This is a genomic window from Bowmanella denitrificans, from assembly GCF_002887595.1.
Lineage (GTDB): Bacteria > Pseudomonadota > Gammaproteobacteria > Enterobacterales > Alteromonadaceae > Bowmanella > Bowmanella denitrificans.
In genome coordinates, this window is the sequence record NZ_PEBU01000006.1 from 57672 (window position 1) to 235534 (window position 177863).

Annotated in this window: 160 protein-coding genes, 11 tRNA genes, 1 other RNA gene and 1 other annotated feature (1 of these 173 only partly in view); of the genes, 97 read left to right on the plus strand and 75 right to left on the minus strand. The window is 50.2% G+C overall.

Annotation, left to right across the window (positions count from 1 at the left end; all coding sequences use genetic code 11):
* The 3 genes in view from dapD to map are tightly spaced (at most 12 nt apart) and all read right to left on the minus strand, a layout consistent with a single transcriptional unit that may run on beyond the window.
* Positions 1-368, minus strand: the beginning of a protein-coding gene (gene dapD, locus CSR04_RS12265) for a 2,3,4,5-tetrahydropyridine-2,6-dicarboxylate N-succinyltransferase (RefSeq protein ID WP_102796602.1). It extends 457 nt beyond the left edge of the window; the window shows 368 of its 825 coding nt (coding positions 1-368); the start codon lies at positions 366-368; the stop codon falls past the left edge of the window.
* A complete protein-coding gene (glnD, locus tag CSR04_RS12270; RefSeq protein WP_102796603.1) occupies positions 356-3004 on the minus strand; it encodes a [protein-PII] uridylyltransferase in 2649 nt (882 codons plus the stop codon). The genes dapD and glnD overlap by 13 nt, the downstream gene beginning before the upstream one ends.
* A 12-nt stretch (positions 3005-3016) precedes the next feature.
* Positions 3017-3802: a type I methionyl aminopeptidase gene (map, locus tag CSR04_RS12275; RefSeq protein WP_102796813.1), complete on the minus strand. Its 786-nt coding sequence runs from the start codon at positions 3800-3802 to the stop codon at positions 3017-3019.
* 273 nt (positions 3803-4075) lie between these two features.
* On the opposite strand from map, the gene rpsB reads away from it, so the two are divergent.
* From rpsB to tilS, 18 genes are all read left to right on the plus strand, one after another.
* On the plus strand, positions 4076-4804 hold the full coding sequence (gene rpsB / locus CSR04_RS12280) for a 30S ribosomal protein S2 (protein WP_102796604.1): 729 nt from the start codon (positions 4076-4078) through the stop codon (positions 4802-4804).
* Positions 4805-4918: 114 nt separating this feature from the next.
* Entirely contained in the window at positions 4919-5791 is an 873-nt protein-coding gene (gene tsf / locus CSR04_RS12285; protein WP_102796605.1) for a translation elongation factor Ts, read from the plus strand.
* A gap of 190 nt (positions 5792-5981) precedes the next feature.
* Entirely contained in the window at positions 5982-6722 is a 741-nt protein-coding gene (gene pyrH, locus CSR04_RS12290) for a UMP kinase (protein WP_102796606.1), read from the plus strand.
* 23 nt (positions 6723-6745) lie between these two features.
* Complete coding sequence (frr, locus tag CSR04_RS12295; protein ID WP_102796607.1) at positions 6746-7303, plus strand: ribosome recycling factor; 558 nt, start codon at positions 6746-6748, stop codon at positions 7301-7303.
* A gap of 34 nt (positions 7304-7337) precedes the next feature.
* The gene (gene uppS, locus CSR04_RS12300; RefSeq protein ID WP_102796814.1) at positions 7338-8063 is read left to right on the plus strand and encodes a polyprenyl diphosphate synthase; all 726 of its coding nucleotides are present in this window, start codon (positions 7338-7340) and stop codon (positions 8061-8063) included.
* Between the two features lie 19 nt (positions 8064-8082).
* A complete protein-coding gene (locus CSR04_RS12305; RefSeq protein ID WP_102796608.1) occupies positions 8083-8946 on the plus strand; it encodes a phosphatidate cytidylyltransferase in 864 nt (287 codons plus the stop codon).
* A complete protein-coding gene (gene ispC / locus CSR04_RS12310; protein WP_102796815.1) occupies positions 8946-10130 on the plus strand; it encodes a 1-deoxy-D-xylulose-5-phosphate reductoisomerase in 1185 nt (394 codons plus the stop codon). The genes CSR04_RS12305 and ispC overlap by 1 nt, the downstream gene beginning before the upstream one ends.
* The gene (gene rseP / locus CSR04_RS12315; protein WP_102796816.1) at positions 10130-11482 is read left to right on the plus strand and encodes a sigma E protease regulator RseP; all 1353 of its coding nucleotides are present in this window, start codon (positions 10130-10132) and stop codon (positions 11480-11482) included. The genes ispC and rseP overlap by 1 nt, the downstream gene beginning before the upstream one ends.
* A 53-nt stretch (positions 11483-11535) precedes the next feature.
* The gene (bamA, locus tag CSR04_RS12320; RefSeq protein WP_102796609.1) at positions 11536-14004 is read left to right on the plus strand and encodes an outer membrane protein assembly factor BamA; all 2469 of its coding nucleotides are present in this window, start codon (positions 11536-11538) and stop codon (positions 14002-14004) included.
* A 45-nt stretch (positions 14005-14049) separates the two neighbouring features.
* The gene (locus CSR04_RS12325) at positions 14050-14568 is read left to right on the plus strand and encodes an OmpH family outer membrane protein (RefSeq protein ID WP_102796610.1); all 519 of its coding nucleotides are present in this window, start codon (positions 14050-14052) and stop codon (positions 14566-14568) included.
* Positions 14569-14579: 11 nt separating this feature from the next.
* A complete protein-coding gene (gene lpxD / locus CSR04_RS12330) occupies positions 14580-15605 on the plus strand; it encodes a UDP-3-O-(3-hydroxymyristoyl)glucosamine N-acyltransferase (RefSeq protein WP_102796611.1) in 1026 nt (341 codons plus the stop codon).
* Between the two features lie 23 nt (positions 15606-15628).
* Positions 15629-16075: a 3-hydroxyacyl-ACP dehydratase FabZ gene (gene fabZ, locus CSR04_RS12335; RefSeq protein WP_102796612.1), complete on the plus strand. Its 447-nt coding sequence runs from the start codon at positions 15629-15631 to the stop codon at positions 16073-16075.
* 3 nt (positions 16076-16078) lie between these two features.
* Positions 16079-16849, plus strand: a complete 771-nt coding sequence (gene lpxA, locus CSR04_RS12340; protein WP_102796613.1) for an acyl-ACP--UDP-N-acetylglucosamine O-acyltransferase — start codon at positions 16079-16081, stop codon at positions 16847-16849.
* Between the two features lie 11 nt (positions 16850-16860).
* Positions 16861-18018 (plus strand): lipid-A-disaccharide synthase, encoded by a 1158-nt coding sequence (gene lpxB / locus CSR04_RS12345; protein ID WP_102796614.1) that lies wholly within the window; start codon positions 16861-16863, stop codon positions 18016-18018.
* A complete protein-coding gene (gene rnhB / locus CSR04_RS12350; protein ID WP_102796615.1) occupies positions 18008-18601 on the plus strand; it encodes a ribonuclease HII in 594 nt (197 codons plus the stop codon). Before lpxB ends, rnhB begins: the two co-directional genes overlap by 11 nt.
* On the plus strand, positions 18594-22061 hold the full coding sequence (gene dnaE / locus CSR04_RS12355; protein ID WP_102796616.1) for a DNA polymerase III subunit alpha: 3468 nt from the start codon (positions 18594-18596) through the stop codon (positions 22059-22061). The genes rnhB and dnaE overlap by 8 nt, the downstream gene beginning before the upstream one ends.
* Positions 22062-22181: 120 nt before the next feature.
* Positions 22182-23138, plus strand: a complete 957-nt coding sequence (gene accA / locus CSR04_RS12360; protein ID WP_102796617.1) for an acetyl-CoA carboxylase carboxyl transferase subunit alpha — start codon at positions 22182-22184, stop codon at positions 23136-23138.
* A 43-nt stretch (positions 23139-23181) separates the two neighbouring features.
* Positions 23182-24522 (plus strand): tRNA lysidine(34) synthetase TilS, encoded by a 1341-nt coding sequence (tilS, locus tag CSR04_RS12365; protein ID WP_102796618.1) that lies wholly within the window; start codon positions 23182-23184, stop codon positions 24520-24522.
* Between the two features lie 8 nt (positions 24523-24530).
* On the opposite strand, the gene CSR04_RS12370 is transcribed toward tilS, so the two are convergent.
* Entirely contained in the window at positions 24531-25409 is an 879-nt protein-coding gene (locus CSR04_RS12370) for a GGDEF domain-containing protein (RefSeq protein ID WP_102796619.1), read from the minus strand.
* 346 nt (positions 25410-25755) lie between these two features.
* On the opposite strand from CSR04_RS12370, the gene CSR04_RS12375 reads away from it, so the two are divergent.
* A complete protein-coding gene (locus CSR04_RS12375; RefSeq protein WP_102796620.1) occupies positions 25756-27990 on the plus strand; it encodes a PAS domain S-box protein in 2235 nt (744 codons plus the stop codon).
* Here CSR04_RS12375 and CSR04_RS12380 read toward each other — a convergent pair.
* The 5 genes from CSR04_RS12380 to tsaA all read right to left on the minus strand — a co-directional run bounded on the left by CSR04_RS12380 (position 27987) and on the right by tsaA (position 35396).
* Positions 27987-30398, minus strand: coding sequence for a two-component system response regulator (locus tag CSR04_RS12380; RefSeq protein ID WP_102796621.1), 2412 nt, complete (start codon positions 30396-30398; stop codon positions 27987-27989). The two genes, CSR04_RS12375 and CSR04_RS12380, sit on opposite strands and share 4 nt — an antisense overlap.
* Positions 30399-30519: 121 nt before the next feature.
* Entirely contained in the window at positions 30520-31647 is a 1128-nt protein-coding gene (locus CSR04_RS12385; protein ID WP_102796622.1) for a patatin-like phospholipase family protein, read from the minus strand.
* A gap of 9 nt (positions 31648-31656) precedes the next feature.
* Positions 31657-32505: an MBL fold metallo-hydrolase gene (locus CSR04_RS12390; RefSeq protein ID WP_102796623.1), complete on the minus strand. Its 849-nt coding sequence runs from the start codon at positions 32503-32505 to the stop codon at positions 31657-31659.
* Between the two features lie 307 nt (positions 32506-32812).
* Positions 32813-34522, minus strand: a complete 1710-nt coding sequence (locus CSR04_RS12395; protein WP_102796624.1) for a proline--tRNA ligase — start codon at positions 34520-34522, stop codon at positions 32813-32815.
* 172 nt (positions 34523-34694) lie between these two features.
* Positions 34695-35396: a tRNA (N6-threonylcarbamoyladenosine(37)-N6)-methyltransferase TrmO gene (gene tsaA / locus CSR04_RS12400; RefSeq protein ID WP_102796625.1), complete on the minus strand. Its 702-nt coding sequence runs from the start codon at positions 35394-35396 to the stop codon at positions 34695-34697.
* Positions 35397-35675: 279 nt separating this feature from the next.
* Here tsaA and CSR04_RS12405 point away from each other — a divergent pair, with 279 nt between their 5' ends.
* From CSR04_RS12405 to CSR04_RS12425, 5 genes are all read left to right on the plus strand, one after another.
* On the plus strand, positions 35676-36599 hold the full coding sequence (locus tag CSR04_RS12405; protein ID WP_102796626.1) for an ABC transporter ATP-binding protein: 924 nt from the start codon (positions 35676-35678) through the stop codon (positions 36597-36599).
* Positions 36599-37327 carry an ABC transporter permease subunit gene (locus CSR04_RS12410; protein WP_102796627.1) on the plus strand — a complete coding sequence of 243 codons (729 nt, stop codon included), beginning with the start codon at positions 36599-36601 and terminating at the stop codon, positions 37325-37327. Before CSR04_RS12405 ends, CSR04_RS12410 begins: the two co-directional genes overlap by 1 nt.
* Positions 37328-37330: 3 nt before the next feature.
* Positions 37331-39166: a GldG family protein gene (locus CSR04_RS12415; RefSeq protein WP_102796628.1), complete on the plus strand. Its 1836-nt coding sequence runs from the start codon at positions 37331-37333 to the stop codon at positions 39164-39166.
* Positions 39159-40178: a DUF4340 domain-containing protein gene (locus CSR04_RS12420; RefSeq protein ID WP_102796629.1), complete on the plus strand. Its 1020-nt coding sequence runs from the start codon at positions 39159-39161 to the stop codon at positions 40176-40178. The genes CSR04_RS12415 and CSR04_RS12420 overlap by 8 nt, the downstream gene beginning before the upstream one ends.
* A 120-nt stretch (positions 40179-40298) precedes the next feature.
* The gene (locus tag CSR04_RS12425) at positions 40299-42887 is read left to right on the plus strand and encodes a DUF2339 domain-containing protein (protein ID WP_102796630.1); all 2589 of its coding nucleotides are present in this window, start codon (positions 40299-40301) and stop codon (positions 42885-42887) included.
* Here CSR04_RS12425 and CSR04_RS12430 read toward each other — a convergent pair.
* Positions 42878-43414 carry a DUF1415 domain-containing protein gene (locus CSR04_RS12430; protein ID WP_102796631.1) on the minus strand — a complete coding sequence of 179 codons (537 nt, stop codon included), beginning with the start codon at positions 43412-43414 and terminating at the stop codon, positions 42878-42880. The two genes, CSR04_RS12425 and CSR04_RS12430, sit on opposite strands and share 10 nt — an antisense overlap.
* The gene (gene folD / locus CSR04_RS12435) at positions 43414-44268 is read right to left on the minus strand and encodes a bifunctional methylenetetrahydrofolate dehydrogenase/methenyltetrahydrofolate cyclohydrolase FolD (protein WP_102796632.1); all 855 of its coding nucleotides are present in this window, start codon (positions 44266-44268) and stop codon (positions 43414-43416) included. The genes CSR04_RS12430 and folD overlap by 1 nt, the downstream gene beginning before the upstream one ends.
* 301 nt (positions 44269-44569) lie before the next feature.
* Between folD and CSR04_RS12440 the strand changes: the two genes are divergently transcribed.
* From CSR04_RS12440 to CSR04_RS12480, 9 genes are all read left to right on the plus strand, one after another.
* Positions 44570-44646, plus strand: a tRNA-Pro gene (locus CSR04_RS12440).
* A 22-nt stretch (positions 44647-44668) separates the two neighbouring features.
* Positions 44669-44745, plus strand: a tRNA-Arg gene (locus tag CSR04_RS12445).
* 150 nt (positions 44746-44895) lie between these two features.
* Positions 44896-44971, plus strand: a tRNA-His gene (locus tag CSR04_RS12450).
* A gap of 243 nt (positions 44972-45214) precedes the next feature.
* The gene (tig, locus tag CSR04_RS12455) at positions 45215-46516 is read left to right on the plus strand and encodes a trigger factor (RefSeq protein WP_102796633.1); all 1302 of its coding nucleotides are present in this window, start codon (positions 45215-45217) and stop codon (positions 46514-46516) included.
* A gap of 139 nt (positions 46517-46655) precedes the next feature.
* Positions 46656-47282 carry an ATP-dependent Clp endopeptidase proteolytic subunit ClpP gene (gene clpP / locus CSR04_RS12460; protein ID WP_425427693.1) on the plus strand — a complete coding sequence of 209 codons (627 nt, stop codon included), beginning with the start codon at positions 46656-46658 and terminating at the stop codon, positions 47280-47282.
* A gap of 100 nt (positions 47283-47382) precedes the next feature.
* Complete coding sequence (gene clpX, locus CSR04_RS12465) at positions 47383-48660, plus strand: ATP-dependent protease ATP-binding subunit ClpX (protein ID WP_102796634.1); 1278 nt, start codon at positions 47383-47385, stop codon at positions 48658-48660.
* A gap of 133 nt (positions 48661-48793) precedes the next feature.
* Positions 48794-51154, plus strand: coding sequence for an endopeptidase La (lon, locus tag CSR04_RS12470; RefSeq protein WP_102796635.1), 2361 nt, complete (start codon positions 48794-48796; stop codon positions 51152-51154).
* A 307-nt stretch (positions 51155-51461) separates the two neighbouring features.
* The gene (hupB, locus tag CSR04_RS12475) at positions 51462-51734 is read left to right on the plus strand and encodes a nucleoid-associated protein HU-beta (protein ID WP_102796818.1); all 273 of its coding nucleotides are present in this window, start codon (positions 51462-51464) and stop codon (positions 51732-51734) included.
* Between the two features lie 385 nt (positions 51735-52119).
* The gene (locus CSR04_RS12480; protein ID WP_102796636.1) at positions 52120-54015 is read left to right on the plus strand and encodes a SurA N-terminal domain-containing protein; all 1896 of its coding nucleotides are present in this window, start codon (positions 52120-52122) and stop codon (positions 54013-54015) included.
* 98 nt (positions 54016-54113) lie between these two features.
* Here the strand turns inward: CSR04_RS12480 and CSR04_RS12485 are convergent, their stop codons facing one another.
* From CSR04_RS12485 to pspF, 6 genes are read right to left on the minus strand one after another with little or no spacing between them, the layout of a single operon-like run.
* Complete coding sequence (locus tag CSR04_RS12485) at positions 54114-54890, minus strand: ATP-binding cassette domain-containing protein (protein WP_102796637.1); 777 nt, start codon at positions 54888-54890, stop codon at positions 54114-54116.
* The gene (locus CSR04_RS12490; protein ID WP_102796638.1) at positions 54887-55882 is read right to left on the minus strand and encodes an oligopeptide/dipeptide ABC transporter ATP-binding protein; all 996 of its coding nucleotides are present in this window, start codon (positions 55880-55882) and stop codon (positions 54887-54889) included. The genes CSR04_RS12485 and CSR04_RS12490 overlap by 4 nt, the downstream gene beginning before the upstream one ends.
* Positions 55882-56775, minus strand: coding sequence for an ABC transporter permease subunit (locus tag CSR04_RS12495; protein WP_102796639.1), 894 nt, complete (start codon positions 56773-56775; stop codon positions 55882-55884). The genes CSR04_RS12490 and CSR04_RS12495 overlap by 1 nt, the downstream gene beginning before the upstream one ends.
* Positions 56762-57793, minus strand: coding sequence for an ABC transporter permease (locus CSR04_RS12500; RefSeq protein WP_102796640.1), 1032 nt, complete (start codon positions 57791-57793; stop codon positions 56762-56764). Before CSR04_RS12500 ends, CSR04_RS12495 begins: the two co-directional genes overlap by 14 nt.
* A 2-nt stretch (positions 57794-57795) precedes the next feature.
* A complete protein-coding gene (gene sapA / locus CSR04_RS12505; RefSeq protein ID WP_102796641.1) occupies positions 57796-59412 on the minus strand; it encodes an ABC transporter substrate-binding protein SapA in 1617 nt (538 codons plus the stop codon).
* Positions 59412-60506 carry a phage shock protein operon transcriptional activator gene (gene pspF, locus CSR04_RS12510; protein WP_102796642.1) on the minus strand — a complete coding sequence of 365 codons (1095 nt, stop codon included), beginning with the start codon at positions 60504-60506 and terminating at the stop codon, positions 59412-59414. The genes sapA and pspF overlap by 1 nt, the downstream gene beginning before the upstream one ends.
* A 209-nt stretch (positions 60507-60715) precedes the next feature.
* Between pspF and pspA the strand changes: the two genes are divergently transcribed.
* The 10 genes from pspA to maiA all read left to right on the plus strand — a co-directional run bounded on the left by pspA (position 60716) and on the right by maiA (position 69507).
* Complete coding sequence (gene pspA, locus CSR04_RS12515; RefSeq protein WP_102796819.1) at positions 60716-61399, plus strand: phage shock protein PspA; 684 nt, start codon at positions 60716-60718, stop codon at positions 61397-61399.
* 29 nt (positions 61400-61428) lie between these two features.
* Positions 61429-61668: an envelope stress response membrane protein PspB gene (pspB, locus tag CSR04_RS12520; protein WP_281259791.1), complete on the plus strand. Its 240-nt coding sequence runs from the start codon at positions 61429-61431 to the stop codon at positions 61666-61668.
* Positions 61665-62084 carry an envelope stress response membrane protein PspC gene (gene pspC / locus CSR04_RS12525; protein ID WP_102796644.1) on the plus strand — a complete coding sequence of 140 codons (420 nt, stop codon included), beginning with the start codon at positions 61665-61667 and terminating at the stop codon, positions 62082-62084. Before pspB ends, pspC begins: the two co-directional genes overlap by 4 nt.
* A gap of 125 nt (positions 62085-62209) precedes the next feature.
* Entirely contained in the window at positions 62210-63622 is a 1413-nt protein-coding gene (locus CSR04_RS12530) for a YcjX family GTP-binding protein (protein ID WP_102796645.1), read from the plus strand.
* Positions 63619-64641: a TIGR01620 family protein gene (locus tag CSR04_RS12535; protein ID WP_102796646.1), complete on the plus strand. Its 1023-nt coding sequence runs from the start codon at positions 63619-63621 to the stop codon at positions 64639-64641. Before CSR04_RS12530 ends, CSR04_RS12535 begins: the two co-directional genes overlap by 4 nt.
* Positions 64642-64806: 165 nt before the next feature.
* On the plus strand, positions 64807-65610 hold the full coding sequence (gene phhA / locus CSR04_RS12540; RefSeq protein ID WP_102796647.1) for a phenylalanine 4-monooxygenase: 804 nt from the start codon (positions 64807-64809) through the stop codon (positions 65608-65610).
* 34 nt (positions 65611-65644) lie between these two features.
* The gene (locus CSR04_RS12545) at positions 65645-65983 is read left to right on the plus strand and encodes a 4a-hydroxytetrahydrobiopterin dehydratase (protein ID WP_102796648.1); all 339 of its coding nucleotides are present in this window, start codon (positions 65645-65647) and stop codon (positions 65981-65983) included.
* Between the two features lie 145 nt (positions 65984-66128).
* A complete protein-coding gene (gene tyrR / locus CSR04_RS12550) occupies positions 66129-67685 on the plus strand; it encodes a transcriptional regulator TyrR (RefSeq protein ID WP_102796649.1) in 1557 nt (518 codons plus the stop codon).
* A gap of 155 nt (positions 67686-67840) precedes the next feature.
* Positions 67841-68857 (plus strand): fumarylacetoacetate hydrolase family protein, encoded by a 1017-nt coding sequence (locus CSR04_RS12555; RefSeq protein WP_102796650.1) that lies wholly within the window; start codon positions 67841-67843, stop codon positions 68855-68857.
* Positions 68854-69507: a maleylacetoacetate isomerase gene (gene maiA / locus CSR04_RS12560; protein WP_102796651.1), complete on the plus strand. Its 654-nt coding sequence runs from the start codon at positions 68854-68856 to the stop codon at positions 69505-69507. The genes CSR04_RS12555 and maiA overlap by 4 nt, the downstream gene beginning before the upstream one ends.
* A 28-nt stretch (positions 69508-69535) precedes the next feature.
* Here maiA and CSR04_RS12565 read toward each other — a convergent pair whose 3' ends face one another.
* Positions 69536-70003 (minus strand): Lrp/AsnC family transcriptional regulator, encoded by a 468-nt coding sequence (locus CSR04_RS12565; RefSeq protein ID WP_102796652.1) that lies wholly within the window; start codon positions 70001-70003, stop codon positions 69536-69538.
* A gap of 222 nt (positions 70004-70225) precedes the next feature.
* Between CSR04_RS12565 and CSR04_RS12570 the strand changes: the two genes are divergently transcribed.
* Positions 70226-71272 carry a Leu/Phe/Val dehydrogenase gene (locus CSR04_RS12570; protein WP_102796653.1) on the plus strand — a complete coding sequence of 349 codons (1047 nt, stop codon included), beginning with the start codon at positions 70226-70228 and terminating at the stop codon, positions 71270-71272.
* A gap of 241 nt (positions 71273-71513) precedes the next feature.
* Positions 71514-71610, plus strand: an RNA gene (ffs, locus tag CSR04_RS12575) — signal recognition particle sRNA small type.
* Between the two features lie 46 nt (positions 71611-71656).
* Here ffs and CSR04_RS12580 read toward each other — a convergent pair.
* Positions 71657-71935, minus strand: a complete 279-nt coding sequence (locus CSR04_RS12580; RefSeq protein ID WP_102796654.1) for a late competence development ComFB family protein — start codon at positions 71933-71935, stop codon at positions 71657-71659.
* A gap of 187 nt (positions 71936-72122) precedes the next feature.
* Between CSR04_RS12580 and CSR04_RS12585 the strand changes: the two genes are divergently transcribed.
* The 21 genes from CSR04_RS12585 (at position 72123) to CSR04_RS12685 (ending at position 95700) form a co-directional block, all read left to right on the plus strand.
* Positions 72123-73217, plus strand: coding sequence for a tryptophan 2,3-dioxygenase family protein (locus tag CSR04_RS12585; RefSeq protein ID WP_102796655.1), 1095 nt, complete (start codon positions 72123-72125; stop codon positions 73215-73217).
* A 363-nt stretch (positions 73218-73580) separates the two neighbouring features.
* Positions 73581-76328, plus strand: a complete 2748-nt coding sequence (locus tag CSR04_RS12590; RefSeq protein ID WP_245921585.1) for a TonB-dependent receptor domain-containing protein — start codon at positions 73581-73583, stop codon at positions 76326-76328.
* Positions 76329-76417: 89 nt separating this feature from the next.
* Positions 76418-78214 (plus strand): tetratricopeptide repeat protein, encoded by a 1797-nt coding sequence (locus tag CSR04_RS12595; RefSeq protein ID WP_102796657.1) that lies wholly within the window; start codon positions 76418-76420, stop codon positions 78212-78214.
* A gap of 12 nt (positions 78215-78226) precedes the next feature.
* Complete coding sequence (locus CSR04_RS12600) at positions 78227-78979, plus strand: O-methyltransferase (protein ID WP_102796658.1); 753 nt, start codon at positions 78227-78229, stop codon at positions 78977-78979.
* A gap of 50 nt (positions 78980-79029) precedes the next feature.
* On the plus strand, positions 79030-80295 hold the full coding sequence (locus CSR04_RS12605) for an aspartyl/asparaginyl beta-hydroxylase domain-containing protein (protein ID WP_172449347.1): 1266 nt from the start codon (positions 79030-79032) through the stop codon (positions 80293-80295).
* 293 nt (positions 80296-80588) lie between these two features.
* Positions 80589-81353, plus strand: coding sequence for a DUF3450 domain-containing protein (locus CSR04_RS12610; protein ID WP_102796660.1), 765 nt, complete (start codon positions 80589-80591; stop codon positions 81351-81353).
* Between the two features lie 5 nt (positions 81354-81358).
* Entirely contained in the window at positions 81359-82711 is a 1353-nt protein-coding gene (locus CSR04_RS12615; protein WP_102796661.1) for a MotA/TolQ/ExbB proton channel family protein, read from the plus strand.
* 1 nt (position 82712) lies between these two features.
* Positions 82713-83237: a MotA/TolQ/ExbB proton channel family protein gene (locus CSR04_RS12620; RefSeq protein ID WP_102796662.1), complete on the plus strand. Its 525-nt coding sequence runs from the start codon at positions 82713-82715 to the stop codon at positions 83235-83237.
* A 12-nt stretch (positions 83238-83249) separates the two neighbouring features.
* Positions 83250-83651, plus strand: a complete 402-nt coding sequence (locus tag CSR04_RS12625; RefSeq protein WP_102796663.1) for an ExbD/TolR family protein — start codon at positions 83250-83252, stop codon at positions 83649-83651.
* 1 nt (position 83652) lies between these two features.
* Entirely contained in the window at positions 83653-84267 is a 615-nt protein-coding gene (locus CSR04_RS12630) for an energy transducer TonB (protein WP_102796664.1), read from the plus strand.
* A complete protein-coding gene (locus CSR04_RS12635; RefSeq protein ID WP_245921589.1) occupies positions 84267-85544 on the plus strand; it encodes a tetratricopeptide repeat protein in 1278 nt (425 codons plus the stop codon). Before CSR04_RS12630 ends, CSR04_RS12635 begins: the two co-directional genes overlap by 1 nt.
* A gap of 208 nt (positions 85545-85752) precedes the next feature.
* On the plus strand, positions 85753-86241 hold the full coding sequence (locus CSR04_RS12640; protein WP_102796665.1) for an HvfA family oxazolone/thioamide-modified RiPP metallophore: 489 nt from the start codon (positions 85753-85755) through the stop codon (positions 86239-86241).
* 35 nt (positions 86242-86276) lie between these two features.
* Complete coding sequence (locus CSR04_RS12645; protein ID WP_102796666.1) at positions 86277-87116, plus strand: HvfB family MNIO-type RiPP peptide maturase; 840 nt, start codon at positions 86277-86279, stop codon at positions 87114-87116.
* Complete coding sequence (locus tag CSR04_RS12650) at positions 87116-87841, plus strand: HvfC family RiPP maturation protein (RefSeq protein WP_245921592.1); 726 nt, start codon at positions 87116-87118, stop codon at positions 87839-87841. The genes CSR04_RS12645 and CSR04_RS12650 overlap by 1 nt, the downstream gene beginning before the upstream one ends.
* 225 nt (positions 87842-88066) lie before the next feature.
* Positions 88067-88603: an adenine phosphoribosyltransferase gene (gene apt / locus CSR04_RS12655; protein WP_102796668.1), complete on the plus strand. Its 537-nt coding sequence runs from the start codon at positions 88067-88069 to the stop codon at positions 88601-88603.
* Complete coding sequence (dnaX, locus tag CSR04_RS12660) at positions 88604-90907, plus strand: DNA polymerase III subunit gamma/tau (RefSeq protein ID WP_102796669.1); 2304 nt, start codon at positions 88604-88606, stop codon at positions 90905-90907.
* A 40-nt stretch (positions 90908-90947) separates the two neighbouring features.
* Positions 90948-91274, plus strand: a complete 327-nt coding sequence (locus tag CSR04_RS12665) for a YbaB/EbfC family nucleoid-associated protein (protein WP_102796670.1) — start codon at positions 90948-90950, stop codon at positions 91272-91274.
* A 68-nt stretch (positions 91275-91342) separates the two neighbouring features.
* Positions 91343-91942 (plus strand): recombination mediator RecR, encoded by a 600-nt coding sequence (gene recR, locus CSR04_RS12670; RefSeq protein ID WP_102796671.1) that lies wholly within the window; start codon positions 91343-91345, stop codon positions 91940-91942.
* A gap of 152 nt (positions 91943-92094) precedes the next feature.
* Positions 92095-94017 carry a molecular chaperone HtpG gene (htpG, locus tag CSR04_RS12675; protein WP_102796672.1) on the plus strand — a complete coding sequence of 641 codons (1923 nt, stop codon included), beginning with the start codon at positions 92095-92097 and terminating at the stop codon, positions 94015-94017.
* Positions 94018-94196: 179 nt separating this feature from the next.
* Positions 94197-94841 carry an adenylate kinase gene (adk, locus tag CSR04_RS12680; protein WP_102796673.1) on the plus strand — a complete coding sequence of 215 codons (645 nt, stop codon included), beginning with the start codon at positions 94197-94199 and terminating at the stop codon, positions 94839-94841.
* 82 nt (positions 94842-94923) lie between these two features.
* Positions 94924-95700: an alpha/beta fold hydrolase gene (locus CSR04_RS12685; RefSeq protein WP_102796674.1), complete on the plus strand. Its 777-nt coding sequence runs from the start codon at positions 94924-94926 to the stop codon at positions 95698-95700.
* A 95-nt stretch (positions 95701-95795) separates the two neighbouring features.
* Here the strand turns inward: CSR04_RS12685 and CSR04_RS12690 are convergent, their stop codons facing one another.
* Positions 95796-96236, minus strand: coding sequence for an Hsp20 family protein (locus CSR04_RS12690; RefSeq protein ID WP_102796675.1), 441 nt, complete (start codon positions 96234-96236; stop codon positions 95796-95798).
* Positions 96237-96430: 194 nt separating this feature from the next.
* On the opposite strand from CSR04_RS12690, the gene CSR04_RS12695 reads away from it, so the two are divergent.
* On the plus strand, positions 96431-97039 hold the full coding sequence (locus CSR04_RS12695) for a DUF924 family protein (protein ID WP_102796676.1): 609 nt from the start codon (positions 96431-96433) through the stop codon (positions 97037-97039).
* Positions 97040-97131: 92 nt separating this feature from the next.
* Positions 97132-98286, plus strand: coding sequence for a 1-acyl-sn-glycerol-3-phosphate acyltransferase (locus tag CSR04_RS12700; RefSeq protein WP_245921595.1), 1155 nt, complete (start codon positions 97132-97134; stop codon positions 98284-98286).
* Here CSR04_RS12700 and CSR04_RS12705 read toward each other — a convergent pair whose 3' ends face one another.
* The 11 genes from CSR04_RS12705 to hisG form a co-directional block, all read right to left on the minus strand.
* Positions 98287-98862, minus strand: coding sequence for a 2OG-Fe(II) oxygenase (locus CSR04_RS12705; RefSeq protein ID WP_102796822.1), 576 nt, complete (start codon positions 98860-98862; stop codon positions 98287-98289).
* A 246-nt stretch (positions 98863-99108) separates the two neighbouring features.
* Positions 99109-99684, minus strand: a complete 576-nt coding sequence (locus CSR04_RS12710; RefSeq protein ID WP_102796677.1) for a YceI family protein — start codon at positions 99682-99684, stop codon at positions 99109-99111.
* A gap of 19 nt (positions 99685-99703) precedes the next feature.
* A complete protein-coding gene (locus CSR04_RS12715; protein ID WP_102796678.1) occupies positions 99704-100237 on the minus strand; it encodes a cytochrome b in 534 nt (177 codons plus the stop codon).
* 139 nt (positions 100238-100376) lie between these two features.
* A complete protein-coding gene (hisIE, locus tag CSR04_RS12720; RefSeq protein WP_102796679.1) occupies positions 100377-101003 on the minus strand; it encodes a bifunctional phosphoribosyl-AMP cyclohydrolase/phosphoribosyl-ATP diphosphatase HisIE in 627 nt (208 codons plus the stop codon).
* A gap of 44 nt (positions 101004-101047) precedes the next feature.
* A complete protein-coding gene (hisF, locus tag CSR04_RS12725; protein WP_102796823.1) occupies positions 101048-101821 on the minus strand; it encodes an imidazole glycerol phosphate synthase subunit HisF in 774 nt (257 codons plus the stop codon).
* On the minus strand, positions 101821-102558 hold the full coding sequence (gene hisA / locus CSR04_RS12730) for a 1-(5-phosphoribosyl)-5-[(5-phosphoribosylamino)methylideneamino]imidazole-4-carboxamide isomerase (RefSeq protein ID WP_102796680.1): 738 nt from the start codon (positions 102556-102558) through the stop codon (positions 101821-101823). The genes hisF and hisA overlap by 1 nt, the downstream gene beginning before the upstream one ends.
* 67 nt (positions 102559-102625) lie before the next feature.
* Positions 102626-103216 carry an imidazole glycerol phosphate synthase subunit HisH gene (gene hisH, locus CSR04_RS12735; protein WP_102796681.1) on the minus strand — a complete coding sequence of 197 codons (591 nt, stop codon included), beginning with the start codon at positions 103214-103216 and terminating at the stop codon, positions 102626-102628.
* Complete coding sequence (gene hisB, locus CSR04_RS12740) at positions 103216-104286, minus strand: bifunctional histidinol-phosphatase/imidazoleglycerol-phosphate dehydratase HisB (protein WP_102796682.1); 1071 nt, start codon at positions 104284-104286, stop codon at positions 103216-103218. Before hisB ends, hisH begins: the two co-directional genes overlap by 1 nt.
* Positions 104283-105365 carry a histidinol-phosphate transaminase gene (gene hisC / locus CSR04_RS12745; protein ID WP_102796683.1) on the minus strand — a complete coding sequence of 361 codons (1083 nt, stop codon included), beginning with the start codon at positions 105363-105365 and terminating at the stop codon, positions 104283-104285. Before hisC ends, hisB begins: the two co-directional genes overlap by 4 nt.
* The gene (gene hisD / locus CSR04_RS12750) at positions 105362-106654 is read right to left on the minus strand and encodes a histidinol dehydrogenase (RefSeq protein ID WP_102796684.1); all 1293 of its coding nucleotides are present in this window, start codon (positions 106652-106654) and stop codon (positions 105362-105364) included. Before hisD ends, hisC begins: the two co-directional genes overlap by 4 nt.
* Positions 106655-106656: 2 nt before the next feature.
* Positions 106657-107556 (minus strand): ATP phosphoribosyltransferase, encoded by a 900-nt coding sequence (gene hisG, locus CSR04_RS12755; protein WP_102796685.1) that lies wholly within the window; start codon positions 107554-107556, stop codon positions 106657-106659.
* 31 nt (positions 107557-107587) lie between these two features.
* Positions 107588-107710 (minus strand) — a sequence feature (His leader region).
* Positions 107711-108256: 546 nt separating this feature from the next.
* On the opposite strand from hisG, the gene CSR04_RS12760 reads away from it, so the two are divergent.
* A complete protein-coding gene (locus CSR04_RS12760; protein ID WP_102796686.1) occupies positions 108257-108523 on the plus strand; it encodes a hypothetical protein in 267 nt (88 codons plus the stop codon).
* A 16-nt stretch (positions 108524-108539) separates the two neighbouring features.
* Here the strand turns inward: CSR04_RS12760 and dsbB are convergent, their stop codons facing one another.
* Both dsbB and nhaB read right to left on the minus strand, forming a co-directional pair.
* On the minus strand, positions 108540-109067 hold the full coding sequence (gene dsbB, locus CSR04_RS12765; RefSeq protein WP_102796824.1) for a disulfide bond formation protein DsbB: 528 nt from the start codon (positions 109065-109067) through the stop codon (positions 108540-108542).
* A 47-nt stretch (positions 109068-109114) separates the two neighbouring features.
* Entirely contained in the window at positions 109115-110686 is a 1572-nt protein-coding gene (nhaB, locus tag CSR04_RS12770) for a sodium/proton antiporter NhaB (RefSeq protein ID WP_102796687.1), read from the minus strand.
* Positions 110687-111016: 330 nt separating this feature from the next.
* Between nhaB and fadR the strand changes: the two genes are divergently transcribed.
* Positions 111017-111727, plus strand: coding sequence for a fatty acid metabolism transcriptional regulator FadR (fadR, locus tag CSR04_RS12780; protein WP_102796689.1), 711 nt, complete (start codon positions 111017-111019; stop codon positions 111725-111727).
* Between the two features lie 54 nt (positions 111728-111781).
* Here the strand turns inward: fadR and CSR04_RS12785 are convergent, their stop codons facing one another.
* Entirely contained in the window at positions 111782-112366 is a 585-nt protein-coding gene (locus tag CSR04_RS12785; protein WP_102796690.1) for a Fe-Mn family superoxide dismutase, read from the minus strand.
* Between the two features lie 233 nt (positions 112367-112599).
* Between CSR04_RS12785 and CSR04_RS12790 the strand changes: the two genes are divergently transcribed.
* On the plus strand, positions 112600-112956 hold the full coding sequence (locus CSR04_RS12790; protein WP_102796825.1) for a Grx4 family monothiol glutaredoxin: 357 nt from the start codon (positions 112600-112602) through the stop codon (positions 112954-112956).
* Positions 112957-112994: 38 nt separating this feature from the next.
* Here the strand turns inward: CSR04_RS12790 and bfr are convergent, their stop codons facing one another.
* A complete protein-coding gene (bfr, locus tag CSR04_RS12795; protein WP_102796691.1) occupies positions 112995-113468 on the minus strand; it encodes a bacterioferritin in 474 nt (157 codons plus the stop codon).
* 116 nt (positions 113469-113584) lie between these two features.
* Entirely contained in the window at positions 113585-113779 is a 195-nt protein-coding gene (locus CSR04_RS12800; protein WP_102796692.1) for a bacterioferritin-associated ferredoxin, read from the minus strand.
* A 264-nt stretch (positions 113780-114043) separates the two neighbouring features.
* Here CSR04_RS12800 and CSR04_RS12805 point away from each other — a divergent pair, with 264 nt between their 5' ends.
* A complete protein-coding gene (locus CSR04_RS12805; protein ID WP_102796693.1) occupies positions 114044-114649 on the plus strand; it encodes a peroxiredoxin in 606 nt (201 codons plus the stop codon).
* Positions 114650-114694: 45 nt separating this feature from the next.
* Here the strand turns inward: CSR04_RS12805 and CSR04_RS12810 are convergent, their stop codons facing one another.
* Together CSR04_RS12810 and rnt are read right to left on the minus strand one after the other, a co-directional pair.
* Positions 114695-115573, minus strand: a complete 879-nt coding sequence (locus CSR04_RS12810) for a universal stress protein (protein WP_102796694.1) — start codon at positions 115571-115573, stop codon at positions 114695-114697.
* Positions 115574-115946: 373 nt separating this feature from the next.
* The gene (rnt, locus tag CSR04_RS12820) at positions 115947-116585 is read right to left on the minus strand and encodes a ribonuclease T (RefSeq protein ID WP_102796696.1); all 639 of its coding nucleotides are present in this window, start codon (positions 116583-116585) and stop codon (positions 115947-115949) included.
* Between the two features lie 136 nt (positions 116586-116721).
* Between rnt and CSR04_RS12825 the strand changes: the two genes are divergently transcribed.
* Positions 116722-117588: a flagellar protein MotY gene (locus CSR04_RS12825; protein WP_102796697.1), complete on the plus strand. Its 867-nt coding sequence runs from the start codon at positions 116722-116724 to the stop codon at positions 117586-117588.
* Between the two features lie 38 nt (positions 117589-117626).
* On the opposite strand, the gene glpQ is transcribed toward CSR04_RS12825, so the two are convergent.
* The 10 genes from glpQ to CSR04_RS12875 form a co-directional block, all read right to left on the minus strand.
* Positions 117627-118619 carry a glycerophosphodiester phosphodiesterase gene (gene glpQ / locus CSR04_RS12830; protein WP_102796698.1) on the minus strand — a complete coding sequence of 331 codons (993 nt, stop codon included), beginning with the start codon at positions 118617-118619 and terminating at the stop codon, positions 117627-117629.
* A 9-nt stretch (positions 118620-118628) separates the two neighbouring features.
* On the minus strand, positions 118629-119009 hold the full coding sequence (gene gloA, locus CSR04_RS12835; RefSeq protein ID WP_102796699.1) for a lactoylglutathione lyase: 381 nt from the start codon (positions 119007-119009) through the stop codon (positions 118629-118631).
* Between the two features lie 39 nt (positions 119010-119048).
* Positions 119049-119684, minus strand: coding sequence for an endonuclease III (gene nth / locus CSR04_RS12840; protein WP_102796700.1), 636 nt, complete (start codon positions 119682-119684; stop codon positions 119049-119051).
* A gap of 39 nt (positions 119685-119723) precedes the next feature.
* Positions 119724-120419 (minus strand): electron transport complex subunit E, encoded by a 696-nt coding sequence (locus CSR04_RS12845; protein WP_102796701.1) that lies wholly within the window; start codon positions 120417-120419, stop codon positions 119724-119726.
* A complete protein-coding gene (gene rsxG / locus CSR04_RS12850) occupies positions 120412-121074 on the minus strand; it encodes an electron transport complex subunit RsxG (RefSeq protein ID WP_102796702.1) in 663 nt (220 codons plus the stop codon). The genes CSR04_RS12845 and rsxG overlap by 8 nt, the downstream gene beginning before the upstream one ends.
* Positions 121071-122138, minus strand: coding sequence for an electron transport complex subunit RsxD (rsxD, locus tag CSR04_RS12855; RefSeq protein ID WP_102796703.1), 1068 nt, complete (start codon positions 122136-122138; stop codon positions 121071-121073). The genes rsxG and rsxD overlap by 4 nt, the downstream gene beginning before the upstream one ends.
* The gene (rsxC, locus tag CSR04_RS12860) at positions 122135-124402 is read right to left on the minus strand and encodes an electron transport complex subunit RsxC (protein WP_245921598.1); all 2268 of its coding nucleotides are present in this window, start codon (positions 124400-124402) and stop codon (positions 122135-122137) included. Before rsxC ends, rsxD begins: the two co-directional genes overlap by 4 nt.
* 13 nt (positions 124403-124415) lie before the next feature.
* Positions 124416-124970 carry an electron transport complex subunit RsxB gene (gene rsxB / locus CSR04_RS12865; protein ID WP_102796705.1) on the minus strand — a complete coding sequence of 185 codons (555 nt, stop codon included), beginning with the start codon at positions 124968-124970 and terminating at the stop codon, positions 124416-124418.
* Positions 124970-125551 (minus strand): electron transport complex subunit RsxA, encoded by a 582-nt coding sequence (rsxA, locus tag CSR04_RS12870; protein WP_102796706.1) that lies wholly within the window; start codon positions 125549-125551, stop codon positions 124970-124972. Before rsxA ends, rsxB begins: the two co-directional genes overlap by 1 nt.
* A gap of 139 nt (positions 125552-125690) precedes the next feature.
* Positions 125691-125767: transfer RNA gene (locus tag CSR04_RS12875), tRNA-Asn, on the minus strand.
* Between the two features lie 826 nt (positions 125768-126593).
* Between CSR04_RS12875 and CSR04_RS12880 the strand changes: the two genes are divergently transcribed.
* The 3 genes from CSR04_RS12880 to CSR04_RS12890 all read left to right on the plus strand — a co-directional run bounded on the left by CSR04_RS12880 (position 126594) and on the right by CSR04_RS12890 (position 131024).
* A complete protein-coding gene (locus CSR04_RS12880; RefSeq protein WP_425427690.1) occupies positions 126594-127979 on the plus strand; it encodes an MATE family efflux transporter in 1386 nt (461 codons plus the stop codon).
* The gene (uvrB, locus tag CSR04_RS12885) at positions 127976-129979 is read left to right on the plus strand and encodes an excinuclease ABC subunit UvrB (protein ID WP_102796707.1); all 2004 of its coding nucleotides are present in this window, start codon (positions 127976-127978) and stop codon (positions 129977-129979) included. Before CSR04_RS12880 ends, uvrB begins: the two co-directional genes overlap by 4 nt.
* 130 nt (positions 129980-130109) lie before the next feature.
* Complete coding sequence (locus CSR04_RS12890) at positions 130110-131024, plus strand: LysR family transcriptional regulator (protein WP_102796708.1); 915 nt, start codon at positions 130110-130112, stop codon at positions 131022-131024.
* Between the two features lie 37 nt (positions 131025-131061).
* Here CSR04_RS12890 and queC read toward each other — a convergent pair whose 3' ends face one another.
* Positions 131062-131718 carry a 7-cyano-7-deazaguanine synthase QueC gene (gene queC / locus CSR04_RS12895; RefSeq protein ID WP_102796709.1) on the minus strand — a complete coding sequence of 219 codons (657 nt, stop codon included), beginning with the start codon at positions 131716-131718 and terminating at the stop codon, positions 131062-131064.
* Positions 131719-131857: 139 nt separating this feature from the next.
* Here queC and queE point away from each other — a divergent pair, with 139 nt between their 5' ends.
* Positions 131858-132508 carry a 7-carboxy-7-deazaguanine synthase QueE gene (gene queE, locus CSR04_RS12900; protein WP_102796827.1) on the plus strand — a complete coding sequence of 217 codons (651 nt, stop codon included), beginning with the start codon at positions 131858-131860 and terminating at the stop codon, positions 132506-132508.
* 25 nt (positions 132509-132533) lie between these two features.
* Positions 132534-133394, plus strand: coding sequence for an amino acid ABC transporter substrate-binding protein (locus CSR04_RS12905; protein ID WP_342751377.1), 861 nt, complete (start codon positions 132534-132536; stop codon positions 133392-133394).
* A gap of 190 nt (positions 133395-133584) precedes the next feature.
* On the opposite strand, the gene CSR04_RS12910 is transcribed toward CSR04_RS12905, so the two are convergent.
* The 10 genes from CSR04_RS12910 to leuS form a co-directional block, all read right to left on the minus strand.
* Positions 133585-134757 carry a serine hydrolase gene (locus CSR04_RS12910; protein ID WP_102796710.1) on the minus strand — a complete coding sequence of 391 codons (1173 nt, stop codon included), beginning with the start codon at positions 134755-134757 and terminating at the stop codon, positions 133585-133587.
* A 260-nt stretch (positions 134758-135017) separates the two neighbouring features.
* Positions 135018-135848, minus strand: coding sequence for a septal ring lytic transglycosylase RlpA family protein (locus CSR04_RS25405; RefSeq protein ID WP_102796711.1), 831 nt, complete (start codon positions 135846-135848; stop codon positions 135018-135020).
* A 57-nt stretch (positions 135849-135905) separates the two neighbouring features.
* Positions 135906-137021: a rod shape-determining protein RodA gene (gene rodA / locus CSR04_RS12920; protein WP_102796712.1), complete on the minus strand. Its 1116-nt coding sequence runs from the start codon at positions 137019-137021 to the stop codon at positions 135906-135908.
* On the minus strand, positions 137008-138885 hold the full coding sequence (gene mrdA, locus CSR04_RS12925; RefSeq protein WP_102796713.1) for a penicillin-binding protein 2: 1878 nt from the start codon (positions 138883-138885) through the stop codon (positions 137008-137010). The genes rodA and mrdA overlap by 14 nt, the downstream gene beginning before the upstream one ends.
* 21 nt (positions 138886-138906) lie before the next feature.
* Positions 138907-139377: a 23S rRNA (pseudouridine(1915)-N(3))-methyltransferase RlmH gene (gene rlmH / locus CSR04_RS12930; protein ID WP_102796714.1), complete on the minus strand. Its 471-nt coding sequence runs from the start codon at positions 139375-139377 to the stop codon at positions 138907-138909.
* A 2-nt stretch (positions 139378-139379) separates the two neighbouring features.
* A complete protein-coding gene (gene rsfS / locus CSR04_RS12935) occupies positions 139380-139697 on the minus strand; it encodes a ribosome silencing factor (RefSeq protein ID WP_102796715.1) in 318 nt (105 codons plus the stop codon).
* Positions 139698-139760: 63 nt separating this feature from the next.
* Entirely contained in the window at positions 139761-140429 is a 669-nt protein-coding gene (gene nadD, locus CSR04_RS12940; protein WP_172449348.1) for a nicotinate-nucleotide adenylyltransferase, read from the minus strand.
* Positions 140426-141460 (minus strand): DNA polymerase III subunit delta, encoded by a 1035-nt coding sequence (gene holA, locus CSR04_RS12945; protein ID WP_102796717.1) that lies wholly within the window; start codon positions 141458-141460, stop codon positions 140426-140428. Before holA ends, nadD begins: the two co-directional genes overlap by 4 nt.
* On the minus strand, positions 141460-141951 hold the full coding sequence (locus CSR04_RS12950; RefSeq protein WP_102796718.1) for an LPS-assembly lipoprotein LptE: 492 nt from the start codon (positions 141949-141951) through the stop codon (positions 141460-141462). Before CSR04_RS12950 ends, holA begins: the two co-directional genes overlap by 1 nt.
* Positions 141951-144536, minus strand: a complete 2586-nt coding sequence (leuS, locus tag CSR04_RS12955) for a leucine--tRNA ligase (RefSeq protein ID WP_102796719.1) — start codon at positions 144534-144536, stop codon at positions 141951-141953. The genes CSR04_RS12950 and leuS overlap by 1 nt, the downstream gene beginning before the upstream one ends.
* A 146-nt stretch (positions 144537-144682) precedes the next feature.
* On the opposite strand from leuS, the gene CSR04_RS12960 reads away from it, so the two are divergent.
* Complete coding sequence (locus CSR04_RS12960; protein WP_102796720.1) at positions 144683-145174, plus strand: zinc ribbon-containing protein; 492 nt, start codon at positions 144683-144685, stop codon at positions 145172-145174.
* Here the strand turns inward: CSR04_RS12960 and CSR04_RS12965 are convergent.
* Positions 145168-146592 carry an undecaprenyl-phosphate glucose phosphotransferase gene (locus CSR04_RS12965; RefSeq protein ID WP_102796721.1) on the minus strand — a complete coding sequence of 475 codons (1425 nt, stop codon included), beginning with the start codon at positions 146590-146592 and terminating at the stop codon, positions 145168-145170. The two genes, CSR04_RS12960 and CSR04_RS12965, sit on opposite strands and share 7 nt — an antisense overlap.
* Positions 146593-146973: 381 nt before the next feature.
* Here CSR04_RS12965 and CSR04_RS12970 point away from each other — a divergent pair, with 381 nt between their 5' ends.
* From CSR04_RS12970 to CSR04_RS13010, 9 genes are read left to right on the plus strand one after another with little or no spacing between them, the layout of a single operon-like run.
* Positions 146974-147540 (plus strand): polysaccharide biosynthesis/export family protein, encoded by a 567-nt coding sequence (locus tag CSR04_RS12970; RefSeq protein WP_425427691.1) that lies wholly within the window; start codon positions 146974-146976, stop codon positions 147538-147540.
* Positions 147541-147588: 48 nt separating this feature from the next.
* Positions 147589-149823, plus strand: a complete 2235-nt coding sequence (locus CSR04_RS12975; RefSeq protein ID WP_102796722.1) for a GumC family protein — start codon at positions 147589-147591, stop codon at positions 149821-149823.
* Between the two features lie 54 nt (positions 149824-149877).
* Positions 149878-150669 carry a WecB/TagA/CpsF family glycosyltransferase gene (locus tag CSR04_RS12980; protein ID WP_102796723.1) on the plus strand — a complete coding sequence of 264 codons (792 nt, stop codon included), beginning with the start codon at positions 149878-149880 and terminating at the stop codon, positions 150667-150669.
* Between the two features lie 4 nt (positions 150670-150673).
* A complete protein-coding gene (locus CSR04_RS12985) occupies positions 150674-151774 on the plus strand; it encodes a glycosyltransferase (protein WP_172449349.1) in 1101 nt (366 codons plus the stop codon).
* Positions 151762-152871, plus strand: a complete 1110-nt coding sequence (locus CSR04_RS12990; RefSeq protein WP_102796725.1) for a glycosyltransferase — start codon at positions 151762-151764, stop codon at positions 152869-152871. The genes CSR04_RS12985 and CSR04_RS12990 overlap by 13 nt, the downstream gene beginning before the upstream one ends.
* A gap of 3 nt (positions 152872-152874) precedes the next feature.
* The gene (locus tag CSR04_RS12995) at positions 152875-154131 is read left to right on the plus strand and encodes an O-antigen ligase family protein (RefSeq protein ID WP_102796726.1); all 1257 of its coding nucleotides are present in this window, start codon (positions 152875-152877) and stop codon (positions 154129-154131) included.
* Positions 154128-155042, plus strand: coding sequence for a glycosyltransferase family 2 protein (locus CSR04_RS13000; protein WP_102796727.1), 915 nt, complete (start codon positions 154128-154130; stop codon positions 155040-155042). Before CSR04_RS12995 ends, CSR04_RS13000 begins: the two co-directional genes overlap by 4 nt.
* A 3-nt stretch (positions 155043-155045) precedes the next feature.
* Positions 155046-156458, plus strand: coding sequence for an oligosaccharide flippase family protein (locus CSR04_RS13005; protein ID WP_102796728.1), 1413 nt, complete (start codon positions 155046-155048; stop codon positions 156456-156458).
* Between the two features lie 3 nt (positions 156459-156461).
* Positions 156462-157586, plus strand: a complete 1125-nt coding sequence (locus CSR04_RS13010) for a polysaccharide pyruvyl transferase family protein (RefSeq protein ID WP_102796729.1) — start codon at positions 156462-156464, stop codon at positions 157584-157586.
* Here the strand turns inward: CSR04_RS13010 and CSR04_RS13015 are convergent.
* Genes CSR04_RS13015 through CSR04_RS13030 form a run of 4 tightly spaced genes read right to left on the minus strand, consistent with a single transcriptional unit; the run spans position 157530 to position 161782 of the window.
* Positions 157530-158519, minus strand: a complete 990-nt coding sequence (locus CSR04_RS13015) for a glycosyltransferase family 2 protein (RefSeq protein WP_102796730.1) — start codon at positions 158517-158519, stop codon at positions 157530-157532. The genes CSR04_RS13010 and CSR04_RS13015 overlap by 57 nt on opposite strands.
* A gap of 5 nt (positions 158520-158524) precedes the next feature.
* A complete protein-coding gene (locus tag CSR04_RS13020) occupies positions 158525-159313 on the minus strand; it encodes a Stf0 family sulfotransferase (protein ID WP_102796731.1) in 789 nt (262 codons plus the stop codon).
* 12 nt (positions 159314-159325) lie between these two features.
* Positions 159326-160003, minus strand: a complete 678-nt coding sequence (locus tag CSR04_RS13025; RefSeq protein ID WP_102796732.1) for a sulfotransferase family 2 domain-containing protein — start codon at positions 160001-160003, stop codon at positions 159326-159328.
* A 6-nt stretch (positions 160004-160009) separates the two neighbouring features.
* Positions 160010-161782, minus strand: a complete 1773-nt coding sequence (locus tag CSR04_RS13030; RefSeq protein ID WP_146027169.1) for a hypothetical protein — start codon at positions 161780-161782, stop codon at positions 160010-160012.
* Between the two features lie 364 nt (positions 161783-162146).
* Here CSR04_RS13030 and cspE point away from each other — a divergent pair, with 364 nt between their 5' ends.
* Positions 162147-162356, plus strand: coding sequence for a transcription antiterminator/RNA stability regulator CspE (gene cspE / locus CSR04_RS13035; RefSeq protein ID WP_102796734.1), 210 nt, complete (start codon positions 162147-162149; stop codon positions 162354-162356).
* Positions 162357-162622: 266 nt separating this feature from the next.
* Here cspE and CSR04_RS13040 read toward each other — a convergent pair whose 3' ends face one another.
* Positions 162623-163180, minus strand: a complete 558-nt coding sequence (locus tag CSR04_RS13040; protein ID WP_102796735.1) for a DUF3299 domain-containing protein — start codon at positions 163178-163180, stop codon at positions 162623-162625.
* Positions 163181-163241: 61 nt separating this feature from the next.
* Here CSR04_RS13040 and CSR04_RS13045 point away from each other — a divergent pair, with 61 nt between their 5' ends.
* Positions 163242-163928, plus strand: a complete 687-nt coding sequence (locus CSR04_RS13045) for an ABC transporter ATP-binding protein (protein WP_102796736.1) — start codon at positions 163242-163244, stop codon at positions 163926-163928.
* Positions 163928-165241, plus strand: a complete 1314-nt coding sequence (locus CSR04_RS13050) for an ABC transporter permease (RefSeq protein ID WP_102796737.1) — start codon at positions 163928-163930, stop codon at positions 165239-165241. The genes CSR04_RS13045 and CSR04_RS13050 overlap by 1 nt, the downstream gene beginning before the upstream one ends.
* Positions 165242-165253: 12 nt before the next feature.
* Here the strand turns inward: CSR04_RS13050 and CSR04_RS13055 are convergent, their stop codons facing one another.
* Positions 165254-165946 (minus strand): LytR/AlgR family response regulator transcription factor, encoded by a 693-nt coding sequence (locus tag CSR04_RS13055; protein WP_102796738.1) that lies wholly within the window; start codon positions 165944-165946, stop codon positions 165254-165256.
* Positions 165943-167682 carry a histidine kinase gene (locus tag CSR04_RS13060; RefSeq protein ID WP_102796739.1) on the minus strand — a complete coding sequence of 580 codons (1740 nt, stop codon included), beginning with the start codon at positions 167680-167682 and terminating at the stop codon, positions 165943-165945. The genes CSR04_RS13055 and CSR04_RS13060 overlap by 4 nt, the downstream gene beginning before the upstream one ends.
* A gap of 123 nt (positions 167683-167805) precedes the next feature.
* On the opposite strand from CSR04_RS13060, the gene CSR04_RS13065 reads away from it, so the two are divergent.
* Positions 167806-169233, plus strand: coding sequence for a serine hydrolase domain-containing protein (locus CSR04_RS13065; RefSeq protein ID WP_102796740.1), 1428 nt, complete (start codon positions 167806-167808; stop codon positions 169231-169233).
* A gap of 29 nt (positions 169234-169262) precedes the next feature.
* Here the strand turns inward: CSR04_RS13065 and CSR04_RS13070 are convergent, their stop codons facing one another.
* The 8 genes from CSR04_RS13070 to CSR04_RS13105 all read right to left on the minus strand — a co-directional run bounded on the left by CSR04_RS13070 (position 169263) and on the right by CSR04_RS13105 (position 174925).
* The gene (locus CSR04_RS13070; protein ID WP_245921601.1) at positions 169263-170294 is read right to left on the minus strand and encodes a S66 family peptidase; all 1032 of its coding nucleotides are present in this window, start codon (positions 170292-170294) and stop codon (positions 169263-169265) included.
* Positions 170291-170689, minus strand: a complete 399-nt coding sequence (locus CSR04_RS13075) for a hypothetical protein (protein WP_102796741.1) — start codon at positions 170687-170689, stop codon at positions 170291-170293. Before CSR04_RS13075 ends, CSR04_RS13070 begins: the two co-directional genes overlap by 4 nt.
* A 12-nt stretch (positions 170690-170701) precedes the next feature.
* Positions 170702-170917, minus strand: coding sequence for a DUF3820 family protein (locus CSR04_RS13080; RefSeq protein ID WP_102796742.1), 216 nt, complete (start codon positions 170915-170917; stop codon positions 170702-170704).
* On the minus strand, positions 170914-172713 hold the full coding sequence (locus CSR04_RS13085) for an ABCB family ABC transporter ATP-binding protein/permease (protein WP_102796743.1): 1800 nt from the start codon (positions 172711-172713) through the stop codon (positions 170914-170916). Before CSR04_RS13085 ends, CSR04_RS13080 begins: the two co-directional genes overlap by 4 nt.
* A gap of 43 nt (positions 172714-172756) precedes the next feature.
* Positions 172757-174379, minus strand: coding sequence for a response regulator (locus CSR04_RS13090; protein WP_102796744.1), 1623 nt, complete (start codon positions 174377-174379; stop codon positions 172757-172759).
* A 255-nt stretch (positions 174380-174634) separates the two neighbouring features.
* Positions 174635-174710 (minus strand) — tRNA-Val (locus tag CSR04_RS13095).
* A gap of 33 nt (positions 174711-174743) precedes the next feature.
* Positions 174744-174819, minus strand: a tRNA-Val gene (locus CSR04_RS13100).
* A 30-nt stretch (positions 174820-174849) separates the two neighbouring features.
* A tRNA-Val gene (locus tag CSR04_RS13105) sits at positions 174850-174925 on the minus strand.
* A gap of 313 nt (positions 174926-175238) precedes the next feature.
* Here CSR04_RS13105 and gltX point away from each other — a divergent pair.
* The 5 genes from gltX (at position 175239) to CSR04_RS13130 (ending at position 177862) form a co-directional block, all read left to right on the plus strand.
* On the plus strand, positions 175239-176642 hold the full coding sequence (gene gltX / locus CSR04_RS13110) for a glutamate--tRNA ligase (RefSeq protein ID WP_102796745.1): 1404 nt from the start codon (positions 175239-175241) through the stop codon (positions 176640-176642).
* Between the two features lie 77 nt (positions 176643-176719).
* Positions 176720-176795 (plus strand) — tRNA-Ala (locus CSR04_RS13115).
* Between the two features lie 149 nt (positions 176796-176944).
* Positions 176945-177020, plus strand: a tRNA-Glu gene (locus tag CSR04_RS13120).
* Positions 177021-177360: 340 nt separating this feature from the next.
* Positions 177361-177436 (plus strand) — tRNA-Glu (locus tag CSR04_RS13125).
* 350 nt (positions 177437-177786) lie between these two features.
* Positions 177787-177862: transfer RNA gene (locus CSR04_RS13130), tRNA-Ala, on the plus strand.
* Position 177863: the final 1 nt, after the last annotated feature.

Here is a 177863-nt window from a genome sequence, read left to right on the forward strand (position 1 = left end):
AACACCACATTGCGGCCGATAAAGCTGCCGGTACGTACTGTTGCCGGCGGTACCACCCTTACACCTTCAGCGGCAAACTGTTCGGCACTGTAGTCGGCATATTTCAGTGGCACTTTGTCAAAGAAACGGCTTTCGGCACCGTCCATTACCTGGTTGTCATGCAAACGGAAATACAACAGCACGGCCTTTTTCAGCCACTGGTGCACGACCCATTCACCGGCTACTTTCTCGGCTACCCTGGCCTTACCGCTGTTAAGCAGGGCCATTGCCTGCGCCACGGCGTCATGAATACTGGCGTCAGCCGTCGCTGCACTCAGTTCGTTACGTTGTTCAAATGCGTGTTCAATAATGGATTTCAGTTCTGACATGTTTCACCGTGGTTTTGTTGATCTAATGTCTCGATCAGTTGTTTTTTAAGGGAAAGTTGTTGCTCCTGGCTCAGCGCCTGGCCCTCGGCATTGGTCAGGATAAAAAGATCTTCTGCCCGCTCACCAATGGTGGTGATCTTGGCCATATGCAGTGACAGGTTAAAGACCACAAACTGCTGACTGATTTTGGCCAGCAAACCCGGAGCATCCAGTGCCTCCAGTTCCAATAGCGTCATATTGGCCTGATTAGTAAAAAAGCGCATCTTGGTCGGCACATTCAACTGCTTCATGCGCCTGGGCATTTTACGATTATTGGTATGCTGGTGGCCGGGCTTGGCCAATTGGGTCTGGATGGCATTTTTCAGACTCTGACGACGGGATGGTGAGTCTACACGGCCACCATCCTGTTCCAGAATAATAAAACTGTCCAGCACGTAGCCATCCTGAGTGCTCATAATTTGCGCATCATGAATGGAGCAGTTGCGGCTGTCCAACACCGAAGCTACCTGAGCAAACAGGGTCGCTCTGTCACGTCCATACAAAATCAGCTCGGTACCGGCCTTGGACGTTTCATCAGACAGTTCAATTAACACCTGCTGCTCGTCAAGATCTTCATTGTTAAGGAGCACTTTGGCATGCCAAATGAGCTGACTGGGTTTGAATCGGACAAAATAATCCCAATCCAGTCGCTGCCATAACGCTTCGACCTGCTCTGGCCTGTGCCCCATGCTGGTGAGCATCGCCAGGGCTTCCTGCTTGTGCTCATTGACCAGCGACTGCAGGTCAATCTGGCACTCCAGACCGTTTTCCAGAGCCTTGCGGGTCATCTGGTAAAGTTCGCGTAAAAGTGAGGCTTTCCAGTCATTCCACAGGTTGTCATTGGTGGCACGGATATCCGCCAGGGTCAGGGCATACAGATGATTCAGGTAGGCTTTGTTACGCACTTTACCGGCAAATTCGTGGATAACATCCGGATCATAGATATCGCGGCGCTGCGCAGTGACAGACATTAATAAATGCTGCTCCACTAGCCATACCGCCAATTCGGTGTCTTTGTCAGACAGATTGTGACTCTGGCAAAACTCGGCTAAATCTGCTGCACCTAACTTGGAATGATCGCCTCCCCGTCCTTTGCCAATATCGTGGAACAACGCAGCGATGTAGAGTATCTCCGGCTTATCCAGATTTTGCATGATGCGATGGCAGCGGGGAAAGTCCCGTGCCCCTTCAGGGCGTGAATAGCTATAGATGTGCTTGATCAGTCTGTGGGTATGTTCATCTACGGTGTAGGCATGAAACAGGTCAAACTGCATCATGCCGACAATCTGATTCCACTGCGGTAAATAGGCCTGCATGATGCCGTGCTTATGGGCCAAATCCCAGGCCAAGCCAAAAAAGCCGGGATGGCGTAACAGCCGAATAAAAATCTGTCGGCAACTGGCATGTTCACTGAAGTAGTGTTCGCGGAAACGCCTTCTGGCATTTCGCAGTAAACGTAGTGTGGCGGAATGCAGACCGATAGTTTGTGGCGTATCGGCGACCAGCATCAGGAAGCTCAAAAGCTTCTCGGGGCTGTCAAATACCTGCTCGTGACGGGCCTGTAACAGGCCGTCTGACAAGGCAAAATCCTGATTGATCGGCTGATAATCCCGTACCTTAAGGGCTAGGATATCCTGGCGGAAATGCTGCAGCAGCATTTCGTTCAATTCACTGATACGCCTGACGGTACGGAAGAACGCCTTCATCATGGTTTCCACCGACGCCTTGCCCTGCTCGCCATAACCCAGACGCTTTGCTACCTGCGGCTGATAGTCAAACAGCAGGCGGTTTTCACTGCGCCCGGCCACCAGATGCAAACTGAAACGGATACGCCACAGATGATTGCGACATTCGATCAGTTCCTCAAACTCCCGCGCGGTAAAGTAACCATGCTCAACCAGTTCGCGGCCTTTAAGGACCTTAAAGTGCTTTTTGGCCACCCAGCCGATACTCTGAATATCGCGCAGACAGCCTGGATTTTCTTTTACGTTGGGTTCCAGGTTGTAAGAGGTACCGTTGAATTTGGCATGCCGCTGAATCTGCTCTTCGTACTTGGCCAGAAAAAAGTCTTTGCTGTTCCAGAATCCTTTGCCTTGTACCTTCTGCTGCAGTTGCTCAAACGTAGTATGGCTGCCACTTAGCAATCTGGCTTCAATCAGGTTGGTGGCAATGGTGATATCTTGCTTGGCCAGCTTAATGGTTTCGCTGATGGTGCGCACAGCCTGGCCGATATCCAGGCCAATATCCCATAGCAGGGTAATAAAGCTGCCAAGTTTTGTCTTGACCTCTTCTGCTGGCGGCTTTTGGCTAAGCAACAGTAAATCCACATCGGAATAGGGCTGTAACTGCCCGCGGCCATAACCGCCTACTGCCACCAATGACAAATCCTTGATTTTATCCAGTTCCAGTAATTGCCAGGCCTGACGCAGCAATGCATCCACAAACACAGCGCGACCCGTAACCAGATGGTCTACATCCACCTGAGATGACTCACTGTTCAGCCATTGATAGCTGTTTTCGACACAGGCTTTAAAGGCCGCCACATTGTCGATGTTGTTGATCTGTCTGATTTGCCCTAGCAGGCTTTGCAGCGCCAAGGTTTGCCCCTTTTAGTGACTGATGATGCGAGGAATACTGTCGTCGCTACGCAAGGTCAGGATTTCGCAGCCATCGGCCGTGACCAGCAGCGTGTGCTCCCACTGGGCGCTAAGGCTTCTGTCCTTGGTGACCACAGTCCAGCCGTCTTTTAATAACTTGGAATGACGTTTACCAGCGTTGATCATGGGTTCGATGGTCAGGCACATACCTTCTTTCAACACTTCTCCTGAGCCCGGTTTGCCATAATGCAACACCTGCGGTTCTTCGTGGAATTCCGCGCCAATACCATGGCCGCAATATTCGCGTACCACAGAATACTTATGTTGCTCGGCATGCACTTGGATGGCATGGCCGATATCGCCCAGGTGCACACCAGGGCGCACCAGCTCTATGCCTTTATACATACATTCCTGAGTTATGCGGATTAGGCGTTCAGCCAGAATAGACGGCTGACCGACCACAAACATTTTGGATGTGTCACCGTGGTAGCCATCTTTAATAACAGTCACGTCAATATTAATGATATCGCCGTCCTTCAGTACCTTTTCGGAAGGAATGCCGTGACAGATAACATGATTGACTGAGGTACAGATGGACTTAGGGAAGCCGTGATAATTCAAAGGAGCAGGAATGGCCTGCTGCTGATTGACAATATAGTCATGGCAAATGCGGTTGAGCTCATCGGTACTGACGCCTTTTTTAACATAAGGGCCAATCATTTCCAGCACTTCTGCGGCCAGAGCGCCGGCAACACGCATCTTTTCTATCTCTTGCGGGGTTTTGATTATGGCTGTCAAAGGAAATCCACTGTCTGCTAACAATAAAACACTGGCCGCATTCTAGCGGCTGGGGGGCGGACTGTATAGGCTGGATTAGATAGCAGATAGTTGTAACTTATAGCGGCTTTATGGTATAAAGCGCGCGCATTTTGTCCGGCTGTTGTCCGTGGCAAGTGTAATTAACTTAATAACACACATGCATCGACACGGTTTTCGGGGTGTCTTGTCGTTTTTGCGGCGGGATCGAGGACTGGGATGCATGGAGGCCTAACCCCATTTGAGGAAAATCTAATGGCAAACGTATCTATGCGTGACATGCTGCAAGCCGGCGTGCACTTCGGTCACCAGACCCGTTACTGGAACCCGAAAATGAAACCTTTCATCTTCGGTGCCCGTAACAAGGTTCATATCATCAACCTGGAAAAAACCGTTCCTTTGTTCAACAACGCACTGAACTTCCTGTCTGGCGTTTCCGCCCGTAAAGGTAAGATCCTGTTCGTTGGTACCAAGCGCGCGGCCTCTGAAGCTGTTAAAGAAGCAGCACAGAGCTGTGATCAGTTCTACGTGAACAAGCGCTGGTTGGGCGGTATGTTGACCAACTGGAAAACCGTTCGTCAGTCCATCAAGCGTCTGAAAGATCTGGAACAGCAAGCTCAGGACGGTACGTTCGACAAGCTGACCAAGAAAGAAGCGCTGATGCTGTCTCGCGAAATGGCCAAGTTGGAATCCAGCCTGGGTGGTATCAAGGACATGGGCGGTTTGCCTGATGTTCTGTTTGTGATCGATGCTGACCACGAGCACATTGCCATCACTGAAGCCAGAAACCTGGGTATCCCTGTTGTATCTGTAGTAGATACTAACTCTGATCCAGACGGCGTAGACTACATCATTCCTGGTAACGACGACGCCATCCGTGCCGTTCAGTTGTACCTGAAAGCTGCTGCCGACGCTATCAGCCAGGGTCGTGAACAGAACCTGGAAACTCAGGCTGAAAGCGACGACTTCGTAGAAGCTGAATAATCGTCATCCCTTTGTCATGGCAGGCCGACATACTGGCCTGTCAATGGGATGTCATAACACAAGGGCTTTTAAGCCCTTGTGTTCCATACGAACAAATCTACTGAGGAAAACAAAATGGCAGTGACTGCAGCCCTAGTAAAAGAACTTCGTGAGCGTACCGGCGCAGGTATGCTGGATTGTAAAAAAGCATTGGAAGAAACCGCTGGTGATATCGAGCTGGCGATCGAGAACATGCGTAAATCTGGTCAGGCCAAAGCCGCCAAGAAAGCTGGCCGTATCGCCGCTGAAGGCGTGATCCTGACTGCCGTTGACGGCAACACCGCAGTGATGATGGAACTGAACTGTGAAACTGACTTCGTTGCCCGTGACGAAAGCTTCCTGGCTTTCGGCGCTAAAGTTGTTGCTCTGGCTCTGGCCAATAAAGTCAACGACGTGGAAGTGCTGAATGGTCTGGAAATCGACGGCGCAAAAGTTTCTGACGTACGTGATACGCTGGTGGCTAAAATCGGTGAAAACATCAACGTTCGTCGCGTCGTAACCATTGAAGGTGACAACCTGGGTGCCTACGTGCACGGTGGTCGTATTGGCGTTCTGGCTATCCTGCAAGGTGGCGAGAGCGATTTGGCTAAAGACGTTGCCATGCACGTTGCCGCCAGCAACCCACAATTTGTTAAGCCTGAGCAAGTACCTGCCGACGTGGTAGAGAAAGAGAAGGCAATTCAAATTGATATCGCTATGCAAAGCGGCAAGCCTGCAGACATCGCTGAAAAGATGGTTGCTGGCCGTATGAGCAAATTTACCGGCGAAATCAGCCTGACTGGTCAGCCTTTCGTAAAAGATCCTTCTCAGACCGTTGGTCAGTTGCTTAAAGCTGCCAATGCTGACGCTGTTAACTTCGTGCGTTTCGAAGTAGGTGAAGGTATCGAGAAGAAGACCGAAGACTTCGCTGCCGAAGTTCAGGCGCAGATGGCCGCGGCCAAGAAATAAATAGACGCTGTGACTTTTGCCTCAGGGCATTGTCATATAAACTACGGGCACCTCAATTGGGGTGCCTTTTATTATGTGCTGGTTTCTGAATAGAAATCCGGCCATATACCCCAAAGACTCAGAGGCTTTGCCAGACTCAGTGTCAGGGCAGAGCGCGGGCCAAGCAGAACTTACAGGAAGCATCTTTTCAATGAGTATCAATCCAAAATCCGCCTATCGACGCATATTGTTAAAACTCAGTGGTGAAGCCCTGATGGGCGAAGAAGGTTTTGGTATCGATCCCAAGGTGCTGGATCGTATGGCACAGGAAATTAAAGAGCTGGTTGAACTGGGCGTGCAAGTTGGCCTGGTGATCGGCGGCGGTAACCTGTTCCGCGGTGAAGGTCTGGCGAAAGCCGGAATGAACCGCGTGGTGGGTGACCATATGGGCATGCTGGCGACGGTAATGAATGGTCTGGCCATGCGTGACGCTTTGCACCGAGCCTTTGTCAATGCCCGTTTAATGTCTGCCATTCCCCTAAACGGCGTATGCGACGCCTACAATTGGGCCGAGGCCATCAGCCTGCTTAAATCTGGCCGGGTGGTAATTTTTGCCGCCGGTACCGGTAACCCCTTCTTCACCACTGACTCTGCCGCCTGTTTGCGCGGTATAGAAATTGAAGCCGATGCGGTACTGAAAGGAACCAAAGTAGACGGCGTATATGATTCCGATCCGGCTAAAAACCCCAATGCCGTGATGTATGAGCAACTAAGTTATCAGGAAGTGCTGGAAAAAGAGCTTAAGGTGATGGATCTGGCCGCCTTTACCCTGGCCCGTGACCATAGTTTGCCAATTCGGGTGTTCAATATGAACAAGCCAGGCAGTCTAAAAGCGGTTGTCATGGGTGAAAATGAAGGTACTCTAATCGATCACCTCGATAATCTGAATTAAGCACTGTAGACAGGATTGAAAGCATGATTAACGAAATAAAAAATGACGCCAAAGAGCGTATGAGCAAATCTATCAGCGCACTGAAAAGCCAGTTCAGCAAGATCCGTACGGGGCGCGCTCATCCAAGCCTGTTGGACAGTATTATGGTGTCCTATTACGGCTCTGATACGCCGCTGCGCCAGATCGCCAACGTGGTCGCTGAAGATGCCCGGACCTTGTCGCTGACCGTATTTGATAAGGGGGCTACTCAGGCAGTTGAAAAAGCCATTATGCAATCGGATCTGGGTCTCAACCCCATGAGTACCGGTACCGTGATTCGTATTCCATTGCCGCCATTGACCGAGGAACGTCGTAAAGATCTGATTAAAGTGGTACGTGGTGAAGCCGAACAAGGCCGCGTAGGGATCCGCAATGTGCGTCGTGACGCTAATGCCGGAATTAAAGATCTGGTAAAAGAAAAAGAAATCAGTGAAGACGATGGTCGCCGTGCTGAGGATGATGTTCAGAAACTGACGGACGATTTCATCAAGCAGATCGATCAACTGCTGGTGGAAAAAGAAAAAGAACTCATGGAAATCTGATCGGTTTCATCACGCCATCGGAGTTTTCCTCATGATGTCTTCACAAAGCATTCCAAGGCATGTTGCCATCATTATGGATGGCAACGGGCGTTGGGCCAAGCAGCGGGGTAAGATTCGTACCTTCGGCCATAAGGCTGGAGTCGATTCTGTACGCAGCTCGGTAACCTATGCTCGCAAGAAAGGGATTCAAGTCCTCACCCTGTTTGCTTTTTCCAGTGAAAACTGGAATCGACCTGCTGATGAAGTTGGCGTATTGATGGAGCTTTTCAAGCTGGTTTTGAAAAGTGAAGTCAAACGTTTGCATAAGAATGATGTGCGCCTCAAGGTCGTTGGGGATCTTAGCCGTTTTGATGAGAAACTGGTCACGCGCATTCGCGAAGCAGAAGCCATGACCGCTGGTAATCAATCACTGGTATTGAATATCGCTGCTAATTACGGCGGTCGATGGGATATAGTCCAGGCTGCCAGGCAATTGGCTGACAAAGTTAAGTCCGGTGAAATGGACAGCGCTCAGATCGATGAGACCAGCTTTGATGCCCATACCTCGTTGTCTGGTTTGGCGGATTTGGATTTACTGATCCGTACCGGCGGCGAAAGTCGGGTGAGCAATTTTCTGCTTTGGCAGTTGGCCTATGCAGAGCTTTATTTTACGTCAGCCCTGTGGCCGGATTTCACTGAACAGGAATTCGAGCTGGCCGTAGCCGATTTTTCCGCTCGCCAGAGGCGATTCGGTAAAACCGGCGAGCAGGTCGAGGTATGACGTTCCGAGGATCAACCCTTTGCTAAAACAACGCATAATCACCGCTTTGGTGTTGGCCCCCCTGGCGCTTGGCGCTATTCTGTTCCTGCCTTTAACCGGTTTTGAACTGTGTATTGGCCTGATTGTAGGCCTTGGCGCCTGGGAATGGGCCAATCTGATGAGTCTTTCCAGCCGCAAGGCGAAGGCACTCTTTACGTTACTGGTTATGGGTATCTGCTTGGTCCTGACCTGGCAAATACCCACAGAGCAAATCTGGGTGCAAGGCCAGCTTAACCCTGTGTATCTTGCTATTCTGAGCGCTGCGGCGGCCTGGTGGGCACTGGCTTTGCTGATGATCCTGGCATATCCCAGACATACCAGCATGTGGCGTAACAGTGTGCCGATTCGTGGGCTGTTTGGCCTTTTGACACTGGTCCCCACCTGGGTTGCTATCGTGACCCTGCGTACCAAACTCTATGATATCGACCCTTACTATGGAGCTTCGCTGATATTCTACGTACTTGGTATTGTCTGGGCGGCAGATATTGGTGCTTTCTTTGTCGGCGTGAAATTCGGGCGGCGCAAGTTGCGCCCTAATGTATCGCCCGGTAAAACCTTAGAAGGCTTATTAGGGGGTATTGCTGCTTCGTCTGCCATTATAGGTTTTGCGGCTTTGCATTATCAGGTTAATGCCAGCATGATCTGGACACATATACTGATTGGCGGACTGACGGTTGGCGTGTCTGCGCTGGGCGATCTGAATGAAAGCATGTTTAAACGCTGCGTAGGGTGCAAAGACAGTGGCACTCTGTTGCCTGGCCATGGCGGTATACTGGACAGAATTGACAGTCTGACTGCAGCCTTCCCGGTGTTCGCCCTTTGCTATGTATTATGGATGACCTGATGCCAGGAATTTGCATATTGGGTTCAACCGGCTCTATTGGCCAAAGTACGCTGGATGTGCTGGCTCGTCATCCGCAGCGTTATCAGGTAGTTGCCCTTACCGCGCACAAGAATCTGCCCTTGCTGATTGAGCAAGCCAGACTGCATCAACCCAGATATCTGGTGGCGGCAGATGAGGCTGATTATGCAAGTCTGTCTGAACTGGCCGCTGATGCAGGGGTGACAGCAGAGATTTTAGCAGGAGACGATGGACTGGCGTATGTAGCCAGCCATGGCGAGTCTCAGGTGGTGATGGCGGCTATTGTCGGTGCGGCAGGCTTGCTTCCTACCCTGGCCGCTGTCAAAGCTGGCAAGCGGGTGTTATTGGCCAATAAAGAAGCGCTGGTCATGTCTGGGCACCTGTTTATGCAAGCTGTGCGGGAACATCAGGCGACGCTGCTTCCCATCGACAGTGAGCACAATGCTATTTTTCAATGTCTGCCCGACGATTTTCGTTATGGTGATTTGCAGGCTGCCGGGATCAGTAAAATTTTGCTGACCGGTTCTGGTGGCCCTTTTCTGAACTACCAGCTAGACGAGCTTAGTCTAGTTACCCCCGAGCAAGCCTGTAAACATCCCAACTGGAGCATGGGGCGGAAAATTTCGGTGGACTCGGCCACCATGATGAATAAAGGCTTGGAGTTTATCGAAGCTTGCTGGCTGTTTGGTTTACAAGCCAGTCAGATTGAAGTGGTCATACATCCACAAAGTGTCATTCATTCAATGGTGCAATATCGCGACGGCTCTGTTTTAGCGCAAATGGGTAACCCGGATATGCGTACGCCCATTGCCCATGCATTGGCCTATCCACAGCGTATTGATGCCGGGGTCAGCCCCCTGGACTTTGCCACTCTGACAGATTTCTCCTTTCAGTACCCTGACTATGCGCGGTATCCTAATCTGAAGCTGGCGATTGAGGCGTGCCAGGCCGGTCAATATGCCACAACCAGTCTCAATGCTGCCAATGAGATAGCGGTGGAGGCCTTTTTGCACAAACAAATTAGTTTTACCTGTATTGCCGAGGTCAATGCTGCAGTGCTGGCAAGCATTGAACGTCGGCAACTGCAAAGTATTGACGCAGTAGTGGCTATGGATGCTGAAGCTCGCAGTCTGGCGCACCAGACCATAAAAAGGCTGGCCGTATGATTTTGTCTTTTTTGTGGAGTCTGCTGTTTTTTGTTATCGCGTTGGGATTGCTGGTGGCGGTGCATGAATGGGGGCATTTTATTGTGGCCCGCTGGTGTGGCGTAAAAGTGCAGCGCTTTTCCATCGGTTTTGGTAAAGCATTCTGGCGTCGTACCGATCGTCATGGCACCGAATTTGTGCTGGCGGTGATTCCGCTTGGCGGGTATGTCAAGATGCTGGATGAGCGGGTAGAGCAGGTAAGTGAAGCCGAGCTGCCAAAAGCCTTTAACCGACAAAGCGTGTATAAACGAATCGCCATTATTGCGGCAGGTCCTTTGACCAATTTCATTTTCGCCGTTTTTGCCCTGATGTTGATGTACATGCTCGGGGTAGAAACAGTCAAACCTGTAGTGGGGGATGTGCCGAAGGAATCCATTGCGGGAAGGGCTTTTGTTCAGCCCGGTATGCAGATTACCCGGATAGCGGATCATGATACCCTCGACTGGGAAGCCGTGAATCTGGAGCTGATTTCACATATTGGTAAAGACATGATGCAAGTCGAAGCCATCTGGCCTGAATCTGGTCAAAAAGTGGATCTAACCCTGGATTTGCGTGATTGGCAGTTTGACCCGGAGAAGGATTCGGCATTGCTCAGTTTGGGACTAGTGCCCTATCGCCCAGAAGTAACGACCCGTATTGCACAGGTGGCTGACGATTCACCAGCAAAAGCGGCTGGGCTGAAGGTAAATGATAAAATTGTCCAGTTAGATGGAACTCCGGTGCAGAATTGGGAACAAATAGTGGACCGGATTGCCGCCAGGCCCAATCAGATGATGAATATCTCCCTGCAGCGGGATGGCTATTTAGTTACGCTGGATGTGCGGGTCGGGCAGCGGCAGGGACAAGACAGTCAGCAGGGTTACCTTGGGGTCGTACCTTATGTGGAGCCATGGCCTGATTCTTATCGCTTTAGCCATGAGTACGGGCCTGTTGGCGCGTTTATACAAGGTGCGCAGAAGACCTGGCGTTGGATGGTATTGAGTGTGGAAATGATCGGTAAGCTGATCAGCGGCGATGTGTCGGTGAAAAATCTCAGCGGCCCCATTTCCATAGCGCAGGGCGCAGGGGCCAGCGCTGGATTTGGATTGGTATATTTCCTGAGTTTTCTGGCACTTATTAGTGTAAATCTTGGGATCATTAACCTTTTACCCCTGCCGGTACTTGATGGCGGACACCTACTCTATTATTTTATTGAGCTTTTAACGGGTAGGCCGGTACCGGAGTCGGTTCAGGAGATCGGGTTTCGTATTGGTGGCGCACTGTTGTTGTTGCTGATGACGATAGCCATAGTTAACGATATAACTCGCTTGTAGGCTGCCATGTTGGCGTTCCAGCGAAACCCAGTAGTTTGGAAGAATAATAGTAAATGAAGTTAAAACCTCTAATTGCAGCCTTGATGCTGGCCGGTACTACCAATGTCTCTGCCAATAGTGACAGTGAATTCATCGTTGAAGACATCAAGGTGGAAGGCCTGCAGCGGGTTGCCCTGGGTGCCGCGCTGACCTATCTGCCGGTGAAAGTGGGCGACCGCCTGAATGATTTCCGCGTTTCGCAGTTAATCCGTTCACTGTATGCCTCTACGCACTTTGAAAGTATTAAAGTACTGCGTGATGGCGGCACACTGGTGGTGCAGGTGAAAGAACGCCCCACCATCAGCAAGATCACCTTTGAAGACAATAAAGACATTAAGGACGAGCAGCTCCAGCAAAGTCTGGATGACAGTAAGATCCGGGTCGGGGAGCCGCTGGATAAAACAGTGCTGACGTCTATTGAAAATGGCCTGAAAGATTTTTATTACAGCATTGGTAAATACAATGCTGAAGTGAATGCCATTATTACGCCGTTGCCCCGCAACCGGGTGGATCTGAAACTGTCCTTTGAAGAAGGGGACGCCGCTAAGATAAAGCAAATCAACGTGGTGGGTAACGAAGTCTATTCAGATGTCGAACTGATGGATCAGATTGAGCTCAAGTTCGATACACCCTGGTGGGATTTCTTGTCTGAGACCCGTTATCAGAAGCAAAAACTGACCGGTGATATGGAAACCCTGCGCAGTTACTACATGGACCGGGGCTACTTGCGTTATAACCTGGATTCCACGCAGGTTTCTATGACTCCGGATAAATCCGGCATCTATATCACCCTAAACGTGACTGAGGGCGAACAATACACTGTTTCTGATGTGGAACTGGTGGGGGATTTGCTTGGTCAGGAAGAATTCGTTAAGCAGATACTGCCGCTACGTAGCGGCGAGATGTACAACCTAGCCGAAGTGACCTATACCGAAGAGTTTATCAGTAAGTATCTGGGCCGCTTTGGTTATGCTTTCCCAACGGTCACCACCATTCCTGAAATTAACGATGAAGACAAAACCGTTAAGCTGACTCTGTCGGTAGACCCAGGCAAACGCATTTATGTGCGCCGGATTAACTTCCAGGGCAATGAAGTGACTTCTGATGAGGTACTACGCCGTGAAGTGCGCCAGATGGAAGGTGCCTGGTTATCCAATGTGGCACTAGAATCATCTAAAGGCCATATGTCGCGACTCACCTATGTAGAGGAAGTCGAGTTTGACACGGTGCGTCTGCCGGGTGAGGAAGACAAGGTCGATGTGGACTTTAAAGTCAAAGAGCAGCCATCGGGTTCATTTAACGCCGGTATTGGTTACGGCGACCGCACCAAGTTGAGTCTGCAGGCCGGTATTCAGCAGGATAACTTCCTCGGCACCGGCAAACGCCTGGCGCTGAATCTGAACACAGTTTCCTATCAGCGTAGTGCAACTATTTCATACACTGATCCCTATTTCACCATTGATGGCATCAGCCTGGGTGGCACACTGTTCTATTCAGACTTTGATGCCGGCAATGCCAACCTGGTGCAATATAAAAATAAATCCTGGGGCATTGGAGCGAACTTTGGTTACCCGGTGGACGAATATAACCGGTTGAATTTTGGCGTTACTTACCGCTACAACGAAATTTCACAGTTACGCACCTATGATCAGATCCGTAATTTCTATGAGTTGTTTGCCGATCCTAGTAACCCGGATGCAGGTATTGAATTTAACAGCTATGAGTTTAGTGCCGGCTGGAGCAGAACTACCTTAAACCGCGGGATTTTCCCTACCGCTGGCTCGTCACAACGGGCTGTGGCCAAAGTCACTGCACCGTTTTCTGATGTGGATTATTTTAAGCTGAGCTTTGATACCCGTTTCTATTTCCCCTTGTCCCGTGATCAGCGTTGGTCGGTATTGGCCAGGTTGGAACTTGGTTATGGTAATGGTTATGGTGATATCGACGGCAATGATCAGATCTTGCCATTCTGGGACAACTTCCGGGCCGGTGGTAGTGACTCGTTGCGCGGCTTTGAAAGTAATACCGTGGGGCCGAGACCGGTTTACCGTAGAACATCTGTCATCGATGGCCCGGGTGGCGTGAAAATACCTCTTGGACCCGATCAGGATTTCATTGACGACCCAAATAACCTGAGATCCATTGGCGGCAATGCGCTGGCCCTTGCTGGTCTTGAGTTGATAGTGCCGACTCCGTTTGTGGATGAGGAATTCGACAATTCAGTGCGTACCAGCTTGTTTGTTGATGCTGGTAATGTATGGGACACTGAGTTCAGGCTGGACAGGTATAAGAATCTGCGCGACAGTGAGCGCGCCAAAATTCCGGACTTTGCTGACCCTGGTCGTTTCCGCGCCTCAGCAGGTATTTCAGTACAATGGCTATCGCCTATGGGTCCGATGATTTTCAGTTTCTCACGGATCCTGAAAGAAGAAGAGGGTGATGAAAGTCGCTTCTTCTCCTTCAATATCGGCCAGACATTCTAATAACAGTGCAGTTACAGCACACCCAAAGACTTAAAGGAGAACAAATTGAAAACCCTTAGAAAAAGCATGCTGACCGCCGCCATTTTGGGCACTGCCATGATGAGCTCTGCCGCGATGGCTGAGCAGAAACTGGGTTTTGTCAATGTACAGGGCGTGTTCCAGGCCCTGCCCCAGGCAGCACAAATCCAGGAAACGATTCGCACTGAGTTTAAGGACCAGTTCGACGAAGTGGCTCGCCTGGAAAAAGACATTAAGTATTATCTGGAAAAGCAGCAGCGCGATGCTGCGACAATGAGCGACAAGGAAAAGAAAGAGCTGGAGACTAAACTGATCAGTCTGCGTGATGATTATCAGGCCAAGGCTCAGCCACTTCAGCAGAATGCCCAGCGTCGCCAGATGGAAGAGCGCAACAAAATTCTGGGTTTGATCAAACAAGCCATCGACAGCATTGCAGCCAAAGATAAGTATGATTTAGTCATCAATGCTGAAGCGGTACTCTATACTGCAGATGAAAAGCATGACCTGTCCAAGCAGGTTATTGATCAGGTCAGCAAAATTAAATAACGGACCCTTGCATGAAGCCAATCAGCTTGCGCGAACTCGCGCAGCATTTGGGCGCCAGGCTGGTTGGAGATGGCGACCTGATGATTCAGTCAGTGTCGACCCTCTCCAGAGCTGGCAAAGGTCAGATTTCCTTTTTGTCCAACAGCAAGTATCGTAACCAACTCGCTGACACGTCGGCCGATGCCGTGATTCTGAGCGAAGATGATCTGCCTCACTCTCCTTGTGCCGCGTTGGTATTGGCCAACCCTTATGTAGGATTTGCCAGAGTTGCCCAGTTAATGGATACCACTCCCGCAGCGGCACAGGGTGTTTCATCTAAGGCGGTGATTGCCGATGATGCAGTGCTTGGCCAGGGCGTGGTGATTGGGCCTAATGCGGTGATTGAATCCGGTGTTGTATTGGGTGACCAGGTGCAGATAGGTGCAGGTTGCGTGATTGGGCGTAACAGCAGAATCGGCGCGCGCACCAAGCTTTGGGCCAATGTGACCCTTTACCACGAAGTGGAAATTGGTGAAGACTGCCTGGTGCAATCCGGAGCGGTAATTGGTGCTGACGGCTTTGGTTACGCCAATGATAAGGGTGCCTGGGTAAAAATTCCGCAACTTGGCCGGGTTATTCTGGGCAACAGAGTGGAAATTGGTGCCAGCACCACAGTTGATCGCGGTGCACTGGACGATACCATCCTGCATGATGGTGTGATAATCGATAACCAATGCCAGATTGCTCATAATGTGGTGATCGGTGAGAACACGGCGATGGCTGGTTGTAGTGTTATCGGTGGCAGTACCCGTATTGGCCGAAATTGTACTATTGGCGGGCTGAGTGCCATAACCGGTCATGTGGAAATTGGCGACAATGTCCATTTTACTGGCATGAGTATGGTAACCAAAGGGGTAACCGAGCCTGGCTTGTATTCGTCTGGTCTGCCCTCACAGAGCAGCAAAGACTGGCGCAAGTCGGTGGCCAATGTACGTAGCCTGGACAAGCTTGGTCAACGTGTCAAAGCATTGGAAAAGAAATGTGCTGAGCGGGATTAATCCCGCCTTTTGGAGACAAACAGTTGGCTAACGAACTGAATCTGATTCAAATTGAAGAAATTATGGAGTTGTTACCCCATCGCTATCCGTTTCTACTGATAGACCGGGTGACCGACTATACTTTGGGCGAGTCTATTCGCGCATACAAGAATATTACCTTTAATGAACCTTGCTTCACTGGCCATTTCCCTGGCAAGCCCATCTTCCCGGGTGTGTTAATTCTGGAAGCCATGGCGCAGGCGGCTGGTGTCTTGGGTTTTAAAACCGTAGGTAATTCTGACCAATTGTATTTATATGCCGGTATTGATAACGCTCGCTTTAAACGCCCGGTGGTACCTGGGGACAGACTGGACTTCGACGTGAAGTTAGTTAAGGAAAAGCGCGGTATCTGGAAGTTTGCCGGGGTGGCCAGCGTGGATGGTGCGGAGGCCTGTAGTGCCGAGTTTATGTGTGCCATGAGGAAGATGTAACCGGTGATTCACCAGACTGCCATTGTTCATCCGAGTGCCAAGCTGGGTAAAAATGTCCAGATTGGTCCGTATTCTGTTATTCAGGGAGAGGTGGAGATCGGTGACGATACCCGCATCGAATCCCATGTGCTGATTAAAGGCCCTACTCGTATTGGTACGGGAAACCATTTCTATCAGTTCAGCTCCATTGGCGAAGACTGCCAGGATAAGAAGTATGCCGGTGAGGACACCCGGCTGGAGATCGGTGATAACAATATCTTTCGCGAATGCGTGACCGTGCATCGCGGCACAGTTCAGGATCAGGGGCTGACCCGCATAGGTTCCAATAATCTGTTTATGAACTACGTGCATGTCGCGCATGATTGCATGATTGGTGACAATAACATATTTGCCAATAACGCCAGTACCGCAGGGCATGTACATGTTGGCGACTGGGCCATTCTTGGCGGTATGTCAGGTGTGCATCAGTTTTGCCATATCGGTTCTCACAGCTTCGTGGGCGCCGGTTCCATTATGGTGAAGGATCTGCCTCCTTATGTGATGGTGGGCGGCGTGAATGTGACCCCTCACGGTATCAATTCCGAGGGCTTGCGCCGTCGCGGTTACTCTAAAGAAGCGATATTACAGATTCGCCGAGCTTATAAGGTGTTGTACCGTAACGGTAACACCGTGGAACAGGCTTTGGTGGAGTTAAACGAGATGGCCAAAACTACCCCGGAGCTGCAAATTCTGGCCCAGTTCGTTGCCAATTCTCCACGGGGGATTGTCCGCTGACAATCTCATCTGTGCCTCTGGAAAAAGCACCATTACGAATTGGAATTGTCGCCGGAGAAACCTCCGGCGATATTCTTGGTGCCGGTTTAATTCAAGCCCTCAATAGCCGCTTCCCGCATATTCAATTCGAAGGTATTGGCGGTCCCCGTATGCAGGCGCAAGGCTGTCAGTCGTTGTTTGATATGGAAGAGCTGTCTGTTATGGGGCTGGTTGAGGTATTGTCGCGGATCCGGCGCTTACTACATATCCGCGCATCACTGGTCGAACATTTTATTGCCAACCCACCAGACCTGTTTATCGGCATCGATGCGCCTGATTTCAATCTGGGGTTGGAAAAACGCCTCAAAGCCGCAGGCATATGCACGGTTCAGTATGTTAGTCCGACCATTTGGGCCTGGCGTGAGAAGCGGGTATTCAATATCGCGAAGGCGACCAATCTGGTGCTGAGTTTATTGCCCTTTGAAAAGGCGTTTTACGACAAATACCAGGTGCCGTGCACTTTTGTCGGTCATACCCTGGCCGATGCTATTCCTGTTGAAGTTGATTCAACTGGAGCCAGAGCGCGACTGGGGTTATCCGAACAGTGCAAGGTGCTGGCGCTGTTACCTGGCAGCCGGGGTGGGGAGGTCAGCCTGTTATTACCTGCCTTTGTGCAAACCGCTGCGCTGCTGCAGCAGCAGATCCCAGATTTGCAGGTGGTATTGCCTGCCGCCAATGCCAAACGTCGTCAGCAGATTGAAGAGTATTTGGCCAGCACCCAGAGCCAAGCGCACATTCAGATCCTGGATGGACAGTCCCGAGACGCGATGAGCGCCGCTGATGCGATTTTGCTGGCATCCGGTACCGCTACCCTGGAGGCCATGTTATGTAAAAAGCCGATGCTGGTGGCATATAAGTTCAACTGGCTGACCTATCAGATTGCCAAGCGTATGGTCCGGGCTAAGTATTTTTCCCTGCCCAATTTGCTGGCGGGTGAGGCCTTGGTACCCGAGCTGCTGCAGCACGATGTCGAGCCAGAGCGGATGAGCAAAATTTTAGCTCCCATGCTCACTCAGGGCGCACCTGGCTTGGTAGATAAATTCACTGCTTTGCATCAACAACTCAGGCTCAATGCTGACGAACGCGCAGCAGATGCCATCAGTAAATTAATAGAATCCAATGGAAAATAGATTGATTGCCGGTGTCGACGAGGTTGGCCGCGGCCCACTGGTCGGTGACGTGGTCACTGCTGCCGTGATCTTGCATCCCGACCAACCCATTGTTGGACTGGCAGACTCTAAAGCCATTTCAGAAAAGAAACGTCTTAGACTTGCCGACGAAATCCGTGAAAACGCCCTGTGCTGGTGTATTGGCCGGGCCAGTCCGGCAGAAATTGATAAGCTGAATATCCTGCATGCCACTATGCTGGCTATGACCCGTGCTGTGCAGGGCCTGGCCGTTCAACCTGAGCATGTGATGGTAGACGGCAATCGTTGCCCGCCCTGGCAATATTCCAGTGAGGCTGTGGTAAAGGGCGACGGCCTTATCGCCGCCATTTCGGCAGCTTCGATACTGGCGAAAGTCACCCGTGACGAAGAAATGCAGCAGTTAGATGCCCTGTATCCGGCTTATGGTTTTGCCAAGCACAAAGGCTATCCCACCGCATTGCACTTACAAAAGCTGGCTGAGCTTGGCCCCACCCCTTTGCACCGCATCAGTTTTAAGCCGGTGCAATTGGCATTGCAGTCACGTCAGGGAGAGTTACATGGCTGATGCTAAGTTTGTGCATCTAAGGGTGCACAGCGATTTTTCCATGCGCGATGGTCTGAATAAGGTCAAGCCCATACTTGGCAAGGTCAAGGCGCTGAATATGCCGGCGGTGGCCATTACCGACCAGATGAACTTCTGTGGACTGGTAAGGTTCTACAGTGAGGCACATGCTCAGGGGATTAAACCCATAGTGGGTGCTGACTTCTGGGTGCAGAGCGAAGAGCTGGAAGAACAGATGTTCCGCCTGACCCTGCTGGCCGCCAACAACGAAGGCTATAAAAATATCACTTTGTTGATATCCCGTGCCTATCAGCGCGGCTTTCATCCTGACCGACCGGTCATTGATAAGAACTGGTTGGCAGAACATAAAACCGGTGTGTTGATTTTATCCGGTGCCAGGGAAGGGGATTTGGGTATTGCCCTGAGCAAGGGCAATCAGGATATGGTGAAAGAGATCCTGGCCTTTTACCAGCAGCATTTTCATGATGCATATTACCTGGAGCTGATGCGCACTGGTCGGCCGGGAGAAGATGACTATCTGCACCGGGCGGTGGAGATTGCCCAGCAATATGATTTACCCGTGGTGGCAACCAACGAAGTGTGCTTTATTGAAGCGGATGCCTTCGATGCCCATGAAGTGCGGGTCTGTATTCACGACGGCTATACGCTGGAGGACAGCCGCCGTCCTAAGCGTTACAGTGAGCAGCAATATTTACGCAGCAGCGAGGAAATGGCCGAGCTGTTTGCCGATATTCCCGAAGCCCTGGAAAATACCCTGGAGATTGCCAAGCGCTGCAACGTCACTATGCGTTTGGGTGAATACTTCCTGCCTAATTTCCCCACCGGGGATTTAAGTATTGAGGACTTCCTGGTCAAAGTATCCGAGGAGGGTCTTGAAGAGCGTCTGGCGTTTTTGTTCCCCGACCCTGCTGAACGGGCAGAGAAGCGCCCAGCCTATGATGAGCGCTTGGCCATCGAGCTGCAGGTGATTAACCAGATGGGCTTTCCCGGTTACTTCCTGATCGTGATGGAGTTTATTCAGTGGAGTAAAGACAATGGAATTCCGGTTGGACCAGGGCGTGGCTCGGGTGCCGGTTCACTGGTGGCTTATGCACTGAAGATCACTGATTTGGATCCCCTTGAGTTTGATTTGCTGTTCGAACGTTTCCTCAACCCCGAACGGGTATCCATGCCGGATTTTGATGTGGATTTCTGTATGGACCGGCGTGATGAAGTGATTGATCACGTGGCGGATTTATATGGACGGGATGCGGTATCGCAGATCATTACCTTCGGTACTATGGCGGCGAAAGCCGTGGTGCGGGATGTGGGCAGGGTATTGGGTCACCCCTATGGTTTTGTTGACAGAATTTCTAAGCTGATTCCTGGTGATCCAGGCATGACACTGGCTAAAGCCTTTGAGGTGGAGCCACGCCTGCCCGAACTTTATGATCAGGACGAAGAAGTTCGCGACCTCATTGATATGGCCCGCACCCTGGAAGGGGTAACCCGAAACGCCGGTAAGCATGCCGGAGGGGTGGTAATCGCGCCCACCAAAATTACCGATTTCGCTGCACTGTATTGCGATGATGAAGGAAAAAACCCGGTTACCCAGTTTGATAAAAACGACGTAGAAACGGCCGGGCTGGTCAAGTTTGACTTTCTGGGATTGCGCACCCTGACCATTATCCAGTGGGCACTGGATATGGTCAAACAAACCAAAGGGCTGGATATCGATATCAGCGCGATCCCCCTGGATGATCTGCCCAGTTACAAGATGCTGCAAAATGCTGAGACAACAGCGGTCTTCCAGCTTGAATCGCGGGGCATGAAGGACCTTATCAAGCGTCTGAAGCCGGACACCTTCGAAGACATTATCGCCTTGGTTGCCTTGTTCCGGCCTGGTCCGTTGCAGTCAGGCATGGTGGATAATTTTATCGACCGTAAGCATGGCCGCGAGGACATATCTTACCCGGATGCCGAATACCAGCATGAATGCTTGAAAGAGATCCTTGAGCCCACCTACGGCATCATTCTGTATCAGGAACAAGTGATGCAGATTGCCCAGGAAATGGCTGGCTACAGCTTAGGTGGCGCTGACCTGTTACGCCGCGCCATGGGTAAGAAAAAACCCGAGGAAATGGCCAAGCAGCGCTCTACCTTTGAGGACGGTTCGAAAAACAATGGCATTGACGGCGAGCTGTCAATGAAGATCTTCGACCTGGTGGAAAAATTCGCCGGGTATGGTTTCAACAAGTCTCACTCTGCTGCCTATGCCCTGGTGTCATATCAGACCCTGTGGCTTAAGAAGCATCATCCAGCCGAGTTTATGGCGGCAGTGATGTCGGCGGATATGGATAACACCGATAAAATTGTGACTCTGGTGGACGAGGTTCAGCGCATGGAGCTGACAGTCTTGCCACCGGATGTGAATACCGGCCTGTACAAGTTTACGGTGAACCCGCAAGGGCAAATTGTTTACGGCATTGGTGCTGTAAAAGGCGTGGGCGAGGGCCCGATTGAAGCCATTATCCAGGCCCGTCAGGCCAAAGGTCCGTTCAGCGATTTATTTGATTTTTGTGCCAGAGTTGACCTTAAAAAAGTCAACAAAAGGGTGTTGGAAAAGCTGGTGTTATCTGGTGCCATGGACAATCTTGGGCCGCACCGGGCTTCGCTGATGGCCAGTCTGCCCGAAGCGATTGCTGCTGCCGACCAGCATGCCAAAGCCGAATCTTTTGGTCAGAGCGATATGTTTGGCTTGCTGACAACCGAACCCGAGCAGGTGCAACAAGCCTTTGCTGATGTACCCAAATGGCCGGAAAAGGTCTGGCTGGAAGGCGAGCGGGAAACGCTGGGACTGTATCTTACCGGCCACCCCATTAATCAGTATCAAAAGGAAATTAAAAACTACACCAAAATCCGTCTGGTGGATGTTAAACCTACTCCCAGGGATGGCAGTGTCACCGCCATTGGTCTGGTGATCGATATGCGGGTAATGGTGAACAAGCGAGGCCGGCGCTGGGCCATTGTCACTCTGGATGACAAAAGTGCCAGGCTGGATGTGCGCTTTTTCCCCGACATGTTTGAACAATTCGAAAGCACGCTGGAGAAAGATCGTATTCTGGTGGTGTCCGGACAGGTCAGCTTTGATGAATATTCCGGGGGCAATACAATGTCGGCCCGCGATGTATTGGATATTGTACAGGCCAGGGAAAAGCATGCCAGGGCGATTCTGCTGGGACTTGAACAACCCTGGTGTAATGCCGACAATATCGGCAGGTTACGAGAACTGCTTAGTCAGTATCAGGGCGGCACCTGTCCTATTCAGTTGTCATACCAGCACCCGGATGCCAGTGCGATGTTGACCGTTGGTGCGCAGTGGTACGTGACGCCGCAGGATGAACTGTTGCATGAATTGCAGGTTTTGCTGGGCGAAGAGCGGGTGTCTCTGACATTCCATTAAGCATGTGGCTGTTGAAAACAGACAAAATGTACCCATGAAGCTGGTCAAGGGCCGGTTTCATCCATAGAATTCAAAGGATGTCCGGGAGCCGGACAACCAAACAACCAATAAGGTAGTGGGATGAGTTTAAACTATCTGAGTTTTGAACAACCGATTGCAGAGCTGGAAGCCAAGATTGAAGAGTTGCGCCTGGTCAACCGGGGCGGCGAGTTTGACGTGGGCCTGGAAGAGGAAATCACCAAGCTCAGGGAAAAGAGTGGCGAGCTGACCCGCAAGATCTTCAGTGATCTGGGCGCCTGGCAGATTTCCCAGTTGGCGCGTCATCCCTTGCGCCCTTACACACTGGATTATATTTCCCGGATCTTTACCGATTTTGACGAATTGGCCGGTGATCGGGCCTTTGCCGATGACAAAGCCATTGTGGGCGGACTGGCCAGACTGGATGATCAGCCGGTGATGATTATCGGCCACCAGAAAGGCCGGGATACAGCCGAAAAAATTAAGCGCAATTTTGGTATGCCCAAGCCTGAGGGATACCGCAAAGCCTTGCGTCTGATGGAAATGGCTGAACGATTCAACCTGCCGATTATTACCTTTATTGATACACCTGGCGCCTATCCTGGGGTGGGGGCTGAGGAACGCGGTCAAAGTGAGGCCATTGCCCGCAATCTGAAGGTGATGGCCGGACTGAAAGTACCGGTTATCTGCACTGTGATTGGTGAAGGTGGCTCCGGTGGCGCACTGGCTATCGGGGTGGGTGATAGGGTCAATATGCTGCAATACAGCACCTACTCGGTAATATCTCCAGAGGGCTGTGCCTCTATTTTGTGGAAAAGTGCTGAAAAAGCCCCGCTGGCCGCAGAAGCCATGGGCGTCAGTGCACCGCAGATTAAAAAACTGGGGCTGATCAACAATATCATCGATGAACCCTTGGGCGGTGCACATCGTGATCATGATGGTATGGCGGCAAACCTCAAGGCTTGTATTAAACAGCAACTGGCCCAATTACAGAAATTGTCCAAGGTGGATCTGCTGAATGAGCGTTACGAGCGTTTGATGTCTTTTGGCTATTGCTAAGTAAATCCCCTAGAATAGGCCGCAATTAAGCGGCCTTTTTTATATGTCAGACAGTTTATATTCCAGCTTCGAATCCAGCCTGATGGCTATTTGGCGGCCACCCCAGCCCATTGTCGTTGCCTATAGCGGCGGACTGGATTCAACCGTGCTATTGCACTTACTGGCCAGCTTCAAACAACGGCATCCGAATGCTGTGGTCAGTGCAGCGCATGTTCATCATGGTTTGAGTGCCAATGCCGATAGCTGGCTGATACATTGCCAGAAACAGTGTGAGCGACTGGCTGTGCCTTTTGCTGCCCGTCATCTGGCGCTGCAACGCTCGCCAAGACAGAGTCTGGAAGCTTTGGCCAGAAAGGGGCGTTATCAGGCGCTGGCCGAGCTGACCGAAGAAGATGCACTGATACTGCTGGGCCAGCATCAAGATGACCAACTGGAAACCCTGTTATTGCAATTAAAACGAGGGGCCGGTCCCAAAGGGCTGTCTGGAATGGGGGGGGATACTACCCATTGTCAGCGTCGCTATGCCAGACTTCTGCTTAATCATAGCCGGGCTGCGCTTGCTGACTATGCGGCTTGCCATCAGCTTGACTGGATTGAAGATGAGTCTAATCAGAACCCGGCGTATGAGCGTAATTTTTTGCGCAATGCGGTTATTCCGCTGCTCAGGGAGCGCTGGCCCAGCATTGGTACTACGGTATCGCGCAGTGCCAGATTGTGTGCCCAGCAGCAGGCGTTGTTAGATGAGGTGGCGCAGCAGCGACTTAAGCTGGTGCGAGTGGCGGCCGATTGTCTGGATTTGCAGTCCCTGGCCGACTACAGCTGGGCCTGGCAGCAACAGATAATCCGCCTATGGTTGCAGGAAATGGCAGTACCCGCCCCCTCTGAACTGCTCTTGCATCGCTTACCGACAGAGTTATTTAACGCCAGGGAAGATGCCCAGCCCTGTATACAATGGGACAATTGGCAATTTCGCCGTTTTCGTCAGAGGCTGTATATCGTCAAATCACAGTGTTGGCAGCCTGAGCCTATCAACTGGTTGGGAGAAGGAGCGTTGTTGTTACCCGATCAGCGCGTGATGGAGTTTGATCTGACCGAAGACACCACTGAGTGTCCATTACTCTATTTACATCAAACAGATAGGGTACAGATTCGATTTGGTGAGTTTAGCCACAGTTTTACACCGGCGGATGCGCTCCACAGCAAACCGTTGAAACAATGGTTTAAGTTTTGGTCTGTGCCACCCTGGCTCAGAGATAAGCTACCACTGGTGTTTGTCAATGATAGGTTGGCCGCCGTGCCCGGTTATGCTGTCGACCAGGCATTTTCCCAACCACAGCAGGATAAGTCAGCCTGGCGGCTTAACCTTGCCGGATCTGGCAAATAGTTTCCGGGTCAGGCGGTCTTTCCCAGCAGGCTGGCATTCTGTTTGTCCTGATACAGTGCTGCATCGGCCCGACTGAACAAGGCACCACGCTCTTCACCAGACTGATAGAGTCCTGTGCCTATACTGCAGCGCATATGGTGCTTGGCCAGCAAGGGTTGGTTGTGCATCGCCTGGCGAATGCGGTGACTGACCCGTTGTAACGTTGCGCTGTCAGCGTCTGGAATTAAACAACAAAATTCGTCACCACCGAAGCGAAAAGCAAAATCGGTATCCCTCAGGCTGGTGCTAATAGCTTGTGCCATAGCAATCAGTACATTGTCACCCTCCTGGTGGCCAAAGTTGTCATTAATAGCTTTGAATTTATCCATGTCCAAGACCATCAGGCCGAACACTTCGCCACTGCGTTTGGCGTGGCTAAATAACCTGCTGAGATGTTCTTCAAAGCCGGCCCGGTTGCCCAGGCTGGTTAGATGGTCCTTGCTGGCCAAACGTTTAATCTCACTGTGCCTGATAACGTTGCGCAATTGCGGTGTCACAAGGGTATGGATCTCATCCAGTCGCCTGGTATCCAATGCATTCAGTGGTCGGTTAAAGTGATAGCGGATAGCCGTGGCGGTATCCCGCGGACAATCCATCAGTCGGGTTAGTGTACCGCTGCTACCCAAGGCTAATCGTCCTGCTGGCGACTGAATTTCCAAGCCACATAATCCAAGGCGCACAGTTAACAGGTTTTGCAGGGTCTGGGCGAAATCCGCCAGGTCCAGACAGCCCAGCAAGGTTTCGAGGATATGCAGACGCTCGGCATCGCCCAATTGCTTGTCTATTTGGCTGAAGCGGAAAAAGCTATCAGAACCTGCGTTGTCGTAAAAGGGAAGATGTTGTTCCACCGTCTGCTCCTGGTTGCGTAACGGCCTGTGCCGGCAACCTTTGCTATATTTTCTCTGCTTAGATTCGAGCAAAAACTATGCCGGACTCCTTGTGAGCATATTCGTCGGTAACCATGCTATTGAAGCTTATGAACTTTTTTTGCCTTGAAGTCGAAGACTCTATGGCCATAGTGAGTTGGCGTTCTGGCCAGAGACGTCAAATAACCGCCGGTTATTGTTTAAATTGGTTATGCGCTGTTTGTTTAAGCCGGTATTTGACAATTGCTGCAGATATTTGTGCTTAGCTGCGCCTGTCACACTATATTGGTAAAGCAGATGTTCTTTTCGCTTTGGACAAGGAGCCCTGATGGAGCAGCACCTCAATGACTTTTTCCGCGCCGATTATATGCCGCATGGACATTGTTTTTTATGGCGACCGGACATTCTGTGGCTGAATGTACTGTCCGATGCGCTGATTGCCACTGCTTACTTTACCATCCCTTTAGTGCTCTATCTGTTTGTCCGTCAACGGCCGGACATTCGTTTTGGCTGGATGCTGTATTTATTTGCCGCCTTTATCTTATGTTGTGGCGTGACCCACTTATTTGGCATCTATGTTATCTGGCACGGGGCTTATGGTTACCACGGCCTGGCAAAGCTGGTCACAGCTATCGTTTCCATCAGTACTGCTTATGTGTTGATTCGGCGCCTGCCAGACGCGCTGGCTATGCCCAATTTATCGGAATATTCTCAGCATAAGGAAATGGCCTACCGGGCCGAGCTGGACAGGTTGGAGCTGATCAGAGAGCAGGAACGGCTGGCCATGGTGCGACTGGCAGTAGAAGGCTCCCCTTTTGGTATGCTGGTAACCGATGCTGGCGGACATATTCGTATGGTCAATTCTGCCCTGACCCGCATGTTTGGTTACAGTGAACAGGAATTACTGAATGAACATGTCAATATGCTTCTACCGACAGAACAGCGCAGTCGTCACAGAAAGCTGGTAGAGGAAATCAGTATCGGTGCCCGTAGCTCAGGTTTAATGACCTCCAGGCTGGTGTATGGGGTGGCCAGAAATGGCGATAAAATCCCGGTGGAGGTGACCCTGCATCGCAGCGAAGTGGATGATGAGGTGCGGGTGTTTGCCACCGTGGTGGATATTAGTGAACGCTTGTCCTTTCAGGCCAGATTGGTGGAGGCCAATAACCGTTTTGAACGGGTTATCTCAGGTTCAAGAGACGCCCCCTGGGAATGGCATCCCAAAGATAACAGTAACTGGTTCTCACCGCGTTTCCATGAACTGTTGGGCTGGCCAGCTCAGGTGCCGGGCCACTTTGATACCTGGATTGCTCATGTACACCCTGATTATCATGACAAAGTGATGGAACACTTAAAAAGTCACATCGAGCAGCGCAGCAAGTACGATATTAATTACCTGGGACTGGCGGCAGACGGGACTTACCACTGGTTTAATACCAGGGGCGACAGCCAGCGGGATGAAAACGGCAATATTGTGATTATGTCCGGGGTGATTTCCGATATTCAGGAAGAAAAGGAAATGGAAGCGGCGGTAATGCATAAAACGGCGTTTCTTGAGTCGGTATTTGCCGGCGCATCCTGTGGTTTACTGGTGCTCGACTGGGAAGAAGATGACAAGGTTAGCATCTCTGCCGTTAATCAACGTTTTAGCATTTTGTTGGGTGATCAGGCTGGCGATTTAGAGGGGCAGGAGCTGCATCATCTGGCCCAGTCAGACGAGCGGGGCGTAATGGCTCGCTTGCAAGCACTGCTGTTTGGTTCGGCTATGGAAGCCGAGCAGGGCAGTCCGGTTGGTTTTCTATTTCAGGCTCAGGAGCATTGGGTGCAGATAGATGTACATCCTATTTCCGACGCGAAAGGAGAATGGTTCAGAGTGATAGTGTCTGCCAGTGACGTCAGCGAATTAAAGCAGGCCGAAGAGGAACTGGAAGAGGCCTTACAGGAGAAAGTTTCGCTGCTTAATGAAGTGCATCACCGAGTGAAGAACAACCTGCAAATTGTCAGCAGTCTGATGGATATCCAAAGCCGTCAGGTTAAAAAAGAAGATCTGGCGGTGATGAGCGATCTGAAAAACCGGGTGCGGGCCATGGCCCTGATCCACGAGTTACTCTATCAAAATGACAGCCTGGGCTCGATTAACTTGCAAAGTTATGTGCAGCGTCTGGTCAACCTTATCGGCGATACCCTGAATCACTCCAGTCGTGAACAACTGACCTTGGATATTCAGGCAGGAAGTGGCGAACTAAACATCAGCATAAACCAGATGGTGCCTTTGGGGCTGCTGATTTGTGAGGCGGTCACCAATGCCTTTAAATATGCCTTTAGCGGTCGCCCGGGTAAGTTGACCATCAGTATGAAAAGGGAAGACGCGCGGCTGCAACTGGCGATCTGTGACGATGGCCCGGGTTTTGATGCTGAGCTGTTCGAACAAGCCAGCCTGACCAGCCACCTTGGCTTTACCCTGATGAAAACCTTTGCCAAGCAAGCAGGTTTTACCATTCAGGTGGATGGCAGTCAGGGCACCTGTATTTATCTGACTGAACAGGCCAGCAATTCAGACTAGAACAAATTGCGGTTGCCGTCTTTATTGTCAGACAAGTACCTGAGTAAATCATTTAGCGGCATGGGTTTGGCAAAATAATAGCCCTGCATGCTGTGTACGCCTTTGTCACGCAGGTAGTGCCATTGTTCCTTGGTCTCAATGCCTTCGGCGGTAATCAGCAAGCCCAGGCTTCTGGCCAGGTTGATAATGGCCTCGATTATGATCTGGTGGCGGCTGTCGGTCCCCAGACTATCCACAAAGGTCCGGTCTATTTTTAGCTTGCTGACCGCCATTTCCGCCAGTCTGGATAAGGATGAATACCCGGTGCCGAAGTCATCAATGGCAATATTGACCCCGGTCTGGCGAATCTGCCAAAGCAGCATGGCGGCGTTTTCCGATTGCAGGGTGCTTTCGGTGACCTCCATTTCCAGATGGGCGGGGTTTATCTGACAATCCTGGATAATTTCATTCAGGGCATCGAGGATTTCGCTGTCTTTTAACTGGGCACCGGATACATTAACCGCAACCCGAATATCGCTGAAGCCGCGCTCGTCCAACAGTTTCAATAACATGCAGGATTCTCGCAGCATATGCAGGCCGATACTTTGGATCAGGCCGGTTTCTTCCGCTACCGGAATAAAAGCATCAGGTGACACCATGCCCACGTCTTTGTCTATCCAGCGACACAGGGCTTCCACTCCCACCACCTGACCACTGTGGCCATCGACAATAGGTTGCCAGTGCGCGGTAATGCTCTGCTCGGTCAGAGCCTTACGCAGCCCCTGTTCGATAAACAGGCGATAGCGGACTACATCCACCAGATCATTGGAATAAAAGGTATAAGTGTACTTGCCCCGGCGCTTGGACTCATACATGGCGGCGTCTGCATGTTTAAGCAGTGACGCCGCGCAATCTACGCTTTCATCGGCAATGGCGACACCTATGCTGCAGGTGACCATAATATCTCTGCCGCTGATATTAAATGGCTCGTTGCAGATGGCGATGATTTTTTCTGCCAGCCGCTCAAAGTCCTGACGCCGTTCTACGTCCTCGACTATCACGACAAATTCATCGCCGCCCAGTCGAATCAGCACATCCTCGGCACGCATGATCTGCTGTAATCGCTGAGCAAACTCTATTAACAATTGATCGCCGGGCTCATGGCCCATGGAATCGTTAATCAATTTAAAAGAGTCAATATCAATAAAAAACAAGCCAATTCCGCTACCTTTCTGACAATCCAGCTCCCCTAATACCTGGTTCATCAAATTTCGGTTGCCAAGGCCAGTCAGCCCATCACGATAGGCCATACGATTCAGTTCCCGTTCGGCCTTTTTCAGCGACGAGATATCGGTCAGGATCATGATAAATAATTCAGGGTTGTGTTCGGTGGCAGCGATGCGACTGATATTTTGCAAGGCATGAAAATGACTGTGATCGCGTCGATGTACCACCACTTCATGACGAATACTTTTGTTGCAGTCGGCCAGCACTTCATCGTGGCGCCTGTTGCCGGATAATACCATGGAGACCGGAGCGCCAATCACGTCATTGGCATTGAAGTGAGTGTGTTTATAGAAGGCCTTGTTCACCGAGCGAATGGTGAAATCTGAGTAGAGTACAATCACCGACTCATCAATATTGGCCAGAATGTTGTAGGCGGTGCGAAGCTCATTGACAAAATTTTCCCGTTCCGATACGTCTTTAACCGCGCCAATGCGAATCAGGCCCTGTTCCAGGGTCATGTCACTTAAGTACAGCTCTATCCAACGTTCGTCCTGAACGTCCTCACTTCGGGCTTTGAGTTTAAAGGTGCGACTGACATTTTGTCCGTTACGCAGCATGGCTTCCAGTTCGTCCACATCCTCCAGCGCCAGACGGGCGAAAAAATCGTGAGCCTTGAGTTCCACCTTATCGCCAACGATATTAACTTGTTCACCGAACAAGCCCTCAAACAGCACCGTGCCGCGCTGCACGTTGTATTCCCAAAGCCCCAGCTTAGCTGCATGCACGGCTGCTTTGAGACGCTTTTCGGAGCGCTCAGTGATTTTTTCATATCTGTGCCTGGCCAGGGCGGTTTCTATACTGGCTTTTAACTCCCGCACATTATATGGCTTGACGATATAACCGTAAGGTGCAGTCAGACCGGTGCGGCGGATAAGGTCGTCACTGGTGTAGGCGGTAAGGTAAACTACCGGAATATGTAATTCTGCGCCAATCCGTTGGGCAGCGTTGATGCCATCCCCCCCAGCACCCAGGTTAATGTCCATCATCACCAAATCAGGCTGATGCTGCTTGGCCATGTCAAAGGCTTCTTTTTCAGAACTGGCAATACAGCAGACATGGTAGCCGTTATCCTGCAAATCCAGAGAAAGATTCAGGGCGATGAGCTGTTCATCCTCGACAATCAACAAAGTGCTACGTTCCATTTACCTTCCTTGTCGCACAAGAGGTTTACCGGACGTTGTCCGGCCTGGGAGCGGCTATTAACACTGAAAGTGTGATAAGTATCCTAAATCTCCCACCTCTTCAGATTTAGTCTAAGAGAGATTAGATTTCCAGAAAGGCGCGAATTTCATCCAGTCTTTGCAGACCATCTTCCAGACCTTTGTCCATCATGGCCTGGCAAAAGCCGCCTTCAAACAGCAGATAGCTGAGCAAACTGGACTGTGAATCGGGTTTAATGCCCATAAAACGCATCAGGGTGCGAATGCCCAGCGGCAGATTGGCATAGTAGTCGGCCGCCTGCTCATTAATATTAAAACTGGGGTTGATGGCCAGGCATTGCACGGGTTTTAGCTGGGTCGCCTGACGTTGCTTGTCATTTAACAGCGACAGGGTGTGGTTGATTCGATACAAACGCTCTAAATCTGAATGCAGGGTATCGGCGAAGATGGTGTCCAGTAAATGACCGGCAATGGTGGCACTGTTTGGATAATGTTGTAACTGATGGCGGCGGTCCGGCCGGGGCTGCTCAACACCCACAATCAGGATTTTTTCTGCGCCCAGATGAATGGGCGGACTTAAAGGAGAAAGTTGGTGAATGGAGCCATCGCCAAAATACTGGTCGTTGATTTTGACCGGTGGAAAAACCAGTGGAATGGCAGCGGACGCCATCAGGTGTTCCACATTTAGTTGGGTTTTGATACCCAAACGCTTGGAGCGTTGCCAGGAGTTGAGCTCGGGCGCGCCCTGGAAGAAGCTGATGGAATCATTGGTGCTGAAACTGGATGCCGTGACACTGATCGCTTTCAAATGTCCGGTCAGCAGGTTGCGGTCAATGCGGCTAAAGTCCAGAGTATGTTTCAGCAAACGACGCAGCGGCTGGTTGTTAAGCAGGCTTGAAGGTCGTCGGCTTTTGTCTTTGGCACTCAAGTGTTGTAACTGGTTGCCAAGTAAATAGCTAAACAGCGGTAATGTGTCGCTGGCATATACCTGTTGGGTATGAAAGTTTTTCCATACCCACTCCAGCTTTCTCACGCCTAAATGATAGCAGGAGGCAAAACAGGCCAGCGCGGTCGCATTAATGGCACCGGCAGACGTGCCGCAGATGATGGGAAAGGGCAGACTGTGATTGCGTGGCAGCAAGCGGGTAATGGCTTTCAGTACGCCCACCTGATAGGCAGCGCGGGCACCGCCTCCTGTTAGCAGTAAGGCAAATCGGTGTCTTTGGGACATGCTGAGTCACTAAACCTTATCAAAATCAATTTGCATACCTTCATAGGCAGCAAATAAGTCAATATTCATCTGGCCAATCTGAATGATGTCGCGGCAATGTTGTTGTATGGCATCTATTTCATCATCGGTACGTATATCATCGTGGCTATAAAGCGCCACACGTTTTGCTTTACAGGCCATGGCCAGCTTTACCGCTTCTTCTGCCACGGAGTGACCCCAACCCGCTTTTTTGGGCATATCGGCTTGCTGGTATTGTGCATCATGTATGATCAAGTCTGTGTCGGCAGCAAACTTCACCCAATCCAGAAAGGCGGTGGCTTTTTGATAAGGAGGGTAGAGTTCATTATCGGTAATGTAGGCGATACGGGCACCATCGGCTTCAATAAGATAAGAACTGCCGCCACCGGGATGATTAATCGCTATACGTGAAATGCAGGCGCTGCCCAGATGCCAACTGCTTAGCTGGGCAGCCTTTGGGCAAAGCTGAATATTGGCCGGTAAATCCTGATAATGCACAGGGAAATAACTGCCAGTCATTTGTCTTAACACCGCATCCTGCTCTGGCAATTGTGTTTTTCCTGGTGTGATGTAAATAGTACGCCCGGCTTGATATATGGGGGCAAAGAAGGGAAAGCCCTGAATATGATCCCAGTGGTTGTGGGTGAGTAGTAAATGTATAGGGTTGGATTTATCTGCGAGTTTGGCACCTAAGGCTTTAATGCCGGTGCCTGCATCCAGAATGATATCTGTACCATCATTTAACTCAATGTGCACACAGGCTGTGTTGCCGCCGTAACGGATAAAGGCCTGCCCCGGAGCCGGGATAGAGCCTCTTACACCATAAAATGTCAGTTTCATGCCTCAACCTGCTGCAGCGTATCGGTGATGTTATACCGATACTGTTTTCCTTTGTTTTATAAGGAATTCCCTAAGCCAAGCTTAACTCTAATTAAAGCAAAAATATAAACCAAGTGTTATCTGCTTGGACTTGTGGTGCCATCCTCTGACGAACTCAGGTTGCCCCTTCAGCATACCGGCACCGCAGCTGAGCGTTCCTGCATAGTGTCCGTCCCTGGCCATGGCAGGTGAAAGTTCCCGACAACACCTGCATACCGTCCATCCCTGGACATTAAAAAGAGCGCCTGGGCGCTCTTTGTTGTTTACCTTACAGGGCCTGGATAAAACTCAGTACCTTGTCCAGTTCCAGTAATTGTTTTTCACCGCTGCGGCGACATTTATATTCCACCTGGTTATCATCAAGATTACGTTCGCCAACCACGATATGGTGGGGAATGCCCATCAGTTCCATATCGGCAAACATGACGCCAGGACGCTCTTTACGATCATCAAACAATACTTCAATCCCGGCCTGTTTAAGCTGCTGATAAATAGCTTCGGCCGCTTCCTGAATTCGGTGAGACTTGTGCATATTCATCGGGATCAGGGCGACTTTAAACGGCGCAATGGCATCCGGCCAGATGATACCGAATTTATCGTGATTCTGTTCAATGGCGGCGGCCACGATACGCGACACGCCAATACCATAACAGCCCATGGTCAGCACCTGATGCTTGCCTGACTCGGTCAGTACACCGCAGTTCATGGCCTGGGAATATTTGTCGCCTAACTGGAAGATATGCCCTACCTCAATGCCGCGCTTGATTTCCAACTGACCGTTGCCGTCAGGTGATGGGTCGCCGGCCTGGACATTACGGATATCTGCCACCTTGGGCAGCGGCAAATCACGTTGCCAGTTGATGTTAAAATAATGCTTGCCGTCAATATTGGCACCGGCACCAAAATCGCTACATTGTGCCACGGCCCGATCGGCAACTACCGGAATCGGTAAGTTCACCGGCCCCAGTGAACCCGGCCCTGCACCAATAATGGCCCGAATTTCCTCATCACTGGCGAAGGTCAAGGGGGAAGCCACTTCCTCCAGTTTGTCCGCCTTGATTTCATTCAATTCATGGTCACCCCTGACCAGCAGGGCCACCAACGGTGCGCCCGTTTCTTCACTGGCTTTGACGATTAGCGTCTTGATGGTTTTTTCAATCGGCAGATTAAATTGTTCCACTAATTCGCTGATAGTCCGGGCGTTGGGGGTGTCCACCAGTTGCATATCGGCGGCAGGTGCGGCGCGCTCACCGGCAGGGGCCAAAGCCTCAGCCATTTCCACGTTAGCGGCAAAATCCGACGCATTACTAAAGGCAATATCGTCCTCACCGGAAGCAGCCAGTACATGGAACTCATGGGACATACTGCCACCGATAGAGCCGGTGTCGGCGATAACCGGACGATACTCAAGGCCAATGCGTTCAAAAATACTGCAATAAGCCTGATACATATCCTGGTAGGTTTTTTCCAGGCAGTCCTGACTCAGGTGAAAGGAGTAAGCATCTTTCATGGTGAATTCACGGCCACGCATTACGCCGAATCTGGGACGAACTTCATCGCGGAATTTGGTTTGCACCTGATACAAATTAATCGGCAGTTGTTTGTAGCTGCTGATTTCGCGCTTAACCAGATCTGTGATTACTTCCTCATGGGTTGGGCCAAGCACAAAATCGCGCTGATGACGGTCTTTAATGCGCAGCAGTTCCGGGCCATATTCTTCCCAACGACCGGATTCTTCCCATAAATCGGCCGGCTGCACCACAGGCATTAACACTTCAATGGCACCGGCCCGGTCCATTTCTTCGCGCACGATGTTCGCCACTTTATTCAGTACGCGCAGTCCGGTTGGCAGCCAGGTATAAAGTCCGGAGGCCAGTTTGCGGATAAGCCCGGCACGCAACATTAATTGATGGCTGATGACTTCGGCATCCGCTGGGGTTTCTTTTTGTGTAGCTAGTAAGTACTGACTGCTTCGCATAGTTCACGTTACCTGGTGTATTTCGCTGTACCTGATGGGCTGTGGTGCCCTTCGGCGTGCTGAGCTTATATAAGCTGCCGTTATTGCGGCAGTGAAAATTGCGCCATTCTAGCAGCGCTTTTACGGGGGCTAAAGGCAAAACTGTCGGCTTTTCACCATTGGCAAAGGAGCGCTAGTTTAGCGGCACAATGGCGGTCACCAGGCTTTGGCCATTTTCCACCTGCCAGCGGATATTAAATGCCCCAAGCTTAACCCCAAATTCCTGGATTTGCGGTTGATGTTTTTTGTAGGCCGGGCGGGGGTCTTGGGCTAATACCTGGCTTATCAGTTCTGTAATGCCAGGATGCAGTTGTTCTGCCTTTGCCAGGGCGGGGGCCAGATTCGGGTGGAAAGACACTGGCATTTGATTATCCGGCATCTCGCTGGCAAACCCACCTTGCGCCAGCGGCAGGGCATCGGCGTAGGGAAGATAGGGTTTAATATCCAGTATCGGTGTGCCGTCCATTAAATCCATGCCTCGTACTTTCAGTACGGTTTTTCCTTTCGTTGTGGTGAGCCCCGCAAATTCTACTACCGACAAGCCGATGCCGTTGGGTCTATGTGTACTGCGAGTGGCGAATACGCCCAATTTGGCATTGCCTCCCAGCCTGGGGGGGCGCACCAGTGGCGACCAGCCGCGGTCTGCGGTTTGATGAAACTGAAACAACAACCATAAATGCGAGAATTGCTCGATACCACGAAAGCCGTTGGGATCGGCATAATCGTCAAACAGATGGATTTCGCCAACCGCACTGCTAACCAGGCCGGGCTGGCGGGGAATGGCAAATTTTTCCTTGTAAGGAGTGAGGATAGTGCCTATGGGGGATAAATGCATGTCGCCGGTCTGGATTCATAATTTGCAACATTTTCACGGCTAACGGTAATAATTTCAAAAGCTTTTACCCTTACACTGGCTACAGGATTTGAGAACATTCTCAAACTCCCCTTCCCGGACAAGTTCTTCGCCCACCGCCCTGGTGGGTTTTTTTTGCCCTTTGTTTGTACCTCCACGCTTCGACTTCACTTGTATGTGAGTTATTCTGGGCTTGAATTTTGGCTAACCATGCCCATATGAAAGGCGATTTTCTAACTCTTTGATCATTTAAGGAATCTTATGATCTCAGTAAAGAACCTGTGTAAACAATTTGGCGACTTTATGGCCGTCGACAATCTCTCCTTCGAGGTCAGACCTGGCGATATCGTCGGTTTTCTTGGACCCAATGGGGCGGGTAAATCCACCACAATGAAGATGCTCACTGGCTTTCTGGCCCCGACCCGGGGCGAAATCCGTATCTTTGACCAGGATATGAGTCAGTCGGCCAAGCATATCCAGCGTCAGCTCGGCTACCTGCCAGAAGGTGCGCCAGCCTATGGCGATATGACGCCGCTGCAGTTTCTGGATTTTATTGCCAATGTGCGTGGCTTACGTGGTCAGCAAAAACGCCAGCGTCTGAACGATGTGGTCGATATGGTAGAAATCCGCTCCATGCTGGACAGGCCAATAGAAAACCTATCCAAAGGGTTTAAGCGCAGAGTAGGGCTGGCTCAGGCCATATTGCATGATCCACAGATCCTGATTCTGGATGAGCCCACCGATGGATTGGACCCTAATCAGAAACACCAGGTCAGGGAGCTGATTCAGAATCTGTCCAAAGATAAGCTGGTGATCATTTCCACCCATATTCTCGAAGAAGTAACGGCGGTGTGTAATCGCGCCATGATTATCGCTGGTGGCCGCATGTTGTTCGATGCCACCCCTGATGACTTGCAGCGTCGCTCCCGTTACTACCGGGCAGTAAGTTTGCATTTTACGCAGATGACCGACATCTCCGGTCTGGCGGAATTGCCAGGGGTGGATGATATGGAAGTGGAAAAAAACAGTGGCCGGGTGGTGCTGTTTCCAGAACATCAGCAGGATTTAATGCCTGTGGTGTCTGCCTATATTAAAGATCGTGGTCTGCAGGTGGATAGCCTGTATCAGGAGCAGGGCCGTCTGGACGATGTGTTCAGACAAATGACAGCTGAGGTACGTGAATAATGGTCGGTACGTTATTCCGGCGCGAGTTCGCCAGTTATTTTGCCACGCCAGTGGCTTATGTCTTTATTCTTATATTTCTGATGTTAAGCGGTGTCTTCAGCTTCTTCATTGGTAATTTTTACGAACGTGGCCAGGCTGACCTGCTGCCATTTTTTAATTTCCATCCCTGGCTGTATTTGTTTTTGGTACCGGCCATGGCCATGCGCAGTTGGTCAGAGGAACGCAAGAGCGGCACCATTGAACTGTTGATGACCTTGCCGGTGACTATCTGGCAGGTGATGCTGGGCAAGTTTCTGGCAGCCTGGGCGGTACTGGGATTGGCATTGGTGCTGACCTTTCCGTTGTGGGTGACGGTTAACTATCTGGGCAATCCTGACAACGGCATTATTCTGGCGGCCTATATAGGTAGTTGGTTGATGGCCGGGGCCTTTCTGGCCATAGGTATTTGCATGTCCGCCCTCACGAAGAGCCAGGTGGTGGCTTTTATTCTGGCCGTGGTGGTGTGCTTTTTGTTTGTGCTGTCGGGCAGCAGTATTGTACTGGATTCCTTTAAAGGCTGGATGTCGCCGATGTTACTGGACACGCTGGCGTCTTTTAGCTTTCTCACCCATTTTGAATCCATGGCCAAAGGCGTGTTGGCACTGAATGATGTGGGCTACTTCCTGATTGCCATTGGCATTTGGCTATATGCTGGCTTTTTGGCCGTAGAACAGAAAAAGGCGGAGTAATTCATGTTGAAGCGATTATCCACGTCAATAGCCGGAATTTTGTTATTACTGGTGTTTTTTGTGCTGGTCATGCTTAACAATCAGTTGTTAGGCTCTGTGCGCCTGGATCTGACCGAAAATCAGGTTTATTCCTTATCTGAGGGCAGCAAACAGGTGCTCAAAGAGCTGGATGAGCCGGTACATCTTTATTTCTTCTTTTCTGATAAAGCCTCCAAAGGCATGACCAGTTTGCGCAATTATGCCAACCGGGTAGAAAGCTTGCTGGAAGAGTACCGTTCTGCATCAGGTGGCAAAATTGTGTTGCATAAAGTTGACCCTGAACCGTTCTCTGAAGCAGAGGATGAGGCCAATCGTTTCGGCTTGACCGCCGCGACGCTCGGTTCTGCCGGTGATGCTATTTACCTTGGCCTGGCGGCAAGAAATGCCTTTGATGATGAAAAAGTCATCGGCTTTTTTGACCCACAGCAGGAAAGCTTTCTGGAATATGAAATCAGTAAACTGATTTACCAGTTAAGTGATCCCAAGGACGTCAAAGTCACGGTGATTACCGACTTGCAGGTACAAGGTGGGCAAAATCCAATGACGGGGCGCTTCGATCCTGCCTGGACCAGCATCACCCAGTTGCAACAGCTTTACGACGTACAAGTGCTGGGCTCAGATATCAGCCAGGTGCCGGAAGATACTGATGTACTGCTGCTGGTGCATCCTAAAGCGTTTAGCGACGCCTTGCTGTTGAGTATTGATCAGTATGCCCTGGGCGGCGGCAAGCTGATGGCGTTTGTGGATCCTCACCATGAATCTGATCCTATGGGGGCCATGGGCGGAGCCAATAGTTCCAGCCTGGATAAACTGTTTACGGCCTGGGGAGTACAGTTCGATGCTGGCAATGTGGTGCTTGATGCGGCGACAGGCCTGGATATCCGTACCCAAAGTGGCGTAACGCGACATATGGGCTTTTTGGGCTTGGGCAGAGAGCAACTGGATAGCAAGGATGTGGTGACCAGTGGTTTGGAGTTGTTAAACGGCGCATCATTTGGGCATTTCACGCCGCCAACCGGCCCATCACTGAAATGGCATCCGCTGCTAACCTCATCGCGTTCCACCAGCCTGATGGACAATATGACCTATGCGATGACCCGTGATGCGAAACAACTGAGCAGTGGCTTTGTTGACGCCAATCAATCCTATGTACTGGCAGCCCGGTTATCAGGACGGGCAAATTCCGCCTTTGATGCCTTACCAGAGGGCAGCGAACCGCAGGAACTGCTTGCTTCCGGCGAACTGAATGTGATTCTGGTTGGTGATACCGATTTGTTAACGGACCGATTCTGGGTGAGTCAGAGCAATTTCTTTGGTCAGACTATCTTTACGCCTTTTGCCAATAACGGCGATTTCCTGACGAACGCGGTGGAGAATCTGGGGGGCAGTAATGCCCTGATCAGTATCCGCAGTCGCGGTACGTTTTCCCGTCCTTTTGAGGTAGTGCAGGCTCTGACGGTTAAAGCCGAACAGGCTTTCAGGGATCAGGAACAGTTGCTGCAGCAGCAATTGGATGAGACCGAACAGGCCCTGGCCCAATTGCAGGGGCAGCGCAGCGACAGCGGTGCGCTGGTACTGGATGCTCAGCAGCAGGAAGCGCTGGAAGATTTCATGCAAAAGAAGATTGAAATTCGCAAGGCTCTGCGAGAGGTGCGTCACCAGTTGGATAAAGATATCGAACGTCTGGGCAGTTGGTTGAAGTTGATTAACATTGCCGTGATGCCCATCCTGTTGGTGCTGTTGTTAGGGCTGTTGGCCAGACTGATGCGTAAAAAGGCCGGGGAGGTTAAACATGGCTAAACACTTGTTGAGTTTGTTGTTGGTATTGCTACTTGCTGTGGGGGCAGGCTTTTTGTTGCTGACACAGGAAGATGGGCAAGCCAAATTGCAACAAGGGCCTTTATTGCCAGCCCTGGCCGAGCAGGGCAGCCATGTGACCCACCTTGCGATTCAGGATGCCCAGGGCCTGTTGATTGAGGCTGAACTGGTGGATGGCAAATGGCTTGTCAGCAGTGAAGGTGGTTATCCCGCTGATGAACAAAAACTGGCGGAGTTACTGCAATCTTTGGTGGATGCCAATCGCCTGCAGGCTAAAACCCGTCAGCCGGAGCATTTTCATCGCCTGGGTTTGCAGGCGCTGGATGCTCCGGGCAGCACTGCGAGCTTACTTACCCTGGAAGCCACACAGCACAGTTGGCAGCTCTTGATTGGTAATACTCCAAATAGTGGTCATGGCCGTTACGTGCGTTTTGCTGACGACCAGCAGAGCTGGTTGATTGACCAGGACCTGAGTTTGCCTATGGCTGCGCGGGACTGGATGCGCCAACCCATATTGGATTTCGACAAGCAACAGATTGCCAGTATCAGCCGCTTGGACGGCAGCGCCTGGCAGATACTAAGAGACAGTGCCGAACAGCCGGATTACCAATTAGCGGCAATGCCTAAGGGCAGAGAGCTGAAGTACGCAACTGTATTAAATTCCGTGGTAACCAATCTGCTGGGTCTGAATTTTGAAGAGCGCCTGGTGGTAGATGAGAAATTCTGGCAAGCGCCGCTGCAGGCTGTTTTTCAAATGGTTACTTTTGATGGCCAGCAAGTGGACATTGCGCTTTTGCAAAAGGACGACAAACACTATGTGCGTTTTACCACTTCTACGGGGCAGCCATACTGGCAGGGGCTGACCTATCAGATATCAGGGTTTTCCGCTAATCAGTTAGCGAAAACGCGGGAAGACTTCCTGGCCGAGCCTGCCGCACCACAGAATAAGTTACCGGTTGGTCACCTGGATGAAGGCGAAGCGCCAAACCGATAACATTTTCCACTCTGTTGTAACGCGATCAAACCCGCTGCCTGGCGGGTTTGTTTTTTCTGTGTAATTGCGTATTGTCAGCAAAGTATTGTGCAGTTGATCTGACTCTGACAGGAGAGAGGCATGGAGGCGATATTTGGCCTGATAATCTTGCTGGCCGCGTTGGCTGGCGTCATCGCTTTTTTTAAAGTGCAAAGTCTGAGCCGGGAGCTAAGTGAGCTGCGTCGGCTTGTTACTGATTTAAACAGCAGGATTGTGCCTGAGTCTTCTGGTCAGATGGAATCAACAGAACGGCATAAGACGGTGGATGGCATAAATAGGCCGGTCAATGTGCAGCCCAAGCCGGCTATCCCGTCGGTGTCACCAGCGGCAGTGTTACAAGTAAAGGCGTCCGCCAATCAGTGGCAAACCAGCTTCAAAGCCTGGCAGAACGCTTTTGAGCAAAACGGTATGGTGTGGATTGGTGCTGTGGCGCTGGCGCTTGGCGGCATCTTTCTGGCCAGTTATAGCCTGGAAAGGGGCTTGCTGTCTCCCCTGGCCAGAATCTTACTAGGTAGCGTTTTTGGTGTGGGTCTGATCCTGACATCCTTGTGGTTACACCGCCGTGCAGTGGTGTTTGAAGGTTACGCCAATTACATTCCCGCAGCCCTGGCCAGTGGCGGCTTTATTAGCTGCTTTGCCATGGTGCTTCTGGCCTTATATGGCTATCAGATGCTGGGTAATCTCAGTGCCTTTGTGTTATTAGCCATTGTCGCCCTGAGCGCCAGTTATCTGTCGTTATTGCTTGGCCCCTTGCTGGCGGCCATTGGCATAGTTGGCGCTTATACGGTCCCACTTTGGGTAGGGGCTGACAGTGGCAATCTGTTTGCATTGCTCAGCTATGTGCTGTTTGTTGGCTTGGCGGTGCTGTTACTTGCCAGACGTGTGCAGCAATCCTGGCTATGGTATGCCCTGTATGGTGGCCACTTTGGCTGGTACATGCTGGCCCTGATACAGGGGCAAGCATCAGACAGTTCGCTATTTAGTGGTTTTGTGTTGCTGACCTTGTACGGACTGGTGGTGTGGCCGGTCTGCGGCTGGCGCTTGCAAAACCGACAGCTGCAGTCGCTGCCATTTCGGTCCTTGTGGCAAGCAGACAAGGAAAACGCAGCTTTGTTGCTGAGCTTGCTTCCGGCCCTGGTATTTTTGTTATCAATCAGTTATCAAACGGCCAGTCTCACGCTGCTATTGGCGCTGGCTTTTGCCATGCTGGTGCTACCAAGGCTGCATTGCCGGTTTTCACATTGTGCGTTATTAACTTTGCCGATTTTTCTGGTCGGCATAATCATAGTGCCGACACCGGTGCGTTTGGATGAGTTGAGCGGCGCGTTAAGTGGCAATTATTTGTTGGTGGTGGGGAGCGCATTGTTGCTGTTTGTTTATGGCCTGGCGCTGGGCAGACAGCAGACAAAGCGTCTGGAATGCCATCTTTTGGCTGCCTTTGCCCCTTTTATTCTGATTGGGGTCGGCTATAGTCTGGCGCCGACAGGTGATAGCGGATTGCTCTACCCCTTTTGGGCGACCATGTTGTTGTTGATGAGCATGGGACTGGCAGGATTGGCCTGGCGGACTGCCGGTTGGCAGGCATTTTGTTACGTAGCAGGCAGTAACGCCAATCTGGCATTAAGTCTGACCATGCTGCTGAATGATAGCGCCCTGACCCTGGCGTTGCTGACGCAGGTGCTGGTTATTAGCTATTTGGCACAAAAAAGGCAACTGGCGCTGCCGCATTGGATTGTAAAGCTGCTGGTATCACTGATTCTATTGCGACTGAGTCTGGCGCCCTGGACGCCAGGTTACGACAATGTGCAATTGCTCGGACTGCATTGGTCTGTTGTGGTTTATCCTCTGGCCATTGGTCTTTTCTATCTCAGTGCCAGACTCTGGCAGGCTTCAGCTTTGTATCCCTGGCTGCTGGCAGCGGTACTGCATTTGTTTGCGCTGCTGGTCACCACAGAAACCAGTTATCTGTTAGTGGGGCACTATCCGCAGCCTGGTGCGCTTAGCTTTCAGGAAACAGTGTTATTGGCCATGAACTGGCTGTTATTGGGTGCTATGTATTTATATCGTGCCAGCTTTGCCGGCAATGCGCTGCCCATCTATCGATTCGCAGGTATTCTGCTTTGCATCGCCGCAGGGCTTTTGCAACTGCAATTGCTGGTGGACGACAACCCATTCTTCATTCAACAAGGGGTGGGGCAGTGGCCGCTCCTGAATTGGTTGTTGCCGCTATGGGCAGTGCCTGCGGCATTACTATTTTATCTCTCCCAAAGTCATCTGGCGGGGGCCGCAGCCAAGGTGGTAAAAGGCATCAGTGCCTTACTGGCGTTTTTGTTCGTCAATGCTGTGATTCGCCAGGTCTGGCAAGGTGAAGAAATCCATCTCTGGCTGGCCACCTCGGATGCTGAACAATACAGCTATTCGTTGGTTTGGCTGCTGATTGCCAGTAGTCTGGTCGGAATAGCTTATAAATTCGTCTTGCCTGGCTGGCAACGGCTGGGGTTCGGTTTGTTACTGATGGTTATTCTCAAGGTTTTCATTGTGGATATGGCAAACTTACAAGGCTTATTCAGGGCGGTGTCTTTTATTGGGCTGGGTCTTTGCCTGGTGGCGCTGGGTTGGCTATTTCAGCGGCTCAGGCAAAGTATTGCCAGTGAGCCTGATTATAACTGACGGCAGGTTGCCAGGAGCGCCTGCATCGCCTCCGCGCCCAGTTTTTTTGCGGTGGCTATATTGCGCTCGGGAATTGCCTCCGGTTCGCGAAAACGCGCCAGCACCTGTTCAATGCTGGCTTCACGCAGTAAGTGCAGCACCGGGTGGGGGGCTCTATTGGTATAATGCGCCGCGGAGTCTGCCGGTTCATCGGCAAAACAATACTGAGGATGAAAACTGGCAAGCTGATAAGTACCACGAAGTTGGTTGTTATCCAGACTGCGGTTGGCTTCTTCCAGTAATACAAGGTATTGCTCGTAGTCGTCAAACTGTGGATAAATCAGCAAGCTGGTGGCAATCTCAGGGTGGGCATCCAGATAGTCACACTCATCCAGCAGTGCTTCTATTGCTCTGACCATCCGTTCATGGCCGCACACCAGATAGCGGGTATTGGCCAGTTCTTTTTTAGCAAAAGGGCAAAAGTTCAGACCCACCACCACTGTCTCTACCCAGTGGCGGGTCTGGCTGATTAGCTTTTGCTCGTTCATCAACTGTGATATTTCACGTAGGCTTCCAGGGTGTTTTCGATCAGGCTGGCTACTGTCATTGGACCAACCCCGCCCGGTACCGGGGTGATCCAGCCAGCCCGTTCCACAGCACTGGAAAACTGCACATCACCTACTAATTTACCGTCGTCGACCCTGTTAATGCCTACGTCAATAACAATGGCACCGGGTTTGATCCAATCGCCAGGAATAAATTCTGGCTTACCAACGGCGACTACCAGCAAATCTGCCCGTTCCACATGGGCACGCAGATCTTTAGTAAACTTGTGGCAAACGCTGATTGTGCAACCTGCCAGTAGCAGTTCCAGTGACATGGGGCGACCAACGATATTGGATGCGCCCACTACAACGGCGTCCAACCCCTTGATATGACGCTTGGTGGATTCAATCAGGGTCATAATACCTTTAGGTGTGCAGGGCCGCAGCGCCGGCAGACGCTGGGCGAGACGACCCAGATTGTAAGGATGGAAGCCGTCCACATCTTTATGCGGGTGAATGCGCTCCAATATCTGTTCGGCATTAAGGCCGGCTGGCAGGGGCAACTGCAATAATATGCCATCGACCTGATTGTCCGCATTGAGCTCATCTACCAGATCCAGTAACTGTTGTTGTGTAGTACTGGCGGGTAAATCATAGGAGCGGGAGACAAACCCCACTTCTTCACAGGCGTTGCGTTTGCTGCCGACATAAACCTGAGAGGCCGGATCGCTGCCGACCAGGATCACCGCCAGCCCTGGGGCGCGTTTTCCTGAGGCACGTATAGAGGCTACCTGGCTGGCCACATTCTGGCGTAATTGCTTGGCAATAAGTTTTCCGTCAATAAGTTGTGCTGGCATGGATTTATTTATCTATATAGAAGCGTGGCCAATATTGTCCCACAGATTAATGATTCCATTAAGCACTTGATCTATAGATAGCGTTCGACAATTTGTGAATCAGGGTGGATTGATAGAAAAGCAGGGTTGTATAGAAGGAATTGCTCAAAATGTTGGCAAATAAGTCGAAAACTAGCCAGTCTGTTTTAAAATTGCGCATACGAACTTTTTTTAATGAAAAAGTGTTTGACGGTCAAAGGTCATGTGGGTAATATTCGCGCCCCGTAGCAGCCAGTAAATGTTCTACTGCTACAGCAAGAGTCGGTGAGTAGCGCAGCTTGGTAGCGCACTTGTTTTGGGTACAAGGGGTCGCAGGTTCAAATCCTGTCTCACCGACCATCTCTTGCTTCAGGTTCGAAGAGCGCCCGTAGCTCAGCTGGATAGAGCAACGGCCTTCTAAGCCGTGGGTCGCAGGTTCGAATCCTGCCGGGCGCGCCAGCGACAGGCAGGTGAGAACAGTTCGACAAAATCGCCTGGAGCGATTTTAAACATCCATAGGATGGCCCGAAAGGGCGGAGTACAGGAAGTACGAAGTCATCCTGCAGGGCGCGCCATTCTAATCTGGTGTGACCAAAAAGAGAATCAGTGGTGGGCGTAGCTCAGTCGGTAGAGCCCCGGATTGTGATTCCGGTTGTCGTGGGTTCAAGTCCCATCGTCCACCCCACTCTTCTCTCTCTTCTTTCGAATTCTATCTTGTAATCCCTTTTTTCTTCGCTTTTATCCAATATTTTTTCGTTTTTTCAACTGGAATTGCCATGGGGCTGCCGCTATAATGCTGCGTCTTTTTATCAGGTCCAAGTTCACCCTCCAATCGCCTGATTCCCGCCAGATAGATTAGCGCGTGATTAAAAGGAAGTGGGTGGGCATATAGAAAAGCAGCCTAAGTGCGCATAGTTGAGGTAGAAGAATGCAAGTTTCCGTTGAGACGACTAAAGGTTTAGAGCGCCGTCTTACCATCACTGTTCCGGCTGAAAAAGTCGATGTCGCAGTAAAATCCCGTTTGCAACAATTGGCTAAAACCCAAAGGGTTAATGGCTTCCGTCCAGGCAAGGTACCCGTTACTGTTATTCAGAAACGCTTCGGTCAAGCCGTTCGTCAGGAAATCGCTGGCGAAGTAATGCAACGTAATTTCTATGAAGCCATTGTTCAGGAAAAATTGAACCCTGCCGGTATGCCTGCCTTTGAACTGAAAAAGGATAGCCAGGGTGAAGACCTAGAATTTGTGGCTTCGTTTGAAGTTTATCCAGAGGTGGAAATTAAGGACCTGAGTAAAATTCAGGTAGAAAAGCCGGTTGTTGAGATCGCCGATAAAGATCTGGACAACATGATGGACACCCTGCGTAAGCAGCACGCTACCTGGAAAGAAGGCAAGCGTAAAGCCAAGAAAGACGACCGTGTCACTATCGATTTCGTTGGCACTATCGACGGTGAAGAATTCGAAGGTGGCAAGGCCGAAGGCTTCCAGTTGGAGCTGGGCAAAGGCCGCATGATCCCAGGTTTTGAAGACCCTATCGTGGGCAAGAAAGCCGGTGAAGAAGTGGTTGCCGACGTGACCTTCCCTGAAGATTACCATGCTGAAAAACTGAAAGGCAAAGCCGCTCAGTTCACCATTAAAGTGACCAAAGTAGAAGGCTTGGATCTGCCGGAAGTGAACGAAGAGTTCGCCAAGCTGTTCGGTGTGGAAGACGGTGGTGTTGAAGCCCTTCGTGCCGAAGTACGCAAGAATATGCAACGTGAGCTGGAGCAAACGCTGAAAAACCAGGTTAAAGAGCAGGTTCTTAAAGGTTTGCTGGAGAACAACCAGGTAGATCTGCCTAAGGCGCTGGTTGACCAGGAAATCAACGTATTGCGTCAGCAAGCACTGCAGCGCTTTGGCAACCAACAGCAAGGCAATATGCCTGAGTTACCTGCCGAACTGTTTGAAGAAAATGCCCGTCGTCGCGTCAGCATCGGTTTGTTGCTGGGCGAAGTGATCAAACAGAAAGAACTGAAAGTAGATGCAGCTAAGGTTGAAGCGTTGATTGAAACCACTGCTTCTGCTTACGAAGATCCTGCTGAAGTGGTTAGTTACTATAAAACTAACAAAGAACTGATGCAGCAGATGAATAATATTGCGCTGGAAGATCAAGCTGTTGAAAGCGTGTTGGCAGAAGCCAAAGTCAAAGAAGTGAAAAAGGCCTTTGACGAAATCATGAACAGACAAGCCTAATTTGGCTGTTGTTCGTTGACTTGACCAGTCAGCAACTGCTTAAATGCTCGGTACCTACCGAGCATTTTTATTTTCAGCGGACGAAACCCAAACGCTACAAGGAGGGGTCCAAGTGTTGAATAACGAGAAGCCTAATATGATGCAGAATGCCTTCGAGCCCATGAATTCTCTGGTACCCATGGTGGTTGAGCAAACCTCCAAAGGGGAGCGGGCCTATGATATTTACTCCCGACTGCTGAAAGAGCGAATTATCTTTATGGTAGGTCAGGTGGAAGATCATATGGCCAACCTGATCGTTGCACAGATGCTGTTTCTGGAGTCAGAAAACCCAGAAAAAGATATCTTTTTGTATATCAACTCTCCTGGCGGTTCGGTGACGGCGGGCATGGCTATTTATGACACCATGAACCTGATAAAGCCCGACGTCAGCACGATGTGCGTAGGACAGGCGGCCAGTATGGGCGCATTCCTGCTATCCGGCGGTGCCAAGGGCAAGCGTTATTGTCTGCCAAACTCCAGAGTGATGATTCACCAACCCCTGGGCGGTTTTCAGGGCCAGGCATCGGATTTTGAAATTCATGCCCGTGAAATACTGTCTATCAAGGAAAAGCTTAATCGTCTGATGGCTGAGCATACCGGGCAGGACTATGAGATTGTGGCCAGGGATACCGACAGGGACAACTTTATGAGTGCGGCGGAAGCCAAAGAATATGGACTGGTGGATCAGGTGCTGGCCAATCGTCTGGATGCCCATCAAGATAAATAGTCACTTCGGCTTATTTGTCGCCAAGAAATTGAGAAATTGGTCGATAAGGGTTAATACTTGTAAGACAGGTAGCCCCAGGTCTGACAGAGGTAACGAGTAAATGAGTAATAGTCACAGCGGGGACGGCGATAATAAGCTGCTGTATTGTTCTTTCTGCGGCAAAAGCCAGCATGAAGTTCGCAAGCTGATTGCCGGGCCGTCAGTCTTTATCTGTGATGAATGCGTTGAGCTCTGCAACGACATCATCCGTGAAGAAATTAAAGAGATTGCCCCGAAAAAGAAACAAAGTGCCCTGCCTAAACCGCAGGACATCCATAAGCACCTGGACGACTATGTCATCGGTCAGGAGCATGCCAAGAAGGTGCTGGCAGTCGCTGTATATAATCACTATAAGCGTTTACGCAATGGTGATGTACATGAAGGCGTCGAGCTGGGTAAAAGTAATATTTTGCTGATCGGCCCGACCGGCAGTGGTAAAACCCTGCTGGCTGAGACCTTAGCGCGTTTTCTGGATGTGCCTTTCACTATGGCTGATGCCACCACCCTGACTGAAGCCGGGTACGTGGGGGAAGACGTTGAGAATATCATCCAGAAGCTGTTGCAAAAATGCGATTACGATGTAGAGAAAGCCCAACGGGGTATTGTTTACATTGATGAAATCGATAAGATTTCCCGCAAGTCCGACAATCCGTCCATTACCCGTGATGTCTCCGGGGAAGGCGTGCAGCAGGCGTTGCTTAAGCTGATTGAAGGGACCATTGCCTCTGTTCCACCCCAGGGGGGCCGCAAGCATCCGCAGCAGGAATTCCTGCAGGTTGATACTTCCAAGATCCTGTTTATTTGCGGCGGCGCTTTTGCTGGTCTGGACAAGGTGATTGAGCAGCGCATGCAAACTGGCACCAGCATTGGCTTTGTCGCCCAGGTTCGTAGTAAGGACCAGAAAGCCGGGTTGGGTAAGCTGTTCCAGCAGGTTGAGCCGGAAGATTTGATTAAGTACGGTTTAATCCCTGAATTCATCGGGCGTTTGCCGGTAGTCGCGACACTGGAAGAGTTGAATGAAGCGGCGCTTATCCAAATTTTGTGTGAGCCCAAAAACGCCTTAACCAAACAGTATGGCGCACTGTTTTCCATGGAAAACACCGAATTGGAATTCCGGGACGATGCTTTGCACGCTATTGCCACCAAGGCTATGGAGCGTAAAACCGGTGCCCGTGGATTGCGTTCCATCGTGGAAGGTGTGTTACTGGAAACCATGTACGAGCTGCCTGCCATGAGCAATGTCAGTAAGGTGGTGATTGACGAGTCGGTGATCCGCGGTGAATCCAAACCCATATTGATATACGATAACGCCAAGGAAAAGAAGGCGGCATCCGAATAATCAAAGGCCCCATTGGGGCCTTTTTGCTGCCTTGATAAAGGGAACTGCAGAAGATGACAGGGCATGTCGTTGAACTTCCCCTGACCATCCCCATATTATTTCCAGTTTAGATTAAAACGATAAGAGATTGAGTATGACGACTGAGCGACCTGAACGTGTCGAAATGCCCGTCCTGGCCTTAAGGGATGTGGTGGTATACCCGCATATGGTTATCCCGCTGTTTGTCGGCCGGGAAAAGTCCATTCAATGCCTGGAAGCGGCCATGAACAATGACAAGCAAATCTTTCTGGTTGCCCAGAAAGACGCTGGCATTGATGAACCGCAAACGGATGATATATACAAGGTTGGAACTATCGCCACTATTCTGCAATTGCTGAAGTTACCCGACGGCACCGTCAAGGTGCTGGTAGAAGGCAATGTACGCGGAGAAATTCAGACTTATCTGCAAACCGACGAGTTTTTCATCGCTGAGGTCATCCGTAAGCAGGACGATGCCATGGCTGATGCGGAACAGGAAGTCTTGATTCGTTCTGCTATCTCGCAGTTTGAAGGTTACGTCAAGCTGAATAAGAAAATTCCGCCAGAGGTACTGACGTCTCTAAATGGTATCGAGGATGCCGCGCGTCTGGCTGATACTATGGCCGCGCATATGCCGCTGAAGCTGGCAGAAAAACAGAAAGTGCTGGAAATGGCTCAGGTCAATGAGCGCCTGGAATATCTGATGGCGCTGATGGAAGGGGAAATAGACCTGCTGCAGGTGGAGAAGAAAATTCGCACCAGAGTCAAAAAGCAGATGGAGAAAAGTCAGCGTGAGTATTATCTCAATGAGCAGATGAAAGCCATTCAGAAAGAGTTGGGGGAGCTGGATGAAGCCCCTGACGAATTCGAAAGTCTGAGTAAAAAAATTGAAGACGCCAAGATGCCGGCCGATGCCAAACAGAAGGCCGCCGCAGAATTACAAAAGCTGAAGATGATGTCACCCATGTCAGCTGAGGCCACTGTGGTGCGCAGCTATATTGACTGGCTGGTGTCGGTGCCATGGCATAAGCGCAGTAAGGTGAAGAAAAACCTCGCCGCCGCCGAGCAAATACTGGACGCAGACCATTACGGTCTGGAGCGGGTCAAAGAACGTATTATCGAATACCTGGCGGTGCAGCAGCGCGTACGCAAGTTAAAAGGCCCCATATTGTGTCTGGTTGGCCCGCCTGGAGTGGGGAAAACCTCGTTAGGACAGTCCATCGCCAAAGCGACGGGCCGCGAATATGTGCGTATGGCCCTTGGCGGGGTCAGGGATGAAGCAGAAATCCGTGGTCATCGTCGCACATACATCGGTTCATTGCCCGGTAAACTGATCCAGAAGATGGCCAAGGTTGGCGTAAAAAACCCGCTGTTCCTGTTGGATGAAATTGACAAAATGTCATCCGATATGCGGGGCGATCCGGCTTCTGCCTTGTTGGAGGTACTGGACCCGGAACAAAACAGCAGTTTCAGTGATCACTACCTTGAGGTCGACTATGACTTGTCTGATGTGATGTTTGTTGCCACCTCCAACAGTATGAATATTCCAGGTCCGTTACTGGATAGAATGGAAGTGATTCGACTGTCCGGTTATACCGAGGATGAAAAACTCAATATCGCCACCCGCCATCTGATAGAGAAGCAGATGAGCCGTAACGGCCTGAAGAAAGGCGAGTTGGTCATTGAGGAATCTGCCATTTTGGGCATCATTCGTTATTACACTCGCGAAGCGGGGGTGCGCAGTCTTGAGCGGGAGATCTCCAAGATCTGTCGCAAGGCAGTAAAGAATGTATTACTGGATAAATCCATTAAGAAAGTCGTGGTGACTCAGGACAACCTGGCCGATTATCTGGGTGTGCAACGTTTCGATTACGGCAAGGCAGACAAAAACAATCAGATTGGTCAGGTGACGGGTTTGGCCTGGACTCAGGTTGGAGGCGATCTGCTTACTATCGAGACCGCTGCGGTCGCGGGCAAAGGTAAAACCACCTTTACCGGCTCGCTGGGTGATGTTATGCAGGAGTCAATTCAGACCGCCATGACAGTGGTTCGCAGCCGGGCCAGCAAGTTGGGCATTAACGATGATTTCTACGAGAAACGTGATATTCATGTACACGTACCTGAAGGTGCAACTCCCAAAGACGGTCCCAGTGCAGGTATCGCGATGTGTACAGCCCTGGTGTCTACCCTGACAGGTAATCCAGTGCGCTGTGATGTGGCGATGACCGGGGAAATCACCCTGCGTGGTGAGGTACTGGCCATCGGCGGTTTGAAAGAGAAGCTACTGGCCGCGCACCGCGGTGGGATAAAGACCGTGGTGATTCCCAAAGAAAACGAGCGTGACCTGAAAGAAATTCCAGACAATGTTAAGCAGGATCTGGCGATTCATCCGGTGCAATGGATTGATGAAGTGTTGGTCCTAGCCTTGGAAAACAATCCGGAAGGTTTCGAGGTGGTAAACGCCGCAAAGGCCTAGTTGGATTGCACCGACTTGGTGCTGAAAGGTCACGAAATCCGCTGTTGTGGATGACAAAGCGCAAAAAGTTGTCGTAAACAGGCACTTTTTGCGTTTTTTTTGATTTACAGGGCTTCCCTACCCAGCAAGATATGGTAGCCTTAATTCAAGATCGCTTCAGGCCTTGTCACAAAAGGGATAGCGGCGAATCTGAATTAATTTAAATATTAAAATCTTGGCTTGAAGTTGCGATTCAAGCTTGTTATAACATTTTCGCAACAATTGTTTGCGGATCAGCAATATAATAAAAACTGAAGGGGATGATATTGTGAATAAGTCTCAACTAATCGATAAAATCGCTGCTGGCGCGGATATTTCCAAAGCTGCCGCAGGTCGTGCACTTGATGCCCTGACCGATGCAGTAACCGACGCGCTGAAAGGTGGCGATCAAGTTGCTCTGGTTGGCTTTGGTACTTTCTCCGTGCGTGAGCGTTCTGCTCGTAGCGGTCGCAATCCACAAACTGGTGCGACTATCCAAATCGCAGCTGCCAAAGTGCCTTCTTTCAAAGCTGGTAAAGCCCTGAAAGACGCTTGTAATTAAGCCGCAATGTTCGGTTGAAAAAGCGATGATTTCTCATCGCTTTTTTTATGTCCAGGGATGGACGGTATGCCGTGGTCGCATGGATGCGAGAGAACGGCGATGTCCAGGGATGGACGGAACGAAAGCCAGCTCCTGCGTTTTCGTCACTTCCACCATCCTTGGTGGTCGGCAGAAAAGCTGCTCCTGCGCTTTCTGCACTTCCACCATCCTTGGTGGTCGTATGCCGTGGTCGCATGGATGCGAGAGAACGGCGATATGCATGGTGCGGCAATACGCCGTTGCCATTCTGTTTCAGTTTACACTGAGTTATAATCCGGCGAATTTGATTAAGCGCTGACCAGGTCTCCCCCAAGGTATTGGCGCAAATTGGAGTTTAAAGACCAAGATGTTAGAGAGAATAAGAGAAGGATCGCAGGGATTTTGGGCAAAAGCCATTCTGGGGTTGGTCATTCTGACCTTTGCCCTGGCTGGGGTTGGAAGCTACTTAAATGCTAAGTCAGATATCCCTGTCGCAACTGTTAATGGTGATGACATCAGTCAGTCCAGTCTGGAAAATGCTTATCAGAATGAACGTGCCAGAATGGAAAGCCAGTATGGTGATGCTTTTGCCAATCTGATGGCAGACAGCGAATATATGCGGACGTTCCGTCGTGGTTTACTGGATCGGCTAATCGCCGACAAGTTGGTAGAACAAACCGCTGCAGAGCTGGATTTGCGTGTCAGTGACAATCAGGTTAAAGAAGCTATTGTGAATATGCCTGAGTTTCAACTCGGCGGTACATTCAACAATGACAGATATCAGGCCGTATTGCGCCAGGCCGGGATGCAACCACAGGATTTTCGTGATCGTCTTCGCCAGGACATGACGCGTCAGCAGTTGATGCGAGCCTTGGTTGGCAGTGAATTCAGTCTGGATGCGGAAGTCGCACAAACATATGCGCTGCAGCAGCAAAAGCGCGATATCAGCTATGTGAATATTCCTGCCGTTGCTTTTGAGGCTGATGTACAGGTTTCAGAGCAGGAAATCAGCGATTATTATCAAACTCACATCAGCAGTTTTGACACCGAAGAGCAGGTTGCTTTGCGTTATCTGGAATTGAAGGTTGCCGATCTATTAGATGCGGTGCAGGTTTCAGAACAGGAGCTTAATGATTACTACCTGTCTAATCAAGACCAGTACAGAACCGAAGAGGAACGTCGCGTCTCGCATATTCTGTTGGAGTTTGGTGAGGATAAACAGGCAACGCAGGAACAGGCAAACGCTATTCTTGAGCGCCTCAACAATGGTGAAGACTTTGCTGCGCTAGCAAAAGAGTTATCTACCGATGCATTCAGTGCTGAGAATGGTGGTGATCTGGATTGGTTTGGCCGTGGCGTGATGGATCCCGCATTTGAAGAGGCCGCCTTTGCTTTGGCTCAGGAAGGCGATGTCAGTGACGTGGTGGAGAGTGCATTTGGTTTGCATATTATCAAGCTCACGGGTGTAAAACCTGAACAAGTGCAGACCCTGGAGCAGGTGCGGGATGAAATTGTTGCCGCAGTCAAGCAGGACAAAGCGCAGGCAGAGTTTTATCAGTTACATCAGCAGGTGGCTGAGCTGGCTTTTGAGCAGCCAGATAGTCTGGATGATGTGGCCGGTTTGTTGGGCAAGGAAATTCAAAGCACTGAACTGTTCAGTCGCACTTCTGCACCAGAAACCTTTGCTGGAAACCAGGTGTTGAATGTCGCCTTTTCAGAGGAATTGATTGAAGACCGGGTAAACAGCGAGGTGATTGATATTTCACCTGATCATTTGCTGGTACTCAGAGTGGCGGAACATCAACCACAGCGCACCCGTCAGTTAGCTGAAGTCAGCGAAGATATTAGCGCTCAGCTTAAAGCCGATAAAGCGCAAGCTGCAGCCAGACAATGGGCTGACGAGTTGGTTGCTTCAGCTAAGTCTGGAGAGAGTATTCAGTCCAAACTGGATGAGAAAGGGCTGAGCTGGGCAACGGAGTCAGGTCAAATGCGGTATGGCTCGGTACTACCGGCCGCGGTAGTGGAACAGGCCTTTAAATTGGCTGCCAACTCAGATGCGAATCTTGCTGCGGTCAATACAGCGGCTGGCAATGCCGCATTAGTAAGGCTAGACGCGATACACGAAGCGGAGGCTGCACAAGATACTATGCTGGCCAGCATTGAGCAGCGTCTCTCCAGTGGCCGCGGTCAGCAGCTTTATGTGGATTTTATCGATGCCTTAAAGGCGAAAGCAGATATAGAGATCCACGCTGTTCAGCAGTAAGCCTGAAAGCACAGAAAAAACGCTGCAGATTGCAGCGTTTTTTGTTTTAGAAGCCAGTTGACAGCGCTCTCGAGGTCAGAATGTGATACGTCAACTGCCTAAGCGTCCCGGCTAATGAGGGCCTGATAGGCATGGATCAGCCGTTGCGTATAATCTGATTTTGGCCAGTTAAAAATCACATCGGTTTTACCGGACTCCACCAGTTTTCCTTCCTCTAGCACGAGTATTCTGTCGCTGATATGCCGGACAATACCCAGATTGTGCGAGATAAAGATAAAGCCCAGGCCCAGGTCTCGCTGTAACTTCATCAACAGGTTGACCGTTTGTGAACGTACCGATGGATCCAGTGCGGCGAAGGGCTCGTCAGCTACCAACACTTGTGGGTTGAGAATTAAGGCTCTGGCAACAGCGACCCGTTGCCGTTGCCCTTCAGAAAGCATATGCCGATAAAAGAACTGATGTTCAGGCAGCATGCCTACCAGTTTCAGCGTTTCTTCAATTTTCCGCTTACGCGCCCGACTATCCAGCTCCGTGTTGAGGATCAGCGGCTCCTCCAGCAGGCTGCCCAATGTCAGTGCCGGATTGAGTGATTCCTTGGTATGCTGAAAGATCATACGAATGGCTTGAAAACGCTGCCTTTTGTGATGAAGAGGCTCACCATTTAGCAGTATTTCACCTGCATTTGGCCGTTCCACCCCTACCAGTAATTTAGCCAGCAGCGATTTACCTGAGCCGTTTTCACCCATGATGGCCATGGTTTCTCCGGCTTTCAGTTCAAAACTCAGAGGGTCCAGGCGAAAGCCTGCATTTTTGCCAAACCAGGATTTGTCCTTTTTGCAATAACTGAGGTTAGAAACGGTCAATAGTGGCGTCATGTCTTATCCCGGTGCAGAGGGAAATGGCAGGCGTAATAATGTTCATGAATACGTCGGACATCCGGCATCTTAACGCATTCTTTCTGCGCTCTTGGACAGCGGGGACCCAACCTGCAGCCAATAGGTAAATGCTGAAGCGTGGGAATGGTGCCATCCAGACTCGACAGAGCCGCCTTAGGTGGTAAATCACGTCTGAAACTGGGCGCACTGTCCAGAAGCGCCTTGGTGTAGGGATGCAGTGGTCGTCTTTTTAACTGGCTCATTTTGCCGCTTTCCACTGTCTGGCCGCAATAAAGTACGGTCATCGTGTCTGCCATGGCCGAGATAGCTAGTAAGTCATGACTGACAAATAAGATACTCAGTTCCCTGGTTTTATTGAGCTTAGCCAGTAGGCGTAACACTTGGATCTTGGTGGTGGTTTCCATTCCCATAGTGGGATTGTCAGCAATCAACAGTTTAGGGTTGGATACCAACGCCATGGCTAACGCAAACTTCTGGCTAATATCTTCTGCAACCTGATGCGGGTAGCTGGCCAGACAAACGTCGTGGTCCCGAATACCGACCTTATGCAATTGTTGGGTGGCAATTAAACGTCGCTGCTGCCGACGTTGCCAGAACCAACCCCTGTCAAGCTGACTGTCAGAAATACTTTCCTCAATCTGTTCCTGAAGTGTGGCTGAGGGGTCCAATGAGGTTGCTGGATTTTGCAATACCACGGACATTTCGCTGCGGGTAATGGCGCGGCGCTGACTGTCAGACATGGACAGTAAATCCCGGCCTTTCCAGTTCATACGATCAGCCGTGACTTTCCATCTGTCCGGCAGCGCGCCTACGATAGACTTGACCACCAGACTCTTACCCGAACCTGATTCGCCCACCAATGCGCGGACCTCGCTACTGTCAATGCTGAGGTTTATCTTATCCAGTGCTTTGATCCAGCCCAGCGGTGTGTCGATTTCCAGGGTTAGATTCTTGATATCCAGAAGTGGCATTATTGACTCAACCTGTTTTTCAGCGCGGTACGAAGTCCGTCTCCCACCAGATTAATGGATAGAACCATTAGGAAGATGGCCGCCCCGGGCAATGATATGCTCCAGGGGGCAACATAAGCGGTTTCCAGTGCATCGGACAGCATCGCGCCAAGCTCAGGGGAAGGAGACTGAGCACCCAGACTCAGAAAACCAAGGGCGGATATGTCCAATATTGCCACAGACAGCGCCATAGTCGCCTGTACGACCAGCATTTCAATCATGTTCGGTAAGATGCTATGAAAGAATATGCGCAGCTCGCTGGCTCCGTCCAGGCGGGCAGCGGTCACATATTCTTTTTTATATTCACGTCTGACCATATCACGGGTGTGGTGTATAAACTGCGGTATAAGCGCCAGGGTTATGGCCCACATACTGTTCATCAGGCCAGTACCGAGGATGGCCACGATGATAATAGCGATCAGCAGGGTAGGGATAGCCATGATGGCATCAAGCAGGTGATTAATAATACTGGCGCGAAGTCCCCGGCTCATGCCAGCATAAGCGCCGATACTGCAGCCTATTAACATCGCCAGTAATACTAAAAACAGGCTGGCACCAAAGGTGATCTGGCAACCATGTACAACCCGGGTCAATAAGTCCCTGCCTATGCCATCGGTGCCAAACAGGTGCGAGACATCACCATTCGCATCCCAGGCCGGAGGCAATAGAATGGCCTCAGTATTCTGATCAAGTGGGCCAAAAGGTAACAACCAGGGGCCCAATAACACCAGCAGTACAAAGAATCCAAGGCACCATAGACCGGCCAGGGCAATATGGTTACGCTGGAACTCGTTCCAGGTATGGCGCATTGGCGAGGGATATAACTCCTCGTTGTAAAAACTAGACTTGGGCATGGATTTGTTTCTTGCTCAAGGGGTAGATCATACGGATCAGCAGATCCACGGAGATAGTAACAATCACCACCAGGGCCGATACCGCCAACATACCGCCGCGAATAGCTGGAAAGTCACGTTGGTAAATAGCCTGAATCAACCATTCCCCGATACCGGGCCAGGAAAAGATCACTTCGACAATCATGGCATTGGTGAGCAATACAGTAAACTGCATCGCCAATTGCGGCATGATGGGAAGCAGAGCATTCTTCATACCATGGCGCCAAAAAACCTGGGGGCGACTTAACCCTTTTGCAAAGGCGGCTTTTATATAGTCACTGGCCATGACATTAATAACCGAGCGGCGTGTCAGACGAATGACCAGGGAACTGGTCACTATGGATAAAGATAGGGTGGGTAAAATCAAATGATTCAGCGCATCCAGCAATACCTGCTGCTTATTTGCAACATTGGACATGATTATGTCTAACAGAATAAAACCTGTTTGGTGAGGAATGTCGTAAAGCAGGCTAACCCGCCCGGACATCGGCAGCCCTCCCCATTGCAGGGCAAAAATCAGTATTAATAGTAAGGCCAGCCAAAAAACCGGCAAAGAGAACCCCACCAGGCTAACGGACAGGATCCCCATATCAGAAATACGTCGGTGGTTTAAACCGGCGATAATACCCAATGGAATACCAACCAGTAGCGATACAAACATGGCATACAGGCTGAGTTCAATACTGGCAGGCAGAAACTGACAAATGTCGTCGAAGATTGGATTTTGCGAGCTGAGGCTAAGACCCCATTCCCCCACAAGAGTCAGCTTCAAGTATTGCCAGAAGCCAGCAAGCGCTCCTTCATCTAACGCATACATCAAGCGCAATTGTTGCGCCTGATCATCCGATGGTGAGGGGGTGCCTGACAGATTTGTCAGAGGATCACCCGGAAACAGGAATGCCAGAATGTATGAGGCAATACATAGAATCAGCAAGGTGATCAGTAGCAGATTTAGTCGGCGTCCGAGGTAAATAAGCATTTTCACTTACTCTCCTTACGTGCCTGACCAAAACGAATGCCACCAAATGGATTGATCTGCATGCCGCTAATACCTTCCCTGTATGCCTGAAAGCGATACGCATGTGCGATAGGCAGCAATGGCATTTCTTCTACCAGCAGTTCATTGGCCTGACGGTAGTAGTGCAGTCGCTTCTCCTCTTCAGTAAAGCGCAAGGCCTCGTCGATTAAGGCGTCATATTCCTGCATGCACCAGTTCGCCCTGTTAGTACCAGAAGCAATGGCCGAACAACTAAGCAGAGGGCGATAGAAATTATCCGGGTCACCATTGTCAGCAGACCAGCCAATCAGCACTGTGTCGTGCATGCCTTGCTTTAACAGTCGTCTGAAGGTGGCCCATTCATAGCTGACTATGTCGGCTCTGATTCCCACCTTATCCAGATAGCTTTGGATAAGCTCTGCCATCTTCGTTGCATTGGGGTTGTAGGCGCGCTGAACCGGCATGGCCCAGATATTCATTCTGAAACCCCTGGCGATACCAGCTTCATCCAGAAGTTGTCTGGCTGCAACAGGGTTGTAATGCACCTCACGCTGATTTTCATCGAATGCCCACGAGGTTGGGGGCAACAAGCCTTTGGACGATACTGCACTATCTGAGTAAACCGCATCCAATAAGGCTTTTCTGTCTATGGCCATGGCCATGGCCCGCCTGACACGAGCGTCATTAAAGGGCGCTTTGGTCGTATTAAAAGCCCAAAAGCCGACATTCAGCCCCGGCTTTTCTTCCAATACCAGGTCCTGGCGCTCGTCAACAATTCGCAACTCAGTCTGGGCTGGGAAGGCAATCACATCACATTCACCGGTAATCAGCTTGGCCAGACGCATTGAGCTGGTTGGCGTAATATCAAATATCAATTGTTGTTGCTGGACGTGACCTTGCCAGTAATTTTCGTGGCGTTGATACCTGATAAAGTTGTTCTTCTTGAACTTATCAAACTTGAATGGTCCGGTTCCGATGGGTTGGCTGTCCAGTAATTCGGGCGTACCGGCCTGCATAAGCTGCTCTGCATACTCTGCCGACAGTATCACGGCAAAATCGGTGGCCAGGGTGGCCAAAAAAGAGCTGTCTGGTCTGTTTAACTTAATTTCCACTCTGTAGCCGTTAAGCTTGTTCACTTCAGCGACAATGTCCTGTAAACCAAGGCTCTCAAAGTAGGGGTATATGCCGCCCGAAATTTTATGATACGGGTGATTGGGTTGGCGCCAGCGATTAATACTGAACAGGACATCGTCCGCGTTAAAAGTTCGGCTGGGAATAAAGTAATGGGTTTGCTGAAATTGCACATCTTTGCGCAACTGAAAGGTATAAGTCAGTCCATCCTCGCTGACCAGCCAACTGTCGGCCAGCGCCGGAATAACCTTACTGGAGTCGGGATCAAAATCCAGTAAGCCATTATACAGTTGATGTGCTGTTGCATCGGCCGTGGTGCCTGATATGTCTAACTGCGGATTGAAGGTTACCGGGCTCCCTTCCGAACAATATATTAGCCCCTGTTGTTTCACCTGGGCATCGTTGATGTCCTGGCAGCCGATGCTTAAAGTGCAGGACAACATCAGACCAAGGTAAGTTCTGTTAATCATCAATCCACTTCTCTGGATGTGCCTTCCAGCAGGTTGTACTTTTTCAGGTAACCCCGTAATTGATGGTAGGTCAATCCCAGCTTATCCGCTGTTTTCTTCTGATTAAACTGACTATCTGCCAACGCCTGCCGGATCAGGTCAATTTCGAAATCCTGTGACATGGTTTTTAAGTCAACCGGGAAGCTGAACCTTACGGCACTGCTATGATCTTTCTTGGCTACAGGCATCGGCTCAGCAATACTGACCGTTGGCTCAGCAATTGGTTTAGGCGGTGGCAGCCGGTCTTGTGTTTTGATTCTGCCTTTAGGACGGAACGGCGATTCGAAGGGGTCAAGGACAATCTGATGAACCGGCAAGTGAGGATTGTTGCAACGGTAAACCGCACGTTCTACTACGTTCTTTAATTCCCGAATATTGCCTGGCCAGTGATAATCCAACAAGGTGCGTCGGGCTTTTTCGGTAAAACCGCTGAACAATTCCATTTCAAGTTCTCTCGCCATATTAATAGCAAAGTGTTCGGCCAGCATCAGAATATCTTCTGGTCTTTCACGCAGCGGCGGTAGGGTAATAACGTCAAAGGCCAGCCTGTCCAGTAAATCGGCTCTGAACTCCCCCCGCTCTGCTAAATCTGGCAAATCTTCATTAGTGGCGGCTACCAGTCTGACGTCCACTTTGACCGACTTGGAACCCCCCACACGTTCAAATTCACCATACTCAATGACTCTTAGTAATTTTTCCTGAATCAGACCTGAGGTGTTGGCCAGTTCATCCAAAAACAGTGTGCCATTATTCGCGGTTTCAAAGCGTCCTTCACGACGTTTGGCAGCGCCGGTAAATGCGCCAGCTTCATAGCCGAACAGTTCACTTTCCAGCAGATTGTCGTTTAAAGCCGCACAGTTCAGTTTCAGGTAAGCCTGATCCCAACGGCCAGACAGAAAATGTAATCGGGCTGCCACCAACTCTTTGCCTGTGCCCCGTTCGCCAATAATTAATACGGGCTTGTTCAACGGGGCTATCTGAGAAATCTGCTCGAGTACTTCGAGAAAACTGTTGGATTGCCCCAACAGATTGTCTTGTTGGCGAAACCGGCTCACTACAATCCTTAAAAAGTGGTCTAATCGACTAATTAGTGGTTGAGTTTAATAATAAGTCAGCTGTGATTAAAAGAATAGTAAATTAATAATCCTTTTAAATCAGGTTGTTACTTTGCTTTGCCTGATTGGCCTGTAAATTGTATGGTCACATGCAAGGTTGGAAATGAACAATGCATTTCCTTTCAGATCATGACAAAGAGGTAAGCATTATGGGTATTTTCTCTCGTTTCACCGACATAGTGAACTCAAATATCAATGCCTTGTTAGACAAGGCCGAAGACCCGGAAAAGATGGTCAGATTAATTATTCAGGAAATGGAGGACACCTTGGTGGAGGTGCGGTCAACCTCAGCGAAGACCATTGCCAATAAAAAAGAAATCAGTGCACAGATTAGCAAGCTGCAAGCTCAGTCTGACGATTGGCAAGCTAAAGCCGAACTGGCGCTGAGTAAGGAACGTGAAGATCTGGCCAGAGCCGCACTGGTGGAAAAGAAGAAAGCTGCTGAACATGCCGAAGCGCTGATTAAAGAACTACAGTTAGTGGAAGATCAAATTGCTAAACTTCAGGGCGAGACAGCGCAATTGCAGGAAAAGCTGGCAGACGCTAAGGCCAGGCAGAAGGCGATTATTTTGCGTCAGAAAACCGCACAGTCCAGACTGGATGTAAAACGCACCCTGGATAGCAGTAAAGTCGATGATGCGATGGGGCGTTTCGAGCGCTACGAGCGTAAGATTGATGACCTGGAAAGCCAAATTGAGGCTTATGATATGGGTAAGAAGACTCTGGCCGATGAATTTGCGGCCCTCGAAGACGGCGATAAAATTGATGACGAACTGGCAGCGTTGAAGAAGAAAATAAGCAAGAAAACGCCTAAAGCCGCGAACAAAGAATAAGTCATCAAGCAGCACTGGTTGAGGAGAATATCGTGGAAGATATCATTGGTATATTAGTGGCGCCCATCATCATATTTATGATCTTTGTGGCTCCCATCTGGTTGATTCTGCACTATCGCAGTAAAAAGCAGGTGGCGCAGGGACTGTCCAAGGAAGAATACGCTTCGCTGACTGAACTGGCCGACAAGGCTGAAAAAATGGCCGAACGCATCCATACCCTGGAAGCCATTCTGGATGCTGAGGCCCCGCAGTGGAGGAACCGGGCATGAAAGGCAAAGGTGAAATGTTTCGCAACAGTCAAAAAGGCAAAATCGGTGGCGTATGTGCCGGCATTGCAGACTATTTCGGTTGGGAAGCCTGGTTGATCCGCATTATCCTGGTTTCAGCCGTCTTATTATCAGGGCCTTTCTTTATCATGGCGTATATTGCGGCTTGGTTTATTTTGGATAAGAAACCAGTCAATGACGATGTTTTGAAAGCGCAAGGTAAAGGTTGGTACAACGACGAAGGAGATAACTCTCAAGTCGAAGTGAAGTCCAAAGTCTGGCAGGCGGGTGAGCCGCCAAAACAGGCTTTTCACGATATCAAAGGAAGGTTTGACCGACTGGAAATGCGTCTGCGCAGAATGGAAACCTACGTTACCTCGGCTGAGTATCAATTGAACAGGGAAATTAGCCGTCTCTGACCCAGGGACACTTATGACCAGGGGAGCAACATGCTCCTCTTGTTGTTTGTGTGTCTCTTTTCTTACCGTTAAAAACAACCCCGGTAAGAAGTTGAGGTTAAAGGTTTTATACATCAGGAGTTTGGATGCCCGATAAGCCCTTACGTTCTTTCTTCGATAACTTGCAAAATAAAGCTCAGGAAACGGCCAGTCGACTGGCGGATAAGCACGTCAGACTGGCAGTCACGGGCTTAAGTGGAGCTGGTAAAACGGCCTTCATTACGTCTTTGGTGAATCAATTACTTGAATCTGGCAGTACCGCCAGCCTGCCATTTTTTTCGGTGGTCAAAGAGGCACGCCTGATGGGCGTGAAGAGAGTGGCCCAACCCGATCTGCGCTTAGCCCGGTTTGCTTACGAGCAAGGGATGGGCGCGCTGAACAACATGCCACCAGCTTGGCCAGAGCCGACTCGCGGGGTAAGCCAGATCCGTTTGCACATAAAATATCAGCCTGCTGGCGGTTTGAGTAAGCTGTTGTTCGAACATTCTACTATGGTGCTGGATATACTGGACTACCCCGGTGAGTGGCTGCTGGATTTGCCTTTGCTCAGCCTGGATTTTGGCCAATGGAGTGAATTTTGCGTCAGTCAAATGCAGCAAGGTGTTCGTCAGTCATTGTCAGCCCCATTGCGGGAGGCGTTACTGACATTTGACTGGTTTGCCGCTGGTGACGAAGTGAAACTGCTGGCTTTATCTGAACAATTTCGTCTGTACCTCAAGGAATGTAAAGCAGCCGGCCTGGAACTGGTGCAACCGGGGCGTTTTGTGCTCCCTGGTGAACTCGAGGGAGCGCCGGTCCTGCAATTTGTGCCCTTCTTGGGCGACAAGGCTGACTGGGAGCGGGTTTCAGCCGGCTCTAATCTGGCCCTTCTGATAGAGCGATACGAACAATACCGCGATAAAGTGGTCAAGCCCTTTTATAAAGCGTATTTCAGTGGCTTTGATCGTCAGATTGTTCTGGTAGATTGTTTGTCGGCTCTGAACAGAGGCGAACAGGCATTTGATGAGTTGCAGCAGTCGATTAATTGGATTTTGAAAAGCTTTGACTATGGTCAAAACTCCTTACTGAGGCGGTTGTTTTCTCCACGCATCGACAAACTGATTTTTGCTGCCAGTAAGGCCGATCATGTGACACCGGATCAGCAGGACAACCTGATTAGACTATTGGAATCCATGGTGCATAACGCCAGGCAGGACATGCGTTACCAGGGGGTGAAGATTCAAACGACGGCATTGGCATCCGTTAAGGCCTCCAAAGTCGGACAAACTCAATATCAGGGGCAAAAACTCAGTGTATTGTCCGGGCATGACATGCATGGACAGACACTCAGTCTGTATCCGGGGGATGTACCGGCCAGGCGACCTGCTCCCACTTTTTGGCAAACACAGGGATTTGAATTTCCACAGTTTTTGCCACCTCGTCGAGACCCATTGACTGCGTTACCACATATTCGCATGGACCAGATGCTGGAGTTTTTGCTGGGGGATAAATTGCAATGAAGGAACAAGGTGCTGTGACCAACCTGATGCCGAGAATTGAAGTTACACTCGCAGGGCATGATGAACAACAGAGCGCTGAAGCTCTGCGCAAGGCCATCAAACTGGATGGTGATGTTGACTTGGAGGAAATGCAAGCTTGTGAGCAGGCAGATATTGCAGCGGACGTTAAAGCAGCCAGCAGACCTGGAAAGTTGTTCTGGCTGTTTTGCGCGTTGTTGTTGCTAGGGGGAGTGCAACTGGCGGTAGACATCTGGCGCAGTGTGCAATCCTTTGATTGGCTGTCTCTGGCCTGGGCAGGATTGTGGAGCCTGAGCCTGGCTGGCGTTCTGTTTTTACTCGCCAAAGAATGGCGAAGTTATCGCAAACTGGACAAGCGGGAGCATCTGCAGCATTTGTCCGCATCACTCAGCGAAAGCCCGGCGATAGGTGAAGCTCGCAATTTTTGTGAAAATCTGCTGCGACAAATGCCTGCATCGGTTCATCAAGACGCTCAACAATGGCAAACCGCTCTGCAGCAGCATTATTCTGATCAGGAAGTCATGCAGCTATTTGAGCAGTATGTACTGGCACCGGCTGATAAAAAAGCCTTAGCAGAGGTTAGCCGCGAATCTGCCGCTTCTGCCGCTTTGATTGCCGTCAGTCCCTTTGTGGTGTTGGATATGTTTTTGGTGCTTTGGCGAAATCTGCGGATGGTAAATCGATTGTGCGCCTATTACGGGGTAAAAACCGGTTATCTGGCCAAGGTCACTTTGTTGAAAAGAACGGTTCGCACCATGCTATATGCTGGAGCGACAGAGCTTTTGGCTGAAGCCTCGGCCTGGGCATTGGGCGGAAGTTTGACCGCCAAGTTATCCACCAGAATGGCCCAAGGCGCAGGGGCTGGAGTATTGACTGCCAGATTTGGTGTGCAGGCTATTCGAATATGTCGGCCTATGCCATTTATCCATCAGCCAGCACCCCAGGTCAGCCAGATTGCTGCCTCAATTGTCAAACAACTTGGCAATGCCGGGCGGGAGTAACTGATGGACTTCCCACTCCTGCGCCCATGTAAAACTAATGTTACAGTTGAAACTATCTGGTAAGTGCGCTGTGGCTTTTTCTTTGCCACTATTTGGGTAGACTCACGTCCAAACTACAGGCCCGGTTATTTTTACATGGGCTGATGAATATAAGCGACAGAGTGTATGAGTAAAACTACCCAGTATGTTTCCCATCAGGCTGATGAGAATGGGGTGATCCATTGGAGTGATGAGGAAAATCAGGTGTGGCACGACTTGGTGCTACGCCAGAAAGATATTATTAAAGATCGGGCTTGCGATGAGTTTATGCATGGACTGGAACTGCTGAATTTACCCAGCGACCGTATTCCACAACTGCATGAAGTCAATGAAGTGCTGGCCAGGGAAACCGGCTGGCAGGTTGCTCAGGTACCGGCGTTAATCAATTTTGATGAGTTTTTTCGTCTGTTGGCCAATAAACAGTTCCCGGTTGCTACTTTTATCCGTACCCGGGAAGAATTTGATTATCTTCAGGAACCGGACATTTTTCATGAGATATTTGGCCATTGCCCACTTTTAACCAATAAAGCCTTTGCCCACTTCACACACACCTATGGAAAACTGGGCTATGCGGCGAATAAACAGGACCGCGTATATCTGGCCAGATTGTATTGGTTCACGGTGGAATTTGGCTTACTTAGGCAAGCCGGTAAGTTACGTATCTATGGGGGCGGGATCCTGTCCTCTCCCGGAGAAACGCTCTATGCTCTTGAGAGTGACAAACCCGAACGCCATGACATGGAGCCTCTGGAGGCATTCCGTACCCCATATCGCATCGATATCATGCAACCTGTCTACTATATTCTGCAAGAATTGGATGACCTGTTTGGTTTGGCTGAAATGGATATGATGGCGTTAGTGGAACAAGCCAAAACACTGGGGTTGCATACACCGAAATTTCCACCTAAGCCACAGAAGATGGCCGGTTGAGAACCTTATTAACGAAATGGAGGAAAATCTTAGTATGACCGAACTTAGTCAACAGAAATGTGAAGCCTGTCGTGCTGATGCGCCTAAAGTATCAGAACAGGAGTTAGCCGAATTAATTCGTGAAATCCCTGACTGGGTGCCTCAGGTTAGGGATAACGTGATGCAACTTGAGCGTGAATTCAAGTTTAAGAACTTCAAGTTAGCGCTGGCATTTGCCAACCGTGTAGCCGAATTGGCTGAAGCAGAGTTCCATCATCCCTCGATTCTGCTGGAATGGGGGAAAGTGACAATAACCTGGTGGACGCATGCTATTAACGGGTTGCATAAAAATGATTTTATTTGTGCCGCCAAAACCGATGCCTTACTCGACTAAGTAGCGTGCCACTTTAATGTTCGGGGGCCGTTGCCCCCAACATGTCATCACCTTCTACATTCCCTTATTGTAAGACCAGATTTCACTGTTCTCATCACGGCGAATGTCATAAAATGTTTACAACCTTGTCATATTGGATTCGTCTATGCGTCTGGAGATCAGCTGTAAGGATCGCCTTGGGATTACCCAGGATGTGCTGGATATACTGGTTGAATATGAGATTAATCTACGCGGTATAGAAATCGACAGCAGTGGGAAAATCTTTTTGCACTTCCCCAATGTTGAGTTTGCTGAATTTCAGCACTTGATGCCAAAGATTAGGCGCATAGAAGGGATAGAAGACGTAAAAACCACGCCATTTATGCCAATTGAGCGAGAGCAAAATCAACTTAGAGCCTTACTTCGTACCTTGCCAGACCCGGTTTTTTCCATAGACAGTCGAGGCAATATTCTGTTGGTCAACGAAGCCGTGGTATCCAGTCTGGAAAGTTCTTATGAAGAAATCGCCGGCAGGGAAATTACTGACCTGGTCAAGGGATTCAACTTCAGCCGCTGGTTGGATGGTAAGCAGGTTTTAGCACAAACCCAAAAGGTGAAATTTATTGAACAGGATTTCCTGGCTGATATTTTGCCAGTGATGGTGGCAGATGGTGATGCAGATGCTGTCCTGGCAGGCGCGGTGTTGTTACTTAAATCAGAATACCGCTTGGGGCAGCAATTAACCGTGTTTCATCAGGCCAGTAACGATTCCTTTAATGAAATCCAGGCCACCAGTAGTCAGATGAAAAAGGTGGTGCGTGAAGCCAAAAAGATGGCCGAGCTGGATGCACCAATTTTATTGGTAGGCGAGACCGGTGTCGGCAAAGAAATGATTGCCAGAGCGTGCCATCGTGCCAGCCGTCGCAGTAGCCACGAGTTTGTGTTGCTGAATTGTGCGTCTATTCCTGATGACATGGCCGAGCAAGAGTTGTTTGGCTATGGACCTGGGGCCTATGGCCAGAAACAAAGTAAGAGTGGGTTACTGGAGCAGGCCGAAAACGGCACGTTGTTTTTAGATGAAGTAGGGGACATGTCAATGTCCCTGCAAGCAAAATTATTGCGGGTACTGCAAGACGGCTCCTTCCGACGGGTTGGTGATGCCAGGGAAGTGGTGGTTAATGTGCGGATCATTGGCACCACACAAAAAGATCTTGCCCAGATGGTGATGGAAGGGCGCTTCCGCGAAGATCTTTATTACCGTCTGAATGTGTTGAGCCTGGTTGTGCCGCCACTTCGGGAACGTAAAGCTGATATTATTGGTTTAGCAGAGCATTTTCTTAAAAATCAAAGTACTAAACTCGGGAGACGGCCGCCAAAACTCAACAAGTCTTGCGTGGAGTTTCTGCAAAATTATCCTTGGCCGGGTAATGTCAGACAGTTGGAAAATACCTTATACAGGGCTCTGACATTGCTGGAGCGGGATGAGCTGGGTAAAGAAGATATTCAACTGCCAGACAGTGCTATGAGCTCTGGCTATTTTTCGGATGAGCTTGAAGGCACGTTAGATCAAGAAGTTAAGCGATTTGAGAAAGATCTGTTACGCCGATTGTATCCGAGTTATCCCAGCACCAGGCAATTGGCCCGGAAGCTGGGGTTAAGTCATACGGCAATTGCCAACAAGCTGAGGGAGTATGGGATCAGTAAGAAGACCGTAAAGGTTTGATGCCATCACTTTATCAAATGACGTAAATTCAGTGTTACGCCTTAGTGGACAACAAACGCGAGTCCTTTTGCAAGGGTAGGCTTTTCATTTAGTCCTGGCTATTGTTTAGTAGCAGCATAGAAATAAAGCTCAATTTGGATAGATAAGAATATTTCATGAAATTAGCAACGTTAAAAAATGGTACACGCGACGGCCAGTTGGTCGTGGTCAGCAAAGATCTTCAATCTGCAGTAGCGGTAACCCATATAGCCCCAACTATGCAGGCGGCTTTGGATAACTGGGATACCGTGTCCATGCATTTGCAAGCAACCTATCATGCGTTGAATATTGGCCAGTTGGACGATGTCATGGCGTTTGACGCCAGCCAATGTGAATCCCCATTACCGCGCGCTTATCAATGGGCTGACGGTAGTGCCTATGTGAATCACGTGGAACTGGTCAGAAAGGCCAGAGGCGCTGACATGCCTGATACGTTCTGGACGGATCCTCTAATGTACCAAGGTGGTTCCGATGATTTCATCGGTCCGGAAGATGACATTCTGATGCCAAGCGATGACTGGGGCATCGATTTTGAAGCCGAAGTTGCCGTCGTTACCGGTGACGTGCCAATGGGAGTTAGCGCATTGGAGGCGGGAAATCATGTACGCCTGCTAATGCTGGTCAACGATGTATCGTTGAGAGGTCTTATTCCCGGTGAGCTGGCCAAAGGATTTGGTTTTTTCCAGTCCAAACCGGCCTCCGCGTTTTCTCCTGTCGCCATCACGCCGGATGAGCTCGGTGATGCCTGGCAGGGCTTTAAGGTCGCATTACCCTTAATGTCCACCCTAAATGGTGAATTGTTTGGTAAACCCGATGCTGGCGTGGATATGACGTTTGATTTCGGCCAATTGATTGCCCACGCAGCTAAGACCCGAAATCTCGGGGCCGGTGCAATCATTGGTTCAGGTACAGTGTCCAACAAGCAGGGTACCGATCATGGCAGTGCTATCAAAGACGGCGGTGTTGGCTATTCCTGTATCGCTGAGGTGCGTATGATCGAAACTATCCGTGATGGCAAGCCCAGCACACCTTTTATGAAGTTTGGTGACAAAATTCGCATCGAAATGCTGGATGCTCAGGGTGTCAGTCTGTTTGGTGCCATTGATCAGCAGGTTAAAGAGTACGGAAAATGAGTATCAAGCTATATAGTTACTGGCGCTCATCGGCCAGTTACAGAGTGAGACTGGCACTTAATTTAAAAAAAATATCCTATCAGTACATTCCTGTGCATTTAGTCAAAGACGGTGGTGAACAACATCAGCAAGCTTATTTGGGTTTAAATCCCGCCGAGCTTGTGCCGACGCTGGTGGACGAGGATGAAGATATTATCCTTAATCAGTCGCTGGCGATTATTGAATATCTGGATGAGAAGTACAGTTCTCCGGTAAGGTTGCTTCCAGAGCACAAACTTCAGCGAGCAAGAGTTCGGGCATTGGCACTGGATATCGCAGCAGACATTCAGCCGCTGGCCAACCTACGGGTGCTGCAGCACTTGGAGTCAGCTTATCAGGTGGACACCCAGGGCAAGACAGATTGGAGTCGGCACTGGATTGAGAAGGGTTTTGCAGCCATTGAACGGCGGTTGCAAAATACAGCAGGTAAGTTCTGCTTTGGCTTTGACTTAACCATGGCGGATGTGTGTTTGATTCCACAGGTTTATAACGCGCAACGCTTTGGTGTGGACATGAGCCAGTTCCCATTGATACAGCGCATTCAGGAAAACTGCAATAAGTTACCTGAGTTTGTCAGCGCGCTGCCTGAGAATCAGCCGGACGCGCAATAGGCAGAAAAGGGCTGTCAAATCAGCCCGTCTATTGGTTTTTAATCGGTAATTCAGTGGTGTTCTTAACCTGTTTTAGGGCAAAGGTTGAACTTAGATGATCAACGCATGGTAGGTGTGTGAGTTTGCTTTTCAGCAGTTGTTCGTACTCTTCTATGCTCTCGACCACCACCTTGAGCAGGTAGTCTTTTTCGCCGCTGGTGGTATGGCATTCTACTACCTCGGCAATATGCTGGACCGCTGCTTCAAAGCCATTAAGAGATTCTTCGTCATGGTTTTTGAGCGTGACATAGATGAAAACACTGACACCTAAATTGAGCTTCTTACCGTCCAGCAGCGTCACTTTGCGTTTGATGATACCGTCGCTTTCCAGGCGTTTTACTCTTCGCCAGCAGGGGGTGTGCGACAGCCCCACCTTTTGGCTGAGTTCTGCCATTGAGACGGTCGCATCTTTTTGCAGGACCCGAAGAATTTCACGATCAAATTTGTCTAGTTTCATAAATCACAGTGGGTTTACAAAGTGGCACAAGGATGCTGAAAAACAGAGGGTTTTTCAACTGAATTTACTAGGATGAGCCTCCTATTGAGGTTCGATTTTTAAGATTACTGTTGCGCACGGGTAGGGATGTAGCCTGAAAGTTAGCAAGACATGTCCTCTGGGCGATGCGCTACCATGTGCAACAATTTCCTAACATCCCGCATATTTTAACAGGGTAACGATATGTCTGTTTTTGATCACAAGGCTTATGACAACCACGAAAAAGTGGCGTTTTTCCATGATGCCAAATCTGGCCTTAAAGCCATAATTGCCGTGCATAATACAAACCTTGGTCCTGCCCTTGGCGGATGCCGTATGTGGCCTTACGCAAGCAGTGAGGAAGCCCTTACGGATGTATTGCGTTTATCTAAAGGTATGTCTTACAAATCTGCCATGGCAAATTTGCAGTTGGGCGGCGGAAAATCTGTCATTATTGGTGATCCCCGTAAAGGCAAGTCTGATGACATGATGTTGGCGATGGGGGATTTCGTGCAAAGTCTTGGGGGCAAGTACATCACCGCAGAAGATTCCGGCATTGCGGTGCGCGATTTGCAACTGATGGCGCAGCGCTGCGAGTATATCGCTGGCACTCACGCTAAGTTCCGTTATGACGGTGGTGCAGCAGACGGCAATCCGGCACCGTCAACTGCCTATGGGGTATTTGTTGGCTTACGTGCTTCCGTGCGTCACGCCCTTGGCTCAGATTTAAACGGTGTTTCAGTTGCCATTCAAGGGCTTGGCCATGTTGGCTATCGTTTGGCAGAGCATTTGTATAAAGAAGGTGCCAAGCTCTATGTTACCGATATCTACCCGGACAATCTTGACAAAGCGGTTCAAGAGTTTGGTGCGACAGTGGTATCGCCTGATGAAATTTTCGCATTAGATGTGGATGTATTCGCGCCTTGTGCACTAGGTGCCATTATTAATGACAACAGTTTATCTTTGTTGAAAGCCAAGGTAGTGGCTGGAGCGGCCAATAATCAACTGGCTGAGGAACGTCATGGTCAGATGCTCAAGGAAAAAGGCGTACTCTATGCACCTGACTATGTCATAAATGCCGGTGGCGTTATTGATATTTATCACCAGAAAATGGACAGTAGCGCCGAGGCCATGCGTAAGCATATAGAAGGAATTGGTGACACGCTGCTTGAAATCTATCAGCGTGCAGATGAGCAGGGACTGCCGACCAACCTGGAAGCCAACAAGATGGCTGAGGAGCGGTTTTCTTGATCGGTGCTCCATCCGTGACGAGTACCTAAACCGCTATGGCGAAGTGAATTCGACTTCGCTTCGCCGCAGGCGCAAGGCACGTCCATGTACCTTGATCGGTACTCCGTCCGTGACGAGCACCTAAACCGCTATGGCGAAGTGAACTTGTCCGTATACTTGCCTTGCAAGGTGACGGGTTATCAGGGATAATGCGCGCCGCCTAAGGGTGGCGATGTCATACCTGAGCTTTCTATGGTGGTCCCGTCGGTCCTCCCGCAATGATACTTTATGAACCCGGTCAGGCCCGGAAGGGAGCAGCCGCAGTAAAGGACTCATGTGCCGGGATGTGGCTGGCAGGACCGCCACCTTAATCCGGCCATTTTTAGCAGGGTAAGGATGTTACCGTTATCCCGCCTTTTTCTTTGCATCATCTGACTGCAAATATTTCAGTGCTTTGTCCATAGCTTCCGACACATTCATTTCCATTTGCTGCCGCTCACTTTGTGAAATGTAAAAGGCCATATCTACTTCGAACCGAATGTAGCGGGCTGGGCACTGGTTCAAGGTCAGGCAACTGAGGTCGGCTAGAAAATCTTCATCTTGACTGTTGTGCAGCCCTAACTTTTCAATTCTTTCCAGCACCAGATGTTCATAGTAGTTGTGAATGTCATCATCCAATTTCATTTTCTGTCCTGTTTGCTTCACGTTTTCAACAGGCTAGTTGAAGTTTGTCCCTTAGGCCAGAGGCTTCTTTGATTTATTGGAGTTGAGTACACTTAACCTGTGTCATCAAGCGATTTGTCAATGCGTATGGCCGCTAAGAAAGGGCAAATCCGCTGAGCTCATTTTGTTTAGAAAATGGATAACTTTAATGAAAAAAAATATTGAACCCTGCTATTACGGTGACTACTTACAACTCGACAAGTTGTTAAGCGCGCAAAAGCTGCAAAGTGCCAAGTATGGGCAGGCAGCACACGAAGAAACCCTGTTTATTATCGTGCATCAGGTGTATGAGCTGTGGTTTAAACAGATATTGCACGAACTCTCCTCTATCATAGATGTGTTTTCCGAGCAGGAGGTGCGCGACCAGCAACTTACAACTGTCGTGCACAGATTGAAAAGGGTGATCAGTATTCAGGAATTGCTGAACGATCAAATAAGTGTGATGGAAACCATGAGCCCTCAGGAGTTCTTATCCTTCCGTGATTATTTGGTACCAGCCTCCGGATTCCAGAGCATTCAGTTCAAAATGCTGGAAATCTCGCTTGGATTAAAACGTGAGTTTCGCATTGATTTTGACAAGCAGTCTTTTTATAACCGGCTTGAAGACAGTGATAGAGCGTTTCTTGAGCGCCTGGAGAGCAAAGATAGTTTGTTTGAACTTACACAAAAATGGCTGGAGCGTCTGCCGTTGCTGGAGTTTGATGATTTCCGGTTTTGGCAGCTATATCGCCAGGCCACAGATAAAATGTTGGCAAGTGACGAGGAAATCATTCGAAATAACCCGACCTTATCAGACAAAGAGCTTCGCCAAGAGCTCAAAGAGCTGCAATCTACCCGGGATACATTTGAAGCATTGTGGGACGAAAATGAATACGCAAAGTGGCAGTTGCAAGGGCAATTTCGTTTATCGCAAAAGGCGCTTTTGGCCGCACTTTTCATTAATCAGTATAATGAGGAGCCATTGTTTAATTTGCCCTATCAGTTTATTACCTGCCTGACCGAAGTGGATGAGAAACTAACCATCTGGCGTTACCGTCATGCCATGATGGTACAGCGGATGCTGGGAGGCAAGATAGGTACCGGCGGGTCATCAGGGCATGAGTATTTGAAACGGACTACTGAATCCAACCGCATCTTTAAAGACTTCTTCAACATGGCCACCTTCCTGTTACCCAAAGCGGCTTTACCTGAATTACCGACTAAAGTTAGGCAAAAATTGGGTTTTGCGTTGAGTGACATATAAAAAATCTGTCTCAGGGTTTAATTATACTGGCATCTTCCTGTTGCATAGCCGCTGGGAAGGCGTCAGTAAGCCTCTGGATACATTTTCTGATGTGTCCTGCAATCCATAAAAAGTTCCATTCGATTGTTATTTTTAGTGTCTTTTTGTTTTTGTTGTGTACACTAAATGTTACATGTAGGTGCTTTTTTGCTCATTGTGAGCAGTGTTCAGGCGGGTTACTAGCTAACATCGGTTGACCAGATTAAAGCCCTATGTATATTATCGAATGAGAGGCTCACTACCTCTCATGAAAAATAACCGCTAAAGCGGATAACAAAAATCACTAGATAACAAGTTAGTGGTCCAGGGAGACAAAACATGTATATGAAATCCAGACTAGCTGGAGCTGTGCGCATGGCGCTGGCTCTGGGAGCTACTTCTGTTGCGTTTTCACCCGTTGCCTTTGCTCAAGAAGGTCAAAACACTGAAGGCGCCGAAGCCGTTGAAAAAATCTCTGTAACAGGTTCTCGCATTAAGCGTACTGATATGGAGTCTGCCAGCCCCATTACTGTTCTGACGGCTCAGGACTTGGAAGCAGCTGGTGTACCTACTATCGAAAAATACATCCAAGCGCTGCCAGCGGTGAATGGTTCTGCCCAGGGTTCTAACGTGAACAACGGCAGTAACGGTTCTGCCACTGTATCTCTGCGTGGCTTGGGTTCAGGCCGTACTCTGATTTTGGTGAATGGTCGTCGTACCGCGTTTAGTGATCTGAACTCCATCCCAATGTCATTCGTAGAGCGTGTAGAAGTTCTGCGTGATGGTGCTTCTACTGTATATGGTTCAGACGCCATCGCTGGTGTTGTGAACTTTATTACCAAGCGTAATTTTGAAGGTGCTGAGTTTGTTGCTCAGTACGACTTGTCTGGCAAAGGTGATGGCGAAACATCGAAAGTAGCCGCTACTGTTGGTACCTCAAATGACAAGGGCAACGTGGTGCTGTCATTGGAATACACCAATCGTCAGCCAATTGGTCAGAAAGACCGTGATTTCTCTGAATGTCCTCTACAGGATGATGGTGCTGGTGGTGTTGAATGCTGGGGTTCTGGTACTACAGCAATGGGCACCTGGACATCATTGACCCCTGGTACCACCTTAAAGAGCATGGTGGTTGATCCAAACACCGGTGAAATTCGCAAATTGAATGGCGCAACAGATGCCTATAACTTTGCAACTACCAGCTACATGGTGACGCCGCAGGAAGTGTTCAGTATCAACGCTGCTGCCAGCTATGAAGTGTTTGACGAAACCACGGTATTTCTGGAAGGTGGTTTTACCAACCGTCAGTCAGACCAGTTGATGGGCCCTGAAGGTACTTTCTGGGGACAAATTGTTACTGCTGATCACCCGGACAACCCTATCGGCGAAGAGTTGGTAATCAACCGCCGTTTGACCGAGACCGGTGGTCGTGCCTTTACGCAGGATTTTTCTGATTACCGCATGGTATTCGGTTTCGAAGGCTTCCTGGACAATGGTTGGGCCTGGGATGTGTCCTATAACTACGCGCGCTTCGTAGATGCGCGGGTTGATTTTGGCCGTGCCAACCCCAAACGTTTCGGTAACCTGACCGACCCCACTAAGTGTGCCGCTGATGCGCTGTGTCCTGGGTTGTGGAACCCCTTTGTTATGGACAGTCTGACTCAGGCCCAGCTTGATTATGCGTTCCTGCCTAACTCACCTGTTGTACGTGGTACTACCAAACAGTTACTGGCTAACCTGACTGGCGACCTGGGTGATTTCGAATTACCTGCAGGCCCAGTCGCCTGGGCTGTGGGTATTGAAAAGCGTTGGGAAGACTATCTGTTCCAACCTGATGGTGCAGCACTGATTGGTGAGATTTACTCAGTAGCCGGTGAGAAAACCGAAGGTCAATACGACGTAACGGAAACTTACCTGGAACTGAGCGTGCCTCTGCTGGCCGACCTGCCTGGAGTGGAGTCTCTGAACCTGTCTGCTGCAGTACGTCGTTCAGACTATAACTTCCTGGATGCACAAACCAACACCAAAATTGGTCTGGAATATACCCCGTTTGACGGTTTGTTAATTCGTGCCACTAAGGCAGATGGTTTCCGTGCACCGAGCATCAGTGAACTGTTTGCACCGCAGCAGGAATCTAACCTGAACTACAACGAACCTTGTACTAAGTACGCAACCGGTACTCAGAGTGCTACCGTTAAGGCCAACTGCGCGGCAGACGGCTTACCGGGCGACTTCGAGCTGACCTCTAACCAGTCCAGTTCTATCGTCGGTGGTAACCCTGACCTGCAACCTGAAGAGTCAGAAAGCTTGACCGTAGGTTTTGTGTATACACCTGACTTCATTGAGAACTTCAGTGTTGCAGTAGACTACTTTGATATTGAAATCACCAACGGTATCGGTACCGCAGGGACCAGTAATATCATCAATGGCTGTTATGAAAGTGCCAACTTCAGCAGCCCATTGTGTAGTTTGATTGTTGGTGCAGCAGCTGTTGACCGCGTACCTTATCCAACTTCACCGCGTCGCGATGTGTTAGGTGCCATGGCTGGTATCATGGTAACTAACGCTAACCTGGCAACCTTTGAAACGGCCGGTGTGGACTTCGACGCCAGCTACAGCATGGATATGGGTGAAGGTAGCCTGAAAATGCGTTTAGATGGTACCTGGTTGGACAAATACAACTATGTTCCATTTGATGGTGAAGAGATGATCCATCTGGCTGGTTACTATGGTGAAGACCAGTGGGAGAACAACGTCGCAGCGTTCTCTGAACTGCGTACTAACTTTACCGCCACTTATACTGCAGGTGATTACTCATTCACGTGGATGGCCCGTTTCATGATGGGTACTGACGATGAGACGGTAGAGGACCTGGCTGCCAGTGATAACACCAGTAACCATGCCGGTTCAGTGGTTTATCACGACATTCAGGGTAGCTACTACATGGATAACTACACCTTTACCTTGGGTGCAAGAAACCTGTTTGATAAAGAGCCACCTTACACCACCAACAATGATGATATGAATACTCTGTCATCTTCATACGATACCGCAGGTATGTACTGGTATGCTCGTGTGACTGCCAAGTTCTAAATCGAACTTGCTTAAAGAACCAGCCGAAAGGCTGGTTTTTTTTTGTTAGTCTAATGTGATAAGACTTTTGTGGGTCATAAGGTGAAGTTATGTCTGTTAACGCACAAAAGCTGATGCAACAAGCCGTTGCACTTTATCAGCAACAAAATTACCTGGCTGCGGAGCAAATGCTGAGGCAGTTAATCGGTGTGGGTAATGTCCATCCACTGGTGTGGCATATCTATGCCCTTAGTTTACGCAAACTGGGTCGGCTGCATGAGAGTGAGAGTGCATTCAACCAAGCCATTAAAATAGCGCCTAATGACCCGGAAGTGCACAATAATTTTGGCAATCTGCAAAAGCAAAAGGGTAACGTTGAAAAAGCGTTAGCGCTTTTTCAACAAGCGTTGGATCTTAAGCCGGGTTTTGCTGATGCATCCTACAACGCCGGATTATTGCATTTTGAACAAAAGCGGTTCACTTCTGCATTAGCACTATTTGGTCATGCCTTAGACGCCAAGCCTGCTTTTGTGTCGGCCGCTGTAATGTTTGCCAGTTGTTGTATGGAGTTGGGGCAAATTGACATGGCGCTTGAACGCCTGACAAAGCTCATTAACCTGGTATCAGACAAAGATCGAATACTGTTGTCGCTTGCGCAATGTCACCGAGCGAAAGGGCAGTATCAACTGGCGATAGAGTGCTTACGGGAAAGTCGCTTATCTGCATCCTGCTGCAAAGAATTGGCAACCAATCTGTTTCTCAACGGGAAGTGTGAGGAGGCCGAACAAATATTACTCGATGCACTCAAACAGGAGCCCGGTAATCTGTCTTTGCATCAGGGATTGTCAGAAATACGCTGGCTCAATAGTGACACGGCGTGGTTGAAAAGTTATGAGGACGCACTGCGTGGTTCGCCTGAAAATTGGGCGCTGCGCTGTGATTTAAGCAACAAACTGCTAAAGGCGGGATATTTGCCACAGGCCGAAGCTGTGCTGAACGCGACTTCTGCAACGGACTGGCCAACTCAGGCCTTGCTGTTAAAAGGCCACATATTGCGTGAACAAGGTCAACTGGCGGCGGCCAAATCCACGTTGGAAATAGCGGTGAGTCAGTCTAAGAGAGAGGCTCAGGTGCTAAATGAGTTAATGCTTTGCTATTTGGCAACCGAAGATTTTGATGCGGCAAATCAGCTATGCACAGAATTAACGGAAAGGTACAGCGAAAATCAGGCGTGGTGGTCAATGCGGGCGGCCTGTTTGAAGTTATCCGGCAATTTGACCGCATACCGACAGCTTTATGACCTGGACCGATTTGTTAAAGCTTATGAGCTTCCCTGTCCTGACGGTTTCACTGCTATTACCGACTTTAATCTGCAATTACTCGATGATTTGGAAAAGTTACACAGCAGCCGGAATCATCCACTTGTGCAGTCGTTACGAACGGGCACACAAACCGAAGGACATCTATTTCGCCGTGACGAAGGCAGTATTAAGTTACTTGAACAGCAGTTACGTTATGTCGTTGAGCAACATATCGACACCTTGCCTAAAGACCATACGCATCCTTTTTTACAACGTATCAGCCGGGAAGTCATATTCAGTGGGGCCTGGTCGGTCAGGCTGAATAAAAGTGGATTCCATCGTAACCACTATCATAGCGAAGGGTGGATCAGTGGCAGCTATTACGTTTCGGTTCCTAATGCAGTTAACCAGCAAGGAAACGGCTGGATAAAATTTGGCCAGGCCGAACTGGGACGTCAGATAAGCATGCAGGCTGACTATATGATAAAGCCGCAGGCTGGTACTGTGGTGCTGTTTCCCTCCATGATGTGGCATGGCACCGAACCTTTTGATGACAATCAATATCGCGTGACAGTTGCCTTTGATATCGTACCAATTAAAAAATAAATGGAGACCAGCATGTTTTGGGGAAACTTCAGCAATGCACAAAGCAGTGATGACCGTTTAAAGCGTCATCCTGGTGCCATAGAGATGTCTAAAAGTGAGATGTTTCTTGCATCCTGCAGCAATATTTTACGTAACGCCTACGGCTTTTTTCGTTCCACGGAGCAAGGCGTTGCCGTGGATGAACAGGGGAACTACCTCCCTCTTTATACCTACCCGGCCATTGAGTACCTGATTCAGTTTGACTATCGAAATAAGCGTATTTTTGAATACGGTGCAGGTATGTCAACTTTGTTTTGGATGGAAAGGGCGGAAATAGTGGTCAGTGCCGAGAATAATGCTGAGTGGTACAACAGCCTGATTCCAAAACTCAATGACAAGGTTAAGCTTATACTGGCTCAGGGGGATATGTTCCCTTTCGTTTTAGAACAACAGCAAGGCGAGTTCGATCTTATTGTGATAGATGGCGCTGGATATAGATTTGACTCGGCAGCTGTTGCCTTAACTAAGTTAGCCAGAGGGGGGGCAATAGTACTGGACAATGCTGACTGGCACCCCAATACAGCAAGATTATTGAGAGAGGGGGGGCTGATTCAGGTCGATATGAGTGGTTTCAAACCTTGTGAATGTCATACATCAACGACATCTATTTTTCTGCATCGAGACTTTAATTTCCCTACCTTGGATAGCAGGCAACCAGCTTATGCAAAGGGCGCTAAGCTTATTCACTCTGAAGATTGGGACAAGCCATATGCCAAGCGTGGATAACCAAGAGGTATCCGAGTACAAAAAAGAGCTGCACTATGACATCATCACTTTTGTTAACCCAAGCCAGGCAAGAACGGCAGGCAGGGCGTGATCAGAACGCTGCCGTTTATTATCGGCAATTGCTTGACGTGCCGGAATGGCGTCAGGAAGCACAAGATTTTTTGCTCCAATTCGGCATGAAGTCCGGTAACTATGCTGATGTGGTTTACTTGCTAGAAGTCATGATAAGTGGGGCAAACGCTAAAGTTCAGCTGCATTTATTGTTAGGACAAGCGCTGCAGAAACTGACCGATGCTGATCCAACTGGGACAGCGTTATCAGATATTGTTAAAGGTTTACCTTTCGCCTATTCGAGCCGACTTATTCTGGGGCGGCTTAAGGAAGTGCGCGGTGATGTTGCACAAGCCATGCGCGATTATCTGGTTGCCATCAATACGGCGAATGGCAAAGGGTATTGGCATAATGAGGCTTCAACTCCACCTTGGTGTCGTCCGTTTGTCAGCCACGCTTTGGTCGCCGTTCAGCAATACCGGCAGGAACTTTTTCATACCTGGCTTGAACCTGTTTGGCATCAGTTTGGCCGACAGGACATGAGCAGAGTAGAAAAAGCAGTAAAAATGTACAGCGGCGAGATTCCCAAAGTCCTGGCGGATAGCAGACAGGTGCCGTCTTTTCTCTATGTACCTGATCTACCCATTTGCCCGGTGTTTGAACGGCAAGAACTTGTGTTTGCTGAAGAATATGAAAGTCAGGCGCAGCTCATAAAAGAAGAATTACTTAACTTGCTGAATTCTGGCAATACGTTCAAGCCATTTCAGGAAGGCAAGGCGGGTGAAGGGTTAACCAAAGGAGGCGAATGGAATGCATACTTCTTCCACCGCCATGGGCAGGACTTCGACGTGGCACACCAGCAATGCCCCCACACATCAAAGGCCTTGTCTGGATTGCCTTTAGTTAACATACAAGAGCATGCTCCGGAGGTGTGCTTTTCTATTATGCAGCCAGGGACACATATCCTGCCTCACCGGGGGGTAACCAACAGCCGGGTTGTGCTTCATCTCGGCTTGGTAATTCCGCAACATTGTCGGCTGAATTTATTGGATGTGCAGGAAATTACCTGGCAAGAAGGGCGAACCTTTGCATTTGATGATACATACTTACATGAAGCTTGGAATCGAAGTAATGAGTACCGGGCTGTTTTGTTGGCGGATATCTGGAATCCACATTTAACCGAAGAAGAATGTCTGGCACTGACGACCCTGATTGAGAAAATAGGGGTGTTCAATCAGGAAACTGCCGCAGTTGATAGCGATTGACCAGAATGATCAAACAGTTATATGCTGCTGGTAGTTGAGCAGGCTGTTCTACTCTGTTATCAATCAGGCCGCATCAGGATAGTATCCGTGGTGGAAGCTTGGTTGTTCACCGTGCCTGACCTTGACATATTCGGGCGTTCCATGTGAACATTCGGCGTTCGAGTCTTTGCGGCCTGCCGGTCGCATTGGCCGCAATCCAAAATAAGAACCGTTTTTAAGCCCCTCGCAGTCGGCTAGACCAGGCTGGCTTCGGGGATTCAAGATAAGAAAATTGGTTGGGAACTATGTCCAAAATGAGCAAGAGAAATCTAATTGCTTCTGCCGTTATCGGTGCATTCGCACTAGGTAGCAGCCAAGTTGTCTCTGCAGACCCTCTTAAAGATTTGCAAAACGAAGAAGCAAAGATCCACGCGGCTGCAGCGCAATCCCAAAAGAAAATCGACAAGATTTACGAGCAAACCCAGGAACTGCTGTTTGAATACCGCGGTGTTATTGACGAGACCGAAAACCTGAAGGTTTACAATGATCACCTGGCTCGTCTGGTTGCTTCTCAGGAAGAAGGTATCGCATCCCTTCAGCGTCAAATCGACGGTATCGAAGGTATTAAGCGCGGCGTAGTTCCTTTGATGTACCGCATGATTGATGCGCTGGAGCAGTTTATTGAGCTGGACCTGCCTATCAATTACGAAGAGCGTAAAAACCGTGTTGCTCACCTGCGTGACCTGATGGCCAATGCCAACGTGACGGTTTCTGAACAGTTCCGTCAGGTACTGGAAGCGTACCTGCTTGAGAACGAGTACGGTAACTCTATCCGTGTTTATCAGGAACAGTTGCAATTTGAAGGTCAGAACATTGCTGCCGACTTCTTCAACCTGGGCCGTACTGCCCTGTTGGCACTGTCTCTGGACCAGAAGCAAGCCTGGGTTTGGAATAACAGCAGCCGTAATTGGGAGCAGCTGGGTGACGAATACCTGAGTTCCGTAGTTAAAGTCATCAAAATGGGCCGTAAGCTGGAGCCATTTGACCTTATCAAACTGCCAATTAAAGCTGCGGAGTAATCAGAATGAAAAACCTATTCAAATCTGCCCTGCTTGCCGCTGCGATGGCTGTAAGCGTTGCACCTGCACAAGCTGCAACCAGCTTAGATCAGTTGCTGGAACAAGTTAAGAAAAATCGCGTTTCTGAAGCACGTATTAATGCCCAGCGTGAAGCCGAGTTCAATTCAGCTCGTGCCGATAAGCAGGCGTTGTTGAAAAAAGCCCAGGCTGACCTGAAAGCTGAGCAAGACCGCGGTGATCGTCTGGCTAAACAATACGCTAACAACGAAGTTCGTCTGGCCGAAAAAGAGCAGGAGCTGAAAAATGCTACCGGCACTTTGGGTGAAATGTTTGGTGTGGTTCGTCAGGCATCCGGTGAAGCGTATGGCGTAATCTCCAGCTCTATTGTCAGCGCCCAGTATCCAGGCCGTTCCGCCTTCCTGGAAGGTATGGCATCTGAAAGTAAAGGCTTGCCAAATATTCAGGAACTGGAAGAGTTGTGGTTTGCGCTGCAAACTGAAATGACTGAGTCTGGTAAAGTAGCGCGTTTCGAAACCAACGTTATCAGCCTGGATGGTGGTTCAAGCCGTCAGGAAGTGGTGCGTGTTGGTACCTTCAACCTGGTAAGCAAAGACGGTTACCTGACGTTTAACGCTGAAAAAGCACAGGTTCAGCCATTGGGACGTCAGCCAGACAGCTATATGGTTGATGACGCGTCCAGCTTTATGGATGCCACTTCTGGTTTCAATCCTTTCTATGTGGATCCAACCCGCGGTACCATTCTGGGCCTGCTGACTGCTAAGGCAACTTTGTCTGAGCGTTATCATGCCGGTGGTGTTGTAGGTTATGTCATTACCGCTATGCTGGCTCTGGGCTTCCTGATTGCCATTTACAAGTTTGTTACTCTGACTGCTATCAGCGCTAAAATGCGTTCACAGTTGAATAACACCAGCAATCCTTCCAGCTCTAACCCTCTGGGTCGTATCCTGAAAGTGTATCAGGAGAACAAAGGTGCCGATGCTGAGAACCTGGAATTGAAACTGGATGAAGCCATTTTGCGTGAACTGCCAAGCATTGAGTCTGGTATCAATATCATCAAGATTTTTGCTGCGGTTGCCCCGCTGCTGGGTCTGTTGGGTACCGTACTGGGTATGATCGCTACCTTCCAGCAAATCACGCTGTTCGGTACCGGTGACCCGCGCATCATGGCTGGTAGTATCTCTATGGCGTTGGTGACAACCGCGCAAGGTATTATTGCCGCATTGCCTTTGATTCTTCTGCACAGCATTGTGTCTGGTCGCAGCAAATCCATTGTACATATCCTGGATGAGCAGGCTGCGGGTATCGTAGCGGCTCATGCCGAGGTGGAGAAAGCTTAATATGCTATACCTGATAGAATTATTGGAATCTGTCAGGGATTTTATCGCTACCGGCGGTGACGTACTTTATGTAGTCGCTGCCGCGCTCTTCCTCATGTGGATATTGATGATTGAGCGCTACTGGTACGTCACCAGCGTTTTCCCTAAGGTGATGAAACAAATCATCACCGACTGGGACGCTAGGAAAGACACCACATCCTGGTATGCGCATAAGATTCGTGATGCATGGATTTCGCAAGCATCTGACAAACTCAGTGAGAGAATGTTGTTGATTAAAACCTTGGTTGCCATGTGCCCACTTATCGGATTGTTGGGCACTGTTACCGGTATGATTACGGTATTTGAAATCATGGCGGTACAGGGGACTGGTAACCCTCGCTTAATGGCCGGTGGTATATCCATGGCCACGATTCCCACCATGGCGGGAATGGTTGCGGCGCTTTCAGGTGTGTTCTTCAGCACGCGTCTGGAAGCTAAGGTTAAGATCTCCAAAGAGAAATTAGTCGACAGCTTGCCTCATCATTAAAGAGAGAATTATATGGCTCGTAAACATCGTGCAGAAGAAGAAGAAGCAACGATCGACATGACCCCCATGTTGGACATCGTGTTCATCATGTTGATCTTCTTTATCGTGACTACCTCCTTTGTGAAAGAGGCGGGTATCGAAGTAAACAAACCTAAGGCCGAACAGGCAACCAAGCAGAAGTCTGCCAACATTTTTATTGCCATCAATGAAAATGGTGAAGTATGGATGGACAAGCGAATGGTTGATGTGGAGCGTGTGGCCGCCAATATCGAACGTTTGCTGGCAGAGCAGCCTACTGATGTGGTTATCGTGCAGGCTGACGTTGAAGCCAAACATGGTGTGGTGGTTGAAGTAATGGATCAGATCAAGGCTGCTGGCATTGATAGGATATCGGTAGCAGCAAAGGATAATTAATATGCTTCGTCTAATAGTATCAATACTAGTAGGTGCGGCCATTACCTTTGCCTTGTTTGTGATAATGGCAAAATTGATTGCCAACTCTTCACGGCCTGCTGACGAAGTACCGGAGATTCCGGTTATCGACGTCGTTATGAGCGAGCCTGAAGATAGTACACAAACTCGTTCCAGGGTGCCGCCGCCGCCACCGCCGCCGCCGCAGCAGCCGCCTAAAATGCAGCCTCAGGAGCCTGAAGCTGCAGATCCTGACACTGACAGCATGTCATTTAATCTGCCTGGTGTAGATGTAGGTGGCGCTGACGTGAGTATCGGTGGTCCGGGTGCCTTAATGCGGGATGGTGAAGCGACGCCTATCGTGCGGATTGAACCTAAGTATCCCATTGAAGCTGCCCGTGACGGGAAAGAAGGTTGGGTTAGATTGTCTTTCACCATTAATGAGGTGGGTGGCGTTGAAGATATCGAGGTACTCGATGCGGAACCTAAGCGTATCTTTGACCGCGAAGCTCGCCGTGCCTTAAGCCGCTGGAAATACAAACCAAAAGTGGTTGATGGTAAGCCTGTGAAGCAGTTTAACCAAAAAGTACAGTTGGACTTTAAGTTGGAGCAATCGTAATGAAAATGACGAAAAATCCAATCAGTAAGCTGATAGTGCTCTCCTCTTTGGTGTTGTGTTCTTACTCGGGGATGGTGCTGGCACAGCAGTCAACACCACCCGTGATGTGTCCTGGTTATAAACAAGGGCCATCCAATATCCCCAGCGAGCGGGTGGGTAAGAAGATTCAGAAGGCATTCGAGGCATACAATAATGACCAGATAAAAGAAGCGCTGGACATTTTGTATGAAATCGATACCTCCGATGCCTTTGATCGTGCTTTTACAGATAAATTTATTGGTCAGTTGCTGGCGGTTCAGGAAGGACAGGCTAAAAAGGCGCTGCAATATTTGCGGAACTCGGTCAAGGATAAGCAACTTACCGATGCTGACCACGCCTCTATTTTGAGGTTGGTCGCGGACTTGAGCTTGCAGGACCAGCAATTCCAAAACGCTATTGACGGCTACAAGAAGTGGATGGAGTTCACTTGTAAGGAAGATCCCGAAGTTTATCTTCGTATTGCAAATGCGTATTACGAGCTAAAACAGTGGGATAACATTATCGCGCCAGCAGACAAAGCAATTGCTTTGTATGATAAGCCTAATAAGAATCCTTACGTGATGAAGTTACAGGCTTATTTTGAGCGTAAAATGTGGCCTCAGACTATTGCTGTAGCCGAGGAATTGGTCAGGGTTTTCCCCGACGATCCTCAATGGTGGTCGCAATTGGGTATGTTTTACGCTCAGGTAGAAGACTACAAGAAAGCGTTGGCTATGCTTGAAGTAGCGTATAACAATGGCTTTTTGAAAAAAGAGTCTGAAATACGCGTTTTGTCGCAGTTATATGCGTCCAATGATATTCCTTACAAAGCTGCCTCTATCATGGAAAAACACATGAAAGAGGGTTTGCTGAAGCGTGACGAGAAGAATCTCGCCAGCCTTGCTAACGCTTGGCATTCGGCTAAGGAAATCAAGAAGGCTGCAAACTACTACGGTCAAGCAGCAGCACTGAGCAACGACCCAGACTATTTGCGTAGGCAAGGGACATTGTTGCTTTCCGCTGAGCAGTACAAGGATGCTGTAGCGACACTGGAAAAAGCCTTGGAGGCGAATAAAGACGCCAAAGAAGCTGGCAGATTGCATATGGCAATTATGGAAGCCAATTTCTACCAGGGTAATTTCAAAGAAGCTTATAAGCATGTCAAACTGGCGATGAACGACAGTGCAACAGCGCGCAGCGCCAAAAGTTGGGAGCCCTATATCAAGGAAAAGGCTCGCAATCGCGGAATTAAGATCTAGTTAGCTCGATCTTTTAACAGAAGCCCCTTTACAGGGGCTTTTCTTTTTCTGGCCCACCAAGTTATTTGTCGCATTTATCCACATGCCAGTCTAAATTGGCGTTCTTTAATAAGTTGTGAAATATATTTTTCCATGCCTTGGTCTACATTCAGTAGTGCCGTTTGGCCTATTTCACAACGTACAAGCATTGTTTGCATAGGAACTGAATATGAAACAGATTAACAAAACCGGAATCGCCACCGCCTTGGGTGCTGTAGTTATTGGCTCACTTTCAACTGTCAGCATGGCCTCCGAGAATGGTGCCTTTGCTATGCAGACACTGGACAGTGGCTATATGCAATTTGCCAGCGAAGGAAAGTGTGGCGAAGGTAAATGTGGCGAAGACAAAAAAGCAAAAAAAGAAGGTAAATGTGGCGAAGGCAAGTGTGGTGAAGCCAAAAAGGCCATGAAGGAAGGCAAATGTGGCGAGGGTAAGTGCGGTGAAGACAAAAAAGCCATGAAGGAAGGCAAATGTGGTGAAGGCAAGTGCGGTGAAGGTAAAAAAGCCATGAAGGAAGGCAAATGTGGCGAAGGCAAGTGCGGTGAAGGTAAAAAGGCCATGAAGGAAGGTAAGTGTGGTGAAGGGAAATGCGGCGGTGATAAAAAGGCCAAGAAAGAAGGTAAATGTGGTGAAGGTAAATGCGGGGGGCTGCAATAAGTCTCTCTGCCACCACTGAAAATACAAGGAAAACCATGTTGTTGAATACCCCAGGTGTGGGCTTGGGTTTACGCCGTGAAATGCTCGATGAGGTACTGGCTTGTCCATCTGTGCCGGTGGACTTTTGGGAAGTAGCACCGGAAAACTGGATGACTTTGGGGGGGCGTTACGAGAAGCAGTTAACTGCACTGACTAAGCGTTACCCATTTAAGACGCATGGGCTTTCGCTGTCTATTGGTAGTCCCGATCCCTTGGATACCACCTTTGTCAAAAATGTCAGAGCGTTTCTGGACCAGCATAATATTCAACTGTACAGCGAACATCTAAGCTACTGCTCCGCTGCGGGCCACATGTATGATTTAATGCCAATTCCTTTTACCCCCGAAGCTGTGCGGTATGTGGTGGAACGGATCAAGCGGGTACAGGATATTATTCAGCGACCATTGGTGCTGGAAAATGTCTCTTATTATGCTGCGCCCGGTGCGCAAATGAGCGAATTAGATTTTATTCTCAACGTACTCGAGCAAAGTGACTGTCAACTGCTACTGGATGTTAACAACATCTATGTTAACTCGGTCAATCATGGTTACCAGGCCGAACACTTTGTTAAGGCACTGCCAACTAAGCGTATTGCCTATGGGCATATCGCCGGACATTACAACGAAGCCGAAGACCTGATTGTCGATACTCATGGCGCGGACGTGATTGAGCCGGTGTGGAAGTTGCTTGAGCTGGCCTATCAGGTTCATGGTGTTTTCCCGACTTTGTTGGAACGGGATTTCAACATTCCTCCACTTGCGGAATTATTGCTTGAGGTGGAACGTATCAGGGGGCTGCAACAACAATCCCTGCAACTGCAGGAACGTATCGCCTGATGCAACATCAGAAATTACAAATGCAGTTTGCCAGCCATCTTCGCGATCCTGACAACTGCCTTGCACCGGAGGGGCTCGAAGATCGCCGTATGGCGATATACCGCGACCTGTTTTTCAATAATGTGAAAGGCTTTCTGACCAATGGTTTCCCGGTGCTATACAGTCTTTATGCCGAAAACGACTGGTTGATGTTGTGCCGTAGCTTTTTTAAACAGCATGCCTGCCGTTCTCCCTATTTTGTCGATATCAGTAAGGAGTTTGTGGAGTATCTGGCCAACGAATATCAACCCAAAGAGCAGGATCCGTGCTTTCTGGCAGAACTGGCGCATTATGAGTGGGTTGAGCTGGCCCTTAGTATCGCCAAGTGTTCTGGCGAAATTGGCGATGACCAGGCCGATGATAATCTGCATCTTTCCGCCCTCGCCTGGGTATTGAGTTACCAATATCCCGTGCACCAGATAAGTCGTGACTTCCAACCAACACGGCAATCTGGGCCACATTATCTTGTGGTGTTTAGGAATAGTCAGGACCAGGTGAATTTTATTCAGATTGATCAGGTAAATGCCTTTTTATTGAGTACCTTAGAGACACAGTCTATGCGTGCAGATGAATTGATTAGAATCTTGCAGCAAGCTATGCCGCAGCTTGAAGAAGGTCAGGTGGAAAGCGGTTGTCTGCAAGCTTTGCAAGCCTTTATCGCGCAAGGTATTGTAGTTCGAAGCTGAGTCTCAGCGGTTTCATCGATATAGGGCGCTGTTAATCCGGGTCACTTTGGATTAAGATTTGCGGCTTCCGGCTAGAAGAGATAGCACTATGCACCACGATGAAAATTTCAAAGATCCCTTTAACGTTAAGTATCTGTTGGCAGCTGTAGTCACCGCTGTTGCATTGCCACTGTTACATGTGGTTTTGGGCTGGTTTGTTTATTATCTTTAAAGAGCTCAAATAGCGTGACAGAAGCAATTATTAAATCTGCCATCAAAACCGTGCCTGATTATCCTAAACCAGGTGTTCAGTTTCGGGATGTTACTTCCCTGATGCAGGACGGTAAGGCATTTTCCACCTGTATTGATATGTTGGCGTCTCACTATCAGCATCATGGCTTTGATAAAATTGCCGGCACTGAAGCCAGAGGTTTTATCTTTGGAGCGCCTTTGGCCAAGGAATTGGGTTGTGGTTTTATCCCGGTTCGCAAGTCGAATAAGTTACCCAGAGCGGTAATTCGCCAAAGCTATCAACTGGAATACGGCGAGGATGTGCTTGAGTTACATCAGGATGCCATTAGCCAGGGTGAGAAAATTCTTCTAATGGATGACTTGCTGGCAACCGGCGGTACGATGTTGGCAACAGCGCAGTTGGTCAGGCAATTGGGTGGGCTGGTTGATCATGCCGCCTTTGTGGTAAATCTTCCTGACTTAGGTGGCCACAAGCGGTTAACCGAGCAGGGTATTCTATGCCACTGTCTGTGTGAATTTGAAGGGGATTAGGTGAGCTACCAGGTTCTTGCTCGCAAGTGGCGGCCAGCCAACTTTGCTCAGTTGGTTGGTCAGGAACATGTGGTAGCAGCCATATCCAATGCCCTGGATAACGACCGGCTGCATCATGCCTATTTGTTTACTGGCACCCGTGGTGTAGGGAAAACCACCATTGCTCGTATTTTCTCGAAGAGCCTCAATTGCGAACAGGGAATGGGTGCGACACCTTGCGGTCAATGCCCCACCTGTGTGGAAATTGACCAGGGTAATTTTGTTGATTTACTGGAAATTGATGCCGCGTCCAGAACCAAGGTAGAAGACACCCGTGAACTGCTGGATAACGTTCAGTACCGTCCCACCCGGGGGCGTTATAAGGTCTACCTGATAGACGAAGTGCATATGCTGTCTAAGCACAGTTTTAATGCGTTGCTTAAGACCCTGGAAGAGCCGCCGCCTCACGTTAAGTTTTTATTGGCGACCACTGATCCCCAGAAGCTACCTGTTACGATACTGTCCCGCTGCCTGCAATTTAACCTCAAGGCCTTGTCCCGAAGCCAGATTGCCCAGCAGTTAACCCATATCCTGCAACAGGAAAGTATTGCTGCCCAGCCTGAGGCCCTGGCTCAGTTGGCCAGAGCCGCGCAGGGCAGCATGCGGGATGCCTTAAGTCTGACGGATCAGGCGATTGCGCAGGGTAATGGACAGGTTAACGTTAAGACCGTGGTAGAGATGCTTGGTTTGCTGGATAAGAATCAGGTATTGAAATTACTTCACGCCCTGCTGCAGGGCGATGCTAATGAAGTGATGCTGCAGGTTGAACAACTTGCCTGTCAGGCACCGGATTATGCTCAGCTGCTGGCAGAACTATGTAGTCTGCTGCATCAAATGGCACTGACACAGTTTGTGCCTGACAGTTGCAAGTTAGAGACGGTTACCGCTAAGGCCATTTATCAACTGGCAAAAGTCGTTTCCCCCGAACAGGTTCAACTGCTTTATCAGATTGCACTGCAGGGTAGAAAAGACCTTCCCTATGCTGCTGACGGGCGCAGTGGTCTTGAGATGACCTTGCTAAGAATGTTGGCATTCAGGCCTGCGGCGGAAAAAAAAACTCTGGCGCAACTGTGTGAGCTAGCAGAGCAAACTCCCCAACATGAGTTAACAACGGATAGCTCCGATGATCTCTCTGATGAACTGATACAACTGGAACAGAATCAGGCGCTGATCTGGCAACAGGCTGAAGCATTACGCCCTGAGCCAGTTGATGTGCAGGGGACAAATTCTAATACTGTCTTGCCAGAGCCAGAGCCAGAGCCAGAGCCAGAGCCAGAGCCAGAGCCAGAGCCAGAGCCAGAGCCAGAGCCTGCCCCCGTCACGGAACAACCCATGCGTAGTTCCACCGAGAGTCTGTTAGCACTTAGGCGCAAGTTACGTCAGGACACCCTGAGTGACACTGTGGTTGTGAAAACAGAGGAAAAGCCCCCATCATTTATGCCGCCGCTTGCGATGGAAGCGGAACAAATACAACAACCCCAGGATACTGAGGTTGTCACCGCAACCCATGAGTCTGTTGTGCCACAACACAGCAAGAGTACACAAGCCGACGATGACGATTGCCCACCCTGGTTAGATGATGAAGCCTATCTGCAGGCGGACATGGAAGATACTGGCCATTTTGAACCTGACCAGGCCTGGTCGCCAAACGAGGTCGTGCCCTACCAGCAGAATCCGGATTTAACGCCGTCAGTCGAAGATGATTCGTCAGACAGTGCGATAAACCAAGGAATGGGTGCTGAGTGTCCGGCCGAGCCCCAACCGGCCGTTGATAGCAGTGCTGAAGAGGGAGATATTCTGGCCGCGATTCAGGAAGAAGATCCTGCGGTCCTGCTGGTAGACCGGCAAGTACCGGCCTTTCTTGAAAATGGCGATAAAGTATTGCAGGCCGGTCAGTTGGATAAATGGAGTCGGCTTATCGAGCATATGGGGATCAATGGGTTGATCAAGCAATTAGCTTTGCACGCAAGCTGTCAGGTGCAGGATAATGAAGTCAGGCTGCTATTACACGCCAGTAAAGAACACTTGCTTTCTGATTCAGCGCAGCAGCAACTTGAGCAACACTTAAGTGCCGCTCTGAAAAGGCCTGTAGAACTAAAAATCGAATTGGGGTCACCAGTGAATACGCCTTTTGCCCTGGCCAACGCAATACGCCTGGCCCGTCAGGTTCATGCGCAAAAGGTGATTGAAACCGATCCCGGCGTGGTGATGCTACGCAATGAATTTTCCGCGTCGGTCGTGGCGCAAAGTATCAAACCAAGATAGGACAACGCCCTGCGTTGCCTGATAAGTGAAAGAGGTGACTATGTTTAAAGGTGGAATGGGCAACTTAATGAAGCAGGCCCAGCAAATGCAGGAGCGCATGCAAAAGGCGCAGGACGATCTGGCCCGTATCGAAGTGACCGGCGAGGCCGGGGCAGGCATGGTGAAAGTTACGATGACCTGTAATCACAACGTACGTCGGGTGGATATTGATGAAAGCCTGATGGAAGATGACAAGGACATGATTGAGGATCTGGTTGCCGCGGCAATCAACGATGCGGTGCGCCGTGTACAGGAAACCAGCAAAGAGAAAATGGCCGGTGTGACTGGTGGTATGCCATTGCCGCCAGGGTTTAAAATGCCATTCTGATTGGCCTAATGCATGGGGTGGTGTTCACCGCCCCTTTTATTCCCCCTATATAATCGGCATGTGTTGTTATGAAATTCAGCCCGTTACTCAGTGAACTGATCCGCACCTTAAAGTACCTTCCCGGCGTTGGCCAGAAAACCGCACAGCGTATGGCGTTTCAATTGCTGGAGCGCAATCGTGAAGGTGCCAAAGAGTTGGCCGACGCATTGTACAATGCTATGGAGCATGTTCAGCATTGTCAGCAATGCCGCAATTTTACTGAGTCTGTCTTATGTGAAATCTGCGCCAGTCCTAAGCGTCAGGAAAAAGGTGTCCTGTGTATTGTTGAAAGCCCGCAGGATGTGATGGCCATAGAGCAAACCGCAGAGTTTCAGGGGCTGTACTATGTATTAATGGGGCATCTCTCGCCTATTGATGGGATTGGGCCTGCTGATATTGGTTTGGACAGTCTGGGGGAATTACTGGATAAGCACCAGATTCAGGAGGTCATACTGGCCACCAACCCCACGGTGGAAGGGGAAGCAACTGCCCACTATATTGCGCAAATGTGTCGAAGCCGCGAGATTAAAGCCAGCCGCATTGCCCACGGCGTCCCTGTGGGAGGCGAACTGGAGTATCTGGATGGCTCCACCCTGATGCATGCTTTCAGTGGTCGTCGGGAACTCTAACCGTAAGACTCTGTGTCCGCATGATTTGCAATAATTTTCGGCATTCGTCGTTGAATTCAGACAATCCGTCCCTATCTTCTAGTTCGACTTAATTGAAACCACGGCCCTTCTAAAGGGCCTGCAACGATCACAGAACCAGGAGATGTCCGTTTATGGCAGAAGCAGCCCATAAAGAAACCCATGGCTTTCAAACTGAAGTAAAAAAACTGCTTCAGTTGATGATCCACTCCCTTTATTCCAATAAAGAGATCTTTCTGCGCGAGCTGGTGTCAAACGCAGCTGATGCGGCTGACAAACTGCGCTTTCGTGCCCTGTCAGATGACAAGTTGTATGAAAATGACGGGGAACTTCGGGTTCGCCTGATTGTGGATAAAGAAGCCGGTACCCTGACCATTTCCGATAACGGCATTGGTATGAGCCGTGATGAAGTGATTGAGCATCTGGGCACTATTGCCAAGTCAGGCACCGCTGAGTTTTTCAGTAAGTTGTCTGGTGATCAGGCCAGAGATTCGCAACTGATTGGCCAATTTGGGGTTGGTTTCTATTCCGCCTTTATTGTTGCCGATAAAGTCACGGTACGCACCCGTGCTGCTGGTCAGGATGCATCTCGCGGTGTTGAATGGGAAAGCGCCGGGGAAGGTGACTTTACCGTGGCTGATATTGAAAAGGCCGGTCGTGGTACCGATGTGATTCTGCATCTGAAGGATGACGAAAAAGAATTCCTGGATGACTGGCGCCTGCGCTCCATTATTGGCAAATACTCTGACCATATTAGTGTCGCGGTGCAGATGTATAAAGAGGAAGTGCCCGAACAGGATGGTGCAGACGGTGAGAAAACCCCGGCCGTACCTGGGCATTGGGAAACCATCAATAAGGCGACAGCTTTATGGACTCGCGACAAATCCGAAGTCAGTGATGAGGAATATCAGGAGTTCTATAAGCATATTTCCCACGATTTTGGCGATCCTTTGCTGTGGTCGCACAACAAAGTAGAAGGTAAAACCGAGTATACCAGCCTGCTGTATGTGCCCACTAAAGCGCCATTTGATCTATGGAACCGTGAGCAGAAGCATGGTTTGAAACTTTACGTACAGCGCGTGTTTATCATGGACGATGCCGAGCAGTTTATGCCGGTCTACCTGCGTTTTGTTAAAGGCGTGCTGGATTCCAACGACCTGCCATTAAATGTGTCCAGGGAAATTCTGCAGGATAATAAGATTACCCAGGCGATGCGCCAGGGCTGTACCAAGAAAGTGTTGCAGATGCTGGAGCGCCTGGCATCCAACGATAAGGAAAAATACCAGAGCTTCTGGAATGAATTCGGCAATGTCCTGAAAGAAGGCCCGGCCGAAGATTACAGCAATAAGGAAAAAATAGCTGGCTTGCTACGCTTTACCTCCACCCATGAGGACAATGGAGCCCAGTCAGTGTCTCTGGATGAATATCTTGAGCGCATGAAGGAAGGTCAGGATAAGATCTACTACATCACCGCCGATAGCCACCAGGCAGCCAAGTCCAGCCCGCATTTGGAAATTTTCCGTAAGAAGGGTATTGAAGTTCTGTTGATGTCTGATCGTATCGATGAGTGGTTGATGTCGCATCTGAGCGAATACAAAGACAAGTCTTTCCAGTCCATCACCAAAGGCCAGTTGGATCTGGGTGAACTGGAAGATGAAGACAGCAAGAAAGCCCAGGAAGAAGCCGAGAAGCAGGTTGAAGGCCTGACCGAGCGGGTTAAGAACGTACTGGGTGAGCGGGTTAAAGAAGTAAAACTCAGTCACCGTCTGACCGACTCGCCTGCTTGTGTGGTGGCCGATGAATTCGGTATGAGCACACAAATGCTGAAGTTAATGCAGGCGGCTGGTCAGACCGTGCCGGAAATGACGTATCATTTTGAACTGAACCCTGAACATGGTCTGGTGAAAACCCTGGCAGACATGCAGGATGAAGTGAAGTTTGCGCAGTTGACCGAGGTCTTGTTTGACCAGGCTGCACTGACTGAACAGGGCAGCCTTAAGGATCCGGCCGCCTATGTGAATCGCCTCAACAAGCTGTTAATGGAACTGGTTAAGTAAGTTTTCAGCTAATCCAACAACAACGGGCCGGCAGGCCCGTTGTTGTTTGTTCAAAACCGCTAACACTATGGTCTGACAACGGCTAATTTCGGCGGTTTTCGGCTTGTATCGCCAGGGCTTAATGTGTAAAGTTCGTGGCTCATTCATCCAATTGTCACAGACCAGATAGAGGACCAGGTATGCGCATTATTTTGCTTGGCGCTCCCGGAGCAGGGAAGGGCACCCAAGCCCAGTTTTTGATGGGTAAATTCGGGATCCCGCAAATCTCCACCGGCGATATGCTAAGAGCCGCCATCAGTGCAGGTACTGAACTGGGATTGGCCGCCAAGAAAGTCATGGACGAAGGCAAACTGGTGTCCGATGAGATCATTATCGGTCTGGTCAAAGAGCGTATTGCTCAGCCAGATTGTCAGAACGGCTTTTTGCTGGACGGATTCCCCCGTACTATTCCTCAGGCAGATGCCATGAAGGAAAACGGGGTGGTGGTGGACCATGTTATCGAATTTGACGTGGCCGACGACATTATTGTTGAGCGTATGAGCGGACGCCGTGTACACCCCGCTTCTGGTCGTGTTTATCACGTGACCTATAATCCGCCCAAGGTAGAAGGTAAGGACGATGTCAGCGGTGAAGACCTGGTTATTCGGGCTGACGATCAGGAAGAGACTGTACGTAAGCGCCTCGGGGTTTACCATGAGCAGACTAAGCCTCTGGTAGATTACTATCGTAATGAAGCTCAGTCCGGTAACTGCGCTTATCACAAAGTTGACGGCACCAAAGCTGTGGATGCCGTAAGTCGCGAACTGGCAGAGCTATTAGCCTGAACGCGTTAAGATTTTAAAAAAGGAGCGTAAGCTCCTTTTTTTCTGTCTGTTTAGAACCCGTTAAGCCGTTGAGTAGTTGATTATGCAAGGTGTTTATATCAGTGGTAACCCACAAGGACCTGCGGTGGTGCTCTTGCATAGCTCCATGAGCAGTGCCAGGCAATGGCGTGAGCTGGCAGGCCAGCTCGAACAAGACTTCTATATACTGAATATTGATTTATTGGGCTATGGGCAGGCTCCAAAAGTCAGTCAAACCGGGGCGTTTAGTCTTGCCACTGAAAGCGAACGCATCCGGCAGCACTTGCATGAACTTGGTGTAACACGCTTTCACTTAGTCGGACATTCTTTTGGCGGTGCCATTGCGCTTAAACTGGCCTACGAACTGAAGCCGATGGTCATGTCTTTGGCAGTGTTTGAGCCAGTCGCCTTTCATTTGCTGGATAAGCAGCATCCTGGCTTTTTAGAAGTGCAGGCGCTGGGTAACGAAGTGAGCCAACTTAGTGCCGAGCAGGCTGCCGCCCGTTTTGTCAATTACTGGAACGGCAGTGGCTATTTTAGTGCGATGCCACAGCAGGTCCAGCAAGGGTTTATCAAGCAGGTGGAAAAGGTGCGGTTGGACTTTGTTGGCCTGATGGGTGAGCCGTATGGATTAAATGACTATGCGAAAATTTGCTGCCCCGTGCTGCTGTTAAGCGGACGCGATACCCGTGATTCTGCCAAAGCCGTGGCGCAAAGCTTGTGCAGCGCATTGCCCCATCTGACCTATCAGCAAGTCAGCGGCGGACATATGGCCCCTATCAGTCATAGCGCGGAAGTGAATACACATTTATTTGCATTTTTAGCCAGTCAGTTGCAATAGGTTTGCCGCATCGCTGATGGATAATTCTTTCAAAACGTCCATCCCTGCACAAAAAAGCGGCCACGCGGGCCGCTCATATCCAGGGAGAATGAAAGTTAGGCTTTGTTTTCCAACAGGCTGTTACCTATTTCAATCTTACGGGGCTTTTTCGCTTCAGGGATAACCCTTTCCAGCTCGATATGCAGCAAGCCGTTTTTCAGGTCAGCGCCCAGCACCTTGACGTGGTCGCCAAGCTGGAACTTGCGTTCAAAGTTACGTTCGGAAATGCCCTTGTGCAGGAAGTTTCGCTCTTCTTCCTTGCCCGGTTTATTACCCGTCACATGCAAGGTGTTTTCTACTACCTGGATTTCCAGTTCTGATTCCTCAAATCCTGCAACGGCCATGGTGATACGGTATTTGTCTTCGCCCAGCAATTCGATATTGTAAGGCGGATAAGATGGCTGTTTTTCGTTGCGGCTGGCAGCATCTATCAGAGATGCCAAGTGATCAAAACCGATGAAAGAACGATAAAGTGGAGACAGATCGATATTACGCATAGTCATATCCTCAATAAAGCAATATGGTTTAATGTTGCCCCGTTAATCGGCGGCGTGATTGTCAACCCGTTTGGCGTCGACAACTTCTATGTAGGGTCGTACAGTTTACTTTCAATGTTTTATCTTTAAAAATTTTGAAAAGCTCTGTAACTACAAGATATTAAAAGATTTTATTTTTATGGAAGGGAGGGCGAATGGCGATAAGCGCGGAACAAGTGAACGAATTCTGGTTTGGTCAAATAGTGAATGAGTTGGCCGAGCCGGGGCGGGAAAGCATCTGGTATGCCGGAGGCGAAGCCGTGGATAATCAGATCCGTCAGCGTTTTTCTCAGGCGCTGGAGATGGCGGCGCGGGATGAGCTTAACCACTGGCTGGAAATGCCGCGGGGAAGGCTGGCGATGATCCTGCTATTTGACCAGTTCAGTCGCAATATTTATCGCGGTCAGGCGCAGGCCTTTGCTTATGATGACAAGGCGCTATGCCTTTGCCGGCAAGGTATCGCTTTGGGACATGATGTCGCCTTGAGTCTGGTCGAGCGGCTGTTTTTTTACCATCCACTGGAGCATGCCGAAGATCTGAATTGTCAGCAGGACGTAGTGGATAAATTTACCGCCCTTGCTCAGCAATATCCACGGGGACAGCAGCATAGCATCGCCAAAAATGCGCTCAAATATGCCGTGGAGCACAGAGATATTATTGCCCGTTTTGGCCGTTTTCCTCATCGCAATGAGATTCTGGGCAGAAACAGTACTGAACAGGAAAAACACTATCTGTCGTCAGGCGGCAAGCGCTTTGGTCAGTAAGCGGGGCTGCGCTGTCGCAATTATTTACAACCGCAAAGATTGAGCTTCAGCCTGACTAAGGGTACATTGGCGCGCTTTCGTATTGGTTGAAAATGCTGTTTATGGATACCTTTGCCCATATCCGTCCTTATCAGGATAACGAAGTCCAGGTTGTATTGCAGCGCTTGCTGAAGGAGCCAGAGCTGCGTGACGCTCTGGTACGTTTTCGCTTTGCCAATTGTCCTAAATGGCTGCGTCGTCCATTGGCCTGGGGCCTGAGTTTCCACCTTAAGCGACGAGTGGCAGGCATCCGCACGGTACGCGACTTTCAGCGTCAGTTGGAGCCTTTTATTCAACATATGATTGAAACCAGCACCACAGGGTTGACGGTTAAGGGACTGGAGCAGTTAGATCTCAGCCAGCCTTGTTTGTTTATTTCCAATCACCGCGATATCGCTCTGGACCCGGCTTTTGTGAGCTGGGCCTTACACCTTAAGGGGCAGGATACCGTGCGCATTGCCATTGGCGATAACCTGCTGACTAAATCCTGGGTGTCTGATTTAATGCGCCTGAACAAAAGCTTTATTGTGAAACGTTCAGCCAGCAGCAAAAAAGAAAAGCTGCAGGTCAGTAAAGAGCTTTCTGCCTATATTCATCATTCCCTGGTAGCAGAAAATGCCCATATCTGGATAGCACAGCGGGAAGGGCGTGCCAAGGATGGAGTGGATAAGACCAATCCGGCGATTATATCCATGCTGATGCTGAATAAACCCAAAGAACAAGACTTTGCTGCTTATCTTGCACAGCTTCGCATTGTGCCTGTGGCCATTGGCTATGAGTATGATCCCTGCGATCTGGCCAAAGCCAATGAACTGCATCAGCAGGCCCTCACCGGTCAGTATGAAAAGCAGGACCATGAAGATGTAGCCAGCATCTCCCGCGGTATTACAGGCTATAAAGGCAAAGTCGTGTTGTGTTTTGGGCAGGTCATCCAAGGTGATGCCTTTGCGTCAGCCAGGCAGGTTGCCGACGAAATCGACAGGCAAATTCATACTCTTTACCCTGATATGATCACCACCCGACTGGCGGCTGAAAAATTGGGTATGCAGCCCTGTGCTATAGATAACGGGGTCAGTCGCAATACGCTGGAACAGGAACGGAATCGATTTGAACAGCGCCTGAATTCCGTGCCGGATGATGTTCGTCAGCGGGTGCTGGCAATGTACGCCGCGCCTCTTTTGCCAAGAAGTCCATCTTTACACGAATAGCTAGCGGGCCGGATCGATGGCGCCGCCTATACTGGTATTAACCCTGAACCAGCCTGCGATGCTGTAGCGGTCACGCTTTGCGGCTAACACCTCATGGGGAAAACGCTCGCTGAGAAACACCACCATCTGGCCAAACAACGGGGTGATTTTTAAGAAGGCCTCTTTACGGCGCTTCTCATACATGAGTAATTCGCCACCATCCTCACTGGTCCACCCCGGATTCAGATACAACACTGTACTGAGGATGCGGTTGGTGCGACCTTTAAAGGCATCAAGGTGCTTTTTATAGAAGTTTCCGGGCCCGTAATGCGCAAAGTGGCATTCGTAATCGAACAGCCCCATAAACAGTCGTCGATTCAATCCCAGCCGTAATTGCTCCATAGTCGCTAAAAAAGCCTGCTGGGCAGTACTTTGACCGTTTAGCCAGCGAATTTCATCGGTGCGTACAAATTGGTTTTGTTGTTGCTGCTGTTCCCGGCCAATGCCAGCCTGCTGAAACTGCTGGCTGTTGTATTCCGTCACCTCCAGCAATAAGGCCTCTGCGATGCCCATTGGCAGCAGATCAGGTATCACCATAAAGCCTTTGTCAGCCAGGTTATCGGCGAGGTTGTCCAGGCTATGTGGGCTGAGTTCAGACTGAGGTTGGGTTAGGGCGCTCAAGGAGGTCTCGACGCAAACAAAAACTGGCGCTTTTTACTCCGTTTTTGTGTTCTTGTCATCTATTTTTATGCGCCAAGAAAAAGAAAAGGCAGACCGGGGTCTGCCTAAAGCTACGGGCTACGGGCTACGGGCTACGGGCTACGGGCTACGAGCTACGAGTGATTATTTGCGAATGCCTTCCACATGCAGCTCAAGTTCTACTGTATCGGCCAGGTCGCCAAGTTTATGCTGAATACCAAATTCACGCATGCTGATGGTAGTGCTACCTTCAAAACCGACGCGGTAGCCGCCCCAGGGATCTTTGCCTTCGCCGACTTTCTCGACTTCAATCACCACGGGTTTGGTTACGCCGTGCAGGGTCAGCTCACCGTGAATATTCAGTTCGTTGTCATCGTCTTTTACCACTTTAGTGCTGACAAATTTAGCGGTGGGATACTGACCGACATCCAGAAAATCGCCACTGCGAATGTGCTTGTCACGCTCTGCATGGTTGGAATCAACGCTGGTGGTGTCAATATTCACTTGGATGCTGGAGGCTTCAGGTTTGTCAGCGTCATAGCTGAATTGACCATCAAACTTGTTGAAACGGCCAGTCAGCCAGGAAACGCCAATATGCTTGACCTTGAAATTGACAGAGGCGTGAGCGCCTTTCGTGTCAATGGTATAGTCAGCAGCCTGAGCCAGTGGTGCAGCGCCCATCAATGCCAGCAAACTGGCGGCAACTAAGTGTTTCTTCATATCTATAATCTCCTTATTTTCAAGGTTTAAGCATTCGGGTTAAGGTTTTGTCTTTGTCTATTACATGGTGCTTAACAGCAGCCACAGCATGCAGGGTGACAAGCCCGATCAATAGCCAGGCCAGCCACTCATGAATTTCACCGGCAATATCTTCCTGGTTGGTGATCCACTCACCAAAACCGGGGACGGCGAACCAGTTAAATACATCAATTGCACGTCCGTCGGCGGTGGAAATCAGATAGCCACTGGTAAAAATGGCCAGCAGCAGTACATACAGCACGCCATGAGTAAGGTGTGACAACCTTATCTCCCAGCTTTTGCCTATGGCGGCAGGCCTTTTATGGCTGACTCGCCAAAGCAGGCGGAATACGGTCAGCATGGCCAGTAATATGCCGATACTTTTGTGAATATGCGGAGCATCCCGATACCACTGGCTGTAGTAATCCAGGTCCACCATCCAGATACCTAAACCAAACAGGCCTAAAATGGCGATGGCGCTGCCCCAATGCAGCAGCACAGTTGTCCAACCCCAACGGGTTGCCGATTCTTGCATACTCTCTCCTTGCTACGAAGCAGCGAACAGTCCGGCTAGCTTATAGCTAATATATAAAAATTAATATGCCTGAATATCGAGAGATTATATCGAAAAAATCGAAGTGTTAAGCCGGGGGAAGTGTTGAATGAAGCCGGAGTTATTCCGGCTTCTGGTGCCTGTTTTGCAATACCTGAATCACGTCATGTAATGACAGGTTACTGGCTTGCAGTAAAACCAGCAGATGGTAGAGGAGATCAGCGCTTTCGTTTTTTAGCTCATCCAAATCCCCCACCGTAGCAGCCAGCGCCGTTTCAACCCCTTCTTCGCCTACCTTCTGGGCGATTCTCTTGATACCTTTGGCGTATAGGCTGGCAGTGTAGCTGCTGTCTGGCGCAGCTGTCTTACGGGCTGCTATCAACTGTTCCAACTCTGCGACAAAGGTCAGGCTGGCGGTGGCACCCTGATGCCAGCAACTAGGATCGCCGGTATGGCAGGTAGGGCCGTTAGGTAGGGCCAGCGCAATCAGGGCATCCTGATCGCAATCACAGCTCAATTCCACCAAATCCAGGGTATGACCGGAGCTTTCACCCTTGGTCCACAATCGTTGTTTGGAGCGGCTGAAAAAGGTCACGTGACCGGTATCCAGACTTTTTTGCAAGGCTGCACGGTCCATATAGCCCTGCATCTGAATTTTACCCGAGATGGCATGTTGCACTACGACCGGCAACATGCCTTCCATTTTGTCCCAGGCCAGAGTGTCAATATTGTCTTGGTTGATAATCATAATTGTCTCATTATTTTTTTAGCTACGAAGCCCGGCCCTCGCTACTAACTCCTCATAGGGATTTGTTGATCACGTAGATACTGTTTTAATGCGGGAATAGCGATAATGCCTTTGTGAAAAACCGAGGCGGCCAGCGCACCGTCCACATCTGCCTGTTCAAACACCGCCTTGAAGTGCTCCATGGTTCCCGCGCCGCCTGAGGCGATCAGCGGCACCTGGCAACTGGCACGAATCGCGGCTAACTGGGCAATGTCATAGCCCTGACGCACGCCGTCCTGATTCATGCAGTTGAGTACAATTTCACCGGCGCCGCGCTGCTGCACTTCCTTTACCCAGTCTGCAGTTTGCCAGCCGGTGGTCAGAGTACGTTTTTCATCACCGGTAAACTGCTTGACCTGGTAGGTATTGGAGGACTGATCAAAATAACTGTCGATACCAATAACCACGCATTGCTGGCCAAATTGGTCATGCAGCTTTGTGATAAGACTGGGATCGGCCAGCGCCGGAGAGTTGATGGAAACCTTATCGGCGCCCATTTCCAGTACCTTGCCAGCGTCTTCTACCGATTTAATCCCGCCAGCAACACAAAATGGGATGTTAATGACTTCGGCAATCCGGCTTACCCAGCTTTTGTCCACCACCCGTGCATCACTTGAGGCGGTGATATCGTAAAACACCAATTCGTCAGCGCCAGCTAATGCATACTGCTCAGCCAGCGGTACAATATCACCGACAATTTCATGGTTGCGAAACTGCACGCCTTTTACCACTTTACCGTCTTTTACATCCAGGCAGGGGATAATACGTCTGGCCAGCATCAGTTTTGCTCCCATAGTGCAATGGCTTCAGCCAGTTCAAATTTGCCTTCCAGCAGGGCGCGGCCCAGGATCACTGAGTCGACCTGGGTGCCTTTTAGTGCTTGAATATGTTCAAGATTGCCAATCCCACCCGATGCTTGCCAGATAATTTGCGGGAAGGCGGCTTTCATTTCCTGATACAAGGCCTGATTGGGGCCTTGCAGAGTGCCGTCGCAAGCAATATCGGTACAAAGTACGTGTTTGGCACCGGCCTCTAAAAAACCATCCAGCAAGGGGGCCAGCTCCACACCGCTGTCCTGTTGCCAGCCGTGCGTGGCAATGCACTTCTTGCCCTGGGCATCAATATTTATGTCCAGGGCCAACACTATGGCATCGCTACCGTATTCACGCAGCCAGCCCTTTACGAGCTCCGGCTGTTTGGCCGCCAGTGAGCCAATTACCACGCGCTCAATTCCGGTACTGAGCAAGTCCTTCACATCTTGTTCGCTGCGAATACCGCCGCCGGCCTGAAACTTCATTAGTTTGCTGTCAGCTAATTCGCGGATAAGGCCAAGTTGGCGTTTAGCCGGGTCTTTGGCGCCGGTCAGATCAACAATATGCAGCCAACTCGCGCCAGCGCTGGCATAGGCTTTAGCTACATCCAGTGGTTGCTGGGTGTAACGGGTTTTTTGTTGGTAATCGCCCTGATAAAGGCGTACCACTTCACCATCAATCAGATCTATCGCTGGAATTATCATGTTTTCTCTCGCTTTGTTCGGGCCAAAGCCCGATTGACCAAAGGCGTTGCCTGCGGTCGAGTCTGGATCAGCACTGGCTGATAAAATTGTGTAGCAATCGGCTGCCTGCCTCGCCGGAGCGCTCAGGGTGAAATTGCACACCCATAAAATTGCCCTGGCCAATACTGGCACTAAATGGCATGCCGTATTCGCAGCGTGCCAGGGTGTAATCACCTACCGACACGGCAAAACTGTGCACAAAGTAGAAATAGCTGCCATCCGCAATGCCTTCGAATAACGGGCTGTCTGGATTGGCTGTGATGGTATTCCAGCCCATATGAGGTAAACGCAGGTTGCCGACCTGCATGCGTTTAACCTCACTGGCAATCATGCCAAGGCAAGCCACATGACCCTCTTCAGACTGACGGGTCATGAGCTGCATGCCCAGGCAAATCCCCAGTGTTGGCTGGCTAAGCTCTCTGACCACAGTGATCAGTCCTTTGGTTTCAATTTTTTGCATAGCGGCAGGAGCCGAGCCAACGCCGGGCAGAATAACTTTGTCAGCACTTTTGATAACCTCGGGGTCATCGGAGACCGTCACCGGACACCCCAGGCGCTCAACTGCAAAGCGTACCGAGGCTATATTGGCGCAGCCGGTATCTACAATCACCAGTTTCACTAGAGCGCCCCCTTGCTGCTCGGCAGTACATCACCTTGTTTGGTGATGGCCTGACGCAAGGCCCGGCCGAATACCTTAAACAGACTTTCTACCTGATGGTGGGCATTGCCTTCGGTGGTGGAAAGGTGCAGAGAGACCCCCATAGAGTCTGCCAAGGAGCGGAAAAAGTGCGATACCATCTGTGTCGACATTTCACCAACCCGTTCCTGGCTAAACTCAGCATCGAACTTTAAATAAGGGCGGGCCGAAATATCTAACACACACTCGGCGCGGCATTCATCCATCGGCAGGGCAAAGCCAAAGCGACCTATACCGCGTTTATCACCTAATGCTTTACGCAGCGCATCACCCAGGGCTAAGGCGGTGTCTTCCACTGAGTGGTGGTCGTCAATGTGCAGATCGCCCTTTACCTCAACCTGCATGTTAAAGCCGCCGTGGGTGGCAATTTGATCCAGCATATGGTCAAAAAAGCCAAGGCCAGTGCTAATTTGCGATTTGGCCTGATTGTCCAGGTCGACCTTGATACGGATATGGGTTTCCGAGGTGGTACGAATAACCTCGGCGATGCGGCCCTGACCTTTTAATTCTTTCTCAATGGCCAGCCAGTTGTTGTCCTGCCTGTCATAGCGAATACCGACAATTCCCATATTGTCGGCCAACTGAATATCGGTGGGGCGGTCACCAATCACATAGGAACGGGTAAATTCGATTTTGCCTTGTTGCAAATAGTCTTTAACCAGCCCGAGCTTGGGTTTGCGGCAACTGCAATTGTCTGCATCAAAGTGCGGGCAAATTAACACGTCGTCAAAGGTCACTCCCTGACTGGCGAACACTTCCATCATTTTATTGTGCGGCGCATCAAAGTCCGCCTGCGGGAAACTATCGGTGCCAAGGCCGTCCTGGTTACTGACGATCACCAGCTTAAATCCTGCTTGCTGCAGACGGGTTAACACTGGAATCACCATAGGTTCAAAGACCAGTTTATCCAGACTGTCTAACTGTTTATCAATGGCCGGTTCTTCTACCAGCGTACCGTCGCGGTCGATAAATAAAATAGCGTGCTGGCTCATCTGGCCTTCTCCTCAAAAAAGCGTTGCATGGCGGCCACGAGCCGCTGATTTTGTTCTTCTGTGCCGATACTGATACGCAGGCAGTTTTCCAACCCTGGTTGCTTGGACTGATCGCGGATCAAAATACCCTGAGCGACCAGATCATCCATCAGCCCTTGTTTATATTGGCTGCGCAGTAAAATAAAGTTGGCCTGGCAGTCGCCAACCTGGACAAAGTCGCCCAGAGTTTGCAACTGATCTTGCAGCCGTTGTCTTAGCACATTCAGGACTTCGACTTTCTCCCGCATCCATGCCAGCCCTTGTGGTGACAGAGCCTGGGCGGCAATCTGGGCGACAGGCTCAGCCAAAGGATAGGGCGCGATGGCTTTGAGTAGCACCTGAATAATCGCAGGGGAGGCTAGGGTGAAGCCGCAGCGAATGCCCGCCAGACCAAAGGCCTTGGATAAGGTGCGCAGTACCACCAGATTCGGGTAATTGGCTAACTGCCCAGCCCAGCCCTGGCCTTGCGCGAACTCAATGTAGGCTTCGTCTACCGCGACCAGGGCAGAACCTGCAAAAAGCGCCAGTGCCTGCTCGATTTGTTCAGGCGCCACCTGCGTACCGGTAGGGTTATTCGGCGAACAGATAAATACTATTTTGACCTTACCGACAAATTCGGCCATGGCATCAAGGTTGAGGCTGAAATCCGCATTAAGCGGGGCTTTATTTACCTTAACGTTAAAGGTCTCGGCGCTGATGGCGTACATGCCATAAGTGGGAGGACAGATAAGAATGCTGTCCTGCCCGGCATCACAGAACGCCCGAATTAATAGTTCGATACCTTCATCGGCGCCGCGACTGACCAGTACCTGCTCGGGTGTGACACCAGCGTAAGCGGCATAGGCCTGTATAACGGCTTTAGGCTGGCAGTCCGGATAGCGGTTAAGTTTGTGACTGTCCAGGCTATACTCGCCGACAAAAGGCGATTCATTGGCATTTAACCAGTCTTGCCCACCTGAGAATAAGCGTCGCGCCGACTCATAAGGCTTAAGATCTCTAAGGTGTTTCGCTTGTAAAGCGTCAATCAGGCCATCTGTCATTTTAAAGCATCCAATCTAAGGGCTACGGCTTGTTTGTGTGCGTCCAGACCTTCGGCGTCAGCCAGGCACATAATGGCTGGGCCAATCTGCTTTAGGCCTTCCTGGCTTAGTTCCTGAACGGTATAGCGGCGCAGAAAATCCAGCAGGCCCAAGCTTGAGGTATTTCTGGCATAACCATAAGTCGGCAGCACATGGTTAGTGCCGCTGGCATAGTCGCCAGCCGACTCTGGCGACCAGGGGCCAACAAAAATGGAGCCGGCATTGGTGAGTTTGTCCAGCCAACGGCGAGGATTCTCCATCTGCAGAATTAAATGCTCTGGGCCGTATTGATTTGATACTTCAACGGCCTCGGCCATATTCCGGGTCAGGATGTAGCGGCCGTGCTGCATGCTTTGACGGGCAATCTCGGCCCGTCCTAAGCGGCTAAGTTGCTGCTCAACGGCTTGCTTTACTGCGCTGATTAGCGGTTCTGAATCACTGACTAGTACCGCTTGTGAGTCAATCCCGTGTTCAGCCTGAGAGAGCAGGTCAGAGGCAACAAAAGCCGGATTGGCGAACTCGTCGGCGATAACCAGTACTTCAGAAGGACCTGCAGGCATATCGATGGCAGGGCCGCCTGGAATTCGACTGACCTGCTGTTTTGCCTCGGTGACATAGCTGTTGCCCGGGCCAAAGATCTTATCTACTTTGGCAATGCTTGGCGTCCCAAGGGCCATAGCGGCAATGGCCTGGGCACCGCCGCACAGATAAATTTCGTCTATTTCGCACAGGGTTGCAGCATAAAGTATTTCAGCGGCCAGTGAGCCTTGCTTGTTCGGCGGGCTGCACAGCACTTTACGCGGGCAACCTGCTACCTTGGCAGTCACGCCAAGCATCAATACTGTGGAGGGCAGGGGCGCCGTACCGCCAGGAATGTAAAGGCCTACTGCAGCGATGGCTTGGTGTTTAAGCTCGCAGATGACGCCGGGGCTGGTTTGTACCCTGACATCCTGAGGGCGCTGCGCTGCATGGAACTTACGTATGTTCTGATAAGCAAGTTCAATAGCAGCTTTACGTTCATTGCTGAGTGTGGCGATGGCCTGCTCAATAGTGGCCTTGGATAAACGTAGCTCGGTGAGTTCTACCCCATCAAAGCGTTTGGCCAGGCTGAATAATGCCTCATCGGCCTCATTGGCAACCTGTTTGATAATATCCGCCACCGCCTGGCTGAGGCGTTGATTATCGGCCAGTGCCGGGCGGGATAATAACTGTGCTTGTTGCTGCAGGGTTAATTGATTCCAGTCTTGCATGCTTAACCCAACATTTTTTCGATGGGCAGCACCAGAATACTGCTGCAACCCAGGGCCTTGAGTTTTTCCATGGTTTCCCAAAACAGGGTTTCGGTGCTGACTACGTGCACGGCGACACTGGTTTCATTACCAGCCAGTGGTAGCAGCGTAGGGTTTTCTGCACCGGGTAGCAGCTGTTTTACCTGCTCAATTTTATCTTTAGGCGCATGCAGCATAATGTATTTACTCTCCCGCGCCTGCATCACGCCATTGATACGGGTCAGCAATTTGTCGATAAGTTGCTGCTTACTGGCGGGCATATCGCCGCCGCGCTGAATCAGCACGGCCTTGGATCGGAAAATGACGTCCTTTTCTACCAGACCGTTAGCTTCCAATGTGGCACCGGTACTGACCAGGTCGCAGATGGCATCGGCCAGTCCGGCACGCGGGGCGACCTCAACCGAACCATTTAACATCACAGCGTTGGCATCCACATTCTGTTCGCGGAAGAAACGCTCAAGCAAAAAGGGGTAGGTGGTGGCGACTTTCTTTCCTTGTAGCGATTGTACGTTCTGGTAATCCATTTCGTTGGGCACTGCCAGAGACAAGCGGCAACCACCGAACTCCAGCCTTTCCAGGGTCTTATACTGAAACTGCTTACCCTGGGCCTGTCGCTCAAGCATTTTCTCTTCCAGCTCATTTTCACCGATAAAGCCCAGATCGACGACGCCATCCATTACCAGGCCCGGAATATCATCGTCACGCACACGCAACAGATCGATCGGCAGGTTGGTGGCATGGGCAATAAGCAAACGGTCGCGAATAGAAAGTTTTACGCCAATCGCTTTTAGCAGTTCCATACTGCCTTCGCAGAGGCGGCCGGACTTTTGTACGGCAATTCTGAGTCTGTTGCGGTCTGTCATGATTCCTACCTTAATTTTTCACGCGCCCTAAAACGAAAAACCCCCGGAAGTTTCCTTCCGGGGGTATCTAAATCTGGTTCGAGATGCCGCTGGAAGGTAACAATAACCTTCCAGCACGAACCTGAAAGGTTATGCTGTATGGTGATGGTGGTGAACGGCTTTCAGGCTTTGCTTAATCATTTCGTTTGTTAGTCTAATCTCTGTGCGGCTATTAACTTACTGCAAGGCCGGGGCAAAACGCAAGAGTAAATTTTTGAAATATTTAGAGCGTGTTGATCTTTTGAGTATAGATTTTGTTCAAATTCAGCTCCCTTCTGGTCACGACGCCGGGCTGCAGGCCTAGTGGGCCTAAGTCAAAGTCCGGCAACACCGGGCAGGAGGGCTGGGTTGAACCCTTCGGGCCGCGCTTGTGGGCCCTTTCTACGGCGTTATCACTCACTCGTGTAGAATCACTACACCACGTTCGCTCTGCCTTGTATAAAGGGCCCACAAACTGCTGCAAAATCATACTCAAAAGGTCAGCACGCTCTATTTTTAGCTAAAGCAAAATAGCAAAAGGGCTTTATACGGAATGAATGCGCGGAGAGATTGTCCAAGATTAAAGTTGGTTGAAATTTGTACGATATAATATCGAACTGATTAAGCCAGTTAATTTTCGTTGATAGCTGTAGTGAATGGCATACAACAAGGGATCTTGTCTATGGTGAGTGATTTATTGTTTCCCATTTTGCCCAAACAGGGGAAGGTAAACCCCGTTCAGGATGAACAACGTATTGAACAGGTAAGCAAAGAGGCCAAGTTGCGTTCTTTGGAGGAAGATGAGAAGAATTTAACCGCCGAAGAACGTCAGCAAAGGGAAAAGCAGGAACAAAAGCGTAAAAAGAAAAAGGCCGCAAAAGCGACCTCAGACAAACCTGTAGAAGGTGAAAATCGCGCGGCACCTGGTCATTTGGATATTTATATTTGACTCAGCTTGTGGCGCATTAAAAACCTCTGAACCTTGCCAGTCTGGCTACCAGGGTGATGACCAGCAGCGCGGTATAAACAGCAAAAATAATGATCATCCATTGTGGCATGCTCATATCCAGAAATGACCAGTCTATATTACCGCAGTCGCCGGTTGCGGCAAATACTTGTGGGATCCATTCGTGCAAAGGTAGCCAGCTTGGGAAGTTGGGTACAATTTCACACACCGTAAAAAATGGATTGGCAGCAGTTTGAATGTCTACATGTTCCACTGCAATCAACAGTCCCCAAACAGCAGAAACCGCCCATAAGGCATAGGCTAGCATGCGGCCTACCGGGTAATTGTGCAGCAACATGCCTGCCATACCGGCTAACATCAGGCCGAACACTGCGTTACGCTGGTAAATACACATAATACAAGGCTCAAGGCCCATACCGTATTGGAAGTATAAGGCGGTGGCCTCAAGCAGCACAGAGGAAATAAATAACAAGGCCCAGGGCCAGCGTTTGGTGGGCCATTCGGCCATCCGGGAAAACAATTGCATTAGCATCTCGTATTACAACAGGCGCCTCGAAAGAGGCGCCATTTAAATTAATCGTGCGGTACTTCGGTAGGACTATGATGACTAATCCATTCCATATGGTATAGCCAATCGGTCATTTCCAGCAGGCCGAAGTAAGTGGCGGCCAGACCAATCAAGGTCAGCACAACGGTATAAGGCAAGGCCATATACACCATTCGACCGTATGAAAGTCGTAGTAATGGCGCAAGAGCTGACGTTAACAGAAACAGGAACGCTGCTTGTCCGTTAGGCGTTGCCACACTGGGCAAATTGGTGCCGGTATTAATGGCTACCGCCAGCATATCAAACTGGTCTCGGGTAATATGACCATGTTTCAGCGCAGCACTTACCTCAGTAATATACACAGAACCCACAAACACATTATCGCTGACCATGGATAGCAAACCATTGGCTAAATAAAACATCACCAACTGGGTTTTTCCTTCAAAGGTTAGCACCCATTCGATTACCGGCGTAAACAGCCCTTGATCGATAATGACCGCCACAACAGCAAAAAACACACACAAAAGTGAAGTAAAAGGCAGCGCCTCTTCAAATGCCTTACCTATCTGGTGCTCGTCCACCACGCCGCAAAACGCGGTGGCCAGGACGATAACTGACAGGCCAATGAGTCCAACAGCCGACAAATGGAAAGCCAGGCCAACCACCAACCAAACGGCAATCAGAGACTGGATGTACAGCTTAGCTGTGTCTTTCTTGGTGCGTTGCTGATCTACATAATGGCTATAGTCTGACAATATCGTTCGTACTGTATCCGGCAACTGTGCACCGTAGCTAAACAGCTTGAACTTTTCCAGGAACACCGTGGTAAGCAAGCCGCCAATCAGTACCGGCAGAGTAATTGGGCTCATACGCATCAGAAACTCGACAAAGTTCCATCCGGCCTTATCGGCAATAATCAGGTTTTGCGGTTCACCTACCATGGTGGTTACCCCCCCCAGGGCTGTACCAATGGCAGCATGCATCATCAGGTTACGCAGGAAACTGCGAAAGCCTTCCAGGTCTTCACGGCTGGGCACCGGCATACTCTCATCAGCAGTATGGTCGTGCTCATGATGGTAATCTTTACCGGAAGCCACTTTGTGGTAAATGGAATAGAAACCTGTCGCCACACTGATAATCACCGCAATTACGGTTAAGGCATCCAGGAAGGCGGACAGCAAAGCGGATGACAAAGTAAAAGCCAGAGCCAGTGCTACTTTACTGCGCAACCGGATAAGTAGCTTGGTGAACAGAAACAGCAGCAGGTCTTTCATAAAGTAGATACCCGCCACCATAAAAATCAGCAGCAGCAACACCTCGATATTTACCACCACCTCATGCTTGATATGCTCTGGGCTGGTCATTCCGATAAATACCGCTTCGATGACCAACAAGCCTCCGGGTTGCAAGGGGTAGCACTTAAGCGCCATGGCCAGGGTGAAGATAAACTCCAGTACCAGCGCCCACCCAGCCATGTAAGGGCTGAGCTGAAACAGCAATGGGTTGATAATTAAAAATGCGATGATGGTTTTTTTATACCAGTCAGGCGCATTACCGAGAAAATTTCTGAACAGTGCGTCGACCATGGATTGTTGCATGCTAAGTGGTCCTTTCGGTGTAGTGGGGTGGATCACCATCGGCCAGCCAGTCGGAGCGCTTTGCCTGCGTCCTGCTCCACAGTTGTTAGTAGGCCGCTGGGTTCTCGATGAGGAAACCGACTACTGTTGTTTTAATGAGAAGTGCCGAAAAAAGCAAGCCAATTCTGATGTTTACCCCTTCTGAGTGCAGGATAATCTGTCATATTCAGTATGGCGAAAGAGGTGAATTGGCGCCACCATGGCCTCTGCAGTAATTTGGTTTAATTAGCATACACATCTGGTACAATCAGTTTGATAACAAAAACTAATCGGTATTAAGCGAGCTTTTGCATGATCTATAAGTCCCAGAGTCCAGCAGGATTTGCCGAAGAATATATTGTTGAATCTATTTGGAGCGGCAGATTTCCACCCGGAACTATCCTGCCGGCTGAGCGGGAATTATCTGAACTTATCGGAGTGACCCGTACTACTTTACGGGAAGTGTTGCAGAGGTTGGCGCGGGATGGTTGGCTAACTATTCAGCATGGCAAACCCACGAAAGTGAATAACTTCTGGGAAACTTGTGGTCTGAATATCCTGGAAACTCTGGCGCGTCTGGACCAGGATGGTATTCCAGAACTTGTTGATCATCTATTGGCTGCACGTACCAGCGTCAGTGCGGTATTTATTCGCGGGGCAATTAAAAACTCGCCGGAGCAGGCTGCTGAGCTCCTTAAAGGCTATTCGGATGTGCCTGAAGACGGTCAGGCTTTTGCTGATTATGATTACCGCATTAACCATGATCTTGCGCTGGCGTCTGGCAACCGGGTTTATGTACTGATGATGAACGGCTTTCGCGGCTTATACGCCAGAATTGGCGGTTATTATTTCTCTAATAGCAAGTCCCGTAACCTGGCCCGTGATTACTACGCACAGTTATTACAACTTGCACAAACGGGTGCCCATGAGCAGGTTCCAGGTCTGATTCGCAAATACGGGATTGCCAGCGGCAAGATTTGGCATGAAATTCGCGGTGATATGCCGCAGGACTTAGTGGACTGATTGTCTTAGACATAAAAAAAGCGCCAACAGGCGCTTTTTTTGTTTTTGCTGAGATTACTTGGCAAAGTTCTGTGCTGCGAAATCCCAGTTGATCAAAGCCCAGAAACCTTCCAGGTACTTAGGGCGCAGATTGCGGTAATCAATGTAGTAGGCATGCTCCCACAGATCCACCGTCATCAGCGGCGTTACGCCTGCTTCAGTGATAGGCGTACCAGCATTGCTGGTGTTTACAATATCCAGGCTGCCATCGGCCAATTTTACCAACCAGGTCCAGCTTGAACCAAAGTTATTGACTGCCTTGTCATTGAAGGCTTCTTTGAATGCGGCAAAGGAGCCCCATTTTGCGTTGATTGCATCGGCCAGTGCACCGGCTGGTTCACCACCGCCATTTGGGCTCAGGCTGTGCCAGTAAAAAGTGTGGTTCCAGATTTGTGCAGCATTGTTAAATACGCCACCCTGAGAACTACGTACAATGTCTTCCAGAGATTTGTTGGCGAACTCGGTACCTTCAATGAGACCGTTCAGCTTCACCACATAGGTGTTGTGGTGCTTGCCATAATGGTAATCCAGAGTTTCAGCAGAGATATGCGGTTCCAATGCATTTTTTTCGTACGGCAATGGGGGAAGTTCAAAAGCCATGTAAATTCTCCATGTTAGTCATAAGGTCGACGACGTAGTTGTCATCGTAGTTTATAAAGTTATTGGTTTATTTATTAGTCTAAAGCCAATGCAAATAAATAGCCAGCCAGACAGCTTATATAGATGCGGCCCATCGCAGCAAAATCAAGTTATGTGAACAATGCATGAGTCAAGCCTTGAAAACACGTATAATGGCCGCAAATCCGTTTAACCCTAATTATGAGGCAGTTATTGTGGAAACGTTGGAAAAAATCAAACAGCAAATCGCTGAAAATCCCATCCTAATATATATGAAAGGCTCACCTAAGCTGCCCAGTTGTGGCTTCTCTGCCCAGGCGTCGCAGGCGCTGATGTCCTGTGGCGAGCCGTTTGCTTATGTAGATATTCTGCAAAACCCGGATATTCGTGCAGAACTACCCGCTTATGCCAATTGGCCCACCTTTCCGCAGCTTTGGGTGGAAGGTGAACTGGTCGGCGGCTGTGACATTGTCCTGGAAATGTTCCAGCAAGGTGAATTGCAGCCCTTAATCAAAGAGGCCGCCGCCCGTGCTAAAGCCAGTAAAGGTGAAGAGCAGGACAGCGCTGAATAACTGACACAAAAAAGGGGCGCGTATCGGCCCCTTCTCAATTAATCATCATGCATTTGTGATTGGTTGTAGTTTTCAATGCCCAGTTTGCTGATAAGCTGTAACTGAGTTTCCAGCCAGTCTACGTGCTCTTCCTGGCCATCCAGAACGTTGCCGAGTAAGTCACGAGTGACATAATCCTGCACGGATTCTGCATACTGTATGGCACTGCGTAAATCCGGCAGGGCTTTATGTTCAAAACTGAGGTCACAGTTGAGCATCTCTTCGGTGTCTTCACCGATATGCAATTTGCCCAAATCCTGTAAGTTAGGAATGCCATCCAAAAACAAAATGCGTTCAATCAGATCATCGGCGCGTTTCATTTCCCGGATTGACTCGTGATATTCCTTGTCGGCCAACGCCTTCAGTCCCCAGTTCTTAAACATACGGGAATGCAGGAAATACTGATTGATTGCCACCAATTGATGGCCGAGCACCTTGTTAAGGTGTTTGATAAGGGATTTATCGCCTTTCATCGCCGGGCTCCATGGTAAGCCATTTTTGCCAAGCAACACAAAAACGGCGGGCTAAGATTCATTCATTATAGAGAACAAATACTTATGCGTCACCGGCCAATTTATTCAAACTGTGTTTAGCTGACGTCCTTAAATAAGGACTCATCAACTATAGTGTTATCTATGACCTGTTGGGCCAGTTGTACACATTTCCCGCATTGACTGCCAACACCCAGCTGTTTGCGCAGCTCACGCATATTTCCAACCCCTTCCTCGCGGACGGCTTGGGCAATGTGCTTATCGGTGATTCCGTGGCAAAGACAAACGAACAAAGTACAACTCCTATAACACTACAAATGATAATAATTGTTATTAGGTGTTTTGCCAAGAAATTTGTTTGAGATTGATAAGAAATCTCACTTAAATTTAGGTGAAGTCCATGAAGGCCAGTGTAGTAATTCGACATTTAGTGCAGCAATTTTGTTTTTGCTCTTGGTTTGCACTGCATGTGCCCTTATCTTGTGTTCTAGTTTTTCTGAGACTTATTGCGTAGCAAACGCAGTAAGCAAAACATCAACCAATAAATGGAGAAGATGATGAGTGTATTAGTTGGTCGTCCCGCCCCGGATTTCACTGCCGCTGCCGTACTGGGCAACGGTGAGATTGTTGACAGCTATAACCTGAAAGATGCCATTAAAGGCAAAAAGGCCGTGTTGTTTTTCTACCCACTTGATTTCACTTTTGTTTGCCCTTCAGAGCTGATTGCTTTTGACAAACGTTACGAAGAATTCCAAAAGCGTGGTGTAGAGGTTATTGGTATCTCTATTGACTCCCAGTTCAGCCACAACGCATGGCGTAATACGCCGGTAAATCAAGGCGGTATCGGGCCTGTGAAGTACACGCTGGTGGCAGACGTAAAACATGAAATCTGCCAGGCCTATGATGTTGAGCATCCTGAAGCTGGCGTGGCGTTCCGTGGCTCTTTCCTGATCGACGAGGAAGGTAATGTACGTCATCAGGTGGTTAATGATCTGCCGCTGGGCCGTAATGTAGACGAAATGCTGCGTATGGTGGATGCTCTGAATTTCCACCAGGAGCATGGTGAAGTATGTCCAGCTGGCTGGCAGCAAGGTAACGAAGGTATGCAGGCAAGCCCCGAAGGTGTGGCCAAGTACCTGGCGGAAAACAGCGACAAGCTGTAAGACTTTAAGCTAAAACGAAGCCGCGATTATCGCGGCTTTTTTATTTTAAGGCTGAATTGCCATCACATCGGTTTTAAGCAGGGTCAGGATTTGTTCCGCGGTATTACCCAACAGTTTTCCTTTTAGTCCTTTGCGGCCCACGGTGCCTATGGCGACCAGGCCCGCATTGACATCAGCCGCCATACTGGGCAACACCTTGTCTGGTTCACCGGCCTTAATGTGCAACTGCTTTTCGGAAATAGGGTAGTCACCAGCCATTTCCTGAATCAGCGGCAGATACTGTTGTCTGGCCTGAGTGGCGATTTTCTTGGCACTTAGTCCCATCAGATCTTTCAGCATGGGGGACATGGGCAGGCAATAAGCCACATGTAATTCGCCGCCAAAATGACGTACCCACTCAATACCTGTGGCCAGTAATTGCCTGTTCAAAGCTTGCTTACTTTGTAGCTTACTACCAAGATCCAATGTAACCAGCACATTGTGCTGCTTTTTCCATTTTTTCTCAGCCACTAGTAATACCGGTGTACTGCTGGTTCTGAGCAAATGCCAGTCTGTTGGCGTGTAAAACAGATTTTCAGTGCGATGTCCGGTTTTAATAATCAGGTCATGGCGATGACGCCGGCTGTAAGCTTCCACCCACTGGGCAATGTTTTTCTCCCAGATCACCTGAGTCTGTACACTGGCATCGTTCAGTCCGGTATCTTTGAGTTGGCGTTCCAGCCATTGCTGACGCTGTTCAATCAGGCTTTGCTGAACTTCCTGTTGTTGCGCATTGCTAAGGTTGTCGGGTAGATGTTTAAGTTGTTCATGTACAAAGCTCAACACCGTTACCTGAGCATCTAACGCCTCTGCAACTAATTTGGCTTTTGCCAGGGCCTTGGGCTTGTTTCCCGGGAGATCTGCAATGACTAGTATTTGTTTCATCCACGCCTTCCTTTTCAGCTAAGTAGCATAAATCTAGCAGGATAATTAGAGCGTGTTGACCTTTTAATTATGATTTTGCAGCAGTTTGTGGGCCCTTTATACAAGGCAGAGCGAACGTGGTGTAGTGATTCTACATGAGTGAGTGATAACGCCGTAGAAAGGGCCCACAAGCGCTGCCCGAAGGGTTCAACCCAGCCCCTCCTGCTCTGTGTTGCCGGGCTTTGACTTAGGCCCACTAAGCCTGCAGCCCGGCGTCGTGACCATAAGGGGCTGGAATTGAACAAAATTTATACTCAAAAGGTCAACGCACTCTAATCAATACATTGATTTATATCAGAAAGGCTATGCCAAATACATCAGGTATTTAATTCTGTCAGATCTCTACCGTCGTTAGCGGCCAGCCACCCAGTTGTTGCCACTTGTTGACGATAATACAGAATAGATCTGCGGTTTTCTCAGCGTCATACAAAGCGCTATGTGCCTCGGCCTGATCAAAGCTCAGTCCCGCCGTGCGGCAGGCCTTAACCAATACGGTTTGACCGAAAGCCAGGGCTGACAGGCTGGTGGTATCAAAAGACACGAAAGGGTGGAATGGGGTGCGCTTTATACTGGAGCGTTCAACGGCGGCGTTAACAAAGCCCTGATCAAAGGCCGCATTGTGGGCAACAATTACACTGCGCTGGCAATCCGCATCTTTCTGCTTTTTACGGATTTGCTTACACAGTTCCTTCATAACGTCGGTTTCAGGTAGAGCGCCACGCAAGGCACAATGTGGGTCGATGCCATTAAAATCCAGTGCAGCCTGTTCCAGGTTCGCACCTGCAAATGGCTGGACATGAAAATGAAAGGTTTCGTCTCTGACAAGCTGACCTGTTTGATCCAGCTTTAAGGTAACTGCAGCAATTTCCAGCAAAGCGTCGGTGCGCGGATTAAAACCGGCGGTTTCCACATCTATTACTACGGGAAAATATCCCCTGAATCTTTGCTTGAGTTGTTGCGTATCTGCTGTCATCTTTTACTCTATCGGTCTTGAACTAAATGGTCGTGCTGGTCTGGGCCGCGATTATGACAAGTCTGGCCGAGGCTATCCAGTGTAATGGAATTGATGTGACTGCCGATATCTTGGTAAGGAATTGGACAGAGATGTTATGAACAGACTCCTTTATGCTTTGCTCGGTATGCTGATAACGCCCGCTCAGGCCGGATTGCGTCATTATGCAGCGCCCGTTGAAACCTCCAGTTGGCAGTTAAGCAGCCAAACCCGACTGCAATGTACTCTGAAACATCAGGTACCCGGCTATGGCGATGCGTTGTTTACCAGTATGGCCAGTAAGCAACTCAATATGGAGTTTGAGCTGGATATGCTGCAGTTGCCCAAAACTTACGGTGTGGCTTCGGTTTACTCGGTGCCACCGAGCTGGATGCCTGGGGCAATGCAACGGCAAATTGCCGATATGCCCATTCGTAAACAATATAATGGTGATCTACCGGAACAAGCGGCCTGGACCATTCTGTCTGAGTTGGAAAAAGGGTTCTGGCCGACCATCTATTATCGTGATTGGTACAATGAAGCCGACAGAGTGGCTGTGGGGCTAAATGCCAGCAACTTTATTGACCAATACCGGCAGTTTTCCCAATGCGTGGCTAATTTACTGCCCTATAGCTTCGAGGACATTGCCTACACTGTGCTGTCGTATCAGAAAAACTCCGATGAATTTACCCGAGGCTCACGCAAAAAACTCAGCATGATCAGTGACTACCTTAAAGAAGACAGCAATATTGAACTGGTGTTACTGGATGCTTATACCGACAGTTATGGCGGCCGTTGGAGTAATGAGCAATTGTCATTGCGACGTGCCGAGCGGGTAAAGCAGTTTTTCCAGGAGCAAGGGGTTGAGGGCGACAGGATCAGCATCACCGGCCATGGGGAAAAACGGCATATTGCAGAAAACAGCAATGAACTGTCCAGAGCCAAGAACCGTCGGGTGATTATCCGTATGGAGAAAGGGTTGTAATCACATCAGGATTGTCAAAAGGGCGCTAGGCGCCCTTTTTACTGTGTGGCGTTGTAGGCCACGACCTTATCCGGGAAGTCGGTAAAAATACCATCAACTTTCAGCCCGTCAAATAGCAATGCCATGGTGCTCTGCCAGTCCATACCTTGCGGTAGTTGGTCTGCACGAAGAGTATAAGGATGTATTTGTAATCCCAATGCCTTGGCTTGTGTTAACAGCGTGGTTGGGGCTTTGTTGTCAAAGTTAACCAACTGCGGGATCCAGGGGCCAATCCCATCCGCTACCTTGGCAATCTCCTGCAAACCCGGCGGGGATTTTAAATAGTCGTAGTCTGAACCTGACTCCTGCCAGCTGTTTTCTGCCAAAAGCTGTATCAGCGGCGCTTTCAGGCCCAGCTCCTGGCGTAAACGGCGGGTTTCGGCAAAGTCGAAACATTGCACATATACCTTGGCATTTGCCTTATTCAGACCATGCTTTTCCAATTGGGCCATGAAAATCTTGCTGATATCTTGCCCTGCAGCACGGTGAAATGCCGGGGATTTTATCTCCGGATAAATGCCAATATTGACGCCACGGCTGCGATTCAGCTCTTGAATCAGAATGAGCTGCTCTTCGAAGGTCGCAATGCGAAAGAAGTCCGCATTGCTCTTATGCCCCTGGTAACGAAGGGCAAACACTTGCTGATTCTGTTCATTGCGTCTTTCGTGTACCCGCAGGCTCTTCAATTCCTCAAGGGTAAAGTCGATGGCATAAAAGCGTCCATCGGCCCGTTTCCGTTGTGCAAAGCGCTCTGCCACATCGGTCACGGTATCCAGGTGGATATCATGCAGTACCACCAACACACCATCCTTGGATAACACTAAATCCTGCTCGATATAATCGGGGTTCATGCCATGGGCCAGAATAACGGCTGGCAGCGTATGCTCCGGCAGGTAGCCCGATGCGCCCCGATGCGCAATGACCAAAGGTTTGGCCAACAGGTTAGTGCACAGGGTTGACAGCAGAATGCCGGTAAGCAGCGTCCTTATCATGTTTTAATCTCAGTCTTGAATCAGCTCCACGGCATAACCGTCAGGGTCGCGCACAAAGGCGATAACGGTACTGCCACCTTTGACCGGCCCAGGTTTGCGGTAGACATCTGCACCTTGCTGCTCCAGGCGTTCACACAGCGCATAGATATCTTCTGCACCTATAGCGATGTGTCCGTACGCCGTACCCATATCATAGCTGTCTTGATCCCAGTTGTAGGTCAGTTCTAGTACGGTATGGCTGTGTTCTTCGCCATACCCCAGAAATGCCAGGGTATATTGATATTCCTGGTTTTCACTGGTGCGTAACAGCGTCATACCCAGTAACTGGGTATAGAATTCAATAGAACTTTCCAGGTTACCAACGCGCAACATGGTATGCAGTAGTCTCATACTTCTGGTCCTTTTTGGTCAGGGGGGAGTGTAATCTTATTATGTTTCAGTTTTATCTCTGAACTCACAGAGATCTTCAATCAGGCATGCGCCGCAACGGGGCTTTCTGGCAACACATACGTAACGGCCGTGCAGAATCAGCCAGTGGTGTACATCGACTTTAAACTCGGCAGGCACAACCTTAAGTAGTTTATTTTCCACTTCAAGCACATTTTTGCCAGGCGCCAGCCCCGTGCGGTTGCTGACCCGGAAAATATGCGTATCTACGGCAATGGTGGGCCAGCCGAAAGCGGTGTTCAGCACCACATTGGCGGTTTTGCGGCCAACGCCGGGCAGTGCCTCTAATGCCTCGCGACTTTCAGGCACTGCAGAACCATGCTGATTTACCAGAATGTGGCAGGTCTTAATCACATTTTCTGCTTTGGCATTAAACAGGCCAATGGTTTTAATGTATTCCTTCAGGCCATCCACACCTAATGCCAGAATCGCTTCCGGGGTATTGGCAACCGGGAACAGTTTGTCGGTGGCTTTATTCACGCCCACATCAGTGGCCTGCGCTGAAAGGATCACGGCAATCAACAGTTCAAACGGGGAACTGTAGTTGAGCTCGGTGGTGGGGTGAGGGTTGTCATCCCTCAGGCGTTGTAATATTTGTTTGCGTTTGCTCTGGTTCATCCTGGTCTGTCTTTGTTGGCCACCATGCTGAGTATTCCGTCAGGAAGACTCTGCCGTGATTCTGGCGCGCTGCACTACTTTGGCCGGTTGTTTATTAAGTTGTTCCAGCCGCTTATCCAATACATTTTTCAGGGCGATAAGCAAACCCATACCGATAAAGGCGCCCGGTGGCAAAATGGCCAGCAGGAACTTATGCTCGGTCACATAAAGCGTCAGGGTTAGCTGTTTGGCCCAGTCGCCAAACAGGAACTCTGCACCGCTGAACAGGGTGCCGCTTCCCAGTATTTCCCGCAATCCGCCCAGTGTCACCAATACCAGTGTGAAGCCGACGCCCATCATCAAACCGTCAAAAGCGGCAAACTTTACCGGATTTTTTGATGCATAGGCTTCTGCCCGGCCAATAATGGCGCAATTGGTCACAATTAAAGGAATAAAAATACCCAGGGCCTGATAAAGGGTGAAGGTGTAGGCGTTCATCAGCAATTGGATAATAGTGACAAACGCGGCTATCACCATCACAAAAATAGGGATGCGTATCTCTGCCGGTACCAGATTGCGTACCAGGGAGACTGTAGTATTGGAACCAATCAGCACCGCCGTGGTAGCCAGCCCCAATCCCAGGCCATTAATAAAACTGCCGGTCACCGCCAGCAACGGGCATAAGCCCAGCAGTTGTACCAGGGCCGGATTGTTTTTCCACAGCCCTTGCCAAGACAGGGTTTTGTATTCACTCATGGGCTTCCTCCTTGGTACTCACCTTGCTCACCTTGCATAAGTTAGGTGCATCATACAGTTGTTGCTGCATGCTATTGCTGAGTTTCAGTGCATCACGCACTGCGCCGACAACCGCTCTGGGGGTAATGGTGGCGCCGGTAAATTGGTCAAACTGTCCGCCGTCTTTTTTGACTGCCCAGTTTTTTTCATCACCATTGCCCAGCCCTTTACCATTAAAGCTCAGAATCCAGTCACTGATACGCACATCAATTTTATCGCCAAGGCCTGGGGTTTCCTGATGCTTAATTGCGCGGACGCCGGTCACTTTTCCTTGTGCATCAATACCTACCAATAGCTCGATATTGCCGCTATAACCGTCCGGCGTTATGGTTTGAATAACCAGGGCGGCAGGCTCACCAGCCAGACGCGCACGATACACCTTTTTGGCGTCGCTATTGCCTAAAAACTCAGGATGGCTGATTTCTGTGCAGTCATGCTCAATATCATTGTCATGCAGATTGGCCGGGACAATACTGCCAAGCAGTTTCTGCAGCTGTTGCTGCTGCTGGCTTTTGATTTTGTCATCAGTGAACTGATGGGTCAGCGCAATCAGACCGGTGGTGACCAGCGCAAAAGCGGTCAGCGTTAAGCCGTTGCGCTTGAGGCTGTCTTTCATGGTTTTCCTCTTTGACGCTGGTGGCCATAAGTGCGGGGCCGGGTGTAATAATCTATCAGCGGCACGGCCATATTCATCAGCACGACGGCAAAGGCAATGGCATCGGGGTAACCGCCCCAAGTCCGAATGACCACTACCAGCAGGCCAATACCTGCGCCGAAGAGCAAGCGGCCGCGGTCAGTTGTACTGGCGGAAACCGGGTCGGTAGCAATAAAAAAAGCCCCCAGCATAGTGCCGCCGCTAAGCAGATGGAACCAGGGTGATGCGAACAGATCCGGGGCGCTAAGGTGCATGATGCCGGCCACCAGCAATATGGTCCCCAGCATGCTGACGGGAATCTGCCATTTAATTGCACGTAACTTCAGTAAAACCAGACCACCTGCCAGATAGGCCAGGTTAATCCAAAACCAGCCAATGCCCAGGCCATTGTTAAATTGTCCTTTGCTGGTTGCTTCTTCCAGCGTCAGGCCGAGACTTAAATCGGTTTTCACTGCGTCCAGGGGCGTAGCCATGGTAAAGCCGTCGGCATCACTGCGAAGCTGGGTCAGGCTGTAACCTTCACCGGTAAAGCCGGTAAAGATCACGCTCAAAGCATCGACCAGATTATAAGGATGCTCTGCTAAATGTTGCGGTGGCAGCCAGGATGTCATGGCAACCGGAAACGACACCAGTAAGGTTACATAAGCCACCATGGCGGGGTTAAACAGGTTAGATCCCAAGCCACCATAAAGTTGTTTGGCGATGCCGATGGCGAAAAACGCACCGATAGCCGTAATCCACCAAGGCGTAAGCGGTGGCAGACAAATTGCCAGCAGCAAAGCGGTTAATAGCGCGCTGCAATCGGACAGGGCCTTTTCAAAATCTTTTTTGCGCAGTTCCAGAATCAGCGCTTCGGTGCCTAATGCGACCACGGCTGCAATCAAGAACTGTAGCAGGCTGCCCCAGCCGAAAAACCAGCATTGCAGGGCAAAACCGGGCAGGGCGCAATAACAGACCAGGCGCATAAGCTCGGCGGTACTACGTTGACTGCGCTGGTGAGGTGAACTGGCAATTCGAAGGCTCATTCGTCTGTTTTATCCTGCTGATTATCTGCGCTACTTTGCATATCAAGTTTGGCTTTTCTGGCCTTCGCTTTGGCGATAGCCGCTGCAACACGTTGTTTTTTCTGTTCGTCTACTTCCACCAGAGGCTGAGCGACTTTTTCTGCAGGCATATCTGCTGTGGAAGAAGCTTGCTGACGATCTTTCTGTGCTTTTTGTTGTTTGGCCTTGGCAATGGCTGCCGCGACGCGTTGCCTTTTCTGTTCTTCTCTATCGTCAGCTGGCGCTGGCTTAACGGGGGTATCGGCGGCTGTGACTTGGGTTGACACCTTGTCTTTCGGCTTAACTTGTTTTGTGGTCTTGCTTTTGCTGGCAGTGGCCTCTTTGGCCTGTTTATCTTCTGCTGCAGTATCTGCTGTGTCGCTGGGCGCGGCATCACCTTGCTGTACTGCGGCTTTTCTGGCCTTGGCACGCGCCACGGCAGCGGCTACTTTGGCCTGTTTATCTTCTGCTGCAGTATCTGCTGTGTCGCTGGGCGCCGCATGACCTTGCTGCGTTGCGGCTTTTCTGGCCTTGGCACGCGCCACGGCAGCGGCCACTTTGGCTTGTTTATCTTCTGCTGCAGTATCTGCTGTGTCGCTGGGCGCGGAGTCACCTTGCTGTACTGCGGCTTTTCTGGCTTTAGCACGGGCAATAGCGGCTGCGACTTTATCCGCGGTCTCTGGGGCTGCCGTTGTCTCATCGCTGGTCTGCTGTTTCCGTGCTCTGGCCAGCGCTGCAGCAACCTTAGACTTTGGATCGTCGCCCTGTTTATGCATGGCTTCACGTCTGGCCTCGGCTGCCTGCTGATGTTTTAACTCGCGCTCGGCCTTTTCTTCTTCCAAACGCTGTTTGCGCGCTTCAAATCTGTCTCTGGCCTTGTCGGCTTTCTGCTTTTCTTCTTCCTGTTGACGGATTTGTGCCTTGGCAACGCGGTAGTAATGCACCAGCGGAATCTGGCTTGGGCAAACATAAGCACAGGCCCCGCACTCGATGCAGTCAAACAGGTTATAATCCTGCGCCTTGTCCAGCTCTTTGGCTTTGCTATGCCAATACATTTGTTGCGGCAGCAAATTCACCGGGCAAGCATCAGCACAAGCGCTGCAGCGAATACAGGCCTGCTCTTCCTCGGGCAGCGTCATTTCTTGTTGGGTTGGCGCTAAAATACAGTTAGTACTTTTCACCACAGGTATTTGTTCGGAAGCCAGGCTGAAGCCCATCATCGGTCCGCCCATTATCAGACGCTGAACCCCCTGCTGTGCTTTTTCGTAACCTGCATGTTTTAGCAAATGACATATCGGTGTACCCAGTAGAGCCCAGACGTTGCATGGCTTTGTCATGGCTTCGCCTGTGAGGGTGACAACACGCTGAATCAACGGCTTGCCGGTAAAGATAACATCTGCTACGGCAAAACAAGTGCCGACGTTTTGCATAATAATGCCTACGTCTATGGGCAGGCGGCCATGGGGCACTTCACGACCGGTCAGCACCTGAATAAGTTGTTTTTCGCCGCCGGCTGGATACTTAGTGGGAATAGGGCAGATGATATAGTCAGGCTTTTCCTGACAAGCTACCTGCATGGCCTGAATGGCCTCGGGTTTGTTGTCTTCAATGGCGATAAGCACATGGCCCGGGTTGAGCAAGTGGCAGAGAACATCAATACCTTGTCGTATCTGCCAGGCATGTTCGCGCATCAGTCGGTCATCGGCGGTAATATAGGGCTCACACTCGGCCCCGTTGATTACCAGAAACTCCACATCTTTTTTCGGACTGACTTTAATATGAGTGGGGAAACCCGCACCACCCATACCGGCAATCCCCGCATCACAGATCGCTTCAATAATGCGGGTTTTAGGCAATTGCTGATAATCCGGTATGGGCGTCAGGTCAATCCACTTATCTCGTCCATCCGGGGTTATTTCCACGCTCAGCTCTGCCAGGCCGGATGGATGCGCCGATACATGCGGCGCGATAGCGGTAACCTTGCCGGATGTTGGTGCATGCACGGGTAAGGCAAAAGGATTTGTGCTGCGTGTTAAGGCCTGCCCTTTAAGCACCTCGTCACCCACTTTTACCTGCAACTGTCCCGGGGCGCCTATATGCTGTTTAACTGTCAGGTAGAGGTGCTCAGGCAAAGTACACTTGCCGATTACATCCTGATTGGACAGGGTCTTGCGACCTGGCGGATGTACACCGCCAGGAAAATCAAAAAAGCGTCCCTGGCGAATTTTGTCTATCAATGATTGCAACTGATTCGCCCTTCTAATCTATGGTTTTTACCGGGATGGCGTCTAATTGCCAGCGCCAGGAAGAGGCTGTGACTTTCACCGGCACCATGTCAATACAATCCACCGGGCAGGGGTCTACACATAAGTCACAACCGGTACATTCTTCGCTGATAACCGTGTGCATCTGCTTTGATGCACCGACGATGGCATCCACCGGACAGGCCTGGATACATTTAGTGCAGCCAATGCATTCGTCTTCACGAATAAACGCCACTTTCTTTACGTCGTTACTGCCATGTGCATCATCAAGGGGCTTGGCTTCTAGACCCATTAAGTCAGCAAGCTGGCGGATGGTGGACTCACCGCCAGGCGGACATTTATTAATTTCATCGCCATTGGCAATCGCTTCGGCGTAAGGACGACAACCTGGGTACCCGCATTGCCCGCATTGGGTTTGAGGTAAAATAGCATCGATTTGTTCAACCAGCGGATCGCTTTCCACCTTAAAACGCACGGCGGCATAACCTAAAATCAGACCGAACAGCAGTGCTAACAAGCCAATGGCTAAGAGCGCATACAACAATGACATCAGAGTTTGACCAAACCGGTAAAGCCCATAAAGGCCAGAGACATTAATCCAGCGGTGATCATGGCGATGGAAGCGCCCTTAAATGGGGAAGGCACATCTGCTGCTGCAAGGCGTTCACGCATGGCAGCAAACAGTATCAACACCAAAGAGAAACCAGCAGCGGCACCGAAGCCATAGACTACTGACTGGATAAAATTATGTTGTTCACGAACATTTAGCAGAGCAACACCTAATACTGCACAGTTAGTGGTAATCAATGGCAGAAAAATACCCAACAGACGATACAGGGTCGGACTGGTTTTATGCACGACCATCTCGGTGAATTGCACCACCACCGCGATAACCAGGATAAAACTCAGAGTGCGCAGATAGCCGATACCCAAAGGTAGTAATATGTAATGCTCAACAAGATAGCTGGAAAGGGAGGCCAGGGTCAGAACAAAAGTCGTGGCCATAGACATCCCGATGGCGGTTTCCAGTTTGCCTGACACCCCCATAAAAGGGCAAAGGCCAAGAAAATTCACCAATACGAAATTGTTTACCAGCACTGTGCCTAATAGCAGCAGGAGATATTCAGTCATGCCTGTAAGGGAAGATGGATTGCTGGGCGCTATTATCCGATTTTACGACCAGATTAACAACTTGATATTCTTAGGGTTATTCTAGCTGGATTAGGGGTTGTACAAGGGCTGTAAGCCAATTTTGACAGTATCTGGAAGTTGGCTCCCCCTCCCCGACTCGAACGGGGGACCTGCGGATTAACAGTCCGTCGCTCTAACCAACTGAGCTAAGGGGGAGCAGATATTCACATTAAAAACAGGATTCAGCTTGGTGGCTGGCTGTTTTCAACGGAGGCGAATATTAATGAGCTGCCTGATAGGTGTCAACAGCGGAATCGATAAATTTTACCACTTTATGACTGTTTGGTTATTTGCTAGGCAAAGAGAGTGCTTGCTGCGTCTCGGTGGATAATACTTATGTGGTTATTGTGGCCCATAAAAACGCATTCTTTTAGGTTGTTTATCCTACAAAAAGAGGGAATAAAAAACGTTCAGTTATCCCAATTTGTTCTTATGAAAGCCTTGCCTACTGGATCTAAGGACAGTGTTTAACAAAAATGCAACATAAGAATGAGTCTCAGCAGGTTAGTAGTAACTTACCATTTTTTGTCCACATGCTGGTGAAAAAGGCGGCGTGATTGGCCGGGCCGGACTTATCCACTAAATCTGTGGATAACTATGTTGATGAATCGGGAGGAAATGCCGTCAGGGCAGTAAAAATGCTGTCAAGGGGGCGACTTAAGAAATTAGGAATAAAATGAATTATTCTATAAAAAACAATTTGTTAAGTCGTGGTTAGGTCGCTGATTGGACATCTTGGCGGATTTTTGGCCGGGTTGGTGTTGACCTTGTTAGTTATTTTTTGTTGGGGAAAAAAAATTTACCAACAAATCAGGTGATTAAATCAGTGCATTAAGTTCAATGAAGATAGGTTCTTGACTTGTCACGATGTGCTGGATCTGTATTAAATAGAACGATCTGAATCATATTTCCATACAAAAGCGCAGCGCTTTGCCATGGCCTTCTCATGACCAGTCTTTTATCATGAGTCCTTTCCCACTCAGTGAGCTATGCCGTGCAAGCCAGTGCTAAACCCGATCTGCTAAACAGTCCCATCGCCAGTACATTACGGCAGATGACAGTGCCGATGATTCTGGGCATGGTGATGCTAATGACCTTCGGGTTGGTGGATACCTTCTTCGTGAGTTTGTTGGGTACCGAAGAGCTGGCTGCGATTAGCTTTACCTTTCCGGTTACCTTCACCTTAATTAGCCTCAATATCGGTTTGGGGATTGGCACCTCTGCCACTATTGCACGGTATCTGGGCGCTGGCCAATCACATCTGGCCAGGGAGTTTGGCACTGGTGCCCTGATGTTGTCATTTTTATTAGTGGGGCTGCTGGCGATAGTCGGTTTTTTAACTATCGATCCGGTTTTCAGAATGTTGGGGGCCACCGAATCACAGCTTGTACATATTCGTGACTATATGCATATCTGGTATGTGGCCGGAGTTTTTCTGGCATTACCTATGGTGGGAAACTCGGTACTACGGGCTGCAGGTGATACCAAAACACCCAGCATCGTGATGGCGGCAGGCGGCTTGATCAACGCTATTCTGGATCCGTTGTTGATCTTCGGGTTAGGCCCGATACCGGCCCTGGGCATCCAGGGCGCTGCGATTGCCACTATGGCGGCTTGGGCGGTGGGCTGTGGCTATATCCTGTATTTATTAGTAATCAAACGTGGTTTGGTACTTCCCAGACTGTTGACCTTTTCTGAATTCCGTATGACCAGTCGTGCCGTATTGAAAATCGGCTTACCAGCGGCGGGTGCCAACATGTTAACCCCAATTGCCAATGGTGTGCTCACTGCTATCGTCGCGACTTATGGGGCCGAGGCGGTGGCGACCTGGGGGGTTGGCAATAGGTTAGAATCCATTGCCTGCATCGTGGTGCTGGCGTTATCCATGAGCTTGCCGCCTTTTATCAGCCAGAATTTTGGAGCCGGACGCATGGACAGGGTGCGAGACGGCTACATGTTGTGTATGCGCTTTGTGATGCTCTGGCAACTGGGAATTTTCCTGCTGTTGTGGCTGTGCTCACCATTGATTGCCATGGTGTTTGCTGAAGAGAAACAGGTGGCAGAGCTAATTCAGTTATTTCTGATGATAGTGCCTTTAGGTTACGGTTTGCAGGGCATTATTATTCTGACCAATTCATCCTTTAACGCCATGCACAAGCCTATGAGTGCACTGCTGTTAAGTTTGTTGCGCTTATTCGTATTTTTTGTACCTATTTCTTACCTGGGCAGCCTGCTTTATCACCTGCCAGGTATGTTTGCGGCTGGGGTGCTGGCGAATTTGCTAACAGCCGCTTGCGCGTTTCTATGGTTCCGTAAGTTATTGGATGAAGAATGTCAGTTGCAGCAAGCTCAGGAGGTAACGGGATGAGCAGGGGATTTGAACTTAAAGCCAGTTATCAACCCGCAGGTGACCAACCTAAAGCCATTGAAGCGCTGGTGGATGGCCTGGACAGCGGTCTGGCCTGCCAAACTTTACTGGGTGTCACGGGATCGGGCAAAACTTTTACCATGGCCAATGTGATACAGCAGGTGCAACGACCTACACTGATCCTCGCGCATAACAAAACACTGGCGGCCCAGTTGTATGGGGAGATGAAAGAGTTCTTTCCCAATAATGCGGTGGAGTATTTCGTTTCCTACTACGACTATTACCAGCCCGAAGCCTATGTGCCTACCACGGACACTTTTATCGAGAAGGACGCCTCCATCAACGACCATATCGAGCAGATGCGCTTGTCAGCCACTAAAGCCTTGATGGAGCGCCGTGATGTGGTGATCGTGTCCAGTGTGTCTGCCATTTATGGTTTAGGCGATCCCGAATCCTATATGAAGATGCTGCTGCATTTGCGCCAGGGGGATTTGATGGATCAACGGGATATTCTGCGTCGTCTCGCCGAATTGCAATACAGCCGTAATGACGTCAGCTTTGAACGCGGTACCTTTCGTGTGCGGGGCGATGTTATCGATATTTTCCCCGCTGATTCAGATCGTCAGGGTATCAGGGTGGAATTGTTCGATGAGGAAATTGAAAAAATCAGCCTGTTTGATCCTCTTACCGGTGCCATCGAAAAATCAGTGGCCAGGGCCACGGTGTTTCCTAAAACCCATTATGTTACGCCCAGAGAAAAGATCCTCGATGCCATTGAACATATCAAAGTGGAGCTTAAAGAGCGCAGGGAGCAGCTCAAAGGGGTAAACAAACTGATTGAAGAACAGCGTATCGCCCAGCGCTGCCAGTTCGATATCGAAATGATGTTGGAGCTGGGCTATTGCTCGGGCATCGAAAACTACTCCCGCTATCTGTCCGGCCGTGCACCGGGGGAACCACCACCGACCCTGATCGATTATTTTCCGGCCGATGGCCTGTTATTTATCGATGAGTCTCACGTCACGGTATCGCAAATCGGTGCCATGTATAAAGGTGATCGCTCGCGCAAGGAAACCCTGGTTGAGTATGGTTTTCGGTTACCTTCAGCGCTGGATAACCGGCCCCTGAAGTTTGAGGAATTTGAGCAACTGTCTCCCCAGACCATTTATGTGTCGGCCACACCGGGCAAGTACGAGCTGGAAAAATCAGCCGGGGATGTGGTGGAACAGGTGGTCAGGCCGACAGGTTTGGTGGATCCCGAACTTGAGGTACGCCCGGTGACAACCCAGGTCGATGATTTACTCTCCGAAGTGCACAAGCGTGTGGCCTTGGATGAGCGCGTGCTGGTGACGACCTTAACCAAACGCATGGCCGAGGATCTCAGCGATTATCTGGATGAACATGGGGTTAAGGTGCGCTATCTGCACTCAGACATTGATACCGTGGAACGCATGGAGATCATCCGCGATCTGCGTCTGGGTAAATTTGATGTGTTGGTGGGCATTAACTTGCTGCGGGAAGGACTGGACATGCCGGAAGTGTCCCTGGTGGCGATACTGGATGCTGATAAAGAAGGCTTTTTGCGTTCTGACCGTTCATTGATTCAAACTATTGGCCGAGCCGCCCGTCACCCCAATGGTCGGGCAATTCTGTATGCAGATGTGATTACCGGTTCTATGCAGCGCGCCATGGAGGAAACCCAGCGGCGTCGTGAAAAACAGCAGGCCCATAACCTCGAACACGGCATCGTCCCGCAGCGTCTGCTCAAGCCTGTCACCGATGTGATGGACCTGGGGGAGCGCAGCCGGCGGGAGCGCCAGGCTAAGGTCGCGGAGAAAGGTAAGAAATATCAGGCCAAAACGCCGGATCAACTTCTGCATGACATCAATGAGCTGGAAAGCCGCATGTTTAAGCATGCCAGAGAGCTGGAGTTCGAGCAGGCCGCGGCCCTGCGCGATCAGGTGGAAGAGCTGCGGCGGCAATTGGTGGCATTGTCATAAAATCGCTGAACAACAGGAAAGCTCGAGGTAACGGCCAGGAAAATATACCTGCAACCGATAAAATGGGGTTTGCCAGGCTGGACCAAAGGGGTGTAGTATCTTTTAGCATACCTATAAGATCTGGACCCTTATGCTGAACAGACTGCAAGAATCCGATATCAAACTGCTGCGCGTGTTTTATGCGGTAGCGTCCTGTAATGGTTTCACCGCTGCTGAGCCTGTATTACGTATGCAGCGTCCCAATATCAGTGCGGCCATCAAGAAACTGGAAGAACGCCTGGATTTGGTTTTGTGTCACCGCGGTCGTGGTGGTTTTCAGATGACCAAAGAGGGTGAGGTAGTTTTTCAGGAAACTAAACGTATTTTTAATGCCTTTGATAACTTTGTGTTTAACCTTAAGAGTTTGCACGACGATTATTCCGGGCATATCACGCTGGTGCTGATGTCCAGCTTGCCGCTGAATTTGTCACAAGCGGTGAGCCAGGCAGTGAAGAGCACCATGCAAAAGTTTGACGATATCCACTTTAATATCCAAACCCGCTTGTATAACGAAGTGGAACATGTGGCATTGTCTGGCGAATGCCATTTGGTGGTGTCCAGCTATGACATGGTTAAACCAGAGTCTTTGGTGTTTCATCCATTAGGCGTGGCCAGTATCGGTGGTTTATATTGCCACGAATCCCATCCTCTGGCGAAGTATCACGACAGTTTTCCGGATAAGGTGAGATTGGAAGATTATGCTTCGATTGGCATTACCGGAATGTCGTCATCCAATTACATTGGCGAAGATCAGCGCATGTCTATTCATACCTTTTCTGACTCCTATGAGTCCTGTCTGGCCGCCATCCTGACCGGTAACTATTTGGGGTTATTGCCGCACTCACTGGCCAGTAATCACAAGGAATTGGGCCTGGTACAGGTAGGTGGTAAAGACTTCAGTTTTAAACATGAGTTCTTTGCCATTAATGGTAAAAACACCATTCTTAACCCCGTGCTTAAACATTGTATTCGTGAGCTGGCGTATTTCGCCACTAAGTCAGTGTAAACCATAAGGCCGCAAATGCGGCCTTATGGCTGCTCGCTTATTCGTAGGGCAGCGGGTCTTGCACGCCATTTTCTGCAAAAGCTTCCAGGCGTTCATTACAGGCGCCACATTTTCCGCAGGCTTTGTCGCGGCCGTTATAGCAAGTCCAGGTTTGGCTGTAATCCAGCCCCATCGCCAGTCCGTCGGCCAGAATGTCGATTTTACTGTCATGCAGGTAAGGGCTGACAACCTCGACGGGCTCGTAGTTGGCAATCGCGCAGACATCGTTCATTTTCAGCACGAACTCAGGCCGGCAATCCGGGTAGATATTGTGGTCCCCCGAATGGGCACCATAGTACACCTTGCTGGCACCCAGTGAGACCGCATAACCCACAGCCATCGACAGTAAAATCATATTGCGGTTGGGGACCACGGTGTTTTTCATATTTTCGGCCGCATAGTGGCCTTCGGCAACGTCGATATCACTGGTCAGGGAAGAGCCGCCCACCAGCTGATTAATGGCAGTGATATCCACTATCTTGTGCACTACGCCCAGGCTTTGGCAAACGCTGGCGGCATATTGCAGCTCTTTTTTGTGTCGCTGACCATAGTCAAACGACAGCGCATACAGCTCAAAACCCTGCCGATGTGCTTTATGCAGTACCGTAAAGGAATCCATACCGCCGGAAAAAATCACTACTACTTTTTGTGCCATCTGGCTGCCTTCTCTATAATCTGCCAACTTAGTACTAATCATATCAGTTTTGCCCCGACCGGCTCTATGTTCACAGACCGCCGGGGCAATTCATTCAACGCAGGATAGCCCCTTGAGCGACAGCCTTAAAATTAACGAAATGTTTGAAACCATTCAGGGGGAAGGCAGTTTTACCGGTGTGCCTTCTATTTTCATTCGCCTGCAGGGATGTCCGGTGGGCTGTCCCTGGTGCGATACCAAGCATACCTGGGAGATTCTTCCTGAGCGTCGCCAAAGCGCACAACAGATATTGGTCAAAACCGAAGCAGACGATGGCTGGTTTGAGGGCTCCCCAGACAGTTTACTGGCCCTGTTCAGCCAGCAAGGCTATCAGGCCAGGCATGTGGTGATTACCGGTGGCGAGCCAGCGATGTATGATTTAACGCCGCTTACGACCGCTTTGATAGAAAAGGGGTATTCTGTACAGATAGAAACCAGCGGCACATTTACCATTCAGGTACATGATAAAACCTGGGTGACCTTGTCACCTAAGGTGAATATGAAAGGGGGCTATACCATTCTCGACCAAGCCCTGGCCCGTGCCGATGAAATTAAACACCCTATTGCCATGGAGCGGCATATTGAAGAATTGGATGAATTGTTGGCCCGGCCCGCAGTGAATGCAAAAGCACTGATTTATCTGCAACCTATCAGTCAGCAGCAACGCGCGACAGAGCTGGCCGTTAGCACCTGTATTCGCCGTAACTGGCGATTGTCACTTCAAACCCATAAATATATCGGCATAGAATAAGCTGAAAGCGTGACAGAAGAAGAAAATGATGCTTAAGACTAAACTGATATTGATGCTAGGCGGATTGTTGTTGGGCATATCTGTTCAGGCTGCCACCTGGAACATCGTTTATCCCCGTCCTATGTCGGAAAAAGATGACCGTACCCGTTATCCGGTAGAGCTTCTGACCCTGGCCTTAGAGCATACCGGGGTCAACTTTAAACTCAGCGCCAGCGACCGGATTATGCTGCAGGGCAAGGCCATCAACCAGCTCAAGTCCAGTCGCGAGATCAATGTATTGTGGAGTATGACCGACAATCAGCGGGAAGAAGATCTGCTGCCGATCCGAATTCCCATCTATAAAGGGCTGATTGGGTTGCGTCTGCCGCTTATGAAACCTGGTGGAAACAGTGATTTCTCGCCGGTAAAAGACCTTGAAAGCCTGCTGCACTTTAAGCCGATATCGGGGCGCGACTGGCCGGATACCAAGATTCTGCAGGCCAATGGTTTCGATGTTGTCACTGCAGAAGACTACGAAGAGCTTTTTGTGGCGTTGGAGCACAAAAGGGGAGATTTTCTACCCAGATCGGTAGTTGAGATCTGGCACGAAATTGGACTGTATCAGTCGCAGCATAGCTTCGATGTGGATGCCAATCTGGCACTCTACTACCCAACCGCCACCTACTTTTTCGTCAATCGCAAAAATGTTGTACTGGCGAGATTAATCGAAAGTGGACTGGAAAAAATTATCGCTAACGGCAAATTTGATGAGCTGTTTTTGTTTGAGCATCAGGCCATGTTGGACAATGCTAATCTGTCACAGCGACAGATATTGCGTTTAAACAACCCTATTCTGCCACCACTGACCCCGTTAGATCGCAACGAGCTGTGGTATCAGGTTAAATAACACCGGAGCAGATTTTGTGCCGACCACCAGGGATGGTGGAAGTGACGAAAACGCAGGAGCAGTTTTTCGTCCCGTTCACCCATGAACATCGCCGTTCCATCACATCCATGTGACCACGGCATACCGTTCATCCATGAACATAAAAGGCGCTGAAAGCGCCTTTTTTAAATCAGTTGAAACCGTCCTGGTGTTAACTGTCCATTCCCAGACTCATCTTGGCGTAATCCATCAAACGCTTAAACAGACCACCCTCCTGAACTTCCTGCAGTGTTACCAGTGGATATTGGGCGACGTCTTCGCCGTCCAGTTGCAGATACAGGGTTCCTACCACTTCACCTTTGGCCAGTGGGGCCTCCAGCTTTTTGTTAAGTTCAAAGTTAGCCTGCAGGTTCTTGCGTTGACCACGTGGAATGGTGATGGGGGTATCTTCAATAATGCCCAGATCCACCGTGTCTTTGTCGCCCATAAAGATTTTGTGCGCAACAAAACTTTCGCCAGCCTTGTATGGCACCACGGTTTCAAAGAATCGGAAGCCGTATTTAAGTAACTTGCGGTTTTCTTCCTTGCGGGTGCGTTCACTGTCTGTACCCATTACCACAGAAATCAGGCGCATATCGTCCTGGGTGGCAGAGGTAATCAGGCTATAGCCTGCTTCATTGGTATGACCGGTTTTAATGCCGTCAACATTAAGGCTCTTGTCCCACAATAAGCCATTGCGGTTGTATTGTTTGATACCGTTATATTCAAACTCTTTGACTGAATAAACGGAGTAAACCTGTGGTACGTCTCTGATCAGCGCGGCAGACAGAATAGCCATATCGCGGGGAGAAGTGTAATGATCAGCATCATCCAAACCATGGCTGTTCATAAAGTGGGTAGCGGTCATCCCCAGTTTCTCTGCGTAGCTGTTCATCATACTGGCAAATGCTTCTTCACTGCCGGCAATATGTTCGGCCATGGCTACGCAGGCATCATTTCCGGATTGCACGATAATACCGTGAATAAGGTCTGATACTTTGACCTGTTTCCCTACCTCGATAAACATCTTCGATGACTCGGGAAAATTTTTAGCCCAGGCATTTTGCGAAATCGTGACCATGTCATCCATTTTAATGGCGCCGCTTTTCAGCTCCATGCCGATAACATAGGCCGTCATGATTTTGGTCAGGCTGGCGGGTGCCAAGCGCATGTCGGCATTGGTTTCACCTATGATTTTGCCAGTGCGAAAATCCATTAGCACATATCCTTTGGCTGCGACCTCTGGGGGACTTGGGATAACGACGGCTGCCTGAGAGAGAGCGCTAAAAATAAGGAGAGCGAAGCTGACGAGCAAGGTCGTCGGAGAAAGTCTGGTTTTATGCATTACCTGTCCACTTTATTATCTGTCATAGTCTGCTGACTGCCGATAAGGTGATAACCAATCTGCTATTTAACAGTTTGGCGATTAACAACCACAGCCGGGCAACAATATAACATTAATCCACATGAATGTGCCGCCCAGTTGGCGAGTTTTAGAGTGCAATTATCCTAAAAAGTGCCCTGAACTCTCAGAGCGTGTTGACCTTTAGAATATAGATTTTGTGCAAATCCAGCCCCTTCTGGTCTCGACGCCGGGCTGCAGGCCTAGTGTGGAGCCAACAATGGGTAGGCCTTCTCATAGCCATTACGTTTAAGTTGCTCAGATACCTGCCTGGCGTGTGTTTCGTCATTCAGCGGGCCAAGTCGCAAACGGAAAATACCATTATCCTGAGGAATGTGGCTGGGTAACTGATATAAGTTTTCCAGGCCTCTGGCTAATTGCTCGGCACGTTGGCCATCTGACAATGCCGCGACCTGTACAAACCAGGATTGCGGCATATTGCTAACCGGCTGCAGCGGTGGAAGTTGAGGTTCACCGGCAATCAATATGGTGCCATCCGGCTCCACATGAATCGCGTCCAGTTTTACCCGGGCGGTACCGGTTTTGAGCATGTCCAGTTTCATCGCGGCGGCATAAGACAAGTCAATAATTCGACCACCATGAAAAGGCCCCCGATCGTTGACTCTGACAATCACCTCTTTGTTATTGGCCATATTGGTCACTCGCACAAAGGAGGGCAATGGCAGAGTTTTATGCGCGGCCGTCATGGCGTACATGTCATAGATTTCCCCGTTTGAGGTAAGGTGGCCATGAAATTTTTGGCCATACCAGGAGGCATCACCCTCCTGCTGAAAATCTTTGGCGCTGGTCATAGGTGTGTAGTGGCGACCAAACACCTGATAGGGGGCATTACCACCCCTGCTAAAGCCTTCGTAAGCTGGAATGGCATCTTCAAGAGAGATCTGCGAGGGCAGGCGCTTAGGGGCTGAATCATGTCGTTGGCTGTAGCGACCACTATTGAGGGTACAACCAGCCATTAATATCAGCAACAGGATCGTGGCCAGAAGCTTAATATTGTTATTGTTTATAAACATAATACCTGGCGTTAATATGTGTTAAACATTTACATAAGGATACAGCCGACTGCCCCGTTAGCGAGACAGCAGCCGTCGCTGCGTACCTATTGCCATCAGCATGCCAAATCCAGCTAACAATGTCACCATGGAGGTGCCTCCATAGCTGACCAGAGGCAGGGGAACGCCCACCACTGGCAAAATACCCGACACCATACCCATATTAACGAATACATAAACAAAAAACGTTAACGTCAGACTACCCGCCAGCAACTTACTGTAGGCTTCCTGAGCGCGGGTGGCTATGATCATACCGCGCACAATAATAAAGCAATACAAAACCAACAGCAGCAGTATGCCGGTAAAACCAAACTCTTCGCTAAATACAGCAAAAATAAAGTCAGTATGGCGCTCGGGCAGAAACTCCAGTTGCGACTGTGTACCATGCAACCAGCCCTTGCCGGAAAAGCCACCTGAGCCAATGGCAATTTTAGACTGGATGATATGATAACCAGAGCCCAAAGGGTCGGACTCAGGATTTAGAAACGTCAGCACTCTTTGTTTCTGGTAATCCTTCATCAGGAAAAACCACATTACTGGTGCAAAAGCTGACCCCAGTATTGCCACACTGCCAATTAACTTCCAGCTCATGCCAGCCAGAAACAATACAAATAAACCCGAACTGGCGATTAATAATGATGTGCCCAGGTCTGGTTGTTTGGCAATAAGCAAGGTGGGTGCTACCAGGAGCAGGAAGCCACCGATAATATGCAATAACCTGGGTGGCAGATTAAAACGACTGATGTACCAGGCCATCATCATTGGCACGGCCAGCTTCATAATTTCAGAGGGCTGGAAGCGCATAAAACCGAGATCCAGCCAGCGCTGTGCGCCTTTTCCTACGGTTCCCATCACCAGTACTGCTACCAGCATCAGTATGCCTACCACATAGAAATGTACCGACAGGCGCCGGTAAGCCAGTGGCGGAACTTGTGCTACGGCTAACATCACCGTTAATGCCAGGGCCAGGCGAATCAACTGGCGTTCGATCAGATCCCAGTCACGCCCACCGGCGCTGTAGATAACAAACAGACCCACTCCCATCAGAGTAAGTAGGCCCAGCAACAACGGCAGGTCAATATGCATCTTCTGCCAGATGCTGCGTTTATTTGGGTCTAATTTACTGCGCAGCATAAGACTCCACCGGCTGGTTCTCAAAAAAATAATCCATCACTTTACGGGCTATGGGGGCCGCCTGTGAACTGCCTCCACCGGCGTTTTCCATGGCCACGGTCACGACGATCTGAGGGTTGTCATAAGGTGCATAGCCGATATACATGGCGTTATCGCGATGGTGCTCAGCAATTTTCTCTGCATCGTATTCTTCGTCCTCGGCGATGCTGATAACCTGAGCGGTACCGGTTTTACCTGCCGAAATATATTTGGTGTCTTTAAATGCTTTGCGCGCCGTACCGTGCTCCCGGTTCACCGTACCGTACATGGCATCCAACACCACATCCCAGTTCTGCGGGTGTTTAAGTACCAGCGGCGACAACTCTCTGGGGGCATTTAACTGTATCTCACCATCCACGTAACGGCCGCGCATTAGTTGTGGCACATAGCGGGTGCCGTGATTGACCAGCACGGTGACTGACTTAGCCAATTGCAGCGGTGTGGTGGTCCAGTAACTCTGGCCTATACCGACAGAGATAGTGTCGCCTATATACCAGGGCTGATTGTGTTTCGCGCGTTTCCAGCCGCGGCTGGGCATATTGCCGTCAGATTCTTCGTAAAGGTCAATCCCGGTATAATCACCAAAGCCAAACTTCACCATCATTTCACTGATACTGTCGATACCCAGGCGATAGGCCAAATCATAAAAAAAGGTATCGCAGGACACTTCAATGGACTTGGTGACATCCACCCAACCGTGTCCCCATTTTTTCCAGTCCCGCCAGGGACGTTCGACATTTTTAAGGCGATAAGTGCCACGGTCAAACATACGGGTTTGCGGAGTAATTACTTCTTCGTCCAAACCAAGTAAGGCCAGATGCGGCTTAACCGTGGACGCTGGCGGATACTGGCCTTGCGTGGCCCGGTTAATCAATGGCCTGTCAGGCGACTGCAATAAACGGCGGTAATCTTTGCTGCTGATGCCATGTACAAACAGGTTCGGGTCATAACTGGGGTTGCTATACAGAGCCAGCACAGCCCCGTTGTTGGGGTCGATGACCACCACCGAGCCCCGGTAGCCCTGCATCAGCCCCTGGATAACCCGTTGCAGCTTGACATCCACATTCAGGATAATATCTTCGCCCGGCGTCGGGGGCTGAAATTCCAATGTGCGGATAATACGGCCCTGGTTATTGACCTCCACTTCCTGATAACCCACCTGGCCATGCAGACGGTCCTCGTGAAACTTCTCCACCCCTTGTTTGCCGATATTGTAAGTGGCGGCGTAGTTATCTTCCTGGCCTGCCTCCACCAGTTTTTGCAGGTCTTTTTTATTGATTTTGGCTACATAGCCCAGCATATGCGTGAGGGTTTCGCCATAGGGATAATAGCGGGTTAGGCGCGCTTCCACCGAGACGCCGGGATATTTATGCTGGTTGGCGGAAAACAGCGCAACCTCTTCGTGGCTGAGGCGGCTTTTCAAGGCGACGGGCTTAAAGCGCCGCTGACTTTTCAATTCCTGGCGAAAATCTTCCAGGTCTTCATCCGAAATTTGCAACAAAGCTGCCAATTCAGACAGTGTTTGATTTAAATCTTCCACTTGTTCCGGGACCACTTCCAGTGTGAAAGAAGGACGGTTTTCTGCCAGTAATTCGCCGTTTCTGTCATAGATGAGGCCGCGATTGGGAGCCACCGGCAATACCTTAATGCGGTTGCCATTGGAGCGGGTCTGGTAATCCTGAAAGCGGGTTACCTGCAGGTAATATAAGTTGCTTATCAGCACGCACAACAAGCCAACAATGCCCAATAGGGTAATGACGGTGCGCCTGGCGAACAAGTTGGCTTCGGCGCTGTGGTCCCGGATTGTAATGCGTTTTGGTGGCATCAGTTACAACTTCTTCACACCTCACTCCCTATGATAGGGGTGATTATTATTTAACGACCAGGCCCGGTAAAGGCTCTCTGCGAGCAGGATGCGAACCAGTGGATGCGGTAGAGTCAAGGCTGACAGTGACCATTTTTGCGAAGAAGCGGCGATACATTGTGGCGCCAGGCCTTCTGGACCGCCGACCAGCAGGCTGACATCCCGCCCGTCCATCTGCCAGCGCTGCATTTGTTTGGCAAGCTCTGGGGTGTCCCAGGGTTTACCGGTGACTTCCAGGGTAACGATATGGTTACCTTTACCCACTGCTGCCAGCATCTGCTCGCCTTCTTTATGCAAAATGCGTTGGATATCGGCGTTTTTGCCCCGCTTACCGGCGGGGATTTCCACCAATTGTAATGGCATATCGGTGCTGAATCGCCTGGCATATTCCTGGTAGCCGCTATCCACCCAATCCGGCATTTTTGTCCCTACAGCAATGAGTTGCAGTCGCACAATCAGCCCCAGAGTTTTTCCAACTGATAAAAATCCCGGGTTTCGTCCTGCATCACATGCAGAATAATTTCACCGAAGTCGACCAGTACCCATTCTCCGCTATCCTGTCCCTCAATGCTCAGAGGTGTAATTCCTGCCAGCTTGGCTTCTGTTACAACCTTCTCGGCAATAGACACCACATGGCGCTTGGAATTGCCTGAGCATACCAACATGGTATCGGTAATGCTGGATTTGTCACTGACATCCAAATCCACTATGTCACGTCCTTTTAAATCCTCAATTTTGTCAATGACAAATTGTTTGAGTTGTTCGTGTTGCAAAGGTTCTCCTCGATACGATATTAAAAATCAATTGACCGTTCAGTCAGCCAAAGGGCGCGCATTCTAGCATGGGCGACCTGATGCGGGCGTTTTTTTACATCCCTGATACAACTGATGTTGCTGAATATAGGCCAGAACGCAGGCGGGTAACAATGCTGGTGTGTTTCCTTGCATTAGTGCCTGGCGTACCTGGCTGGATGATTGACTGATTATACTGGTGTCGGCCAGCAGAATGTGGCCGCATGGCTGACGTTTTAAGTGATCAGGGTCTTGAGTTTGATGCCTGGCCAGCAATGCCTGAATATCCAGATTAAAGTCTTCCTCACAATTACCGCGCCGGCATACCAGCAAATGACAAAGGCTCATCAGTTCCTGCCAATGAAACCAGGTATTCAGGCTTTTTAGAGAATCCATACCAAGGATGAAAATAATCGGCCGATGTGAATCCTGCTCGCGGCACTGGCGCAGGGTTTCGACTGTATAGGACGGCCTGTGCTGTTTCAATTCGCGGTCATCCACGGCAAACAAGGGCCATTCCTGGCAAACCCGCTGCAGCATGGCCAGTCTGTGGGCCGGGCTGGCGTGTGGACCGGCTTTGTGTGGCGGGATATGGCAGGGCAGTAGATACACTTTATCCAGGTCTGCTTGTCGGGCGGCTTCTGTGGCCACCTGTAAATGTCCCAGATGCACCGGGTCGAAGGTGCCACCAAACAGAGTCAGCGGCGCTGTCACAGATACTCCAGAGGCAGGCCGGTCAGTGGTATGGGAATAAACAGCAGACATAGATGGCAAAGCTCAACATAAGGGCGGGCAATAGCGGATTGTTTTAGTGCCTGGTCAAGGCTGGCCAGTTTGCCCTGCATCTGTGCCAGGTGTTGATGGTCAAGGCGCTGCAGGGCTTGCTGGTAAAGCCCCTGCTTATTACTCCAGATTTTATACTTGGCCCACAGCCCACTGAGATTCTGCCCTTGACTGCGGGCAAATTGCAGCGCCGTCAGGGTTTGCCATTCCCGTACCAGCGCCCATAGTATGATTGTTGGTTCAACCCCTTCATTTTCCAGGCGATACAGCATTTTCACCGCTTTTTGCCCGTCACCGGCCAACAGCACGTCAACCAGCTGAAAAACATTAAAGCGTGACTGGTCAACCAAAGCCTGCTCTGCCTGAGCTATGCTCAGTTGTCCCTTAGGATAGAGCAGGGCCAGTTTCTCGATTTCCTGCCTGGCGGCGAGTAAATTGCCCTCGCAATAGTCGCTAAGCAGCCTGACCAAGTCCGGGCTTGAACTCAGACCACTACGTCTTAAGCGGTCATTCACCCAGCCTTGCAGTTGTTTGCCTTCCAGAGGATAGCAAGGAATATAAGCGCCCCGTTTATCCAGGGTTTTAAACCATTTGCTGTTTTGCACATCTTTACCGATACGCGGCCCATGCAGCACTAACAGCACATCGGGGTTGGCCTGTTCGGCCATTCCTTGCAATACCTTGGCGCCTTCCACTCCGGGTTTACCTGTTGGCAGCTCAAGTTCTATCAACTGACGGCTGGCAAACAATGACAGACTCTGACTGGCTTCCAGCAACTGATTCCAGTTGAAGCTGTTTTCAGCCACTAATGAGGTGCGTTCATCAAAACCTTGTTGGCGAGCAAATTGGCGGATTTGCTCCAGGCATTCGAGCTTCTGTTGGGGCTCGTCACCAAAAATCAGGTAGCAACCAGCCAGGCCTTTGCTCAGGGCATCCTCTAGTCTGTTTGGATAAATCTGCATCACAGAGGGGTTTGTGACAGTTGACCCAACTGGCGGATAATACGATCAGCTGCCTGCTTTCGCATTTCATCCAAAATCAGGTTCATTTCCCTGGATTTGGCCAGCACGGCATTAGGATCGTCCTGATATTCACGGCTCAAATCGAATGAATACAACCTGGCTTCCTGTCCGGGTAATTTTACCTCAAAGGTCACCTGGTAATTCAGTTCATATTCTGCCACCTGGCCTGTGGAAAACAGCGACAACAGGCTGCGATCCATTTTCTCAGGATGCAGGTATAGAATGGTGGCCTGTTCCTCGGGGGTATCTAACAGCGCCACCTTATGGCTTTTCAGCCTGTCCCGCAGTGTGCGGGACAAAGGAGCATGGATGTTGTCACTGCTGACATATACGTTGCTGATGCTGTCGCCCAGGGCACCCGCGCCGCGCAGATGAAATCCGCAGGCGCTTAGCAGCAGAGTCGCGATGACTAACAGGCTCAGATGACGCATCAGTTGGCCACTATGTTTAGCAGTTTGCCCGGCACATAGATCACCTTGCGCAGGGTTTTACCTTCGGTGTGCTGGCACACATTATCCTGCTCCAATGCCAGGGCTTGTACCTGCTCCTGGCTGGCATCGGCGGCCACCGTCAACTTTGCCCGTACTTTGCCGTTGACTTGCACGACAATGAGTTTTTCCTCTTCCACCAGGGCTGATTCATCTACCTGCGGCCAGGGGCTGTACTCAATGTCCTGCTTGCCTAATTGCTGCCATAAACTGTGGCAGATATGTGGCGTAATGGGGTTAAGCAGTGCCAGGATCACTTCAATACCTTCACGCACCACGGCTTTGCCCTGATCGTCTGCCTGTTCGGCTTTTTGCAGGTGATTGAGCAATTCCATCACCGCAGCAATGGCCGTATTAAAGGTCTGGCGACGGCCGATATCGTCGGACACCTTGGCAATGGTTTTGTGAATTTCGCGGCGCAGGGCTTTTTGGTCGCCGCTCAATGCAGCTTTGTCCAGAGCGACAACGTCACCCAGGAGCAAATGGTCCTGCACCAGTTTCCACAAGCGCTTCAAGAAGCGGTTTGCTCCCTCAACACCGGATTCGACCCACTCCAGGGTTTGCTCCGGCGGCGCGGCGAACATGGTAAACAAACGAATGGTATCGGCACCGTACAGGTCAATGACTTCCTGCGGGTTAATACCGTTGTTCTTGGACTTGGACATTTTGGTCATGCCGCCATGGATAACTTCCTGACCATCACTGCGCAGCACCGCACGCACCACACGGCCTTTGTCATCTTTTTCCACCTCTACATCGGCAGGGGAAAACCAGGTTTTGGCACCTTTGGCATCTTCACGATAGAAGGAGTCTGCCAGTACCATACCCTGACACAACAGACGCTTAAAAGGCTCATCTGACTGCACCAGACCTTCATCACGAAGCAGCTTGTGGAAAAAGCGCGAGTACAATAAATGCAAAATGGCGTGCTCGATACCGCCGACATACTGATCGACCGGCAGCCAGTAGTTGGCTTCATCAGGATTCAGCATGCCTTGGTTAAACTGCGCGGAGCAGTAACGGGCATAGTACCAGGAGGATTCCATAAAGGTATCAAAAGTATCGGTTTCCCGTTCTGCGCTTTGGCCCTGATAGGTGGTTTTACGCCATTCCAGGTCCGCCTTAATCGGGGACGTGACACCGTTCATCACCACATCTTCGGGTAATCGTACGGGCAGCTCTTCGGCTGGGACCGGCACTGACTGACCATTTGCCAGATTCAACATAGGGATAGGCGCGCCCCAGTAACGCTGACGGGACACCCCCCAATCGCGCAGACGGTAATTAACCCGGCGCTGCCCCTTACCCTCTGCTGCAAGCTGGTCAGCAATGGCGTCAAAAGCCTGCTCTGAAGTTAAGCCGTCGAACTGACCGGAGTTCACTAACTGGCCTTTTTCGGTATAAGCGGCGTTGCTTAAATCAACAATGGTGTCATCGGTGGCGGCAATAACCTGCTTGATAGCCAGGCCATATTTAGTGGCAAACTCCCAGTCGCGCTGATCATGACCGGGTACCGCCATGACTGCACCGGAGCCGTAATCCATCAGCACAAAGTTGGCGACCCACACCGGTACGTCTTCACCAGTGATGGGGTGAATGGCGGTGATGCCGGTGGCGCAGCCTTTTTTCTCCATGGTGGCCATATCGGCTTCGGCCACCTTAGTGTTTTTGCATTCTTCGATAAAGGCTGCCAACTGCGCATTGTGCTTAGCCGCTTCCAGGGCCAGCGGGTGCTGAGCTGCCAGCGCCACATAGGTCACGCCCATCAGGGTGTCTGGACGGGTGGTGTAAATGTCGAATTCCTGCTCGCTGTCTTTGACCTTGAAGGTCATTTCAATGCCTTCAGAACGACCAATCCAGTTACGCTGCATGGCCTTTACCTGATCCGGCCAGCTTTCCAGCTTGTCCAGGTCACTCAGCAATTGTTCGGCATAGTCGGTGATCTTGATAAACCACTGCGGAATTTCTTTTTGTTCCACCAGTGCACCAGAGCGCCAGCCGCGACCGTCGATCACCTGTTCGTTGGCCAATACGGTCTGATCGATGGGATCCCAGTTAACCGTGGCATTTTTCTTATACACCAGGCCTTTTTCGTACAAGCGGGTAAAGAACCATTGTTCCCAGCGATAGTAGTCAGGCTGACAGGTGGCCAGTTCACGATCCCAGTCATAGCCGAAACCCAGCGATTTCAACTGGTTTTTCATGTAGTCGATATTGGCGTAGGTCCATTTAGCCGGGGCGGTTTTGTTGTCAATGGCGGCATTTTCCGCTGGCAGACCAAAGGCATCCCAACCCATAGGCTGCATGACATTTTTGCCCTGCATGCGCTGGAAGCGGCTGATCACATCGCCGATGGTGTAGTTGCGTACATGCCCCATATGCAGTCTGCCGCTGGGGTAGGGGAACATGGAAAGGCAGTAGAACTTTTCTTTGTCGTTATCTGGCAGCGCCTTGAACAGGCCGCTGTCCTGCCAGTACTGCTGGGCGTCTTTTTCTATCTGCTGAGGATTATACTGTCTTTCCATCAATGTCGGGTTCCGGGCTAACTAAAGGTGATAAAAGGATTAGCGCCATAGAATACTTCACCGGAGCAGTCTGGAACAATAGTGCATGGCACATTTGCTGCCAGCTATACTGGTAAATACTGGATTGTAGAACGAGAGAGGCAACCAAGATGGCTAAAAGTGACGCCCGCTACAGCAAACTACTGGAGCAGATTTCCGACTGGATAAGGCATTCTGTTGAACAGGATGTGATCAGTCTTATGCAGGTGCAAGATAAAGCCCGGGCATACCTACAGGCCGCCGGAGACCTGAGCCGTGAAGAAATACGTTTGCTGGAAAACACCCTGAGCCGGGATCTGGAAACCTTTGCACACCATTGGCAGCAAGATGCTGCTGCCTCGCCATGGTGGCAGGCTACCAAAGATAAACTCTGGTCATTGCTGGCGGATGCCTCAGACAAAAGTGGCCTGGCGATGCAGGAATCATGGCGGGATATTCAGCATCAGGGCATCTATCACGCCGGTGAACTAGTGGCATTGGGGGAACTGGAATGCACGCAATGCCATCACCGCCATCAAGTGACACATGTTGAACGTATTCTGCCTTGTCTGGAATGCGGCCACAGCCGTTTTTCCAGGGTGTTAGATACGTCCTCTCAATAAACATTGCTGCCGGTAAAGCCCTTAAACAGGGTCATAAAAATGATGCGCAGGTCAAAACCGACCGACCAGCGGTGGATGTAATCCAGATCATATTCCACCCGCTTGATCATTTTGTTGATCGTCTCGGTTTCACCCCGAAAGCCGTTGATTTGGGCCCAGCCGGTTATACCTGGTCGTACTTTATGTCTGAGCATGTAACCTTCGATGAGTTTACGATACTCTTCGTTATGGGCCACTGCATGGGGACGTGGTCCAACGATGGACATACGTCCCTGCAACACATTAATAAACTGCGGCAGCTCATCCAGTGAAGTACGACGTAGAAAGGCACCAAGTGGGGTGATTCTGCTGTCGTTGCGGCTGGCTTGCTTTACCTTATTACCATTGTCCTGACAGGACATGGAACGAAATTTGTAGACTAAAATGGGCTTGCCGCCCAGACCATAACGAACCTGCTTAAAAATAGCCGGACCCGGGGAAGTGAGCTTGACAGCCAACGCAATCACCAGCATCGGTACTGCAATCAGGGTCAGAATCAAGCTGGACAACAGGATATCTTCAATACGTTTGAGGGCATTGTTGGCGCCTTCAAACGGTGTATCGAAAATGCTTAGGGTTTGAATGGACCCAACATTCTGCCAGCGGGCATTGAGCAAGTTATAAATAAAGAAATTAGGAATAATGTAGACATTGGCGGTGGTATCGCTGCAGCGACCAAGCAAGTCCATAATCCGCTGTTCAGCGCTCATGGGCATGGCTATGTAGACATAATCCACCTTACGCGATTTAGCCAGCGCGATACCTTCATCTATAGTGCCACAAATCAGTTCCCGAAGTTCGTACGGCAGGCGTTGTTTTTCCCTGTCGTCAAAGAAACCTTCAAAGCGAATACCCAGTTCGTCGTGTTGGCCCAACTGTTTGACCAGATTATAAGACAGTTGGTTGGCCCCCAGCACAATAGCGCTGCGGCTGTTGTGGCCGTGACGACGATAACGGGACAGCACCAGCCGAAACACCATGCGCCAGCCTGTCAGCACTGGCAGGCCTGCGAACAACCAGAACAGCACGGCCTGCTTGCTAACTGACTGCGCCGGTGCAAACAAAAATAAGCTGCAAATGGTCAGCAGGCTGGTTAGCAGCCAGGCCCAGCAGACGGCTTTGAGCATTAGTGAAGTTGCATAGGTGCGCCAGGAGCGATAAATATCCAAGGCTTCAGCACAAATCATATAGATAATCAGGCCAACCAGTAATAATGCGGCATTGAAGCTGTTGACGGGGAGCTGCATAACAAGCAGTACAATCAGGTAGACCAGGCTAATAAGAAACATATCCGTTAATCTGTAGGCGGTCGCAAAGCCATTTTGATAAGACTGGATAACGCCTTTATCTGCCAATGATGCTGTTACATGTTCTGTCATTTTACCTTCTCCTTGACCCGATGGTGATACTGCTCAAGCAGACACTGTCGCGAACTTGCGACAACCTGATAATACCCCTGCAGCGCAGTCTAACTGGGCGATGCAAAGGTTTTACATTGCATATTAAGACCCGGTGTCGTTAATCATTTAGCCGCTACGCCTTATTTCGTCCCCCAAAGGGGACAAAAATCAGCCAGATTTGCTATTGAATTATTTGCTGTTCGACGGGAAATCAACGCCATCTCTCGCCCGCCGGGCCTGTGTCTTGCTGCTCTATACGGCATAGAGCAATGCCTATACCAACTGGACAGTTGTTACTGGCATGTAACTGGCATAGGTCAGTCGCAAGCCCTAAGGACAAAGACGAACGGGGGAAACCTGATGCAATCAGCAGATCAAAATGCAGTGTGGCGGAGTACCTACTTTCTGTTGTGCCTGATGCTGTTCACTCTGTCGGCAATGGGGCAGGAAAAGCCGCCCATGGAGATGGGGCAATACCAACTGGATTCAGGTGATGTGATTCAGATTACCGTGTTTGGCCAGGCCGATCTGTCCCTGCGTCGTCGCCTTGGCGAAACGGGGGTGATCCATTACCCCTTTCTGGGTGATCTGCATGTGGCTGGAATGACCGCCAGGCAACTGGAATCGCAAATTTATCAGGGACTGAAAGGGGATTACCTGGTTTCACCCTCGGTTTCTGTGTCCATTGAAGACTATCGACCGTTCTTTATTGACGGCGAAGTTAAACGACCAGGTGGCTATCCATTCCAGCCAGGTCTGACCGTGGATAAGGCGGCGGCTCTGGCCGGCGGCTATACCGAACGGGCATCTCGCAACAAGATTCAAATTCTGCGCAGTGATGCGCAAGGCCAGCATCACCTGGATGGGCAACCTCAAAGCCGCGTTTTTCCAGGTGACATTATTACCGTCGAACAGCGCTTTTTCTAATCAGGATGGAATCGTCTATGTGTTTCAAACAAACCGCAGGAATGCTTTATGTCCAGGGATGACCGGGGGCAATTACAGGCCAGTTTGCTGGAACCCGGCAGACTGGATTTTACGCAGCATATTCAAACCTTAAGTCGTTGCAAGTGGCAGATTCTGGCATTTGCAGTATTGGGGGCCGGCGTGATGGCTGTTCTGATGCTGTTTGTGACGCCAAGTTACAAAGCCTCCGCCACCCTGATGATTGAAGCCCAGGAGAATAAGGTACTGTCCATTGAAGAAGTCTATGGCGTGGACTTTAGCCGTAAGGAATATTTTCAGACTCAGCATGAAGTCTTGCGCTCCCGGCATATTGCTGAACGGGTGGTGGCGCAGCTTGTGCTGGCCAGCCACCCCTTGTTCGACCCGTTGCAGCAACCCGCCAGCCTGATCCCTGTTGGGCGCTGGCTAAGCGAGTTGCGGCAATGGCTTAAGCAGCAGTTACCGGGCTTGCCATCCGCACCTGCAGGCCCTGCAGGCGTTTCAACCGACAGCGAAAAACAACAGCAAATAAGCAAGAAAGTCGTGGATAACTTTCGTGCCAACCTGAGTATTACCCCGGTTAAAAACACCCAGATGGTGATTATTTCTTACGAGAGTCCTTCGCCTCAACTGTCGGCGCAGATCGCTAACAAGGTGGCGGAGGTCTATATAGAAAACTATCTGCAAGCCAAGCTGGATATGACGAGTAAGGCCACGACCTGGCTGAATGACAGCCTGGCCGGTCTGAAAACTAAGCTTAGCGCTGCCGAGAAGCGCTTAGCTGAATTTTATGAGCAGGAAAAACTGGTTGATCTGGACGGCGTAGTGGGACTGGCCGCCGAAGCGCTGCAGGAACTCAGTGAACAACTGTTACAAGCACAAAATCGCCTGGCACAAAGCCGCGCTATCTACCAGCAGGTTAACCTGCAAAGCAGTGATATGCAGGGCCTGACCAGCCTGCCGGAAGTGCTGAATCACCCGTCCATCCAAAATGTGCGCAGGGCGGAAATCGAAGCCGAGCGTAAGGTATCCGATCTGAGCAAAGTGTTTGGTCCTAAGCACCCACGCATGGTATCTGCTCAGGCAGAGCTTGAGTCGGTAAAGAAAAACTTTTTCAATCAGGTGCGGGCGTTGGTCTCAGGGATCAACATGGAATACCAGTCTGTGCAGTCCAGAGTGGCGGAACTGGAAACTTCGGTTGAGCAGGCAAAACAGGATTACCGACGCCTGACCGCTCTTGAAACCCGCCATAAGGCACTGCAGCGTGAAGTGGATATCAATCAGCAACTTTACAATGCATTTTTCACCCGGTTAAAAGAAACCAGTGAACTGGAAGGCTTTGAAAGTGCGAATGCCCGGGTATTGGATGAAGCCCTGCCACCTTCCAACCCAAGTAAACCCAGCAAACTATTGATGGTACTGGCCGCTTTGCTTGTATCTGCTGGGTTTGCCGGACTTACTGCCATAGTCGCCGATGCACTATACAGCGGCATCCGCTCTGTTGGAGATGCTGAGCGCAAACTGGGCTATCGGGTATTGGGCGTGATCCCCAAGCAGAAAAAGCCCCGTCGCAAGGATCTGCCGTTGCGGCATTATTTTGCGCCTGATCAGGCCTTGTTTGCCGAAGCATTTCGTACCCTGCGCACGAATCTGATGATGTTGACAGTGGAACACGAGCAACGTACCTGGATGGTCACGTCCAGTCTGCCAGGTGAAGGAAAAACCATGACGTCCATCAATCTTGCCTTTGCCATGGGGCAACTGGGCAGAACGTTACTGGTGGACACTGATTTGCGTCGCAGCAGCCTGGCCGATCAATTTGGTCTGCCGAACTTCCAGCCCGGTTTGGCCAACATCATGTCCGGCACGCATAAATTGGACGAGTGCCTGGTGCAGATTCCGGATGCTGATATTCATTTGCTGGCCGCCGGGACTCCACCTGCAAATCCTCAGGAGCTACTGGCCTCAGAACGATTCCGCCAGATGATGCGCAAACTCAAAGATCATTACCAGTTCATTATTCTCGACACCGCACCGGCCCTGGCGGTCAGTGATGCCTTGGTGGCATCACGACAATGTAATGCCTTGGTTTATGTGGTGAAGGCCGAAGCGGCGGCTGATAAGCAAATCAAGGCCGGGCTGAGTCGTTTTATGCAAAGCGGCTGTCGGGTAGATGGCGTAATACTGAATCAGCTTGACGTTAAGCGGGCTAAAAAGGTGGACGGTTATCAAACCGCGTATGAGCAATATGGTTACGGCGCATAGGTCTATGTGAACCGTGTTGTCGCTGACCATTGACACATAAACAGGAGTGCAGCCATGAGACTGGAAGACGTGACCTTTACCCAGGTTGGGGGACTGAAGACAGCCTGTATTACCCGTGCAGAGCTGGTGGATGTCATTGCCAGGCGAATCACGGCATATCGCTGGCGCCAGCGGTTGGCGGATGAATTGGCACCTATGCTGATTTTTGACTCGAATGGACAGGGAATTTCCATCGCCAACAGTAATCCCAATTTTATGGCGATTCTGCGCCAGGCTGACCTGATTCATGCTGACGGGCAAAGCGTGGTGAATTTCTCCCGTTTGTTTGCCGATCATGAGATCCCCGAGCGTTCTGCTACCACCGACACAATTCACGATATTCCGACTTTCCACCATGGCCCGTTGCGGCACTTTTTATTGGGCGGACATAAACGAGTAGTCGAAGAATGTGCAAAGCGCCTACAAACGCGCTATGCCAACTTCTGTGTGGCCGGGACTCATGACGGGTACTTCTCACTAAAACAGGAAAAGCAAGTATTAGCCGAAATTAACCGGGTGCAGCCTGATGTGCTGTGGGTTGGGCTGGGCAAGCCTAAGGAGCAGGCGTTTTGTACCCGCAACAAGCTCTGGTTGCATGTGCCGGTGATTATCACCTGTGGTGGTTGTTTCAACTATGTCACCGGCGACTATAAACGGGCCCCCCAGGTGATGCAGCAACTGGGACTGGAATGGCTACATCGGGCGTTGAGTGAACCCCGCAAGCTGTTGTGGCGCTACCTGACCACCAGTCCCCATGCTATTTATTGTGCGTATAAACACCGCATCCGACGCTTGGCTGGGGAGTAAAAAAATGGCAAGCCGGGTGATGTTTTTACATAAGTTCTTCTTTGCAGGCGGTGGTATCGAAAGAGTCTCGCAAAATCTTGCCAGGGGACTACAGGCGCAAGGAGAACGTTGCAGTTTTTACGTCTGGCATACGCAGGGTGACGCCGCACCTGGCTACCAGTGTCTTGCCCGACAATTTGCGGCGTCCAGCCCAAGCCAGAGTGCCAGTTTGCTTACCCGGCTTGCGCACCTTCGGCGCCATATCCACCGTCAGCGGGTGGATGTACTGATAGCGGCCACAGAGAAGGCCAATATGCTGGCCTTTCTTTGTAAACTATGGATGCCCTCTGTGCGGGTGATCTTTACCCGGCACAGTGCCTTTGATACCCGTGAGCAGCTACTTCCGGTTTGGGTGGTGAAGCTGCTTTACAATCTATACGCCTTACAACGCGGCACTATTGTCGCCGTGTCCAAGACACTGCGTGAACAGCTGCGCAGTGCGGTGTTATTTGGTGCGTCCCGAATTCAGTATGTTCCCAATGCGGTGATCAGTGACGAGCTATTCAGTTTGGCCGAGCATGCGACAACTCCGTTGCCGGATGGCGCATATTTTTGCGCCGTGGGCCGCCTGGTTGAAGAAAAGGGCTTTGATCTGTTGTTGCAGGCCTATGCCATTGCGCTGCATCGGCAACCTGCGTTACCAGAGCTGGTTATTGTGGGTGGCGGAGAGCTGGACTGCGCTCTTAAGCAGCTTGCCAATCAGCTGGGTCTGGCACAAAAAGTGCGCTTTACCGGTTTTGTCTCAAATCCCTATGGGCTGATGCGCCACGCCAGTGCCTTTATTTTGTCCTCGCGCCATGAAGGTATGCCGACGGTAATGATTGAAGCCATGGCGCTGGGATGCAATGTGATTGCCTTCGATTGTCCCACCGGGCCTGCTGAACTGCTGAACCAGCCAGGGTCTGGGACCTTGGTGAATGCCGGGGATATTGAAGCACTGGCCGATGCATTAGTCACAAACCAAGCCACCTCGGTGCAAGACGATTCAGTCGTGCATCAGTTTCATCAAAGTCAGGTAGCACAAACCTACAGGCAGTTTTTTCAGGAGCAGGTATGGCGCGAATAGTCATTATTTTACAGGACTTGGGCGGCGGCGGCGCCGAGAAAATGATGGTGCGTCTGGCCAATCAACTGGTTGAAGACGGCGATGAGGTCAGCATGCTACTGCTAATGGCCGGTGGTGAAAATCTGCAATGGCTTAACCCCAGGGTTAACTTGTTGGAAATCTGCGCCACTCGCAGCGTTAAAGCGTTGCCCACACTCAGACGATGGCTGAAACAGCTGCAACCTGATGCGGTGCTGTCGGCACTGACCCATGTCAATGTTATTAGTATTCTGGCATGCGCCAGTCTGGGCTGGCTGGCCAGGTTATCGGTCAGTGAACGCAACACCTTTTCGTTGGATCGCGGCGTTAATTCCAATTGGCAGGTTCGCACTGCTTACGCTGTGGCACCGCTGTTGTATCGCCTGCTGAAAAAGCCGGTCATAGCGGTATCAAAAGGGGTCGCCATGGATCTGGTGGCGTCCGCTCATATCAATGCCAAACAGGTTACCACGGCGCCCAACCCGGTGATTCACCACGATTGGCTTGTACAAGCCAGGGCGGCTTCCCATCATCCATGGCTGCAGAACAAAACCACTAAGGTGATAGTGGCAATGGGCCGCTTAGTACCACAAAAAGGCTTTGACTGGCTGATCGAGGCCTTTGTCAAACTGGCTTTACAACAGAACTGTCGCCTGGTGGTGTTTGGTGAAGGGCCGTTACGAGCTGAACTGACCAAGCAAGCCGCTATTCTGGGGGTGGCCGACCGTGTTGACTTTCCAGGTTACAGCAGTAATCCATTGGCCGAGATCCGTGTGGCGGATTTGTTCGTGCTGTCTTCGCGATTTGAGGGCAGCCCCAATGCCCTGGTAGAAGCCATGGCTCTGGGTACGCCAGTCGTGGCTTTTGACTGCCCACACGGTCCGCGGGAAATTCTTGCCGACGGCCAATTAGCCCCGTTGGTGGATTTAGGTGATGTGGAAGGGCTATATCAAGCCATGCTGGCCAGCCTGCAGTTACCTATCAGTGAACAGGGAAGGCAGCGCCTGGTTCAGGGCGTCAGCCGCTTTGAGGCCGCTAAAGCCACGCGTCACTACCGGCAATTGCTGCTCGGAGCCTGACGAATGGCAGTGCATATTGACAGTCTAAAACGACTTTGTTTACTGCTGACTCTCATTTACTACTGCGGGTTGCTGGATTTTGCCACCCGACTTGTCAGTGGCCGGGCAACGGATGTTTTGGCCGCGCACGCCGCAGGCGATCCGGCCAGGCAGTTTGTCGGTGTTTTGCTGTTGTTGCTGGCCATCTTCCTGCTTTGCTATGAACGCGATAACCGGGTATCGACCTCTTTCAACAAGGACCTGATCTGGTGGGCTTTGTTGGGATATTTGATGCTGTCGGTTCTGTGGTCCTATGTGCCAGCCATCACACTGCGCCGGGTCGTGGCTTTCAGCACCCTGGTACTCAGTGCCTACGTGCTGGTACAGAGCTTTTCACCTTTGTCATTGCTGCGTTTTTTTGCCCGCGCTGTAGGGATTATCACGTTGCTTGGATTATTGCTGGTCCCCCTGCTACCTGAACTGGTTCTGGTTGGAGGCGGCATTCGTGATCAAGCGTTCGTTGGCTTATTTGCAGATAAAAACGCCGGAGCCAGAAATTGCGCATATGCCTTCTTACTGCTGTTTGGTTTGGTTTCGACTAAAACCGGATTGGACAAAGGGTTGATGCTGATATTACTGGTGGCCATTGCCTTTGCCAATTCTGCTACTGCATGGGTGATGCTGCTGGCTGGAATCGGGCTGATTACGCTGTTGCGTTACTTACACGCAACCAGCGCACAAACCAGTTTTAACCGGCTGATGTTGTTTGCCGTGCTGCTTATTTTGGGCTGTCTGCTTTGTTATTGGTTGTATGAACAGTTGCTGGGGTTACTGGGACGGGATCCCACCTTAACCAACAGGATGGTGATATGGCAGTTAATGGACGGCTTTATCGATATCGAACCTTATTGGGGATACGGCTTCGGTGCGTTTTGGGCCAGCGATGCTGCCGACGCTTTTGTCAGCCGCTGGGGATACATAGGTAATGCCCATAGTGGTTACTACGAAGCAATGTTACATGGTGGCTGGGCTTGTCTGCTACTGGTCGTGGCGTTGATGGCCACTGGCCTGTGGCATGCCGGTAATGCTTATATCCGCTTATCTCAGGGGCAGAGTATGGCTGCGCCCCTGGCGATCCTGTTATTGATGATCCCCATTAACGCCGTGGCTTTTGCGGTTTTGAACCACAACAGCTTTGACATGTTTTTATTTGCCCTGATGTGTTTTACCGCCTCGCGCCTGGCCGCTGAGGCTCAGCCTGATAATTGGAGAGTAGTATGATTTACACCACAACAGATATTGCTGTCATTATTCCTGTATACAATAGTGCTGCCTTTCTCGAAGACACCTTGCATGCATTGTTCAGGCAACGCGAATTGCCGGGCGAAGTGATTATTGTCAATGACGGGTCAGTTGACGGCTCCGAGCAGGTGATCCGCAATAGCCCATATGCTGCTGACATCACTTATCTTGAAATTCCTAACAGCGGTCCCGGCGCCGCCAGAAACCATGGTCTGGCACATACCAGTAAACCCTGGGTGGCCTTTTTGGATGCCGACGACCAGTGGAGCGATTGGCATAAGCTGCAGATGCAGATAGAACTGGCCAATCTGCATCCTGACGCCGTGCTGATTGACAGCTTCGCCGAGGTAGATTGGGGAGGTGAGCTGCCGCTGGTTGTACAGCGGATTAAGCAGGGCAGGGTATTCGAGCAGTTTCTGCACCACAATGTGGTCAATGCCACATCCTCTGTTTTGGCCAAAACCATTGCTGTTCGCCAGGTGGGTGGTTTTGATGAGGATTTGCGTTTCGGCGAGGATCGGTTGCTGTGGGCGCGATTGGCAAAAATTGGTGAAGTGCACACCTTGCAGGAAGTGACAGTACGCAAGGTCAACCACAATGCCAACCTGACTGCCCATGGCTATCGCAATTATTACTACCGCCTGTTATGTGTACAGCGTTTGCTGGAAATGGCCTCCCTTAACCAAGGTCAGACTCATCAGATCTGGTACGAGAATATGCAGGAATTCTTGCGTGAAGCCTTTAAAGCCAATGATGTAAGAGGCTATCGCAAATTGTTCCGCCGCACCATGCAGTTGTCTGGGGGACGTGGCCGCCTGAGCCGTTACGCGTTAATCAACCTGTATGGCAGTCTGTTCGGGCAGTTTACACCACTTAACCAGATGGCCTGAACGATGCGTCATCGACTGGTTAACCTGGCCTGGATTTTTTACGAGAAGTTCAGCCTGATTGGGCTGTCAATCGGCTCTTTTATGGTGTTTGCGCTGTTGCTTGGACCCGAGCAGTTTGGTCTCGGCGTATTGGCTGTGACGCTGGTAGAAGCGATAGGCATTATTTACTGCAGCATAATTGAAGATCCGCTGGTCAGACGCACCAAGTGTAGCAAAAGTTTGTATGCCTCTGTGTTCTGCTTTGGCGGCTTACTGGCTTTGGGCAGTGCCACAATGCTGGTGGCAGGCAGCTTGTTGTTTGGGGCATCTGAGCTGTTTATCGGTTTGGTGGCATTGGCCGGTGTCAAGCTGGTGGCAACAGTACTAAGCCGCCCCTTTGTTGCGGATCTGCGTCGCAAGCGTAATTTTAAGTCACTGGCCAACCGCACCTTGGCAGGAAAGCTGATAGGCACCACCGCCGGTATACTGGCAGCTTTTTGGGGGGCAGGAGCCTGGGCCGTGGTGTTACAGGCTGTCATGATGGAGACAGTGTCGCTGATATTGTTGCTGTATTGGCATCACGACCTGGTCAGCAGCAAAGCCGATATACACAGATTTGGCCTGATTTTTCGGGCCGGATTACCGCTTGGGGTAAAAATGTTCAGTCGTGGCATGTTAGTCAGGGCTATCACTTTAGTATTGGGTATGGTCAGTGATGCAACCACGGTCGGCTATTTTGCGTTTGCCAACCGTCTGGTGGATCTGCCCAGGCTCGCCCTGAGCGATGGGCTGCTGAGTTATGCGCTGCCAGCTATTGCCAAACGTGCTAATCAGGGGCCGGACGTGGGACGCTTTGTCTCATCTATCAGTCTGAGCACGACAACGTTGCTTGCTCCTCTGTTCCTCGGCACCATGGTGTTGGGGGGCGATCTTATTCATCTGCTGTTTGATGCCAAATGGCAATCGGCTATCCCCCCCTTTCAATACTTGTGTTTATTGGCGGCACTGCGTTGTCTGGTGCTTTATGTGCCGGCCACGCTAATTGCGCTGGGCAAGGCCAGGTGGGGAATGGAAGCGGATTTGTTGCTGTTGCTAGGTGCATTGTTAATAACCTGGTTGTATGGCAGCGAATGGGGGGCGATGGCCGCGGTAGCCGCAATGGCACTGCAACTGTCAGGAGATCTGCTGATTAAATTGTATCAATTGCATAAGTTGTTCAGTCCCCGCTGGCAGCCTGTATTGCGCGACTACGGCTTTGTGGCACTGGCGGCTGTATTGATGATGGCCAGCATTGAGTTGTTAAGAGTTCCGCAATTTTTACCTTTGCCTGAAGTGCTGATGGCAATCGCGACCGGCGCAGCGGTGTATTTTCTCGGCTTATTCACACTCAGACCTGGCTGGGCCAGGGGCTTGATAAACAGTATCAAACAGGGGTAGAACATGCGGATTTTCTATTGGCAATCCAGTAAAGCACAGGAAGGAAATTTCGGCGACGACCTAAACGCCTGGCTATGGGACGCCTTGATGCCAGGCGACTGGCCGCGCAATGATGATGTGATGCTGGCTGGGGTGGGAACAGTGCTGACCCGTCAGTTACCGCCTGCCAAACGCCTGTTGATTTTAGGTTCAGGGGCTGGTTACGGGGAATTGCCCCAAGCGGTTTTTCAAGCTCACTGTCATTGTTATGGTGTGCGAGGCCCTCTTACAGCGGCGCTGTTGGAATTGGATGATCGCAAGGTGCTGGCCGATCCGGCGATACTGATCCCTGAAGTGTTTGACGTTCCACCACTGTCACCACTGGACAGGCCGGTTGTGTTTGTGCCACATCTGGACAGTGCCCGGCGTTCTGACTGGGCAAGTGTCTGTCAATTAGCCGGGGTGAGCCTGGTGGACCCCAGACATGAATCCAAAGAGGTTATCCGGCAGCTAGCCAGGGCGAGATTAGTATTGGCAGAATCCATGCACGCTGCCATTATTGCCGATGCCTACCGGGTGCCCTGGATACCGGTGTGGAGTTCCTGCGAGATCAATAAGTTCAAGTGGGCTGATTGGGCACTGGCTGTCGGTGCAAGAGTGATTCCTGAGAGCATTGCACCGCCCTCCAGAGTGGCCTGGCTGGATAACCGCTTTGCTGCCAGGGCACAAGCGGATCTTGCTCTGGTGCCCGGCCTGGATTTTACCCTCGGCTTGAGTATCAGTCAGGCGCTGGGGGACATTCGTGCCCGACAGGCTTTGAGCCGAGATCCCAAAGCTCGCAAACGCAAAGAGCGCTATCTTAGACTAAGGCGGAAACTGTTAGTGCCTGCGATGAAAATGCTGGGTAACCATCCAGACGCCATGTTGCAGCAATGTGCCGAGCAATTAAACAGGCTTGCTGAGCGGCAGGGTTATTTGAGTGATGATCAGCAACTGCATTTTGCCAGGGAACGTTTGTATGTTGCTGTTGAGGCATTGAAAGCAGACCGTCGTGATGGATTTTCACAACAGGGAAAGGTTCGCAGTTTGCGGCTAACGCAGAGCCAAATGAAACGGCAACCAGTTCAGGTTTCTTACAAGCACTCTTAGCAACTGACGATTCCATTTCAGGTTAGTAAAATGCCTTAAGGTGAGTCTGTCGTCAGTTGCCGTTGCGTGATCGCGCTGCATAGCTTGTAACAGGATTTGATAAACCAGAATGCGGGCACGAAGGTGCTGCACCGACTCGATGTCATCCGCCAATAACTGTTCATGACGCTGTAACACACGGATGCTGTCCTGGTATAGCTGCTGACTGGTGTCGGCGGTCATATTCTGGCCATGACAATGATAACGAAAACCGGGTCCGAAGGCCTGAGCTACCCGACACTGACCGCTGATCTTCAGCCAGCAGTCGGTATCTTCGGCAAAGGTCAGGTCAGTGTCAAATCCACCCACCTGTTGCCATAGATGGCGGTTAACCAACACTCCCTGAGTCATGACAAAGCCGCTGTAACACAACAAACGCTGAAAACGTTGTGGGTTGAACAGTCTGCCCCAATTGCACAGGCGTTCGGTGGCATCCTTAAGTCCCTGCTCTATGCCCAGGCGGGTAAAAAAGCCTTGGTTAAGCTCTTGTCCGTTTATTACTTTGCGATTGTCGGTAAAGACCATACCTACGTTATAGGTCCTAAAAGCCAACAAGGTCTGCATTTGGGATGCTAATTGGTCTGGCGGCCATTCGTCATCTGAGTCAAGAAAAGCCAGCCATTCGCAACGGGCGAGTTTTACCCCGGCGTTCCTGGCTCTGGAGGGTTTGCCGCTGTTCGCCTGCTTGAAATAACGAAATCGCCAATCCTGCAGATAAGGGGCGATGATTTTGTCACTGCCGTCGGTAGAGCCGTCATCTACAATGATCACTTCATAATCACTGAAAGACTGCCCGCGAATGCTGTCAAGGGCGCGCGCAACAGTAGCTCGACGGTTGTAAACTGGCAGCACAATGGTGACGGCGGGAATGCCCAGTGGCGTGAGCGATTGCATGATGTTTAACTCCCCAGCCAACGCCGAACCAAGGTGCGAACGCCTGATGCACCAGGCTGTAACCTGTCATTTTTACCCTTATGCATTTGTACAAACTTCTGCTGCCAATTGTCGCTCAGTTCATCCGCCTGACGGCGGGTTATTTCGCGGATATCGCTAATGGGCAGCAATATATCCATGGCGGATGCAATACGCCGTATACCGCTGGTCAGGTCTTCCCGCAGGCTTTCATACTCAAGCTCCAGATAACGGCACCCCTGGGCAGCAAGAAGATAGCGCCAACTGGCGGTGTCTTGAATGACTTTTTTCAGACACTGGTTAATATCCTGGTAGTCAAAGCTTGGGGCGGTGCGCATCGCCTTTTGTCCGGTGATCCACACGCCAGTCTGGCGAGCCTTGGAAAAAGACACCGCCTGTTTTAGCACATCGCGACGATGCAGCAAGACAAACAAGGCATTTGGAAAGCGTTTTATCAACTTGTCAAAGCCGCCGAACACCTGCAGATGGTCGTAATGCACTTTGATGGAAAACACGCCATTGGCGGAGGTGCGCCTTAATTGCAGCAAGTCCAGCACATTGTCCAGGCCTGAGACACCCAACTGCTTCTCCCATTCGCGCAAATTTACCGGATTGGCGTATTCCAGAGGAAAGCCGAACAGACCGGTACTGTATAACGCATGGCCGAGCATATGACTGCCGCATCGCTGGGTAGAAGCGATAACCAGAAAATTATTGGCCTTAGTGCCGGGGGCGAAGTCATGTTCTCGACTGAATTGATCCTGATAAAGCTGCATAGGGCCTCCTTGCTATTCAAACTGATAGTGGAACAAATTGATTTCTCTGGCATAACAGGTTGCCACCCGATCTACATCCTCACTGCTGAAAGCCAGGCGATAATCGCGGTTGTCGCCGCTGATTTCATGGGGCAGGGCAAGGGACGACAGACCAAGTCGCTCAAGCACAACGTCAAAGGACGCCTGCAGGTGTTCAAACTTACCGACGTAGTCCACCGCCAGGTCGCCTTCAAAGTTGGTTAGCCAGCTTAACTGCGGACGTAAGAAGCCGGTGCCGATGAAACGTTGCAAAAAATGACTGAAAGGAATATCCGCATCTATGCCCAACCAGCGACGGTGATAGTCGTCGCGAATGGCATTGCGGTACCAGGAATAGGCTCTATCCCAGGGATTTCTGACAATACTGAATTTGAAATACTCCTGATACTGGCGTTGGTTGACCTGTTGTTTATTGGCCGGATTGCGGTGTCTGTACCACTGATGTTTAGTTCGTCTCAGCCATTCCAACAGGTTGTCGCTATTGCGCCAGGCCTGCTTCAGGGGCAGAGGTTGCTGCAACATACGCAGGCTTCGGTGGTCTTGCCCGTCTCGGCCTGAGTGATGGTCAAAATGGCCCAATGCTTTTTCAATGCTGGTACCTGCGCATTTGGGGATATGAATGAAAATACACTGGTGCTGGTGGGAAATCATGTGACCTCACTGTGACGGATTTGCGGATAGCTGTGCGCCAATCAAGACCAACCCGGCCTGGTTCAGACGGGAAAAGTTGTCAATTTGCCACGCTGGTGGAATGGCCATAGCGACCGGAGAATCACTCTGGCTCAGCATCCGCGCGGTGGCATCGTTGACCTGCTCGGTAAAGGCGAAACCCTGATCGATACTGGCGCGGAACTCCGGCTGACCGGTGGCCAGATTGAACATGTAGTTGTTGGTGTAGGACGACGCGTCCAGTGGCATTTCATCAAAAATGCTGTAGCCCATAACCTGCCAATATCTGTCGTGGATCAGAATGTTGTTTCTGGCATCTACCCAGAAACTACTGTCGCCCTTAAATTTGGCGGCGGCGATGCCATTGCTGCGACTGACAATTAAGTTTTCAAAAATCAGGGTTTTGCCCATTGGCGCACTTAACAAACCGCCAAGCTTGATTGCGGCCCAGGCCCGCTGGCGCTGATCACCGAGATTGTGAATATAATTCTGGAAGATATAACTGGGCCCGCGTCGGTTAGGGATAGCGCTGACGCCGGTATAGCCCTGCTGCAGATCATTGTTATATACCAGCACATTATGCTGACCGCCATCGAGTTCGATTAAATCATCATTGGCATAGGCAAGAACATTGTCGTGGATAGCGGAGTGTTGCATAAACCCACCCCAGGGCTGGCCATTGCTGCGGCTTTCGATAACATCATTGAATCTGTGCTGGTCTGAGCCAATGAAGTGGTTATATCTAAGCACTAGCTGACCGGCAAATTCGGACTGTGGATGATTGCCGGAAGCAAGGAAAGCCGTAGCGCCATGGGGGTGCCCCTGGCCCCAATGATTGGCGGCCGGAATGGGGGAATGCACGCGACAATGTTCCACCACAATGACGCCACTTTGCACCAGGTTGAATCCGGCGTCGTAATTGATCGGCTGTGCGGCCTGCTCATTCTCGTAGGCGAGTCCGTCGCGTATGTCACCAGCCTGTCTGCCCCAGGCAGACACGTCGCAGCCGTTAAACCAAAGGTGGTGTGCATTCAAACTGACGATGGCATGTCGCCGCCCACCTTTGACCTGAATATTCTCAAAATAGATATAGCTGTTATCGCCAATGTTTATTGCAATATCGTCGTCTGGACCAGCTTCGACAACCAACTCGTCATTGCCAATAATTTTAGCCCAGCCACCTTCCTGTCCTTCGATACCCAGGGCTTCTAAATCCAGCGTGCCATACTGGTAAATATCTGCCAGTTGATAAACCTTGTTTGGGTCGACCGGGGGCTGTGTCTGGCGGGTACGAAAGCTAGTGGTCTTGGCTTGCACAAGCTGGTCATTCGAGTAAAGCTGAATGCGCAACTGATATTCAGTATCGGCGGATAACCCCACAATACTGCCGGATTGGAGCAAAAATACCGGCTCTGGCTGTAAGTCCATTGCGGCTGACCATTGGTTGTCGGCTGTTTGTTTGAAACTCACCCGGGCATGATGTTGGTCACTGACATTGCTGATTGATACCGCAACTGAGTGAAATAAAGGTTGAATTTGAATCTGCAGATCGTTGCTGCTTTGCGACACCCCTTGCGAAGGAGAGTTGCTGCTGGCTGATTGATGGTCCGAGGCCCCGGCTGCCGTAGCTTCAGTCGGAACAGATAAAGGTAGTTGACTATTATCTTGCTGGGGGGAGACGTTCCCGGCACAGGACGTTAGCAGGCAAAGCGTTGCTAACTGGAGACAGATAACGAGAAAGTTGAACCTTAATGTGACCATTTTGCCATCGTCCTGAAGTGCCGCCCTGCCGCTAAGCTATTGAATATACTGGTCAGTAGTACCTCTAATGCAGGACGCAAAGTGAATTTGCACAGAGATATAACGCAAAGTCCGTGCCGACAAGAAAAACACATGACAAAATCAAGAATAAAAACTGTACAAAGGGAAAAAGTCTGGTAAAGTGGTAATCGGCCTGTAACGTCAGACCTATTATTTACACAACAGTTTTCTGCTTTATCTTCGCTACATCTACCATTTGCGTTTTTGTCATGAAGTCTTTGCTCCCTTGTTGCTCTAATAATCAAGTTTGCAGGCGATACTCGCATTCGTGCGTTTGTTAATTTATTTGTTTTTGGAGACATTCATGTCTAACACAACTGGTACCGTTAAGTGGTTCAACGAAGAGAAAGGTTTTGGTTTTATTACGCCTGAGAACGGTGGCAAAGATGTATTCGTACATTTCCGCGCCATTGCTGCTGAAGGCTTCAAAACTCTGGCCGAAGGTCAGCGCGTTTCTTTCGGTGTTGAGCAAGGTCAAAAAGGCCCTCAAGCCGTAAACGTTGTTCCTGTATAAGTAACAGCGAATTTAGAAAAAGCCGCATTATGCGGCTTTTTTTATGTCCAGGGATGGACGGTATGCCGATGTGGCAGGGAGTATTCATCGGCGATGTCCAGGGATGGACGGGCAGAAAACCTGCTCCTGCGTTTTCTGCACTTCCACCATCCCTGGTGGTCGGCAGAAAAGCTGCTCCTGCATTTTCTGCACTTCCACCATCCATGGTGGTCGTATTCCGCGGTCGCATGGAAGCGAAGGAGCGGCGATGTCCAGATGGTAATAATTTAATCTTCGGTCCAGGGCCTGAGCTGCGCAACCTGCATCTGATACGCTGCGGTGGCCACATCATTCTCCATCAGCTCCGTGCTAAGCTGGCCTGAAATCCAATATGCCTGATAAATGTCGTCAACCTGGTATCCTGCCGGAAATCGCAAAAAGATTATCTGATTAGGTGGCGGCGGTGGTATATGTATACAGGCGCCAAAGTAAGGTACCAGAAAAGCGCTTTGCACCGATTGGTCTGCATGATATTCCAAAGGCACAACAAAACCTGCCAGACGGACTTTCTGTTGATTGAACTCTGCGCGAATGCGGGTGGAGGCCAGGGCCTCTTTAACCCGTTGACGTTTAATTTCATCTATCTGTTGCTGGATACTGTCGGCCTCACTCTGGTCAGCCAGCGGCACTGCATAGGTTTCGTCACCGTGATTAATCGGTGGCGCTTCATTGAAGGCTTTTAAATCTTGTTCTGGTAACAGGGCGTCCCACTCAATGGTGCGATACTCCTCTTTGGCCAGGACCAATGGCGGAATTAGAAAGATAAGCAAAATTGCAAGTCGCATGGGAATTCTGGAGAATAGTACTAAGAATGTTACATCATAACAAAACTAAACTAGGGAAAATATGGCAGATCTCCGACTCGATACGGTTATTCATCTGGATAAGGTGCGCTTTGGCTGGGCACAGAACCCCTTGCTGGACATTGCAAACTGGCGGGTCGAGCGTGGTCAAAAAGTATTTTTGTATGGGCCATCAGGCAGCGGTAAGTCCACCTTATTAAATTTGTTGTGCGGTATTATCAAACCCCAAAGCGGCAGTATTCGACTGCTGGATACAGATATCACGCAGATGAGTGCAGGCAAGCGGGATCGCTTTAGGGCTAAACATATCGGTATGATTTTTCAGCAGTTTAATTTGCTGCCGTATTTAAGCGTCAAAGAGAATATCAATCTGGCCTGGGAGCTGGGTGGCACTGGTCAACGGAATGAGGGCTTTCTTGCCCATATGCTGGAAAGGTTGGAATTGGGCAATGAGTTGCTCATACGCCGCGCTGATAGCCTCAGCGTTGGCCAGCAGCAACGGGTGGCAGTGGCCAGAGCATTGTTAAATAAACCGGAATTAATTATTGCCGATGAGCCTACCTCCGCGCTGGATTCAGAGCTGCGTGACCAGTTTTTGCATTTGTTGTTAGGTTGTGCGGAGGAAAGTCAGGCCACCGTGGTATTTGTCAGCCATGATAAAAGCCTGAAAAGTTATTTTGATATCCATCAGGATTTGCGTGCTCTATCCACCATGAGGGAGGATGCCTGATGTTACTGCGAATTGCTTCAGCCAGCTTATGGAATCGTCGCTTAACCGCATTATTGACTGCGTTCTCTATCGCCGTATCGGTGTTTATTATGCTGGGTGTCGATCATCTTAAGAATGAGATGAAGTCCAGTTTTGGCCGCACCGTGTCGGGGGTGGACTTGATTGTTGGCGCTCGTACCGGGTCAACTAACCTGTTGCTCTACTCAGTATTTCGTATCGGTAATCCCAGTAACAATCTGTCCTGGCAAACTTTTCAAGCCCTTAGTCAGGCCAAGGAGGTGGATTGGGCGGTACCTATTTCCCTGGGGGATTCTCATAAAGGGTATCGGGTCATGGGCACCACTCCAGGGTATTTTGAGCACTTTAAGTATGGCAGCCGTCAGGACCTGGCCTTTAGGCAAGGACAAAGCTTTACCACCACGCAGGAAGTGGTACTGGGCAGCGACGTCGCAGCAAAACTGGACTATCACTTGGGCGATGAACTGGTTATTTCCCATGGCACCGGTGAGGTGAGTTTTACCCATCATGACGCTTATCCATTTAAGGTGGTGGGCATTCTAAATGCCACTGGTACGCCTGTAGACCAGACACTGCATGTGAATCTGGCGTCCATTGAACTGATTCATCTGAGCGGCGGACAGGGTGACCATGCCCATCCCCAGGTGCAAAGGCACGCCGCTATCACAGATCAAACCGAAGACCATCATGATGACCATGACCATGACCATGTAACGGAAGGTACTGGTCATCATCTGCAGCCAGGTTCGGTTACTGCCATGCTGGTGGGGCTGAAGTCCCGTATTGGTACCCTGACATTTCAGCGTAAAGTGAATGAATATAAAGACGAACCCCTGTTGGCAATCATTCCCGGTGTGGCCCTGGCTGAGCTGTGGCAGATGATGGGCATGGTAGAAAAGGCACTGGCACTGATTGCGTTATTAGTACTGGTGGCAAGTTTGTTGGGCATGACCACTATGCTGTTGGCTTCCATGCGCGAACGCGAAAGAGAGATTGCCGTATTGCGGGCTATTGGTGCACACGCCAGCTTTGTGTTGTTGCTGATTGAACTGGAAGCGGTGCTGATTGCCCTGGCTGGCGCAGTGGCGGGTTATCTGGGGCTGGCGGGCTTGCTAACCTTGCTTAAAAACTGGATCAGCAGTGAATATGGCTTGTTTATCAGTGGGTTGCCGTTATCCGGCTCTACCCTGGGTTATTTGGGGTTGATTGTTGGTTTGGCGGCATTATTGGCATTGATCCCGGCGGTGCTGTCTTATCGTACCGCGCTGAGCAGAGGCCTTAGTGTGCGTTTGTAAGCTTGCATCAGGCTAAATAAGCTTGGCACGCAGTGCTTTAACCCGGGTGCGTCCTACTGGCAGTCGGACGCCATTTTTCAGCTCCAGTTCGTAGCTGCTGCCAACAAACGCTTGTAGTGTTTTGCACTGGCTTAAAGGCACCATATAGGAACGATGAATTCGCTGAAATTCCTGTGGCAACAAGTGCTCCAATCGCTCCAGGCTTTTGTCGTGCAATATCGTGGGACCCGAAGACGGATAGACTTCGGTGTAGTGACCACAGGCTTTCAGGTAAACAATGTTTTTGACATCCAGTAAGGCCAGATTACCGGCCTGTCTGTAGCTCAGATATTTGCATGGTTGCATGGCCTGGCTTTGTGTCAGGCGTGTCAGGGCTTTGACTATGCGCTCCTGACTGAAAGGCTTGGGGATAAAGTCCAGTACACCCAGCTCGAACGCTTCAATGGCCCTGTCGGTGTTGGCCGATACGACAATAGTGTGGAAACTTTGTGCCAATTGTTCCCGCAGCAATTCAAAGCCATCCTGACCGCTTAGATTCAGATCCAGAAACAGGATATCAGTGCCTCGCTCTGCCAGGTGGTCCCTGGCATCATCCAGATTGTCGAACAGACGGATTTGCCGTGGCTGGTTTGCCAGGGCCTGTTCGACAAAGCGCAGCAAGCGCTTGGCCACCATGGGCTCGTCTTCTACTATCAGCAGCTTCACAGGATATCTCCCGAGGCTAGCGGCAAACGCAGTTGGACCTGCCAGTCTGTAGATGACACATGACTCTGCATTTGCCAGTTGTCTGCATAACTTTCACGCAGTCTCGATTCAACATATTGGTTGCCTGTACCTGTTTGCAGCTTACTGCTGGGGCGACCACTGACCACCGGCGCCATGAAGGTCAGGCACATAGTTTTATCTTCACGCTTTTGTTGCACAGTGAAGACAAACTTGCCGTGGCGGTAATGATTATGGCTAATGGCGTTTTCCAGTAACGTCAGCAGGATACCTGGGGGGATCATCTGCTTGGGGTGACTGATATGGATATCCAGCGACAGTTGAGTGCCAGCCCGGTAACTCATGACGTTCAGGTGGGCCTGACAAAGCTGAAGTTCATCCTCCAGGCTAACGGCCGATTGAGACGATAAGGATGCCATCTGGCGAAATTCCTCGGCAAGCGCCTGAATAAACGCAATGGCGGTGGGGGGATCCTCATCAATCCATTCTTCCACGGCGGTCAGGGTATTAAGAATAAAGTGCGGCTGCACATTGCGCTTTACCAATTCAAGCTCCAGTCGGCTTAGCCGCAGTTCTCGCTGTATCAGAGTATGTCTGTTGTGTTCGATGCTGCGGCTTAGAAAGTACAGCATCAGACAAATCAAAATAGTAAAGGATAAGAAGAAATACTGGTCCATGTAGGCGTAGGCATTGAAGGTCACCGGCGCGATAAACAATATAAGTGCCGCCAGCAGCGCCGCTGAATTAGACTGCTTTTGCCACATGCCCTGTGCACAGATAAGTACCGAAATTGCCGCACCCGCCAGAAACACCAACAGGCTGCGGCTATCAAAACCGCCGATAAACAGCACGATAAGCAACTGCAGCAAGGCTGCAAGACCCAGCCAGGTCAGTGTCTGTTTGAGTCCTAAGCGCAATAAACTGGCAAATAGCGCAGGTAACAGCAGGGCGATCACGCAGGATAAGGTCAACACTATCTGCATGCGGGTGGTATGCCAGTCGTAACTGTAACCCCACAAACCTCGCCAGGACTCAGCAACGATTAGCATCAGCATGGCCAGACTCAGCAACCCGAACAGCAGATATGGGCGCCCGGCCCGGTTGTTTGTGGCCAGTAACAGGCAGAGCAACCCTATGACCAGTAAGGCACTGGACATTAACAAGGGCGGGACCGCGCGTTTGAACGCCATCATCAGCAGATCGTTGTAGGCACCGGCAAATACCCAGATATTGGCATTTTCAATAAAGGCTGGATTGTGCTGAGCCGAAATACGCAGGCGCAGGCTATGGTGCCCTGCATCGCTGTGTGTCGAGGGCAGCAATAACACATTGTCGATGGGCGCAGGTATTTCTTGCTCTTTGCTGCGACCCACTATACCTGCACCACCGATAGGCACATCGTCCCAGTAAGCTTCAAATGAACCGAGCACAGATATAAACAAGCCGGCGGGTTGTTCCAGAGGTTGGTTGAAATCAAAGGTCATCTGCAGCCAGACATTTTTTGTCCCTGCAGGCAGCGATGTGGTGCTGGCTTGTCTGTCGCCAGGCACATAAGGACCACCAGGATCGGGGCTAAGCCAGTATTGCTGGCTCCACTGTAAATTACCTATGGCACTTTGTTTACTCTGCCAGACAGACAGCCCGGCCACCGCTAACATGGCGGTAAGCATGGTAAGAAGAAAACGCAAATCCAGGCTCCCGGCTTTTTGTTTCATCATATCAAGCTTTTATGCCAGCGATGAGCCGTTAGTGAGATCTGCGAGCCGTTGATGCATTAACCGCCGGGTTGGCATGCCATGGTCGGTTAATCTGCCGCCTTCACTAACTTCAGGGAGCGCAACATGCGTTTTATCTTGCTACTGGTATCATTGTTTATCTCTGTTTTCGGTCAGGCTGACGAGGGCGACCTGTCTTCTCAGACTGACTATCAGACGCTTCTGCAGCAGTTCCATCTGACCGGACTGAGTGTTGCGGTGGTGGATGACTTCCAACTGGTCTATCAGCATCAGGCGGGTGAGAAAGTCTATGGCTCAGGGCAGTTGATTGGGCCGGATACGGCATTCTCCACCGCATCCATGTCTAAACCTGTCACGGCAACCTTGGCCTTTATGCTGGCGGAGGCGGGAAAGCTGGATATGGACGCGCCTGTAGAGCGCTATTTAAAGCGCTGGCACTTGCCGGCATCAGATTTCGATACGCATCGCCAATTGAGTATCCGCCAGTTACTGAGTCATACCGGTGGTACTAACCAAAGCGGTTTTGCTGATTTTTATCAGGGCGATGACATTCCCACCCTGTTGGAGAGTCTGAATGGCATTAAACTGCCGCGTTACAAAGAGCCTCTGCACCTGACTTTTGCGCCAGGTAGTGACTGGAATTATAGTGGCGGCGGCTATGTTTTAGTGCAGGTGGCACTGGAAGATATTACCGGTAAGTCACTAGCGCAACTAGCGGAAGAGAGGTTGTTTGTGCCGCTGAATATGCAGCATACCACTATGGTACAACCGGGCGATGAGGGTTTTTTAACGGATGTGGCCAAAGTACATGATGAGCAGCAACAGATCATTGGCAGTGGTTTGCCTATCTGCCCTCAGATTGCGCCGTCTGGTATGTGGAGCTCTGCGGCAGATTTAAGTCGCTTTCTGCTTGATTACCAACTGGCACTGGCAGGCAAGCCGTCTAAGGTGATTAGCCGCAATGTAGCCCGTCAGGCCACCCAGATTCAGACTCTGAAAAAAATGGGCGGCTGGAGTGCAGGTTGGATGCGATTCGAGGCTAGCGGTAACCTGGACTGGTTTTCGCATGGCGGTTCAAATACCGGTACCGGAGGCACCATGATGGCCACTATGCAGGATGGCAAGGCCATTGTGATTCTGGCTAACGGACCAAATCCTGCGCGTTTGCCGGTAATCAACCTGCTGATTGAAGATATTATTGCCCGCCGGGACTGGCGCAAGCCTTTGCCATCCAGTGGCCAGCAACCTGGTCCTGAGGTATTACAGGCGGTACTGGGGGAATTCCAACCACCCTATAGTGAAACGCCGCTGAAGATTTATCAGCAAGATGGTCGACTGTATTATCAGGGTACTATCACGCCATGGAGTGCTAAGCGCAGTGGTGAGCTTATTTACCAGGGTAACGGTTTGTTTGCCAGTGATGACCAGCCTAATTTGCTGGGTGTACAGCGCCACGCTGCCGATGGACTGACTTATCTCACCATTCGTCGTGGTATGAATGGCACACCTGAACCACTCATGCCCAAGCGATAAATATTCCAATTACAAGGGGAGGGGGATGTCTAAGGTAATAGCTGTTGTGTGATGCTGACCTGGCCCCGGTCAATACGGATATCGGCCAGCGCGCCATTTAGCAGAGTCATATTAGGCGGCAGATGGCCGATATCGGCATCATAAATCACCGGAAAAGGCGCATCGCTGAATAGCTGCGCCAATATTGTTTTATCGCTAAAGTCGGCCTGCCGCTGTCCTGCATTTCGCCCCATCAGTAAGGTATTAACGCCCTTAAATATGCCGCGGTATTTCAGCCCTTGCAGCGCTCTGAATAGGGCCGTGGGGCTTAACTCTGCATTTTCCAGATACAGAATGATGCCCTGGCCTTGTGACCAATGTTCAAACCGATTTATATCAAAATACTCGGTAGCAGCCAGATGGATCAGGATATCCAGGCATCCGCCAAACAGTCGCCCTCTGCATTGCACTTGTTCCGCCCGGCCCAGAATCTTCCACTGACTGTCAGGGCCAAGTTGCAGTCCTTGTTCGGGATAATCACTAAAGCTCAGGCCCTGTGACTGGAAATGACTGGCCGCATGCTGGGTAAAAGATTGCCCTGTGGCAAGGCTAAGCGGCGCCAGCGCAGAGGCCGTCAGTGGCTCTGTTTCTGCGGGCACCATTTGCATCAGGTTGGTGGCATGTACCGTGCACCAGCCCAGTTTGCTGGTCAGGGCATTTAACAGGGTGCTGATATCAGAGTGGCCGACAATCCATTTAGGTGGCACCTCAGCCAACAATGAATAGTCAAGGCAATCGAGCAGATCCATGCCGATTTCACCGCCCCAGGGCGGCATGATGGCATCCACCTTTGGGTCCAGTAAAAAGTGCATCAACTCTGCCGCCCGCTGTTTTTTAGGGGCGCTGACATGCCGTTCGTTAGCCCGCAGACATTCTCCTTCGACCACCCTAAATCCTTGTTGATGCAAGTGCTGCAGGACCAGATTTAAACGTTGATGCATTTGCGGGGCTACCCCTGAAGAGGGGGCGGTGATGGCTATGGTGCTGCCTTTTTGCAGTGGCTTGGGGTATTTAATCATCATTGTCCCAGTAATACCTGCACAGTGGTTTGTCCCAGCGCCTGTGCTTGCAGGGCTTCTTGGCGCTCCTGCTCGTTTAAGATGCCAACCAGTGGTGTTTGACGGCGTAGCTTGCGCATGCGGGGGCTGTCTTCAAGAAGCGCCTGATACATCTTATCTGGTGCATCGGTTAACTGCTCAAGTGCGCAGTACCAAGTCAGATAGGCACCATGTCCCAGCCGGCCTAGCTCTTTGCGTTTTTCCAGGGTGTCCAGCACGCCAGGCAGAAGGTCGGGGGTGGCACAAAGCTTGTCCAACATGGCTTTGTGCAGCACTAGGATCTGCCGGTCAATATTTTCATCCTTGATACCGGTCTTTCTGATTTGATAAGGGCGGTCTTTTTTATGGCGGCTACGCATAATTTATCAATCTTATGGCCTTAACAATGGCCTGAGCATGTTTTCCAGACCATTGGCTTTAATTTCGTGCACTAATGCCAATTGCTCCCCCAATTTGCCGGCTGGGAAACCTTGTTGTGCAAACCAGACCAGATAAGGTTCGGGTAGTTCGAGCAATTTGCGTCCAGCGTACTTGCCAAAAGGCATGGTCTGATTAATGGCTTCCAGCATCTGCTGCTCAGCGCTCATGGGGTGATCTCTTGTTCTTCCTGCTGCTGAATCTGCCAAAGCCTGGCGTAGTGGCCATTGGCGGCAAGTAGTTTAAGATGGCTGCCCTGTTCGACTATCTGCCCTTGCTGCATCACCAGAATGTTATCGGCATCCACAATGGTGGACAGTCGATGGGCGATGACCAGACTGGTATGGCCTGTGGCCACGCTGCGTAAGGCCGACAGTATGGCCCCTTCTGACTGGCTGTCCAAAGAGGATGTCGCCTCATCAAACAATAAAATAGGCGGGCGTTTGAGGATGACCCTGGCAATGGCGACCCGTTGTTTTTCACCGCCAGAGAGTTTCAGGCCGCGTTCACCCACCATGGTCTGATAACCGTCCGGCAGGCTTTCCACAAATTGCTGCAGATGGGCCAGGCGAATAGCCTGTTTGACCTCTTCTTCACTGGCATCCGGGCGGGCGTAATGTACGTTTTCAAACAAAGTGTCGTTAAACAGCACGGTATCCTGAGGCACAATGCCCATGGCTTTGCGCAGGGACTGCTGACTCACATCACGAATGTCCTGACCATCCACTAAAATACTGCCCTGGCTGACATCGTAAAAGCGAAACAATAGTTTCACCAGGGTCGACTTACCCGCGCCAGAGTCTCCCACCACGGCTACCCGTTGGCCAGGTTCGATGATGAAATTCAGGTTGCGCAGGATGGGGCGGTCCGGCCGATAATGAAAATTCACCTGACAAAACTCAATTCGTCCTTTACTGACAACGAGGTCCTGGCAGTCGGGTTTGTCGTTAATACTTGGGGTCTTATCCAGCAAGGTGAACAAGTTCTCAATATTGGCCAGGGCGCCGCGAATTTCCCGGTACACAAAACCCAGAAAGTTGAGTGGCATAAAGATCTGCATGGTAAAGGCATTAATCAGCACAAAATCCCCAATGCTCATATGGCCTTTCGCCACCTGGCTGGCTGCCAGCCACATCATAGTGGTCATGGCGGTGGCAATAACCAGGGCCTGGCCGCCATTGAGTACAAATAGCGACAGGCGGTTTTTACGCCTGGCCTGTTCCCAATCGGCCAGGTCCTGATCGTAACGCTTAGCTTCATAGCTTTCGTTATTGAAGTACTTAACCGTTTCGTAATTCAGCAGGCTGTCGATAGCGCGCGAGTTGGTTGATGAATCCGCCTGATTGACTTCGCGCACATAGCGGGTACGCCAGTGCGTGGCCTTAACCGAAAACCACACATAGGCCACGACCGATGACAATATCACTGCGGCGAAGCTGAAGCCGTATTGATAGAACAACAGGCCGACCACCAGGGCGATCTCCAGCAGGGTGGGTACTATATTAAACACCATAAATCGCATCAGAAAGCCGATGCCAGTGGTGCCCCGTTCGATATCGCGGGATAAGCCACCGGTTTGGCGATTCAGGTGAAAATCCAAATCCAGCCTGTGTAGGTGCTCAAACACGCTCAGGCCGAGACGGCGCATGGCCCGCTCGGTGACGCGACCAAACAGGGTGTCACGTATTTCGCCGGCCAGCACGCTGAAAAGGCGCAATAGTCCGTAGGCCAGAATTAATGCCAGTGGTACTACAAGCAATAGTTCGGTGGGCTGTTTTAAATTCAGGTCATCCACCACATGCTTAAGAATAAACGGCATACCAACGGCGGCTAGCTTAGCCCCAACCAGACACAATAAAGCCAGCACTACCCTGGATTTAAACTCACCAAGGTAAGGAATAAGTTGAAAAAACACCGACCAGTTGACCGGTTGATCGTTTTCCAGCGGAAATTTGTTGCGACGCATTCAATACCAAGGTTGCGGCTAAGGTTTGGGGGATTGTAACAAGCTATACTGCTTCTTCCAGGAAGCTTTTCACTTTCATATAACGCTCTTCCTGCTCCTCACTGAGTTTGCCGTTTTCAATGGTCAGGATACAACTACGTACCATATTACTGGCATTTTCAGACAAGCCCTGCTCACGGGATTTCATGGCAATGGCTTGCAACAAATTCAGGGCAATGGAAGGATTTTTCGGCATCAGGCTATAGGCCTGGCGAAAGGTTTTCAACGCATCATCCAGTTGGCCACTCTGATAGAAGTCCACGGCGTTGTTGTTGAGCTCTTTGGGGGAATACAGAATATCGGCTCTTTCCTGTTTTTCCTGGCGAACATAACGCAGGAACAACTCACCATGCTCTGGATTATGTTTACAGCGCTTCTCTATTTCTTCCAGCACCGACTGGCAGCGGTCATATAACCCCAGGGCGTGAAAAACCTTGGCTTTATCCAGCAGGTCCTCCAGATCCTGACCTTCGTAATGTTCCTCGCTTATCTGTTCAACCAGGGCTCTGGCCCGCTCCTTTTCATCCTGTAAATACAGTAAACGGGCATTCACCACTTTCATTTGTTCCTGCAGCTCGGTTTTGGGAAAGGCCTGCTGAAACTGGCGGATATAGTCGTTGGCCTGCTTAACCAATTGTGCGGTTTCCTGCTCGTCGGCAGTCATGGCATAGTCAATGCCAGCGCGGGCCACATTGATGTAGTTTTGCGGTTTGTCGTGAATAGAGTGCTTGGCAAATTTCACGATACGTTTGGCGGCTTCGAACTGGGTTTCGTAATCGTGGGTGAGACGCGACAGGTTGATTGCCATCCGGTGGCGACGCAAATTACGCGGCGAAATCTCTGCTGCCATCAACACAGCTTCCAGGGCTGATTCAAAATCCTGTTGTTTGACATGCAAACCGCATAGCAGATCATAGGCGACTAACTGTGAGTCCGGCTTAAACGCAAGCTGCAAAATCAGCTTTTCTGCTTCCTCGTCTTCATCCAATTTAATCAGTGCGTTGACTAGCCCTAGCTTGGCCCAGGTAAAAGGCTGGACATTGATAATGGCAAAATAGAATTCTTTGGCATCTTTCGCCCTGTCACAGGCCAGTAACAGCTCGCCTTTGGTTTTCAGGGCCAGCGGGAAAAACTCAGCGTGTTCAGGGCGGGTCAGAAACTCTTCTATGGCATCTAATGCCCGAATAAAGTCGTCTTTATCCATTAACTCATAAATGGGCAGTAACGCTTTTTTTCGTTTGAGCACCCGGCTCAGGCGTTTGTCCAGGTCCTTAACACTAAAGGGCTTGGCCAGAAAGTCGTCCGGTTGCAGCTCAATAATGCTGTGTACCAACTCTGAGCTGGTATCGGCACTGATAAAGATAAAGGCGGTGGTAAGGGGCAGGGCATGGCTGTTTTTCAGCTGGTCGTAGAGGTAGTAACCGTCCTGATCTTTTTTCAGGTTATAAGAACAGACTATCAGGTCAAAATGCTCTTCCTCGATAGTGTTCAGGGCGGCGTTGGCCTTATCCACGTAGGTGATATCGCGGAATCCCAGTTCTTCCAGTGAATATTTAATGTATCCCTGTGCCAGTACCTGCTCATCAATAATCAGCACACGACAGGCTTTGGCCAGCTTTGAATCCATACTGCTCTGCACCGTTGAATAACTTATGCTTAGCTTATCGCATATTTGTGTGGATGCTTAAACCCTTTAACAGCGATTTAACTTAAGGTAGTGGATAAAGGGAGCCTACACGATGCAAAGACGGTTTAGCTGGCAGTGCCGCAGTAGGGCTGACAAGTTTGAGTTTCAAGCGCTTTAAAGCAGTGATACCCGCACAAGAAGACAACCCGTATTGGCTTAGTCAAACTACAGAGACAATTTAGCAAACTTGGAATATGGTGGATGGTACTGGGTTCGAACCAGTGACCCCCGCCTTGTAAGGGCGGTGCTCTCCCAGCTGAGCTAACCATCCAGGGAGGATATGCGTTTACTTCACTAAGTGAAGTGGTGGATGGTACTGGGTTCGAACCAGTGACCCCCGCCTTGTAAGGGCGGTGCTCTCCCAGCTGAGCTAACCATCCAGAGAGATATGCCCACATATTAAAGTGAAGTGGTGGATGGTACTGGGTTCGAACCAGTGACCCCCGCCTTGTAAGGGCGGTGCTCTCCCAGCTGAGCTAACCATCCATTATTTCACCTTGCCGCAATGTGCTTGGCAAGTGGGGGCGTATTATAGGGGGGCGAGCTTGGCTGTCAACAGTAATTTTAGCGCGATGGTTTGACTGCGCAAAAAGCCATCGCCCTGATGGCATTTTAGGCATACCAGCCTGAATTATCTCATGTTAAATGCCGCTCAGCAGCGGTCTTAGGGTTCAGGATGCCTTTGGTTTGAACAAAGTTAATCCGCGAAAGCTTTAAACGTCTCAACTGGGTGCCATGATAGGTTTCTGACTTCAAGGCTGGTAAAATGCCGCCACTTTTTTGTTAGACAGGACAGACTATGACAGTGGTGACCCGTTTTGCGCCCAGCCCTACTGGCTATTTACACGTGGGTGGTGCCCGCACCGCGCTTTATTCCTGGCTGTATGCCAAGAGCCAGGGCGGCAAGTTTGTATTGCGTATTGAAGACACCGATATTGAACGGTCAACCCAAGAAGCCATGGATGCCATTTTAGAGGGCATGCAATGGCTGGGATTGGATTGGGATGACGGACCTTATTACCAGACCAAGCGTTTTGACCGCTATAACCAGGTGATAGATTCTCTGCTTGCCGAGGGCAAAGCCTATAAATGTTACTGTTCCCGTGAGCGACTGGATACCTTGCGTGAAGAGCAGATGGCGGCGGGCCTGAAACCCAAGTACGACGGCAAATGTCGCCATGGGGTTGAGCAGGAAGGCTCTTTTGTGGTGCGATTCAAGAATCCGCAGGATGGTTCGGTAGTGATTAATGACCATATTCGAGGTCGTATTGAGATTGCCAACAGCGAACTGGATGACCTGATTATACGCCGTACCGATGGCACACCGACGTATAACTTTTGTGTGGTGGTGGACGACTGGGATATGGGTATTACCCATGTTGTACGTGGTGAAGATCATATCAATAACACGCCCAGACAGATGAATATTCTGGAGGCCCTGAACGCGCCTTTACCTGAATATGCCCACGTATCCATGATTCTTGGCGATGATGGTAAGAAACTGTCGAAGCGCCACGGCGCGGTGAGCGTTATGCAATACCGTGATGATGGCTTTCTGCCTCAGGCTCTGTTGAACTACCTGGTGCGTTTGGGCTGGTCTCATGGTGATCAGGAGATCTTCAGTCGCGAAGAAATGATCAAGCTGTTCAGTCTGGACGCCATCGGCCAGTCCGCTTCCGCGTTTAATACCGACAAGTTGATTTGGTTAAACCAGCACTATATTAAAACCTTACCTGGCGCAGAAGTAGCTGAATATGCCAAGTGGCATTTTGACCAGCAAGGTATTGATATCAGCCAGGGACCAGCTCTTGAGCAATTACTGGCCATTCAGGCGGACAGGGTTAAAACGCTAAAAGAGCTGGCTGAGACCAGTCGCTATTTCTATCAAGAATTTGATGACTTTGATGAGAATGCTGCCAAGAAGCACTTGCGCCCTGTGGCTAAAGAGCCGCTCGAACTGGTGAAACAGAAGCTACTGGCTGTTGTCGATTGGAATCCAAGCCAAATTCACGATGCCATTAATGCCACAGCTGAAGAGCTGGGGGTGGGGATGGGCAAAGTGGGTATGCCACTGCGGGTGGCGGTAACTGGCTCTGGTAATTCCCCTTCACTGGATGTCACCCTGGCTTTGTTGAAAAAAGACCAGGTTGCACAGCGTTTGGACAGAGCGCTCATTTATATAGCAAACAGATCTGAATCTTAAAAAAAGCGTTGACAGGGAATAGGGGCGTGCCTAGAATGCGCCCCGCTGTCACACAACAGCAACCTGTTACAAATAATGGGGCTATAGCTCAGCTGGGAGAGCGCTTGCATGGCATGCAAGAGGTCGGCGGTTCGATCCCGCCTAGCTCCACCAAATTTTAGGTTACAGTTAATCGCTGTAACTAGTTACCAAGCCTAGTTGGTAGCGCAGAATAAATTCAGTAAGGAAAAGGTCGCTCGGTTCACTGGCTCACCTCGCCTTACAGAATTTTAGCGAAGCGGTGCTTCGCTGACAAAAATTCTGTCCCCTTCGTCTAGAGGCCTAGGACACCGCCCTTTCACGGCGGTAACAGGGGTTCGAATCCCCTAGGGGACGCCATATTTAGAACCAAAGGGTTACGCTGTATGTGACAGCGGCACCGACGGGGTGAGAACCCCTGGTTCGACTAAAACGCTGGAGCGTTTTAGAACAGCCGGAAGGCTGGCCCGAAGGGTTAAAGGCAGGAGCCTGGAATAATCCCCTAGGGGACGCCATATTAAGTTTGCAGATGTTAGTTGACAGTTTGCAGAAGGAATGCCGAAAATTGGCTGTAAGGATATAGTTGCCAAGCCTAGTTGGTAACGCAGAATAGATTCAGTAAGGAAAAGGTCGCTCGGTTCGCTGGCTCACCTCGCCTTACAGAATTTTAGCGAAGCAGCGCTTCGCTGACAAAAATTCTGTCCCCTTCGTCTAGAGGCCTAGGACACCGCCCTTTCACGGCGGTAACAGGGGTTCGAATCCCCTAGGGGACGCCAAATAAACAAAAAGCCCGCTCTATGAGCGGGCTTTTTGTTTATTTATTGTACCCACAAGGGATGCTGAACCCCTTCGGGTTCGACTACAACGTCAGGAACGTTGTAGAACAGCCGCAGGCTGGCCCGCAGGGCGAAGGGCAGGAAGCCCGCAATCATCCCCCGCGGAATAATTAAATTCACCAGGAGATGATCCGGGCAATATCTATTGCACACAGGATGGCGAGTGAATTGTGAGCAAGGTGCTCAATTATATAGCGAACGGAATGGGATCTTAAAAAAAGCATTGACAGGGAATAGGGGCGTGCCTAGAATGCGCCCGCTGTCAGGTAACAGCAACTCGTAAGAGTACTGGGGCTATAGCTCAGCTGGGAGAGCGCTTGCATGGCATGCAAGAGGTCGGCGGTTCGATCCCGCCTAGCTCCACCAA

Bases quoted from the DNA above. Each gene is read 5' to 3' on its own strand.
- CSR04_RS12595 (WP_102796657.1), top strand. From the start codon at position 76,418: ATGTCTGTTAACGCACAAAAGCTGATGCAACAAGCCGTTGCACTTTAT.
- CSR04_RS12430 (WP_102796631.1), bottom strand. From the start codon at position 43,414: ATGAACGAGCAAAAGCTAATCAGCCAGACCCGCCACTGGGTAGAGACA.
- dnaE (WP_102796616.1), top strand. From the start codon at position 18,594: ATGGCTGATGCTAAGTTTGTGCATCTAAGGGTGCACAGCGATTTTTCC.
- queE (WP_102796827.1), top strand. From the start codon at position 131,858: ATGTTTGAAACCATTCAGGGGGAAGGCAGTTTTACCGGTGTGCCTTCT.
- gloA (WP_102796699.1), bottom strand. From the start codon at position 119,009: ATGAGACTACTGCATACCATGTTGCGCGTTGGTAACCTGGAAAGTTCT.
- nhaB (WP_102796687.1), bottom strand. From the start codon at position 110,686: ATGCAACAATCCATGGTCGACGCACTGTTCAGAAATTTTCTCGGTAAT.
- rodA (WP_102796712.1), bottom strand. From the start codon at position 137,021: ATGCTGCGCAGTAAATTAGACCCAAATAAACGCAGCATCTGGCAGAAG.
- CSR04_RS12990 (WP_102796725.1), top strand. From the start codon at position 151,762: ATGGCGCGAATAGTCATTATTTTACAGGACTTGGGCGGCGGCGGCGCC.
- ispC (WP_102796815.1), top strand. From the start codon at position 8,946: ATGCCAGGAATTTGCATATTGGGTTCAACCGGCTCTATTGGCCAAAGT.
- rnt (WP_102796696.1), bottom strand. From the start codon at position 116,585: ATGACAGCAGATACGCAACAACTCAAGCAAAGATTCAGGGGATATTTT.
- CSR04_RS12390 (WP_102796623.1), bottom strand. From the start codon at position 32,505: ATGAAACTGACATTTTATGGTGTAAGAGGCTCTATCCCGGCTCCGGGG.
- maiA (WP_102796651.1), top strand. From the start codon at position 68,854: ATGAGTATCAAGCTATATAGTTACTGGCGCTCATCGGCCAGTTACAGA.
- CSR04_RS12420 (WP_102796629.1), top strand. From the start codon at position 39,159: ATGGCTAAACACTTGTTGAGTTTGTTGTTGGTATTGCTACTTGCTGTG.
- hisB (WP_102796682.1), bottom strand. From the start codon at position 104,286: ATGAGCCAGCACGCTATTTTATTTATCGACCGCGACGGTACGCTGGTA.
- mrdA (WP_102796713.1), bottom strand. From the start codon at position 138,885: ATGCCACCAAAACGCATTACAATCCGGGACCACAGCGCCGAAGCCAAC.
- gltX (WP_102796745.1), top strand. From the start codon at position 175,239: ATGACAGTGGTGACCCGTTTTGCGCCCAGCCCTACTGGCTATTTACAC.
- holA (WP_102796717.1), bottom strand. From the start codon at position 141,460: ATGCAGATTTATCCAAACAGACTAGAGGATGCCCTGAGCAAAGGCCTG.
- CSR04_RS12490 (WP_102796638.1), bottom strand. From the start codon at position 55,882: ATGCCACTTCTGGATATCAAGAATCTAACCCTGGAAATCGACACACCG.
- queC (WP_102796709.1), bottom strand. From the start codon at position 131,718: ATGGCACAAAAAGTAGTAGTGATTTTTTCCGGCGGTATGGATTCCTTT.
- rsxB (WP_102796705.1), bottom strand. From the start codon at position 124,970: ATGTCATTGTTGTATGCGCTCTTAGCCATTGGCTTGTTAGCACTGCTG.
- CSR04_RS13040 (WP_102796735.1), bottom strand. From the start codon at position 163,180: ATGCGACTTGCAATTTTGCTTATCTTTCTAATTCCGCCATTGGTCCTG.
- tyrR (WP_102796649.1), top strand. From the start codon at position 66,129: ATGCGTCTGGAGATCAGCTGTAAGGATCGCCTTGGGATTACCCAGGAT.
- clpX (WP_102796634.1), top strand. From the start codon at position 47,383: ATGAGTAATAGTCACAGCGGGGACGGCGATAATAAGCTGCTGTATTGT.
- CSR04_RS12590 (WP_245921585.1), top strand. From the start codon at position 73,581: ATGAAATCCAGACTAGCTGGAGCTGTGCGCATGGCGCTGGCTCTGGGA.
- CSR04_RS12845 (WP_102796701.1), bottom strand. From the start codon at position 120,419: ATGAGTGAATACAAAACCCTGTCTTGGCAAGGGCTGTGGAAAAACAAT.
- CSR04_RS12715 (WP_102796678.1), bottom strand. From the start codon at position 100,237: ATGCAAGAATCGGCAACCCGTTGGGGTTGGACAACTGTGCTGCTGCAT.
- CSR04_RS12950 (WP_102796718.1), bottom strand. From the start codon at position 141,951: ATGCGTCATCTGAGCCTGTTAGTCATCGCGACTCTGCTGCTAAGCGCC.
- CSR04_RS12710 (WP_102796677.1), bottom strand. From the start codon at position 99,684: ATGAAGAAACACTTAGTTGCCGCCAGTTTGCTGGCATTGATGGGCGCT.
- CSR04_RS12980 (WP_102796723.1), top strand. From the start codon at position 149,878: ATGAGACTGGAAGACGTGACCTTTACCCAGGTTGGGGGACTGAAGACA.
- CSR04_RS12380 (WP_102796621.1), bottom strand. From the start codon at position 30,398: ATGGAACGTAGCACTTTGTTGATTGTCGAGGATGAACAGCTCATCGCC.
- bfr (WP_102796691.1), bottom strand. From the start codon at position 113,468: ATGAAAGGCGATAAATCCCTTATCAAACACCTTAACAAGGTGCTCGGC.
- CSR04_RS13025 (WP_102796732.1), bottom strand. From the start codon at position 160,003: ATGATTTCCCACCAGCACCAGTGTATTTTCATTCATATCCCCAAATGC.
- hisD (WP_102796684.1), bottom strand. From the start codon at position 106,654: ATGCAAGACTGGAATCAATTAACCCTGCAGCAACAAGCACAGTTATTA.
- hisF (WP_102796823.1), bottom strand. From the start codon at position 101,821: ATGCTGGCCAGACGTATTATCCCCTGCCTGGATGTAAAAGACGGTAAA.
- CSR04_RS13000 (WP_102796727.1), top strand. From the start codon at position 154,128: ATGATTTACACCACAACAGATATTGCTGTCATTATTCCTGTATACAAT.
- CSR04_RS12600 (WP_102796658.1), top strand. From the start codon at position 78,227: ATGTTTTGGGGAAACTTCAGCAATGCACAAAGCAGTGATGACCGTTTA.
- CSR04_RS12905 (WP_342751377.1), top strand. From the start codon at position 132,534: ATGATGCTTAAGACTAAACTGATATTGATGCTAGGCGGATTGTTGTTG.
- CSR04_RS12580 (WP_102796654.1), bottom strand. From the start codon at position 71,935: ATGAAATTGGATGATGACATTCACAACTACTATGAACATCTGGTGCTG.
- CSR04_RS12395 (WP_102796624.1), bottom strand. From the start codon at position 34,522: ATGCGAAGCAGTCAGTACTTACTAGCTACACAAAAAGAAACCCCAGCG.
- CSR04_RS13050 (WP_102796737.1), top strand. From the start codon at position 163,928: ATGTTACTGCGAATTGCTTCAGCCAGCTTATGGAATCGTCGCTTAACC.
- hisG (WP_102796685.1), bottom strand. From the start codon at position 107,556: ATGACAGACCGCAACAGACTCAGAATTGCCGTACAAAAGTCCGGCCGC.
- uppS (WP_102796814.1), top strand. From the start codon at position 7,338: ATGTCTTCACAAAGCATTCCAAGGCATGTTGCCATCATTATGGATGGC.
- CSR04_RS12375 (WP_102796620.1), top strand. From the start codon at position 25,756: ATGGAGCAGCACCTCAATGACTTTTTCCGCGCCGATTATATGCCGCAT.
- CSR04_RS12485 (WP_102796637.1), bottom strand. From the start codon at position 54,890: ATGACGCCACTATTGACCGTTTCTAACCTCAGTTATTGCAAAAAGGAC.
- CSR04_RS12650 (WP_245921592.1), top strand. From the start codon at position 87,116: ATGCAACATCAGAAATTACAAATGCAGTTTGCCAGCCATCTTCGCGAT.
- rsxA (WP_102796706.1), bottom strand. From the start codon at position 125,551: ATGACTGAATATCTCCTGCTGCTATTAGGCACAGTGCTGGTAAACAAT.
- pspA (WP_102796819.1), top strand. From the start codon at position 60,716: ATGGGTATTTTCTCTCGTTTCACCGACATAGTGAACTCAAATATCAAT.
- CSR04_RS13020 (WP_102796731.1), bottom strand. From the start codon at position 159,313: ATGCAGCTTTATCAGGATCAATTCAGTCGAGAACATGACTTCGCCCCC.
- glpQ (WP_102796698.1), bottom strand. From the start codon at position 118,619: ATGATAAGGACGCTGCTTACCGGCATTCTGCTGTCAACCCTGTGCACT.
- dsbB (WP_102796824.1), bottom strand. From the start codon at position 109,067: ATGCAATTGTTTTCCCGGATGGCCGAATGGCCCACCAAACGCTGGCCC.
- CSR04_RS13070 (WP_245921601.1), bottom strand. From the start codon at position 170,294: ATGATGATTAAATACCCCAAGCCACTGCAAAAAGGCAGCACCATAGCC.
- CSR04_RS12615 (WP_102796661.1), top strand. From the start codon at position 81,359: ATGAAAAACCTATTCAAATCTGCCCTGCTTGCCGCTGCGATGGCTGTA.
- CSR04_RS12970 (WP_425427691.1), top strand. From the start codon at position 146,974: ATGCAATCAGCAGATCAAAATGCAGTGTGGCGGAGTACCTACTTTCTG.
- CSR04_RS13075 (WP_102796741.1), bottom strand. From the start codon at position 170,689: ATGCGTAGCCGCCATAAAAAAGACCGCCCTTATCAAATCAGAAAGACC.
- CSR04_RS12425 (WP_102796630.1), top strand. From the start codon at position 40,299: ATGGAGGCGATATTTGGCCTGATAATCTTGCTGGCCGCGTTGGCTGGC.
- cspE (WP_102796734.1), top strand. From the start codon at position 162,147: ATGTCTAACACAACTGGTACCGTTAAGTGGTTCAACGAAGAGAAAGGT.
- rpsB (WP_102796604.1), top strand. From the start codon at position 4,076: ATGGCAAACGTATCTATGCGTGACATGCTGCAAGCCGGCGTGCACTTC.
- adk (WP_102796673.1), top strand. From the start codon at position 94,197: ATGCGCATTATTTTGCTTGGCGCTCCCGGAGCAGGGAAGGGCACCCAA.
- recR (WP_102796671.1), top strand. From the start codon at position 91,343: ATGAAATTCAGCCCGTTACTCAGTGAACTGATCCGCACCTTAAAGTAC.
- tsaA (WP_102796625.1), bottom strand. From the start codon at position 35,396: ATGCATTTATCCCCCATAGGCACTATCCTCACTCCTTACAAGGAAAAA.
- phhA (WP_102796647.1), top strand. From the start codon at position 64,807: ATGAGTAAAACTACCCAGTATGTTTCCCATCAGGCTGATGAGAATGGG.
- CSR04_RS12495 (WP_102796639.1), bottom strand. From the start codon at position 56,775: ATGCCCAAGTCTAGTTTTTACAACGAGGAGTTATATCCCTCGCCAATG.
- CSR04_RS12690 (WP_102796675.1), bottom strand. From the start codon at position 96,236: ATGCGTAATATCGATCTGTCTCCACTTTATCGTTCTTTCATCGGTTTT.
- CSR04_RS13090 (WP_102796744.1), bottom strand. From the start codon at position 174,379: ATGGATTCAAAGCTGGCCAAAGCCTGTCGTGTGCTGATTATTGATGAG.
- CSR04_RS12535 (WP_102796646.1), top strand. From the start codon at position 63,619: ATGAAGGAACAAGGTGCTGTGACCAACCTGATGCCGAGAATTGAAGTT.
- CSR04_RS13030 (WP_146027169.1), bottom strand. From the start codon at position 161,782: ATGGTCACATTAAGGTTCAACTTTCTCGTTATCTGTCTCCAGTTAGCA.
- CSR04_RS12385 (WP_102796622.1), bottom strand. From the start codon at position 31,647: ATGTCCCAAAGACACCGATTTGCCTTACTGCTAACAGGAGGCGGTGCC.
- CSR04_RS12960 (WP_102796720.1), top strand. From the start codon at position 144,683: ATGGCTAAAAGTGACGCCCGCTACAGCAAACTACTGGAGCAGATTTCC.
- CSR04_RS12785 (WP_102796690.1), bottom strand. From the start codon at position 112,366: ATGGCTTTTGAACTTCCCCCATTGCCGTACGAAAAAAATGCATTGGAA.
- htpG (WP_102796672.1), top strand. From the start codon at position 92,095: ATGGCAGAAGCAGCCCATAAAGAAACCCATGGCTTTCAAACTGAAGTA.
- CSR04_RS13015 (WP_102796730.1), bottom strand. From the start codon at position 158,519: ATGCAATCGCTCACGCCACTGGGCATTCCCGCCGTCACCATTGTGCTG.
- CSR04_RS13065 (WP_102796740.1), top strand. From the start codon at position 167,806: ATGCGTTTTATCTTGCTACTGGTATCATTGTTTATCTCTGTTTTCGGT.
- CSR04_RS12555 (WP_102796650.1), top strand. From the start codon at position 67,841: ATGAAATTAGCAACGTTAAAAAATGGTACACGCGACGGCCAGTTGGTC.
- CSR04_RS12410 (WP_102796627.1), top strand. From the start codon at position 36,599: ATGGTCGGTACGTTATTCCGGCGCGAGTTCGCCAGTTATTTTGCCACG.
- CSR04_RS12565 (WP_102796652.1), bottom strand. From the start codon at position 70,003: ATGAAACTAGACAAATTTGATCGTGAAATTCTTCGGGTCCTGCAAAAA.
- hisC (WP_102796683.1), bottom strand. From the start codon at position 105,365: ATGACAGATGGCCTGATTGACGCTTTACAAGCGAAACACCTTAGAGAT.
- CSR04_RS12405 (WP_102796626.1), top strand. From the start codon at position 35,676: ATGATCTCAGTAAAGAACCTGTGTAAACAATTTGGCGACTTTATGGCC.
- CSR04_RS13060 (WP_102796739.1), bottom strand. From the start codon at position 167,682: ATGATGAAACAAAAAGCCGGGAGCCTGGATTTGCGTTTTCTTCTTACC.
- CSR04_RS12760 (WP_102796686.1), top strand. From the start codon at position 108,257: ATGGTGAGTGATTTATTGTTTCCCATTTTGCCCAAACAGGGGAAGGTA.
- CSR04_RS12695 (WP_102796676.1), top strand. From the start codon at position 96,431: ATGGCGATAAGCGCGGAACAAGTGAACGAATTCTGGTTTGGTCAAATA.
- bamA (WP_102796609.1), top strand. From the start codon at position 11,536: ATGAAGTTAAAACCTCTAATTGCAGCCTTGATGCTGGCCGGTACTACC.
- folD (WP_102796632.1), bottom strand. From the start codon at position 44,268: ATGCCAGCACAACTTATTGACGGAAAACTTATTGCCAAGCAATTACGC.
- fadR (WP_102796689.1), top strand. From the start codon at position 111,017: ATGATCTATAAGTCCCAGAGTCCAGCAGGATTTGCCGAAGAATATATT.
- CSR04_RS12685 (WP_102796674.1), top strand. From the start codon at position 94,924: ATGCAAGGTGTTTATATCAGTGGTAACCCACAAGGACCTGCGGTGGTG.
- accA (WP_102796617.1), top strand. From the start codon at position 22,182: ATGAGTTTAAACTATCTGAGTTTTGAACAACCGATTGCAGAGCTGGAA.
- uvrB (WP_102796707.1), top strand. From the start codon at position 127,976: ATGAGCAGGGGATTTGAACTTAAAGCCAGTTATCAACCCGCAGGTGAC.
- CSR04_RS13010 (WP_102796729.1), top strand. From the start codon at position 156,462: ATGCGGATTTTCTATTGGCAATCCAGTAAAGCACAGGAAGGAAATTTC.
- CSR04_RS13005 (WP_102796728.1), top strand. From the start codon at position 155,046: ATGCGTCATCGACTGGTTAACCTGGCCTGGATTTTTTACGAGAAGTTC.
- CSR04_RS12910 (WP_102796710.1), bottom strand. From the start codon at position 134,757: ATGCATAAAACCAGACTTTCTCCGACGACCTTGCTCGTCAGCTTCGCT.
- tilS (WP_102796618.1), top strand. From the start codon at position 23,182: ATGTCAGACAGTTTATATTCCAGCTTCGAATCCAGCCTGATGGCTATT.
- CSR04_RS13080 (WP_102796742.1), bottom strand. From the start codon at position 170,917: ATGAGCGCTGAGCAGCAGATGCTGGAAGCCATTAATCAGACCATGCCT.
- rsxD (WP_102796703.1), bottom strand. From the start codon at position 122,138: ATGAGCCTTCGAATTGCCAGTTCACCTCACCAGCGCAGTCAACGTAGT.
- CSR04_RS12705 (WP_102796822.1), bottom strand. From the start codon at position 98,862: ATGGTGATACCTGATCTGCTGCCAATGGGCATCGCAGAGGCCTTATTG.
- lon (WP_102796635.1), top strand. From the start codon at position 48,794: ATGACGACTGAGCGACCTGAACGTGTCGAAATGCCCGTCCTGGCCTTA.
- CSR04_RS12620 (WP_102796662.1), top strand. From the start codon at position 82,713: ATGCTATACCTGATAGAATTATTGGAATCTGTCAGGGATTTTATCGCT.
- CSR04_RS12645 (WP_102796666.1), top strand. From the start codon at position 86,277: ATGTTGTTGAATACCCCAGGTGTGGGCTTGGGTTTACGCCGTGAAATG.
- pyrH (WP_102796606.1), top strand. From the start codon at position 5,982: ATGAGTATCAATCCAAAATCCGCCTATCGACGCATATTGTTAAAACTC.
- CSR04_RS12825 (WP_102796697.1), top strand. From the start codon at position 116,722: ATGAACAGACTCCTTTATGCTTTGCTCGGTATGCTGATAACGCCCGCT.
- CSR04_RS12810 (WP_102796694.1), bottom strand. From the start codon at position 115,573: ATGAAACAAATACTAGTCATTGCAGATCTCCCGGGAAACAAGCCCAAG.
- nth (WP_102796700.1), bottom strand. From the start codon at position 119,684: ATGAACCAGAGCAAACGCAAACAAATATTACAACGCCTGAGGGATGAC.
- CSR04_RS12545 (WP_102796648.1), top strand. From the start codon at position 65,645: ATGACCGAACTTAGTCAACAGAAATGTGAAGCCTGTCGTGCTGATGCG.
- frr (WP_102796607.1), top strand. From the start codon at position 6,746: ATGATTAACGAAATAAAAAATGACGCCAAAGAGCGTATGAGCAAATCT.
- CSR04_RS12975 (WP_102796722.1), top strand. From the start codon at position 147,589: ATGTCCAGGGATGACCGGGGGCAATTACAGGCCAGTTTGCTGGAACCC.
- CSR04_RS13085 (WP_102796743.1), bottom strand. From the start codon at position 172,713: ATGCGTCGCAACAAATTTCCGCTGGAAAACGATCAACCGGTCAACTGG.
- CSR04_RS12500 (WP_102796640.1), bottom strand. From the start codon at position 57,793: ATGCTTATTTACCTCGGACGCCGACTAAATCTGCTACTGATCACCTTG.
- CSR04_RS12610 (WP_102796660.1), top strand. From the start codon at position 80,589: ATGAGCAAGAGAAATCTAATTGCTTCTGCCGTTATCGGTGCATTCGCA.
- hisIE (WP_102796679.1), bottom strand. From the start codon at position 101,003: ATGATTATCAACCAAGACAATATTGACACTCTGGCCTGGGACAAAATG.
- CSR04_RS12530 (WP_102796645.1), top strand. From the start codon at position 62,210: ATGCCCGATAAGCCCTTACGTTCTTTCTTCGATAACTTGCAAAATAAA.
- CSR04_RS12665 (WP_102796670.1), top strand. From the start codon at position 90,948: ATGTTTAAAGGTGGAATGGGCAACTTAATGAAGCAGGCCCAGCAAATG.
- CSR04_RS12415 (WP_102796628.1), top strand. From the start codon at position 37,331: ATGTTGAAGCGATTATCCACGTCAATAGCCGGAATTTTGTTATTACTG.
- CSR04_RS12700 (WP_245921595.1), top strand. From the start codon at position 97,132: ATGCTGTTTATGGATACCTTTGCCCATATCCGTCCTTATCAGGATAAC.
- rnhB (WP_102796615.1), top strand. From the start codon at position 18,008: ATGGAAAATAGATTGATTGCCGGTGTCGACGAGGTTGGCCGCGGCCCA.
- tsf (WP_102796605.1), top strand. From the start codon at position 4,919: ATGGCAGTGACTGCAGCCCTAGTAAAAGAACTTCGTGAGCGTACCGGC.
- CSR04_RS12985 (WP_172449349.1), top strand. From the start codon at position 150,674: ATGGCAAGCCGGGTGATGTTTTTACATAAGTTCTTCTTTGCAGGCGGT.
- tig (WP_102796633.1), top strand. From the start codon at position 45,215: ATGCAAGTTTCCGTTGAGACGACTAAAGGTTTAGAGCGCCGTCTTACC.
- CSR04_RS13045 (WP_102796736.1), top strand. From the start codon at position 163,242: ATGGCAGATCTCCGACTCGATACGGTTATTCATCTGGATAAGGTGCGC.
- CSR04_RS12805 (WP_102796693.1), top strand. From the start codon at position 114,044: ATGAGTGTATTAGTTGGTCGTCCCGCCCCGGATTTCACTGCCGCTGCC.
- hisA (WP_102796680.1), bottom strand. From the start codon at position 102,558: ATGATAATTCCAGCGATAGATCTGATTGATGGTGAAGTGGTACGCCTT.
- CSR04_RS12625 (WP_102796663.1), top strand. From the start codon at position 83,250: ATGGCTCGTAAACATCGTGCAGAAGAAGAAGAAGCAACGATCGACATG.
- pspC (WP_102796644.1), top strand. From the start codon at position 61,665: ATGAAAGGCAAAGGTGAAATGTTTCGCAACAGTCAAAAAGGCAAAATC.
- clpP (WP_425427693.1), top strand. From the start codon at position 46,656: ATGCAGAATGCCTTCGAGCCCATGAATTCTCTGGTACCCATGGTGGTT.
- rsxG (WP_102796702.1), bottom strand. From the start codon at position 121,074: ATGAAAGACAGCCTCAAGCGCAACGGCTTAACGCTGACCGCTTTTGCG.
- CSR04_RS12995 (WP_102796726.1), top strand. From the start codon at position 152,875: ATGGCAGTGCATATTGACAGTCTAAAACGACTTTGTTTACTGCTGACT.
- sapA (WP_102796641.1), bottom strand. From the start codon at position 59,412: ATGATTAACAGAACTTACCTTGGTCTGATGTTGTCCTGCACTTTAAGC.
- CSR04_RS12640 (WP_102796665.1), top strand. From the start codon at position 85,753: ATGAAACAGATTAACAAAACCGGAATCGCCACCGCCTTGGGTGCTGTA.
- CSR04_RS25405 (WP_102796711.1), bottom strand. From the start codon at position 135,848: ATGTTTATAAACAATAACAATATTAAGCTTCTGGCCACGATCCTGTTG.
- CSR04_RS12965 (WP_102796721.1), bottom strand. From the start codon at position 146,592: ATGACAGAACATGTAACAGCATCATTGGCAGATAAAGGCGTTATCCAG.
- CSR04_RS12635 (WP_245921589.1), top strand. From the start codon at position 84,267: ATGAAAATGACGAAAAATCCAATCAGTAAGCTGATAGTGCTCTCCTCT.
- CSR04_RS12480 (WP_102796636.1), top strand. From the start codon at position 52,120: ATGTTAGAGAGAATAAGAGAAGGATCGCAGGGATTTTGGGCAAAAGCC.
- CSR04_RS12890 (WP_102796708.1), top strand. From the start codon at position 130,110: ATGCTGAACAGACTGCAAGAATCCGATATCAAACTGCTGCGCGTGTTT.
- CSR04_RS12585 (WP_102796655.1), top strand. From the start codon at position 72,123: ATGAAAAAAAATATTGAACCCTGCTATTACGGTGACTACTTACAACTC.
- CSR04_RS12630 (WP_102796664.1), top strand. From the start codon at position 83,653: ATGCTTCGTCTAATAGTATCAATACTAGTAGGTGCGGCCATTACCTTT.
- lpxD (WP_102796611.1), top strand. From the start codon at position 14,580: ATGAAGCCAATCAGCTTGCGCGAACTCGCGCAGCATTTGGGCGCCAGG.
- CSR04_RS12570 (WP_102796653.1), top strand. From the start codon at position 70,226: ATGTCTGTTTTTGATCACAAGGCTTATGACAACCACGAAAAAGTGGCG.